The sequence below is a fragment of the Lachnospiraceae bacterium JLR.KK002 genome, assembly GCA_036941025.1.
In the GTDB taxonomy this organism is placed as follows: Bacteria; Bacillota; Clostridia; order Lachnospirales; family Lachnospiraceae; genus Petralouisia.
Genome location: JAYMNP010000001.1, coordinates 2,170,343 through 2,401,028, shown reverse-complemented (window position 1 = coordinate 2,401,028; position 230,686 = coordinate 2,170,343). Strand labels below are relative to the sequence as shown.

The following is a 230,686-nucleotide window of genomic DNA, read 5'->3' as shown; positions in this document are numbered from 1 at the left end:
CCCCTGGCAGATGAGCGGGAAATCCGGCTGGAGCTGGAAAAATCCGGTTTACATCATCACAGAGTAATTGGAAATCCGCTGCATTTGAAACAGATTCTGATGAATGTCATTGACAATGGGCTCAAATATAACCGTCCTCACGGTTCCGTATTTGTACAGGCTAAAGAAACTGCATTTCAGGACGGGACTGCAAATTGCCAGTTTATTATTGAAGATACCGGAATCGGCATTGGAGAGGAATTTAAAGAACACATTTTTGAGCCGTTTACGCAGGAACATCAGGGGGCGAGAACCAATTATAACGGCGTCGGGCTTGGTATGTCCATTGTAAAAAATCTGGTAGAGCAGATGGAAGGAACAGTCGAAGTAGACAGCCAGGCTGGCAGGGGAAGTGTGGTCCGCATCAGTTTGTCTCTTCGCGTTGATGATGCGTGGAAGGGAGAGCCGGTGGAGGAGGACCGGGAGGATATACAGGACGATGTGACCGGAATGTGCGTGCTTCTGGTGGAGGACAATGAACTGAACTGTGAAATCGTAGAGTACATTCTTGAAGAGGCAGGCGCAGAAGTTGTGACCGCCAATGACGGAAAGGCTGCTGTGGAGGCATTCACAGCCTCCGGGCCGGGAACTTTTGACTGCGTGCTCATGGATTTGATGATGCCGGTTATGAGCGGATATGAAGCAGCCAGGGTGATTCGCAGTCTGGACCGGGCAGATGCAAAAACCGTGCCCATTATAGCGCTGTCGGCAAATGCATTCGAAGAAGATATTGCATTATCAAAAGATGCCGGGATGAATGAACATCTGGCGAAGCCGGTGGACACTCGGAAAATGTTTCAGGTCATGTGCCGGCTGAGCGGCGGTCAGGAGCGTAAAACTGGTAATACATTGTAAAATCGAGAGATACGGACAGGAGCAAAAGGAGACTTTATGGAATACACATGGAACGATATTGAACAGCACGTGGCCGCCTGCACCTGCTGTCCGCTGAGCCGCACCAGACAGCGGCCGGTCATGGGGCGGGGCAGCCATCAGGCAGAGATTATGCTGATTGCCGAAGCGCCGGGAGGTGAGGAAGACCGGCAGGGGCTCCCCTTTGTGGGGCCCTCCGGCGAACTGCTGGACCGTCTTTTGCAGGAGGGCGGGCTCTCCAGAGAAGAAATTTACATTACGAACATTTTAAAGTGCCACCCTCCCGGCAATCGGGATCCGAAAGAGGAGGAAAAGGCGGCATGTTTTCCCTATCTGAAATACGAAACATTTCTTTTGAAGCCCAAAATCATTGTCTGTCTTGGGCGTGTGGCCGCACAGCGCATTATTTCACCGGATTTTAAAATTACCAGACAGCACGGGACCTGGACATACCGGAAAAGCTGCGCGCTGACTGCCACATTTCATCCTTCGGCAATTCTGCGGGATAACTCCAGATATGAGACTGCAAAGGAAGATTTTTGTGAAATTGCAAAGAAACTTCTTTCTGTAAGACAGATGTAACTGACAGGAAGCCAATACAGGAAGAATCATGTGGAAAAGAAAGATTTGCACTGATACAAATTTTGATAAAATATATCCGTAAACGATTGCATAATGATATGGAAACCATGTATAATAATGCCTGAAATAAAATATTCCGCAGAAAACGCGGAAACTACAACATTAATCCGCTGCAGGAAGCGGCGGACAGCAGGACAGAAAGAAAGAGGATAGAAGAATGGGCGGTTTTTTTGGCGTGGCGTCACAGCAGGATTGCGTATTTGATTTGTTTTTCGGCATTGACTATCATTCCCATCTGGGAACAAGGCGTGGCGGAATGGCAGTATATGGTGAAAAAGGCTTTAATCGGGCCATCCACAATATAGAGAATGCTCCTTTTCGGACCAAATTTGATAAAGACGTCAACGAGATGAAAGGATGGTTTGGAATCGGATGTATTTCTGATTATGAACCTCAGCCGTTGATGATACGGTCGCACCATGGGACTTATGCAATTACCACCGTAGGGCGGATAGATAACAGTGACCGGCTGCTGCAGCAGCTCTTTGAAGGGGGCCACTCTCACTTTATGGAGCAGAGCGGCGGAGAAATCAACGCTACGGAACTGGTGGCGGCTCTGATTAATCAGAAGGAAAATCTCATTGAGGGAATTCGCTATGCACTGGAATCTGTGGAAGGTTCCCTTTCCCTGATTCTGATGAATCAGAAGGGGCTGTATGCCGCAAGGGATAAATATGGCAGAACACCTGTGGTAATCGGCAGAAAAGAAGACGCATTCTGCATTTCTTTTGAGAATTTTGCCTATCACAATCTGGGATATTCTGATTATAAAGAGCTGGGGCCGGAGGAAATCGTTCTGGTGACAGAGAAAGACTGCATTACTCTGTCGGAACCCGGAAATGAAATGAAAATCTGCACGTTCCTCTGGGTTTATTATGGATATCCCGCCAGTTCATATGAGGGCATGAATGTGGAGCAGATGCGTTACCGCTGCGGAGAAAAGATGGCAAAACGCGATGATGTGAAGCCGGATATTGTGGCGGGCGTTCCGGATTCCGGCGTTCCTCATGCAATCGGATATGCCAATGAATCCGGCATACCCTTTACCAGACCTTTTATCAAATATACTCCCACCTGGCCCAGGTCCTTTATGCCCACCATTCAGAGCAAGCGGGATCTGATTGCCAAAATGAAGCTGCTGGCAGTGAAAGATTTAATTCAGGACAAGCGTATGATTCTGATTGACGATTCCATTGTAAGGGGGACCCAGCTGCGGGAAACGGTGGAATTCCTTTACCAGAGCGGGGCAACGGAGGTACATGTCCGTCCGGCCTGCCCGCCTATTTTATACGGATGTAAGTATCTGAATTTTTCCCGTTCCACTTCGGATATGGATTTGTTCTCCCGCCGGGTGATTGATAAGCTGGAACATGGGAATGTAACAGAAGAAATTCTGGCCGAATATGCGGATCCGGAATCGGAAAGATATGAACAGATGGTAGAGGAAATGCGTAAGGAGCAGGGCTTTACTTCCCTGCGGTTTAACCGGCTGGATGATATGCTGGACGCTACGGGACTGGATAAGTGCAGGCTCTGCACTTACTGCTGGAACGGGAAAGGGTAAAGAGGACTGCAAACAGTACCAAAAAATATGCAAAGTATACCTGAATCCTTGAAACAAGAGCAGATTATGATATATTATGTCAAAAACTGTCTTATTTTTAAGGAGGAATAGAAGTATGCTGGGAGGCTCATTCTGGGTTGCAGTTTTGCGCAATGCCATGAGTATGGGACTGATGATGTCTTTTTTTCTGATGTTGGACCGGCCCAGGTATGTGATGAAAAAAACCATCGGATATTATGTGGTTTTCGGGAGTCTTGCAGTCACAGGTTACAGTCTCTGGTATCTTGCTGCTGCAGAGAGTTTTGTAAAATATGCCAGTCTTTCATCTATTGTTGTTACCGGGCTTTTCTGCGGGCTGATGAGCAGCGGCAGGGTTTATCTGTCTCTGTATAAAATGGCGGTGGCTTTTTATCTGCTGTCAGTATGTGTGTTTTGCGGCGTGGATGTGGCGCGCTGGTGGTTTGGCGGAAATGTGTGGGTGGATATTCTGGTCAGATTTTTCTGTGTTGTGATTGTTCTTGGATTTACCTGGATAAAGCTCCGGCGTCTGTTTCTGGACGGAGTGGATTTTCTGGTGGAGGAAATGGATTTGTTCAGCGCAGTGACCCTTCTGGTCTCGGTTATGATAGGAGCGGTGGTGGCTTACTGGCCCAATCTGCAGGGTTTTTCCATATTTAATATGGTGCGGGCATTTGTTACCTTATTTATGGTAGGGGTTCTGCAATATACAATTCTCCATCTGTATATCCATCTTGGACAGGAACATTACTATCAGAGGGAAAAAGAACTTCTGGAGGTCAACGAACAGCTTCTGTACCAGCAGATGGAGATTATGAGAGAATCGGAAAAGGAGGCGGCCAGAATCCGCCATGATGTGCGGCATCACACCCTTCTTATCAAAGAATATGCCAGCAAAGGAGAAATTGAGGAACTCCTGGGTTATCTGGAGCAGTATGATGAAGACATAGAAAATCAGAAAATAAAATATATCTCCAGGAACCGGGCGGTCAACAGTATACTTTCCGTTTATGCCAGAAAGGCCAGAAGCCGGAATATTCAGGTACATATGGACGTGAAAGTGGGGGAACATCTTGCGGTTCGGGATATTGACTGGATTGCAATCCTTGCCAATGCCTTTGAAAATGCCATTCATGGCTGCACGTCTTCCGGAGCCTCCCATCAGGAAATCAATATTTATATTGCTCAGAAAGGAAATAAAATTGTCATCCGTTTTTCCAATACAAGTGCCGAAAATGTGAATTTTCATAAAGGGCTGCCCAAATCGAAGAAAGGCGCCGGGCTGGGGGTGCCCAGTATTATTAAAACAGCTTCCCGTTATGACGGTGAAACAGATTTTGAGGTGCAGAAAGGAGAGTTTACCACCAGGATTTTGCTGAATATTCCCTGCTGCGGGGAAGTTTATTCCTGAACACGAAAACGATTTCACTATTTTACACAAAAAAGTATAAAAGAATTGTTGAAACTGACCATTTACAAAAAAATTATGGGATAGTATTATAGTACCGGCATGAAACCGATAACATAATTTCCGGAAAATGTATCAGAAAAATTCTTAGCAAAACCAGAATAGGAGATTCAGGGAGGAATACTTATGCAGCAGGTGAATGTGAGATTTCGTGACGTGGAACAAATCAGACAGTTTGTAAATATTATTGACAAATGTGATGCCAATTTTGATTTGGGTTCCGGACAGAGAGTTGTGGATGCAAAATCAATTCTTGGTGTGATGGCGCTGGATTTTTCAGGCCCCTTATGCCTGAAATACGATTCGGAAGATTCTGCTATCAGGGAAAAAATCATGTCTTTCATCTGTTAAAAAGGCGTACGGATGAATGTTGCAGAGATTGCGCAGAATACATTGATATTTAGCCGTCGGAGTAATATAATGGATGCCATAAAGTAACTGTCATACTAAATTGTTTAGTATGACAGTATTTGTTTCTATAAAAATGATTTCGGATACTCCGTCAGCCTGCGCGGGGTTTTTGAAGTTAAAATTTTATATCAGTTTCTCCATTTTTACAGATGGTCGATATTTTCGTACTAAAAGGCCCTGCTGTCTCTGGCAGCACAGGTACTTTGCACCAACTGAACACAATATGTGTGTTTGCAGACATGCCTGCAAACACACATACTTGTGTCGGTTTTGCCTCCAACATCATCCTATAAAATTATAAAATGGAGAAACTCAGGCATATAAGTATGTTGACGATTATGTCATGGTGAGAGTATAATCAAGAAGTGAAGCAGGTAATGGCTTATTGTGTGGAGAAAAATATGCTAAAAAGTGTTGGATTTTTCCATACGAAAGATAAATTCAGGGAGAGAAAAGGGGAAATATTATGGAATATTTGCCGAAAGAATTACGAGAAGCATTTGAGTATGAGAAGAAAAACTGTAAAGAGTTGGATTTGGATAGAAATTTAGTAAATGTGTCAGATGTTTTAAAAGCTCATTACATTTTGGCAGATTATTTTACTGATACGTCGGCAGGTGGGATGTCTGAAAAAATGCTGGTAGGTGTCAGGAGCTACGATCTTCTGGCTTCAGCCTTAGGAAGACAAAGTGTTGAATTTAGAGGAAAAAGGAAATATACGAATAAGTTGGATATTTGTGCGACATTGTTTTTTGGATTAGTAAAAGATCATGCTTTTCATGATGACGGTGTTATAATTGGGACAAGGTTAGAGAAACCCAGTAAAATCAACGGGTTTGCACTCCTTAGTCCTATTTTTTTATCCCATGCGGGGTGGAGAGAGGACGGCGCCGTACATATCAATACCTACTATACTGAAAGTCAGATGGGACTCTGCGCATAGCGGAGGTACTGGCTTTAGAGAAGTGTGAGGTTATAAAAGAAGTAACGAAGATAGGACTTTGATTCGCCCTGGCCGGAAAGCCGGAGGGTGACTTGAAGTCCTTTTCTTTTCGCAGGACGGTCAAGTTCTGCATGGTATGGTCTGTTTGGGCAGGGAGGCTGTCCGTCTACTTGATTTCAGGAGGATAAATTTTATGGCAAAAAAGGATGTTCGGAAGATTAAGGTGTATGAGCAGAGCGGGCGTAATTATAAGTCCACGCCGACAATCATGTTGAAGGGGCTGTGGCTGGAAGAGCTGGGGTTCGGGGCGGGGACGCTTTTGACGGTCCGGTGTGAGGAAGGGAAGCTGGTCATTGTTCCGAGGGAGACAGTGGATTATATTGATATTGATGTGTTTGAGGAGCAGCAGTTGAGTATGGTTGCGGAGAGGAAAGTGAGGTATTGAGAATGGGAAAGATATATATGATCGGTTCGCAGAAAGGGGGTACGGCGAAGACCACTACTACGTTCAATCTGGCGTACTGTCTGCGGAAGATGGGGAAGCGGGTTCTGGCTGTGGATTTTGACAGTCAGGCGAATTTGACAACGTGCTTCGGCGTGGAGGATACGGGGGTTTTGGAGGATACCATTGGGCATCTGATGATGGCGCAGATTGAGAACGAGAAGATGCCGTCCCCGAAGAGGTACATACGGACGAAGGACGGGGTGGATTTCATCCCATCGTCTATTTATCTGTCGGTGGTGGATGCGAAGTTGCGGCTGGAGATGGGGGCGGAGAGGATGCTGTCCGGGATTCTGGAGCCGCTGCGGGAGAGGTATGATTATATTCTGATTGATACCTGCCCGTCCCTTGGGACTTTGACGATTAATGCTTTGGCTGCTTCGGACGAGGTGATTATCACGGTGAACCCCCAGCTTCTGGCTATGATGGGGATGCAGGATTTTCTGCGGACGGTGGTGAAGATACGGAAGCGGATCAATCCGAGGCTTGGGATTGCGGGTATCCTGATGACCATGTGTGAGTCCAGAACGAAGCTGTGTAAGGTGCTGACGGAGGAAGTGACAGAGAACTTCCAGGAGCAGATACGGATGTTTGAGACGAGGATTCCCAGTACGGTGAAGGTGGGGGAGAGCATTTATTACAGCCTGCCGGTGGCGGAGTATAGCCCGAAAGCGAGCGCAGGGATGGCTTATAGGAAGTTTGCAAAGGAGTTGATTTCGTATGAAAGCTAATGGGGCGAAGAGGAAGATTTTTAATGACGCTGTGGACCTGCTGGCGGGGGCGGAAGAGGTTTCCGCCGTGGAGGATGGGATTCGGATGTTGCCGATTGACGGTATCCGCCCGTTCCGGAGGCATCCGTTCCGGCTGTATGAGGGGGAGCGTCTGGAGGATATGGTGGAGAGCATCAGGGAGCATGGGGTCCTGAATCCGGTGATCGTGTGGCAGGAAGGGGACGGGTATGAGATGCTTGCGGGGCATAACCGGCAGGTGGCGGGGAGGCTGGCAGGCTTGACGGAGATTCCGGCCATTGTGAAGACGGATTTGACGGAAGAGGACGCTTATGTGTATGTGATTGAGACCAATGTGATACAGAGGGGATTTGCGGAGCTTCGGCCCAGTGAGAAGGCGGCGGTGCTGGCGGAGCGGTATGAGAAGGTCAGCAGCCAGGGGCGGCGGAATGATATTCTGGAGGAGATCGCAAGGCTGAACGGGCAGGACACGGCGGGGACTTGTGGACATGATGTCCACAGGTTGAAGAGCCGGGATGCCATTGGGGAAGAGTATGGGATGACCGGGAGGAATATTGCCAGGTATATGCGGGTGCAGAAGTTGGAGGGGCCTTTGAAGGGGCGGCTGGACGAGGGGACGCTGCCTTTGGTGGCGGCGGTGGACTTGTCTTATCTGTCGGAGAAGGAGCAGGAAGTGGTGTCCGGGCTGGCGGATACGGGGAAGATTAAGCTGGATGTGAAGACGGCGAAGTGCGTGAGGGGCATGGCGGGGAATGTGACGGAAGAGGCTGTGCTGGGGGCGCTGGATAGTGGAAAAGGGAAGAAGCGTGAGGCTGTCGGCGGAGGTGTATGAGAGGTATTTTGGCGGGGTGAAGCCTGGGGAGGTGGCGGGTATCGTGGAGGACGCGCTGTCGGCGTGGTTCGGGAAAGGGGGAGTGTCTGATGTTCCGGGCGGAAGAGATCGGGAGGCTGGATAGGTCTTATTTTAACATTATTCTGGCGGAGGAATATGATGTGACGCTCCAGTCGAAGAATACGGGGCATATCTGGTATATCCATAATCCGGAGTATCCGGGGGAGGGGGAGTGTATTATTTTTCATAAGCACAGGGCTTCCCAACCGTACCATCAGCATGGGAGGGCCAGGAGTCTGGGGCAGGCGGTGAAGAGCATCAAAGGGCATGATGTGTTCCAGATGAATGGGCGGAAGCGTGTGCGGCAGTAAATGTGGCGGAGCAAATGAGGGGATGCCTGTATTGGTCTGGCACAAAAGAGGCAGGAGTTAAAAAGAATCTGGGTAAACACCAGTTTACAACTTTTACAAATAATAGCCCTTTTGCCAGACAAGGTATTTCAAGGTTTTCATAAGGGCAGATGATTTTATTATACTTTCGCTCTTTTCTACGAAAGTGGCAAAAAATACCTCCTGCCGGATCCTTTCGCTGAGTGCAAACCTGAAATCCTGTACGCTTTCCTTACGGTATTTTGAAAATGTTTCATCCTGGTATGGCAGCAGCTTCATCGCGCAGTAAGCTATGTTGATCAGATTGACCAGCATTTCAATCCCTCTCCGGCTACGCACCATATAGCTGCATAGCGACCAGAAGGTTTTCTGCTCGTAATAGCCGATTTCAATATTCCATCTGAATGAATATAGGAACAAGGGGATGTAGTTCATCCATGCACTTCCCGTCTGGTTCAGAGGAACCTTTTCCTGCCATGCACAAAAAATCTGCAGCTGTGTTGGGAAGGCCGTACTGAAGAACAGGCGTCTGGAACCGCCTTCCTTCTCTGTGGCTGTCACATAGGCAAGGACTTCCCTTGTGCCGAAAATATTTGTAAGGACACGGCGTGTTCCAATATAGTAGCCGCCTATTTTTTCGTCCGAAAGTGTAAAATCCCTATCCGCTGAAAGGCGTTTCCCGTGTTTTGCAGGCCGCCCCCTTTTTCCGGTCGGCTGCGGGGCAAGGTCATAAAGGACAGAGTCGTACCTTGCATTTCCGACCAGGTCAAGGTTCGGGTATTCATCCACGACAGAAACCAGGGAGCTTTTAGTGTACCAGCTGTCGCACAGGATGATTACATTTTTCTTTTCCGATAACTCAGGCATGACCTGCCGTACCATGGAAGCGGCAAGTTCCAGTTTGGACTCTTTTTTCTGCCACATGCGGTAGGAAAGCGGCAGCGCCTGGTAAACAATCCTGTCCTTATCCCACACCGGCACGCAGAGCATGACGCTCACAAAGCAGTGCCCGTTCAGGTAGCCGCTGCCGTTATGCGCGGAATGGTCAAAGAGTTTTGAGACATCCTCAAATTTCTTTCCATATTTGGGGACAATAGTGTCGTCAATACATAGAAAGACAGGCTGTGTCCTAAGGTTTTCCGGGATCAGCTTCAAAGCCATGGATGCTGTTGCATTGATAAACCTGGAATAGTCCACTTTGGCATAGGAGCAGGCATAGTAAAAGGCATTCAGGGATTTATCTGTAAGCTTCGACAGGAAATGCCTGTAAAGGAAACGGATGGAATCCGCTGACTCCAGTGTCAGTATGGACAAAAGAAGCAGGATTAATGTCTCAGCCGTAGGAATGGAACAAGTCTCAAAATAAATGTAAAAATAATGATAAAGTCTACCAATTATAGTTTTTTCGTTGTATAATAAGTTTGTCGTACAGGATCACTTTCTTTCGTATTTTTTTGTTTGCAAACTTATTATACATCAGAAAGTCCTGTATGACATTTTTTATGGAAAAGTTGTAAAGTGGTGTGGGTAAAGTAAACTTATAATATTATTGGAGAGTTCGTCAGTGTATGGCGGACTCTTTTTTTAACAGAAATCCGGATAGTAATTATTGTGGGAATAGTGAATTGGCTGTATAATAGGTCTAAGAGAGTTTATCTTGAAGTCAGATAATTAGTCGGAGGGATTGGAATGAACTTTTTTGATATGTGTTATGAATTATTTATGAGGACATCCAAGTACCATGATTTGGGTAAAGATGTTCTGAATTACAATAAAGTGATAAATTATATGAATAATTTCTATGGCGTGGACCGGAAAGAGATTGAAAAATTTATAGTTGATGTCCGTATGGATAATTCGGTTTATTCAGCGATACAGCAGATTGTTAAAGTTGTGGCAAGCAATATACCTTTGAGACGGTTAGAAGAGCTTTATCCAAATGAACTATATAATGAATTATGTGGAGAAATATACAATGTTGTCTTAAAGGGCGCATATGACAGTGTCAAATTATTGAATGAATTAACTGCGGATGAAGAATTAGAGCTTTCTAAGAGATTTGCAAATGGAGACAGCAGTATTTTTACGCAATATAAGTTAATATGAAGTGAGCGGATATATTAATTTGTGATATCATGGTAGCATAGCTGATTCAAGTACAGCCGATTAGCCGGTGAATGAGGTTTTACATATAAGATGAAGGTGATGTGTTGGATAGAACGGGAATAAAATGGTCAAAGGAAGAGACAATACTTGCGTTTGATTTGTATTGTAGAACCTCGTTCGGCAAAATCAATTCGTCCAATAAAGATATAATGGAGTTGGCTGGTTTAATGGGGAGGACTCCGGGAGCGGTGGCGCTTAAAATGCATAATTTGGCTCATTATGACCCGGAGCTTAGGAAAAGAAATGTTACGGCAATGGCTCATGGAAGCAAGCTGGATGCTTCGGTATGGGAAGAGTTCAGCAGTAATTGGGAAGACTTATCTTATCAGGCAAGATGCATATTGGCGAATTTAAAGAGTGAGAGTATTGATAAAGTTGTGAATGAGCCGGAAATTGTTATGCTTCCGGAGGGAGGAGTCCGGGAACAGTTGGTCAAAAGTCGAATTGGTCAGGACTTCTTTAGGATGGCAGTATTAAATTCATATGAGAATAAGTGCTGCATTACTGGGCTGGCTATTCCTGAACTTCTTGTAGCAAGCCATATTAAGCCTTGGAAAGATGCGGACAGCAGGACAGAGCGGACAAATCCGATGAATGGTCTTACGCTGAATGCGCTCCATGATAAAGCATTTGACAGGGGATTGATAACAGTTACTCCGGATTATATTATTAAGGTTTCGTCTGAAATAAAGCCGTCTATGGAGGGAGATACGGTGGAGGACTGGCTGTTGAGTTTTGCCAATCAAAAAATCAGGATGCCAAATAAATTTTTCCCCAGAAAAGAGTTTTTGGAATTTCATAATGATGTGGTTTTCAAAACATGATTTGGGACTGGTGGTATGCACAGAAGTAAATAGATTTGATGGATAAATTAAATTTTGAAAGTACAAGGGAGGAATTTTTATGCCAAGAGCAGGAGACACATTTACAGTTACTTTGAAGCCGTCCCATTTAGGATGGGGTACATACCGTTATACTGATACCCGTGATCCGATTTACGGGGAGGGTTATATTAAAATACCAAGGCGGTATGCAGAGCGGTTTGGTATATTTAATGACAATCATCCCACGGCAAATCCCAGGTATCGCTGTGTTGCTGTAAATGGACGTTATTCTGGTATTTTGCTTGCGCAGGGGTGTAGCTGTGCAGGGGATGTTTATGCAAAGCAGTTTGCAGAAGAAGGAAACTTAAAAGGTATTGGTAACTGGTACAGAAGTGTTGGCGCACAAGAGGGCGGAGAAGTCAGGGTGACTTTTACTTCTCCTAACAGTCTTGAAATTGAGTATCTTGGATAGGTGATGGATTAGTCAAAAGTTGTTTATATTGTGTTTGGGGCTGATGATGTGGACAATCTTACGAAGGAGCAGCGGCATAAGAACATGCGGAATATCAGGTCCAGTGATACCAGCATTGAGTTGATGCTACGGAAGGAACTGTGGGCAAGGGGATTCCGGTATAGGAAGAATTATGCCGCACTGCCGGGGAAGCCGGATATTGCGCTGACGAAGTATAAGATAGCGATTTTTTGCGACAGTGAGTTTTTTCACGGGAAGGACTGGGAAGTTTTGAAGCCCCGTCTGGAGGCGGGGAACAATCCGGAGTATTGGAAGAAAAAGATATTGAGGAATATGGAGCGGGACGATGAAGTGAATAAGGCTCTTATGTTCATGGGCTGGACGGTGATCCGGTTTTGGGGAAAGGATATTTTGAAGAACTGCGGGGAGTGCATCCGGGTGATTGAAGAGTGCATTTTTGAACTGAATGTGCAGGGAGACAGGATGTTTTATGGGACGGATGACGAGTGGCGGTAGAAAGTTTCTGGTATGTCTGTTATAATTGCTGTGACAAATGAGGATGGTGAGAGAAAATGCGGTTATTGTATTCTAATATGCTTCCGTTGAAGCTGGGAGACGGACAGACGGCTTTTATAGATTATTTTATGGATGCTGTGCGTGAGGCGGATGAAATAGATATTGCGGTGGGGTATGTGTCGAAGGCGGCTTTAAAAGAGCTGCAGGGGCTGGTTGACGGAGCCGGGATAAAGAGGGTCTGTCTGACGATCGGCATGTATTATCATGAGGGTATGCCGGAGGGTACATATAATGTGGCGGCGGCTTTGAATGAGGACTGGACTGGGCGCGGGATTGGTGAAGTGCGTCTGGTGAGGGCGTTTAAATATCATGGGAAGGTGTATGTCTTTTATAAGGATGGGAAGCCGTTTTCTGCCGTGGTTGGTTCGCATAATCTGGGGGCGATCAAGCTGGAGGCATCCAATCTGCGCCAGTATGAATTGTCAGCAGTGACGGAGGAACCGGAGGAACTGCAGGAGATTTCGGCCCATGTCAGGGATATTATGCTTCCGAAGTGTTCGGCTAATATTGCTGACCTGCGGGATGTGCCTTTGATTCGTGAGGTGAACCGGGCGCTGGTAGATCAGGAGTTTGTTTCTAAAATTACGCCGGAGGAAGTGGACGCTTATAAGAAGAGGATGACGGAGGTTTCTTTCGAGCTTCCGTTGAAGGTGCCGGAGGATGAGAACGATGAGTCTATGAGGGGTTCCAATATCAATGTCTGTTATGCGAGCGGAAGAAAGCGTGTGTGGTGGGAGATTGAGATGGTGGTCAGCAAGTCCATCAGGGACCTGCCGGGATATCCCCTGCATCAGCAGCCGTTCATGGCGGTTACGGATGACGGCTGGAAGTTTCAGGCCTGGACCTGCGGACAGAATAACAAGAATCTGTATTCAAAGGATGATTTGAAGATTATGGGGCGCTGGATTAAAGGGCGCCTTGTGGCGGCCGGACTGGTGGAGCCGGTGAACCGGGTGGAAAGTGACCAGGACGGGAAAGGGGTTATCACACATAAGATGCTGAATAAATACGGGCGTGATACGATTACGCTGACGAAGACGGATATTGTGACGAAGGCGGAAGACGGCACGGAGCTGGAAGTGTGGATGCTGTCCTTCCTTCCGGAGAGCAGGCACCAGCAGGAGGCGGAAGATGAAATATCTTGAAACATACTTGAAGACGATAGAGGGGCGTGGGAATAAGCAGTTAGCTGATTCTATCCGGAAAACAGTGGATAACATTGCGCCGAAATATTTAGAGGAATTTTCTTTTTGTGAGCATGAAGTGGGGCTTCTTTTTGGAAATGTGCAGTCCGGAAAAACGGGGCAGATGTTTGGCGTGATTTCTGTGGCGGCGGATTTGGGATTTCCGGTATTTTTGATTTTGACAACAGATAATGTCATTCTCCAGCAACAGACGATTGAGCGTGTGTGGGAGGACTTGGATGGTTTCTGTATATGTGACGAATATGATTCGGAGATTTTTGCGGAGAACTGTCTGATGCAGCCGGTTATCATTGTCTTAAAGAAGAATGTGAGAACTTTGAAGCAGTGGTCTAATATCCTGGGTTCTACGGGCTTTATGAGGGGGAATCCGCTGTTCATTATTGACGATGAGGCAGATGCGGCTTCTTTGAATACGATGATTAACAGAAATAACAAGTCTTCTATAAATAGGTATCTGGATGATATTAAGGCGAGGTCAGCGTGCAGTATTTATCTGCAGGTTACGGGAACGCCGCAGGCGTTGCTGTTACAGTCGATGTCATCAGGGTGGCATCCATATTTTGCGTATTATTTTCAGCCGGGGGATGGGTATCTTGGGGGAGATTTTTTCTTTCCGGCGGAAGGAGCCGGGGAGTGTATTTCTTATATAGATTCTTTGAGCGATCCACTGGAAGAGGCGTTAATGCACCATCTGGTGGTATCGGGAATCATGCTGACGGCGGGGAAAAGGGTGTCAAACTTTTTGATTCATCCCAGTGTGCGGAAGGCGGTGCATGGAAAGTATCAGCAGGATGTATTTAAGGTTTTGGAAGATTTTAAGGGGAGATGCAGGGATGCGGGATTTACTGTGCAGGTCAGGCAGAGGTATGAACAGCTGAATCCGGTTAAGTTTGAGAAAAAGCCGTTTGGAGAGGTTCTGGATTTTATACAGAAACTGCTGGAGAATGATGAAATTAAGGTTCTGGTCATGAACGGAAGTTCCGGTGTGGGAAGTGATGATTATGCATCGGGCTCTAATGTGATCATTGGCGGGAATACGCTGGGGCGGGGTGTTACTTTTGCGGGGCTCCAGACGATTTATTATACCAGGACGGCGAAAAAGCCGCAGGCGGATACGATGTGGCAGCACAGCCGTATGTTCGGCTATGACAGGGATGCCGGGCTTATGAAGGTGTTTATTGACGAGCATTTATATAAGCTGTTTGCGGATATCAATGCAACGAATAATTCTATTATCTCCCAGGTGGAGAGGGGAACGGCGGATGTGAAGATTTATTATCCGGAGGGGTTGAATCCGACAAGGAAGAATGTCCTGGATAATAAGAAGCTGGCCATGATTTCCGGGGGGACAAATTATTATCCTTATTCGCCGGAGAATGATACGATTGCTGATATTGACCGGCTTCTGGAAGCGTTTGATGAGTCACAGTCCTGCTATCAGGTGAGCCTTCGTCTGATGCAGGAAGTTCTTTCCCATATCAAGTCGGAGGATGATTTTAAGGTCAGTGTTTTCCGTTCTATTATTGATATGGTGCTTGCAGAAAAACCGGCAGGCCAGGGGGTTTTGATTGTCAGGAGGAACAGGAATGTGGCAAAGGGGACGGGTGCGCTGCTGTCTCCCAATGACTGGCAGCTGGGTGCGTCTGTTACGGATAAGATTGTTCTCACGATGTACCAGATGACAGGAGAAAAGGGCTGGGGCGGAGAGAAGATCTGGGTTCCGAATATCAAACTGCCGGATAAGATGGTTTATTATGATATAATGGATGACAGTGAATAAGGGAGCTGTTATGTTTGAAAGGAAGGTGTCATGAAGTATTCAGAGCTGGCGAGAAGGGTATTGTTTGAACCGCTCCGCACGGGGGCGGACAGGCTGTGCATTTTGTCGGGGTATGCAACGCCGAATATGGCTTCGTGGCTGATAAAGAATTTGAAGGAGTTTAAATCGGGGCCTATTGACATCTCTTTGATTGTGGGGATGGTTCCTTTTGACGGTCTCAGTATTGCTGTCCATGAGGGATTTAAGGAGCTGCAGAAGGAGCGGATGCCCCAGGAGGTGGCGCATTATCAATGCAGTTATGTGTATGATTCTGCGCCGGTACATGCGAAGGTGTATGTCTGGCTGAAAGGGGATGAGCCGGTTGTGGCGTTTGCGGGTTCGGCAAATTTTACGCAGAGTGCATTTGGAGAAAAGCGCAGGGAATATATGGTGGAGTGTGATGCGTTGGAAGCGTACCGGTATTACTGCAGCATAGAAAATGATACGATATTCTGCAATCATGCCGAAGTTGAGGAATATGTTGTGCTGTATCCCACGCACAGCGTTTTGGATATGGAAAATAAGCCGGTCGGCAGCTTGTCGGGTGAAAATATAGAAACGATAACGCTTTCCCTGCTTTCAGAGAATGGGGAAGTGGGGACGAAATCGGGGCTGAACTGGGGGCAGAGAAGCAGGCGGAATAAGAATGAGGCGTACATACCGCTTCCTGCGCCGATGGTCCGGACAGGCTTTTTCCCGTTGAACAAACAGCATTTTACGGTGGTTACGGATGACGGACATCAGCTGATATTGAGGGTGGAACAGCAGGGGAATAAGGCGATTACAACGCCGCTTAGTAATGCACAGCTTGGGGAGTATTTCAGGAACCGGCTGGGGCTGGCGAATGGCGCTTATATTTGGAAGAGCGATCTGGAGGCGTATGGACGTACAGATGTTACGTTTTATAAGCTGGATGATGAGCAGTATTATATGGATTTTTCTGTGTAGTAAAACCGGGGCCGAAGCTCCGGTTTTACTATAAGGTCATTCATTGATGTTTGGTTCGATGCTGGGGTATTCGATGCCGGCGAAACTTTTCAGGATGGCTTCAAATATGATTTTTGCCCCTTTACATGGAACGGCCATGCCGATCTGCTTTCGGACACTTTCTTTGCTTCCGATAAATTTATAGGTATCGGGGAAGGTCTGCAGGCGGGCGCGTTCCCGGTTTGTCAGGGCTCTGGATTCTTTCCAATGGTAAATATGGGTTCCGCCGCCGCCGCTTCCAGTGACGGTATATGCGGGTTTGTCAGGGTCCAGGCGTTTGTATATCTGGCTGATTTTCGCGCCGTGGACATTCAGTTTCAGTTTGTCGGGCAGGTCTGCGGTAAAGGCATTCTGGCCGGGAAGGATGTGATCCAGCCGTTCAATGACGGTTTTGGACTGTTTTGTCAGTTCGTTATTAAAGGCATCTGCCGGGATAGGCGGGTCTTCTATTGCTTTCCGGCAGGTATTGTCAATGTCTGCATATGGTTCCGGGGAAGGGACATGGTATGTGACATCAATATCTTTCCGGATGCCTACTATGATAATCCTATGGCGGGCCTGGGGGATTCCGTATTCCTCAAATTTATATAAATGTGGAACTACATTGTATCCGCCGTGGGTTCCTGCATTTTTCAGTTCGTCAATGATTTTGGTAAAGGCTTTTCCGTCATTGGCATTTCGGAGGCCGCCTACATTTTCTGCTACGAACCATATAGGGTTGTACAGGTTTAAAACTTTTACACCGTAGGAATACAAGGGGCCGAAAACGCCGTCCATGCCTTTTTGCTCACCGACAACACTGTAATCATTGCATGGGAAACCGAAAGCCAGAGCGTCGATTTCCGGCAGGTTTTCCAGATTAAATTCACGGATGTCTTTGTGGTATACGCTTTTGGGATCGTCGCGGCAGATGTTATGCCGGTATGTTTCGCAGGTGTCTTTGTCGTAGTCGTTTGCCCATTGGTGGACAATCTTGTAGTTATCGTCTCCGATATCGGCGTTAAGGGCTCCCCACGCAATCCCGCCGGGGCCGCAGAATAGTTCTCCTAATCTATAAATCATTTCTGCCCTCTCTTTCTTTGTCATGCTGAAAAATCAAATAGTCAATTTGGCTCTGTATCTGTTTCTTGTCTTCCTGGTCTAGTTTTTCAATGCCTTTGAAGCAGGATTCCATGTAAGAATCTACATCTTTGGAATCAAGATAACCGGCTTTCTGAAATAGGTCAATCAGTTTTATGTTATATAATAAGGCCAGTTTTTTTAAAGCGATGGGAGACGGGTTGCGGGTGTGGCTGCATTCCAGGCGGCTTAACTGTGAAGTTGTTATGCCGGTCTCTTTTTCCACGTCTCTTGTGCTTAATTTATTTTGTTCTCTTATTGCCCTCAGATATTGTCCAAGCGTTTCTGCCATATCATCACCTCTATTTTGGAAGTATAGCACATCTGCTGCGTAAATGCAACAAAAATATAAAATTCGCTGCGATAGAGCAGCAAATATTATGAAATAAAATGTTGAGGGATTGTTCGGAATTTGATGGAATCTGTACGGTTTTGTGATATACTGGATAAAACGTAGGAAAAAGTGTGTAACAGAAGAAAGTAGAAATAAGCATGGACATGTGGAAGGGCTGTGGTTGGTAATTTTGACGTGTCGGCCTGGGCGGGATTGAGTCCGTATAGATTATGCGCTGGAAGGAGGGATGGGCAGGGATATCACGGGCCTGCGTAGTCAAGGCAGGGGCTTTTTGAGAGCGTGCTGTCTGGCGCGGCGGTGTGTTTCGTGGAAATGTGGACGTGTTTGTGATAGAACGGAAGAGATAGACAGAGGCACATGAGGAAGAAGGCTTTCCTAAAGGGGAAGTGTTGATAGAAATTTGACAGGAGGTAGACAATGAGACAATCGCCAGGTTAGAGCCCCGGCAGCCAGGAACCGGGGCTGTATACGAGGAGGTGGACATGAATGGAGAGACTGAAATGCCCAAGGTGCGGAAAGCGTATCATGGATATCTGCACCAGATCCCCGAAGCCAGTGGAGGCACAGACCAGGTGCCCGAACTGCAATCATATTGTTACGGTGTACTGGGAACCAAAGAGTGAGAAGAAAAAGCAAAAGAAGAGATAGGTACATAGGCGGACGGCTTCTGCGAGGGTGCGGGGGCCGTCTTTTTTTGGTGTGGCGGTGTTTATCCTGCGGGGAATGGGGAATACTTGGATTATGCATGGAAAATTATGGCATGGATGCCGTGCCGCTGTCCCTGCAGTGGCAGGAAAGGAGGCGGCGTGGGGGAAAAGAAGGTCTGTCCGCTGTGCGGCAGGAGGCTCCTGGACGTGAGGCGGGACCGGGCATATGAGGTTGCTTTTGAACTGCGGTGTCCGCATTGCGGGAAGATTGTGAGGATTGTGCTGCCAGCCCGTGCAGGATTGAGGAACTGAATGTATTTTTACGACCGAGCGAGTGGGACCGCATAGTGTCGAGTCACCGAATGGCCGGAGTAAAGCTAGTGTACTGACCTGTTGATATTTAATCAAATAATTCTGGTAACCACAGCTGTTTTGATATATAATAAAAGAAACGGCGGTGATTCCTATGGCAAGACCTAAAAAGTATAATATCCATCTCACAGAAGAAGAATTTAGAAAGTTGAAATCTGTTATCCGTAAGAAGGAAACTTCAAAAACTATCCGCAGCAGATGCCAGGTTATTCTTGATCTGGACGAGGCGCATGGAAAAGTTTTAACTCATGAACAAAGCGCAAAGTCCAATGGTGTCTGTATGGCAACCGTCACCAATACTGTGACGAAATACATCAATGGCGGCATTGACGCAGTTACTGAATTTAAAAGGAACATAAATTCAGATAATGCAAGGCGCAAGGTTGACGGGCGTACAGAGGCCCGGCTGATTGAACTTGCCTGCGGCCCCGTTCCAGAAGGGCACTCCCGGTGGACAATCCGTCTGCTTGAGGAAAAATCCAAAGTGGTTCTGGAAACCCCTGTGGGCAGGGAGGCAATCCGCAATGCCCTAAAAAAAACAAACTTCGACCTCACAAAAACGACTACTGGTGCATCCCGTCAAAAGAAGACCCGGAATTCATAGCCTGCATGGAGGATATCCCTGATGTTTACGAACGCCCCTATGATGAAAATCGTCCGGTTGTGTGTATGGACGAAAAACCATATCAGCTTTTGGGAGAGTCCAGGGAGCCTTTGCCAATGATTCCCGGAAGTGACCGGAAAACCGATTCGGAATATGTCCGCAATGGTACGGTCAGCATCTTTGCCTTCGTGGAACCGCTCGGAGGGATGCACCATGTGAGTGTCCGGGAACACCGTACAGCCGTCGACTGGGCAGAGGAAATCAGGTATCTGGTGGACATCATGTACCCTGATGCCGAGAAGATCGTCCTTGTGATGGATAATCTGAACACACATAAAGCAGCTTCCCTGTACAAACGGTATCCGCCTGAAGAAGCAAGACGCATCATAAAAAAATTGGAGATACATTATACGCCAAAGCATGGGAGCTGGCTGGACATTGCAGAAATAGAGCTTAATGTAATGACCAGGCAATGTCTCAGCCGCCGCATCGCTGAAACAGGACTGTTACGCAAAGAACTGTCCGCATGGGAAACGGAGCGGAATACAGTGGCGGCAAAGGTCAACTGGCAGTTCCGGACTACTGATGCCAGAATAAAGCTCAGTTCCTTATACCCTGTATTTACTGCTGCCTCTTGATGAGGTGGTAGTAATGCTAAATATCAACAGGTCAGTACACTAGGAATTAAGTAGCTTACTCCGGCCTTTTTTGGTTTTACGGAATTGTCCCGCATAGAGCTTCCGGCGTTTCTGGCTTTACGAAGGCGTAAAGAAAGGAACGCTTTATGTCTGGAAAGAGGATTGTTACCATCAGGTCCGGGAACGAGGAAGTGAGGATGGAGGTCACGGAGGAAGAGTATCAGTGGATAGGTTACAATAAACTGGACAGATTTTTTAAGGTCATATAATATAAAACCAATAAGCAAAGGAGCAGCCAATATGACCGAAACAAAACAGAAAAGAAAACCTCGTAAGTATACAGATGAATTTAAGCAGCAGCTGGTAGATTTATACCATTCTGGCAAACGCAGATGTGATATCTGCAGGGAATACGATATTGCCCATTCCCTGTCTGACAAATGGGTAAAGCAGGCGGAAAACTCCGGCTCTTTCCACGAAAAGGACAACCGCACCCCAGAGCAGAAAGAACTGCTGAAACTTCGTAAGGAAAACCAGCAGCTGAAAATGGAGAACGATATTTTAAAACAGGCGGCGCTGATCCTGGGACGAAAGTAAATGTGATCAGGGCAAATGCCCACAAATACTCTGTATCAGCAATGTGCCGCGTCCTGCAGGTAAACAGAAGCACTTATTATTACGAAGCAAAACAAAAATCCGACGAATCAGAGCTTGCATCTGAAATTACACAAATATTTCAGGCGAGCCGCAATAATTACGGCACACGCAAAATAAAGAAGGAGTTGATGGACGCAGGGAAACAGGTATCCAGACGCAGGATCGGACGGATCATGAAGCAGGAAGGGCTTGTTTCCAATTACACAACCGCACAATTCAAGCCACACAAAGCCACCTGCAACGAATCTAAAACAGAAAATGTTCTGAACCGCCAATTCCAGGGAAGGGAATACAGGAACGTTGTGGTAAGCGATTTAACATATGTAAGAGTGGGGACGCAGTGGAATTACATATGTGTACTTGTTGACCTGTTTAATCGGGAAATCACAGGTTATAGTGCGGGAGAGCATAAAACAGGAGAACTTGTAAAAGAAGCATTCCAGGGTGTGGAAGGAAGCCTTTCAGATATCCGCCTGTTCCATACAGACCGTGGAAACGAATTCAAAAACCAGACAATCGAAGAACTGCTGGAGGCATTTGATATAGAGCGTTCCCTGAGCCATAAGGGATGCCCTTATGATAATGCGGTGGCAGAAGCGACATTTAAGATTATAAAAACAGAATTTGTATGGAATGAAACATTTGCAGATCTGAAGGAACTGAAACTGAAGTTATGGGATTATGTGAACTGGTATAACCATCACAGAATACATTCCGCTTTAGGATATCAAACACCGGTACAATACAGGGAAAACAACCTTAAAAAAGTTGTCTAAAAAAATGTTGACAATCCAAGGCGAAGCGGTATCTCCGGGTGGACAGCGGGGATGAGGACGGGTTTATTTCCGGGCTGTTGGAGACTGGGGAGAGTATGTGCGCGGATATGGCGCGGATGGAAGTGGAAGAGCTGGAAAGGTATCTTCCCATGGCGCGGATTGCTGTTCTGTATATCACTGCTTATCTGTATGAGCACAGGGAGCAGGCGGACCGTGAGGAACTGGTACAGACGCTGCGCTCTCTGTTGTTCGGTATCAGGAGGGAAGTGTTCTGATGGCGGAATGGAGCGGGGCAGCGGCAGCAGGGACGGCGGAGGTTTCCGGAAGGGGTATCCTCTGGGGGAGTGGAAGGAGCGGGTCACGATCCAGAGAAGTTCTCTGGGGAATGATAAGGTCGGGAACCATGTGCTGGTCTGGGAGGATTATTTCTGCTGTTCGGCTTTTGTGAACGGTCTTTCCGGGAAGGAGTATTGGGAGGCGGCGCAGGTGAACGCGCAGAGGGATGTCTATTTCATTATCCGGTATTGTTCGGAGGTGGCCGGCATGGACACGGAGCATTACCGGATTTTGTTTCGGGGGCAGGTTTATGATCTTGTGTTTATTGACAATGTGCGGTATCAGAACAAGATGCTGAAGCTGCGGGCTTCTTTGGTGAAGAGGTGATTGGGTGTCGGAGGATCAGAGGGTGTCTGTGGACCGGATGGCGGATGTCATCATGGAGGGGCTTACGGAGTATGCGGAGCTTGCCGCGGACGTGATGAAGGACTGTGTGAGGAAGGCCGGGGATACGGTGAAGAGGGAGACGAAGGCGGGTGCGCCGGTGAAGACCGGGAGGTATAAGAAGAGCTGGGCGGTGAGGCGGCAGAGGGAGACTTCCAATGTTTTGGAGGTGGTGGTGCATAGCAGGGACCGGTATCAGCTTACCCATCTTCTGGAGAAGGGCCATGCGAAGCGGGGCGGCGGGCGGGTGAAGGCTGTCCCGCATATTGCCCCGGCGGAGGAAAAGGGTGTCCGGGAGCTGGAGGAGGGGATAAAAAGGGGGCTGTCTAAGTGAGCCATGAGGATGTGCTGAAAATGATGGAGGAACTGGGGCTTCCTTTTGCTTATGACCATTTTGTGGAAGGGGAGGCGCCGGAGCCACCTTTTGCGGTGTTCCTTTATCCCAGGGCGGATAATTTTTCTGCGGACGGGGTGGCGTATTTTAAGAGGAATGCGCTGGATATTGAGGTGTATACGGACTTGAAGGACCCGGAGCTGGAGGAGGGCATAGAGGCGGTGCTGTTGAGGCATGGGATCTTCTATGGGAAGAGTGAGGTCTGGATCGAGTCGGAGCGGCTGTATGAGGTTTTGTATGAGATGGAGGTTTAGGGCGGATGAATAATAAGGTGAAGTTTAATATCTGTAATTGTCATTATGCGCTGCAGAGGGTGGCGGAGGACGGGGAGATGACGTTTGACGCGCCGGTGGCGATGCCTGGGGCGGTTTCGCTGGCGCTGGACCCCAATGGGGAGCCGGAGTCGTTTTATGCGGACGGGATTGAGTATTATATTATTGCCAACAATGGGGTATGACGGGGACTTGGAGCTGGCGTTGATCCCGGAGAGTTTCCGGACGGATGTTTTGAAGGAGGAAGCGGACGGGAATGAGGTGCTGGTGGAGAACGCCAATTCGGAGACGGGGGCTTTCGCGCTGCTGTTTGAGTTTGACGGGGATATCAGGAAGATCCGGCATGTGCTGTATAATTGTTCTGCCAGCAGGCCGAAGATTGAGGGGAAGACCAATGAGGAGATCCGGGAGGTGCAGACGGAGACGCTGACGGTGAAGGCCAGGCCGCTGGCAAGCGGGTATGTGAAGGCGAAGACGGGGAATAAGACTTCGGCGGAGACGTATGAGGGGTGGTATAAGAGTGTATATCTGCCGGTTCCGAGGGCGGAGGCCGGCGGCGGTGTCGAGGAAGAGGGACAGGGTTGAAGGAAGCTGAAAGGGTATGAGTATTTTGAGGAAGGTCGGGATTGACGGGAAGGAGGTGCTGTTTAAGGCATCTGCGGCGATTCCGAGGATTTACCGGTTGAAGTTCCAGAGGGATATTTATAAGGACCTGCGGATTCTGGAGAAGAGCATTGGGGAGGGGGATGAGGAGCGTTCCAATCTGGATCTGTTTTCTTTGGAGATGTTTGAGAATATCGCTTATACGATGGCGAAGCACGCAGACCCGGCTATCCCGGACGATGTGGAGGAATGGCTAGACGGGTTTAATACGTTTTCGATTTATCAGGTGCTGCCGGAGCTTATCAAGCTGTGGGGGCTGAATGTGAAGACGGATGCGGAGGCTAAAAAAACTTCGGCCAACAGAGCGGGAGATGACTACGCCGCTGTTTCTGCTTCGGTGTGTGCAGCTTGGGATTTCTATGGCGGATATGGAGCTTTTGTCTATTGGGCTGGTGAATGATATGTATACGGAGCAGGTGAATGACGGGTATCGGTACTGTGAGCTGGGGACGCAGGAGGATATGGATCGGTTCTGATTGATAATTTGGCCTTTTTCTGCTATAGTAAATGGCAGGAAAAGGCTTATAAATATAGAAAGCGAGTTTTGCCAGTCAAATTGTTGAGGTGAATGCTATGAGAAAAATCAAATCTAAAACATTGGTTTTGCTTTTATGTGGAATTATTGCTGTAATTGTATTACTTATTAATGAACGTTATATAAAACCAGTAGATATTATGATTTACAATTTGATAATGACAGTGGCAATAACTTTACTTACTACGGCTATTTTTTCATTTTTTTCAGATTTGTTTTCTTCTAATGATGTAGAAAAAGTAGCCTATCAGAATTTTTCTGTATTGAAATTCTGTCAGGAATATGGACTGCAAGGTATTTATGAAAAATTCCCTTTAGAAATACAAGAAATAGAAAAGGATTTTATTGATAGTAAAGAACTATATATTGTAATGAATGATGCAAAAGCGTTTATATCTTCAAATATGCCATTACTAGAAAAGCGAATAGAGGGTAAAGGTCATTCTACTGTCTTTATATTACAGGATTATGAAGTAAATGATATAATGAGCGCATTGACGCGAAAAAATGGACATATTGAAGATCCTAATTAGTGTCTGCTGATTAGGTTGCAAACACTTGATTTTACTGACTTTTGCCCCGTTTTCTGGTACAATAATTGCAAGGATTTTGACGAAAACAAATCGTTTTTCTTGCAGTTTTTTACAGATTTTGAGTATAAAGGAGCTAAAACAATGTACAAACCGATTGACAAGTTACAGCATTCATTCCTCGATTTCAACCAGCCTATGGGACTCCACATGAATCCGGATAACCGTTGGATCAAACTGGCTGACCGCATCCCATGGGACGAGTTTGAAGTAAAATATGCCAAGCTGTTTCCAAGTGATACGGGCAATGTTGCCAAGCCTCTTCGTATGGCATTAGGAGCTCTGATCATCCAGACCAAGTTCCAGTATTCCGACCGTGAGCTTGTAGAACAGATCGCAGAGAATCCGTATCTGCAATACTTTATCGGGCTTCCTGGATTTCGGGAAGAAGCTCCGTTTGATGCAAGTACACTGGTTCTCTTCCGTAAACGCATTTCCGCAGAGATGCTGATGGAAGTAAACGAGTATCTTCTTTCCCATAAGGATGATGACAAAGATGACCATACTCCTCCATCCGTAGGAAAATCCGGTGATGATGGTACTGCAAAAGAAGATACAAACAAAGGAACGCTGACCCTTGATGCAACCTGTGCACCTGCAAACATACGTTATCCGCAGGACATCTCGCTTTTGAACGAAGCAAGAGAGAAGCTGGAAAACATCATTTACCGATTTTGTAAATGTTATGGTCTTAAGCTGCCCAGAAGATACCGCAAACGCGCCAGAAAAGAGTATCTTGCATTTGCCAAGAGCAGAAAGCACACGGCAAAGAAAATCCGCAGCGCAATCCGCAGACAGCTTGGCTATGTGAAAAGAGATCTTGGCTATTTGGAACAGTTCATGAGTGATGGATACGCCATGGCAGGTAAGGATATCGACTTGTATCTTACCATCATCAAGCTGCATGAACAGCAACAGTATATGTATGATAACAGAGTCCATTCTGTGGAGCATCGCATTGTAAGCATTGCGCAGCCATGGCTTCGACCGATTGTCAGAGGTAAGGTCAAAGCACCTGTTGAATTTGGTGCAAAATTTGATCTCAGTCTTGACAGCGAAGGTTACGGGCGTATCGAAAAAATATCTTTTGAGGCATACAACGAGAGTACCTGCCTGATTGAAGCAATAGAGCGTTTCAAAGAACGTACTGGTTATTATCCGGAACGTGTTCTGGCAGATCAGATATATCGGACCAGGGAAAACAGGAGTTATTGCAAGGAGCATGGGATCCGGTTATCAGGTCCAAAGCTGGGCAGACCAAGTGCCACAGCAAAAGTTGATAAAAAGCAAGAGTATCAGGATAATACCGATAGAATCGAAGTGGAGCGCACCTTCAGCCTGAGCAAACGCTGCTATGGTATGAGCTGCATTACCACAAAACTGGAAGAAACGCAGCTGACTTCTATTGCATTATCTGTATTCGTGACGAATCTGTTCAGGATTCAGAGGCGAATACTTTGCGCTCTTTTGCATCTGTTCCGATTCTGGCATGACCGGAGCAGATGTAAGAGTTGGAAGTTGCAGATAGCTACTTAATCAGCAGACACTAATTATTATAAAAATAAAATTAAAAATTTAATAGAGTATCATATGAAAGATTTAAACAAAAGATGTAATAAGAATCATACGCTTTCAGTGTATTTAAACCAAAATTATAATACATTAGCTATGATCTTAACAGATAATTATGCAATGATGAGCATATATCGTGTTGCTCCAGGAAAGACGAGAGTTCCACATTTTGTATTTATAAAAGGAAAGACGGAATATGATGAAATTCGTAAAGACGTTTTAAAGATAAAAGAATTAGCAAAGAAGATAAATTTATAATCAGATAATATTTTCGAGATGAAAAGATATATACATAGGCACTTGCTATAACAGCAGGTGTCTTTTTTTGGTTCGCCCAGCATGGGCGTAATCTAATCGGTGTAAGTCCGTAAAGTGCCCTGATAGTGGGAAACTTACAGCCAATGGCAAGGGTGCCCATCGCGAGGTGGAATCTGAAGGAAGCCGGATGGCAAACCTCTGGTCTGACGGACAGAAATCACATATAAGGCTTGGTATATCGGGTAAGGTTGCCAAACAAACTGAAGCCCTATAACTATCCGAAGGTATACTGGGTAAATGTGGCAGATAGGTGGAGGGAAAGATTACACACCTTAACTGGGGAGGTCTGTATGGTACGCTTTGCAGAGTGATACCATATTTACTCCTTAGTAACCCATGCTGTAAGGCATGGCTGAACATACAGAAGTCAGTTCAAGTCGTAGTACCGAAGAAGTCTATGAAAGTAGGTGGAGGAAAGGACTTGACGGTTGGGATAAGACAGACGCTATTTATCTGATACTTGAAGATAGCAGTTGCTCGAAAGAGGTTACTTATTTGAGGGTAGGTTGGAAACCGAGAGTAAATGATAAGAACGCTTAGAGTTAGGAATAGATAGTGCAAGGCATAGGCACATCTTTGAACAACCGAACCGCCGCTTGCGGAACCGCATGAGCGGTGGTGTGAGAGGACGGGGGTTAGTCACCCCCTCCTACTCGATTACATTTTTACGGGAGCCGTGGTGGCTCCTTTTTTCGTTGGAGAAAGGCGGGTGAGGGTTGTGGCATCCAGGATTCAGGGGATTACGGTGGAGATTGGCGGGGATACTACGAAGCTCTCCACGGCTCTTTCAAAGGTGAATAAGGAGATCCGGGACACGCAGGCGCAGTTGAAGGACGTGAACAAGCTGTTGAAGCTGGACCCAGGCAATGGGGAGCTGATGGCGCAGAAGCAGCGGCTTCTGGCCCAGGCTGTGGGGGAGACCAGGGAGAAGCTGGAGGCATTGAGGCTGGCGGGGCAGCAGGCGAATGAGGCTCTGGCGAAGGGGGAGATTTCCCAGAGCCAGTATGATGCCCTGTAGAGGGAGATTGTGGAGACGGAGCAGGCCCTGCGGGACTTGGAGAGGCAGGCGGTGGATAGGTTACAATAAACTGGACAGATTTTTTAAGGTCATATAATATAAAACCAATAAGCAAAGGAGCAGCCAATATGACCGAAACAAAACAGAAAAGAAAACCTCGTAAGTATACAGATGAATTTAAGCAGCAGCTGGTAGATTTATACCATTCTGGCAAACGCAGATGTGATATCTGCAGGGAATACGATATTGCCCATTCCCTGTCTGACAAATGGGTAAAGCAGGCGGAAAACTCCGGCTCTTTCCACGAAAAGGACAACCGCACCCCAGAGCAGGAAGAACTGCTGAAACTTCGTAAGGAAAACCAGCAGCTGAAAATGGAGAACGATATTTTAAAACAGGCGGCGCTGATCCTGGGACGAAAGTAAATGTGATCAGGGCAAATGCCCACAAATACTCTGTATCAGCAATGTGCCGCGTCCTGCAGGTAAACAGAAGCACTTATTATTACGAAGCAAAACAAAAACCCGACGAATCAGAGCTTGCATCTGAAATTACACAAATATTTCAGGCGAGCCGCAATAATTACGGCACACGCAAAATAAAGAAGGAGTTGATGGACGCAGGGAAACAGGTATCCAGACGCAGGATCGGACGGATCATGAAGCAGGAAGGGCTTGTTTCCAATTACACAACCGCACAATTCAAGCCACACAAAGCCACCTGCAACGAATCTAAAACAGAAAATGTTCTGAACCGCCAATTCCAGGGAAGGGAATACAGGAACGTTGTGGTAAGCGATTTAACATATGTAAGAGTGGGGACGCAGTGGAATTACATATGTGTACTTGTTGACCTGTTTAATCGGGAAATCACAGGTTATAGTGCGGGAGAGCATAAAACAGGAGAACTTGTAAAAGAAGCATTCCAGGGTGTGGAAGGAAGCCTTTCAGATATCCGCCTGTTCCATACAGACCGTGGAAACGAATTCAAAAACCAGACAATCGAAGAACTGCTGGAGGCATTTGATATAGAGCGTTCCCTGAGCCATAAGGGATGCCCTTATGATAATGCGGTGGCAGAAGCGACATTTAAGATTATAAAAACAGAATTTGTATGGAATGAAACATTTGCAGATCTGAAGGAACTGAAACTGAAGTTATGGGATTATGTGAACTGGTATAACCATCACAGAATACATTCCGCTTTAGGATATCAGACCCCTGTACAGTACAGGGAAAACAACCTTAAAAAAGTTGTCTAAAAAAGTGTTGACAATCCAATTATAAAAACAGAATTTGTATGGAATGAAACATTTGCAGATCTGAAGGAACTGAAATTGAAGTTATGGGATTATGTGAACTGGTATAACCATCACAGAATACATTCCGCTTTAGGATATCAAACACCGGTACAATACAGGGAAAACAACCTTAAAAAAGTTGTCTAAAAAAATGTTGACAATCCAGGGTGAGGATGCGGAAGGCTTTGGCGGAGGATACGCTGGTTCGGATGGTGAGGAAGCAGGCGGAGCTGCTTCTGGAGGCGGAGAAGGTTCTGAAAGGGCGGAAGGGGAAGGAGCCTGGGGCGGATGCGGGGAGCTTGCGGGCGGAGCTGCGGAGGCTGGACGAGGCGAAGATTTCCGGGTATGAGGATTATAAGGCGGGGAGGATGTCAAGGGAGCGGTTTGTGGAGAGGAAGAGGGAGCTGGATATCAGGAGGCAGGAAGTGTCTGCGGCGGTTTCGGAGGCGGAGGCGCGGGAGGCCGTGGAGGAATCCGGGAAGAGGGAGTACCGGGAGGCCCTGGGGATTCGGGAGTATCTGCATCTGGAGGGGTATGATAAGCGGGTGATAGCTTCTCTGATTGAGAGCGCGAAGGTGATGGGGGAGGACAGGCTGGAGGTGGTCTGGAAATTTGGGGATGTTTATGAAAAGATTTTAGGTGAAATGCGGTGAGGATATGGTATAATTAGGGTGCCTGCCGGGAGGCGGGCATCCGGAAAGGATGGTTGTATGATCTACATAACGGGGGATACCCATGGGGAGTTTGGGCGGATTGAGGCTTTCTGCAGGCGGTTCGGGACCTGCAGGGAGGATGTGATGGTTATTCTGGGGGACGCCGGGATTAATTTCAGCGGGGGAATCCGGGATATGAGGAAGAAGGAGTTTTTGGAAGCTCTGCCGATTACGGTTTTTGCGATCCATGGGAACCATGAGCGGAGACCGCAGGCCATTGAAGGATATCAGGAGAAGGTGTGGCGCGGGGGTGTGGTGTACCAGGAAGAAGAGTATCCGAATCTGCTGTTTGCGAAGGATGGGGAAGTGTTTGACCTAGACGGGAAGCAGGCCATTGTCATGGGCGGGGCTTATAGTATTGATAAGATGGTCCGGCTTATGTATGGGTATGGGTGGTGGCCGGATGAGCAGCCTTCGGAGGAGGTTAAGAGGTATGTGGAGCGCCGGCTGGATAAGCTGGGGTGGAAGGTGGATGTGGTGTTGAGCCATACGGTGCCGCTGAAATATGAGCCGGTGGAGGTGTTTATGGCCGGGGTGGACCAGAGTAAGGTGGATAAGTCTACGGAGGAATGGCTGGATGGGATTGAGGATAGATTGGATTATGGGAAGTGGTATTGTGGGCATTATCATACGGAGAAGAAGATTGACAGGGTGGAGATAATGTTTGAGAATTTTGGGGTGTTTTGTGGTAAGCATGGGTAAGATTATTAGTAGACAGAAGAGGTGGGGTTATGATTGAACATCCAAAGCAACTTAGGAAAATTTATATGGTTTCATCTGCTGTGTTTAGTGCAGCATCAGGAGCATATGGTTGGCTGGCACCTTTTGGTGCAGCATTGGGGCTTGCGGTGAATTTAACTGAGGATAGTAAAGAATCACCACTTTACAACTATTATAAATAGCGCTCCTTTTGCTGAACAAGGTATTTTAAGGCTCTCATAAGGGCAGATGATTTTATTATACTTTCGCTCTTTTTCACGAAAGTGGCAAAAAATACCTCCTGCCTGATCCGCTCGCTGAGCACAAACCTGAAATCCTGTGCGCTTTCCCTACGGTACTTTGAAAATGCTTCATCCTGATATGGCAGCAGTTTCATCGCACAATAAGCTATGTTGATCAGATTAACCAGCATTTCAATCCCTTTCCGGCTGCGCACCATATAGCTGCATAGTGACCAGAAGGTTTTCTGTTCGTAATAGCTGACTTCTATCTTCCATCTGAATGAGTACAGGAACAAGGGGATGTAATCCATCCATGCACTCCCCGTCTGGTTCAGGGGGGTCTTTTCCTGCCATGCACAAAAAATCTGCAGCTGTGTGGGGAAAACCGTACTGAAGAACAGGCGCCTGGAACCGCCTTCCTTCTCTGTGGCTGTCACATAGGCAAAAACTTCCCTTGTGCCGAAAATATTTGTAAGGACACGGCGCATCCCAATATAATAACCGCCTATTTTTTCATCCGAAAGTGTAAAATCTTTTTCCGCCGAAAGACGTTTCCCATGTTTTGCAGGCCTGCCCCTTTTTCCGGTCGGCTGCGGGGCAAGGTCATAAAGGACAGAGTCATACCTTGCATTTCCGATTAGGCCAAGGTTTGGGTATTCATCCACGACAGAAACCAGATCCCCTTTTGTATACCAGCTGTCGCATAGGATAATGACATTCGCCTTTTCCTGTAATTCAGGCATGGCCTGGCGTACCATGGAAGCAGCCAGCTTTAATTTTGACTCTTCTTTCTGCCACATACGGTAGGAAAGCGGAAACGCCTGGTAAACAATCTTGCCTTTATCCCACATTGGCACACAGAGCATGACACTTACAAAGCAGTGCCCATTCAGGTAGCCGCTGCCGTTGTGCGCGGAATGGTCAAAGAGTTTTGAGACATCCTCAAATTTCTTTCCATATTTGGGAACAATGGTATCATCCATGCATAAAAAAACGGGCTGCGTCTCTAAGGATTTCGGGATTAGTTTCAATGCCATAGATGCTGTTGCATTCATAAACCTGGAATAATCCACTTTGGCATAGGAGCAGGCATAGTAAAAGGCATTCAGGGATTTATCTGTTAGCTTTGACAGGAAATGTCTGTAAAGGAAACGGATGGAATCCGCTGACTCCAGTGTCAGTATGGACAGCAGGAGCAGGACCAATGTCTCGGCTGTAGGAATGGAACAAGCCTCAAAATAAATGTAAAAATAATGATAAAGTCTACCAATTATAGTTTTTTCGTTGTATAATAAGTCTGTCGTACAGGATCACTTTCTTTCGTATTTTTTTGTTTGCAAACTTATTATACATCAGAAAGTCCTGTATGACATTTTTTTTATGGAAAAGTTGTAAAGTGGTGTAAAGAATCTAATATTGAAGAATTTGATGATGCAGTAGAAACTGCTTTAGAGCGTACAAGAGAGAGTTTATCATCAAGTGCTAAACACAAGATATTAGAGGAACTTTGTGAAATGGAAGTTGAGCCGGATAGTTTGAGTGAATTAATAAAAAAGACGGAGGCTTACCAGATTCATTATTGTACTGAATCGGATGTTAAAGAAATCCTTAATATGTTTGAAATGTTTTTCAGGGATGAGATATCTAAAAGACATCATCTTAGTAATTTATATATTTTGTCAACGGGATTTGTTACGTTAGAAAAATTAAAGTTGATGAACGATATTCTTATTCGGGATGATAAGAAATTAGATGATATCCATAATGAGGTTTCGGGTATAAACAAAAAAATTATAGAAGTACAGAAGATTTGTGTGAGATGTCTAAATAGCATTGCTTTTATTGTCTGTATAATGGGGTTAAAACCCTCGCCTTTAGGCGAAACCTTTAGGTAAACCCCATAGCTTCAAGTTTAGAAAAGGTGAAAACAGAGATACTAAACTTGAGGTGAAAGAAATGGAAAATTACAGAAAGTCAGCACATTGCACATACGATATCAAGTACCATTTAGTCTGGATAACAAAATATCGAAAACCAGTGATAACAGGAAAAATAGCGATAAGAACAAGAGAACTCATCAGAATCATCTGCCAGAGCAATGAAGTAGAAATACTGGCAGGACATGTTGGAAATGACCATATCCATCTGTTGGTATCCGTTCCGCCGCATTTGTCAGCGAGTAAGTTGGTACAGTATATAAAAGGGAATACGTCGCGAAAATTGCAGATGGAATATAAAGAATTAAATAAGCAATTCTGGGGTCAACACTTGTGGGCAAGAGGCTATTTTGTAGCAAGCAGTGGAAATGTAACAGATGAAATCATCAAGGAGTATATCAAGAATCAAGATCTGCAAGAGAGGAGCAATTCTGATAACTTTGAGATAGGATAAAAGTAATGGGATACCGATAACTTGCAGCATGCACAACTTTAGGCTGCTTTAGCAGCATGTTGAACCTACCGGCTTTAGCCGGTAGTGGTTCAGTTTGATTGCAATGGCTGTATTTTTAGGAACAAGTATATTTTTATTACATACATATGACAGAATAATGATAACGATTGCGCCTATCTGCTATGGTGTATCTGAGTTCTTGGTTTTCTTTCTTGGTAGGGAAGGATATATTTTTATGTCAATGCGTGAAGGGATAGTAAGAAAGTACTATTTGAAAATCGGCGAAAAAGCGTGGAAAATAATTGTAACATTTATTGTCCCTATAATTTTGACGGTATCCTGTTTTTGGATAATATATTGTGCGATTGATATAAGAGAAGAAAATATACTTGTTTCAACAATTGGTTTGGCAGGAGGAAGTATTGTAAGTACACTGTTAAAAGAAGCAAGGTTTGAGCGAAGAGAGTATCATAATATGAAGTGATAAAAAGTTGAAAAAATTTTTGTCCCATACTTGACATAAGCTGATGGCAATAAAAGAACAGCATTATTAATATTACTTTATCAATTGCAGCAATATGGATATTTTCCTCAACAAAAATTTCATGAGTTTGAAAACCTGGTTGTATCAATTGCAGATAACAGGCTTCCTGTTGCGTATAAAAAAGTGTGGAAAAAGTTTGATAAAATGGAAGACCCGGAAGTGAAAACAATCTCCTATATTTTGAAACGTTTGGTTGTTAAGAAGAATAATTCTTTTCATATGAATATAACGACAAAGGAATTTTGTAAAATGCTGGAGAATACTGGAGTAGAATGGAACCTGGAAGGGCAAAAAATAAAATTTGTCAGATATGTCAGAGGATTTTTGAAAAGTAAAAAACTTACATATACCATTAATTTCTATGGTTGGACCAGACCTGTGCAAGTGAAGATGGCCAGAGATACAGCAAATGCACTTTCCCTTTCGGATGAGTATCCTTCTTTTGCAAGCTGGGCAGATGGAGATAGTAATATCTACAGAACAATTTGTGATTTTGAAATGCCATTAAGACGTTTGAAAGATAAATAATAATTGAAACACGGATAGTATAAAGAACAGGAAAATGACCGTATTGTGCAGCAAATGTACACTACGGTCATTTTTGAAACATAATTTGTACATTTCTGCGATTATGTCAATTTACATAAGGAGAAGTTACCTGGTAAAATAAGAGTAGATTATTATACTCTGAAGGGAAAATTTTCAGAAAAGGAGGGGTGCTATGGCTGCGAAAATTCTGGCAGTAGCCGGGAAAGGAGGCGTGGGAAAAACGTCCCTGGCGGCTGCAATGGTGAAAGTGCTGGTGTCTTCTTTTCCTGAAAAAAAGATACTGGCTATTGACGCGGATCCGGCAGTGGGACTTTCCACTGCCCTGGGTCTGGAGACAAAAGTGACGGTGGACGATATCCGCAGAGAGGTAGTGGCTCAGGCGGAACGCGGGGACGCCGCAGGAGCCATTGAACTCCTGGGAGAAGCAAGGTACCGGATTTTTGACGCACTGGTGGAGCAGGACGGGTTTTCTTTTATCGCAGTAGGAAGACCGGAAGCGGCAGGGTGCTACTGTAAGATTAACAGTTATCTGAAAGAAGTAATCGGGATTCTTTCCGGAAATTTTGACTATATTGTGATTGACGGAGAAGCCGGGATTGAACAGATTAACCGGCGTGTAATGGAAAAGGTGACCCATTTGCTTCTGATTACGGATTCCAGCAGAAAAGGGACCCAGGTGGTGCAGACTATACGGAAAGTAGCGGATGAACTGGTGATGTACGAGGAAGCCGGGGTGATTTTCAACCGCCTGCCTTCTCCGGAAGCAGCCTCTTATATGGATGTGGGAAATCTTCCGGTTCTGGCCAGAATACAGGATGACAGGGCACTGACAGAATTTGATTTAAAAGGAGAAAACGTATTTTACCTGCCGGAGGATGCGCCCATTGTCCGGGGCGTCCGGGCGGCCCTGGAGAAGATACATATCCTGGAGCGTGTTTGAAAAGGAGGATACATGAAAGATTTAAAACATTTATATGAGTTTGAACGGTTGCTGGAGGAGGCCAATAACGATTTGGTTCGCAAAGCCCAGGAAGAGGGGAAAATCTGTATTGGAACTGTATGCAGCCTGGTGCCGGAAGTGCTGCTGGAGCTTCCGGGAGTCTTTACCGTCCGGCTTCGGGCGCCCAGAACAGGTTCCATGGATATGGGTACCTATTATATGACCAGTTTTCTGTGCGAATACAGCAGGGCCCTGCTGGAGCGGGCCATTGAGGGCGGTTATCAGTTCCTGGACGGTCTGATTGCGCCGGACGCCTGCTCCATGATTAATCGGGCGGTGGAGAACATGGAACTTCTGAACACCATGTCCAAAGAAAAGTTTTTCTACCGTTATATGGAGATTCCCATGAAAGCCGACGATAACGGACTGTCTGTGTATGTGTCGGAATGCAGGAGTAAGATTCTTGAGCCCCTTCATGAGATATACGGCATTGATATTTCAGAAGAAGCCCTGGAGCAGGCAGTGGAGAATCACAATAAGATCTGCCGGCTGCTCACGGAAATCGGAGATTTCCGGAAAGAAGAAAATCCCCGGATTACAGGATATGAATACCACATGCTCACACTGGCTTCCTATGTATGCCCCAAAGACATGCTGATGGATATGCTGGAAGAAACCCTGGAGGAGTTAAAGGCCAGAGAGCCCGACGACCGGAAACAGTTCCGGGCCAGAGTGATGGTGGCAGGTTCGGAGATTGACGATGTGGATATGATAAAGCTCATAGAAGAAGCGGGAGCGCTGGTGGTGGCAGACCGGTTCTGTTTCGGAGCACTGCCGGGCCGGGAGGAGATTCCCCTGAATCAGAAAGAAGATGTGCTGACACAGGTGTGCCGCCATTACATGTATGCCAGCCAGTGCGCCCGTTACATGAACCGGGAGAAGATTCAGGGAAGGCGTCTCTATGTAAATCAGCTTGCCGAAGAATACCATGCGGACGGAATCATTTATGAGCAGATGAAATTCTGCGATTACTGGGCCTACGAGCGGATGGTGGGCACCCATGTACTGCGGGAGGAATACGGATATCCGGTACTTTCCGTAGACCGGCCTTATGCGGTAGGCAGTTCCGGCCAGCTTCGGACACGGGTACAGGCCTTTGTGGAAAGTATCGAAATCAAAAAGCTGCGGAAAAGCAGGGGAGGTGAGAAGTAATGGGCAGGAAAATCGGAAGTGAACGGCTGGGAGATTTGTACCGGCCAGGGAAAAAGGTCCGCAGGCGCCGGGAATGGCGGGGCGTGAAAGACACCCTTTACGATTACAGCCGCTGGCTTCATACCATGGGCGTCCTGGGGAAATTCATGCTGAATAAAAACAATGTGAAAGCATTTTTCCGGTACCGCTGGATGCTGAATTATCTGGCTGTTCCCATGATGGTGGACCGGCACACGGCGGGCCTTCGGGGAAATCAGCTCCGGATTGCCCACACGGAATATGATCTGGTGGTAGAAGATATTGCAAAGCTGATGGCAAACATGTTCCGTGCCGATAAAAATACTGGAAACGATGAGGAATTTTCAAAAAAACTGGTTATCCTGGATGAAAATGAAATGTCCCATCTGCTGTGCGGTTTTCCCAATCTTATCGGCGTGGGCCGGGAGATTCCCGCAGTGTATGTAAGTGTGCTGCTGCAGCAGGACGCAGTGTGTCCTTACATAGATGTGGCGCAGGAATACGGTCTTTCCGGGGATGTATGCCCCATGCCGGAGGCGGAAGTGGGCGTGTCCATTGACGATGATTATCCCATTTTCGGCGCCTGCGCCATCCAGTGCAACACCACCTGCGACGGCAGTCTGATGGGAAACGGCGTAATAGCCAGAAGACTGGAAGGAGAACATGGCATTCCCTGTTTCCAGTTAGCGGCCCCTATCCGCCATACGGAAGAAGGCGTGCAGGAATATGCGGCTCAGGAAATCCGCAATGCCATTAAATTTATTGAAGACTGTACCGGGGAGACCTGGGACTGGGACGCATATTTTGCATGTGCGAAACGATTTAATGCGGAGACAAGAGAACGGATGGAATGGCTGGATTTAAGTACCACGGAATATCCCCAGGTCATCGGGGCAAATCTGGCCTTGTATACGGAGACGGTGTACATGGCCATCGGCGGAAAAGTGCCGGCCTTTCTGGAGGCAGACAAAAAGATTACCCGGCTGGCCATGGAGTCTTACAGGAAGAAAGAAATGATTGTGCCGGAGTACCGCCACCGGGCCATTATATGGGGCGTGCAGGCCCAGTATTATACGGATTTCCTGCCCTGGCTGCAGAACTGCTGGGGAATTCTGCCCCTGGTGGATATGCTGAGTCTGGTGTCCACGAAAATGATTTCCGAGGACGACCCGGAGCAGGCCATTTACGATATGGCCCATCTCTACGAAAATATGATTATGCGCAACCGTACCCACGGAGGATATAAGGTGCTGCTGGATGATCTGTGGAGATTCTGCGAGCAGTTCCATGCGGATATGGTTATCCTGTGGGAGCACATGAGCTGTAAAGCCCTGGACGGAATGCACGGGCTGTTTGAAGAACAGGCCAGAGAACACGGTATCCGGTTAATCTGGGCGGTACACGATTTGATGGATCCCCGCGTGGTGCCAAGGGCGAGTCTCAGACAGGACGTAAACCGTTATATGCGAAGCGTGCTGCGGGAAGAACCGCTGGACCCAAGCCTGGAAGAAATCGACGATGCCGCCTCCTGGTAAAATGTCAGGAGCTGCTGTACTGTGGTAACAGTTCAGCCCAGGACTTTGCACTTGCTGCAAAGTCCGTGAGAATGTGTAATGGTTGAGAAGAATCCGGCCTCTTTGCCGAAGGCAAACTGGAACAGGCCGGGTTCAGTAACTATGAAGCCGAAGGCTGAATAGTTACGTACTGTGAAACCCTCCGGCTTTCACAGCAGGATGCGTATCACAGACCGAGGAACAAACATGAGACAGAAAGGACGAAAGTATGAGATATTTTGGAGGCTGCGATTCAGGCAGTACCTATACCAAATGTGTGATTATAGATGAAACCGGAAAAATGGCGGCAAATGTCACCCTGAAAAGCCGTATCAATTCTGTGCTGAGCGCACAGGCGGCCCTGGATGAAGCCATAGAACAGGTAGAAGAACTTGAGAGCGCCAAAGATCTGGCTTATCTGGTGGGAACCGGATACGGAAGAAATAAAGTTCCGTTTGCTGATGAAAATATTTCAGAGATTAGCTGTCATGCCATGGGCGTCCATGTGGCAGACCCTACGGTCAGATCCATTATTGATATTGGAGGACAGGATGTAAAGGGAATTGCTGTGGATACCGACGGAACCGTACAGAATTTTGCCATGAACGACAAATGTGCGGCAGGAACCGGGCGGTTCTTTGAAGCCATGGCAAAGGCCTTTGAGATGGATTTGCCGGAATTTTCAAAACTGGCCCTGAAGGCGAAAAACGTCATTCCCATTACCTCCCAGTGCACGGTGTTTGCCGAAAGTGAAGTAATTTCCCTGGTAGGGGAAGGAAAGCCCATGGACGAGATTGCGGCGGGCATTGAGCTGTCCGTGGCAAAACGGTGCTTCGTTATGTCCAAAAAGGCGGGAGCGGTGGACAGAATCACCCTGACAGGCGGATGTGCCAAGAACGAAGGGCTGAAAGCCGCCATTGAAAAAGTACTGAAGCTGAAGGTCATTGAACTCCCCGTGGACCCTCAGTTAATCGGAGCCCTTGGAGCGGCAGAATTTGCCAGACAAAAGGGAATGGGTAAGGGGGACAGAATATGAAGAAAACCGGAAAAGCAGTGAAAAAAGTGCTGAAAGTGGTGAGCCTGTCAGCAGTTGCGTTTTTTGTGATTTCCTTTACCGTTTATTTTTTCAACCTGGATATGAAGCTGACAGCAGCCCTGGAGCCTTACCTGGAAAAATGGCATGACCGGGTGAAACGGGAGCGCAGGCTGTAATGATGAAACTGTATGACGACGTGCTGCGGGAAGTACTGGCAGGACTGGAAGCATATCCGGCCCGGAGGCTGAATAAGCATGGAGAGAGCTGCTGGAAAAATACGGGCAAAGAGGCCATGATTCTTCGCAGCGATATGGCTTATGAACTGGGCGGAGGCACACTTCCGGCCCTGGGGAGCACCATACTTACCACGAATCAGGAACTGGTGCCGGAGGATGAAATCCTGCTGTACGGAAAAGACCTGGGAGAAATCCGTAAAGACTGGCCTTATGCCAGAATTGCGGCGGTACGCATGAAACAGGGCAGCCTGGGAGAAGGCAATGAGCTGTACAACCGTATACGGAACCTGGAGTACATCAGATACCGCCTGTTTCCCGAAGGGTTTATGATGCGGGTTTCCGCCGCGCAGGAGCGGGAGGCGGTGCGGGTGGGCAGACAGGCCCTCCGGAAAGGACTGGGCTTTGCCCAGGTGGGCAGTATGTTTCTGGCAGCATATCATAAGAACAGGGATGTGGAAGCGGTAAAATTAATGTTTGTCACCAGACCGGAATTTCCCTGGGCAGAGCTGGAAGCCCGGTTAAAAAAATCAGAACAGATTACAAAAGCAATAGATCATGTACTGAAAAATCTTTCCATGGACTGCAACGCCTGCAGTTTGAAGCAGATTTGCGATGAAGTGGAAGGACTGAAGGAATTACACCGAAACAGTTACAGCGGATGAGAAAAGAAAGGAGAACATTATGCCGGAAATGAGCAAAGCGGTTATTCCGCCTCACATGGGAGACAAGGTACCCAGTGAAAAAATACTGAAACTTGGAAGAAAGATTACAGATGTGGCCAAACACAAACTGAAAGGACTGACGGTGGCCGACCCGGAATACTGGGGGCTGGCGGAAATCGTCACAGAGGAAATGGCGGACATTGCCCTGACCATGAAAGTCCGCCACCATTACAAAATTGAAGAACTCTGGAAAATGAACGATGTGAAGGAAGAGGAGAAAGAGCATTTCCAGGAAGTGCTGGATGAAATGAGTTATATCGGCCTTCTGGAATATGACTATGGCAATAACTACGACCATTACGGCTCCATTCCGGGGCCCACAGACCGCAGATACTGCCTGCCCATGTTTGTACCCGGTTCCGCAGAACTCTTTAATATGGAAGAAGGGCCGGAAGGCAACAAACGTCTCAGGGAACATCCGGCTCTGGCCAGCTTCTTTGAGCGCATGACCTTTATTCCTCTGGACGGGATTACCCACATGGTACCTCCGGGAGGCGCAGGTATCGGTATGCATGTTATTCCGGTGGAAAAAGCCATTTCCATGGAAAACGGCACCATTGACCTGGAGCATATCTCCTACTGGCTGAAAAAATATGAGGGCCATATCGGCGTGGGCCAGTGTTCCTGCCGCGTCAGCCGCCAGATACTGGGAGAAGGCTGCGGCGACGACGAGATGAACTGGTGTATCGGTGTGGGAGACTTTGCAGACTACTGCCGTGAGACAGGCAAAGGCCATGATATTACATACGAAGAAGCCATGGAAATTTTCCGCAAAGCCGAGGACAACGGATTCGTACATCAGATTACCAATATTGACGGAGAAAACAAAATTTTCGGAATCTGCAACTGTAATGTGAATATCTGCAACGCCCTGAGAACCTCCCAGTTGTTTAACACCCCAAATATGAGCCGCAGCGCATTTACCGCAAAGGTGGAAAAAGAAAAATGCGTGGCCTGCGGAAAATGTGTGGAATACTGTCCGGCAGGCGCAGTGAAGCTGGGACAGAAGCTCTGTAAGAAAAACGGGAAAGAAGTGCGTTATCCCAAACACGAATTGCCCGACAAACTGGTATGGGGCAAAGACAAATACGACGAAGATTACCGGGACAACAACCGGATTAACTGTTACAAAACAGGTACTGCGCCCTGTAAAGCAGCCTGTCCGGCCCATATTGCAGTACAGGGCTACATCCGCAAGGCAAAAGAGGGAAAATATCAGGAAGCACTGGCGCTGATTAAAAAAGACAACCCATTCCCGGCCATCTGCGGACGTGTCTGCAACAAACGATGCGAGATGGCATGTACCAGAGGCACCATTGACGCTCCGGTGGCCATTGACGATATTAAGAAATTCATTGCAGAACAGGATCTCCATGAAGAAACCAGATACATTCCTCCGGTGGTGATTGCCTCTAACCGCCTGACTCAGTGGGAGCAGAAAATTGCCATTATCGGAGCAGGCCCTGCCGGATTATCCTGCGCTTATTATCTGGCGACAAAAGGCTATAAGCCCACGGTATTTGAGAAACATGCAAGGCCGGGCGGAATGATGACCTACGGCATTCCTTCCTACAAACTGGAAAAAGACGTGATTGAAGCAGAAATTGACGTGATTCGTGCACTTGGCGTTGAGATAAAATGCAGCGTGGAAGTGGGCAAAGATGTAACATTGGATGAACTGCGCAGGGAAGGATACCAGGCATTCTACATCGCCATCGGCTGCCAGGGCGGCAAGATTCCGCCTATTCCCGGAAATGACGCGAAAGGCATTGACATTGCAGTGAACTTCCTCCATCATGCAACGGAAGACCAGGAGCAGAAGCTGGAGGGCAAAGTAATTGTGATTGGCGGCGGAAACGTAGCCATCGACTGTGCCAGAACCGCATACCGTTTCGGCGGAAAAGATGTGGAAATGTTCTGTCTGGAATCCAGAGAGACCATGCCCGCCTCCGATGAAGAGATTCAGGAAACACTGGAAGAAGAAATTAAAATCAACAACGGCTGGGGGCCGAAAGAGATTGTCAAAGATTCCGGCGGAAAGGTACAGTCCGTGGTATTTAAGAAATGTACCGCCACACTGGATGAAGAAGGAAAATTCAATCCTCAGTACGACGAAGACGAGCTGATAACCGTGGACTGTGCTCAGGTCATCTTTGCCATCGGACAGGGCATTGAATGGGGCGGTCTGCTGGACGGAAGCAAAGTGGAATTCTGGCATGGCAATTACCCGGTAGCGGATGCTCTGACGTATCAGACTGCAGAGCCCGATATTTTCGTGGGCGGAGATGTATATACAGGGCCTCAGTTTGTCATTGACGCCATTGAAGCCGGCAAGAATGCGGCCGTATCCCTGCACCGTTATGTACATCCGGGCACCAGCATGACCATTGGCCGGAACCGCCGGGATTTCCATGAACTGAACAAGAAGAATATTAAGGTGGAAGGTTATGACACCATCGGACGTCAGGAAGCAGGCATGGATGAAAAGATTGACCATAAACATTCCTTCCGGGATGCCCATAAGACACTGACGGAAGAACAGGTACATCTGGAAGCAGGACGCTGCTTAAGCTGCGGCGTGTCCATTGTGGATGAGAACAAGTGTATTGGCTGCGGCGTATGTACCACCAAATGCGAATTTGACGCTATCAGACTCCACCGGGATCATCCTGAATGCTCAAAGATGAGCAGATCCGAGGACAAATTTAAGGAAATCGGAGCCTATGCGGCAGGAAAGGCATTTAAGAGCATTTTCGCCAATAAGCCGGCAGTGAAAAAAGCCGGGAAAAAGACCGGGAGACCTGGGAAAACTGCGGAAAAGCGGAAGACAGGAAGAAAACAGGCTCATATAAAATAGCGGGACACAGAATGGAGAGCAGCCGTGCATGAATTAGGAATCGTGTTTCATATTGTGAAAACCGTAGAGCGTGTGGCAGAGGAAAACCAGGCAGACAAAATTACAAAAGTAACCCTTCAGATTGGAGAAGTTTCCACCATCATTCCTTATTATCTGAAGGACTGCTGGAAATGGAAATGCTCCAAAAGCCAGCGGATGGACGGATGCGAGCTGGTAATAGAGACCATCCCGGCCATTACTTACTGCGAAGACTGTCAGGAAACCTACCCTACGGTGGAGCATGGAAAAATCTGCCCTTACTGCGGCAGCGAGCATACATATCTGATACAGGGAAATGAACATCAGATTAAAGAAATAGAAGTATCTTAGGGCGTCTGCTGACGGAAAACAGGCAATGTTTCAGCGATACTTTAAAACTCAGGGGAGCAGGGCGCCTGTCGGTGTCCTGCGTCCCTCCGGAAAAGGAGATGAGCAATGAGAAAAAACAGGTCTTTTCGTATGTTACTTGCGGCAGCCATTCTGCTTATGAGCCTGTCTGAGACAGCTCTGGCACAGAATACGCAGATAGTTCCGGCACAGGGCACGGAAGCGGTGCGGCAGCATACGGAAGTTCGGGGAACCGCCAGAGAAGGCGGAGTTACCGTTTACACAAGAGAAGAATTTATGGCGGCGCTGCAGCAGAAACAGAGCCCCATTACCATAAACAATCTGATTACCATTGGCCAGGAGGCAGAGCCAGGCGGCCGGATGATTCCGGTGAAAATTCCGGCAGGAACGGTGATTCAGGGTATTTCTGTCAGCCAGAGTACTTTAAACTGCAGAAGTCCCCTGCAGCTGGAAGGGGATAATGTGGTCTTTCGGAATATGAAACTGACCATGGAATCTTCCAATGCGCTGAACAGTGTTCCTCACCGGGAAATCTTTCTGGCAGGCCACAGCCTGACACTGGACAATGTGGATACTTATCTGGACGGCGGCTCAGGAGGTATGGGCGGTACGGAAAAAGAACTGCTGCCCACCATCTGTGCCGGCGGTTATCCGGGAACAGCAGTTGGCAGCAATGCTTCCCTGACGGTTCAGAATTCCAATGACAAAACCATCCTTCAGGCAGTCCTTATGGGCCATGAGGCAATAGATGGAAATGTGCCGTACAGAGGCAAAGCAACGGTGAATCTGGATACCAGAGTAAGGGTGCGGGATTATGTGGATACCAGTCTGACCAGCCAGGCGGAAATTCAGGCTGCAGGTGCGGCAGGCAGTACCATGTGGATAAACAAATTCCGCGGTAACGGAACTACGACGCTGACTCTGAGGGCCAGTCTGATGTCAGATGCAGAAGTGGAAAATATCGGAAATATTGTAATTGCAGACGGAGGAACTCTGAAATTTAAGGCGGGAACCCTGGAGAACGTCACGCTGCGCAATGGCGGCGGCCTGGACTTAAGCGGAGTGAATGCGGAAATTAAAGGGAATTTCAGAGGTACAGGTATTCAGGATGGAGAACGGGGCGTTCTGATACTGGATGGGACAACGCAGGCAGCGATTCGGGGGCAGGTTACCGGTACCACCGTAATCTGTCCGGGAAACCGTATGGCTACAGGTTCCATTATACCGGGGAGAGACTATATCACAGCGGATCCTTCCAATGCGGTGCGGAGTAATTTCGTGCTGGCGGAGAGAAGTATTGAGAATGGTTTCAGTCTGAAATATGACAGAGGCGTGTGGAGCGTGGTGAGAGGAACTGTGGCAGACGAACCACAGGTGAGGAGTATTTCCATTGCCTCTGCTCCCAGGGAAGTGGATTTGAATAAAATCAGAAGAACTCCGGACGGAGCCATACCGGATGAAAACGTCTTTTTTGAGCTGGTGTGGTACGATGAAGACGGAACGCCTTTTACCAGTGAAGAAGCCGATGAACTGGGACTGTATGAAGCAGATTATGTAATTAAGATAAAGACGGAATACTGGGAAGGCAGCGGGGCAGATATTTCTGCAAAAACCGACTGGGGCAACAGCATTGCACTGATCACCGCTCAGGAACATCCGGGACGGTATTATCTGCAGGCGGAGCCGGATGCAAAACCGGGAGACTATACCTTCCTGTTTTTGTCTGAGTATTATACGGAAGACCTGAATACGGTGGCAGACGTAAAGAATCTGAAAGACAGGATACTGGCTCAGAAGCCTGTGCTGTTTCAGGATGGAACATCAGTCACCCCGCCGGAAGAAATACCGGTAACTCCGCCCGTTACTCCGCCGGAAGAAATACCGGTAACTCCGCCCGTTACCCCGCCGGAAGAAATGCCGGTAACCCCTCCGGTTATTTCGCCGGAACCTGAGTCTCCGGAAGAAGTACCGGAAGAAGTGCATATTCATGATTTTGAGACTGTGGTGCAGCCGGCTACACCCCGGCAGGACGGCTCCAGAATGGAGGAATGCAGCTGCGGAAAAGTGGCGTCACAGGAAATCATTTACCGGCCGGAAAAAGTCGTACTGTCCATGGAACGCACCGTATACAGCGGAAAAAGCAAGAAGCCTCAGGTATGGGTGAGGGATCGGACAGGCAGGAATATCAACAGCAGACAGTATCAGATTTCTTACCGGAATAATGTGCTGGTGGGGCAGGCAGAGGTAACAGTCCGGCTCATCGGAGATTACAGCGGAACCCTGAAAAAGAACTTTGTGATTGAACCTGGGAAAACATCCCTTACCGGACTGACAGCAAAATCCAGGGGATTTACCGTGAAATGGAAAAAACAGAGTACCCAGACCAGCGGATATGAAATCCAGTATTCCACCAGCAGTAAATTTACCGGAAAATCCACGAAAAAAGTGACGGTGAAAAGCAGCAGAACCACATCCAAAACCATTTCCGGTCAGAAAGCCGGGAAAAAGTATTACGTCAGAATCCGCACGTACAAAACAGTAAAATCAGGCGGGAAACAGATGAAAATTTATTCCGGCTGGTCTAAAGTAAAGTCTGTCAGAGCCAGATAACATACAGGTTTCTGTTGGAATTGCACGGTAATTGTGTTATAATATGCACGAAAAATGGACAGTGAGGCGGTAAAGTCAGTTGGTCAGAAGAATTTATACAAGTACGAGAAGATTAAAAGAAGGAATGAGGATAGACCAGGCCATTGTGGACCGGTCAGGCAGAGTATTGATTGCAAGAGGCGCTCCTTTGGATGATTATCTGATAGAATCCCTGTTGAAAATGGGCGTTATGGGTGTGTATATCAGAGAAGGGGAAGAAGATCCGGAGGAGCCGGGCAGTCAGGAACCGGAAATACCGGAATCCATTCAGAAAACCATCGAGAAGACCCGGAAATCGGACCCTGCCAAAGTAAAATTATCCGAGAGCGTGAAACAGCGGGTATCTGCGGGAATTCAGTATCTGTACAACAATACGGATGCGGAAAACTTTGCAGATACCACCGACGCAATTACCCAGAACCTGATGAAGGCCATTACAGACAATCAGGCCATTGCGGTGGACATCAGCGCCCTGAAAGTGAGCGACGAATATACCTTTAAGCACAGCGTGGATGTGGCTACCATGGCCATGATTGTGGGAAAGAAGCATGGACTGTCGGACAGGCAGGTGTACGATATCGGGATTTCCGGCCTGCTTCATGATGTGGGTAAATCAAGAATTCCCAATGAGATTCTGAATAAAGCGGGCAAACTCACAGACGAAGAATTTGCCGTGATGAAAAAGCATTCCCTGTTCGGCTATACCATACTGAAAGACAAAGAGGCCATTTCAGAGCCTATTGCCATGGGAGTGCTGCAGCACCATGAGAAAATCAGCGGCAGAGGATATCCCATGGGGCTGCCCGAAGAAAAAATCCATCTTTTTGCCAAAATCCTGTCAGTAGCAGATATCTACGATGCGCTGGTGACGGAACGCGTCTACAAGAAAGCATATTCCCAGCGGGACGCGGTGGAAATGATTATGTCTATGACCGGGGAACTGGACATCAATGTGATGAAAAGTTTCATGGAAAGCGTAATTCTGTATCCGGTGGACTGTATTGTGGAGTTGAGTAACGGGGAGAAAGCAAAAGTGGTGGCCAATAAATCCGGCTATATTTTAAGACCTACGGTCGTAGGGCTGAAATCCGGCAGAATTTACAATCTGGCAGAAGATATGAGCTGTGCCAGTATCATCATAAAATAGTAACTGTTTGTAAGGATACGGTGAATTTGATATGGAATGGAAAAAGAAGATGAGGCGTATAATACCGGGATTTTATGCAGCCTGTGTTGTGATGGTGTTTTTCTTTTTTCTGTATTTGTGTGCAAATATTACCAACCATGCAGTACATAACCAGATGGACACCAGTTTCTTTAAATTTGAAAATTATGATTTGGTTCATATGGAAGATGAAAGCGCCCCTCTGGGGGTGAGAGATGTGTACACCATGGAAATTTCCGATGTATCTGAGGGAGGAAGCAGCCTGGCCTTTTACAGTATTCATCAAAATGTGGAAGCATATCTGGAAGGGGAGTGTATCTATACCCTCCGGCCGGAAGAAACCAATGGATTTGGGAAAACGCCGGGAAGTAACTGGAATACGATTCTGATTAATTTTGCGGATGCGGGGAAGGAAGTCCGGGTAATACTGACGCCGGTTTATGAGAGCTCCAGGAATATTGTACCGGATTTTTATGTGGGTTCAAAGTACGGTATATGGGGACATATTTTAAAAGAGGATTTTCTGGCCTTTGTGTTAAGTTTTGTGGCGATTGTGATAGGGCTGGTGTTTATCTTTTTTACCATGTCCATTTATCACACTGCCGAAGTGGACAAGAGCCTGATTATGCTGGGGATGTTTTCTCTGAATATCGGTCTGTGGAAAATTACGGATATGGCTTCCATGTCTCTGATTTTTCCATTTTCCATTCCGCTGGCCAATCTGCCTTTTCTGTGCCTGATGCTGGTAGTGGTTCCCTTTATTCTGTATGTGAAGGAACTGTTTTCCACCAGAGACAGTCTGATATGGTACCTGCCCTGTATTCTGAGCATGGCGGTAACGGTGCTGTCCCTGATATTGCAGGTAAAAGGAATTGCAGACCTGAGGCAGACCCTGTGGATGACCCATGCAACCATGGTTTTTCTGGTGCTGGTGTTTCTTGTTATGTCCGTGCGGGAACTGCGTACCGTGGGATGGAATAAGAAGCTGCAGACACTGCTGGGATGCGCCTGTGCCTGTATCCTGGGGATGGCGGTAGATATTGTGGTCTATTATATATCCAACGGAACTTCCATGATGGTTCTGGGTATGGTGGGATTTCTCACCTATATTATTGTGCTGGGCGTCCGTTCGGTCAAAGAAACCCGGCGGCTGATGGCCATTGGCCTGCAGGCCCGGAAATACGAGGAGATGGCGTATCACGATCAGCTTACAGGGATTTTAAACCGTACCGCCTATGCCGAATATATTGAGCAGAAGGATTTTTCTCCGGAGAACAGCATTGTGGTTATGTTTGATTTGAATAATCTGAAAAAATGCAACGATACCCTGGGCCATGAAAAGGGCGACCGCTATATCCAATGCAGTGCAAAGCTGATAGAAAAGGTGTTCGGCGATATTGGGAAGTGTTACCGTATGGGCGGCGACGAATTCTGCGTGCTCCTGAAAGGCGTTTCGCTGGAAGAATGCGGAAAACGGGTTCAGAAGCTGAAAACAGAGGTGGACAGATGTAATCAGAGCAATCCGGAGGAATATCCCATTCAGATTGCCTGTGGTTACAAACTATATGACAATGAGATAGATTACGATTTGGGCGATACCCTGCGCAGGGCGGATAAAATGATGTATCATGAAAAATTTGTCATGAAGCAGCAGGCCGTACCCCTTTCATAACAGGAATTTCACAAAGAAAAATTATGTTCCACAGCTTTCTTGATAGCTGCAAAGCTCTCCCGGCTGATAACATGTTCCATGCGGCAGGCGTCTTCTGCCGCAATTTTTTCGTCCACGCCCAGGCTGGTGAGCCAGCCGGAGAGAAAACGGTGGCGTTCGTAAATCATTTCTGCAATGTCACGTCCCGATTCCGTTAAGGTGATATAGCCTGCATCAGAAACGGTAATATGACCTTTTTCCCGCAGATTCTTCATGGCTACGCTGACGCTGGATTTCTTAAAGCCCAGTTCCACCGATACGTCTATGGAACGGACCACGGGCAGTTTCCGGCTCAGAATTAAAATGGTTTCCAGATAATTTTCTGCAGATTCACTGGTTTTCATCATAAAATATCCTCCATGGCCTGATGTATGCTGATATCTCCAGTATACTGAAAAGCAGGGAAAATAGCAATCACTTATCGCAACATATACGAAAATCAATTTTCCAAAATCTCACGAATGCAATGAGATGATGGACAGTCTTGTGGAGCAGATGGCAGATTGGAATTCTGGCGTTTCTTACGGCTGTTTTATTGTTGGATATTGTGTTATATGGACATAATATGAGCGATGGGAGTATGTTTGGAGAATTAAAAAAATATAAAGACAGAACCTTTTACGAGAAACACCCCAATTTTGAATTTGACACCCTTTATGAGAAATCCATGTATCAGATTGCAGCAGTGCTGGTAACGGACGTGTCAGATATACAGGACTTCTGTTACTACGATTTTCATAATTACGATGAGCAGGAGTTTCAGAAATGTATGGATTTTATCAGAAAAAATCGGCTTTATGATACAGGTTACCAGTTTGTATATGGAGAATTTTTTGTAATGCTTTCTACCTGTAACGGGCATGATACAGACAGCAGGCTGGTTCTTGTGGGAGTGGAACAGGCATTATGAAACTTTTCCGATACTTATAAACTGACAGGGTAAGGCAGATGATGACTGAACGGAACAGGGTAAAAAGTTTAAGGAATATTTAGTAGAATTGCGTATTCATTTGTGGTAAAGTAAAGCTATCAGATGATTTCATTCCGTAGGAGGTATAGTTATGTCAAAAAAACAAGGATTAGGAATCGTATTTTTATCAATATCTGTTTTATTGTCATTAAGCGGATGTGGCAGGTCTGCAAAACAGGAGGATTCCAGTAGTGTTGACAATACTGAAAGTGTAAATATTGTCACTACTGATGCATCAGAAGCCAACAATGCAATCATTCCATTAAAAAGTGATGATACAGTTGCTGATTTTGACAGTAGCCAGGACGGTTATGAATATTATCTTACAGGGGAAGAACTTATCTCAGATATTGAACAGGGTTATATCTTTCGTTTAGATACAGCACTTAAAAAAGATTATGCACCATTTGTTACACAGGGAAATTGGTCTTTTTATGTGCATGAGAAAAATACTGTCAATCTGGAAATTAGTTTTTCTAATTTACTTATGAAATCAAAAGAAAGTATTTTCCCGACAGGTGAACAGGTTAAAGTTGAAGTAATTTCACCGGAAGATGAAACCGTATACCGTTTTGAAAAAATGGGAGATGAAATTACCAGGGATACTTCCATACAGGAACAAATTTCTGTTACGGAGGGTGAGTGGACGTTAAGAATCAGTTTTGGATATTGTTGTGGAGATACCCCGGCCTGTCTGAAAATTGCAGCTTCCTACGAAATCCCGACGGAAGATGATATTAACTGGTTAAAAGAAGAACGATTGACTAATAAAAATGATATATAAAACAGATTTATTTGCAGGGACGTTCGACTGTTTTAGATGTTTATGTGACAGCACCGATAAGGAATCTGATGTGGAAATTCAGAGGAAAGATGCAGGAGCAGGCGTAGGGCAATGCATAACAGAAAATGATGTAATGAAAGGAAACCAGCCGACCTGTCCAGTAGAGAGATATGTCGCTATCGGGGAAAATAAAGTATTATTTGGCGATGATTCGCATATTATATATGTTAATGGGAAATACAGGGGCAACGATTTTGATACAATAAAAGAATTAGCAGGCCAGTCAATGCAGTTTGCATAATCAATCGTATCAATCAAAACCAAATATAGTAACGGGGTTAGAGCATATAGGAACTGAAGTCTGTATGCTCTGTTTTTTTGCCATTAAGGGAAGAACAATGAACGGCAACATTCAGACCAACGCCACAGGGCGATTAACACCCTGTCTGCAAAAGAAGACAGGAAGAATCCTGAATGGATGGCAGCGAGGAAATGCAGGGAAATAAAATTTGATTGGCACCGTATATGACACCACTTATAATAATGGCAGGGAGGTATTCTGGTGTACCAGCCGAAAGGCGGCAGCAGCCATTGTACCTTTCGGGAAGAGGGGGAAGGCCGGTTACAATTCCAAAGCATGAGCCGATAAAGAAAGCATATGTGGAAATGGTTAAGAAAATAACAGAGAGTGAGGTGGATACGGATGACACTGAATGAATATATGGAACTGCCTTACCGTATGGAGGTTATACCTGATAAGGAAGAAGGGGGATATGCCGTAACATTCCCGGAACTGCCGGGGTGCATGACCTGCGGGGGCAACTCTTGAATCAGCAGTAAGCAATGCGGAGGACGCAAAAAAGGAGTGGTTTATGGCTGCTCCTTTCTTTACGGTTCGTTTTCGGGCAGCAAAAAAGAGCCTGTTTTACGGCTGGCTCCAAAGCCGTGCTTAAGGGCATACATCATTCTTCAGCTTATTCATTTGCGTCTCCTTTCGGTGGTTTATTTCACAAATGCACCCGTGTTCTTTTTTTACTGTTGTTCATGAGGAAAATATTTACGGAGAAAACCAAAGAGTGGAAAAAGCAGATTGCCGGATGGGATAAGGTATACTATAATTTGTAAATGGAGTAATCGTGTTGCAGGGCGGGCTGACCTTCCATTTTTACAGAATGGGGGTGATGCCTGTGAAAAATCATTTTGATTTTAAGGACGTAATGACTTTTGGTCTGTTCCTTTTGGCATTGCTTACGTTCGTTTTTACGTTTTGTAAGTAGCCATACATAGAAAAACCACCTTTAAACTTTGACGAGTAGCAAGGTGGTTTTTCTACTTTATTATTCGGTCAACCCACCTTGTGGGCGGTTGCTCCTTTTCTATAATATAACATTTCTGAACTTGAAAATCAACATTTTTTTGAAATCTCGGTAAATGCAGTGGAAAAACAGAATGCAGAATCTGATTGACACTTTATCTGACACCGCTTATAATGATTAAAATCATTCCGGACAGATTTTAAATGATACAAGGGGGAGATACCATGAAGATAAGGGAAATCGGGAGAATGATATACACGCTGAGAACCGAAAAAGAGATTTCTCAGGAGGACCTGTGCAGAGGAATCTGCTCTGTGGCGACTCTGTGCCGGCTGGAGTCCGGGGAGCGGCGGCCGGACATTCTTATTTTCAATGCATTATGCCAGCGTCTGGGCAAAACCATGGACAATATCGGCATTACTCTGACGCTGGAAGAATTTGAATATGTGGTGGAGCAGAGAAATATTGAGATTTCCCTTTCCCTGAAAGAGTATGAGCGCGGAGAACGGGAATTGCAGGAACAGGAGAGACGTGTGGGAGACCATCCCCTGAAAAGGCAGGAGCTTCACAGGCAGTATGCCATGCTTTATCTGCTGTGGAAACAGGATGAGCGGAAAGTAAAAGAACATATTCTGGAGGCGGTCACGTCAACCATCCCGGATTTCCGGGAGACGGCCCGGCGGGATTTTACAGTATTCGCTTCTGATTTTCGGAAAAAGCTGATGACGCGGCTGTGGCTGAGTGAGACGGAGACAGGACTTTTGCTGCTGTATGGTTATCTCAGGGAAAAAGAGGGAGAAGAAAGCCGGGATTTGCTGGAATGTATTCGGGATTATATTCAGTGGAAGGTAACGGATTCGGAATCCCAAAATCGCCAGATGGCGCAGGCGATGTATCTGCTGGCAAAAAACAGCGGGAAACGGGGACAATGGCAGGAATGTCTGGAATTCTGTGAGACAGTGATTGCAGCAGAAGGAAAAACAGGTTCCCCTGGACTGATGGAACGGGCGCTGGCGTTGGAACTGTGCTGCCTGGACCATGGAGTGTTCTGTAAAAACCAGAACCTGAGAAAGAAACAGTATCAGGTCTTGCAGTCTGTGTTGCAGGAATATGGCGGGGAAATGGCAGAAGAAACTTCTTTGTTCCTGTTTCGCAGCAGTTTTCAGGAGAAACAGATGGTGGATGAACTGCTCCATTATGCCAGAATACGAAAGGAACTGTCTCAGGAGACATTAAGCGAAGGCATATGCGCACCGGAAACTCTGTCACGGATTGAAACCGGGAAGCGGAATCCTACGGTAAAACATTTCTATGGACTGATGCAGAAGCTGGGGCTGGAACTGGGGTATTACAATACATATTTTGATGTGGAGAGATTCGAGACTCTGGAAAAGGGCAGGCAGCTGCAGCGATTGCTTGTACTGGGAGAATTTCGTCAGGCAGAGGAGAAGCTGCGGGAAATTGAAACCGAAATAGATAGAACGAAAGTAAGAAACATGCAGTATCTGACATTTAACCATGCTGTTCTGGAACGCGAACTGTATCATGGAAATCTGGAGGAACTGGCCCACAGGATAGAACAGGCACTGGAACTGACCCTTGACCGGAAAGAGGAACGTTTCCGAATTTATTATCAGCCCACTCAGATTGAGATTTCTTTGTTAAATCAACAGGCTGTATTATATCGTTTGATGGGAAACCAGCAGGAATCCGTAAAGATTTTGGAGTCTTTGTATGAATATTATCACAGAGGAATAGGTAATTGCGAAACAAGTTCAAAATCTTGATTCCAATAGGGCAAAGGCCCGGTTGAGCCGGACTTACAGGAGGTGGATGTGGATAACAAGGATTTTAAGACATGAAAACAAAGCAGATAAGGATATCTGCCCGTGAAATGGTATGCGGTATGTAAGGTTATGCAATCAGAGGTTTTAAACTGCGGATATATTCATGCCTGTGCAGTTTATCAGCCACCATTACAGTAATAAGCTGGGTAATCCCGGCGAGAAGCAGGTCAGCATGAAGCGTTTTTTCATTCTGCGTTTTACGTCCGGCAACACAGAAGCTGTCCTTGAAATGGTTGATTGATTTCTCAACGTTTACCCTGAGCTTATAGGTGGAATCCCATTCGGCCGTACCACGAAGCGTACCAGGATAGGCGCGCAGGTTTTTCTCGGGATAAATATAAAACATCCTGCCGCAGGGGGATTCAGTACAGGGATTTTCACAGTGGCAGACACGTTTTGATTTCTTTGTAAGTTTGTTCCACTCCCATTTCATTTTCGGGCATACAAACTTCATGGTTGGCAGTCCGCAGCGGAGATGGGATTTGCTTCCTTCCCGTTTCATTGGAAGGGATGGGTCTTTGGGGCAGCAGGGGATGCCGTCCTTATTCAGCGGGCAGTCGGATTTTGGAAGGGAGATTCTGCCGTTGAGGGGAATGTAAGCCTGCTCAAAGGAAGCTTCCTGTAACAGGTATTTGTAGATTTCAATGGAATCAAATGCGGCGTCTCCCAGAAAAGTTTTCGGATTGATAAGCGGATGCTTGCGAAAGAAATCCTTTAAAGTGGGAATCAATGCCCTGGAATCGGCAAGACTCTTATCTTCATCCGGGGAATCAGATTTTTTTCCAACAATGATGTCAGGATGAGCCGCAAGAAAGTCCTTGTTATAAAAGGAAATATCCCGGACAATGCCGAGTCCGTTGGTAATAATACCGAATTTATAAGCATAACAGAAATGCCCGTTAATGTACATCTGCTGAATGGCTGGACTGGCGGCAGCATGGGAAGGCATGGAGCCGTAGGCGGCTTTATAAGGGTCAAAGGAATCGTCCATCCCTTTTGCTTTTTTGAAGGCTTTCAGCTGTTTGATGATACGGTTGGCATATTTGGGATTGTTTTCTGTAACCCATGCCTCAATGCCGGAGGTGTCAAAGAGAAGCATGGAAGCTTTCTGTGTATCAATAGAATGGCATATCGGTTCGGTCAAGTCAACAAGATGGTCGAACATGGATTGTAAGTCCGATAAAAACTCCTGTTTGAAGCGGGTGAATTTAGAGGCATCCGGGACAACATCAAAGCCGCAGAAGTCCCGCAGTTCCTGGGAGTATTTCAGGAATACGATCAGCAGGGATGTTGTTGGGATTGAGAAGATGAGCTGTAATAACAGAGCCCTGAGCATCGGATAAAGCAGATGCTTACGGGGCCTGCCAGTGGCAGCATGGAAATGAGAAATAAAGGACACTGGGACCATTTCATCTAAGTTGATGGTATTTTCGAGAAGTGCAAGGAACTGATATTTATCATTATCAAATTTATTTTGGCAATCGGTAAAAATATCTGCCAAAGAGAGCTGTTTGTATGGTATCATGTAGGTACAACTCCTTTCTGGTGGATGGTTGATTGTTACTCGACATCTCAATTTTACCACAAACCAGTGAGGAGTTGTTTTATTTTGTAACAAAAAGAATCCCGTATTTATGTGGGTTCTGGCGTTTCGCAAACGCCTATCACAGAGGAATAGGTAATTGCGAAACAAGTTCAAAATCTTGATTCCAATAGGGCAAAGGCCCGGTTGAGCCGGACTTACAGGAGGTGGATGTGGATAACAAGGATTTTAAGACATGAAAACAAAGCAGATAAGGATATCTGCCCGTGAAATGGTATGCGGTATGTAAGGTTATGCAATCAGAGGTTTTAAACTGCGGATATATTCATGCCTGTGCAGTTTATCAGCCACCATTACAGTAATAAGCTGGGTAATCCCGGCGAGAAGCAGGTCAGCATGAAGCGTTTTTTCATTCTGCGTTTTACGTCCGGCAACACAGAAGCTGTCCTTGAAATGGTTGATTGATTTCTCAACGTTTACCCTGAGCTTATAGGTGGAATCCCATTCGGCCGTACCACGAAGCGTACCAGGATAGGCGCGCAGGTTTTTCTCGGGATAAATATAAAACATCCTGCCGCAGGGGGATTCAGTACAGGGATTTTCACAGTGGCAGACACGTTTTGATTTCTTTGTAAGTTTGTTCCACTCCCATTTCATTTTCGGGCATACAAACTTCATGGTTGGCAGTCCGCAGCGGAGATGGGATTTGCTTCCTTCCCGTTTCATTGGAAGGGATGGGTCTTTGGGGCAGCAGGGGATGCCGTCCTTATTCAGCGGGCAGTCGGATTTTGGAAGGGAGATTCTGCCGTTGAGGGGAATGTAAGCCTGCTCAAAGGAAGCTTCCTGTAACAGGTATTTGTAGATTTCAATGGAATCAAATGCGGCGTCTCCCAGAAAAGTTTTCGGATTGATAAGCGGATGCTTGCGAAAGAAATCCTTTAAAGTGGGAATCAATGCCCTGGAATCGGCAAGACTCTTATCTTCATCCGGGGAATCAGATTTTTTTCCAACAATGATGTCAGGATGAGCCGCAAGAAAGTCCTTGTTATAAAAGGAAATATCCCGGACAATGCCGAGTCCGTTGGTAATAATACCGAATTTATAAGCATAACAGAAATGCCCGTTAATGTACATCTGCTGAATGGCTGGACTGGCGGCAGCATGGGAAGGCATGGAGCCGTAGGCGGCTTTATAAGGGTCAAAGGAATCGTCCATCCCTTTTGCTTTTTTGAAGGCTTTCAGCTGTTTGATGATACGGTTGGCATATTTGGGATTGTTTTCTGTAACCCATGCCTCAATGCCGGAGGTGTCAAAGAGAAGCATGGAAGCTTTCTGTGTATCAATAGAATGGCATATCGGTTCGGTCAAGTCAACAAGATGGTCGAACATGGATTGTAAGTCCGATAAAAACTCCTGTTTGAAGCGGGTGAATTTAGAGGCATCCGGGACAACATCAAAGCCGCAGAAGTCCCGCAGTTCCTGGGAGTATTTCAGGAATACGATCAGCAGGGATGTTGTTGGGATTGAGAAGATGAGCTGTAATAACAGAGCCCTGAGCATCGGATAAAGCAGATGCTTACGGGGCCTGCCAGTGGCAGCATGGAAATGAGAAATAAAGGACACTGGGACCATTTCATCTAAGTTGATGGTATTTTCGAGAAGTGCAAGGAACTGATATTTATCATTATCAAATTTATTTTGGCAATCGGTAAAAATATCTGCCAAAGAGAGCTGTTTGTATGGTATCATGTAGGTACAACTCCTTTCTGGTGGATGGTTGATTGTTACTCGACATCTCAATTTTACCACAAACCAGTGAGGAGTTGTTTTATTTTGTAACAAAAAGAATCCCGTATTTATGTGGGTTCTGGCGTTTCGCAAACGCCTATATCACAGAGGAAAATTGAAAGGAGTGGAGCGGGATAAAAAATATATAATGATTTTAAGTAATCTTGCTTCCAGTACAGAAGAAATTAATGAGTTGGAACAGGCACTGGAGTATACAAATGAGGCCATAACTCAGGGAATAAAAATAAGAAAGGGTATTAAGCTGGGGGGAAATTTGATAACAAAAGCATATATTCAGGAGCGGAAAGAAGAAAAAATATGCCTGACAACATATGAGCAGGCATATTATATGTGTGGATTGTTTGAAGATTTCCGAAATCAGAAAACAGTAAGTGATTATGTAAAGATGAACTGGGGCGTTGATTTCAATACATATCATCAGTGGGATGATGGATGTCCAATGGCATAACGTCAAATAAATTTGAATGAGTAAGCGTTTTGTCAGAAAATGATAGGGATACCATTATAAGCAGACAAAAAGTGGATGTAAAAAGTGCTTTTCTGAATTTTTTCATAATAAAAGTTTCCTCCTGTAATATATTTTGAATAAGATAATAACGGAAAAAAAACACCATGACGAAACCGGAAAACATATTTTTCCGGTTTCGTCATGGTGTTTTTTTCACAACAGAAATATAATAGCTTTGGAATGAAAAGTGAGTTTCGAAAATCAATGAAAAGGGAAAAGCAGTACATATTAAGTATGCCTGATAACAGACAGGCATAACGTGTAAACGTCATTATATTGTAATGAGCTTATAAGGTAAGGGAACGGGGTATGAAAGATATATTTTCGTTCTCTTATATTATGCGGAAGGAGTAAATATGTATAAAATTGGAAAAAGCATAGAAATGTCTGACACAACGTTAAATCATATGAAGCATTTTTCTCCGGAATTACCACGAACGGATACTTACTGAATCGGGAATTGTTTAAAAAATTATATGTTCTGGGTATCAATTCTTATCAGATTACTTTAGGTTGAAAATTTAAAAGAAATATCAGGTTTACTACAATAGATAATTGTGGAAACTGTGATTATCTGATAAGCTGTCTTCATAAGGCATGTCCCAAACTGATGGTTGTAGACAAAATGCCATCAGATGGCTGTTTTATGCCCCATGAAAGGAGTCCGGAAGAGAAGCAATGAAAAAATATATTCTGAACAGATGGAAAGAAAACTTTGCAGCCTGCAGCATACAGTGTCTGAATATTTTGATGTCAGTGCTGTGTGCGTTTACCCTGATGAAAATTGTGGATAATCTTACAGCAGGAAATCAGGAAAACGTGCAGGTTTATCTGGTGTTGCAGGCATTGTGCTGGCTTTTGACAGCAATTACGTATTATGCCGGGAATATTCTTATGGGAAAAGCCCAGCAGGCAATGGAAAATGATATGCGCCATGATCTGACCATGATTTTAGCGAAGAAAAGTTACCAGCAATATGAGAAACACGCCATCGGAGATTATATTTCCTGGTATTCTCATGATGTGGGACAGATGCTTTATCTGGGCGGAAATTCCTTTTACGCTCTGGTAACATCCGGTTTCCAGACTGTAGTATCTGCCGCATCCCTGCTGGCCCTCCATTGGAGTATTTCTGCGGCAGCGGTGGCAGGTGCACTGACGCTGGCAGGAATTTCCATGTATTTTGAAAGCAGAATTACAGAGAAAGCTCATTATGTTTCCAAAAGCAGTGAAATATTCAGCAGTAATATGAAAAATCTGCTGAGCGGGTTCGGCGTTATGAAAAACTTTCGGATTTTGGATGAATTTACGAAACAGGCGGATGAAGAAAGTGAGAAAAGGGCGGAAAGCGTATTTCAGTACACAAAAATACAGGTGCTGTCTAATGGATGGCTTTTATTCTGGAATGCATTTTTTCAGGTTGTTATTCTCGCAGTCTGCGTGTTTTTCATTTTACAGGGAAAGCTGCAGGTCGGTGCGGTTGTGGGCATCGGGAGTTTCCTGCCGAAAGTGTTTGAAGGGATGACGGAAACCCTTTGCCATAAAAATTCCATGGTGGCCATCCGTCCTTATGTGGAAAAATTTGAGAAGGAGAGGGCTGAGTATGCAGCAGAAGGAACGGGCGCAGGAAAGTTCCCTTCTGCCAGCAGGGCAATTGAAACCTGTCAGCTCAGTTATAAATATGGAGAAAAACAGGTATTTGAAAATTTGAATATCAAAATAAATATCGGGAAAAAGTATGCGCTGACAGGCTCCAGCGGAGGCGGAAAGACAACACTTATGAAAATACTGATGGGGCAGCTGAGAGATTATGAGGGACAGGTACTGTTTGACGGAGAAGAAGCGGGAGGTTACAGTTCGGAGGAAATTGCAGGAAAAATTGCCTATATTGAACAGCAGGTATACCTGTTTGATACCACCATTCGGAATAATATCACGCTCTGGAAGACGTATTCTGAGGAAGAAATGGAATGTGCACTCCGGGAAAGTGCTCTGTATGAAGAAATATGTAAATTTCCTCAGGGACTGGACACTCCTGTGGGAGAGAACGGGAAAAACCTGTCCGGCGGCCAGCGGCAGAGAATTGCCCTGGCAAGAGCTCTGATAAATGGCAGAAAAATTCTGTTCGTGGATGAGGGAACCTCTGCTCTGGATATGGAGAATGCGGCTGTTGTGGAAGAATGTCTGCTGAAAAACAGGAATCTGACTCTTTTGCTAATCAGCCATCATCTGACAGAGGAACGAAAACAGCAATTCGACCAGGTGTTTTGTATTGGAAAAATTTGATTTGTGAAATTGAGCTGACCGAAGAAATGAAAAAGATAAAATAAGATGGAATGATATTGATAAACAGGTAATTGCGAAACTCAATAATTGTACCAATTTCATGTGCAATTCAAAAAATTTGAATGCAAATATTTTCTCATGCAAAAGGTGAGAAATGCATTTTAGCGCCATGGAAGCGAGACTTAAAAGAGAATGGAAGCCTTTGCTGACATGCTCTTTCGTAGTCAAAGGCTCGCTGGAATGTTCGGTGCGTCCGGCATTTCGGCCTTTTTGTATGATGAAAATATTTCATAGAAAGTGTAGAAATTGTACATGAAATTTTGATAATTTAATAGTTTTGCAATTGCCTGATATTGATAAATATTGTAAGGAGGATTTACCATGAGCAGCCCCGTATCAGAGAAAAAGACAGGTTACCGTTCTGTGCTCACTCAGAAAGAATACTGCAAACTGATTTTGTCCAACCTGATTAATCGTTTTGGGGATTCCATTGACAGTATAGCATTTACCTGGCTGGTTTATGCTATTACAAATAATGCCGCATGGTCCGCGATTATTTTTGGTGTTAATAAACTGCCCACCATATTTTTGCAGCCCATTGCGGGAGCAGTGGTGGAACACAGAAATAAAAAAAGCATTATGATTCAGACCAATATTGTGCGGGGAATTTGTGTGACCTGTATAGCGGCGGCTTATTGGGCCGGAATTCTTAAGCCCTGGATGCTGATTATAACCACATTGATTATTTCCAGTGTGGAGGCTTTTTGCCTGCCGGCTTCCAGTGCGGTGATTCCGCGTATTCTGAAAAAAGAATACTTTGAGTTTGGAATTTCTTTGAATGCCAGTGCTTCCAATATTGTAGAACTGATCGGTCTTGGTATGGCGGGATTTATCATAGCCAGATTTGGTATTGTTACTGCTATTTTAATTGATGCAGCCACTTTTTTTGGTTCTTCACTCCTGATTGCCGCTATAAAAACCGGAGAGGGAGTCGGTGAGAGGAAAAAAGTGGATGTTGCAGGCTGCTTTCGTCTGGTAAAGGAAGGGGCCGATTATGTGAAAACCAGACGGATTGTGCTGAATTTTATTGTACTGGCAGTGCTGGCCAATGCCATGTTTGTACCATTTAACAGTTTGCAGGCGCCTCTGGCAAAAGAAATACTGGGTTCCGGAGAAACCATGATTTCCGTGCTCAGCATTGCATTGTCAGCAGGAATGCTCTGTGCATCCGTAATGTTCCCCTATATAGCTGCGAAAATGTCCGGAAAATCTCTGGTTGCGCTGGGCGGTATGTCTTTTGGGGTGTATTATGCAGCCCTTACAGGTATCGGCAGATTTATTACGAATGAGCTGTATCGGTATGTGGCTGTGTTTGTATTCACTTTTATAGCAGGTTTTCTGGTAACTCAGTTATCCACCTACATAAATGTTGCTTTTCTGAAATCTGTAGAGCAGGAGTATCTTGCCCGGTCAGCGGCCATTATGAACGCAGCGGGAGCCAGTGCTGTTCCCCTTGTTTCATTTCTGATCAGTGCGGTGGTGTCTGTAATCTCAACAGAAATGGTGTTTCTCTGCGCAGGTATTTTTCTGATCATCGTTATTGGGTATCTGTCAGTTACCATGAATTTTGAAACGGAATCCTGATGGCAGGAAACAGATAAAGCACAGTAAACGACAGAGTCGGGTTTTGCTTTATATATGAATCCTTCCGGATCCTGATAAAAATTTCCATGGGGTTATTGACATAAAACAAATGTTAGTGTATACTAACAAAAGAAATCAAATGAGAGTCATTATCAAAATATCAGGAAAGAAGTGATGAGGATGCCCTTAACAATGGCAAAACCAGGAGAAGTCAATACCATCCGGAAAGTGGGAGGAAAGGAAGAAACCAGAAAATTTCTGGAAAATCTGGGATTTGTGACCGGCGGGCAGGTGACCGTTGTGTCGCAAATCAGCGGCAGCATGATTGTAAATGTGAAGGAATCAAGAGTTGCCCTGAACAGAGATATGGCGAATAAAATACTGATTTAACCTGCAGATAAGAGATACGGGAATTAAAATACGGGAAATGAAAGAAAGGAAATGGAGAACATGAAAACATTAAAACAGATTTCATGCGGCAACACAGTGAAGGTGGCAAAGCTGCATGGAGAAGGCCCTGTAAAGCGCCGGATTATGGATATGGGAATTACCAGGGGTGTGGAAATATTTGTCCGGAAGGTGGCGCCTCTGGGAGATCCACTGGAAGTGACAGTGCGCGGATATGAACTGTCACTGCGGAAAGCAGACGCGGAAATGATAGAAGTAGAGTGAGACGATTTTGCCGGAATAAATCTCAGGTAAAACCGGCAGAATTATTTTTTTTAACAAATAGTTAGTAATAGCTAATTTCAGTAAGCGTTGAAAAACACTTACCTGAAAATATAAAAATTGCCGAAAGGAAAACAGGAGGTCGGAAAATGTCTGTAAAAATAGCATTGGCAGGAAATCCAAACTGCGGAAAAACCACGTTATTTAATGTACTGACCGGTTCCAGCCAGTTTGTGGGAAACTGGCCCGGTGTAACGGTGGAGAAAAAGGAAGGGAAACTGAAAGGTCATAAAGACGTTGTCATTATGGATTTACCAGGTATTTATTCCCTGTCCCCTTATACGCTGGAGGAAGTGGTTGCCAGAAATTATCTGATTGGAGAGCGTCCCGATGCGATTTTGAATATTGTGGACGGAACCAATCTGGAAAGGAATCTCTATCTTTCCACTCAGTTGATGGAGCTGGGAATCCCTGTGGTTCTGGCTGTGAATATGATGGATGTAGTTCAGAAAAACGGAGATCAGATACATATCAGGAAGCTCAGTGAGAGCATGGGCTGCCCGGTGGTGGAAATCTCCGCACTGAAGGGCGATGGGGTGAAAACAGCGGCGGAACAGGCGCTCCATGCGGCGAAGAATCAGAAAGCAGCAAAAGCAGTACATGAATTTTCACCGGAGCTGGAAGGAATTTTAAACGCTGTGGAAGGTAAGCTGGGAAATGAAATACCGGAGGAACAGAAGCGTTTCTTTGCTGTTAAACTGCTGGAGCAGGATAGCAGGATTGGAGAAAGCATGAAACATGTGCCTGATGTGACAGCAGAAATAGCAGCTCTGGAACAGGAAATGGACGATGATGCGGAGAGTATCATTACCAATGAGCGGTATGTGTATATTTCTTCTATTATAAAGGGGTGTTATACCAGACAGCAGAAAGAAAAAATTACAGTTTCCGATAAGATTGACAAAGTTGTAACAAACAGGATTCTGGCGCTGCCCGTTTTTGCGGCGGTGATGGCCCTTGTGTATTATGTTTCCGTTACCACAGTGGGAAGCTGGGCCACCGACTGGGTAAATGACGGGGTATTCGGCGAAGGATGGAATCTGTTTGGCCTGGAGAGTCTGCATGTGGCGGCAATTCCGGAACTGCTTTCCGGCGGACTGGAAGCCATTGGCTGTGCTGCCTGGCTGCAGGGCCTGATTGTGGACGGAATTGTGGCAGGTGTGGGCGCTGTGCTGGGATTTGTGCCCCAGATGCTGGTGCTGTTTCTGTTCCTGGCATTTCTGGAGGCCTGCGGATACATGGCCAGAGTGGCTTTCATCATGGACCGTATTTTCCGTAAATTCGGTCTTTCCGGGAAATCCTTTATTCCCATGCTGATTGGAACGGGCTGCGGTGTGCCGGGAATTATGGCCTCCCGCACCATCGAAAACGACAGAGACCGGAAAATGACCATTATGACCACCACGTTTATTCCCTGCGGTGCAAAGCTGCCCATTATCGCGCTGATTGCAGGAGCATTTTTCGGGAATGCCTGGTGGGTTTCCTGGAGTGCGTTTTTCGTGGGAATTGCAGCGGTAATCTGTTCCGGGATTATTTTGAAGAAAACAAAAATGTTTGCAGGGGAACCGGCTCCTTTTGTGATGGAGCTTCCGGCCTATCATATGCCCACGGTTGGAAATGTATTAAGAAGCATGTGGGAGCGGGGCTGGTCCTTTATCAAAAAAGCAGGGACAATTATTCTTTTATCGACGATTTTTGTATGGTTTACCACTTATTTCGGCTGGGTGGACGGACAGTTCCGTATGCTGGATGATATGGAAATCGACCACAGTATCCTGGCTTCCATCGGAAATGTATTTGCATGGTTCTTTATTCCCCTTGGCTGGGGCGACTGGAAATCTGCAGTGGCTGCCCTTACCGGACTGGTGGCAAAAGAAAATGTGGTGGGAACCTTTGGAATTCTCTTTGGTTTTGCAGAAGTGGCGGAAGACGGAAGCGAAATATGGGGAACTCTGGCAGGTCATATGACAGGGGTTGCAGCTTATTCTTTCCTGGTGTTTAATCTGCTGTGTGCTCCCTGTTTTGCGGCCATGGGCGCTATCAAACGGGAAATGAACAACATAAAATGGTTCTGGTTTGCCATCGGCTATCAGTGTCTTTTGGCCTATATAGTGGCATTGTGCGTTTACCAGATTGGAACCTGGATTACTGTGGGAACCTTTGGCATCGGAACCGTTGTGGCCATGGTTCTGATTGCAGGATTTATATATCTGCTGTTCCGTCCTGGAAGAGAAACATCTTTCCGGAAAATAAAAGGTATGGCAGGAGAAAGAGTGTAAGAAAGGTTTTTCAGGGAATACTGACGGTAAACCATAACAGCCGGTTCGGGATGAGCGTACGGTGTGCGAAATCTGCAAGGCTGAAATTTTTACAGAGACAGGAGCAACAAAGATGTATATTTTCACTGGTTTACTGATACCTTTTCTGGGAACAGCACTGGGAGCGGGAAGTGTGTTTTTCCTGAAAAATAATGAACTGAATCCCCTGGTACAACGGGCGCTGCCGGGGTTTGCCTCCGGGGTGATGGTGGCGGCGTCCGTCTGGTCCCTTCTGATTCCTGCCATGGATGCTTCTTCTTCCATGGGAAAGCTGGCTTTTCTGCCTGCAGCAGTGGGATTTGCCCTGGGAATCGCTTTTCTGCTGGGCATGGACCGGATGGTGCCCCATCTTCATCTGAATCCGGAGCAGCCGGAAGGCCCCAGAAGCAGGCTGAAGAAAACCACCATGCTGGTACTGGCTGTTACCCTTCACAATATTCCGGAAGGCATGGCGGTAGGAGTAGTATTTGCAGGGCTCCTTTCCGGGGAGCAGACCATTTCCCGGACCGGGGCGCTGGCGTTGTCACTGGGCATTGCCATTCAGAATTTCCCGGAAGGAGCCATTATTTCCCTTCCTCTGAAAAAGGAAGGCGGAAGCCGCCGGAAAGCATTTCTCTACGGACTCCTTTCCGGTATTGTGGAGCCTGTGGGAGCAGCGGTTACCCTTCTGGTGACAGGCCTTGTGGTGCCCCTTCTGCCTTACCTGCTTTCCTTTGCGGCCGGCGCCATGATTTATGTGGTGGTGGAAGAACTTCTGCCGGAATCTTCTCAGGGCCCCCATTCCAACGTGGGTACCCTGGGATTTGCTTTTGGGTTTCTGCTCATGATGGTACTGGATGTGGCTCTGGGATAGAGGGGAAAATCCCGATGGGATTGCTGTAGTATGTTCTGCCGGGATTCCGGGCTTCTGTCCGGTATGTCTGTCAGGATTCCGGACTGTGATTCAGAAAATCAATCAGCGGTTCCGCATATGCTTTATCTGAAATATCATAGGAAGATGAGATGGCCCGTTCCATTTCCAGCTCCTGGGGCGTCTTGTCTTTCTTCTTTTTCATCATCTTTGCCATGGTCTTCATCATCAGTCTGTCTGTCAGGGACATTCTTTCATAGCACAGGCCGCCGGGCATATAAAAATGAGGAATATCTTCCAGTTCTTTTCCGGTGAGGTTCTGAGTCCAGAATTCATTTATGGTGTCTTTAGCAGTGGCAGGCATGGCTCCTGTGACAAACAGCAGGAATCTTTGGGCAGTGCTTTTGCGAAACATATCCCTTATTTTTTTATATCCGTCAATCCTGCCCGCATGGGCCCGGCTTCCGAAAATAATCACGTCACAGCCGGACATCAGTTCCGGGGTTGCCTCTTTATAATCCACCAGCCGGCCTCCTGTTTTCTGAGCAATCAGTCTGGCATATTTCTTCGCAAATCCGGTGCTGCTTTTGTATATAATCATAATATTATCTTTCATGAAAATTTTCCTCCTTCTGATTTAATGCCTGTGCTATAAATGCCTGGCAGGCCAGCTCCTGCTGCATGTGAATTTCTTCCAGGGGGATACCCGGCTTCGTCATGGAAAAAATGGTTCCGATTCCAATGGTGTAAATCAGCATATGCAAATGAAGTTGTTTTGCCCGAGAGATACTGATGTTCAATTCCCTGGCAATAAATTCGGAAACCTGCGGACTGGTTTCTTTCTGATATAAATCCTGCAGAGAGGAGATACCCTCTCTTCTGTGCAGAACAAATATTTTAAACAGATGGGGTTCTTCCTCGGCCAGCTGAATAAAGGCTTTTCCGGTACTGCGGAACAGGTCTTTTGAATCAATATGGGCTGCAATATACTTCTGTATAAAGTCGCTGGTCTTTGCGGCCACATCCTGCCGCAGACTGTCCATGTTTTTACAGTAGCTGTAAATTGGCTGCACGGAACAGCCGATGGTATCGGCAATGGTTTTGACCATGACATGTTCCATGCCTTCTTTTCTGGCTATTTCAAATCCGGCGTTAATAACCATTTCTTTTGTGATTCTCTGTTTTGGCATATTAATCTCCATATAATCATTTTATATAAATAGTTTATATAAAATGATTATATATATCTGAATGGAGATTGTCAATAAGAAAGAGGAAAGACAGACGACCCGGAGCGTATATTTTTTTCCGTATGGGAAATACTGACAGAAACAGGCATTTGCGAAACTCAGTAATTGTGCTGGTTTCATGTACAATTCAAAGAATTTAAATATAAATATTTTCTCATGCAAAAGGTGAGAAATGCATTTCAGCACCATGGAAGCGAGACTCAAAGAAGCATGGAAGATTCTGCTGAACATGATTCTTTGTATTCAGAGGCTCGCTGGAATGTCCGGTGCGTCTGGCATTTCGGCCTTTAGTATGAAGAAAATATTTAAGAAAAATTGTGCTAATTGTACATGAAATTTTGATAACTGGATAGTTTCGCACTTGCCTGACTGACAGAAAAAGGAGAATGAAATATGGATAAATATCTTTGTGAGCCATGCGGCTATGTTTACGACCCCGAAGTGGGAGATCCGGACAACGGAATTGCACCGGGTACTTCTTTTGAAGATTTGCCGGAGGACTGGGTGTGTCCCTGGTGCGGCCTGGGAAAAGATGTGTTTGTGAAAGAAGGAGCATAGCCGTGCCTGGCTATGTTCTTTTTTTCACCTGATTCCGGTTCTGGCATTAGAAAAAAGAAAGAAACTGGCTCTATAAAATCGACGTCATAAGGCGTATTATACGGATGAAAAATCAAAAGCCTGCATTGCGGACAGAAAGAAGGAAATATTATGTACAAGATTATGACGCCGGGGCCTACCCAGGTGAAAGAAAACATCCGTCTGGCCAGAGCCAGGGAGTGCACCAACCCGGATTTGGATGAAACTTTTGTGGAATTTTACAGAGAAACCTGCGAAAAAATCAGCCGCCTGCTTCATACGGAACATGAAACGCTGATTCTGGACGGGGAAGGAATTCTGGGACTGGAAGCCGCCTGCGCCTCCCTGACAGAGCCGGGAGACAGGGTTCTGGTGCTGGATAATGGAATTTACGGAAAAGGATTTGCAGATTTTGTATCCATATACGGAGGCCGGCCAGAGCTTTATACGGTGGATGATACAATGCCCATAGACCCGGAAGCTCTGAAAAAGTTTCTGGAGAAAAACCATGATTACAAGTACGCCACACTGGTACACTGCGATACGCCCAGCGGTATGCTGAACGACATTCATGCGCTCTGTCCCCTGCTGAAAAAATACGGGATTCTGACAGTGGTGGATTCGGTGTCGGCCATGTTCGGGGAACGGGTGGATGTGACAGAAGCACAGGCTGACATTCTCTGCGGCGGTTCTCAGAAAGCAGTTTCCGCGCCTCCCGGACTGACTTTTGTGACCGTAAGTCCGGAAGCCAAAAAAGCCATGGCAGAGCGAAAAACCCCCATTGCATCCTTTTATGCCAGCCTGAAAGTGTTCGAAGGCTATTATGAGAAAAAATGGTTTCCATATACCATGCCCATCAGCGATATCTACGGCCTGCGGGCGGCTGTTGACAATATTGAACAGGACAGTGATATGCTGGCCCGCCATGCCGCAATCGGAACGGCCTGCAGGCAGGCTCTTACGGAGGCGGGACTGCAGCTTCATCTGAAACAGGGATTTTCCAATACGGTGACGGTATTTGATGTGCCGGAAGGAACCACAGCCCAGGAGATTCTCACAACCATGCGTGAGGAGCACAACATTATGCTGGCCGGCTCTTTTGACAGTCTGGCCGGGCAGGTCATCCGAATCGGACATATGGGAACCAACGCAGCCTTTGCAGACATGGAGGAAACCATGGAAGCGCTGGAGCAGACCATGAAAAAACTGGGAATAAATCTGAAATGCTCCTTAAAAGAACAGTTCTGTGCGCGATTTCATCTCTTGACAGAAAAGTAATATTATGAGATAGTAAGCAGAAAGGAAAAACATGGTGGAATGTTAGTTTGGAAAGGAAAGCGGGAGAAGATATGTCAGTTACAGACAAAATCAACCAATTGAAAAAAGAGCGGAATGCTGTGATTCTTGCCCATTATTATGTGGACGATGAAGTGCAGGCAATTGCTGACTATGTGGGAGATTCTTTTTACCTCAGTAAAATTGCCACAATGGTAAAGGCAGAGACTATTTTATTCTGCGGAGTATCTTTTATGGGAGAAAGTGCGAAAATTCTCAATCCGGAAAAGACTGTCATTATGCCGGATATGGGAGCGGACTGTCCCATGGCCCATATGGCAGATATTGAGAAAATCAATGAGGCCCGGAAACAGTATGAAGATCTGGCAGTAGTCTGCTACATCAATTCTACCGCAGAACTGAAGACGTATTCCGATGTATGCGTTACCTCCTCCAATGCGGTGAAGATTGTGAAGGCGCTGCCGAATCAGCATATTTATTTTATTCCGGATGAGAATCTGGGACGTTATGTGGCTTCCCAGGTACCGGAGAAACATTTTATTTTCAACGACGGATACTGTCATGTACATACCAGCATTCTGGCCAAAAATGTGCAGATTGTGAAGGATATCCATCCCAAAGCGGAGATTCTGGTACATCCGGAATGTACCATGGATGTGATTGCCATGGCAGATTACGTGGGCAGTACCTCAGGTATTATCAAGCATGTGACAGAGAGTAAAGCGAAAGAATTTATTGTATGTACGGAAATGGGCGTTCTCTATGAGCTGCAGCTGAAAAAGCCCAAAAAACTTTTCTTCGACGCAGGACAGAAAAAATGTTCGGATATGAAGCGGGTTACGCTGGAGAATGTGGCGGAAGCGCTGGAGCAGATGACAAATGTGGTGGAAATGGATGAAGATCTGCGGCTGCGTGCCAAAAAGCCTCTGGAGCGTATGCTGGAACTGGGGTAGGGCTCTGGTACGGATACCGTTGTTATGCCAGAGGAAACATGTCTGGGGCTGTTTGGAAAGAGGGAGAACAGGAGATGGCTCGAAATAAGAATCCGGAAGAAACCGTACAGCTTATTCTGGACGTGTCCACCAGGCTGTTTATGGAAAAAGGTTATGAATATACTTCTGTGCAGGATATTATAGATCATCTGGGAGGACTCAGCAAAGGCGCCATTTATCATCATTTTAAATCAAAAGAAGATATTCTGATTGCAGTGATAGAAAGGATGACGTCAGAGTCCAATCGTCTTCTGGCAGAAATCAGGGATCGTTCTGACCTGAACGGCAGGGAAAAGATGAAAACTATTTTCAGAGCGTCCATCTGCCGGCCGGTACAGGATGAAATCTTTACGGTGGCTCCGAATTTCCGCAACAATCCGAAATTACTGCTCAGCCTTCTGGAAGATACGGTAAATGAGGTGGCGCCACACTATATTCAGCCCATTATCCGGCAGGGAATGGAAGACGGCTCCATACGGACCGATTATCCCGAAGAACTGGCGGAACTGATTATCCTTGTGGCAAATGTCTGGATGAATCCCATGATATTTGACAAAACGCCGGATGAATCTTATCGCAGGTTCATGATATTCCGGCAGATGATGGAAGGCTTCGGCCTGGATGTTGTGGATGATGAACTTCTGGACAGGCTGCTGGAATTAGCAGCTATTTATGATAAAAAGAAACAGGAACCGGGAGATGAAACACACTGAATGCAGGAGCAGGTGTTTCATCTCCCGGTTTTTATCTTACAGGAAATACTATGTTGCTGTGAAGTGTTAAAGAATATGGATTTCCTATAAGATAAAGCCCTCCGGGCGGGATGCGCAGCTCGCGGAGATGAAGTTATTGCCAGGCAATCCGCTCGCGCGCGGAGAATGCGCCTGCGCATTCTTTTTATCTTATCTGACAGGAATATCTACACGCTTTCTTTTTTCCGGTGTAAATACCTGGCCAGATACACAAAGGGGGTATCTGCAATACTTGTCACCAGGAAGATAATATAGCTGGACATGGCAATGGAAATCAGAGTGGCGGTGTTATGGGTTCCGAGAAATGCTCCCCAGGTAAATAACAGGGTATTCAGAAGCTGGGATACCATGGTGGAACCGTTGTTTCTAAGCCACAGGAATTTCCTGGAGTCGCCGAATTTCTGTTTGGTATAGGCCCACCATTTATGGTAAGCCCACACGTCGAAAAGCTGGACAATAACATACACCACAATACCCACAATCATCAGCCTCGGCGTGTTGGAAAAAACAGTGCGGATGGCCGGAGAGGCGAAATCATTTTCATTGGGCACATACAGCATCCAGGACTGGCTGATTAAAATAAAGATAACCGAGGTGGCAATGCCCAGGTAAACAGCCTGCTGTGCAGATTTTTTGCTGTAAAGCTCGCTTAAAATATCCGTTACCAGAAAAGTGGAGGCAAACAGGATGTTGCCCAGCGTCATTTCCATGCCGAAAGCATTTACCACAATCAGCACCTCCACGTTTGCGGCGATGGTGGCAATTACTGTCCACAGATACAGTCCCTGTTCCTGAAACAGCCGAAACAGAATCAGCACCGCGGAAAAAGTCAGAATCAGGGATACCAGTAAAAGAATTTCATTCTGCATGTTCTACCACACCTCCTACGCCGAAAGCAGTATTTTCCATCAAAATATCTACCCGGTCATTGCCCTTATATTTCGGATAAATCTCTCTGGTGAAAGTTTCAATTACACGAGGATCCGGCTTCACGGGCTTTTTGTTTTCCTGCATGATATTGACGCATACCCGTTCAAAACAGGTAAGTCCTGTCTGAATATCCCCATCCATGCTTTCCGCAGTCTGGCCCGGAATGCCCTGCAGAAGGCAGACTTCGTCAAAGTATGTTGCAATTTCTTCCGGAGAGGACGCGTCAATGCCCTTTGCCAGATAGCTTTCCCGGAACAGGGAGTCGAAGGTTTCCACGCCGGTTTTTATTTTCAGCTCCACGCCTGATGCTCCAAAACGCCGGCGGAAAGGGGCGATGGCTTCCCGGTGCCTCCAGTGGCATTCAAAATGTACCTGCCGGATATTACAGCGCCGGCAGACGGTTTCAATCAGGGCAACGGTGTCTTCATCCAAATCCACGAAACTGCCGGAATTGATGACTTCCAGCTTTCCGTGGATTCCCGTTACCTTCTCCAGCTGTTCCCGGTTCAGGGCAAAATTTGCGCCGGAATCCGGGGAGAAATCCAGATGATAGTCGCAGAAGCGGCATTTTCTCCAGGAACAGCCCTGGCCCCGCAGCATGACAATTTCGCGGGGATTTTTTTCGTTGATTACCGCATAGCGGTTGGGATTAAAATCATTCATAAATCGTTCCTTTCTTTAAGAAGAACAAAGCGGACCTGGACGTCACGCTGACGCGTGAAAGTGTTTTCCAGCAGAATAAAAAAGGCACGCCAGGCGTGCCGCAAAAACGACTCTTTTCCACACAGGCGCCTGTGCAGAATCCTTTCGTTTTCAAATCCCTGGTTTTGTTTAGAGACAGGATGGCTTCAAACTGTCTTATGCAGTTGTTTGCGGAGTTATTCTAGCACACTGTTTTTGGATTTGCAAGAGAAATTTTCAGGGGACAGTTGCATTTTTGGGAAAAGAAAATTATAATTAGGATATATTTGCGGAGACTGCTTACCGTTCATAAGCAGTAAATAACCGAAACAGAAGAGACGCCAGTATCATTGTCAGGAGATTTATGGAACAGAATGCAAGGCAGTCCGGCCATGTGCAGGAAACCGGACTGGAGAATTACTGCAAAATTTCAGAAGGAAAAAGGCTGCAGTTTGGATATACCACCGGAAGCTGTGCCGCCGGAGCGGCCAGAGCTGCAGCTTTTATGCTGCTTACGGGAGAGCGGGCGGATTATGTGGATTTGCTGACGCCCAAAGGCATCCGCCTGCACCTGGAAGTACTGGATATCCGGCAGGGAACGGAAGCGGTGTCCTGCGCCATTGAAAAAGATGCGGGGGATGACCCGGACGTGACTCATAGGGTGCGTGTGTATGCCAGAGTTTCCCGGAACAGGGAGTCGGAAATTGTCATTACCGGAGGGAAAGGCATTGGAATCGTTACAAAACCGGGGCTTGAGCAGCCGCCGGGCTCTTATGCCATCAATTCTGTGCCGAGACAGATGACAGAACAGGCGCTGAAACAGCTATGCCGGGAGTGCGGGTATGAAGGCGGCCTTAGGGTGGAATTTTCCGTGCCGGGAGGACAGGCTCTGGCAGAGCATACCTTTAATCCCAGACTGGGCATTGAAGGAGGAATTTCTATTCTGGGCACTACGGGAATTGTGGAGCCCATGAGCGAATCGGCGCTGATTTCCAGTATCCGGCTGGAAATTAATCAGCAGGTGGAGCTGGGGAGAAAGAGCCTGGTGGTAACGCCGGGAAATTACGGACAGGAATTCTTAAAACAGACGGAATTACTGTCTCTGGAAGAAGCGGTAAAATGCAGCAATTTTATCGGAGAAACCATCGACATGGCGGCGGAACTGGGAGTGGAACATCTTTTGTTTGTATCCCATATCGGGAAATTCATCAAGGTGGCCGGAGGAATCTTTCAGACCCATTCCCGGAATGCGGACGCCAGGCTGGAGATTCTGACTGCCAACGGGGTGCTGGCCGGGGTGCCGGGGCCTCTGCTGTTGCAGGTAATGCAGGCAGTCACCACAGAAGAAGGGGTGCGCCTTCTGGAAGAAGGAAACTGTCTGGAAGCTGTTATGAAATCTGTGATGGAGCGAATTCAGTACCATCTGAACCGGAGGAGCCAGGGCAGAACCATGGTGGGGGCCATTGTCTTTTCCAGCGAATATGGCAGGAGAAATCATTCCCATGGAGAGCTGGGCCGCACAGAGAATGCAGAGCTGATTCTGGAAAAAATATACGGAACATAAAATATGGAGGAACTTATGAGAGGAAAATTATACGGTGTGGGCGTGGGTCCGGGGGATCCGGAGCTTCTGACACTGAAAGCAGTCCGCATGATCCGGACATGCGGTGCCCTTGCGGTACCGGGACTCAGGAAAGAGGAGACAGTGGCCTATAAAATTGTCTGCCAGGCGGTGCCGGAGGCTGCAGAGAAGATGTGTCTGGAACTGGAAATGCCTATGACAAAAGACAAAGGGAAGCTGGAGCAGAGCCATGAGGCAGCTTTTGCAAAAATCCGAAAGGAGCTGGATGAGGGCAGAGATATTGCTTTTCTGACCCTTGGAGACCCCTGCATTTATTCTACTTACATTTACATGCACCAGCGGGCGGCAGCGGCGGGGTATGAGACGGAAATTATCAATGGGATTCCGTCTTTCTGCGCAGTTTCTGCAAAACTGAATCAGGGGCTGGTGGAAAATTCCCAGATGCTGCACATCATCCCTTCCACCTATGGAATTGAGGAAGGAATTCATCTTTCCGGTACGAAGGTGCTGATGAAACCAGGCAGAAAGCTGGGACAGATTCGGGAAGAACTTTCCGGACTTTCTTCCTGTCAGGTGTCCATGGTGGAGAACTGCGGCATGGAGGAAGAACACATTTACCGGAAGGCAGAGGATATTCCGGAGCAGGCGGGGTATTATTCTCTTTTGATTGTAAAGGAGCAGGACATATGATTTATTTTGTAGGAGCCGGAAGCGGAGCGCCGGATTTGATTACGGTCCGGGGACAGCGTTTTCTGCAGCAGGCAGATGTGATTATTTATGCGGGTTCTCTGGTAAACCCGGCGTTGCTGGAAGAAAAAAAGCCGGACTGTGAAGTTTTTAACAGTGCGGAAATGACACTGGAAGAAGTGATGAAGGTGATGAAAGAGGCGGAGCAGGCCGGGAAAATGACCGTGCGCCTTCACACGGGAGATCCCTGCGTGTACGGGGCCGTGCGGGAACAGATGGATTTGCTGGAGCAGGAGGGAATTCCCTATGAGAGCTGTCCGGGGGTAAGTTCTTTCTGCGGTGCGGCCGCTGCCCTGAATCTGGAATATACCCTGCCGGATGTGTCCCAGAGCGTGATTATTACCAGAATGGCGGGACGGACTCCCGTACCGGAAAAAGAAGAAATCGAAAGTTTTGCAGCTCATCAGGCTACTATGGTTATTTTCCTGAGCGCCGGAATGCTGGAGGAACTGTCAGAACGTCTGACAAAAGGAGGATACCGGGAAGATACCCCGGCAGCCCTTGTATACAAGGCTACCTGGCCGGAGGAGGAAGCCCGTGTCTGTACTGTGGGAACTCTGGCGGAGACCGGGAAGAAGCATGGGATTTCCAAAACAGCCCTGGTGATTGTGGGAGATGTGGTAACCCACAGCAGTTATCAGAGAAGCAGGCTGTATCACCCGGAGTTTGAGACGGAATTCCGGAAGGCAGACAGGAAGTAAATCCATGAAACAGTATATGGATTTGAGACAGGCCTCTGTGATTTATTTTACAGAAACCGGAAAAGCCCTTGCAGAAAACATAGGGGAAAAGCTGCAGACTGCCAGACCGGGACTCTCCCTTCGGATGGGCCGGACGCCGGGACAGTCTCTGCAGGAGTGGTGCCGGGTGGCTTTTGGGGATTCGCAGCTTCTGGTGTTTGTGGGGGCTGCAGGCATTGCAGTACGGGCTATTGCGCCCTTTGTCCGGGATAAATTTGCGGACCCGGCGGTACTGGTGCTGGATGAACAGGGAAATTATGTGATTCCCATTCTGTCCGGCCATGTGGGCGGCGGCAACCAGTGGGCCGCCTTTCTGGCAGAAGAACTTCCGGCAGTCCCGGTGATTACCACCGCCACGGATTTGTACGGAAAGTTTGCTGTGGATGTATTTGCGGCCAGACAGGGGCTTGTACTTGCTGACCGCAGGCTGGCAAAGGAGATTTCCGGTGCGGTGCTGCGGGGAGAAAAAGTTGGATATTATTGTGAACCCCATGGCATTGCACCATCCGGAATGCCCTCTGCCGGGATTCCGGCAAATCTTCCGGAGGAACTTACGTGGATGTCCTGGGATATTCGGGAGAGCTGCGGATACCGGATTTACACCGGGATTCATGATTTCAGGAAACAGGAACATACCCTGTGCCTGTTTCCCAGGGCGGTAGTTCTGGGCATTGGCTGCAGAAAAGGAAAAGCAGCAGAAGAAATCGAAGGATTTGTGAAACGGGTGCTGAAAGAGGAGAACATTGCTCCGGAGAGCGTCTGCTGCCTGGCGTCGGCAGACCGGAAGAAAGAAGAAGAGGGAATTCTGGCATTTGCTGAAAAATACCGGATTCCTTTTTATACTTTTTCTGCGGAGGAGCTGTCTCAGGTGCCAGGAACTTTCACGTCCTCGGAATTTGTGGAACAGACCATGGGAATTGACAATATATGCGAACGGGCGGCGGTAAAAGCCGCCATGGAAAGAAGCAGAAGAGAATATGTGCCGGCCCTGCTCCGGAAAAAAACTGCGGAACATGGCATGACGCTGGCACTGGCAGAACAGGAATGGAGTGTTGGATTTGAGTAAATTATATGTGGTGGGCATTGGCCCCGGAAGTTATGAAGAAATGACGGTGCGGGCAGCGGAGACATTGAAGCGCTGTCAGGTGATTGTAGGTTATACGGTATATGTGGAACTGGTAGAAGCACATTTTCCGGATAAGGAATTTCTGACCACCCCCATGCGTCAGGAAGTGGAGCGGTGCCATCTTGCCTTTGAAAAAGCCCAGGAGGGCAAGGATACTGCAATGATTTGCAGCGGTGACGCAGGCGTTTATGGAATGGGCGGCGTGATTCTGGAGCTGAGCAGCCAGTATCCCCAGGTGGAAGTGGAGATTGTTCCGGGAGTGACGGCGGCAATGAGCGGGGCGGCTGTACTGGGCGCGCCTCTGATGCACGATTTTGCAGTGATCAGTCTCAGTGATCTGATGACGCCCTGGGAACAGATTGAAGCAAGGCTGGAGGCGGCGGCTCAGGCGGATTTTTCCATTTGCCTGTATAATCCTTCCAGCAAAAAGCGGGCGGATTATCTGAAGCGTGCCTGCCAGATTCTTTTGAAGCACAAAAGAGGCGATACGGTGTGCGGAACCGTTTCCAATATTGGACGGGAAGGAGAATGCAGCAGTATCTGCACCTTAAAAGAACTGCAGGATGTGGAGACGGATATGTTTACCACGGTATTTGTGGGCAATTCGCAGACGAAACTGGTCAATGGAACCATGGTGACGCCCAGAGGTTATCAGCTTGGCAGGAAATGAGGGACAGAAGGTTTTGGAGAACAGGAAAAACATGCGGGAAATACTGATTTTTTCGGGAACCGGTGAGGGAAGGAATCTGGCGGAACTGCTGGCGGGCCAGAACCGGAAAGTAACCGTCTGCGTGGCTACGGAATACGGAGAGGAACAGATGGATGACAGCCTTTCCGATTTCCTCACCGTGCATACGGGACGTATGGACGAAGAGGAGATGGAACTGTTTCTGACAGAAAAAGACTGGCAGGCGGTGGTGGACGCCACCCATCCCTTTGCAACGGAAGTTTCGGAAAATATTGCGGCGGCCTGCAGCCGTCAGGGAAGAAAGCCTCTGCGGCTGCTGCGGCAGGACAGTCACAGGGAACCGGACAGGGAATACTGCCGGAGAAATAAAATCCTTTTTGTGGATACCCACCGGGAAGCCATCGCTTATCTGAACCAGACTATCGGAAATATTTTTCTCACCACCGGAGGCAATTCTCTGGGGGAATACGTGCAGGGAATTGCAGATATCAGCCGGATTTATGTGCGGCTTCTGCCCGGCAGCCAGCAGGTGGAGCAGTGCAGAAATCTTGGCCTCAAAGGGAAGCAGATTATCTGTATGCAGGGGCCCTTCAGTGAAAAATTAAATATTGCCATGATGGAAGAACTGAATATTTCCGTTCAGGTGACAAAGGAAACAGGGGAGACCGGCGGATATCCTCAGAAACTGGCGGCGGCCCGGCAGGTGGGAGCGGAGACTGTGGTGATACGCCGCCCAAAAGAACAGGGGTATTCCATGGGAGAAGTTTTGCAGAAACTTGGCCTGGAGTATGTGGAAGAATCTGCAGAGGAGCCAGTTCCGGGACATGCCGGAGAACCTGTGCAAAAATCAGTTCCGGAGTATACCAGAGAACCTGTGCAAAAGCCAGTTCCGGGACATGCAGGAAAAAATTTACAGCAGCCGTATATGGAGCAGAGCCCGGATTCATCCGATATAATCAGCAGAAGGGTTACTATTGCCGGTATGGGCATGGGAAGTATCTCCAATATGACCGGCGAGGTGTACAGCGCCTGTGAACATGCGGATGTGATTATCGGCGCGGCCCGGATGCTGGAAACAGTGAAAGGGTTTGGCAAACCCATGGAAAACAGGTATAAGAGTTCGGAAATTGCAGATTTTATTCTGGAGCATCCGGAGTACGGGCAGGTTGTGGTACTGCTGTCCGGGGATGTGGGATTCTACAGCGGCGCGAAGGGTCTGTTTCAGGCTTTCGGAGAAGCGGGAATTACCGAAGAACACCGGTACGAAGTGAAATCCCTTTGCGGAATTTCTTCCGCCCCCTATATGGCCTCGCGCCTTGGGATTCCCTGGGAAGATATGGTTTTCATGAGCCTTCACGGGAGACAGCAGAATGTGATTGGAACCCTGAATATCCATGAAAAAGTATTTGTTCTTATGGACGGGGCAGGGAGCGTGCGAAAGCTGAGTCAGGAACTTTTGCAGTATGGACTGGGCATGGCGGAAATGCATGTGGGCTGGCAGCTGAGTTATCCGGAGGAAGAAATCATTTCCGGGAAGCCGGAGCAGTTTCTGGACTTTGACCGGGAAGGGCTGCTGGCTGTGCTGCTTGTCCATGAAAAGGCGAAAGAAACTCCTGTTTCCCATGGGATTCCGGATGAAACCTTTGTGCGGGGCAAAGTCCCCATGACAAAAGAGGAAGTGCGCAGTGTTTCCATGGCAAAACTGGCATTGCAGCGGGATTCCCTTGTCTGTGATATCGGGGCCGGAACCGGAAGCATTGCGGTGGAATGTGCAGGAATCGCCCTGCAGGGCAGGGTCTGGGCCATAGAGAAAAATCCGGAAGCCCTGGATTTGATTGAAAGGAACAAACAGTGTCACCGGGCATGGAATGTGGAAACCATCGCAGGAGAGGCGCCGGAAGCCCTGGAGGGGCTGCCTGCTCCCACCCATGCATTTATCGGAGGAAGCAGCGGAAAGCTGCGGGATATTCTGGAAGCGCTGTGGAGGAAATCTCCCAAAGTGCGGATTGTCCTGAATATAATTTCACTGGAAACCTTAAAAGAAGTGCTGGAAGTGATGGAGGAGCACGGATTTGCTCATCAGGAAATCGTACAGGTGACGGTGGCCAGGGCCAGAGAGCTGGGCCGCCACCATCTGATGATGGGGCAGAACCCTGTGTATGTGATCACTCTGCAGAAATGAGGTTGTTATGGTAGACAGAATCAACAATCAGAGATTTTACGACTATTCCAAAGTAAGCCAGCAGAAGCGTGAAACCACAGAAGCGGCGGAATTTAACCTGAATATGGGGAAAGACGGAGTTACTTATGAGAAAAGCCAGCGGAAAAAGCCTGAGAAATCTCAGGAACTTTCGCCGGAGCCGGAGGAACAGAAGAGAACCGCCGGCAGTCATGGAGTAAAGGTGGAAATATCCCATCAGGGCTATGAGAAATCCATCCGGGAGAAACGAAAAATATCCCTGATGGAGGGAGTGAAAAAATATACCGCTCTGGCAGTGGATTTTCTGAAATCTGTCTGGGACAGAATCTGGAATGACCATTCCAAAACAGCGGAAGGGGAATTTCCTGAAGTTCTGGAGAATCAAATATCAGAACAGGAAGCATTTTCCGGAGAAACCGGATTATCCCTGCCGGATTCTGTGTTGCCTGCGGGCGAAATGCCGGGGGATACTTCCGGAATAAAGTTTTCAAATCAGATTGCGGAGTCTATCTATACCCAGGAGGAAATCCGGCAGTTATTCCGCCGGGGAAATCAGCAGGAGATAGAGGATTTTCTGTCTCATCACGGAGAAAAGCAGCTTGCCCGGAACACGGAGCTTCTGACCCGGTATGACCGGAAAGGCATGATTACGGGGCCCGGCAGTCAGGAACGGGATCTGATTCTTCACGGGAGTCGTAACCAGATAAAACTGTAATATTTTTTTGGATTCCACGATATACTGAATTGTATGTAGAAATCAGGAGCGTGCCTTATGTGTGGAATTGCAGGATTTTATCATAGAGAAAAGGATTACGGAGAAAACGAATCTTATTACCGTACTTTACTGACGGGAATGCATCAGGAGCTGTGGCGCAGAGGGCCGGACGATGCGGGAATATATCTGGCGAAGCACTGCGGGTTTTCCCACAGCCGCCTTTCCATTATTGATATCTCCGGCGGCCATCAGCCCATGGTGCGTACCGCCGGAGGGAAGACCTGCAGCATTGTGTATAACGGGGAGCTTTACAATGGAAAAGAACTGCGGAAAATGCTGCAGAACCGGGGGTGGACTTTTGGAACATCCTGCGATACGGAAGTGATTTTGCTGGGCTTCATGGAATTCGGGCCGGAGTTTGTAAAACAGCTCAACGGTATTTTTGCCTTTGGAATCTATGATTCCAGTCTGGAAGCACTGTATCTGTTCCGGGATTCCGCAGGGGTAAAACCCCTGTTTTATACCATCTGCGACGGAGAACTGATTTTTGCCTCAGAGCTGAAAGGCCTTCTGGCTCACCCTGCGGTAAAACCGGAGATTGACCGGAAAGGACTGAATGAGATTTTCGGAATCGGACCTGCCAGAAGTCCGGGCTGCGGCGTTCTGAAACATATCTTTGAAGTATGTCCGGGAGAAATGCTGGCCTGTACCAGAGCAGGGGAACTGCAAAAGAGCCTGTACTGGAGGCTGGAAAGCCATCCTCATGAGGACAGTTATGAGAAAACCCTGGAAACAGTATCTTTTCTGGTGCAGGATTCCATCAGACGCCAGATGGTGTCAGATGTGCCCATCTGCACTTTCTTGTCCGGCGGCGTGGACAGCAGCCTGGTATCTGCAGTGTGCGCTGCAGAACTGAAAAAGCATGGAAAGAGGCTGGCTACCTTTTCTTTTGATTTCGTGGATAATCAGAAAAATTTTAAGGCAAATGCATTCCAGCCGTCTCAGGACAGACCTTATGTGGAGAAAATGGCGGCATATATCGGCTCAGACCATACGTTTCTGGAATGCGATAATAAACATCAGATTGCAATGCTGTACGATTCGGTAAAAGCCCATGACCTTCCGGCCATGGCGGACGTGGATTCTTCCATGCTGTATTTCTGTTCCCAGGTAAGCAAAAAGTATAAGGTGACTCTGACGGGAGAATGTGCGGATGAGATTTTCGGCGGGTATCCCTGGTTTCATAAGCAGGAATGCCTGGAGGCGGAGATGTTCCCCTGGACCATGGATTTGTCCCCCAGAAAAGAACTTTTGTCAGAGGATTTTCTGGATTATCTTAAGATGGATGAGTATGTTCTGGACTGCTATCACCAGTCCGTTGAGGAAACGCCCCGATGGGAGGGAGACAGTCAGGAGGAGAGAAGGCGCCGGGAAATTTCCTGGCTGAATCTGAGATGGTTTATGCAGACCCTCCTGAACCGGATGGACCGGACCAGCATGTACAGCGGCCTGGAGGCCCGCGTTCCCTTTGCAGATACCAGGATTATTCAGTATGTGTGGAATGTACCCTGGGAGTGGAAAGCCAGGGACGGTGTGGTAAAACACCTGCTCCGGGAGTCCGGCAGGGGCCTGCTGCCGGAAGAAGTATTATTCCGCAGGAAATCCCCTTATCCCAAAACCTACGATCCCCGCTATGAGAATCTTCTGAAAGACATGGTGCGGGAAATCATTCTCGACGGAGACTCTCCGGTTCTGCAGTTTGTGGATGTGAGAAAGGTGGAACAGTTCTTAAACCGTTCCTCCGATTATGGGAAGCCCTGGTACGGTCAGCTGATGGCGGGGCCTCAGATGCTGGCTTATCTGCTGCAGGTGGATGAGTGGATGAAGCGGTATCAGATTCAGGTGGTGGATTTGTGAGAAGGGGAAGGGAACCGTAATACCGGGAAAATCAGTTATGTGAAAAGGTGGGGCTGTCGGGAAATGGCAAATTTCCACAATTTATAGCTGTGAATTGCTGAGTTTCACAGCCATATATTGTGTGTAAATTTCATTTTCCGACAGCTCCGTTTGTAATATAAACAGGTTCGTCTGATTTGTGGCGCATATCTGAAATTTCTGAAGTATTTTTCAAATCTTTCATTGGTATAATCTGTGGCATTTTCTATACCTCATCTCTGGAAACAGATATACAACAATTATTTTTTATTTATATATGACGGTTTATTTGCTATAATTATGTGAGAAAACAGAGGGAGATAAAATAAAATGTCAATGGAAATAAATTTGTTCCAGGCTGGAAAAGGGGATTGCATTCTGGTCAGATGTGGAATGGGAATCAAAAAGGTAAATATACTGATTGATTCAGGAATGAAAAAGGATTATTTTCTGAAAGCATTGGGTCGGATTGTAGAAAATGATGAAAAAATAGATGTTCTTATTCTGACTCATGATGATAACGACCATATAAAGGGTGCGTCAGATTTGCTGAGAAAATTGTATCGAGAAGAAAATAATAAAAAATCTGCTGGAATATCTTCATTTTTTGATGTGGGAGTGCCGGAGAAGACATATAAAAATCTGTTTGAAGGATTAACAGATGACAGGGTTCTGTTTAATTTTGGGGGAAATGGGACAGAAACACTTTTAGGCGTTCGGGATGCAAAAGAGTTGTTTGAGAATTTTAGAGAAATGGATATTCAGAATCTGAAATTTGTTTTTTCAGATACAGATGAGATACCAGGGGTTCCATACTCTAATCTGCTACAGTTAAGATGGGAGAATGCAGGACAGGATATACAGAGTAAGGTAATCAGACATCCAAATCAAAAAGAACTGGAATCAGAAGGGGAGCGTCTGGAGGTTGTAATTCTCAGTCCTGAAAAGCAGGCATTGGTGAAGTATATTCAACATGCATGGGAAAAACTACAGGAAAAAGATGTTTTAGCAAAAGGAGGAGAGAAGAAACCTCAGAGTGAATGGGACAGATCAGTTCAGTATTGGCTGCTGAATCTTGAAAATTATGCAAATAAAAGTAAGACGAGCTATGTAAATCAGGCAAGTATCGCATTTCTGTTGATTTATGAGGGAAGATGCGGTTTGTTTGCAGGAGATGCCTCTCCGGAGGAAATGATAAAAGCCGGAAGGAAATATCTGGAACGAAAGCAGATTCATCAGGATTATATGGAAGTGGATTTTATAAAACTGCCTCATCATGGAAGTAGTCATAATGTGAACCGGGCGTTTTTTGAGTTTTTCAGGACAAAAACATTTTTTGTGACGACAGAAGGAGATGTGCAATATAAGCATCCGGGAAAAGTGATGCTGGCCCTGATAGCAGACAGTTTGAAGAAAGGGGAAACTGCATACATTTACAGCAGTTACTCCTGGTGGAAAAATAATGTGGTATTCAGAAAAAGTGAAAAATATAAAGGGAACTGGAACGAGGAAGGAGATTTGTGCACATTGAAGGATGCGGATGGAAATATAAAATACCTGCATTTTCAAAAGCTGGAAACAGAACCTGTAGCAATTGGGAAAGATATTTTTGTAAGAAGATAGTGGGAACAGAAGAGTAATATAAGTCTGTGATTTCAGGAAACGGAAATTGTCATGTGCGGAAGCGTATGGGAGACATGACAGGGGGATAAGATGGATGATGTAATTTACAGAAAGTTGGCAGAGAAGGGAAAATTAAAACAGCATACCGTGCGTATTGAAACAGAATATGGGTGTGGAACGGGGTTTTTATACACAATGAAAGGCAGTACGTATGTTTATATTATTACAGTATGTCACGTTGTTCTCAAAGCATTTGTGAAGAAAAGCAGGAAACCTGTCCAGATTGATTATTTGAGCAATTCAAAAGAATATGAACTTTCTCAGTTTGAATTATGCACCCTTTATGAGGATGAAAAGGAGCTGGAAAAATTATGTGGCAGGTTGGAGGATGAGGATGAGAGAGCGAGTCATGATGATATTGCCGTATTGAGAATCAAAAAGAAAGAAATTTCATGTGGTGATATGGGAGCTTTACCTGTATATCGTCTGTCAGAGGAAAAGATAAAAAGAGGTATAAATTTTACCGGATATGGTTTTCCAAATGAAAAAAAGAATTATGAGGAGATATTTGGTGATTGTCTCAGGTGGGAAGCAGAAAACAGGCTGATAACCTGTAAAGCACGGAATATAGAGACGATTGGATTTACAGAAAGACTGAGAGGATTTTCAGGAACGGGACTGGTTGCAGAATATGAAGGCAGCTCAGTTTTTGCGGGTATTTTAGTGGCCTGTGATATTAACGAAATGTATCAGCAGTTTCTTGCCATAGGAAGTACGGAGATATCAGAAAGGCTCAAAAGTATCGGGTGGGAAACTATGGAGGAATATGACGAGGAAGAGCCGCCTGCAGGATTTTGTGATGAAGAATTGCTGGAATGCCATAATACATATCTGAAAAGTATGGATACAGATACAAAACGTCTGATATGTAAAATCATACGTCAGATTGCCAGAGAATCTTCCCCGGAACAGATGCTTGCAAAAGAAGAATTTTATGATATCCCTGTTTGCGACGGAAACAGAAAGAATTGTAATTATTATTGGAGCGGACGTATCTGGCCCATGTTCATCGGAAAAGTTCTGCACGATGATATATGTAATGTCTGCTATCAGCCTGATATGGGAGAAAAGCTGAAGGTAGTGTATGTATGCTCTGAGGGAAATGGAGAAGCTGAGTTGGCTTCTGTTGTGGGTGCTGCGGCTAACGGGCGGGTTTTGGGTGAGCAGATTCCCGGAAATTCCATATTGATTTGGCAGAGCAGAGAAATTCCCAGAGTAAAGCGCTCATTTCCAAGAAGGAAATTTAAGAAGATTATAAATGATATTGCTGATGGCGAAATGGAAAAGTACAAAGAATTTTCCAGCAATGCCGCCTATGATTTGCTGGAAGGAGAAATGAAAGAAAGGGATTACGGAATTATTCATATACAGGAGCTGCTGGATAAACTGGATGATTGTCAGACGGAAGAAGAAATGAAAGATAAACTGGAGGAAATATTAGATGATATATGGGGATAACTGGAAAAAAGAGCCGATACGGGAGGAACTGAAAGAGATTTTGGGTGACCGGATAGAAGGATATTACAAATGGAAGCTGAAAACCAATGGCGCTGAGTGTGCACATGTTTTTTTCAGTACAATGGAAAGCCAGAAAGATCTGAAAGCGGACTGGAAAAAAGTTGTGGACAGCATTGCAGTTTATGTACAAAGTGAAATACCAGGTATACTGGAGCGGAGTAATTTTTATGTCTGGTTTTTTGTAACAGAAAAGGTAGAAACAGACCTTGTAAAAGAAATAGAAGACAATACATATTCTTCGCGAAAATTTGTTGTATCTGCAGCCAACGTCATGACTGTGGAAGAAAAGCTGGATATGGTGAGAAAAAAGCTGTTTTCATTTAATTTTGTGATTCCGGAATCGGATTGTCCTGTGGTTACAGGTGTGGAACTGATGAATTTCAGGATATACAGGGGAAAAAGAGAATTCAGCTTTATCCGGGATGGAAGACCGGCACGTCTTGTTGTTCTTTTTGCACCGAATGGAATGGGAAAGACTAGCTTTTTTGACGGAATTGAATGGGGGCTGACAGGCTCCGTGGGACGTTTTACCGGAATCGCCGATAAGAATATATTGGGAAGCACTGTTTTGAAAAATACAGAAGCGAAGCCTGAAGAATCGGCATATGTGAAAATCTACCAGGATGAGAATAACTGGATAGAACGCAAAGTTTCAGAGATTAGTGGACGAACGCAGAAGGATTATGGTACAGGGCGTCCCAAATCATCTGAAAGTAATCCTTTAAAAGAATATCTGTCCGCTAATCAGAGCAGTATTTGGAACAGCCTGATACTGCCCCATCATAAAATAGACGGGTTTATTGCAGGAATGAAACCGAAAGAGCTTTATAAGGAATGGGGAGATTTGTGGGATACAGATGGTGAGAAACGCAGACAGTTCGAGGAATCCTATAACCGAAAACGTAAAGAGTTTGAGAAGTATGATCAGCTGACTAAAATGTGTGGTGAATTAAAAGAACAGTATGAAAAATTAGAAACAAGCAGAAGTTTTGTAGAAAGTCTGGAGCGGGATGTGGAAGACTTCCTTAAAATATCCGGAAATACAGTAATTGGAAAATTGGCTTTTTCAACAATCAGTGCATCGGAATATGTGCAGTGGAGTAGTCTGGTGGACAGTCAGTACGACTTATATGAAAAAAACAGAGAAAAAATAGAAAGAAACTGTAATTATCTGGACAGAGAAGCGGAGAATGATATTAAAACTTATGGTGCATTGTGTGCGAAAGAGAAAGAGATAACCCAGGAACAAAGAAAAGTGAAAAGCTATCTTTCAAAGTGTCATAATAAGAAAATATTGCTGGGGCAAAAAGAAGAACTGGAAAAGAAGCGGGAGGAGCTTGGAAATGAAATAGAAGAAGTTCAATTTCTGTATGAGAAGGGAGAGACGTGGTATCAGGATGTTATGAAGTATTTTGGTGCGGATGTCCGACTTGAAGAATTGAAAATAATATCCTCCAATTTGGATGAACGTTTTTCAGCTTTGCAGGCTGAGGGGGACAGATTCATGATAGAGCTGGAGAAGAAGAAACGTCAACGCAGAGAAGAAAATGAGTACAGGCGTGTCTGCGAGCATGCAAAGGAACTGGAAGAACTGAAGAAGAAACAGGAAGTATTTGTTGTGCAGAAAGCAGATTGTGAAAGACAGATTTCAGGCATCCAAAGTGTAATTTCTGAAAAAGAAAAAAAGCTGGAAAAGCTGGAAAAAAACAGAATTAAGGATTTTAAGTGTGCAAAGACAAGGTATGAGAAAAGTACGATAGAGCCAGAAGAGGATACAGGATTGCAGTTATTCAGTGATTTTATTTTTCAAAAAATGAAAGAATATCAGAAACTGGAGGAAAATCTAAAGCAGGTGGTTCAGAAAATTCTGGCAGAAGAACAGACGGAAGACTGTATTAGAAAGATTTTGTCAGATGCCCGACAGGTAATAGAAGATGGGGAGCTTTCGTATTGTCCAATCTGCAATACAAAGTTTTCAGATTACAGGGAATTATTGGAACATACATATAAAGTTAATTCGGAAGAAAGTGAAAAAAGAAAAGAGAAAAAGCAGGAGATAGAAATTAAAATGACAGATTTACAGTCATTAGTGGAAGATAATATTGAAAATTATAACAGTATTTTAACCAGACTTACCGGAACAATAAAAGAGGAAATTGAAAGATTCAGTAAAGAATGTCCAGAAAAAGAAGAAAAAAAGGAAGAAATCGAAAAAAATATCGTCGTGTTGAAAAAGCGCATGGCAGAGATACAGCGACAGGACCAGGAAAATGGAATTTATGTTGTCTATCAGGAGGAAGGAATTGAAAACTGGAGGGACATGTGGAATACAAAGCTGGATCAGGAGATTACAGGATTGAAGTCAGATATTCAGAAAAATTCGGAGCAGAAAACAGCCTGTCAGGAACAAATTGCAAATTGTCGGAACAACCTGGATGAGATTAAAGAATTGGTTTCCCGTATGGAAGCACAGTCTCTGGAACTTTATTTCATGATGAAAAAGAAAGAGCAGTTTATCATGTCTCAACCATATGTAACCCTTGAAGAATGGATTGTGAATCAGAAGACAGTATATGAAGAGCTGAACAGAAAATTTGCTGTATGCAGCGAACAACTGGATGAGCTGCAGGATATATCCCTTTTTCAGGAGACGGATTTTGAAAAGCAATATCTGCAAATACAGCGGCAGATAGAGAGCACAGGGAAAGAATTGCTATCTGTAAGAAATCGGCTGTCTGATATGCTGAAAATGGAGATTTCCAATGAAGCGGAAATACCTGTTGCCAATCTTGAAGATGTGGTAAAAGAGAAAAGAAAAATACTTTTGAAAGAAAAGGAGCATATTGAAGCATGTACGGAATGTTTGCGGAAATTAAAATACAACAGGGAAGCCGAGAATTATTTTCTGCAGTGGAAAGAAGTATCTGAGAGTTTGAAAAAGGCGGAAAAAGAAGCAGCCACAGGAAAGAAATGGGTAGAGGAAACAGAAGAAAAATATCAGCAGCAGAAACAGAAAATAGAGCAGGAAATGGAGGAATTTTTGCAAAGATACCAGATGGGAGAAATTTATGAAAAGCTGGAACCTCATGAGAAGCTAAAGCATCTGGTTGCAAGATTTTCCTTTGATGAGAAAGAACAGCCAGGACTTTCCTTTGCTGTAATTGGGGAGGAGGGGAAACCATATCCACCTGCGTGGTTTTTGAGTACAGCGCAGCTTAATGTTGCGGCATTTGCCATTTTTCTTGGAAAGGCGTTGCAAAAAGGAAACGCACCTCTGAAGAGCATTTTTATTGATGATCCAATTGGTCATTTTGATGAGATGAATATTGTTGGGTTTGTAGATTTGCTGCGAAATATTCTGGAAAATACAGACCGGCAGCTTATTATTTCCACCCATGAGGAACGGGTATTCAGACTTATCAGAAGAAAGATGCCGGAAGAAAGTTATCCCGTGTGTTACATTGATTTTCGGGAAATGCAGGCGTAACGATTTTTCATAGAAAGTTATTTAAAAGGAATTTTTCAGAAGAAAGGACATCTCAGATGACAGATACCATACAACAGTTTTCCTCCCTGGAGCAGGCATTGCATATGCTGTCCGGTAACAGCATGAAAATCACAGCCAGAGAGCGGGTAACGGGAGGCGACATCAACGAGGCAACGAAACTGACCCTCAGTGACGGAACGCACATTTTTATGAAATCCAACCCTGGAAAAAACGTATCGTTTTTCCTGCGGGAAGCGGAGGGCCTTGCGGCCATTGCAAAGACGGGCGTCATTTCCACACCGCAGGTACTCGGCTGCGGAGAAGAAGCAGGTGAAGGAGCTTTTTTACTGCTGGAATTTGTGGAAAGGGGACGTCCTAGGAGAGATTCTCAGGAAATCCTGGCACGTCAGCTGGCTCGAATGCACCAGGCCGGGACGGAGGATTTTGTTACCGGAGGAACTTATGGGTTTGTTCAGGATAATTATATCGGTGCAAATCCGCAGGTGAATACACCGTGCAAAAGCTGGGTGGAGTTTTTTCGGGATTGCCGGCTGAAACCTCAGTTTCGTCAGGCTTCCGGCTATTTTCAGGAAGAAGAGCGGAAAAAGATAACAAAGCTGCTGGAGCGGGCAGAAGACATTCTGGTGGAGCCGGAGTACCCGTCTCTTGTCCATGGAGATTTGTGGGCCGGAAATGTAATGACAGGGAGCGACGGTCTGGCGTGGCTGACAGATCCGGCGGCTTATGTGGGACACCGGGAAGCAGACCTGGCCATGACGGAGCTTTTTGGAGGATTTTCCCGGAGATTTTATGAGGAGTACCGGGAAGCTGCGCCTCTGCAGCCAGGATATGAAAAGCGGAAGGATTTTTATAACCTTTATCATTTGCTGAATCATCTGAATCTGTTTGGCCGGGGCTATCTGTCTTCGGTAAGACGTATTGTGGAGGAATATTATGGATTTTGAACAACTTGCAAAAATAGAAAACGAAAGTGAACGTGTAAACAGAACGTATGATATATTCAACGAGGACAGCAGACTCAATCATTCAAAGGCCGCAAGGGTTGAATTTCTGACTACCGTTCATTACCTGGAAAAATATCTGAAAGCGGGCGACAGGATACTTGACATCGGTGCAGGTGCAGGCGAATACAGTCTTTACTTTGCACATAAGGGTTATGAAGTGTCGGCTCTTGAGCTTGCCGACGCCAACATTGCGGCTTTCAGAAAGAAGCTCACCAGCGAAGACAACATAGATCTTGTTCAGGGCAACGCCCTTGATCTCTCCCGCTATGCAGATAAGTCCTTTGACGTCGTGCTTCTGTTCGGCCCCCTTTATCATTTGAAACATGATGGGGACAAACAGAAGTGCATCAGCGAAGCCAGGCGAGTTTGCAAAGACGACGGTAAAATATTCTTTGCCTTTATTTCCAATGACTTTGTTTTCCTTACCGAGCTTGCATACGATGTAAATTATTTTTCAGGCGGCGATTATGACAGAGAAACATTCAAACTCAATGACTTTCCGTTTGTATTCCACACGGTGGATGCTGCAGAAAAACTACTTGCTGACGGCGGCATAAACGTATTGCACAGGGTTGCATCCGATGGTGCAAGCGAGCTTCTGGCGGAAAGAATCAACGAAATGAGCGATGAGGACTACGCACAGTATCTCCGTTATCATTTCTATATCTGTGAAAAGCCGGAGCTGCTCGGTATGACAAACCATCTGCTGTTTGTCGGAGAAAAAAGCAGATTACAGTAGTGTTTCCACATGTCGACTTCTGATTCAGAAAAGCCGAAATATTCCCCAAATCGGATTTTTGTGGCCATATCGTATTCCAGGAACATGTTCAGTTCAGAGCCTTCCGAATACTTTGCAATGGGAAGGATGCCTGTCATATAAGCAAAGGCAACGTAGCTTTTTCCTTTTAACAGAGCTTTCAAAAACAGGAGCCAGGTTTTCAGGTCTTCCTCATCTGAAAAAGGCATGTGGAAGACAGCGTCCCATTCATCAATGACAAAAATAAACTTCTGTTCTTTTTCTCGAACAGCAGAGACAGTAAATCCCAGACAGCCCGGCGGCAGTCTGGCTGCAGTTCCGGATAAGACGTGACCAGGTCCTGTAACATGTTCTGCTCGATTCTTTTAATATAATCTTTATAATTATTGCAGTCTTTTGGCACTTCACTGCAGTCAGGAGAAATCACATCATATTTGCCATAACCGTTTTCCCGAAGCTTTGTTATGGTTTTGTATTTATCAAAAGGTGTAATACTGTTTAAAAACACATGGGCTGGTTCCCCTTTTTTTATCTTTTCTTAATTATTGTATCATCCAAAATGAAAAATAACCGGTCCATAAATCCACAGTAGAAAAATCATCTTTCCTGTGGTAAACTGGTAAGCAGGAGAAAATGAAAACACATGCGCAGAAAAGGAGAATCGGAATGTTGGAGACAGGAATCAAAGGACATCAGGAACTGACCGTAACTGCAGAGGATACCGCAAAAGTGCATAAAAGCGGCACGCTTAACGTGCTTGCCACACCGCGTATGGCGGCTCTTATGGAAGAAACTGCCTGGAAAAGCGTGGCAGAACATCTGGAGGCGGGCATGGGCACCGTGGGAATCAAACTGAATCTGGAACACCAGGCTCCCACGCCGGTGGGTATGAAAGTATGGTGCGACAGTGTTCTGACGGAAGTGGATGGCAGGAAGCTGACATTCTCCATCACCGCTTTTGATGAATCAGGAAAAATCGGAGAGGGATTTCATGAGCGCTTCATAATAGAAGAAACAAAATTCCAGAGCAAGGCAGATAAGAAAAAGCAGGGACAGTGAGCGTATATATGAGGAAAAAAGGTCAGATGTCAGAATCAGCGGCTGTGGTGGCAATCCTGTGCATTTCCGGGGGATTTCAGGACGCTTATACCTACAACTGCAGGGATGAGGTATTTGCCAATGCCCAGACAGGGAATATGGTGCTGATGGGACAGAATTTCGCCATGGGGAACTGGCGCTTGGGCGTGCGTTATCTGCTGCCGGTGGCTGCCTTTGCAGTGGGAATTTACGGAGCTGAGAAAATACGCAGGCGGTTTAGCAGGTCGGAGGCCATTCACTGGAGACAGATTGTGGTATTGCTGGAGGCTGTGCTGCTGTTTGCGGCAGGATTTTTCCCTCAGCAAATCAACCTGTTTGCCAATATGCTGGTTTCTTTTGTGTGTGCCATGCAGGTGCAGAGCTTCCGGAAATTAAATGGAAACGCCTACGCCACTACCATGTGCATCGGGAATCTGCGGGCGGCAACGGAACTGTGGTGCAGCTACCGTTCCACCGGGAACCGGGAGCTGAGACAGAAAAGCCTGCTGTATTACGGATTTATCGGAATCTTTATCGCGGGAGCCGCTCTGGGAGGCATACTGACGAAACTTCTGGCAGAGAAGGCCATCTGGATTTCCAGTGTGCTTCTTCTGGCAGTTTTTGCGATGATGTTTCAGAAAGAAAAAGTGCCATAATCCCCGGCGCAGACAGGACAGAGGAACAGGAGTGTATCAATGGTAGAAAAAGATTATATTATGCGTATCATTCATGAAATGGTGCGCGCCATACTGAAACTGATTTTCCATGTGGACGAAGAAAAGCAGGAGCTGGTGTTTCTGGAGGGAAAAGACCAGGATTTTTATCAGAAGCTGTGTCTTATGGCAGACCAGGGAAATATAAACGGGGCGGAAAATATGCTGTATGAATATCTGGAAAGCGAATCCTGGACGGAAGAAGAGGGAAAACCGGAACATCTGAAGCTATCTCTGGCATTTTATGATTATCTCAACGAGAAGACCAGTGATTTTCTGGAAGACCATGATTTTTCCAGAGAGGAAGTGGCAGAAGGAATCAAAAGTGTGATGAAACGCTATGGATATGGCGGGCTGGCAGAGACATTACTGGAAAATCAGTGAAGGAGGAACCATGAAACTGCCGAGAATTATGATTGCCGCTCCCTCCAGCGGAAGCGGAAAAACACTGATTACCTGCGGGCTGCTGCAGGCCTTTGCAAACCGGGGCCTTAAGGTTACTTCCTTTAAATGCGGCCCGGATTACATAGACCCAATGTTCCACCGGACAGTGCTGGGGATTCCGGCCCGGAACCTGGATACCTTTTTTACCGGAGCAGACATGACCCGGTATCTGCTTGGAAAAGCTGCGACACAGCGGGATATGGCCCTGCTGGAAGGGGTAATGGGATTTTACGACGGAGCGGGAGGCGTGACAACCACTGCGTCTTCTTATGAACTGGCAAAAGTTACGGATACGCCGGTGATTCTTGTGGTGAATGCCAGAGGCATGAGCCTTTCGGTGGTCTCCCTGATACAGGGATTTCTGGGATTTCGGCGAGACAGCAATATAGCCGGAGTTATTTTAAATCAGGTATCATCATCTTCTTATTCCCTGCTCAGACAGGAAATTGAAAAGACCCTGCCGGTATCCGTATTCGGCTATGTGCCGAAATGTCCGGAACTGACACTGGAAAGCCGCCATCTGGGCCTTGTCATGCCAGAGGAGGTGGAAGGATTTCAGGAAAAACTGCAGCATTTTGCCGGGATGCTGGAGGAAACCCTGGATTTGGAAAAAATCCTTACGTGTGCACGGACTGCCGGAGAGCTGGATGTAACAAAGCCGGAGAGCCTGTGCGGGGAGAACGGTTCGGAGCTGGAAAATCCGGAGAAAGCAGAGCCAGGTGCGGAATCTTCAGGAATACAGAACACCTGTTCTTATTCTGAGATAAGGCTCCGCATCGGCATCGCAAGGGACGAAGCGTTTTGCTTCTGCTATGAGGAAAATCTGGAATTGCTGAGGGAACTGGGAGCAGAACCGGTATTTTTCTCCCCCCTTCACGACAGAACTTTGCCGGAGCATCTGCAGGGTATGATTTTTTACGGAGGCTATCCGGAACTGCATATGGCAAAGTTAAGCGGCAATCAGGAAATGCGCCTTGAGATTTCCGCTCAGTTAAAAGGCGGTATGCCCTTTCTGGCAGAGTGCGGAGGCTTTATGTATCTGCAGGAATCCATGGAGGATTCAGAAGGAAACCTGTGGCCTATGGCGGGGGTTTTTCAGGGAAAAGCATATCCCACAGGAAAATTGGGGCGTTTTGGGTATCTTACTCTGACTGCCAGAGAAGAACATCTGCTTTTGCAGCCGGGGGAATCCATAAAAGGCCATGAATTCCATTATTTTGACTGCACGGAAAACGGAAATGCCTGCCACGGGAAAAAGCCTTTCGGCAGCCGGGAATGGGACTGCATTCAGGGAGGCCCAGGGTATGCGGCGGGATTTCCTCATCTCTATTATTATTCCAGTCCCCGGTTTATCCGGAGATTTTTACAGAAATGCAGAGAGTATGCCGGAAGAATGGACGAAGTATCACAGAAGGTAATCAGATAATTGTGAAACTCAATAATTGTGCTGATTTCATGTACAATTCAGATGATTTGAATATAAATATTTTTTCATGCAAAAGGTGAGAAATGCATTTCAGCACCATGGAAGCAAGACTCAAAGAGGCATGAAGGCCTCTGCTGAACATGATTCTTTGTATTCAGAGGCTTGCTGAAATGTCTGGTGCGTCTGGCATTTCGGTCTTTTGTATGATGAAAATATTTAAGAAGAAGTGTAGTAATTGTACATGAAATTTTGATAATCTTATTGTTTCGCAATTGTCTGAACAGAATGTAATGTACGAAAGGAAAGAAGAACTATGAAATTAGAAGAATGTCTGGAACAAATCCGTCCTTTAGATGGGGAAGCATGTCTTGCCTGTGAAAAGCGGTGGGACAGTATTGCGAAACCTTTAAAAAGTCTGGGAAAGCTGGAAAGCAACCTGATACAGATTGCAGGAATGCAGCGAACCGGGCAGATTCATCTTGGAAAAAAGGCTCTGGTGGTGATGTGCGCGGATAACGGCGTAGTGGCAGAAGGTGTGACTCAGACCGGGCAGGAAGTTACCGCTATTGTGGCGGAGAATTTTCTGGATGTAAAATCCTGCGCTGCCATTATGTGTAAAGATACCGGAACAGACATTTTTCCCATTGACATAGGAATGGTAGTGGATACGCCCAGAGTGGAAAAACGAAAGATTGCCTATGGTACCAGAAATATGGCGGTGGAACCGGCAATGACCAGGGAAGAAGCACTTCAGGGCGTGGAAGTGGGGATTAATCTGGCAAAAGAGCTGAAAGACAAGGGGTACGATATCATGGCCACCGGAGAAATGGGAATCGGAAATACCACCACCAGCAGCGCAGTGGCCAGCGTTCTGCTGGAAAGACCGGTGGAGGAGATGACCGGACGGGGCGCAGGCCTTACCACAGCAGGCCTGCATAAAAAGATTCAGGTGATTCAGAACGCCATTGCATTGCATAAGCCCAGTCCCCAGGATCCACTGGATGTACTGGCCAAAGTGGGCGGACTGGATCTGGCAGGGCTTACGGGAATTTATCTGGGCGGAGCTGCCTTTGGAATGCCAGTGATTGTGGACGGGTTTATTTCCGCAGTGGCGGCATTGCTGGCAACACGTTTCAGTGCTCTGGCGGGGGACTATATGATTGCATCTCATGTTTCCAAAGAGCCGGCCGGAGCAGCCATACTGGAAGCCATTGGGAAATCCCCCAGTCTGATATGCGATATGTGCCTGGGAGAGGGGACCGGAGCAGTGGCATTGTTCCCACTGCTTGATATGGGACTGGATATTTATGAGAAAATGAGTACCTTTTCCCAGATTCAGGTGGAAGAATATGTACCGCTGGACTAAAGAATGCTGATGTATGATGCTCCTGATGCGGCAGAGGAATTGAAACAGCTGGGAGAACATCTGACAGAGGAGAAAGTGGAAGCGATAAAGGAGGTGTTGAAATATTTTGAAGCATTTTGAAGTATTTTGAAGCATTTTGGAGTAATTATTCAGGATGAAGAAAAGGAGGAGGGGCTGAAATGAACCGTAGTAATTATTTTAACTACATAGAAGAAAAACTAAATATATTATCGTATCGCATAAAAAGTAGAGGTAAAATAAATCTACTGGATTTAAATATTTATTCTGAGACATTTTTTGCTGAGCTTATGAACCACTTGTTGGGATATGAGTTAAGAAATATTAATGCTATCAGCCAAAATACAGAGGGAATAGATTTGATTGATAATAAAAACAAAGTTCTTGTTCAGGTTTCAGCTACTTCTTCCAAACAAAAGATTGAAAACTCTTTAGCTAAAAAGAGTTTTAAAGATTATTCTGGATTTAATTTTAAATTTATTGCAATTTCAGGAGAGGCTGATAAATTACGGGCGCATTCGTTTACGAATCCATACAAAGTCATCTTTTCGCCGTTGAACGATATATATGATATTAAATCATTGTTGAATATTGTTTTGAATATGCAGATTAGTGCGCAACGAAGATTGTATGATTTTTTAAAAGATGAGCTGGGAAGTTTTGTTGATATAGTTAAGGTTGATTCTAATCTGGCATCTGTTATCAATATATTATCTCAGGAAGATTTGTCAGGTATAGTTGATTCACCAGAAATAAATTCATTTGAAATATTGAGAAAAATAGAGTTTAATGATTTATTGGCTGTTCAGCCTACCATAGACGATTATAAAATTTATTATAGTAGATTAGACGAAAAGTATAAAGAATTTGACAGACAAGGTGCAAATAAAAGTCTTTCTGTTCTGGCAGTTATTCGAAAACAGTATGTTAAATTATCCGGGGAAAATGTAGAACCATATGAGATGTTTTTTTCTATTATAGACAATCTGATTGAGCTGATAATGAATAGTAAAAATTATGTGGAAATTCCTTATGAAGAATTGGAAATGTGTGTCTCGGTTTTAGTTGTGGATGCATTTATTCGTTGTAAGATATTTAAGAATCCGGAGGGATATAATCATGTTGCTACCTGACAATATACATCCTGAATTGAGTATATATTATAATGGCTCATTTGTTCTTGAAGAGTTGAAGAAAATGGATAATCAGACAATTATGGATTTGTATCAGAATGTAAAAGTTAAAAAAGAAATGTCTTTTCCAACTTTTATGTTATGTCTTGATTGGCTATATTTAATTGAAGTGGCTAAAATGAATGAAAGGGGGTATATTCAATTATGTTTATAAAAAAACTTATCATTTCAAGTTCGTCTGAGATTATTCGGGAGATAGACTTTTGCTCCGGACTAAATTTAATTATTGATGATACCCCGGTTGGTGATACTAAATCAACGGGAAATAACGTTGGAAAAACAACGGTCTTAAAATTGGTTGATTTTTGCCTGGGGGCGAAAGGAAGTATAATTTATACAGATACAGAGAATAAGAAAGAGACTTATGATGTTGTGAAAAATTTTCTGGTTGATAAGAAAATAGAAATTAAACTTATTTTAACTGAAAACTTAAATGATTCAAAGGCAAAACAATTAGTAATTGAGAGGAATTTTTTGCAGCGAAAAAAGGCTGTTAGAAAGATTAATGGCAAAACTGTTCCGGATAAAGATTTTGAAGACGAACTGGAAAAAAATATAATGCCAGATAAAGATGTCGAAAAACCTACTTTCAGACAAATTATATCTCATAATATCCGCTATAAAGATAATAGCATAAATAATACCTTAAAAACATTGGATAAATTTACTTCGGATGTAGAATATGAAACATTATATTTATATTTGCTGGGATGTACTTTTAATGAAGGAGCAAAAAAGCAGGCACTGGTTACTAAAATCAATCAGGAAAATACATTTAGAGAACGTTTAGAGAAAAAGCAAACAAAAACAACTTATGAAATAGCATTAGATTTGGTTGATGATGAAATTGATATTCTTAATAAAAAAAAGGCATCCTTTAATTTAAATGAAACATTAGAAGAAGATTTGGAGCAACTTAATATTGTTAAATATAATATTAATAGAACAAGTGCATTAATCAGTAAACTCGAAATCCGTAAGAATTTGATAGAAGAATCTCAGAGAGATTTAGAACAGAGTATTTCGAATATTGATTTGCAACAATTAAGATTGTTATATGAAGAAGTGACGAAAAACATTTCCGGTGTCCAAAAAACATTTGAGGATTTAGTCGCTTTTCACAATAATATGGTAATAGAAAAGATAAAGTATATTTCTAAGGATTTGCCTGAATTAATACGGAAGCTGAAAGATTCACAGGAGGAATTATCTCTGTTATTAAAGAAAGAAAAAGAATTGACAGATGAAGTTGCCAAAGGAGATTCTTTTGAAGAATTAGAAAAAATTATTTTTGAATTGAATGAGAAATATAGAATTAAAGGTGAGTATGAAAGCATAATTTCTCAATTAAATGAAGTTGAAGAAAATATCAATACACTTAATGAGCAAATTGATGATATAGATAATTATCTTTTTTCAGGAGATTTTGAAATTCTGTTAAAGGAACAGGTTAAAAAGTTTAATAAAATATTTTCTAATATTTCACAGGAATTATATGGAGAAAAATATGCACTTACGTTTAAAAAAGAAACAAACAAAAAGGAACAGCAATTTTATAAATTTAATGCCTTTAATGCTAATATGAGTTCTGGTAAAAAACAGGGAGAAATTTTATGTTTTGATTTGGCATATTTATTGTTTGCTGATAAGGAACAACTTCCGTGTTTACATTTTTTACTCAATGATAAGAAAGAACTTATGCATGATAATCAATTAATTAAGGTTGCAGAATTTGTACAAAATAAAAATATTCAGTTAGTAATTTCTATATTAAAAGATAAATTACCAGTGGCTGTGCTGGATAAGGCACATATTGCAATAGAACTTTCGCAGCAGGAAAAATTATTCAGAATTGAAAATAGTCAGAGCTTTTGAACATTTTGTGGAAAACTGTTAAACCCATCGAATTTGCGGGGTTTAAAAAGCAGGCAGGTTATGATATTAAAAAATTTGGACGGGTAAGGCATATAAAATTCCCCGTACATATATTAATCAATGTACAGATAGAGATGATTTGAGAAATACGGGTGTGTATTTTTTATTTGGGCGCAATGATGAAACAGATGAAGAACAGGTTTATATAGGAGAGGCTGAAAATATTTTTAACAGGCTTAAACAACATCTTTCTGAAAAAGATTTCTGGACAGAGTGCATAGTGTTTATTAGCAAAGATAATAATTTGAACAAAGCACATATAAAATATTTGGAAAATCATCTTTATATTTTGGCGAAAGAATCTAAAAGATACGAGGTGGTAAACAGTAATGTGCCTGCAGAAGCATCAGTATCTGAAATGGATCGTGCAGAAATGGATGAATTCATTGATAATATGCGGTTGATTTTAGGGGTACTGGGACATAAAATTTTAGAACCGTCTATAAAGAGAAAAAGTGATGAGAAAGAAATTCTTTACATTTTACAGGACCGTTCTGGAACCAGGGCGAGTGGCAAACCAATTTCAGAAGGTTTTGCAGTGTTGAAAGGTTCTAAAGTTGCTGATAATGTGGCAACATCTTTATCAAAGTCTGTTATAAATAAACGACAGTTATTATTTGATAAAGGTATTATTGATGAAAATTTTACTTTTACTCAGGATTGGGCATTTACGAGCCCTTCACTTGCAGCAGCAATAGTTGTAGGATATAGTATTAATGGCAGGAATGCATGGAAGAATAAAAAGGGAATATCACTAAAAGAAATGGAAGAGGGATAAAAAATGATTCTTGTGGGAATCTGGTAATACCATTGAGGCGGAAACTGTGCTGCAAAGACAGTAACCGACTTTTAAAAGAAAACGACAGACAGGAGGCGGGAAATGGTAGTTTTTGTAATCGGCGGCAGCGGCAGCGGAAAATCAGAATATGCGGAGAATCTTGCAGTGTCTTTCAGGAAGCAGGAAGGAGACCGGCTGGTCTATGTTGCCACCATGAAGCCGGGGGATGAGGAGAGCCAGGCCCGGATTCGCCGCCATCGGAAACAGCGGGCCGGAAAAGGATTTGAGACCAGGGAGTGTTATACCGGTCTGGAAGAGCTGCCCGTGAAAGAGCATGAGATTATATTGCTGGAATGTCTGTCAAATCTGACTGCTAATGAAATGTTTTCTGAAAACTGCAGGAAAGAATCTGCAGCAGAAAGAATCTGGCAGGGAATCCTTCATCTGGCCGAACATGCCCGTCACCTGGTTATTGTGGGCAACAATGTATTTGAGGATGGGGTGGAATACGACAGCACAACCATGGAATATCTGGAACAGATGGCAGAAATCCATGGGCGTCTGGGAACAATGGCGGATCGTGTGGTAGAAGTAATCTGCGGAATCCCAATAGAATGGAAAGCGGATTTTCAGGAACGCCGGAATACGTCAGATGACGGGACAAAAGGGGGATTGTTATGAAATATCTGAAAGGCTTTATCATTGCCTTTGCCATGTATTCCAAGGTTCCCATGCCCAGGGTGGAATGGGAGCAGGAAAATATGAAATATGTAATGTGTTTTTTCCCCTGGGTGGGTGCGGTCAGCGGCCTGTGCTTTTACCTGTGGGGAAGTTATGGGCCGGCTATCCCGGTGGGACAGATCCTGTACGGGGTGATTCTGACGGTGATTCCGGTTCTTGTTACCGGGGGAATCCATGTGGACGGATTTCTGGATACCATGGACGCGCTGAGCTCCTGGCAGCCCAGAGAGCGGCGCCTTGAGATTTTAAAAGACTCTCACGCAGGAGCATTTGCAGTAATTGCCGGGTGTCTGTATTTTCTCACCTGGTTTGGGTTTGCAACGGAGCTGGGAAAACAGGGAATCCCCCTGGTGTCTCTGGGATTTTTTCTCAGCCGGTGTCTCAGCGGTTATGGAGTCACCGCCTTTCCCTGTGCTAAAAGCAGCGGGCTGGTTTCCATGTTTGCGGAGAAAGCGGAGAAAAAAAAGGCGCAGGCTGCACTGCTGGCGCAGACAGGGGCAGTTTTGCTCCTTATGTTGTGGATAAATCTGTATTTCGGACTTGCAGTACTTGCAGTATCCGGACTGGTATTCTTCTGGTATTACCGCATGTCCCTGAAGAAATTCGGAGGAATCACCGGGGACCTGGCCGGATGGTTTCTGCAGATTTGCGAGCTGGCCATATTGATTACGGTAGTTGCAATGGAAAAGATAATTACAGTTTTATAGAGGGAATAATTATGATACTAATCACAGGCGGCGCCTTCCAGGGAAAACTGGAGGCGGCAGAACATATATATAAGACACAGAATCCGGAAAAACAGCCGCTGCTGGCAGAGGGAGAACAGGCAGAGCCGGAAGAACTGCAGAAGGCAGATATTATTCACAATTTTCATTTGTGGCTGGGAAGGCTTCTGAAAGAGGGCAAAGACCCCTGTTCCATGGTGGAAGCATTGCTGGAGGCGAATCCGGATGTGATACTTGTTATGAACCAGCTGGGCTGCGGTATTGTGCCCCTGGAGAAATCTGACCGGGAATACCGGGAGCTGGCAGGCCGGATGGGCTGTGCGCTGGCCAGACAGGCGGAAGAAGTGTATCTGGTGAACTGCGGGATAGCCAGGAGACTGAAATAAAAATACGGGTGTTTCCAGCTCATCCACGCATTCTGACCACAACGGAATCACAGAGAGGAAATAAGTGATGAAGAAGATAAAAACATGTTTCCTGCGCATACGGGAAACATACCGCAGCATGAAACAGCGTTTTAACAGTTACAGGCTGAAAAACTGGCATGAAACCGGCGTCCTTCTGTACTGGGCAGCCGTTTTTCTGTTCAGTCTGTGCGTGGGCCTGATGTCCGGTACCTTTATGCATCCGGTCTGGCTGGGCACAGTTCTGGCAGCAGCTCTGACTTTTCCTGTTACCATGATTGTCCTGTGGCTCCTTGAGAAAATCCTGAAGCTGTTTCTCAGAAACGGAATCCGGGAGCTGCTGTCCTGGCTGCTGCTTGGCATGGTCTGCATTCTGGTCATGACCGGGGACGCTTTTTATGCGGGAATGGAAGAAACGGTATTATTTGCAGGAATTTTCAGCCTGATTCTGGCGCTGTTGTTCAAAAGCCTGTGGGCCCTGCTGCATCACAAAGTACGGACCAGAACCATTGTGATAACGCTGGCCCTGACCGGAACATGTACAGTTACAGTTCTGGCTTTTCTGGCAGGCCGGGGTTTTGGAGATACCTATATTGAAATTTATGGAAATCTGAGCAGCCAGAATCCGGGAAAATCAATGCTTACGGAACAGGAAAAAGAGGCGTTTGAGAAATTTTCCGGGCAGGGGCCTTATACTGTGGAAACCCTTTCCTATGGCGCCGGAGACTCCGGGAGTCTTCCGGAACGAAGGGTAAACATCAGCAGATTTGCTGAAAATGACGGGCTGAATGGTTTCATGAAAGAACACTATCAGGGATACTCCCTGGACGAGGTGCCACTGACCGGCGTTATCTGGTATCCAAAAGAACAGTCCGGATGTCCAACGCTTTTTATGGTTCACGGCAATCACAACTGGATTACGGATTCTTATATGGGGTATGAATATCTGGGTACTTATCTGGCCTCCCATGGTTATGTGGTGGCGTCGGTGGATGAAAATGCCTGCAACGGACTGTCCGGTGAAAATGACGGCCGGGCTGTGCTGCTTCTGGAACATATGGATTATATCTTATCCTGCAGCCGCCGGAAAGACAGTCCCCTGTATCAGAAAATAAATGAAGACAGTCTGGCCCTGGCAGGGCATTCCAGGGGCGGGGAAGCAATTGCCGCGGCGTATCTGTTTAACGAACTGAATTATTATCCGGATAATGGAAACCGTACATTCGATTATCATTTTTCTATTCAGTCGCTGATAGCCATTGCGCCCACCTGCGGACAGTATCTGCCCTCCGAGCGGGATGTGGAGTTGGAAGATGCAAATTATATGGTGCTTCATGGGGCAAACGACCAGGATGTGTCCACTTTTATGGGAATGGAGCAGTATGAGAATGTGACTTTCAGCGGTGACAGAGACTGTATAAAAACCTCCCTTTATGTGGCGGGAGCCAACCATGGACAGTTCAATTCCCGGTGGGGAATATATGATTTGCCGGAACCCATGAACCGTGCCCTGAATATCAGAAATTTTATTTCAGAACAGGAACAGCAGCAGATTGCCAGCATTTTTATCCATGCATTCCTGGAGGAAACGCTGGAAAGAACCAGCAAAACAGATTCAGAACAGACTTTCTGCAGAACACTGCTGACAGATTACAGAAGATATGAGGACTTTCTGCCGGAAACACTGTATATCCAGTCTTATCAGACCTCAGATTTGCATGTGCTCTGTAATTTTGAGGAAGATGCACGTCTGGAAACAGGAACCTCTCCGGAAGTTAAAATAGAAGCAGATCATGTAAACAGCTGGCGGGAAGAGCTTCTGCATTTTTCCGACGGTAATCCCAGAGGGAATTATGCGGCAGTTTTAAAATGGGAGCCAGGAGAAGAGGAAGAGGCTGACAGCAGCCAGAAAGAACCGGCGGAATTTTCCATTTCCATACCGGAGACGGATATGACCGGAAAATATCTGCAGTTTGACGTGATGGATTTACAGGAAGATTTTGCGGAAGAAGAAAGGGAACTTCCGGAGCTTATCATAATTGCGGCGGACAGTCAGGGAAATGAGGAGGTTCTGGAAGCCCAGGATTATGCCGCTTTGTATCCGTCTTTTCCGGTGCGCCTGAACAAGCTGCAGTATTTGTGGAAAGCGGCGGAATATAAGCATCAGTTTCAGACGGTGTCCATCCCCATGGCGGATTTTACAGGTGTGGACGGAACAGAAATCTGCCGGATTACCCTTCAGTTTCCGTCAGAAAAGGGGAAAGCGGCCATTGACAATGTGGGAATCAGATAACAGGTGAGTGATATTGAAGGAATACATATTAATTGCAGAGGATGATAACGACATTAATCAGATGTTAAAGGAACTTCTGGAGCAGCATGGCTATGAAGTTGTCCAGTCTTATGCCGGAACGGAAGCATTGCTTTATATGCAGCAGCGGCAGCCCCAGGCAGTGATTCTGGATTTGATGCTGCCGGGAAAGTCCGGTGAAGATGTGCTCAGAGAAATGCGGGAAAAATATCCGGAAACCGGTGTGATTGTGGCTTCCGCCAGAGATGAGGTGCAGGCCAGGGTGTCGCTGCTTCGCCAGGGAGCCGATGATTATGTGGTAAAACCTTTTGATACGGAGGAACTGCTGGCCAGGCTGGAGGCAGTGCTCCGGCGCAGAGAAACTCTGCCGAAGGAAGACCGGACTTCTGATAAGGAGGAAGCAGAACGGATACTGGAATACAAAGATGTCCGTATTCTGCAGGATAATTTTCAGGTGCAGGCGGGCGGGCAGGAGCTTGCTCTTACAAAACGGGAATATCTGATTCTGGAGCTGCTTATGAGCAATCCCGGAAAAGTATTTACCAAAAGCAATATTTATGAATCGGTGTGGAATGAGGAGTTTCTGGGCGAGGACAATGCGGTAAACGTTCATATCAGCAATATCCGTCAGAAGCTGGCGAAAGCGCATCCGGGCGAGACCTATATCCGGACGGTATGGGGCATCGGATTTAAAATGGACTGACCGGCGGCAAAACTTTATGTTTTCTTTATACTTTTTCTAAAATTTCTGAAAATCCTGCTGTTATACTGAATGTGTAAAAAAGAATTTTGTAAAACGAAATTCCGCGCCGCAAATGCGTCGCTCTGGCGACATATTTCCTTTGCATTTGCGTGTGCATCTTTGTTTTTATTTTATAGGAAAGATACTTTCACGCTTTGGCGTGACAAGGTCTTTCCTATAAGATAAAAAAACATCCCCCTGGGACGCTAATGAAAAATGTCCCCGGACAGCAGGAGGAACAGTATGGATTATGTATTAAAGACAGAGGGACTCACCAAAAAGTACGGAAAGCATACGGTGGTGAATCGTGTGAACATGCATGTGAGAAAAGGAGATATCTATGGATTTATCGGGAGAAACGGAGCCGGGAAGACCACTTTTATGCGCATGGTATCAGGGCTTGCTCTGCCGGCAGAGGGAACCATGGAACTGTTCGGCTCTCAGGAACTGGAGCAGCAGAGACTGCGTGTCGGAAGCCTGATTGAGCAGCCGGGCCTTTATCGGAACATGACCGCCAGGGAAAATATGGAAACCGTGCGGCGGGAACTGGGAATTCCGGAAAAAAGCGCAGTGGATGATATGCTGGAATTTGTAAGATTATCCGGGACAGGAAAGAAAAAGGTGAAAAATTTTTCCATGGGCATGAAACAGAGGCTTGGCATTGCCATTGCACTGTTCAATAATCCGGATTTTCTGATTCTGGATGAACCCATCAACGGACTGGACCCTGCAGGAATTAAAGAAATCCGGGATTTACTGCTGAGACTCAACGAGGAAAAACAGATTACCATTCTGATTTCCAGCCATATTTTGGGGGAATTGTCCAAAATAGCCACCCGGTACGGGATTATCAAAGATGGAGTTCTGGTGGAGGAATTTGACAAAGAGGAGCTGGAATACCGCTGCCGGCGCTGTCAGAAGCTGGTGGTGGACGACGTGGAACGTGCCGCTGCCATTCTGGAGGAGTGCCATGTGAACAGTTATGATGTACCGGAGCCTGGAATGCTGCGGGTGTTTGAGAACCTGGAGGAAGCCTGGAAAGTGAATCAGAATCTGGTAAACGGAGGAGTAAAGGTTCTGGAAAGCTATCGGGCAGGACAGGATTTGGAAGGCTATTTTATGGATTTGCTGGGAGGTGGAGAAAATGATTAACATACTGAGTGGTGAATGGTATAAAATTCGAAAGGAAAAGACGTTTTATGTGTGTCTGATGTCCGTTGCCATTCTTGTGGGATTATTGTATTTCACACTGTTTATGGTAGATGAAATCAGAAACCAGCAGCCGGCTGAAGGGGGAACAGGAATTTATGTTTACAGTGAAGAAGAACTCAGTGAGGGGCCATATATATATCAGGTGGGAATTATGGGAGTTTTGCAGCAGATGCTGAACGGTCATTTTACCGTTTTTATTATGGCTGTGTTTGCCAGTATTTTTGTGATAAAAGAATATACGGATGGCGCAGTAAAAAATATTGTGGGAAAAGGCTATTCCAGAGCTTCTGTTTTTCTCAGCAAGCTGCTGATTACGGAGCTGGCCGCAATGGTGATTCTGGGAGTGACTTTTGTGTGCTGTATCCTGGCAGGCGGATTGCTTATGGGAAAAGAAGGGCTTCAGGCCATGAACTGGAGAGAAACAGCGGCCTATATGGGAATGCAGATCATAATCAGCATGTCCGTTACGGGAATTGCGGTGCTGGTGGGAGAACTGACCAGAAGTCTGGCAGCAGGAATTTCCATCAGTACGGGAATTATAATCTTCTCCACATCTCTGCTGGCCGGTGCGGATACACTGCTCTCTGTATTCAGTATACAGCCTTCCCGGTACTGGCCGCTGAGCCTGCAGATGGAATGCCCGGTCAGCGGGCTGGAACAGGAATTCGTGATGCGGGGAATCGGCGCGTCTCTGGCCTGGCTTTTTCTGGCGGTTTTTCTGGGAATTTTCCATTTTCAAAAGGCGGATGTAACATGAACCTGTGGATGATAATTGTAATACTGGCAGCCGGGGCGGGCATTTTCTCCCTTCGTCTTTTCTGTTACGGAAAGCAGGTCAGGCATTTGAGAAAACAGCTGGAATTTTTGAAAGCAGAGGACAGCAATCAGTTGCTGACCTCTGTTTGTGCAGTAGGGCAGACGGAAGAAATGATTTCTGCCATGAATCAGGTGCTGGAAAAAATCAGAGAGGAACAGCGGAGGCTGTACCGGGCAAACAGAAGCTACCGGGAGAGTATTACGGGCATTTCTCACGATATCCGCACACCGCTCACATCAGTGAAAGGTTATGTGCAGCTTCTGGGGCATCCGGGAATCCCGAAAGAGAAAAAAGAACAGTATCTGAAAACCGTGGAGCGGCGGATGGAGGACCTGGCAGAACTGTTAAACCAGTTTTTTGAATATGCCAGGCTGGAAGCCGGGGAACTGGAACTGAAACGGGAAAAACTGAATGTGACGAATCTGTTTGCAGAAACTGTTTCCATGTTTTATGAGGATTTTCTGGAAAAAGGCTGTGAGCCTGCGGTGGAAGTTCCCAGGGAACCATGTTTTGTGTACGGAGACGCTCATGCATGGCAGCGGATGACAGAGAATCTGATAAAAAACGCACTGGTACATGGAACCGGAGGATATGTTTTTTCTCTGGTGCGGAAACAGGAAAGAACAGTTCTGCGGATAGCCAACGAGACAGAAAACATTCAGGAGCGGGATTTGGAACAGATTTTTGAGCGTTTTTATACCACAGACCAGTCCGGAAACCGCAGAGGTACCGGACTGGGACTTGCCATTGCCAGAGAATTTGCCGAAAAGATGGGCGGGGAAATCCAGGCCAGTCTGAAACATGGTATCTTTGAGGTGGAAGTGCGGTTTTGATGTCACAGATTTCTGTTTTACTGATAAAAGCAGGCTTCTGTAAGGGCTATGGACGAATTACCGGAATTTTTTTCAGTTCTTACGCTTTCAATTCTTAATTTTGTTACACCGGTAAGGGGAACAGCGAATTCGTACGGCAGACTTCCGATTGTCATGGGGTCCGTCTGGGTGATAAGCTCATCGTCGCCATAAAAATATATAACATGAACGTCATTGTAGTTTTTGCTTTCCTGCGGGATGACTGCGTTTCCTTTCAGGAGGCTGTACTGTCCGTTGATATAATATTCCGCATATAACGTATTTACATCCAGGTCACTGCTTTGATTTCTGGCGCCGCACAGTATGACATTGTTGTGACGGTTTCCGATGGAGTCCACCAGGTAAGGTTCCAGCTTGTAAAAATTACCTTTGGGCGTGTATACTGACATGGTATCCATATGAAAAAGAGAGCCTGAAAAAGTTTCCGATGCAATGGAATCATTGTCACTGTCATCATCAGCAGGATCCTGTCCCGGATCTGCAAGCTGCTGCTTCAGCTGCTGCGTTTTATTTACAGAATCCTTATATAAATTACTGATGGTATCCTTTTCATTTTTGAGCTGAGCATTTTCCTGTACCAGCCTGTCATTTTCCTGAGACAGGGAATCGGCTTTGTCTTTATAGTCGTTGTATTCATGGATTAACTGATTTATCATAATCTCCATGGAATCTTCATGATTTACCGTGATACCGCTGTTGGCAATATCGTTTTCAATTTCTGAATTTTGATAGAATATATAACAGATCATACCTCAAAAAATACAAATCATCCCATATCCACCAAAGCAAAATTTTTATCTGCTATTATAATAATGTAAGCAGTGAATGGATAGCACTTATGACTGTCCGAGACATGGGAAGCTCTGTGCCGGGACAGAGCGATCATGTCAGACGAAAGGTGAGGAAAAATGGTTTTACAAAAAAGAATGGCGCTTTTAACACTTGCCCTTTTAGGGATACTTTGCCTTGGGGGATGTGGAAGGAAGGAAAATGAAAAAATCACTTCCATAGAACAGCTCAACAATCCGGCCTGTACGATTGGCGTTCCGGAAGGCGGGGCAGGTATGTATATGGCGGAAAAATATCTGCCGGAGGCGGAGCATAAAACATTTTCCGGCAACACTTCGGGGTATCTTGCCATTTCCCAGGGAAAACTGGACGGGTTTGTTTATGACCGGGTAATGATGGAATTTGCGATTGCCAGCGGTCTTGAGAATGTGGAGATTTTAGAGGAAAATCTGGGAGAAAGTATGGATGTGGCTGTGGGAATTTCACCCAAAAGCCAGGTTGACAATTTAAAGGATAAAGTGAACCGGTTTCTGTCGGAAGCAAGAGCCGAGGGAACGCTGGATGATATGTATGACCGCTGGGTAAGCAGGGCGGAGGGAACCATGCCCAAAATACAGGCGTCACAGACGCCGGACTGTAAGATTAAGGTGGGAACCACAGGGACGGTTGAGCCTTTCAGCTACTATGAGGGGACGACTCTCACCGGATATGATGTGGAGCTGATTTATCGTTTTGGAGCGTGGCTGAATGCGGAAGTGGAAATTAAAATTTACGACTATGACGGAATTATTGCCGCAGCCCAGGCCGGCGATATTGACTGTATTATGGCGAATTTAAATGCCACCGAGGAAAGGCGCAGGCATATCGAATTTTCCGATTGTGTTTATCCTTCGGTGACTGTTGTTATGGTAAGGTCAAAACAGAAAGGCAGCACGGAGAAAAAATACGAGACGCTTTCGGATTTTGCCGGAGCAAGGTTTGCATCATTAAGCGGAGGGGTTTACGATAAACTGTTACAGGAAGTAATTGCGGATGCAAAAGACTTTTCCTACTACAATTCTGTTCCCGATATTGTTGCGGCTCTTAAGGCAGATCGTGTGGACGCGGGGGTGTTGGACGAACCGCTGGCACAGCTTGCGGCAGCAAAAAATGAAGGTCTGAAAATTTTTGAAGAACCTGTCGTGCGGGATAAATATGGATATGCTTTTCCAAAGGGAAGTCCTCTGCGGGAACAGTTTAATGAAGTTATTGCAAGGTTTAAAGAGGACGGAACAATCGCATCCTTAAAGGAAAAATGGCTTGGGGCGGATGAGAGCATAAAGGTATTAATGGAGCAGGACTGGCCGGGGGATAAGGGAACTATCCGGTACTACTATGATGGAGCCCATGAGCCTATGACTTATCTTGGAAGCAGCGGCGAACCTTTAGGGCTTGAGATAGATCTGCTGCTTCTGATTGCACGTGAACTGGATATGAAGGTGGAGATGACAACATGTGAATTTGCTTCGCTGATAACCGCCCTGGAAAGCGGGAAGGCGGATGTGGTCAGCGGAAGCCTTTCCATCACGGAAGAAAGAGCGAAGCGGGTAGACTTTGCAGATACTCATTATGACTCAGCTATGGTACTTCTGGTGCGTGATCTGGATGGAGAATTGCAGGAAAAAGGTTTCCGGGCAAATCTTGAGGACAACTTCCAAAGCACTTTTGTAGTGGAGGGGCGCTGGCGGCTGATTTTGCAGGGGCTTGGCGTCACCATACTGATTTCTGTCTTTTCAGGATTTTTTGGTCTGTGCCTTGGCTTTGGGATATGTATGCTGCGCCGGATCAGTTGTAAGCCAACTCAGTGGTTGGCGGCGGTCTTTGTTCGTGTGATTCAGGGAACTCCTATTGTAGTCTTTCTGATGATTTTGTACTATGGAATTTTTGGTTCGGCGGATATTTCTGAAATTCTGGTTGCGATTATTGGATTTTCCATTAATTTTGCGGCCTATTCATCAGAGATGATACGGACAGGAATAGAAACTGTGGATAAGGGGCAAAGCGAGGCAGCCCTTGCTATGGGCTATACGAAAGGCCAGACATTTTTTAAGATTGTATTGCCCCAGGCGGCCGGAAATTTTATTCCTGTGTTGAAAGGCGAATTTATTTCCATGGTAAAAATGACTTCAGTAGTAGGATATATTGCTGTACAGGATCTGACAAAAGTATCTGACATTATACGCTCCCGTACCATGGAGGCGTTCTTTCCACTGATAATGACAGCAGTAATTTATTTTGTGATTGCCAATATGATGACGGCGGCTCTCACATTTGCAGAGAGGAAAGTTGCGCCGAAGCGGAAGAAACGCAGCTTAAAGGGGGTGTGCATGTGATGGCAGAAAAGCATGAAATCGGGGACGTCTGTGCCGGGGGAAGTATGAACACGAGTATAATATCGATTCGGCATCTGTGTAAGGAATATTTAAACGTAACCCCTTTGAAGGATGTAAGCGTGGAGATTAAAAAAGGAGAGGTGATTTCCATTATAGGTCCGTCAGGCACAGGGAAGTCAACCCTGCTTCGATGTATTAATCTTCTGGAGACGCCTGCAAAAGGCGAGATTGTGGTAGACGGTGTGGTAATAACGGACAGGAAATGTAAGGTAAATCTGGTAAGGCGGAAGATGGGAATGGTATTTCAGTCCTTCAACCTGTTTGCACACAAGACCATTATAGAAAATATCATGATGGGGCAGGTGGATCTTCTTGGCAGAAGCCGGCAGGAGGCCTATGATAAAGGGATGGAACTGCTGCGTAACATAGGGCTTGCAGACAAGGCTTTTTCTTATCCGGATGAACTTTCAGGAGGACAGAAGCAGCGTGCGGCTATTGCAAGGACGGTGGCCATGGAACCGGAAATTATTCTTTTTGACGAGCCGACTTCCGCCCTGGATCCCACTATGGTGGGGGAAGTTCTTTCAGTTATCCGCAGGCTGGCAGAGCAGGGAATGACCATGATGATCGTGACGCATGAAATGAAGTTTGCCCGGGATGTATCCACCCGGATATTTTATATGGATCAGGGCGAAATCTATGAGGACGGAACGCCGGAACAGATTTTTGAGCATCCAAAGAGGGAGAGAACCAGGATATTTATCCGGCAGCTTAAGGTGCTCCATGTGGAAAAAATCTCACGTGATTTTGATTTTCCGGCCTTTATGACAAGTCTTGAGGAGTTCGGACGTAAGCAGCAGTTTTCACAGAGACAGATTTACGCCATGCAGCTTGTTGTGGAGGAAGTGCTGATGCAAAAACTTCTGCCTGCGGCAGGGGAAGCGGAGGAAAGGGATCTTTCTCTGGATGTGGAATACAGCGAGAGGGAAAATCTGGCGCAGATGCGATTTTCCTATTATGGGCCTTCCTTTCATCCTTTTGGGGATGAAGAAGATTTGTCCGGCAGGATGGTAAAAGGAATGTCTAAAAAGATGGAGCATACGTTTGTGGATGGAAGGAATCAATTTATTATCAGTATATAGATTAAGAAAGTTTGATGGCATTGCCATGCTTTGTTTTGCGTACAGAAAGCAGATGCAAGGATAAAACAGCGTACAGAGAGTTTCTTAAAAAATGCTTAATTGGAAATAAGAGAAAAAATGATGGAAAAGTTGAAATTAAATAATGAAAATATTGCACAGACAAGCAGCCTTGCAGAAAAGACGCTTGGAGAATGGGGCGTTGACGCCAGAAATATTATCCAAATCCGGCTTGCAGTGGAGGAAACGCTGTTAAAGTACCAGGAGGCTTTCGGCGTGGAGGCGGTATTTGCACAAAAATATATCAAACGTCTTAATCGGATTCGGCTGGAACTTTTCCTGCCAGGAGAAAGGTTTGATCCCTTTGATACAGGGGAGGAAGAACAGAGCCAGGTACTGCGGGGACTGCTGGCCAATATGGGGGTTGCGCCCGCGTGGCAGTACAAAAATGGAGAGAATCTTATTATATTTACTCCCAAAAAGAAGAAACGTTCTCAGATGGCTTCACTGGCACTGTCCGTAGTACTGGCATTTTTGTGCGGCGGTGTGTGCAGTTTCCTGCCGGAGAGTGTCAGGACTTTTCTTGCAAATGAGATTATCAGCCCGGTATTTAACCGTTTTATGGGGCTTTTATCAGCCATTGCAGGTCCTATGGTGTTTCTTTCCATTGTATGGGGAATATACAGCATTGGGGACATGGCGGCTATGGGCAGAATCGGAAAGAGGATGATTGGACGCTTTATGTGGATGACGATTCTTCTGACACTGCCCGTATGTGTGGTGGCCATACCATTTTTTTCTCTTAAAACCGGAGACGGGGGAAAGTTTGATTTTTCTGAATTGTTTCAAATGGTTCTGGATATTGTACCAGACAACTTTTTTACGCCCTTTACAGAAGGGAATCCCATGCAGATTATTTTTGTGTCAGTTTTAATCGGAATCGCAATGCTGATTCTGGGAAACAAAGCTACAATTGCCGCGGCCTTTGTGGAACAGTCCAATTATATGATACAGCTTATTATGGAGGCCGTCAGTTCTTTTGTTCCAGTGTTTGTGTTCGGCAGCATTTTAAATATGATACTGGGTAACAGCTTTTCAGTATTTCTTCCTTTATATAAGGTGATTCTGGTAATGCTTATGGGAGATACTGTTCTTCTGGCAGTGTATCTTGTGCTGGTATGCAAAAGGAGGAAGGTACAGCCTGTGGTATTGCTGAAAAAGATGACGCCCACTTTTCTGATTGCATTAACCACGGCGTCTTCTTCTGCCGCATTTGGGGTGAATATGGAGTGCTGTGAAAAAGACCTTGGGATTGACAGAAGGATCGTTAATTTTGGTATCCCTTTAGGGCAGGTTATCTTTATGCCGGGGGTTTCCGTTATGTTTCTGGCGGTGGGATTTTGTATGGCTGAAATCTATGGCGTGACGGTTTCTCCGGCATGGCTGGTTACGGCCGGTCTCATTGCTGTTGTGCTTGCGGTGGCGGCGCCTCCTGTTCCCGGCGGTGCGCTGACCTGTTATACGATTTTGTTTGCCCAGCTTAAGATTCCCATGGAGGCTGTAGCGGTCACCATTGCCCTCAATGTAATAATGGAATTTGTTACCACAGCGGTGAACCTGTTCTGTCTGCAGGCGGAACTTGTGGAACTGTCTGCCGGTCTTGACATGCTGGATGTGGGAAAACTGAGAGAGAAGAAAAATGTATGAAATAGCTGAAAGAACCCGAACTGTCAGCAGAAGAAAAGGAGAAAAAATGGAAAATGCATCAATGTTGGAATTTCATGCGGACGATATTATTTTGAAAGAAGGCGAAACTTATGAGGAAATGTACAAAATTATATCCGGTTCTGTAGCAGTTTATATCCGGTATGGGGAAAAGGAGGAACACCTGATTGGGATTTATTCCAGGTCCAGGTGTTTCGGCGAAACCAATGTGTTTTCCAGCCAGCCAGGTATTTATACGGTGGTTGCCTATGAGGATGTGCTTCTGATGCGCATTACAAAGGATTCTCTGGAAGAATTTATCAGAAGAAATCCCGGAAATGCAATTGATATCATGCAGAATATGGTACAGACCAATATGCTGATGCAGAAAAATATCGATCTGCTGCTGGACGATATTTATGAAAAGCAGGATATCAATAAGAGAAGAACAGAAGAGATGAAAGACAAGATCAGACAGTACCGCATGAACGGATTTAATCTTTTAGGAGTTTAAAATGCAGGATTACAACCTGACAAATCATGATATAGATGCGGCGTGTCATCAAGTAGAGATATTTTGTGAACGCGCCAATGGAGAAAAAAGAGACATTCTCCGCACACGACTGGCTGTGGAAGAGATACTGATGAAATATCAGGAAGCTTTTGGCGCAAAGGGGACTTTTCAGTTTCAGTGCAGAAAGCGGATAAACCGTCTGCATGCCAGTTTTTCTATTCCGGGAGAAAGATTGGATGTGGTCCATACGGATGGCGGCGAAGAAAGCGCTATCTTAAAAGGCATCCTTTCAGGTATGGGAGAAATTCCCGCATGGCAGTTCAAAAACGGAGTCAATTACCTTACCTTTGTGTTAAAAAAGAAAAAATTATCTCCTGCCGTATCACTGCAGGCAGCAGTTCTTTTCGGCTTTCGGAACTTCTGGAAATGGTTCTGGGAATTGTACCGGACAATTTTTTAACTCCTTTTTTGGAGGGAAATCCTTTACAGATTATTTTTCTTGCAGTTCTTGCAGGGATGGCAATGCTGATTCTGGGGAACAGGGCTGCGGTTGTTTCAATGTTTTTAAAACAGGCAAATGTCATTATATTACACCACTTTACAACTTTTCCATAAAAAAAATGTCATACAGGACTTTCTGATGTATAATAAGTTTGCAAACAAAAAAATACGAAAGAAAGTGATCCTGTACGACAGACTTATTATACAACGAAAAAACTATAATTGGTAGACTTTATCATTATTTTTACATTTATTTTGAGGCTTGTTCCATTCCTACAGCCGAGACATTGGTCCTGCTCCTGCTGTCCATACTGACACTGGAGTCAGCGGATTCCATCCGTTTCCTTTACAGACATTTCCTGTCAAAGCTAACAGATAAATCCCTGAATGCCTTTTACTATGCCTGCTCCTATGCCAAAGTGGATTATTCCAGGTTTATGAATGCAACAGCATCTATGGCATTGAAACTAATCCCGAAATCCTTAGAGACGCAGCCCGTTTTTTTATGCATGGATGATACCATTGTTCCCAAATATGGAAAGAAATTTGAGGATGTCTCAAAACTCTTTGACCATTCCGCGCACAACGGCAGCGGCTACCTGAATGGGCACTGCTTTGTAAGTGTCATGCTCTGTGTGCCAATGTGGGATAAAGGCAAGATTGTTTACCAGGCGTTTCCGCTTTCCTACCGTATGTGGCAGAAAGAAGAGTCAAAATTAAAGCTGGCTGCTTCCATGGTACGCCAGGCCATGCCTGAATTACAGGAAAAGGCGAATGTCATTATCCTATGCGACAGCTGGTATACAAAAGGGGATCTGGTTTCTGTCGTGGATGAATACCCAAACCTTGGCCTAATCGGAAATGCAAGGTATGACTCTGTCCTTTATGACCTTGCCCCGCAGCCGACCGGAAAAAGGGGCAGGCCTGCAAAACATGGGAAACGTCTTTCGGCGGAAAAAGATTTTACACTTTCGGATGAAAAAATAGGCGGTTATTATATTGGGATGCGCCGTGTCCTTACAAATATTTTCGGCACAAGGGAAGTTTTTGCCTATGTGACAGCCACAGAGAAGGAAGGCGGTTCCAGGCGCCTGTTCTTCAGTACGGTTTTCCCCACACAGCTGCAGATTTTTTGTGCATGGCAGGAAAAGACCCCCCTGAACCAGACGGGGAGTGCATGGATGGATTACATCCCCTTGTTCCTGTACTCATTCAGATGGAAGATAGAAGTCAGCTATTACGAACAGAAAACCTTCTGGTCACTATGCAGCTATATGGTGCGCAGCCGGAAAGGGATTGAAATGCTGGTTAATCTGATCAACATAGCTTATTGTGCGATGAAACTGCTGCCATATCAGGATGAAGCATTTTCAAAGTACCGTAGGGAAAGCGCACAGGATTTCAGGTTTGTGCTCAGCGAGCGGATCAGGCAGGAGGTATTTTTTGCCACTTTCGTGAAAAAGAGCGAAAGTATAATAAAATCATCTGCCCTTATGAGAGCCTTAAAATACCTTGTTCAGCAAAAGGAGCGCTATTTATAATAGTTGTAAAGTGGTGATTATATTACTAATCATGGAAAATATCAGTACTTTTGTCCCCGTTTTCATTTTTGGCAGTCTTCCTGAAAAAAGTTTTTCCGGTTTTTCTGATCGGTCTGACAACAGCTTCTTCTTCTGCCGCATTTTTGGAAAACAGGAAAGTGTGCGAGGAAAAGCTGGGGATTGATAAAAAAATTGTAAATATCGGCGTTCCTCTTGGACAGGTGGTATTCATGCCGGGGTTTTCTATTTTATATTTTGTAATGGGAATTTGCATGGCGGAGATTTATGGTGTGAAGATATCCCCGGTATGGCTGATTACAGCGCTGATCATTGTGGTAGTACTGGCTGTGGCTACACCGCCCATTCCCGGAGGCGCTCTTGCCTGCTATACGATTCTGCTTTTACAGCTTGAAATCCCTGCCCAGGCCATTTACAGCAGTAGATTTGTTTTGTCTGGAGGCAGAGTTGACAGAACTGGCGGGGGACCTTGAAATGCTGGATGTGGAGAAAATCCGGAAAACATTTTAAAATTATGATAAATGTGCCATAATGGTGAAGAACAAACAGATAAACTGAAAAACGGGTTTTGCCGACAAAAGGTACAGATGTTGTTTTTGCTGCAATTTCATCTTCTTCACTCTTATTATCAAAGTCAGGTGTTTTAAATGGCAGGAAATTCACTTCCGGGTATTTCATGCAAATGGCAGATACGTTTTCTTTTGTTGAGAAGGAAAAAAAGGAATATTCTGAAATTGACCGGATTGTATAGTATGAGAAAAATATGTTCGCCGGCAGTTCTGTGTCTGTTGCTCTGCTTCCTGGCAGCCGCAGGCTGCGGGAATAAAAACAGAACTGCCGGAATTCAGATGACGGTTTTAGAATTCTCCGGCAGCCTGGAGTTAAAGCTGGAACATTTTCTTCCGGATGGAAAGGTTTTGCTGGAACAGATGCCCGGAGGATTTGATTTCAGCAAGCGGAGCAGGCGGCTGGGCAACATATTTCAACCTGCATACGGACGGAACTTTTACGGGCCGGTATCATGATTCCGACATGGGAGACGCGGGAACAGGATATTTTGCCGGTACGGTGTATGTCTGCAATTTTGATGGGAAATTTTCCATACCGGAACGGACTGGCCGGTATACATACGCCATGACACTGGAGTATCTGAATGGGGAAGGGACGCCGGGAACGGAGTATTATGAGGATAATATCCGGTATATTTACAGTGAACCATATGGATTTGATGATGGAGAAGAATTTCTTATTTATCTGCCGGGCTGTCCCCTGGAGAAGATGTCAGAAGAACTTCTTTTCTGGTCAGGGATGTATACCGGAATCAGAGAAACCCTTCCTTCCGGGTATTATGTTATCTATAATGTAAACGGGAAACAGGGATTTGTGGGGATGAAAGAAGACAGCCTGTGGGGAAAGCGGTATACTTCTTTCCATGAGGGCCGAAGGATGGAACTGCGTCCTTCTTATTATTCGGAAAGCCATCTGATGCTTTTTTCGGAGGGCGGGGAAGTGGCAGCCGATTTGTGCTTTGCATGGGCCAGAGATGACGGGAAGGAATTTCAGGCATACGATTCTTGCGGAGGGGGAGATTACAGGATTTCACTGTCCTTTTCCAGGGAGAATGGACAGGTGGAAATTTCTGTCACAAGCCTGTCGGGATATGATTTTTCTCCCTGGGGCGGAACGGAAGAAGGAGTTTTGGAGGGAGTTTTCGAGAACAGGGGCGGGTTTTAAACAGCCGGGATGAAAAAGCTGCATGGCAGAAGCGTACGCGTTCTGACTGTAAAGACAATTTTACACAATTTTAAGATTTTTTATCACATTTTTTTATACCTTTTTGTCTGAGGTCTGGTATAATTTACCCATAACATAGAGGAGGAACAACAGGAACCGATGACGAACGAGGAATATTATGCGTTTATCCGGCCTTATGCGGACGCCAGTGAGGTGCTGCTGGCCCGGTTAAACGTTTTAAAGCATAATCTGTACAGTGAATCTTCCGGCCAGCCCATCCATAATATCCAGAACCGTATTAAGGAAAAGGATAGTATGGAGGAAAAACTCAGGAAAAAAGAAAAGGAACCTACCGTGATGAACGCCAAGGATTATCTGCAGGATATTGCGGGCGTCCGTGTCATCTGCTATTTTGTGGAGGATATTTACAATCTTGTGGATGCACTGAAGCGGCAGGTGGATTTAATTGTAATCCGGGAATGTGATTACATTTCTGAACCAAAACCCAATGGATACCGAAGTTACCATATTATTGTGGGTATTCCGGTGTACTGTCTGGACGGAATGGAATATTTTCCGGTGGAAATACAGTTCCGCACCATGTCCATGGATTTCTGGGCCAGTATGGAACATCGGATACTCTATAAAATGGAGCGGGACGACCGGGAGAAACTGGCGGCAGAGCTGAAAGAATATGCAGAACATCTGGTGAGAATTGAAAGCAGGTTTGAGCAGTACAGCGACGGGCATACGGTTTTGCTGGAACAATGAGTAAGGAGAGAAAATGAAAATGAATCTGTATATCTGTACTACTGCCGCGCTGTTTCTGGGAATTCTGCTGGATTTTATTGTGGGGGACCCTCCGGGATGGTATCACCCGGTACAGGCCATAGGGGGAATGATTACCAGAACGGAACGGTGGCTGCGGAACCTGTTTCCCAAAACGCCCAAAGGGGAACGGACATCCGGAGTGGTTCTGGTATTTCTGGTGACAGGATGTTCCACCCTGATTCCCCTGGGATTGCTGCTGGCCTGCTATCATGTTCATGTTCTGCTGGGGACGGGCGTGGAGGCAGTCTTATGCGGTTCCCTTCTGGCAGCCAAATCATTAAGGCAGGAGAGCGGTAAGGTACAGGAAGCACTGGAAACAGAAGGTGTGGAGGCCGGCCGGAAAGCAGTTTCCATGATAGTGGGCAGGGATACGGAACATCTCAGTGAGGAAGGCGTGGTCCGGGCGGCTGTGGAAACAGTGGCGGAAAATACGTCGGACGGGGTAATTGCACCTATGTTTTATATGGCGCTGTTTGGCGGTGCGGGAGGTTTTTTCTATAAATCCATCAATACCATGGATTCCATGGTGGGTTATAAAAATGACAGATACCGCTATTTCGGTACGGGAGCGGCAGTTCTGGATGATGTGGTTAATTTTATTCCTGCCAGAATCAGCGCTCTGTTTATGATACTGGCCTGTCCTTTCTGCGGAATGGATATGCGGGGGGCTTTCCGGATTTTTCGACGGGACCGGTTTTGCCATGCAAGCCATAATTCCGCCCAGACAGAGGCCGTAATGGCGGGAGCTCTGCAGGTGCAGCTTGCAGGAGATGCCTGGTATTTTGGCAGAAAGCATGAAAAACCATCCATTGGGGATGATATCCGCCCGGTGGAGCCGGAGGACATCAGAAGAAGCGGGCGTCTGATGTATGTTACTGCGGTTTTATGTGCGGTGTTTCTGCTGAGTATAAAGGGATTTTTTCTTATGGCAATTTTTTTATGAAGTGTTTCGTTCAGTGTTTCCGGAAAGATCTGAAACAGTTGATTTCAGAAAATACTTATGATATAATCGGGGCATGTAGGAGAAATTGCGGCAAAGGAGAAGTCATGGAAAGGAACACTTTATTAATTGTTGATGATGTAGACATAAACCGTGAGATGCTGAAGTTTATTTTCGAAGAGCAGTTTGAGATTCTGGAAGCGGAGGATGGCGACGGAGCCATAGAACTGCTGGAGGAAAAGGGAGATCAGATTGTACTGATGTTTCTGGATGTTATCATGCCGGGCAAGTCAGGTCTGGATGTGCTGGAATATATGGTGGAGAAGCATTATATGGAATATATTCCGGTTATTATTATTACAGGAGAAGCATCTGTGGATACGGAGTTAAAGGCATACGAATACGGTGCCTCTGATATAGTATACAAGCCTTTTACGCCTAAGGTTGTTATGCGGCGTACCATGAATATTATTGAGTTGTTTTCCCACAGGATTGATATTGAGAAGAAGCTGGAGAAGCGTACCCGGCAGCTTCGGGAGAGCAGGGAGAAGCTGAAGAAGAATAATGATTTTCTGGTGAATGCCCTGAGTTCCGTGGTGGAATTCCGAAGCCTGGAATCCGGAGAACACATTCAGCGTGTAAAATATTATACGGAAGTACTGCTGAAATATCTTGTGAAATATTATACGGAGTATGAACTCTCGGAAGAGGACGTGGAGCTGATTATCAGCGCCTCCGCACTGCATGATCTGGGCAAAATTGCCATTCCGGACAGTATACTGCTGAAGCCTGGCAAACTGACAAAAGAAGAATTTGAAGAGATTAAGAAGCATACCATATACGGCTGTGAGCTGCTGGAGAATTTCAAACAGGAAGAAGATGCTTTCTATCGTTACTGTTATGAAATCTGCCGGTATCATCATGAGCGGTACGATGGAAAGGGATACCCGGACGGTCTGTCAGGAGATGATATTCCCATCTGGGCCCAGGTGGTTTCCATTGCAGATGTGTATGATGCACTGGTCAGCAAGCGTGTATACAAAGCGCCATATGAAGTAAATGAAGCGGCGCGCATGATTGTAGATGGAGAGTGCGGTACGTTTTCACCTACGATTCTGGACTGCTTTGGACTGGCAAAAGAAGAATTTTTTCATGCAACGGAGACGAAATTATCCTTTGCAGATGTGGAGAATTAGTGAGGCGAAGAATCCTGCCGGGCAGGATTCTCTGCCTGCAACACCCCCGGAAGCTGCCTCTGTCTTCCGGGGGTGTTTTGGGAAACAGAGTGCTGCAGGAGGAAGGAATCAGGGAGGAAATATCTGGTGAGAAGAAGAAAAAGATCGTTACAGGGAATGGCATATGTTTTTGTTCTGCTGGCGGCTGTTATTGTGCTTTTTCGGTGGTTTACCACACAGAACAGCAGGCGCATGATAGAGCGAAATAAGAATTATGCTGCAGATTCGGCCCGTATGACAGCAGACAAAGTAGATGAGAAGCTGAATAATGCCCGCAGTCTGATTACTGCCTATGCATATTTTCTGGAGGAAAGTCTGCAGGATCCGGTGGTATCTTCGGAAATGCTGAAGAAAATCGAGGACAATTCCAGCCACCTGTTTAATGCTCTGATTTATACGGATGCGGAAGGAAAGGACCATTCTTCGGACGGGCGGGTTGCAGATGTTACCGATCGTGATTTTTATCAGAACGGTATCCAGGGAAAAAGCGGAATGGATATTATATTTGATCCATACCTTTTTGGCGAACCTATGGCCTGCTTTTATGCACCGGTGTATTATTACGGTGAAATTATAGGCGTGCTCCGCGGAGCGTTTCTGGCGGAAGAAAATCTCAAAGAAATGCTTAAAACTACTTACTTTGGAGAGGAAGCCTGGGTTTATCTCTGTATGCCGGACGGAAGCGTGATTGCCAGTTCAGATGACCGGGAATATCAGGGAGATGTACTGGACATCCTGATGGAAGAAAATGTGATTGACCGGAAAGCGGCAGAGGATGCACGGAAGGTTTTTATGGAGAACGGGGAAGGAGCTTTTGTCTGTGATGACGAATGCAGAACAGATAATATCTGTGTGGTGTATCTTCCGGAAAGCGAATATGTTCTTGTACAGACCTTTCCCAAAACAGTAACGCAGGCTATGATAGACGATGAAAATCTGGTGGGAATCCAGCTGGAGACATGTCTGATTATCATGTTTGCTGTTTATATTGTAGCTCTGTTTTTCCGTTCAAGACGGGAACAGAAACTGCTGAAACAGGAAAATCAGGAAATGGGTTACATTATTCAGGGGATTAATACCCTGTTTCCGCGTTTTGTCATGGTGGATTTTGAAAAAGATACCTATTTCTATCTGGCAGGAAGCCGGCCGGAGGACAGCAATATGGCTTCCAGAGGCGCTTACAGGGATTTTTACGAATATCTGTATGCTGCGCTGACAGAAGAAAATGAACGTCAGGAATTTGCCGAATTTATGGACAGGGAATCCATGATTCAGGCCCTGATGAGGCATGAAGACCTGCGTTACGAATGCCAGGTGCTGAAAGATGGCCGGACAGAATGGGAGCATATCAATGTTGTGTGTCTGGAAAGAAAGGAAGGCCGGGCGGTCAGAGTACTGTTCAGTCGTCAGAATATTACTGAGGTAAAGGAAAAAGAACTGTTTATTCAGGCGGAAATGTCTCTTGCAAACCGGAAGGAAAGACAGTACCGGATTGCCATTACCTCCAACGCCCTCTGTACCTTTGATTTTAACCTGACCAGGGATCTGGTGGAGCATGATATCATCCGTACTATCAATGGAAACAGAATTTCCATGCTGAAAAAAGCGGGGCTGGAAGCTCCCTGCAAGGCTTCTGAGTGCTTTGCGTGCTGGAGAAAGTTCGTACTGCCGGAATCTCTGGAAAATTATGATACCATGACGAATCAGGAATATCTGAAAGAGCGCTTTGCCCGGGGAGAAGGGGAAGTGGATGTGGAATACTGGGAACAGGATCCCACCGGAGCGCAGATTTGCGTCCGCCAGTCTTTCCTTATGGTGCAGGATGATGATACGGGCGATATTATGGTCATGGTTGTGACAAAAGATATTACCGAGAGTGAGAAGAAGCAGAGAGAGCAGACGCAGGCATTGCAGGATGCCCTGATGCAGGCCCAACATGCCAACCGGGCAAAGACAACGTTTCTGTCCAATATGTCCCATGATATCCGTACGCCCATGAATGCCATTATCGGGTTTGCAACCATAGCGCTGAGCCATATCAACAGCAAAGAACAGGTCCATGACAGTCTGCAGAAAGTGCTTTCTTCCAGTAACCATCTGCTCAGTCTGATTAACGATATTCTGGATATGAGCAGAATTGAAAGCGGAAAAGTGCAGATTAAGGAACAGGAATGCAATATTTCCGAGATGATGCATAATCTGGTAAATATCATACAGCCCCAGGTAAAGGCCAAACAGCTTGATTTGTTTATTGATACCTTTGAGGTTGTAAATGAGGACGTCATTGCGGACTCCCTGAAAATGAACCAGGTATTTATCAATCTGCTGAGCAATGCGGTGAAATACACACCGGCAGGAGGCAGCATTTCTTTCCGGATTACCCAGAAAAGCACCTTCCGCCATGGATACGGCGATTATATTTTCACCATTAAGGATAATGGAATCGGTATGGCGCCGGAATTTGTGGAACATATTTTTGAACCTTTCGAGCGGGAGGTAAGCGCTACACAGTCAGGCATTCAGGGGACAGGCCTTGGTATGGCGATTACCAAAAATATCGTGGAAATGATGAACGGTACTATCCATGTGGAGAGTGAAGTGGGGCATGGAAGCACCTTTACCGTAGAGTTTACCCTGAAACTGCAGGATGTGGAAAAAGATGCGGAACGCATTAAGGATTTGGAAGGACTGCGGGCGCTGGTGGTGGATGACGATATCAATACCTGCGACAGCGTAAGTAAAATGCTGAAGGAAATCGGTATGCGGGCGGAATGGACCACCTCCGGCAGAGAGGCTATTTACCGTGCCGGAAGTGCCAGTGAGGAAGGAGATGCTTATCATACCTATATCATTGACTGGCAGATGCCGGAAACCAGCGGACTGGAAACAGCCAGGAGAATCCGAAGCGTGGTGGGAGATGACGTGCCTATCATTATTCTGACTGCTTATGACTGGACCGATATCGAAGAAGAAGCCATAAAGGCAGGCGTGACAGCCTTCTGTGCGAAACCTCTCTTTATGTCTGATTTGAAATCTGCCCTTCTGTCTGCCAACAGCCTGAATGAGAAGGAAGAAGAAGTTGCGGCCTGGACTCTGGCTGATTTCAGCGGAAAGCGGGTTCTGCTGGTAGATGATATTGAACTGAACCGGGAAATTGCGGAAATCATACTGACAGAGGCAGGCTTTGTTGTGGAGTCGGCACCGGACGGAACGGACGCGGTGGCTATGGTAAGAGATGCGGAGGAAAATTATTATGATGTGGTTCTGATGGACGTCCAGATGCCCATTATGAACGGATATGAGGCCACCAGGACGATTCGGAATATGCCCAGAAAAGATGTAAAAGATCTGCCCATTATTGCCATGACAGCCAATGCTCTGGAGGAAGATAAAGAAGCGGCCTTAAAGAATGGAATGAATGCCCATATTGCAAAACCGCTGGATATGGATATATTCATTGATATGCTGAAAAAGTTCCTTGGGTAACCGGAATGTGGAGTTCTGAAAATAAAACAGCAGCTGGCATTTGAAAAGAAATGTATTGAGCGTAAACTTTACCAGCAGCCTCCGCTGATAAATAATTAATAAAAAGAATTTCGTTTTACGAAATTCTGCGCCGCAAATGCGTCGCCCTGGCGACATATTTCCTTTGCATTTGCGTGTGCATCTCCCCTGGCCCCTCAATCCTGAGGGGCCAGATTTGGGTTTTCTGTTTTTACCAGTTCAACCCGCGCCCTTTAAACAGGCTATGGCTGAACTGTTATTCAAAATCCCGGAACTTGCCAAATCCCAAAATATATCATATAATAAAACGAGTATGCTTTTAGAAAAGAGGAATTATAATGGAAAAGTTAAACAGGCTGTTGGAGCGTCTGGACTATACGGTAGTTCAGGGAAGAACGGATTTGGAAATTACAGAACTTGTGTATGATTCCAGAAAGGTAACCGAAGGCTGTCTCTTTGTGTGTATTAAGGGGACTGTCACGGACGGACACACATACGTTATGGAAGCAGCCGGGAAAGGGGCGGCGGCAGTGCTGGTGCAGCAGGATGTGGAAGCGCCGGATTTCCTGACAGTGATAAAGGTAACGGATACCCGGTATGGTCTTGCGGTGACCTCCGCAGCCTGGTTCCATCATCCGGCGGAAAAGCTGAAAGTAATCGGAATTACAGGGACCAAAGGAAAAACCACCACCACATATATGGTGAAATCCATTCTGGAACATGCAGGCTGCAAGACAGGTCTGATAGGAACGATTGAAGCAATCATCGGCGATGAGGTGATTCCGGCCAGCAATACCACACCGGAATCTTATATTGTACAGGATTATTTTCACCGAATGGTGGAGGCAGGCTGCCGATGCGTGGTGATGGAGGTGTCCTCACAGGGGCTGATGATGCATCGAACGGCAGGATTTACCTTTGAAATCGGTATTTTTACCAATATTGAACCGGATCATATCGGGCCCAATGAACATGCTTCCTTTGAAGAATATCTGGCATGTAAAAGTATGCTGTTTCGCCAGTGCCGGACGGGAATCATCAACAGGGATGATGAACACTGGCAGCAGGTGCTGGAAGGACACACCTGTGAAGTGGAGACTTTTGGATTTTCTCCGGAGGCGGATCTGCGTCCCGCGGACATCCGTCTGGTGAAACGTCCGGGTTATCTTGGCGTGTCTTATACTACGGAAGGGCTGGTGGAGCTGGACGTGGAGATTGATGTGCCGGGCAGATTCAGCGTGTATAATTCCCTGACTGCCATTGCTGTCTGCCGCCATTTTCAGGTGTCGGGAGAGCATATCCGGCAGGCTTTAAAGGCGGCAAAGGTAAAAGGCAGAATCGAAATGTTTCCGGTGTCGGATGAATTTACCCTGATGATTGATTATGCCCACAATGCCATGAGCCTGGAAAGCCTTTTAAGTACTCTGAAAGAATATGAGCCCAGCCGTCTGGTCTGCCTGTTCGGCTGCGGCGGCAACCGCTCGAAGCTGCGCCGCTACGAGATGGGAGAGGTATCCGGCAGACTGGCGGATTTGAGTATTATTACTTCCGATAATCCCAGATTTGAGGAGCCTCAGGCAATCATAGACGACATTAAAATTGGGATGGCCAGAACCAGCGGAGCTTATGTGGAAATCATTGACCGGAAGGAAGCCATCAGATATGCCATTGCCCACGGACAGCCGGGCGATGTAATCGTGCTTGCAGGGAAGGGCCATGAAGATTATCAGGAAATTGCAGGCAGAAAGTACCCTATGGATGAGCGCGTGCTGATTCAGGAAGTTCTGGATGAACTGGCACAGGAAAGAGAAAACAGGTGATGCAGGGATGGCGGAATATGCCAATATTGTGATTGATATTTCTCATGAGAAACTGGATAAAATGTTTCAGTACAGGATACCGGAACATTTAAGGCAGGAGCTTGCGGTGGGTATGCAGGTGGAAATTCCCTTTGGGGCCGGAGACCGCAAAACTACAGGCTATGTGGTGGAACTGACAGATACGCCGGAATATGATACCGCCAGGATAAAAGAACTTGCCGGCGTGGTGGAGGGCAGCATTCCCATTGAATCCCAGCTCATTGCCCTGGCAGGCTGGATGCGGAAAAATTACGGGGGAACCATGAACCAGGCGCTGAAAACAGTGCTCCCCGTCAAACAGAGAACAAAAGAGAAAAAGCAGCGTTTTGTGGTACTGGATTTGAACCGGGAACAGGCGGCGGAGCAGCTTGCCCTGTTTGAAAAGAAGAATCACAAAGCAAGGGCCCGGCTTCTGGGAGCCCTGATGGAGCAGAGCCCGCTGCCCTATGAAGTGGTGACGGGCAGGCTGAATATGACGTCTTCCGTAATTCGGGCCATGGGGGAAATGGGAATCCTCCGGGTGGAAGAGAAGCGGGTATTCCGGAATCCTTTTGAAGGCCTGAAAAAAGAGAAGAAATCCATAAAACTGAACGAACAGCAGCAGGAGATCAGGGATTGTATCTGGCGGGAATTTGAGCAGGGGCATCATCATACCTGGCTGATTCACGGAGTAACCGGAAGCGGTAAAACTGCTGTTTACATAGAATTAATCGAGAAAGTGGCGGCCAGCGGCAGGCAGGCTATTGTGCTGATACCGGAAATTGCCCTGACGTATCAGACGGTCATGCGTTTTTATCAGCATTTTGGGGAGCGGGTTTCCATCCTGAATTCCAAAATGTCGGCAGGAGAGCGGTACGACCAGTTTGAACGGGCAAAACGGGGAGAACTGGATGTGATGATTGGCCCCCGTTCCGCATTGTTCACACCATTTTCAAATCTGGGGATTATCATCATAGACGAAGAACATGAGACCAGTTATAAAAGTGAGACGCTGCCCCGCTATCATGCCAGAGAGACAGCCATTGAGCGTGCAAAAATGGCGGGAGCCAGTGTGGTGCTTGGCTCTGCCACACCTTCTCTGGACAGTTATTACAAAGGAATGACCGGGGAATATATTCTGCAGAAACTGGAAAAAAGAATCGAAGAAAAGCCACTGCCTGCGTGTGAGATTGTGGATTTGCGGGAAGAATTAAAACAGGGGAACCGTTCTATTTTAAGTGAAAGGCTTCAGGAGCTGATGAAGGACCGGCTGGAGCGGAACCAGCAGATTATGCTTTTTATCAACCGGAGGGGGATAGCGGGGTTTGTGTCCTGCAGAGCCTGCGGTCATGTGCTGAAATGTCCTCACTGCGACGTATCCTTAAGCCAGCATAACAACGGAAGAATGGTGTGCCACTACTGCGGCCATGAGGAGGCGGCGCCGAAGGTATGTCCGGAATGCGGTTCAAAATATATCAGCGGATTTAAAGCGGGTACTCAGAAAATAGAAGAGATTGTGAAAAAGAAGTTTCCGGATGCAAGGGTATTGCGGATGGATTTTGATACTACCCGGAATAAGGAAGGTCATGAGAAAATCCTGTCGGCTTTTGCAAATCAGGAGGCGGATATTTTAATCGGCACCCAGATGATTGTCAAGGGCCATGATTTTCCAAATGTGACGCTGGTGGGTGTGCTGGCGGCAGATTTGTCCCTGTATGTCAGCGATTATCACGCGGCGGAGCGGACGTTCCAGCTTCTGACTCAGGCGGCGGGCCGGGCAGGCCGGGGCGCTCTGCCGGGGAAAGTGGTGATACAGACCTACAGTCCGGAGCACTATTGCATTGCACTGGCAAAAGAACAGGATTACGTCCGTTTTTACGAGACGGAAATCGCCCTGCGCAGCATGATGAATTATCCCCCCTGCGGCCATATGATGGTGATGCTGGTGGCTTCCGGGGATGAGATGACAGCGTCCTTAAGCGCGGAGCTGCTGGGCAAAAAAGTGCGTAAAGCCCAGGAGGACGGAAAAATCACAGGATTGTCGGTAATCGGGCCGGCCAATGCCTCTGTGGCGAAAGTAAAAGATATCTATAAAAAGGTAATTTATTTTAAACATGCGGATTATCAGGAACTGGTGAAAATCAAAGATGTGCTGGAATTATTTGTCAGCACCCACCGGGAATTTGCAAATATAATCATACAGTTTGATTTTAATCCCATGAACGGATTTTGAAAAAGGGTTTGAATAAGGAGGAAGAGGAATATGGCACTGAGGACTATTCGCCAGATGGGCGATGAAATACTGACGAAAAAATGCAGGGAGGTAAAAGAGGTAACTCCCAGAATGAAAGAGCTGATTGAAGATATGCTGGAGACCATGTATGAGGGAAACGGTGTGGGCCTTGCGGCGCCTCAGGTAGGGGTTTTGAAACGACTGGTGGTCATTGACATCGGGGACGGTCCCATTGTGCTGATAAATCCCAGGATTATTGCCTGCCGGGGCGAGCAGACCGGAGACGAGGGCTGCTTAAGCCTGCCGGGGAAGGCAGGTGTGGTCACAAGACCGAATTATGTGAAAATTGAAGCCTGGAATGAGAACATGGAGCGGTTTGAGATGGAGGGAGAAGAACTTCTGGCCAGAGCGTTCTGCCATGAAATCGACCATCTGGAAGGCCATATGTATGTGGAAAAAGTAGAGGGGCCCCTCCATGAAGTGGAAGAGGAAGAAGAGGAAGAAGCATAGGGAATTCCCAGGCAATTGCGAAACTCAGTAATTATACTGATTTCATGTACAATTCAGAAAGTTTGAGTACAAATATTTTCTCATACAAAAGGTGAGAAATGCATTTCAGCACCATGGAGGCGAGACTCAAAGAAACATGGAAGCCTCTGCTGAACATGATTCTTTGTATTCAGAGGCTCGCCGGAATGTCCGGTGCGTCTGGCATTTCGGCTTTTTGTATGATGAAAATATTTAAGAAAAATTGTGATAATTGTACATGAAATTGTGACAATTTAAGCGATTCGCAATTGTCTGCAGGGAATTCCAACGGAAAGGAGCTGGATGGAATGAAAGTGATTTTTATGGGAACGCCGGATTTCTCCGTGGGAACGCTGGAACATCTGATACAGGCAGGGCACGAGATAGTACTGGTGGTGACTCAGCCTGATAAACCGAAAGGGCGGGGCAAAGCCATGCAGTTTCCTCCGGTCAAGGAAGCGGCCCTGGCTCACGGACTGGAAGTTTATCAGCCAAGGCGAATCAGGGAGCCGGAATGTGTGGAGTATCTGAGAGAAAAAAATGCAGATATTATGGTAGTGGTAGCCTTTGGCCAGATCCTGCCTGCAGAAATTCTGGAAATGCCCAGGTATGGCTGCATCAATGTCCATGCCTCTCTGTTGCCCCAATACCGGGGAGCGGCCCCCATCCAGTGGGCGGTTATCAACGGGGAAAAAGTCACCGGTGTGACCACCATGCGCATGGATACGGGGGTGGATACCGGAGATATGATTCTGAAAGAAGAAGTGGCTCTCCGGGAGGATGAGACAGGCGGAAGCCTGTTTGATCGCCTGGCAGAGACAGGCGCCAGGCTGTGCGTCAGGACGCTGGAAGCCATAGAGCAGGGAACGGCAGAGTATACCCCTCAGAATCACCAGAAAGCCACCCATACTTCCATGATTACCAAACAGTTGGGGGATATGGACTGGACGAAACCGGCCTGTGAGCTGGAGCGGCTGGTCCGGGGACTGAATCCCTGGCCCGGCACCTGGACCAGGCTGGATGGAAAAACGCTGAAAATCTGGAAATCCCGGCTTGCGGAACCGGCAGAAACTTCCATGACAGAGGAACCGGCCGGAACTGCCGTTCAGGAGCCCGGAACTGTCGCGGCAGTGACAGACAGGGCAATTTATGTTCAGACAGGACAGGGAATCCTGGCATTGGAGGAAGTCCAGTTAGAAGGAAAAAAGCGGATGGAAGCCGCTGCATTTCTCCGGGGATTCCCCCTGGAGCCGGGAAAATCCCTGGGCAGATAGCAGGAAGAAGTCTTAGACCAGGTAATTGCGAAACTCTGTAATTGTACTGATTTCATGTACAATTCAGAAGATTTGAATATAAATATTTTTCATGCAAAAGGTGAGAAATGCATTTCAGCACCATGGAGGTAAGACTCAGATAACCATGGAAGCCTTTGCTGAACATGGTTATCTGCAGTCGGAGGCTTACCGGAATCAGATAGTTTCGCAATTGCCTGAAAGAGGAAAGGAGTGTTGTATATGCCATATTATGGATATTATTTTGACCCAACCTACATTTTAGTGGTAATCGGTGCAGTTATCTGCCTGATTGCTTCTGCGAGAGTGAAAACAACGTTTAACAAATACGATAAAGTCAGGAGTATGTCGGGCATGACAGGCGCCCAGGCGGCGGAGCGTATTTTACATGCGGCGGGCATTCATGATGTGATTGTCCAGCATATTTCCGGGAATCTGAACGACCATTATGACCCCAGGAACAAGACCTTAAGCCTTTCGGACAGTACCTACGGGTCTGCTTCCGTGGCAGCGGTGGGAGTGGCGGCCCATGAATGCGGCCATGCCATTCAGCATCAGCAGTCCTATGCACCGCTGACGGTCCGGGGCGCCATTGTGCCTCTGGCAAATTTCGGTTCTTTTGCCGCATGGCCCCTGATTATTATCGGATTGTTTATTACCAGCAATACGGGAACTCTGCTGATTAAGATTGGAATTCTGTGCTTTTCACTGGCAGTTCTGTTTCAGCTTGTTACCCTTCCGGTGGAATTTAACGCCTCCAGAAGAGCAGTTCGGATTCTGGGAGAAACAGGAATCCTGGGAGAAGAAGAGCTGCGGGGTACCCGTAAGGTTCTGAGCGCTGCGGCGCTGACGTATGTGGCGGGAGCGGCCGCTGCCATCCTGCAGTTACTGCGTCTGGTGCTGATTGCCTCCAGAAGGAATGATTAAAGGAAGCAAAAGCTGTTTTTTCGGAGAAGGAATTCAGTGCAGGAGGAAAATATGAGCAGTACCGTAAACAGCAGGGAACTGATACTGGATATTTTACTGGCAGTCACCAGAGACGGGGCCTACAGCCATCTGATTATCCGGGATACTCTGGATAAATACCATTATCTGGAGAAACAGGAGCGGAGTTTTATCAAACGTGTCTGTGAAGGGACCCTGGAGAACCTGATACTTCTGGACTATATTATCAGTCAGTTTTCCAGTGTGAAAGTAAATAAAATAAAGCCGGTGATCCGATGTATCTTACGGAGCAGTGTCTATGAGCTGAAATTTATGGATGCGGTCCCTCCTGCTGCCACCTGCAATGAGGCGGTGAAGCTGGCCGGCAAAAGAGGTTTCCGCAATCTGAAAGGATTTGTGAACGGCGTGCTGCGCAGCATCAGCCGGAATCTGGAAACAGTCTCACTGCCGGATTGGGAAAAAGACCCGCTGGATTACCTGTCCGTTGCTTATTCCATGCCCCGGTGGCTGCTGGAAATGTGGCAGAATTCTTATTCCCTGGAGGAAATAGAAGGATTTCTGGAAGCGTTTTCCGGGGAAATGCCTGCTGCGGTTCGGATTAATCCATGCCGGACCACAAAAGAAGCGCTGGTAAAGGAACTGGAGGCAGAAGGAATCCGCGTCAGAGAAGACAGAGAGCAGCCGAATGTGCTGTTTCTTGACAGGTATGATTCCATGGAAAGGATTCCCGCCTTTGAAGAGGGAAAATTTCAGGTGCAGGATATAAGTTCCATGCAGGCAGCTTTGTGGGCAGCGCCGGAAAAGGGTTCTTATGTGCTGGATGTATGCGCGGCCCCCGGCGGAAAAAGTATCCATGCGGCGGAACTGATGGAAGGAACCGGATGGGTGGAGGCCAGGGATCTGACAGAGTACAAGGTGTCCCTGATACAGGAAAATATCAGACGCAGCCGTCTTGCCAATGTGGAAGCGGTGCAGGCAGACGCCCGTATTTTCGATTCGGATAAAGTGGAAAAAGCCGATATTGTCATGGCGGATCTGCCCTGTTCCGGGCTGGGCGTACTGGGCAGGAAGGCAGATATCAGATACCGGATTACAGCAGAAGAATGCCGGAAGCTGGCTGCGCTGCAGCGGGAAATCCTTAAAGTGGTGCGGCAGTATGTAAAGCCTGGCGGAATCCTTCTGTACAGTACCTGCACCATTAATCCCGGTGAAAATGAGGAGAATACCGCATGGTTTCTGGCAGAATTTCCGGAATTTTCTCTGGAAAAGCAGCAGCAGATATTGCCTCAGAAAGGAAGAAACGACGGTTTTTTCCTGGCCAGATTCAGAAAAAAGGAAAACAGATAAAAGTTTCGGCAGAAAGATATACAGGCCGGAACAGGAATGTAATTTATGGAAAAGAAAGATATCAGGTCATGGAATCAGAAAGAACTGGAAGAATATCTGGTATCACTGGGAGAAAAACCCTTCCGGGCGAAACAGATTTATTCCTGGATACATGAGAAGCAGGCGGCTTCTTTTGAGGAAATGACAAATATTTCAAAAAAATTAAAAGACGAATTAAGCAATACATGTCAGCTTGTGACCTTAAAACAGGTGACCGTGCAGCGCTCGAAACTGGACGGTACGGAGAAATATCTGTTTGCATTGCCGGATGGAAATATGGTGGAGAGCGTTCTTATGCGTTACCGCCACGGCAACAGCGTATGTATCTCCTCTCAGGCGGGCTGCCGCATGGGCTGCAGATTCTGCGCTTCCACTCTGGACGGGCTGGTGCGTAACCTGACCCCTTCGGAAATGCTGGAACAGGTGTACCGGATTCAGCAGGCTGCAGGTCGGCGGGTATCTCATGTGGTAGTGATGGGAACGGGAGAGCCTCTGGATAATTATGAGAATCTTCTGAAATTTATCCGGCTGCTGAGCGATGAGAACGGACTTCACATCAGTCAGCGCAATATTACCGTGTCCACCTGCGGAATTGTGCCGAATATTGCCCGGCTGGCAGAAGAAAAACTGCAGATTACCCTGGCTCTTTCCCTTCACGCGTCTTCTCAGGAACAGCGCCTGAATCTGATGCCCGTTGCCGGGGCTTATGAGATTCATCAGGTGGTGGAAGCGTGCAGGGATTATTTCCGGAAGACAGGGCGGAGAATTACCTTTGAGTACAGTCTGGTGGCCGGTGTAAATGACAGTGATGAGGATGCGGCCCGGCTGGCGGAACTGATTGCAGACGTAAACTGCCATGTCAATCTGATTCCGGTGAATCCGATCAAAGAGCGGAATTACCGGCAGCCGGAACCCCGGATGGTCCTGAATTTCAAAAATAAACTTGAAAAATATGGAATAAATGTTACTATAAGAAGGGAAATGGGCCGGGATATTGACGGGGCCTGTGGACAGTTGAGAAAAGGATTTTCAGAAAGGCAGGGAGAGGCATGAGGACTTTTTCCGGAACAGATACAGGAAGAAGACGTGATATGAATCAGGATTATATGTATATCTCGGAAACACCGGTTGGGAATCTGCCGAATCTGTTTATTCTGGCAGATGGTATGGGCGGCCATAATGCGGGAGATTATGCGTCCAGATATACCGTGGAAGTAATTGTAAACGCTGTGAGAAACAGCAGCGAGCATTCTCCCGCAGTTGTGATTCGGAGAGCAATTGCAGAGGCAAATCAGGCAGTTATGGAAAAAGCCCGGACAGATATAGATCTGGAGGGTATGGGAACCACCGTGGTGGTGGCCACGGTGCAGGACAGGGAACTGTGCGTGGCCAATGTGGGCGACAGCCGCCTGTATGTGCTTGGAGCGGATATGGAACAGATTACAAAGGATCATTCCTACGTGCAGGAGATGGTGCGCAGAGGGGAAATTTCTCCGGAAGTGGCCAGAATCCATCCGGACCGGAATATTATCACCAGAGCTGTCGGCGGAGGCCGGGAGGTTGAGGTGGATTTTTTTGAGGTGGAGTTAAAAGACGGGGACAGGATTCTGATGTGTTCCGACGGATTGACGGATATGCTGGAAGATGAGGAAATTTTTGAAATTGTAAATGAAAATCAGGACATTGGGGCAGCCATGCAGGAGCTGATAGATACGGCCAATGAATATGGCGGAAATGATAATATTACAGTGATTTTGACAGAACCATTTTCAGGTGAGGTGAAAATATGTTAAGAGAGGGAATCTATCTGGGAGACAGATATGAAATAGTAGGAAAAGCAGGGTCCGGAGGAATGGCGGACGTCTACAAAGCAAAAGACCATACCCTTGGCCGTTTTGTGGGCATTAAGGTGCTGAAACCGGAATTTTCCGAAGACGTGAATTTTGTCACGAAGTTCCGGACGGAGGCTCAGTCCGCGGCGGTACTGGAACATCCCAATATTGTGAATATTTATGATGTGGGAAGTGAGAATTCCATCCACTATATTGTTATGGAATATGTGGAAGGAATTACCCTGAAAACCTACATTGAGAAGAAAGGGCAGCTTTCTTTTAAAGAAGCTGTCAGCATTGCCATTCAGGTGGGCCGGGGCATCGAAGCGGCCCATAACAAACATATTATTCACCGGGATATTAAGCCACAGAATATTATTATTTCCACAGAGGGCAAGGTCAAAGTGACGGATTTCGGTATTGCAAGGGTGGCAAATACCAATACCATCAATTCTGACGTGATGGGTTCCGTCCATTATGCTTCTCCGGAACAGGCCAGAAACGGATTTGTAGATGAGAAAACAGACATCTATTCGCTGGGAATTGTTATGTACGAGATGGTAACCGGGCGGGTGCCTTTTGACGGGGAATCCACCGTGGCGGTGGCTATTCAGCATTTGCAGGAAGAAATGGTGGTGCCCAGCGCCTATGCGCCAGGTCTGCCTGTGAGCATTGAGAAAATTATTTTAAAGTGTACGCAGAAAAGCCCTGACAGGCGTTACAACAGTATCAGTGATTTGCTGATGGATTTAAAAAAGGCCCTGATCAGTCCGGATGAGGATTTTGTAGTGATGGTGCCTCTGGGGCAGCAGGATAAGACAAGAGTTATGAAGCCCGACGAGGTGGAGAGTATCAAAGAGCAGACCAGAAGTATTTATTACCAGGAAGAGAAAGAAGAGGAAGAAGACGAGCCGGAAGAGGACGAGGATGACGAGGGATTTCTGAATCCCAAAATGGAGAAAGCAGTGACCATTATGGGAATTGTGGCGGCCATTATTATTGTGGTGATTATTGTGTATATCGGTGGCAGTTTCCTGGGGCTGTTTAAATTCGGCGACAAAAAGAAAGAAGAGAAGAAGCCGGAAGAGGATCAGGTCCAACAGGAAGAAGAATCTGAAAAAGTGGAAATGATTGACCTGAAAGGTTACACTTACGATGAGGCGCAGGATGCCCTGAATACAATACATCTCGGCATTAAAAGAGGCGGCGAGGAGTCCTCTGAGGAATATCCGGAAGGCCAGATTATATCCCAGAGCGAGGAAGCGGGCACTATGGTGGATAAGAATACCACCATACAGGTCATTATCAGCAGCGGTGTGGGAGAATTTGATGTGCCGGATGTGAAAGGGAAACCCAAAAGCGAAGCAGAGTCCACGTTGCGGAATGCAGGTCTGGTGCCTGTATTTGATTACCAGTTTGACGATTCCATTCCCAACGACCAGGTTATTTCCCAGAGCCCGGACGCCGGAGCCAGGGCAAAGAAGGGAGATACGGTTACGGTAATGCTCAGCAAAGGCCGGGAGACCTTCCAGGTGCCGGATGTGCGGAACAAACCGGAGGCAGAAGCCAGGGAAGAACTGGCGGCGGCGGGGATTGAAGTGGTCAGCACTTCTTCTGATTATGCAGACGATATCCCCGAAGGCAATGTAATCAGCCAGAGTCTTACACCGGGCAAAACAGTGGAAAAGGGTACCCAGATTACGCTGGTTATCAGCCTGGGCAGGAAGATAACCACCACATATTATTCACTGAATAATTATTCCATCGAACTGCCGAATTTCATTCCGGATAATGCAACCCGTGTGGAAGCCAGAATTACTCTGTACAAATCAGAGGGGGATGACGTAATCGGCAGCTGGAAAGCCACATCCTTCCCCTATACGGTAAATGCGTCCAATATTGAGAACTGCAGTCAGGGATATTTTGTCATTGACTGGAAATGGACGTATCTGGATGAAGACGATGCGGAAATTACCGAAGAAGACCAGACCACGAAAGAAGGCATTGCATTTACACAGAATTAATGCGGGAAGTGGAATATGCAGGGAAAAATTATAAAAGGGATTGCCGGCTTCTACTATGTACACGTAATGGAAGCCGGAATCTTTGAGTGTAAGGCAAAAGGAATTTTCAGAAAAGAGAAAATAAAGCCTCTGCCGGGGGACGATGTGGAAATTGATATCATCAGCCGGCAGGAGCAGACCGGAAATATTAAGGGGATTCTGCCCCGTAAGAATGCGCTGATTCGTCCGGCAGTAGCCAATGTGGACCAGGCGCTGGTGATTTTTGCAGTGGATAAGCCCAGACCGAATTTCAACCTGCTGGACCGGTTTCTGATTATGATGGAACAGCAGCAGCTGGAAACGGTAATCTGTTTTAACAAACAGGATCTGGCAGAAGAAGGAGAGATTCAGAGACTCCGGCAGATGTATGAATGCTGCGGTTATCGTGTCCTGTTTGCCAGCGCTGCCAGGAAGCAGGGGCTGGAACCGCTTTTTCAGGTACTGGAGCAGAAGACTACCACGGTGGCAGGGCCTTCCGGCGTGGGCAAATCATCTCTGATCAATCTGCTTCAGCCAAAGGCAGCCATGGAGACGGGGGCCATCAGCGAGAAAATTGAACGGGGTCGGCATACCACCCGTCATTCTCAGCTGATACATGTCCGGGAGCACACATATATTATGGATACTCCTGGGTTCAGTTCCCTGTATCTGACCGGAACAGAAGCACAGGAACTGAAAGGGTATTTCCGGGAATTTGAGAAATATGAGCTTTTTTGCAGGTTCCAGGGCTGCAATCATATGCAGGAGCCGGACTGCGGAGTGAAACAGGCTCTTGCGGAGGGGAAAATCAGTCCTTCCCGTTACGAAAATTATGCGATATTTTACGAAGAACTGAAAAACAGAAAGAAATATTAGAAATCGAAGGAGAAAATGTATGAACTGTTTAGCGCCGTCTATACTGTCAGCGGATTTTTCCCGTCTGGGTCAGCAGGTGAAAGAACTTGAGGAGGCAGGGGCCGGATATCTTCACATTGATGTGATGGATGGAAACTTTGTACCGAATATTTCATGTGGAATACCGGTTATCCGGTCTGTCCGTCCCTGCAGCGGGCAGATTTTTGACGTTCATCTGATGGTGGAAGAACCCATACGTTATGTTCATGAATTTGCAGACTGCGGGGCCGATATTATCACGGTTCACGCAGAGGCATGTCGGCACCTGGACCGGACGCTGGAGAGAGTCCGGGAGCAGGGGGTGAAGACTTCTGTGGCTCTGAATCCGGCCACGGATCTGAGTGTTCTGGAATATGTGCTGCCCGGACTGGATATGGTGGTGCTTATGGCGGTAAATCCGGGATTTGGAGGACAGAAATTCATTCCTTATGTTCTCGATAAAGTTCGGAATCTGCGTCATATTCTGGACGACAGAGGGCTGGATACGGATATTGAGGTAGACGGAGGCATTACTTTGTCCAATGTGGGAAAGGTGCTGGAAGCTGGCGCCAATATCGTGGTATCCGGAAATGCGGTCTTTCAGGGAGATATTTCCGAGAACGTGAGAAAATTTCTGAAACAGATGGGAGAGTGAGAGATGGAAGCACTGATTGTCAGCGGCGGGCATCTGGATGAAGAATTTGCCGTTTCCCATATGCGGCAGCATTCCTTTGATATGACCATTGCTGTGGATTCCGGCATGGGATTTTTTTACAGGCAGAACCGGATGCCCCATTATATCGTAGGTGATTTTGATTCGGTAAAACCGGAAATACTTGAGAGCTTCCGGAATCGGACAGAGACAGATGCTTCCGAAAGTTTCCAGAAATTACAATTACAGAGCACAGAATCTGCAGATTTCGAAAAACAGCCGGAACAGAGGCAGAAAAAACCTGTCATACTGCAGTTTCAGCCGGAAAAGGATGAGACGGACACGGAAATTGCCATCCGGACCGCCATCAGCCAGGGATGTGATACCATACATATTCTGGGGGCTACCGGAACCCGTGTGGACCATATGATGGGGAATATCCATCTGCTGGGAATGTCCATGGAGCAGGGGGTGTCCTGTTTGCTGCTGGATAAATACAATCGTATCCGCATGATAAACCAGGGACTGGTGCTGAAAAAAGAAGAACAGTACGGGAATTATGTGTCCCTTCTGCCTTTTACTCCTCAGGTGACAGGCCTTACGCTGACAGGATTCAAATATCCTCTGAACGGTTATACAATGGAATGTTATCATTCCCTGGGAGTCAGCAACGAGATTACGGCAGAACAGGCGGAAATATCCTTTCAGGACGGTGTACTGCTGGTGGTGGAATCCAGGGACTGAGTCAGTCATGGATTATTGGATAAAGGCTTTGCACTGTAACTGTATATCTGGTATAATCAGATTACCATATAAACAGCACACAGAAAGCAGGTGATTATATGACTGAAAAAGAGATGCTTCAAAAAAATATAGAAGAATTTTCCCGATTGCAGCGTTATATGAGTTTATCTGAAAAAGATTCTCCGGCATATGCAGAGATGAAAGAAAGATACATTGAATTAAAAGTGATACTTACAGCCTTTGGTATTAATTTGACAGAACTTGACAGAATCAAAGAATAACAATTGAAAAAACAGAGCAGTAGGATTCGTCTGAAACAGGATGGAAACATCCTGTTTCTTTTTGCAGAAATGACAGAAAACCGTAACAGAACAGCCTGCCTGAACTGTTACGGAAAACCAGACAGAAATTTAGATTTTTGTGGAAATATAAAGCCTTATGTGGTAATATATAGAAATTACGAAAAGTTCCTGTTTTAAGGCATTTTCAAGGAGGTATACAGAAAAATGAAACTTGGAATCGTAGGTTTGCCAAATGTAGGAAAAAGTACGTTATTTAATTCACTGACAAAAGCGGGAGCGGAATCTGCAAATTACCCTTTTTGCACCATAGACCCCAATGTGGGAGTTGTGACTGTGCCCGATGAACGGTTAAAGAAGCTGGGAGATTTGTACAAATCCAGAAAGGTGACGCCGGCAGTCATCGAATTTGTGGATATTGCCGGACTGGTGAAAGGAGCCAGCAAAGGAGAGGGTCTGGGCAATCAGTTTTTGTCCAATATCCGTGAGGTGGACGCCATTGTCCATGTGGTGCGCTGCTTTGAGGACAGCAATATTGTCCATGTGGATGGAAGCATCAATCCGGTACGGGACATTGAAACCATCAACCTGGAACTGATTTTTTCTGATATTGAGATTCTGGAGCGGAGGATTGCAAAAACAGGCAAAGGCGCCCGGATGGATAAGACCCTGGCAAAAGAGCTGAATCTGCTGGAGCGGGTAAAGGCCCATCTGGAAGATGGAAAGCTGGCCAAAACCTTTGAACCGGAAGACGAAGATGAGGAAGGCTGGTTCAGAGAATATAACCTGCTCACTGCAAAACCCGTGATTTATGCGGCAAATGTGGCGGAGGATGATTTATCTGACGACGGAGCAGGCAATGGATTCGTACAGGAAGTACGGAAAAATGCAGAAGAAGAGCACTGTGAAGTGTTTGTTATCTGCGCTCAGATTGAGCAGGAAATTGCAGAGCTGGACGAGGAGGAAAAGGCCATGTTCCTGGAGGAGCTGGGCCTTGCGGAATCCGGTCTGGAGAAGCTGATTAAAGCAAGTTACAGCCTTCTGGGGCTCATCAGTTACTTAACATCAGGTGAAGACGAAACACGGGCATGGACCATCAAAAAGGGTACGAAGGCGCCTCAGGCTGCCGGGAAAATCCATTCTGATTTTGAGCGTGGATTTATCCGGGCCGAAGTGGTAAATTACCAGGATTTGCTGGACTGCGGTTCTCTTGCGGCGGCAAAGGAGAAAGGTCTGGTAGGTCTGGAAGGCAAGGAGTATGTGGTGAAAGACGGTGATGTGATCCTGTTCCGGTTTAACGTATAGGAGGAAACATGAAAGCAGAGAGCAGGCGTTTTTATCATGCACTGGCGTCGCTGGTGATACCGATTACCATTCAGAACTTTATTACCAATGCGGTCAACTCCGCAGACGTATTTATGCTGGGCTATGTGGGCCAGACTGAGCTGTCGGCGGTATCCCTGGCCAATCAGTTCCAGTTTCTTCTGTCCGGCGTTTTTTTCGGAATTTCTTCCGGCGTTACCATGCTGGCGTCCCAGTACTGGGGGAAGAAGGATACCAACTCCATACAGGCGGTCATGGGAATTGCCATAAAAATTGCTTTTGTGATTACAACTGTTCTGGCAGTGGGAGCATTGACTGTTCCTGCAGCTCTTATGCGGATTTATACCAACGATGAAGTGCTGATTTCCATTGGAGCCGGGTATCTGAGGATTATCGGCGTTTCCTATATCTGCATGAGTTTTTCCCAGGTGTACCTGTGCGCTCTGCGCAGTATGGAGCGGGCCCCTTTAAGCACTGTTATCAGCACTACGGCGCTGCTTATGAATATTGTGCTGAATGCGGTATTTATCTTTGGAATCGGCGGCGCGCCGAAGCTGGGCGTGATGGGGGTTGCCATCGGAACGGTGACGGCCCGGATTGCGGAACTATTGCTGTGTCTTGCGGATGCTGTACGGGGAAAAGTATTTCGGATAGACCTTAAAATTATGTTTGGCCGCCATAAACTGCTGCTTCAGGACTTTTTCAAATACGCTGTTCCGGCCCTGATTAATGACTGCGCCTGGACCGTGGCTTTTTCCCTGTATTCAGCCATTATGGGCCATATGAACGCGGATGTGGTGGCGGCCAGCTCTGTGGCTTCCACCGTACGTAATCTCTGTACCATTCTGTGTTTTGCTCTGGGAGCCGGGGCCTCTGTGCTTCTGGGAATCGAGATTGGAGAGGGAAAACTGGAAGTAGTGAAACGGGATGCCAGACGCTCCTGTCTTGTGACTCTGGCAGTGGGCATACTGACCGGGATTGTGTTGCTGCTGATTCGCCCTCTGGTGTTTATGTTCTTCTCTCTGACGGAGCAGGCCGGCGGATATCTGGATTTCATGCTTTTGATCAGTGCTTATTATGTGGTGGGACAGGCTATGAATACCCTGCTGATTGCAGGTATTTTCCGGGCGGGAGGCGATTCCCGGTTCGGCATGATATGCGATATCATTGTGATGTGGTTTATCAGCGTGCCATTGGGATTTATTTCGGCTTTTGTGCTGAAACTGCCGCCCATGGCGGTGTATTTTATCCTCTGTCTGGATGAATTCTGGAAAATTCCTGTGGTGTACCGCCATTATAAGAGCTTCCGCTGGCTGAAGGACATTACCAGAGAATGGGAGGGGTAGGGAAACCGAACCTGTACCGGCATAAGACAGAGGTGCAGAGTTATGAAATCCATATACTTTGGCACTTCACAGTAACACGGTATTTCCTGTAAGACAAAAAAGGACAGCTTTTCGGTGGAAAAAGCTGTCCTTTAAAAATCCTGGTTATCCAATATCAAAGAGTTCATCGAAAGTGATTTTAAAATCAGGAAACATCACAAGCTGCAGTTCTTCTTTATTTGCTTCCGTGACAGTTTTATAAAGATAAGGATAAGAGGAACCGTCTTCTTTCCAGTCAAACATATAAATTTCAACCTGTTTTTTACGCCAGTCCGTAATCCAGTATTCGGATACTCCTGCTTTGCAGTAAATTTCCATTTTTTCAGTTCTGTCGTATGGTTCCGTGGAATCAGAAAGAACTTCCATGACAAAGCGGGGAATGCCTGTGAAAGATATATTTTTCCGGTCTCTCATATTACAGATGATGGAGACGTCAGGTATGATGATCTTATCATCATTTTCACGCCACTGATACTGAACACTGTTGCCGAATACCCGGCACAGGCTGTCTTTTATCTGGTTTCCGATTTTTATAACGAAGTTGTGAATTACCATGGAATGTTCCAGGTATGTGTTACTCATATCTTCTGCTGGTAAAGCGCTCATCGTATATGCTCCCTTCCTGCGAAAATTCCGGCCCATTGTGAACTGTTACTTTGTTATATTATAAAATTCCGGAGTGGAAAAATCAAGCGGCAGATGATATGGAATTTCCCTGTTTTTTATCTTACAGGAAATATTTTGTCACGCTAACGTGCGAAAGCACCTTCCTGTAAGATAAAAATAATATGTGCACTCGTACAGGAGGAAAATATTGCTTCGCAATTGTGCTTAAACGCGATACGTTCAACATACTGCGTATGCTCTGACACACCGCAAATGGCGCAGCAAATCGTCCAGGTCCCTCATGATTGAGGGATTCAGGGAGCTGAAGCGGATCTGTCCACTTTGTTCTCTTAAGAAAATCAGGGTGTCAAAAGCACCTTTGGTGCTACGCTCATACCATATATTGCTATTGCAAATGAATTTGCACGTCAATATATGGTATAGAGCGGGTGCAGTGCACCTTTTTGACACCCTGATCTTCACATGATTCGGCTTTGGTGAAAATGCTGATACCAATATAAGACAAATTATGCCACACCTGGCAATACCTTTCTTTTTTCTCCTGTTCTATAATATGTTTACAGGTAATTGCAAAACTCAATAATTGTACCAATTTTATGTGCAATTTGAAAAATTTGAATGCAAATGTTTTCTCATACAAAAGGTGAGAAATGCATTTCAGCACCATGGAAGCGAGACTTAAAAGAGAATGGAAGCCTTTGCTGACATGCTCTTTCGTAATCAAAGGCTCGCTGGAATGTTCGGTGCGTCCGGCATTTCGGCCTTTTTGTATGATGAAAATATTTCATAGAAAGTGTAGAAATTGTACATGAAATTTTGACAATTGGATAGTTTTGCAATTGTCTGATAATGTGTTTAAGGCGTCAGGAGCACCTTAAGTATATCGGAACAGAAACAGAGAAAAAGGGAAGGTATTTTTATGCAGTATGGACATTTTGACAACGAAAAAAGAGAATATGTAATTGACCGGGTGGATTTGCCCGTATCCTGGACAAATTATCTGGGAGTCCGGGACATGTGCGTGGTGGTAAATCACACAGCCGGAGGATATCTGTTTTACCAGTCCCCGGAATATCACCGGATTACCAGATTTCGGGGAAATGGGGTGCCCATGGACCGTCCGGGCCACTACGTGTATCTGCGGGATGCAGAAGACGGAGATTACTGGAGTATTTCCTGGCAGCCGGTGGGAAAGCCTCTGGACACAGCAAAATATTCCTGCCGTCATGGCATGAGCTATTCGGTGTATGAGTGTGATTATAAGGGAATCGAAGCCAGCCAGACGCTGGTGGTGCCCATGGAGGATTCGGTGGAACTGTGGGACGTGAAACTGAAAAATACCACAGACAGAGAACGGAAACTCTCGGTGTTCTCCTATCTGGAATTTTCCTTCCATCATGTTATGATTGACAACCAGAATTTCCAGATGAGCCTGTATTGTGCCGGCTCCTCTTATGAGGATGGAATTATTGAGCATGATTTGTTCTATGAGGAATTCGGTTACCAGTATTTTACCGGCAGCTTTGAGCCGGACGGATACGACTGTCTGCGGGACAGATTTCTGGGCAGTTACCGGACAGAGGACAATCCCGTTGCAGTGGAACGGGGGCGCTGCAGCGGTTCCAGGGAGCTGGGTAATAACCACTGCGGCAGCCTGCAGAAAGATCTGACTCTGGCGCCTGGAGAAGAAGTCCGGCTGATTTTCATGCTGGGAGAAGGAAACCGGGAAACCGGCAGGAAGATTCGTGAGAAATACTCGGATTATTCCAGAGTGGATCAGGTTTATCGGCAGCTTGCAGCTTACTGGGAGGATAAATTTGCAAAACTTCAGATACAGACTCCCAGTGAAGGAATGAACACCATGATTAACACCTGGAACCTTTACCAGGCGGAAGTAAATATTATGTTCTCCCGGTTTGCCTCCTTTGTGGAGGTGGGAGGAAGAACCGGCCTTGGTTACCGGGATACGGCCCAGGACGCCATGACCATACCCCATTCCAATCCGGAAAAATGCAGACAGCGTATTGTAGAGCTTTTGCGGGGGCTGACCGGTAAAGGTTACGGGCTGCACCTGTTTCAGCCCGAATGGTTTGAGCCGGACAGGGAGAAAAAGAAAAAGCCCTTCAAATCCCCCACGGTGATTCCCGGTGCAAAACCGAAGGACAGGGTACACGGAATAGAAGACGCCTGTTCGGACGACGCCCTCTGGCTGGTGCCCGCCATTGTGGAATATATCCGGGAGACGGGAGAAGTGGAATTTGCAGATGAAGTGGTTACCTATGCAGACGGAGGGGAAGGAACCGTCTATGAGCATATGAAGCGTATTCTGGATTTTTCCGCAGAGCAGGTGGGAGCCACCGGAATCTGCAAAGGACTTCGGGCAGACTGGAACGACTGTCTGAATCTGGGCGGAGGAGAAAGCGCCATGGTATCCTTTCTCCATTACTGGGCCCTGGGATACTTTATTGTACTGGCAGAGTATTTCCATCGGGACGAAGATGTGGTAAAATATAAGAAAATCAGGGAACGGGTGCACAGGGTCTGCAATGAAGTGCTCTGGGATAAGGAATGGTTTATCCGGGGCGTGACGAAAAACGGCAGGAAGATTGGGACTTCAGAGGACCGGGAAGGCAGGGTACATCTGGAATCCAATGCCTGGGCAGTGCTTTCCGGCGCGGCAGACGAGGAAAAGGGCAGGATGGCCATGGACAGCGTGGAGCAGTATCTGTTTACCCCGTACGGGTTAATGCTGAACGCCCCTTCTTATACGGAGCCTGACGACGATATTGGATTTGTCACCAGGGTCTATCCGGGCCTTAAGGAGAACGGCTCCATTTTCTCCCATCCCAATCCCTGGGCCTGGGCGGCGGAATGTGTGCTGGGCCGGGGTGATAAAGCCATGAAATTCTATGACGCAATCTGCCCCTGTTATCAGAACGACCGCATTGAGATTCGGGAGTCGGAGCCTTACTCTTACTGCCAGTTCGTGATGGGAAAAGACCACACAGCTTTTGGACGGGCCCGCCATCCCTTTATGACAGGAAGCGGCGGCTGGGCTTATTTTTCAGCCACCCGCTATATGCTGGGAATTCAGCCCCGGCTGGAAGAACTGGTAATTGACCCCTGTATTCCTCCGGACTGGAAAGGATTTTCGGCAGTGCGCAGATGGAGAGGCGCGGAGTTTCAGATTACCGTAGACAATCCGGAAGGGGTGATGAAAGGGGTAAAAACCATACGGCTGGACGGACAGGAAGTGGAGCATATTCCGGTGATAGAGGCGGGAACGAAACATCAGGTGGAAATTACTATGGGAGCCTGAGCGGTCCCGGAGGAATGAAGACGACAACTGGAAACCAGAACCCGGCGGCAGGCTGACAGGGGATGGAACCTGCAGACCGACGAAGCAGCGGGGATTCACAGAAAAGAGGATGAGAAAATGGTAAAATTTGGAACAGGCGGCTGGAGAGCTGTCATCGGAGATGAATTTACAAAAGCAAACATACAGTTGCTTTCACAGGGACTGGTAAATAAAATGAAAAGCGAAGGAGTGGCAGAGCGGGGCATTGTCATGGGATATGACCGGAGGTTTCTCTCCAAAGAGGCCATGCAGTGGGCGGCCACGGTATTTGCGGCAGCGCATATCAATGTGTACCTGATTAACAAATCCTCCCCCACTCCGCTGGTGATGTTCCATGTGATGAAGCATGAATTTCCCTATGGAATGATGATTACCGCCAGCCATAATCCGGCCATTTACAACGGAATTAAGGTATTCACTGCCGGAGGCCGGGATGCGGACGAGGTACAGACGAAGGATATCGAAGATTATATCGGAGATCTGAAGCCGGAAGATGTACAGGAAACAGAATACGAAACGGGCAAACAGGAAGGCTATATCCGGGAAATTTATCCCCTGAACGAGTACCTGGACAATATCATTGATTCTGTGGATATGCAGGCGATTCGGAATGCGGGGCTGAAAGTGGCTCTGGATCCCATGTACGGCGTCAGCGAAACGTCCCTGAAGATGATTCTGATGACCGCCCGCTGCGAGGTGGCCACCATACACGACAGACACGATACCCTGTTCGGCGGAAAACTGCCGGCTCCCTCGGCAGCCACCCTTCATTCCCTGCAGAATTATGTGGTGGAAAAGAAATTTGACATCGGTATAGCCACAGACGGGGACGCAGACCGCATCGGCGTTATTGATGACCAGGGGAATTTTCTGCATCCCAACGATATTCTGGTGCTGCTCTATTATTATCTTGTGAAATTCAGGGGCTGGAGCGGGCCGGTGGTGCGGAATATTGCAACCACCCATATGCTGGACAAGGTGGCGAAGCAGTTTGGCGAAACCTGTTACGAGGTTCCCGTAGGTTTCAAGCATATATCTGCCAAAATGCAGGAATCCGGGGCTATAATCGGCGGAGAATCTTCCGGCGGGCTTACCGTGCGGGGACATATCAACGGAAAAGACGGAATTTATGCGGCAGCGCTCCTGATTGAGATGATTGCCGTAACCGGAAAAAAACTTTCCCGGATTATGGAAGATATTTACCGGGAATGCGGCGCCATTCACATGGAAGAGCGGGATTATCAGTTCACACCGGAAAAGAAAAAGCACATGCAAAAGATTCTGATGGAAGATAAACTTCTGCCGGAACTGCCGGAAGAAATCGACCATATTTCCTATCTGGACGGAAGCAAGGTTTATTTCAGAAATGGCGGCTGGGTCATTGCCAGATTTTCCGGTACGGAACCGCTGCTGCGTATTTTCTGTGAAATGCCAGAGGCCTCCCAGGCAGCGGAAATCTGCGGCATATACGAGAAATTTCTGGAACTGTAATTCCGGCCGGCGGCCAGACCGGACGCACCGGACATTCCGATGGGCATATGGATGAATATGGATACATATGGATGCGGAGAATCATGTCCTGCAGGAGCTGCCATGATTCTTCCGTGTCCCGCCTTTTATCTTATAGAAAATACCGTGTTACCAGGTCCCTCAAGATTGGAGGGATTCAGGGAATTGAAGCGGACCTGTCCACTTTTTCAAAGGACGGAAGGAACCCATGAAGAAAAAAACGAAATCACTGAACAAAAAAATACTGCTGTTTCTGATACTGTGCTGGGGCGTGCCGGTTGCAGTATTTTTTACATTTACAACCATTTCCTACCATCAGCGGATTGTGGAGAAGGCAGAAGGGCTCATGGAAGAAGAACTGTACAATGCGGCCTCCTTTGCCTCAATTCGGATTGGAGACGCCATCACTCTCTGCCAGCGGCCTTCCTATGAAAAAACCTGGGAGGTGGCCTGGAAAAGTTATGAAAGAGGAAGCTGTACCAGAACGGAATATCTTCAGGAAGTAAATGCCAGCCTGAAAGGGAAGTTTTATCTGGATGAGCGGTTCAACATGTATGCCTATTACTGTTACGGTCATGAGAATCCGGAGTGTTTTTCTTCCCGGACAGGCATTTCCTACCACAGTTATCTGACAGAAATCCAGCCGGCCATCGAGGATATTATGGAAGGGGATTCTTCTTATGCGTATGTGCGCGTGGTGGAAGGGCGGATGTTTATTATACGGAACCTCTATACCACAGCAGACTATGTGCGGTACGGAACGTTGGTGGTGGAACTGAACAAATATAAAATTTTTCAGGATGTCTCCCAGAATACCCGTGATAATATGATTGTGTGTATCGGGGACAGCCAGGATGTGCTGGATTTTACCCGCAAAGAGCCGGGAGACAGCAGGGAAAAACTGCTGCAGCAGCTTACACAGAATTATGATGGAGTCAGCAGGCGGCGGATTGACCGGGTGGAAAACAGAGAATACAACGGATACCTCTATCAGGAGCGGTACGACAATTACCATACGGGGATTATTCTGTTTGCCAGAAGGCGGGAGCTGTATGCCAGCCTGTATGAGTTTTATTCCCTTGTGGCCATGCTGCTGGTACTGTTTATACCCTTTTTCTGTTATGGAGCCTGGTTTCTGCGCAGACATATTCAGGTTCCCGTTGAACAGATTATGCGGGCTTCCAAAAAGATGGAGGAGGGGGAAATGGGCGTCCGGGTGGAAGGGCGGGAAATGCCCAACCTGGAATTTCAGTATATGAAAGAGAGTTTTGACAGCATGTCCGCTCAGGTAAAATATCTCTTTGATTATGTGTACGAAGAAAAACTGGCCCGCAAAGATGCCCAGATTCAGGCGTTGCAGGCCCAGATTAACCCTCATTTCCTGAACAATACCCTGGAAATGATGAACTGGCAGGCCAGAATGTCCGGGGACACTGTGGTGCCGAAAATGATAGAGGCGCTGGGTACGGTGCTGGATTACAGGATGAACCGGGCGAATGTGCGGGAAATCCATCTGTCCCAGGAGCTTCAGTGCGTGAACTCCTATTTCTATATTATGTCCATGCGCTTCGGGCAGCGGCTGCGGATTGAGCGGGATATTGACGAAGAACTTCTGGATGTGATGGTGCCTCCGCTGATTTTGCAGCCTCTGGTGGAAAATGCCATAGTCCATGGAGTGGAAGCCATGGCCAACGGCACCATAGAAGTAAAAGTGTACCATGATACGGACTGCATGTATCTGGAAGTGCGGAATACGGGAAAAGAGATTACGGAAGAAACACAGCGGAAAATACAGGCCATTCTGGAAGGAAACGAAGCGCAGATTCCCAGAGAGCCGGGAAGACATACCTCTATCGGTATTCAGAATGTGAACCGGAGAATCCGTCTGGTATACGGAGAATCCTACGGTCTGACCATTACCCAGGAACAGGGGGAGGAGACCGTTTCCAGAATTACCATACCTTACCGGAAGGAGTTGGAAGAGCAAACGTCAGAAGAACGGGAGAGTGTGGAAGAAGAACTGAAGAACATGGCAAGATTAAACAATTAATGACAGGTCGGTCTAATGCTTTTTGTGCGGTTTGCTCCTATAATATGAATATAACAACGAAAACCCATTGTGAAATCATATGAAGGAGGATTTACTATGAAGAAGAAGCTTTTATCCATGCTGCTGGTTGGGGCCATGGCAGTATCAGCCCTGTCAGGCTGCGGGGGAAATGCAGGAAGTGCGGACAAAGGAAGTACGGACGGAGGAAGCGGCACAAAAGAAGCGTCCTCAGACGCATCAGGAGGAGATAATCCCGTTACCCTGAAAACGGTATCCATGTTCGGCGGTACGGACCCCAACAAAGAGGCTTATGAGGCAATCAATGCAGACTACATGAAGGAAAACAGCAATGTTACCATTGAAGATAACTCTCAGACCTCAGACGAGGAGTGGAAAGCAGCAGTCAATGCAGATTTTTCCGTTGGAAATGAGCCGGACGTTATCCAGTTCTTTACCGATGCAACTGCAGACAGCATTATTGCCACAGACAAACTGGTAACAGTAGAAGAAATCTGTGCGGAATATCCGGATTATGCCAAAGATACTCTGGGAGACGCGCTGGATGCGGCGAAGAATACGGACGGCGTGTCAAGGGCAGTGCCCACTACCGGATACTGGGAAGGACTGTTCTGCAATAAGGATTTATTTGACAAGTACAATCTGGATTTGCCCACAGACTGGGCTTCCATGGAAAAAGCAATCACCACTTTTAAGGAAAACGGTGTGATTCCCATTGCCTGCTCCCTGAACAATGTGCCCCATTACTGGGTGGAATTTTTAATGCTCTATGCAGCAGGAGTGGAAGAATATACCTCTGTTCCGGAAACAGCGCCGGAAGGATGGGTAAAAGGTCTTGAGATGTTCAAAACTCTGCGGGATATGGGAGCATTTCCGGAAGATACGGACACGGTAGACGACGCTTATGTGGGACAGCTGTTCCGTGATAAAAAAGCAGCCATGCAGTTAGAAGGCTCCTGGTATTCCGGAAATATTGAAGATACGGAAAATACCGTAGTAGTTTCCTTCCCCGGTGTTCCGGACCAGAAAGCGGAAGCAGGCACCATGGTAGGAGGCATTTCCTCCGGATTCTATATTACCAGGAAAGCATGGGATGACCCGGACAAGAGAGAGGCGGCAGTGAAATTTGTCATGGCCCATACCTGTCAGGCAGGCGTTCAGAAATACTGGGAAGCTACCGGTGCCGTATCCCGTGCGGCAGTGGAAGTGACTCCGGTGGAAGGTATTTCTCCGCTGGTAGATTCCATTGCAGTGTGCACAGACGCCAAAAACGTGGTGGTAGCCCCGACAGACGCAAGAATCGGCGATGCATATAAGACACTGATTTCGGAAATTGTAAAAGTATCCACAGGCGCAATTTCTGCAGAAGACGCCATCAATGAGGCCCTTTCTATCAGACAGCAGTTACAGTAAAGAGGTGGGAGAGAGATGTTATATAAGAAAAAATGGCCCCTGCTGATATTTCTGGTGCCCGGCTTACTGTTTATGGTAATTTTTCTTTACATCCCATTTCTGGAAAATATTAAGAACAGTTTTTACGATATGCCGGCAGTAGTGAAAATGCCGGGAACGGAATGGAGATTTCTGGGGCTTGACAATTATAAAAGACTGTTCACGGACCCGGATGTGAGGACAGCGCTGATAAATTCTCTGAAAATGATGGTGCTTACCGTGATTTTCGAGGTGGGAATCGCTTTTGTGCTGGCGGTGATGGTGTCTCAGATAAAAAGGCTGCAGCAGTTATTCCGTACTGTATATTTTTTCCCGGTGGTAATCTCCGCCACTGCCATCGGTCTGCTGTTCAAGCTGTTCTACAATTACAACGGCGGTATGCTGAACCAGATTCTGGAATTTTTCGGAAGAGAGCCGGTGAACTGGCTCTCACCGGAGCTGGCCTTTATCATGGTGTGTATTCCCACATTGTGGAGTTATATCGGATTTTATTTTGTTATTCTTCTGACGGGACTCAGCGATATCCCCGACGATGTGTACGAAGCGGCTTCCATTGACGGGTGCAACCGGTTTATGCAGGTATTTTACATTACCTTTCCCATGATGAAACCGGTATTTTTCACCTCGGTGACACTGGCGGTAACAGGAGCGCTGAAGGTATTCGATCTTCCCTGGGTAATGGTTCCCAACGGGGCGCCGCAGGGGAGCACCCATTTTCTGGGTACCTACATGTATCAGCAGACCTTCGGGCTGAACAATTATGATTATGGTTCCACCCTTGCGGTACTGATTGTGCTTCTGGGAATTCTGGTGTCCAGAGGCGTGGGATTCCTCACGGAAGATAAAGAAGAACGCATTGCACGGAAAGAAAAACGTCTCAGAGAGAAAGCGCAGAGAAAGGGGGCGGCATAAATGGATACAGCAGTACAGAGCACTGTGCCGGCAAAAAAACGAAAAGTAAAAATCAGCACGGTTGTGATTTATGCCATACTGGTTCTGTGGGCTCTTCTGACCATCTTTCCATTTGTGTGGGTGGCCCTGAATTCCTTTAAGCCTTCGGCGGAGGTCCTTCGTTCTTCCTTTTCTCTGCCCGCTCCGCCCACGCTGATGAATTATGAAAATGCATTCGGCAAACTGAATGTACTTAAGGCATATGGACACAGCTTTGTGATTTCAGGTACCGTGACCATAGGAGTTATGGTTCTGGCTTCTCTGATGTCCTTTGCACTGACCAGATATGATTTTAAGGGGAAACAGTTTGTGCGCAGCCTGATTGTGGCCAGCCTGATGTTCCCGGTGTTCGCCACCATTATCCCGGTCTTTAAAATGATGGTGCAGTGGGGGCTTCTGAGCAAAAACATTGCGGTAATCCTGCCTCAGATTGCGGGAAACCTGAGTTTTGCCACCATTGTCATGACAGGATTCATGCAGAGCATTCCCCTGGAAATGGAGGAGGCTGCCTATATGGAAGGAGCCAATGTATTTCAGGTATTTACCGGAATCATTGTTCCCCTCTGCCGGCCTTCCCTGGCTACGGTAGCCATATTCAGCTTCCTGTGGTCCTACAATGACCTGTTTGTACAGAAAATCATGATACGCGATTCCACCAAATACCCCATTTCCTCTCTGCTGGAGGAAATCAGTTCCCAGTACGGGACAGATTTCGGGCTGATGGCCGCTTCCGTGACCATTATTGTGATTCCGGTTATGATTGTATACATATTATTGCAGAAAAATATTATCAAAGGATTGACAGCAGGAGCAGTGAAAGGATAATATTCTGTTTGTTGACCGGGCTTATGGCTTCCCGGCCGGATTCCGGCTGCGGAGGCCATATACTGGTTGTATGGAAAGGGTGTGAAATTATGTACAGGGTCATGCTTGTGGATGATGAGCCGATTATTGTGGAAGGGCTGTCAAGGAGTATTCAGTGGGAAAAGTGGAACTGCCGCGTAGTGGCGACCGCCCACAACGGACTGGAGGGAAAGCAGGTCATTGAGCAGGAAAAACCGGATATTATTTTTATGGATATCTGTATGCCGGAACTGGACGGTCTTGCCATGATAGCAGCCATTAACTCCCAGTTTCCGGATCTGGAAGTATGCGTACTCACCGGATTTCGGGATTTTGAGTATGCAAAAGAAGCAATTCGTCTGGGAGTGACCCGGTTTCTGCTGAAGCCTTTCAATATGGAAGAGCTGGAAGAAGCCATAGAGAAGATGTGTGAAAATCTGAAAAAGAAGGGAATTACGGGAGAGGAGCCGGACGACCTTCCGGAATCAGGCGGAGAAGCGGAAAAGGCTCCGGAGGAATCGGAAGAAAGCCCTTCCGGCAGCTTTATTGTGAAACATACCCTTGCTTATATCGGGGAACATTATGAGCAGAAACTGACACTGGGAGAAGTAGCGGAAAAGACATATGTGAGCCAGTGGCATCTGAGCAAACTTCTGAACCGTCATACGGGACAGAGCTTTTCCGATATTCTGAACCGTGTGCGGATAGAAAAAGCCAAAGAACTGCTGAAAGACCCCTCTCTTCGTATTGGAACCATATCTGAGCAGGTGGGATTCCTGGATATGGCCCATTTTTCCAGAGTGTTTAAAAAGCGGGAAGGGGTTACCGCCAATGAATACCGGAATAAAATTCCGGGGAGACAGAAAAACAGCAGAAAAAGAAATGGAGAGAAATAGAACATGAGGATTATCAAAACAAAAGACTATCAGGATATGAGCCGGAAAGGAGCCGGAATAATAGCAGCTCAGATGATTCTGAAACCGGACAGCGTGCTGGGACTTGCCACAGGTTCCACGCCGGTGGGAATCTATGAACAGCTTGTGGAAAAATATAAAAAGGGAGATTTGGATTTTTCCAGGATTTCCACGGTGAATCTGGACGAATACTGCGGCCCTGACCCCCGCGATAAGCAGAGCTATTATTATTTCATGCAGGAGCAGTTATTCCGGCATGTAAATATATGTCAGAACGCAGTCTTTGTTCCGGACGGAAGCAATCCCAATGAGGCGGAAGTCTGCGGGAAACATGAGAACATCATCCGGGATCTGGGCGGCATTGATCTGCAGCTTCTGGGCCTTGGACGGAACGGCCATATCGGCTTCAATGAGCCGGGGCCTGTATTTGCAAAGGAAACGTACCGGGTGGCGCTGACTGAGAGCACCATTCAGGCCAACGCACGGTTTTTCGATTCTCCCGCACAGGTTCCCACCCATGCATATACCATGGGAATCGGCACTATTTTTAAGGCAGGAAAGATACTGGTGGCAGTCAGCGGAGAAGATAAGGCCGAAGCGGCAGCACGGGCCTTCCGGGGGCCGGTAACGCCGGAAGTTCCCGCTTCCATTCTGCAGCTTCATCCGGATGTTACCGTGATTGGGGATGAGGCTGCCCTTTCCGGCATATCCGGCCTGTAAACGGTGGATTCTGTCAGTCCTCCGGCAGGGAGCGGTGTTCCGCCCCTCTCTGATAGAGAAAGGCTCCCAGGGCTGAGAGGCAGACAGCGCCTGCCAGAATGGCCAGGTGGATTACAGGGGAATCACCGCCGTAGAGCAGAATATCCGGGGCAAAAGTTCCCCAGAGGTTAAACAGCATGTGGAACAGGATGGACAGGTAAATGCTGCCTCCTTTCAGACAGACGTAGCCGCAGAACAGGCCCACGGCAAAGGCGTAGACGCCCTGCACCACATTGCCGTGAAAGACGCCGAACAAAAATGCCTGAAAGATATTTGCCAGGAAAAGAGGCATTGCTTTTGCGGCGTATTTCAGGGTCACGCCCCGGAAAATCAGTTCTTCACTGACAGGGGCAATGATAATGGAATACAGGGCCAGCAGCAGCGTGACATTTTCAAAGCCCACGCTGTTCATCAAATCCTCATAGGTGTGATACCAGGCGGGATTGATTACCGTAAGGATGGTTACCAGAAAGGTGGAGATGTACTGCATTCCAATCATCAGAAGAACCAGCCCTGCTGCCATGGCCGGGTTGATGATATCAGAAAACTTTCGGCGGGGATGGTCGTTCGGGACAAAACGTTTCCGGTACCAGAACCCCATAACCAGTGCGGCAATCACTGCGTAAGCTGCCGACAGGCCCGCCAGAAACTGACTGTTACCGGTCAGCTCCATAAGGAAAGCGGGACTGGAAAGTTCGTTTACCAGAGAAGGGTCCTGCTGAATCATATAAATAATTCTCAGAACAAGGCCGGCAACAGTCACAAGAAGCTGAATGCCCAGGGCCAGAAGGAACGGAAGCAGACAAAACAGGATGCTTCCGGTTTTTTTGAGTATTTTCATAATATAATCCTTTCTTTTATAAAATATGTTTCCTCGTAACAGTTCAGGGACGCGGGATGAACGGTTACCTTTCTTCTGTCATTATAGAGCTGCCGGAGAGAAAAATCAAGGCGGGACCGGCAATAATAAGAGTTGCAGCCTCTCAGGGTATGTGCTAGAATAAAACGAAAAAGCGGAGATGAGTTTATTGCTACGCAATCCGCTCGCGCGCGAAGAATGCGCAGGCGCATTCTTTTTAAAAAGGAGCAGGTATGGGATTATTTAACAGTAAGAAGAAAAAAGAGAATGAAACAGAAGACGTAAAAACGGAAGTCAGAAAACCGGAAATAAAGCAATATATAGAAGGAGCGGGAGAATCTATTGTGAGCAAATCCATTCTGGAGGGCACTTCCAGGCTGAAATGGCTTTTCCGCCAGAATAACGGGCAGGGGAACGGATGGATTGCCTTTGGAGACAGGGATACGCAGGAATATGTGGATAATCCGGACAATATGGCGGTGGTGGATTTTAACGTGCTGGCGAATCTGGAGCCGGCAGTGGTAAATGTATTCCATATGCCTTATGGAGCGGATCTGGAATTCCGCACGGATGCTTCCGGCTCTTATTTTGTGGATACCGCAACGGGGGAAGAAATCAGGGAACAGGTCAGAACGCCCCTGCAGGCAGTGTTTGAGGAGAATCTGAAATTTCTGAATAAGGAGACTTATCCGGAAACCTTTTTTCAGAGCCTGTTTCAAAACAGCGGCAGAACGGAAACTTATACGGTGGGGGAGGCAGACTTTCCGACGGGCAAAATCGTTCTTGCAGACCCCATTGTATATCTGGGGAGCAGGTATATGGTTACGCTGGAGCAGAAGATTCCGGCCGGAAGCTATCCCATTGACCTTTCCATCTGCCATTCCGATAAGGTAGGGCTTCGCATTGCGGCTGCCAGGCTTCGGGTCAGCGGCAGCAGGCCGGTCCGTCATGAAATTGCCATGCCGGAAGGAAACAGCCGGGAGGATCTGGGCAAACCCGGAGTATGGGCGTTTTTCGGAGTAGACGCCGGCCTGGCCTGTATTTCGGATAAGCAGGTGGCGGCGAATTACCGGACTTTTATCAGCAGATGGAAGCAGGAACATCCGGATAAGAATGAGTATTACGACTATTTCGCATCTCTGTTCCGGAAAAGCTATGAGATGTGTCCCGGACTGCAGCGGGAGAGCGGCGATTTCCTGCTCTGGCAGATACCGGATACGGAAGAAAAGGTGGTAATGTTTGCAAGCGGCATGGGAGACGGAATATACAGCGGTTACTGGGGGCTGGACGAGCAGGGGCAGCCTGCGGAACTGGTCATTCCTTTCCTGAATCCGGAGTATATGTAGGGATGATTACTGCGCAGCTCGCGGAGCGGAAATTTATTGCTGCGCAACCCGCTCGCGCGCGAAGAATGCGCTTGCGCATTCTTATTTACAGGAAGGATAAAGGATTATGTCATTTGTGCATCTTCATGTCCATACGGAGTACAGTCTCCTGGACGGTTCCAATAAGATAAATGAATATGTGGCCAGAGTAAAGGAACTGGGCATGACTGCGGCGGCCATCACGGACCATGGCGTAATGTACGGGGTCATTGATTTTTACCGGGCGGCGCTGGAAGCAGGTATCCGGCCCATTTTAGGCTGTGAAGTCTATGTGGCCCCCGGTTCCCGGTTTGACCGGGAGAAGGTGGAAGGAGAAGACCGGTATTTCCATCTGGTTCTGCTGGCAGAAAATAATCAGGGCTACGGTAATTTAATGAGAATTGTGTCCAGAGGCTTTACGGAAGGCTATTATTACAGGCCCAGAGTGGACCGGGAGGTGCTGGAACAGTATCATGAAGGGCTGATTGTGTTAAGCGCCTGCCTGGCGGGCGAGGTTCAGAAGCTCCTGTCCAGAGGAGATTATGAAGAAGCAAAAGAGGCGGCCCTCTGGTATGAGAAAACCTTCGGGCACGAGAATTATTTCCTGGAGCTGCAGGATCACGGCCTGCCGGGACAGCGGAATGTGAATCAGCAGCTTTTAAGGCTGAGCCAGGACACAGGCATTCCGCTGGTTGTCACCAATGACGTCCATTATACTTATGAGAGCGACGTGGATTCCCATGATATTCTTCTGTGTATTCAGACCGGAAAGAAACTGTCCGACGAGAACCGGATGCGCTACGAGGGAGGGCAGTTTTTTGTTAAATCCGAAGAACAGATGGCCCGGCTCTTTCCCTATGCGGAGGAAGCACTGGAGAATACGCAGAAAATCGCAGACCGCTGCCAGGTGGAAATAGAATTTGGCGTCACCAAACTGCCGAAATTTGACGTGCCGGCAGGCTATACCTCCTGGGAATATCTTAAGAAGCTGTGTTACGAAGGGCTGGAGGCCAGATATCCTGTCCGGGACGGTATGGCTGTCATCCCCGGTAAAGAAGACATTCCGCTGGATGAGATTAAAAAACAGCTTCAGTATGAGCTGGATATTATCCGGCAGATGGGATATGTGGACTATTTTCTGATTGTGTGGGATTTCATCCGTTTTGCCAGAGAAAACGGGATTGCAGTGGGGCCGGGACGGGGAAGCGCTGCCGGATCCCTGGTTTCCTATACCCTGAAAATCACCAACATCGACCCTTTGCGCTATAATCTGATTTTTGAACGTTTTCTGAATCCGGAACGTGTCACCATGCCGGATATTGATATTGATTTCTGCGTGGAGCGCAGGCAGGAAGTTATTGATTATGTGAGTGAAAAATACGGCAAAGACCGGGTGGTGCAGATTGTCACCTTCGGTACCATGGCGGCCAGAGGCGTCATCCGGGATGTGGGAAGGGTGATGGACCAGCCATATGCTTATGTGGACAATATTGCCAAGCAGATACCCACAGACCTGGGAATCACCATTGACAAGGCCATGGAGAAGAACCGGGAGCTGCGCACCCTCTACGAAAATGATGAAAATGTCAGACGGATTATCGACATGTCAAAGCGGCTGGAAGGTCTGCCCCGGCATACCTCCATGCACGCGGCGGGCGTGGTAATCAGTTCCAGAGAGATTGACGAATTTGTCCCCCTTTCAAGGGGAAGCGACGGCGCCATTACCACTCAGTTTACCATGACCACCCTGGAAGAACTGGGTCTTCTGAAAATGGATTTTCTGGGCCTGCGCAACCTGACTGTCCTGCAGGATGCGGTAAATCTCATTCAGGAAAACAGGAAGATTGCGCTGGATATTGACAATATTGATTTTGCGGACAAGGCGGTGCTGGATACGCTGGGAACCGGGAAAAATGAAGGGGTGTTCCAGTTAGAAAGCGCCGGTATGAAGAACTTCATGAAGGAATTAAAGCCTCAGAGCCTGGAGGATATTATTGCAGGTATTTCCCTGTACCGTCCGGGCCCCATGGACTTTATTCCCGCCTATATCCGGGGGAAGAACAATCCGGGTTCCGTCACTTACGACTGTCCTCAGCTTGAGCCCATTCTGGCCCCCACTTACGGCTGTATCGTATATCAGGAACAGGTAATGCAGATTGTCCGGGATCTGGCAGGCTATACCCTGGGCCGCAGCGATCTGGTGCGCCGGGCCATGTCCAAGAAAAAAGTCTCCGTCATGGAAAAAGAGCGGAAGAATTTCGTATACGGCAATCCCGAAGAGGGGGTTCCGGGCTGTATCAGCAACGGGATTGACGAAAAAACAGCCAACAAAATATACGACGATATGATTGATTTTGCCAAATACGCCTTTAACAAATCCCATGCGGCAGCCTATGCGGTGGTGGCCTATCAGACCGCTTATCTGAAATATTACTATCCGCTGGAATATATGGCCGCCCTGATGAGTTCTGTCATGGGGCATATCGGCAAAATTTCCGAGTATATTTTTACCTGCCGCCAGATGGGGATTCAGGTGCTTCCCCCCAGTGTCAATGAAGGAGAAAGTAATTTCTCCGTATCCGGCAATCGGGCCATCCGTTACGGCCTTTCCGCCATCAAGAGCGTCAACCATGCATTTATCAAAAATCTCTGTCAGGAGCGGAAAGAGCGGGGAAAATTCACCAGCCTGAAGGATTTTCTTACCCGTATGGCAGACCAGGAAATCAACAAACGGGTGGTGGAAAATCTGATTAAAGCCGGTGCGCTGGACAATCTGGGAGGTACCAGGAAACAGAACATGATGGCCTACGCGGGGATGATGGACGCCATTGCCCAGGATAAGAAAAATACCATGGCCGGACAGATGACCCTGTTTGACCTGGCAGGAGAAGAGGAAAAAGCGGAATTTGAAGTGAAGCTGCCGGATGTGGGAGAGTACGCCAGAGAGACATATCTGGGATTTGAGAAAGAAGTGCTGGGTATTTACATCAGCGGTCATCCCCTGGAAGAATACGAAGAAAAATGGAGAAAAAATATCACCAGAGTGACCACGGATTTTGTGCTGGAAGAAGACAGCGGCCAGACGAAAGTACGGGACGGAGAATCCGCCATGGTGGGCGGAATGATTGTGGACAAAACGGTGAAATACACCAGGAAGAACCAGACCATGGCTTTTATCACACTGGAGGATCTGGTGGGCAACCTGGAAATCATTGTGTTTCCCAAAGTGTATGAAAAAAGCAGCCATCTTCTGAATCTGGATGAAAAAGTATTTGTAAAGGGCCGGGTGGCCACAGAAGAAGAGAAAAACGGGAAACTCATCTGCGATAAAATCTATTCCTTTGACGACACCAGAAAAGAACTGTGGCTGCAGTTTTCTTCCAGGGAATCCTACAGCCGGAAGGAGGAGGAACTGTTTCGCCTGCTGGAGTCCGGTGACGGGAATGACACAGTAGTGATTTATATCGCAGATGAAAAGCTGATGAAACGTCTGCCGCCAAACCGAAATATCGGCATTTTACCGGAAATTGTCAACAGATTAACTAACTTTTTGGGAGAAAATAATGTAAAAGTTGTAGAAAAGAGCATTGAAAATCATGGAAAAAGAGATTAGAATGTAAGAGATTAGAGAATCAGGACAGGAAAACAGGAGGGACGGTTATGGCAAAAGAAGTTCAGACAATTGGTGTGCTGACCAGCGGCGGCGACGCGCCGGGCATGAATGCTGCAATCCGTGCGGTAGTACGTCAGGGCCTTGCACGGGGCAAAAAAGTAAAGGGAATTAAACGAGGATATGCCGGACTGCTTCAGGGAGAGATTATAGATATGGAAGCAAAAGGCGTTTCAGATACGATTCAGCGGGGCGGTACTATTTTACAGACTGCAAGGTGCAGCGAATTCCGGACCCCGGAAGGACAGGCACTGGGGGCGGAAATGTGTCGTAAGCATGGGATTGACGGAGTGATTGTAATCGGCGGCGACGGTTCCTTTAAAGGGGCGCAGAAGCTGGCGGCTCTTGGAATCAACACGGTGGCAATTCCCGGAACCATTGATTTGGACATTGCGTGTACGGAATATACCATTGGATTCGACACAGCCGTGAATACAGCCATGGACGCCATTGACAAAGTGCGCGATACTTCCACTTCCCATGAGCGCTGCTCTATCATAGAGGTTATGGGCCGGGGTGCAGGTTATATTGCGCTGTGGTGTGGTATTGCCAATGGTGCGGAGGACATTCTGTTGCCGGAAAAATACGATTATGACGAGCAGAAGCTGGTAAATAATATTATTGCCAACCGGAAACGGGGAAAGAAACATCATATTATCATAAATGCAGAGGGAATCGGACATTCCGCAAGTATGGCTAAGAGAATTGAGGCAGCTACAGGTCTTGAGACAAGAGCAACCATCTTGGGGCACATGCAGCGCGGCGGAAGCCCCACCTGTAAGGACCGTGTCTATGCGTCCACCATGGGAGCCTATGCGGTGGATTTGCTCTGCGAAGGAAAGTCCAACCGGGTGGTGGGATACCGCCACGGAGATTTTGTGGACTTTGACATTGACGAGGCTCTGGCCATGGAGAAACAGCTTCCGGAATACCAGTTTGAAGTCTGCAGAAATCTGAGCGTTTAGGAAATGGAGTGCTTATGATTACGAGTTCTGCCAACAGACAGATGAAACAGATTTTACAGTTGAATAAAAAGTCAAAAACCCGCTATGAACAGCGGGTTTTTGTGGCGGAAGGAATGAAAATGTGCCTGGAGGCACCCAGGGAATCCATTGAGGCCATGTACGTCTCGGAATCCTTTCTGGAAGATGAGGAAAAATGCCGGAAGATTCAGGGGTATGCTTATGAAGTGGTTTCTGACCGGGTATTTCAGGCAGTCAGTGATACCCAAACCCCCCAGGGAATCCTGTGTATCATAAAAATGCCGGAATACCATCCGGAAGATTTACTGGGAGAGGACAGGAATGCACATCTTTTAATCCTCGATACCATTCAGGATCCAGGAAATCTGGGCACCATGATACGCACCGGGGAGGCCGCCGGAATTACCGGAATTATCATGAATCAGACCACCGTGGACCTGTTTCATCCCAAAACCATCCGGGCTACCATGGGAGCTCTGTACCGGGTGCCCTTTTATATTATGCCGGATTTGCCGGGATTCCTCCGGGAACTGAAACAGCGGGGAGTCACCCTGTACGGGGCACATCTGGAAGGAACAATGTGCTACGATGAACCGGACTACGGAGGCCATACCGGTTTTCTGATTGGAAATGAAGGAAATGGACTGAGTCCTGAGATTGCGGAACTGGCAGATATCCGGATTCGGATTCCCATGGAGGGCCGGACGGAATCGCTGAATGCTGCTGTGGCAGCAGCCCTTCTGATGTACGAAGCAAACCGGCAGAGAAGGGAACGGTGAATTCTTCTGCGGGTGTACAAAATAAAAGGAAAGAGAAGATAAAAGGCCGCGGGATTCTGAATCCTGCGGCCCCTTATTCCTCAATCATATGTATTTCCAGAAAATCAAATGAAATTTCTTCCAGAAAATTATCCTGATAAAAGCGGGCTTTGCCATGGCGTTTGAATTCGGACACGGTGGCGTCCAGCCAGATTGGCCGGCCCAGATCAAATTCATAACAGACCTGTTCCAGTGCATGGAAGATTTTATGAGTGCGGGTATCGCTGCTGTCGTCCGTAATCACGGTATCCCGGAGCAGACGGTTATCTTTGCATAATTTAAACCAGATACGCATGGTGTTTTCCTTTCTTTTATGAATCTCTGAATCCTCGTTATATACCTGGATATATCCGGATAATCTGAGAGGCTTTCAGGCCTGCAGGAAATCCCGGATATATGGAAAAGACCAGAAGTTCCGCCGAGACAGAACCCTGGTCTAAAAGAGAGTGGGCAAATTCATATAACGTGTAACGACTGTCTTTTAGTTATCCCCGTTGCAGTTCATATCTGTAATACTGCAGGTAGTATCATCTTTGTCGCTGTTGCAGTTCATGTCTGTGATACTGCAGGTGCTGTCGTCATTATCGCCGTTACAGTTCATATCTGTAATACTGCAGGTAGTATCTTCATCTGAAGTTACTCCGTTCATGTTCGAAATATTTAAGTTTTTCTTCTCCATAGTTTCCCTCCTGAACCAATATAAAAAATGTAATTGCGTCTTATCTGTGTCTGTATTATAACGTTAATTGGCAGGGATTGCAAGGCAAAAAAAACTGGAAATGGCAGAATTGACAGGGTTTTTTGACACTTAAAATGAACTGTATGAGGCCAGATAGAAATATTGCAGACAAATTATATTCGGTTCCGGGAAAATATTTATTGATTTTATGGATTTTCAAAGATATAATAAATTTCAGGAGCCTTACTGCTCCGGATATAACTGTAAGCGAAACAGTTACAGAATGAACAGAGGAAAGGAGTTTTTAGAATGGAAAATATGATTAATAAACAGGTGGAAGCATTTCAGGTATCAGCATTCTGCAAAGGAGAGTTTCTGGACGTAACGCAGGAGGATTTGAAAGGACACTGGTCCGTGCTGTTTTTTTATCCGGCAGATTTTACCTTTGTATGCCCTACGGAGCTGGGAGATCTGGCAGATTATTATGAGGAATTCAAAGAAGAAGGGTGTGAGATTTATTCCGTATCGGAAGATACTCATTTTGTACACAAGGCATGGGCGGATGCGTCAGACACTATTAAAAAGATTCAGTATGTAATGCTGGGAGATCCGGCAGGTGTTCTTGCAAAACAGTTTGGTGTTCTGGTGGAAGAACTGGGACAGGCTCTGCGCGGAACTTTTATTCTGAATCCAAAAGGAGAAGTAAAAGCATATGAGATTCATGACATGGGAATCGGAAGAAATGCGGAGGAACTGCTCCGGAAGCTGCGGGCGGCAAAATTCGTGGAAGAACATGGAGATCAGGTGTGTCCGGCAAAATGGCAGCCGGGAGAGGAGACCTTAAGTCCGAGCCTGGACCTGGTTGGGATGCTGTAGGAGAAGCGAAATGATTAATATCGAAAAAATATCTCTCAGAAGTGAACTTATTACGGAGGAACTGGAAAGTCAGCTGAATACGGTACTTGGGAAGCTCACAGGGGAAGTATGCATGGTGTGTGTAATCAATCCGGAAGAAAAGGCTTCCATGGAAATGGCGGAACTGGTGCGCCATATGGCCGGGCTGTCCGATAAACTTTCCTGCCGTTTTTATGATCAGGCAGAGGCCGAAAAAGAACTGCCGGAGCTGGACGCTTCACTGTTGCCCGTGACAGCACTCTATAAAAATGACAGGTATACAGGGGTGGCATATCATGGAGTTACCGGCGGCAAGGAGATGAATTCTCTGGTATTCGGTATTTACAATACGGCAGGCCCTGGTCAGGAAATCAGCGGAAGAATACAGAAGAAGCTGCAGAAACTGGAAGACAAGGTGGATATCAGAGTATTTGTATCTCTGTCCTGCCATCATTGTGCACAGCAGGTAATAACCTGTCAGAAAATGGCTTCCGAGTCAGAAATGATTGAAGCCAGAATGATAGACGCCAGATTATATCCGGAGCTTGCGGAACAATACCATATTGAACGGATTCCCATGACTATTGTGAACGAGAAGGAAGTGCTGATGGGGACAAAAACCATCGAAGAAATGTATCAGGTGATTAAAAAGTGTAAAAAGTAAAAAACCATTGGACAAAATAACCAAAATGTCAGAATAAAATTTGACAGTATTGGCCATAATTTTATTTTTTTCGAAAGTTTGCTTGAATTTTCCCGGTAAAAATGCTAACATAATAGCACAAGAAGGAAGTAAACAGGTGCCTGGAGAGTGGAGAGTAAGGTTAGCACAGCAGAAATGTTGCTTATTAACTTTACTCTTTTTTCTTTTCGCAAAATTAAGGAGGTGGATGCCTGGAAATAATTTCGGAACGTGAACTGGCTGAAACTGGTATGGGAGGCTTATGGAACAGAAATTTTATGATGCGATGGCGGACTGTCCCGTTGTTGCGGCGGTAAAAAACTTTGAGGGAATTGAGAAATGTCTGAAATCTGATGTAAAAATTGTATTTATTCTGTTCGGAGATATGTGCAATATCGGCGAAATTGTGGAACAGCTGAAAAGGGCAGACAAAATAGCTCTGGTGCATCTGGATTTGATTGAAGGGCTCAGCGCCCATGAGATTGCGGTGGATTATATCAGAAAAAATACAAAAGCAGATGGAATTATTTCAACCAGGATGAATATGATTAATCGTGCAAAAGAGTTGTCCATGTATACGGTTTATCGAATTTTTGTGCTGGATTCCAGAGCTTATCAGAGTATAGAAAAGCAGAAAAAGCAAATCCGGGCAGATTTTATCGAGATTCTGCCGGGAGTCATGCCGAAGATTATACGGAAGATCAATAAACTTAGTTCTCAGGCTGTCATTGCCGGCGGACTGATCAGTGACAGGGAAGATGTGATTGACGCGCTGAATGCCGGGGCAATTTCAGTTTCAACCACCAACCAGGATATATGGTTTATGTAAGGAGGAGAAAGAGAGATGGGTAATACAAAGAGAAAGATTGCAGACGGGTTACAGGAGATGCTTCACGAAAAGCCTCTGAGAAAGATAACCGTCCAGGATATCATGGACTGTAAGAATATGAAGCGCCAGAGCTTCTATTATCATTTCCAGGATATTTACGGGGTGATTGAGTGGCTTTATAATGAAGACTTTGTAAAACAGGTTGCATACGACGAGAACGAGGCATTTGAGGAATGGATTCGCAAGGTTGTAAGAATCATCAGGGAAAACCGTTTCTTCTATAAAAAGGTGCTGGAGAACATCAGCCGGGAACGACTGATGGAGCGGCTGTTTCCGGTGGTGGACGAACAGCTCAGAGGCCGGTTCTGGTCAGAGAAAAACGGGAACTATCTGGTGGAAAGTTTTATTGTGAAATCTGTCTGTCATTTTGTACTGGACTGTGTGGCCATGAAGAAAGGGCCGGGAGAGGAAGAAGTGCTTGCTGCGGTGGAAAATATCAGAGCCATGCTGCATCATCCAACAAATAATATTTTGGTACTTCCTACAACAAAAAGCAGTATGACAGCATAGAGTTTCGGCAGAAACACCGTGTATTGGGACGGAAGAACAATAAATTTCAATAAATTGTACAAATAAGAATATGTGTCTAATGACAAAAAGTATTTAAAAAGCTATAATAATACTATCAAGTCAAAACGGAGGAGGATTTTACAAATGGCAAAATATGTTATGGCGCTGGACGCCGGCACAACAAGCAACAGATGTATTCTTTTTAACGAAAAAGGTGAAATGTGCAGTGTAGCTCAGAAAGAGTTCACACAGTATTTTCCGAAACCAGGCTGGGTAGAACATGATGCTAACGAGATCTGGTCTACACAGTTAGGTGTTGCAGTAGAAGCAATGCAGAAGATTGGGGCTTCCGCAGATGACATCGCTGCAATCGGTATCACAAATCAGCGTGAAACCACTATCGTGTGGGATAAGAATACAGGCGAACCAGTGTATCATGCAATTGTATGGCAGTGCCGCAGAACTTCTGAATACTGTGATTCTCTGAAGGATAAGGGTCTGGAAGATTCCTTCCGTCAGAAAACCGGTCTGGTAATCGACGCATACTTCTCAGGAACAAAATTAAAATGGATTCTTGATAATGTAGAAGGCGTAAGAGAAAGAGCAGAAAAAGGAGAACTTCTCTTTGGTACCGTTGAGACATGGTTAATCTGGAAACTTACAAAGGGCGCAGCTCACGTAACAGATTACTCCAATGCAGCACGTACCATGCTGTTCAATATCAATGACCTGAAATGGGATGAGGAAATTCTGAAAGAGCTGAACATTCCGGCAAGTATGCTTCCTGAAGCAAAACCTTCAAGCTGTGTATACGGAGAAGCAGATCCGGCTTTCTTTGGTGGAAAGATTCCGGTCAGCGGAGCAGCAGGAGACCAGCAGGCAGCATTATTTGGACAGACATGTTTCACAGCAGGCGAAGCAAAGAATACATATGGAACCGGATGCTTCCTGTTAATGAACACCGGAGAAAAACCGGTATTCTCCAAGAATGGTCTGGTTACAACAATTGCATGGGGTATTGACGGAAAAGTTAATTACGCATTAGAAGGTTCTATTTTCGTGGCAGGTGCTGCAATCCAGTGGCTGCGCGATGAGTTAAGAGTCATCGACAGCGCTCCGGATTCCGAGTACATGGCTAAGAAAGTAAAAGACACCAATGGATGTTATGTAGTACCTGCATTCACAGGACTTGGTGCTCCTCACTGGGATCAGTATGCAAGAGGAACGATTGTAGGAATTACCCGTGGTGTTAATAAATATCACATCATCCGCGCAACACTGGAGTCTCTGGCATATCAGGTAAATGACGTTCTGCAGGCAATCAAAGCAGATTCCGGCATTGAACTGAGTGCTCTGAAGGTTGACGGTGGTGCAAGTGCCAACGACTTCTTAATGCAGACACAGGCAGACATTATCAACGCTCCGGTTAACCGTCCTTCCTGCGTAGAGACAACCGCTATGGGTGCTGCTTATCTGGCAGGTCTTGCAGTTGGCTACTGGGCAAGCAAAGAAGACGTTATTAAGAACTGGGCAATTGACCAGACTTTCAAACCTCAGATTTCTGCAGAAGAGAGAAAAGAGAAAGTAGAAGGCTGGAACAAGGCTGTAAAATATTCTTATGGCTGGGCAAAAGAAGACTAGAAGACAAAAGTAGATTGAAGGCAGAAAGGGGAACACGAAATGTTACCATATATAGCAGAATTTGTAGGAACAATGATGTTGATTATGTTAGGTGATGGCGTAGTTGCTAACGTAACTCTGAACAAATCCGGAATGAAGGGCGCAGGCTCTATCCAGATTACCATTGCCTGGGGTCTTGCAGTTATGATACCGGCATTCATTTTTGGTGCTGCATCCGGTGCAAGTTTTAACCCCGCTTTAACCCTGGCATTAGCAGTAGACGGCAGCTTTGCATGGGATCTGGTGCCTGGTTATATCGTAGCACAGTTCGCAGGTGCATTTGTAGGCGCGATTATTGTATGGATTGCTTTCAAAGGCCAGTTCGATGCAACAGATGATCCGGGAACCAAACTTGGTGTATTCTCCTGTGGACCATCTATTCCGAACCTTCCAATGAACATCCTTGCAGAAGCAGTTGCAACTTTCGTACTGGTATTTGCAATCAAAGGCCTTCCGGCAGAAGCTCCTGCTGGTGTAGGTAACCTGTTAGTATTCGGAATCATCGTTTCCTGCGGTATGTCCTTTGGTGGATTAACAGGATACGCTATGAACCCGGCCCGTGACCTTGGACCTCGTCTGGCACATACAATCCTTCCGATCAGCGGAAAAGGAAGCTCTAACTGGGGATATGGAATCGTTACATTAGTTGGACCGATCATCGGCGCTCTGCTGGCAGTTGGTCTGTATGGAATCATTCCATGGTAAAATAATGACTCGAATGTTATAATTATCGTGTAAAGCACTGATATGTGAAATATGGCATTGCAGAGATAACAGAGAGGCAATGATTACATTCCCCGGAATGGGGAGTGTGATTGTTGCTTTTCCTGTATCAGAAACTGGTTTGTATTTTAAATAAGTAAATTAACTGCCCTGAACCTCCGGCTTATGGCAGTAAAAAATAAATAAGAAAGAGTGAGAAAAGGATAGGTGAACAATATGTATGATGTAGTAATTATTGGAGCAGGCGTATCAGGAAGTGCTTCCGCAAGAGAACTTTCCAGATACAAACTGAATGTCTGTGTAGTGGAAAAGGAAGAAGATGTATGCTGTGGAACATCCAAGGCAAACAGTGCAATTGTACATGCCGGATTTGACGCAGAAGCAGGTTCCCTTATGGCGAAGCTGAATGTGGAAGGCAACCAGATGATGGAAGCTCTTTCCAAAGAACTGGATTTCCACTATAAGAATAATGGTTCTCTGGTTGTATGTATTAACGAGGAAGAAAAACCCAATCTGCAGGCGCTGTATGACAGAGGTGTGGAGAACGGTGTCAAAGATCTGCGCATTATTGACAGAGAAGAACTCGTTAAGCTGGAGCCCAATATTGCAGACGAAGCAGTGGCAGCGCTGTATGCACCTACCGGCGGAATTGTCTGCCCCTTTGGAATGAACATTGCATTTGCTGAAAATGCTGCAACCAACGGTGTGGAGTTCAAATTTGATACGGAAGTTACTGACCTGGAGAAAAAAGGTGACAACTGGGTAGTTAAGACCAGCCAGGGCGAAATTGAAACCAGATACGTTGTAAATGCGGCAGGTGTTTATGCAGATAAATTCCACAACATGGTAAGCGACAAAAAATTACATATCACACCGAGACGCGGAGATTACTGTCTGTTAGACCGCTCTACCGAAGGATTTGTAACACATACTATTTTCCAGCTTCCAGGTAAATACGGAAAAGGCGTTCTGGTATCTCCTACCGTTCACGGCAATACGTTAGTAGGACCTACCGCAATTGATATTGAAAACAGAGAAGGAACCAATACCACACAGGAAGGTATTGACGAACTGATTAATAAAGCAGGAACTACGGTAAAAGGTCTTCCAATCCGTCAGGTAATTACCTCATTTGCAGGACTTCGTGCCCATGAAGACGGACATGAATTCTATATCGGCGAACTGGAAGAAGCAAAAGGCTTCATCGACTGTGCAGGTATTGAATCTCCTGGACTGACCAGCGCTCCGGCAATTGGAAAAATGGTGGCAGGCATCATTAAAGACCTGACAAATGCAGAAGAGAACCCCGACTTTAACGGAACCAGAAAAGGAATCCTGGATCCCAAGACCCTGAGCAATGAAGAACGGGCAGCTCTGATTAAAGAAAATCCGGCATATGGAAATATTATCTGCAGATGTGAGATGATTACAGAAGGCGAAATTATCGACGCAATTAAACGTCCTCTGGGCGCAAAATCCTTAGACGGTGTAAAACGTCGTACCAGAGCCGGAATGGGACGCTGCCAGGCAGGTTTCTGTTCTCCAAGAACCATCGAGATTCTTTCCAGAGAACGCGGAGTAGACCCATCCGAAATTACAAAAGCAGGTGGAGAATCCAGGATTATTGTAGGAATTAATAAAGACAGAATATAGTTGGTTACGAATCAGGAGGGAAAAAAATGTTAAATTATGATATTGTTATTGTAGGAGGCGGCCCTGCAGGACTTGCAGCAGCCGTATCAGCAAAAAGAAATGGAGTAGAATCTATTTTAGTACTGGAAAGAGATAAAGAGCTGGGTGGTATTCTGAATCAGTGTATCCACAATGGATTCGGACTTCATACATTTAAAGAAGAGCTGACAGGCCCGGAATATGCAGGAAGATTTATTGACCAGTTAAAAGACGAGAAGATTGAATATAAATTGAACACCATGGTTATGGATATTGCACCGAACAAGGTTGTAACTGCCATGAACCGTGAAGATGGAATGTTTGAAATTCAGGCAAAAGCAATTGTACTTGCCATGGGCTGCAGAGAGCGTTCCCGAGGCGCGTTGAATATTCCCGGATATCGTCCGGCAGGTATTTATTCTGCAGGTACTGCACAGCGTCTTGTGAATATGGAAGGCTATATGCCGGGACGTGAAGTAGTAATTCTTGGTTCCGGTGATATCGGACTGATTATGGCAAGAAGAATGACACTGGAAGGTGCAAAGGTTAAAGTGGTAGCTGAGTTAATGCCATATTCCGGCGGACTGAAGAGAAATATCGTACAGTGTCTGGATGACTACGGAATTCCGCTGAAATTGAGCCATACTGTTGTAGATATCGAAGGCAAGGAGAGAGTGGAAGCGATTACCATCGCAGAAGTGGGTTCGGACAGAAGACCGATTCCGGGAACAGAAGAACGTTATACCTGCGATACTCTGCTGTTATCCTGCGGACTGATTCCGGAAAACGAGCTGTCCAGAAGCCTGAATGTGGAAATGAGCCCGGTTACATCCGGACCGCTGGTAAACGAATGTCTGGAAACCAATGTAGAAGGCGTATTTGCCTGTGGTAACGTGCTTCACGTACATGATCTGGTAGACTTTGTTTCCGAGGAAGCATCTGCTGCCGGAAAACATGCTGCTGAGTATGTACTGAACGGTGCAAAACATAAAGACACCAATGCAAAGGATATTCCGATTGTTGCGGTAGAAGGTGCACGCTACACCGTACCGAAGACCATCAATCCGGACAGAATGGATGAGAAACATACGGTACGTTTTCGTGTGGGCGATGTATATAAGAACTGCTATGTATCCGTATATCTGAATGATGAGCGTATTATTCACAAAAAGCGTCCGGTTGTAGCACCTGGAGAGATGGAAGAAGTTGTACTGAAAAAAGAAGAATTAGCAGCATTTTCAAATCTGTCTCAGATTACCGTAAAGATTGAGGAGGCGTAAAACTATGGAAACAAGAGAATTAATTTGTATCGGATGCCCCATGGGCTGCCCGTTAAAAGTGGAAATGAACAATGGTGAAGTGGTAAGCGTTACCGGCAATACCTGCAAGCGCGGTGATGATTATGCGAGAAAAGAAGTAACCAACCCGACCAGAATCGTTACAAGTTCTGTTATCGTAGAAGGCGGAAGCCTTGCAGCAGTATCTGTAAAGACAAAAGAAGATATTCCGAAAGGAAAAATCTTTGATATTATGAAAGACCTGAAAGGCGTAAAAGTTCAGGCACCGGTACATATCGGGGATGTGATTGTAAGCGACGTGGCAGGTACAGGCGTAGACATTATCGCAACCAAAAACGTATTATAATTAAGCCTATCCTAAATTTCAAAATCTTTCACCGTTATGCGGTAAAGAATATCCCCCTGCGGCATATACTGTAGCAGGGGGATTATTATGCGTTTATGTGAATTAAAAGAAAAAGAAGTCATTAACGTCTGCAACTGCAGATGCCTGGGGTTTGTGGTGGATTTGGACATTGACCCCTGCAACGGATGTATTCTGGCACTGATTATTCCCGGCTGCGGAAAAATATGGGGATTGTTCGGCAGAGAGAGTGAAATTGTGATTCCCTGGAAAAAGGTGGTCAAAATCGGACCGGACATTATCCTGGTGGAAATTCCGGACCCGCCGTAACAGCGGCTTCCCAGGGCCGGAAACTTTCAGGAAATCATATTGACAGGAGAAAAAAAGTAGAATATACTGAAAAGCGACCAGGCAGTTTTGTGTACAGATTTGGGAGGGGTTTCATGAAATGTCCGTTTTGCAGCAGCGATAATACGCGCGTGATTGATTCAAGGCCTGCAGATGACAATAATTCCATTCGCAGGAGAAGGCTGTGTGACGACTGCGGGAAGCGTTTCACCACTTATGAGAAAGTAGAGACAATTCCTTTGATTGTCATTAAGAAAGATAATAACCGGGAACAGTATGATCGGACGAAAGTGGAGGCCGGAATTCTGCGGGCCTGCCATAAACGTCCGGTACCTGCAAATATGATTAACCAGATGGTGGACACCGTAGAGGTGGACATTTTTAACCGGGAAGAAAAAGAAATCTCCAGTTCGGAAATCGGAGAAATTGTCATGAACAGGCTGCAGGAACTGGATCCGGTAGCTTATGTGAGATTTGCTTCCGTGTACCGGGAGTTTAAAGATGTCAATACTTTTATGGACGAGCTGAAGAAAATACTGGACAAGTAAGGTGAGATTTCAAATTGCAGAGTTCAGGAGAATGACAGAATGTTGAGAAAATTTTATCCGAATGAATATTTGGATTCCGCGTATCAGATAGAGTTTGAACGTTTATATCAGGAAGGATATCGGGGAATTATTTTTGATGTGGACAATACACTGGTACCTCATGGCGCGCCGGCAGATGAGCGGGCGAAAAAGCTGTTTGCTCAGCTGAAAAAGCTGGGCTATCAGTGCTGTCTGCTGTCTAATAATAAAGAACCCAGAGTCAAAATGTTTAATGACCAGGTACAGGTGCAGTATATTTTTAAGGCCGGAAAACCCAAAGTCTCCGGCTATGAGCGGGCCATGGAGCTGATGGGAACCCACAGGGAGAATACACTTTTTGTGGGAGATCAGATTTTTACTGATGTGTATGGGGCCAACCGGGCAGGAATCCGGACGATTCTCACCAGGCCCATTCACCCAAAAGAGGAAATCCAGATTGTACTGAAACGGTATCTGGAAAGAATTGTTCTGTTTTTTTATCAGAGAAGCCAAAAATAATAATGACTGGCAGAGCCTGCCGGCAGTATGTCAGGAACCAGGGAGGAGTAACGTGAAGATAGCGATTGGAAACGACCATGCGGCAACGGATTTAAAAAAAGAGATTGTCAGGTATGTAGAAAGTCTGGGCTATGAAGTAATTAATTTTGGGACGGACAGCAATGAGAGCTGCGATTATCCCATATATGGTGAAAGAGTAGGACGGGCAGTGGCAGAAGGAGAAGCAGACTGCGGGATTTTGATTTGCGGAACAGGAGTGGGAGTCTCCCTGGCTGCAAATAAGGTGAAGGGCATCCGCTGCGGCGTCTGCTCGGACACCACGACGGCCCGTTTGATTAAAGAACATAACAATGCCAATATTATAGCTTTTGGGGCAAGAATTGTAGGACTGGAAAAGGCGAAGGATATCGTAAAAGCCTATCTGGAAGCAGAATTTCAGGGAGGAAGACATCAGCACAGGGTAGATATGCTGGACAGAATAGAAGAAACCTGGCTTCAGAATTAAGAAAGGTGTAACAGGGCAGCTTGTCTGAACTGTTACCATTTTCCGGATGGTTCCGGAAAAAAAGGTTGAAAAATCTGCCATTATAGGATAGAATAATAACGAATACAGGGGCTGAACGGGCCCAAGTGTAGTTTAAGGAGGAAATTCGGATGATTTCAGCAGGAGATTTCAGAAATGGTATTACGATTGAATTAGATAATAACATTTACCAGATTATTGAGTTTCAGCATGTAAAACCAGGAAAAGGCGCAGCCTTTGTAAGAACGAAACTGAAGAATATTAAGAGCGGCGGAGTTGTGGAAAAGACTTTCCGTCCCACGGAAAAATGTCCCCAGGCAAGAATTGACAGAGCGGACATGCAGTATTTATATTCCGACGGGGATCTGTTCCATTTTATGGATGTGGAGACATATGAGCAGATTGCGCTGGATGCGGAAGCAATCGGCGACGCACTGAAGTTCGTGAAAGAGAATGAGATGGTGAAAATGTGTTCTCATAACGGCAGCGTATTTGCAGTAGAACCGCCTCTGTTCGTAGAGTTGAAAATTACGGAGACAGAGCCGGGCTTTAAAGGCGATACGGCGACAGGCGCAACCAAGCCGGCAGTTGTGGAAACCGGCGCGACCGTATATGTTCCTCTGTTTGTGGAACAGGAGGATGTAATTAAGATTGATACCAGAACCGGGGAATATCTGTCCAGAGTATAGTAAAACATTATAAGGATTACGCAGGGCTGTTGAAAAATAGCTGCTGTATATATGATATGGCATTCGATTACAGAATCTTTATCCGTATCATGTATATAAGCCGCATTTTGCGACAGTCTTTTTATCTTACAGGACCTTCCGCAAGCATCTGTATGGAAAGGGAATATTCTGAGGGAGTCATGCCGGTTATTTTCTTAAATTGCCGGGAAAAATAATGAATGGAGGTGTAGCCCAGAGCGTCGGCAATCTGGGTGAAATTCATGTTTTGTTCCCGAATCATTTCTTTGGCCCGTATGATTTTCATATGAGAAAAATATTCAATGATACCGCTGCCGCATTTACTGCGGAACAGCTTCTGAAGCTGGGAAGTGCCAATCAGATTATCCCGGCAGATTTCATCCAGCGTAAGGTTCTGAGAGAGACGGGCTTCCATGTAAGCATGAACGCGGCGGAACGTCTCATCGTCCTGTTTTAATTTTACAGATTTTGCAGGCTGCATGTCCGGAGCCGAGGCAATCCCTTTCCGGTAAAGGGAAATCAGAAAATGTTCCAGAGAAAGCTGTATAAGCTGTTCTGCTCCGGGGCGCTGCCTGGGATTGCAGGAAAGCTGACAGGTGTAAGGATTATTCAGAGGGGTGAGAAATGCGTCGCCGGCCTCGGAAATGACCGTTGCCAGAAGGCAGCGTTCCGGTTCTCCCAGATGGAGAATTTTGTCTTCGAAAAACTGCATGGCAGGCGAATTGCATACAAAAGAGACCACCACCAGATTGGGAGCGATGATCCCGTTGGTAGCCACGGAATGAAACTGGCCGGGTTTGTGGAAAATAATACTGCCTTTTTGCAGAATGTGAGTATTCCGGTCTGCAGTGACGGTGACCTGTCCCTTGTCCACACAGAGAAATTCCCAGAAATCATGGGATTCTCCCTCAAACATGAAATCTTTGCCATATTCAAAATAGTGGATGGTAATGATTTGAGGGATATCAAATAACCGGGACAGGGGATATCTGTAAAATTCCATAAAAATTCCTTTCCGTTAGCTGTCATACGCCTTCGGGGGCCTCTGGCTGCGGGTGAGAAGGTTATCCCCTCATGGAAGAGCAAATCATCCCATCACCGATAAACCGGAGAGGTCTGATTTGTCTCCATGGGGTTTATGAGGGAGTAGTTATTCAGAATACCGCGCCACAGCCATGCCAGCAGAGCTGTCATACGCCTTTAGGGGAGGCTCCTGGCTGCGGCTGGGAGGTATCCCCTCATGGAAGAGCAAATCATCCCATCACCGATAAACCGGAGGGGCCTGATCTGACTTTCCATGGAGTTCTGAACAGATATATTTTAACATAAAATTATGCAAAAAAGTAGAAATATTGTGCAAATACAGAAATTTTTTTTTGTATTATCATGAAAGGTATAAGAAGAACAGAAACAGTGCGGAGGCACTGGAATTTCAGGAGGACAGGAAATATGAAAAAACCAGTATTGGTCATTTTGGCAGCAGGAATGGGAAGCCGTTACGGAGGGTTAAAACAGATTGATCCGGTAGATGAGCAGGGACATATTATCATTGACTTTTCTATTTATGACGCTCTGGAGGCCGGATTTGAAAAAATCGTATTTATTATTAAGAGAGCCAATGAGGCTGCATTTAAAGAGAGCATTGGAGACCGGATTTCTGAAAAAATACAGGTGGAATATGTATATCAGGAACTGGAAAAGATTCCGGCAGGTTTTCAGGTGCCGGAAGGCAGGGTGAAACCCTTTGGCACGGGCCATGCCATTCTGTGCTGCAGAGACGTGCTGGACGGACCCTTTGCAGTGATTAATGCAGATGACTATTATGGCAAACATGCCTATCAGGCAATCTATGATTATCTGACCAGTCATCAGGATGACGAGACATATCGCTATGCCATGGTGGGATATGAGCTGAAAAATACCCTGACGGAGAACGGACATGTGGCCAGAGGGGTCTGCGAGGCGGACAAAGAAGGATTTCTGACGGAAATCTGTGAGCGCACCCATATTGAGAAACAGGGAGATAAAGCTGTTTATACGGAGGATGACGGAGCCACCTGGACAGAACTTCCCATGGACAGTATTGTTTCCATGAATATCTGGGGCTTTTCCGAGAGCATTTTAAAGGAACTGGAAACAGGATTTGTGAAATTCCTGAAAGAGGAACTGCCGGACAATCCCATGAAGGCCGAGTATTACCTTCCCATGGCAGTAGGAGATTTACTGCAGGAAGGCAAAGCCAGCGTACAGGTATTAAATTCCCGTGACAAATGGTTCGGCGTTACTTATAAAGAAGACAAAGAACAGGTGGTAAAGGCTATTGCAGAACTGAAGCAGCAGGGGCAGTATCCGGAAGAATTTTAGAGTCGGAAGGGAAGCACAGAGAGGAAGAAACCTATGGAAGAAAAAGAAATACTGAAATGGGCAAAAGAAGTGGCACAGCAGTTTGCGCTGGCAGGAAAGGTGAAACATATCCGCCCCTATGGCAGCGGACATATCAATGATACTTTCCTTGTGGAAGGAGAGAAGAACTGTATTCTGCAGCGAATGAATCGGAGTATTTTTACAAAACCGGAGGAAGTAATGGAAAATATTCTGGGTGTTACCACATTTCTGAAAAAGAAGATTGCAGAAGCGGGGGGCGATGAGCTGAGGGAAACTCTGACGGTGCTTCCTGCCGGAGACGGAAAACCTTTTTACCTAGACAGTCGGGGAGAATACTGGCGCATGTATTATCTGATTGAAGATGCGGTAAGCTATGACAGAGTGGAACGGGATGAGGATTTCTATGAGAGCGCTCTGGCTTTCGGAAATTTCCAGCAGCTGCTGGCAGATTATCCGGCGGAAACCCTTCATGAGACCATTCCGGGATTTCACGATACGAAAGCCAGATATCAGGTGTTCCTTGAGGCAGTGGAAGCAGATGTGTGCGGCAGAGCCAAAAATGCGGCAGAAGAGATTGAATTTTTCAAATCCCGGAAGGAAACTGCCTGTGTGCTGGGAGATTTGCTGGCACAGGGAAAAATGCCCCTGCGGGTAACCCATAACGATACAAAACTGAATAATATTATGATGGACAATGAGACGAGGAAAGGAATCTGCGTTATAGATCTGGATACGGTTATGCCGGGACTGGCAGTCAATGATTTTGGAGACGCCATCCGGTTTGGAGCCAGCACCGGAGATGAGGACGAAAAGGATTTGTCAAAAGTGAGCTGCGATTTGAGACTGTTCCGCATTTATACAGAGGGATTTTTAAAAGGCTGTAAGGGAAATCTGACAGATATGGAAGTTGCCATGCTTCCCATGGGTGCAAAAGTGATGACTTATGAAAACGGCATACGTTTCCTGACCGATTATCTGCAGGGAGATACGTATTTTAAAATCCACCGGGAAGGCCACAATCTGGACCGGTGCCGTACCCAGATGAAGCTGGTGGCAGATATGGAAAAGAAGTGGAAGGAACTGGAGGAAATTGTCAGGGAGTGCCAGGGTGCATAAGCGGTAAAAAAGCAGACTGACAGGTAACTTCTATGGGAAATCCTGCGTCACGCTAATATATTGTTTGTGCTTAAACGCAAAGAAAGCAGGCTGATGGGGAACTCCGGACTAAATATTTACTAAAAATATAGTAAAATAAAAATAGTATTTACTAAATGAACCGAGTGTGGTATACTGAGTCCTGAGAGAACCGGACAGCAGGTCAGAATATGTTGGTTTTCCCGGACAGGTAATAAGAAATGCGTAACGCGCGCAGATTGCGGACAGGAGGTAAAAATTATGGCAATTTTGGTAACGGGCGGAGCTGGGTATATCGGAAGCCATACCTGTATTGAGCTGATTCATGCAGGATATGAAGTGGTTGTGGTGGATAATCTGGTAAATTCCAGTGAAGAAGCAGTAAAAAGAGTGGAAAAAATTACCGGAGCAAAGGTACCTTTTTATCAGGTGGATATTCTGGACGCTCAGGGCCTTGGAGAAGTATTTGAGAAAGAAAAGATTGACAGTGTCATTCATTTTGCAGGTTTGAAAGCAGTGGGAGAGTCTGTGCAGAAACCGCTGGAATATTATCATAACAATATTACCGGAACATTGATTTTGTGCGACGTTATGCGCAAGCATGGAGTGAAGAATATTATTTTCTCATCTTCCGCAACGGTGTACGGAGATCCCGCCATTATTCCGATTACAGAGGAGTGCCCCAAAGGCCAGATTACCAATCCATATGGTCAGACCAAGGGAATGCTGGAACAGATTCTGACAGATTTCCATGTGGCAGATCCGGAATGGAATGTGGTGCTGCTTCGCTACTTTAACCCCATCGGCGCCCACGAAAGCGGAATCATCGGAGAGGACCCCAAGGGAATTCCCAACAATCTGGTACCCTACATTGCCCAGGTTGCTGTGGGCAAATTAAAATGCCTTGGCGTATTCGGGGATGATTACGATACACCGGACGGAACCGGCGTGCGGGATTACATTCATGTAGTAGATCTGGCAAAAGGCCATGTGAAAGCATTAAAGAAAATTGAAGATAAATCCGGCGTCAGCATATATAATCTGGGAACCGGTAACGGTTACAGTGTGCTGGATGTGGTAAAGGCTTATGAAAAGGCCTGCGGTAAACCAATCCCTTACGAAATCAAACCCAGAAGAGCCGGAGATATCGCCACCTGTTATGCAGATGCTTCCAAAGCAAAAGCGGAACTGGGCTGGGAGGCAGAGTTTGGCATCGACAGAATGTGCGAGGATTCCTGGAGATGGCAGAGTACCAATCCGGATGGATACCGCAGTTAATTTATGGAAGGTAACACAGAGATTATAACCATTGTGCCATACCGGAAGATTGTTTTTATGAACTGGTGGAAGAACAGTACATCCAAAAAGATACCGGGCGGCACGCAGAGTAATGATAAATACCGCCGGTGCAGAATGGCCTGCACCGGCGGTATTCATTTTAAAGTCAGGGATTTTATTCCTTTCTGCTCATAAGAAAAGATTCCAGACAGGTGTTGTGATGGTACTTTACAGCAGCTTTTTTATCCTTATCAATAATAGTACCGCTTAAATCAATATCATTGATTGCAGCAATTCCCACAACATAATGAATGACGTCAGCCAGTTCGTTTGCCAGCTGTGTCTGCATATCTTCTCCATTGACCTTTTTTCTTCCTGCACGCATATTGAGGACTTCGGCAACTTCCCCGATTTCTTCCACCAGTTTCATAAACAGGCCCTGTTCCGTTACGGAATTGCCATAAGTACAGAGCAGATATGCCTCGTAATCTTCAAAAGAAACGTTCATTGTGTGCCTCCGCAAATTACAGCGACCTTCCCGCAGCAAGTATCTGATTCCGTTTATCCGAATACCGTCTGGCTGTTTCCAGTGTGTGAGGGTCGCTGGCATATTTCTTTAAAGTTTCATGGTCTACCTTCAGGCGCAAATCCATGGTTTTCATCACATCTGCAATATGCATGGTTTTCTGGAATCTGGAATCGGTAAAGTCAACCCGCTGGTTGTCAGAAAACAGGATAACCACAGGCTGGGCGTAATTTTTCTGATTTTCCTCCACCACAATGCCCTTCTGGCCATTGGAAAAGTCCACGCAGCATCCCTTTGGAAGAATGTGAATACACTGGGTCAGGGCGGTGACGAACTGGGCGGGATAATAGTCCGGATAATCCCGCAGAAAACGCACGGCCCGGATTTCAGATACCGGGTCCCGGTCCAGATGCATGGAAGTCATTTCGTCAAACATGCTGGCCACATGAAGCACATGGGTGCCGTTTTTCCAGCGGATGTTTTTCTGAAGAGGTACTTTGACGTTGTGCTCCAGGCGGGCCATCTGCCCTACAATCTGAAGGGTAAGTTCCGGCAGCTTATAATCGTTGTAATCCGGATGGAGCATCTGATAGCCCTTTTCCAGATAGCCCTGGATTAACCGGCGTTCGTCCGGAGACAGAAGCCGGTCTCCCTTTTCCAGAATCTCGTCGGGCACCATCAGAAGCCCCGTATCATGCAGCAGGGCGGCGCACACAATGGCAAGCTGTTCCGCATAGGAATAATGAAGCCTGTTTACCATCATGGTTGCTAAAATAGCCGTATTCAGACAGTGTTTGTATACATAGTCTCCGTTGCTGCGGAGATTCCTGGCAAAGTTGATTTTGTGGTCGGGAGAGCCGAAGCTGCGCAGAATTGTCTGGGCCAGAGGGGTGATATTCTGAGGCGGCATATCATTCATAAGCAGTGTGAGGTCGTCTTTCAGGCGGAATGTGGAGACCGTGAGAAAGCGTTCCAGTTCAATATCCTCTTCGCTGAGAGGGGGTACCGGCTCGGCCGGCTCCAGAATGTATACGCCCCAGAGACCGAAATTCTCAATGCTGGCAATTCCCTGGCGTGTCAGTCTTGTATCACGTTCAAACAGCATAACTCCCCTTTTATTGTAAATTGGCCGGGCAAGACGCATACCGGGCTTTAACTGGCTGATTTTTACATATTGCACGAAAACACCTCCGTATCTGATTCTGGTGTTAAATACTACTATTTTTATATCGGATAAAAGGAGGAAATGGCAAAGGCTGTCAGAAAATAAAAATGTTTCCTGATGTCCGGCAGGAATTGCACTGCTGCCGGTTGTGTGTTAAAATCGGTATGACAATTCCAACTGCAGAAGACGAAGATGTGGAGGAAAACATGAGAAAAATATGGAAAAGCGCAGTCCTTATTTTATTCCTGTGCTGTCTGTCCGGCACAGCAGTTTCTGCCACCCAGGGGAAAATCGACAAGGTACAGGAAGGAATAGAGGACCTGGAAAAACAGAAGAAAGAAGCAGAGGAGCAGGTGGACAGCCTGACAGGACAGGCGGGCAGCCTGGAAGGAGATCTGAAAAATTTTAATAACAGTCTGGCTGCTGTGACAGAAGAACTGAACGCCACGGAAGAACAGTTAAACAATACCAGAATCAGCCTGGAAGAAACAGGCAGGGCGCTGGACGCGGCCAGGAAAAAAGAGCGTGACCAGTATGAAGCCATGAAAAAGAGAATTCGTTTCCTGTATGAAATGAACATGGAAGGTATGCTGGAAGTGCTGCTGAGCGCAGAAAGTTTTGCAGACTTTTTAAATAAAGGTGAATATATTGTAAGCATTCACAGTTACGACCGTAAAATGCTGAAAGAATATCAGGCGACCAAAGAAGAGATTGCCGGCAAAGAACGGGATCTGGAAGAACAGGAAGCACTGCTGGCAGATTTGCAGGAACAGCAGGAAGGCAAACAGCAGGAGCTGACAGCTCTGGTGGACAGCACATCCGATAAACTGAACGCTGCCAGAAAACAGATTGCAGACGCCCAGGCAGACGTGGAGGCCTACGAAGCGGAGATTGAGCGGCAGAAGGCCTATGAGGCGGAGCTGGAGAAGCAGAAAGCCGCAGAAGATGCAAAGAGGATGGCGGAAATCAAACGGCAGGAAGAAGAGATGAAACGGCAGGAAGAAACCGGAGGCAGCGGAGGAGGCGGAAGCTATCAGGGCAATGCTTCCGATACCTCGCTGCTGGCAGCTCTGATTCAGTGTGAAGCGGGAGGCGAAAGCTATGAGGGAAAACTGGCCGTGGGGAGCGTGGTAATGAACCGGGTGCGCAGTTCCCATTTTCCCAATACGGTAGCAGGGGTAATCTATCAGGGAGGACAGTTTTCTCCTGTGGCAAGCGGCAGGTTTGCAACGGTGCTGGCAAAAGGGGCCAGCCAGAGCTGCGTCCAGGCGGCGGCAGAGGTTCTGGGTGGAAATATTACCATAAACTGTCTCTATTTCCGGAGGAATAACGGCACCATTCCGGGCACTGTGATAGGAAATCATGTTTTTTATTAATACACAGCCCGAATGCTGTAAAACCGAAAAAGGTCGGTTTTTGTGGAAAATGCACAAAAACTGACCCTTTTTTATTGAAAAAACACCGGGAAGAATGATAAAAATATAACAAAGATGTACAAAAAGAACAGGAAAAAAAGGGAGAATGGGAAGGGCCGGAGCGGGGAAGATAATCCTTGCAATTTACAGTGAAATGTGCTAGGATATTTTTATCGAGGGAAGAAAACATGGGAAAAACAGGAATTTTCAGAATTATTTTGCAGGCATGGCAGAGAAATGAATGCCAGCGAACCTGTTTTCCTTTTTTTTGGCAAAAGATTGTTAAAAAAATAACAGACATTTTGGTGATTTTGTCAAAAATGTTTTCGCGATTACATAATATTTTAAAAGGAGACGAAGAAAATGGCAAAGAAAGTTGTTTTGGCAGGCGCATGTCGTACCGCAATCGGAACTATGGGTGGAGCTTTAAGCACAACTCCTGCACCGGTATTGGGATCTATCGTTATCAAAGAAGCATTGAACAGAGCTGGTGTTCCGGCTGACAAAGTTGACCATGTATACATGGGCTGCGTAATCCAGGCTGGTCTGGGACAGAACGTGGCACGTCAGGCGTCCATCAATGCCGGTCTGCCTATTGAGACACCGGCAGTTACCGTGAACGTAGTCTGCGGCTCCGGTCTGAACTGCGTAAATATGGCTGCTCAGATGATTCAGGCAGGCGATGCTGATATCGTTGTGGCAGGCGGTATGGAAAACATGTCTATGGCTCCTTATGCTGCTATGCAGGGACGTTACGGATACAGAATGAACAATGCAACTCTGGTAGATACCATGGTAAACGACGCATTGTGGGATGCATTCAATCAGTACCATATGGGAATTACTGCTGAAAACGTAGCAGAGAAATGGGGACTGACCAGAGAACAGTTAGACGAGTTTGCAGCAACTTCACAGCAGAAATGTGAAAAAGCAATGAACGACGGCAAATTCAAAGATGAAATCGTTCCGGTAGAAGTAAAACAGAAGAAGAAAACAGTGATTGTAGATACAGACGAAGGACCACGTCCCGGCACAACCAAAGAAAGCATTTCCAAACTGCGTCCCGCATTCAAACCGGACGGAATTGTTACCGCAGCAAATGCTTCCGGAATCAACGACGGTGCGGCAGCAGTGATTGTTATGAGTGAAGAAAAAGCAAAAGAACTGGGCGTTACACCGATGGCTACTTTCGTAGCAGGCGCACTTGGCGGCGTAGACCCGTCCATCATGGGTGTGGGACCGGTTGCTTCCACAAAGAAAGTATTCGAGAAGACAGGTCTGACCATTGACGATATGGATCTGGTAGAGGCTAACGAAGCATTTGCAGCTCAGTCTCTGGCAGTAGCACATGACCTGAACTTTGATATGAGCAAGGTTAATGTAAATGGCGGCGCTATCGCACTGGGACATCCGGTAGGAGCCAGCGGATGCCGTATCCTTGTTACCCTGCTTCATGAAATGCAGAAGAGAGACGCTAAGAAAGGTCTTGCAACTCTGTGTATCGGCGGTGGAATGGGATGCTCTACCATCGTGGAAAGAGATTAATTTAGCTGGTTATTAATTGAGATACCGAAGCGGTCACGCTTCGGTATCTCACAGAATAATTTAAGGAGGATTATCATGAAAGTTGGCGTTATTGGAGCAGGAACCATGGGTTCCGGAATTGCACAGGCATTTGCACAGACAGAAGGATATGAAGTATGCCTTTGCGATATTAATGACGAATTTGCAGCAAATGGCAAGAAGAAAATTGCAAAAGGATTCGAGAAGAGAGTTGCAAAAGGCAAGATGGACCAGGCAGCAGCAGACGCAATCCTTGCAAAGATTTCCACAGGTACAAAGGAAATCTGCGGCGACTGTGATTTAATCGTAGAGGCAGCGCTGGAAGTAATGGATGTTAAGAAACAGACATTCAAAGAACTGCAGGACATTGTGAAGAAAGACTGCATGTTCGCAACCAACACATCTTCCCTTTCCATCACAGAAATTGGCGCAGGACTTGACAGACCGGTAATCGGTATGCATTTCTTCAATCCGGCTCCGGTTATGAAACTGGTTGAGGTTATCAAAGGCGAGAACACACCGGATGAAATGAAAGATAAAATCGTTAAGATTTCTGAAGAAATCGGCAAGACTCCGGTAGAAGTAAACGAAGCAGCAGGATTTGTTGTAAACAGAATCTTAATCCCGATGATCAACGAAGCAGTTGGAATCTATGCAGACGGCGTAGCTTCCGTAGAAGGTATCGACACCGCTATGAAACTGGGTGCAAACCATCCGATGGGACCTCTGGCTCTGGGAGATCTGGTTGGACTGGATATCTGCCTTGCAATTATGAATGTATTATATGATGAGACAGGAGATCCGAAATACCGTCCGCATCCATTGTTAAAGAAAATGGTACGTGCAGGTAAGCTGGGACAGAAGACCGGAATCGGTTTCTATGACTACAGCAAATAATACATAATAACGAAAGCATGGCCGGCGGCAGGCTTCTGGCCTGCGCTGTATGAATGTGAGGAGCTGCCGTATTGGGTTATCTTAATGCGGCAGCCCCATTCCATAAAATAAAAGAAAGTTTGGAGGAAAAGTATCATGGATTTTTCTTTAGATAAGAAACATGAAATGGCGAGAACTCTGTTCAGAGAGTTTGCTGAAAACGAAGTAAAGCCTCTTGCTCAGGAAGTTGACGAGACAGAAAAATTCCCAAGAGGAACCGTAGAGAAAATGCAGAAAATCGGATTCATGGGTATCCCGATTCCGAAAGAGTACGGCGGACAGGGCTGCGATCCCCTTACCTACATTATGTGCGTGGAGGAATTGTCCAAAGTTTGCGGTACTACCGGTGTAATTGTATCCGCACACACCTCTCTCTGCTGCGACCCCATTATGACATATGGTAATGAAGAACAGAAACAGAAATATCTTGCACCTCTTGCAAGAGGAGAGAAACTGGGCGCATTTGCTCTGACAGAGCCGGGCGCAGGTACGGACGCACAGGGCTGCCAGACAAAAGCAGTGTTAGACGGAGACGAATGGGTACTGAACGGCTCCAAATGCTTTATTACCAACGGTAAAGAAGCTGATATTTATATCGTAATCGCAATCACAAGCGTTGTGGAAGATAAGAGAGGAAGAAAGAAAAAGAATTTCTCCACCTTTATCGTAGAAAAAGGAACACCGGGCTTCTCCTTCGGAACAAAAGAGAAGAAAATGGGTATCCGCGGCTCCGCTACATATGAACTGATTTTTGAAGACTGCAGAATTCCGAAAGAGAATCTGTTAGGACCGGAAGGAAAGGGATTCCCCATCGCAATGCATACACTGGACGGCGGACGTATCGGTATCGCAGCTCAGGCTCTCGGTATTGCAGAAGGCGCACTGGATGCAACCATCGCTTATACAAAAGAGAGAAAACAGTTTGGACGTTCCATCGCAATGCAGCAGAATACCCAGTTCCAGTTAGCAGACATGGCAGCTAAGATTGAAGCGGCTCAGATGCTGGTTTACAAGGCAGCTATGGCAAAAGCTACTCAGAAAGTTTACTCTGTGGAAGCAGCAAAGGCAAAATTATTTGCAGCAGAGGTTGCCATGGACGTAACTACCAGATGCGTACAGCTTTTCGGCGGATACGGATACATCAGAGAGTACGATGTAGAGCGTATGATGCGTGACGCCAAGATTACAGAAATCTATGAAGGAACTTCCGAAGTTCAGCGTATGGTTATTTCCGGCGCACTGTTGAAATAGCCGCGATAAGCAAAGAAAAATAAAACATAAGGAGTGAATTACCGTGAAAATCGTTGTATGTATAAAACAGGTACCAGATACCAAAGGCGGAGTGAAATTCAATCCAGATGGTACTCTGGACAGAGGTGCAATGCTTACCATCATGAATCCCGACGACAAAGCCGGACTGGAAGCAGCACTCAGATTAAAAGAGCAGTATGGTGCGGAAGTTACCGTACTTACCATGGGACTTCCCAAAGCAGACGAAGTTCTTCGTGAAGCAATGGCAATGGGTGCCGATAAAGGTATCCTTGTAACAGACAGAGTATTGGGAGGAGCAGATACATGGGCTACCTCTACCACAATTGCAGGAGCAATCCGGAATCTGGAATATGACCTGATTATCACAGGACGTCAGGCTATCGACGGAGATACCGCTCAGGTTGGGCCGCAGATTTCCGAACATCTGGATATCCCTGTAATTTCCTATGCACAGGAAATCAAAATTGACGGAGACTATGTAGTAGTTCAGCGTCAGTATGAAGATAGATATCATGAATTAAAAGCAAAAATGCCGTGTCTGGTAACCGCTCTTTCTGAATTGAACGAGCCGCGTTATATGACGCCGGGCGGAATTTTTGACGCATATGACAAAGAAGTAACCGTATGGGGCCGGGCAGATCTGAAAGATGTGGACGATTCTGACCTTGGTTTGAAAGGATCACCTACCAAGATTGCAAAAGCATCTGATAAAGTAAAGAAAGGTGCCGGAGAAAAAGTTGTTCCCGATACACCGGAAGATGCAGTTGCCTATATTACAGGTAAACTGAAAGAGAAACACGTAATCTAATATATCCGTAAAAATAAGGAAAGTGGTGAAAATAATGGGTTTAGAAGCATATAAAGGAGTATATGTCTTTGCACAGCAGGTAGATAATGTATTAAGCGGAATTGCTTTTGAGCTGCTTGGCAAGGCAAAAGACCTGGCAAAAGATTTAAATACAGATGTAACAGCAGTACTGATTGGTTCAGACGTGAAAGGTCTGGCAGACCAGCTTGCAGAGTATGGCGCTGATAAGGTAATCGTTGTGGACGATCCGGAACTGAAAGAATACAGAACAGAGCCTTATACCCATGCACTTGCATCTGTTATCAACGAATACAAACCGGAAATTATGCTGGTAGGCGCTACCGCAATCGGCCGTGACCTTGGCCCCCGCGTATCTGCAAGGGTAAAAACAGGTCTGACCGCAGACTGTACCGTACTGGAAATCGGCGATTTCCCGCTGAATCCTGTTCCGGGTAAAGAAGATGAGCAGAAACACAATCAGTTACTGATGACCCGTCCTGCATTCGGCGGCAATACCATTGCAACCATTGCATGTCCGGATAACCGTCCTCAGATGGCAACCGTACGTCCTGGCGTTATGCAGAAAATTGACCCCATTAAGGGCGCAAAAGCAAACGTGGTAGAGTACAATCCCGGATTTGCTCCTAATGATAAATACGTTGAAATCCTGAACGTGGTAAAGGCTGTAAAAGAAACAGAAGATATCATGGAAGCAAAGATTCTGGTGTCCGGCGGACGTGGAGTAGGAAGTGCAGAGAACTTCAAAATGCTGCAGGATCTGGCAGATGTAATCGGCGGAACCGTAAGCTGCTCCCGTGCAGTAGTGGAAAACGGATGGAAGCCGGTAGATTTGCAGGTAGGACAGACCGGTAAGACCGTTCGCCCGAACGTATACTTTGCAATCGGTATTTCCGGAGCAATCCAGCACGTGGCTGGTATGGAAGAAGCAGACATCATCATCGCAATCAACAAAGATGAAGACGCTCCAATCTTTGACGTAGCTGACTATGGCGTAGTTGGAGATTTACATAAAGTTGTTCCGGCTCTGACAGAAGCACTGAAAGCTGAAATGGCAAAATAGTACATCTGAAACTATGACAGGTGTGATTTCCGGTGATGATAAGTTCATAACCGGGGTCACACCTGTTTCTGATTCTACAGGAAAGACCTTGCTACGCTAATGTATGAAAGTGGCTGTCCACTTTTTTGTTCTCTTATAGGAAATACCGTGTTACTGAGAAGTGCTAAAGTATATAGATTTCCTATAAGAGAAAGCCCACCGGGCGGGATGCGCAGCTCGCGGAGAGGAAATATATTGCCAGGCAATCCGCTCGCGCGCAGCAAACCCTCCAGGTCCCTCAAGAATGAGGGATTCAGGGAGTTGAAGCGGACCTGACCGCTTTGTTCCATAAACTGCGGTGAAGATAATGAAAAATACACTGATGATTTTCTGGCTGTTTGTCCTGTTGCTGACAGGCTGGAGCCAGTGGGAGAGGGGCCGGAACCTTTATTCCGTATCCGGGAATTCTGTTTTGAAAGAAACGGGCATATGCGGTGAAGGAATCTCTGAGAGAATACCGGAAGGAAAAGAAATAATTTCAGATTCGGAGCGGTTCATAGAAAAAATCCTGAACTGGGGCGGGGAAGCATTTCTGGGCGGGTATCCTGCAGATACGTCTTTTTTTCAATGGTTTCGCGGACAGTATGGGGAGGAAAATTTATCTGCTCTGAAGGAGGCAGCCGGAAACCCGGAGCAGGATGCGGAAAGCTGGTATCAGATTACCGGGAAATCCATTCATACTCTCTGGAGCGAATACTGCAGAGATACGGGACTTTACCCGGAGTATGGGGAGATAAAACTGTATGAAAAGGAGTGCGGGGAGCCGGACCGGGCTGTGATGGATTTTACAGGAGACGTCAATCTGGCGGAAGGCTGGTCCACCACCAGGTATCTGGACGGGAGAGCAGGAGGCATTCAGGACTGTTTTTCGCCGGCGCTGCTGACAGAAATGAGACAGGCGGATATACTTATGATAAATAATGAATTTGCCTACAGCACCAGAGGAAATCCTCTGCCGGGGAAAAGCTATACCTTCCGGGCCAGTCCGGAACGGGTCTCTGTTTTGCAGGAACTGGAAACAGATATTGTGTCTCTGGCGAATAACCATGTATTTGATTTTGGCGAGGAAGCCCTGCTGGACACGCTGGATACTCTGGAACAGGCAGGAATTCCCTGTGTGGGAGCCGGAAGAAATCTGGAGGAAGCCATGGAGCCTGTCTACTTTATTGTAAATGGAAGAAAAATCGCCATTGTATCCGCCACTCAGATTGAGCGTTCCGCCAGTTACACCAGGGAAGCCACGGAAACCAGCGGAGGCGTACTGAAAACCCAAAATCCCGATAAATTTCTGCAGGTGATTGAAAAAGCAGAGAAGCAGAGCGACTGTGTCATTGCTTTCGTTCACTGGGGAACGGAAAACACCAGCTATTACGGGACAGATCAGACAGAACTGGGAGCAGCCTTTATTGAAGCCGGGGCAGATGTTGTGGTGGGCGGCCATACCCACTGCCTGCAGGGATTTGATTTTTATAATGACAAACCCATAATATACAGTCTGGGAAACTTCTGGTTTAATAACAGGACGCTGGATACGGGAATTTTCCAGGTAATCCTCCATACGGACAGCAATCAGACAGAGGTTCGTTTTTTGCCCTGTGTGCAGCGGGGCTGTATCACATCCCTGACGGAAGAACCGCAGGAAAAACAGCGAATTCTGGATTTTATGCAGCGGATTTCCGCGCCGGGGGTCCAGGTGGACGGGGAAGGATATGTTATCCCATAAACTGATTGTATTTTCCGGTCAGAGTGTGTTATAATGTGCACGGATATTATACCGCCCGGATGGGAACAGGTTACCATATCATATTGTAAAATTATCAAATCAGAACAGAGAAAGGAAGATGAACATCTTATGAGCAGGAAACCCACAGTATTGATGATTCTGGATGGTTTTGGTTTAAATGAAAAGCAGGAAGCAAATGCGGTGTATGAGGCAAATACACCCAATATCGACGGACTGATGAAGGACTGTCCTTTTGTCAGAGGTTATGCCAGCGGACTTTCCGTAGGACTTCCCGACGGACAGATGGGGAACTCCGAGGTAGGCCATCTGAATATGGGAGCCGGAAGAATTGTTTATCAGGAGCTGACCAGAATTACCAAAGAAATTGAAGACGGAGATTTCTTTAAGAATGAAGCGCTGCTGAAGGGCATGAAGAATGCAAAAGAGAACAATTCCGCCCTGCACCTCTACGGACTGTTATCCGATGGAGGCGTACACAGCCACAATACCCATTTATACGGACTGCTGGAACTGGCAAGACGGGAAGGGATTGAGAAAGTGTACGTACACTGCTTCCTGGACGGACGTGATACGGCTCCCACTTCCGGAAAAGGATTTATGGAAGAACTGGAAGCAAAAATGAAGGAAATCGGCGTGGGAGAAATCGCTACGGTATCCGGGCGTTATTACGCCATGGACCGTGACAACCGCTGGGACAGAGTGGAGAAGGCATACAAAGCCCTTGTCCTGGGAGAAGGAAACCGCACGTCCAATGCAGTGGAGGCGGTGGCAGCTTCCTATGCGGAAGCTGTAACGGATGAATTTGTGGTTCCCACCGTAGTGGAAAAGGACGGGAAGCCGGTGGCAACCATCCAGGACAAAGATACCATTATTTTCTTCAATTTCCGTCCTGATCGGGCGAGAGAGATAACCAGAACCTTCTGTATGGATGAATTTGACGGATTTGACAGAGGGCCAAGAAAAGATGTGACCTACATCTGCTTTACCGAGTATGATGTGACCATCCCCAATAAAACAATTGCATTCCACAAAGTGGAGCTGACCAATACATTCGGAGAATTTCTGGCAGCCAACGGCAAGACCCAGGCCAGAATTGCCGAGACAGAGAAATATGCCCATGTTACTTTCTTTTTCAACGGAGGCGTGGAAGAGCCCAATCAGGGAGAAGACCGTATTCTGGTAAATTCCCCCAAAGTTGCAACTTACGACCTGAAACCGGAAATGAGCGCATACGAGGTATGCGACAAGCTGGTGGACGCCATCAAATCCGACAAATATGATGTGATTATCATTAACTTTGCCAATCCTGACATGGTGGGCCATACCGGTGTGGAAGCGGCAGCCATCAAGGCTGTGGAAGCAGTGGATACCTGCGTGGGAAAAGCAGTGGCAGCATTGAAAGAAGTGGACGGCGTTATGTTCCTGTGCGCAGACCATGGAAATGCGGAGCAGCTGATTGATTACAATACAGGGGAGAGCTTTACGGCCCATACCATCAATCCGGTTCCCTTTATTCTGATTAACTATGATGATGCATATACCCTGCGGGAGGGCGGCTGCCTGGCAGATATTGCGCCTACTTTAATCGAAATTATGGGAATGGAGCAGCCGGAAGAGATGACCGGAAAATCACTGCTGGTAAAACGATAAGACATGGAGGAATCAATGAGCATTCAGGAATTTAAACCGATAAAAGAAGGAAAAGTACGTGAGGTCTATGACAACGGGGATAACCTGATTATCGTGGCCACAGACAGGATTTCCGCCTTTGATGTTATTTTAAAAAACAGAATTACACAAAAAGGTGCGATTTTAACAAAGATGTCGAAGTTCTGGTTTGATTTTACCAGAGATATTGTGCCGAATCATATGATTTCCACAGAAACGTCAGATATGCCGGAATTTTTCCGCAGTGAGAATTTTGACGGAAACAGCATGAAATGTAAGAAACTGGATATGCTTCCCGTGGAGTGTATTGTGCGGGGCTATATTACAGGAAGCGGCTGGGAGAGCTATCAGAAAAATGGTACCGTATGCGGAATCAGGCTTCCCGAAGGGCTGAAAGAATCCGATAAACTGCCGGAGCCCGTCTATACTCCCACCACCAAGGCGGAGCTCGGACTTCATGACGAACATATTACCTTTGAGGAAAGTGTGGAGATTCTGGAGAAGCTCCATCCGGGCAGAGGCGCGGATTATGCGAAACAGATTCAGGAATATACCATTCGGTTATATGAAAAGTGTGCGGAATATGCCCGGAGCAAAGGAATCATTATTGCCGATACCAAATTTGAATTCGGACTGGATGAAAATGGATGCGTGGTTCTGGGAGATGAAATGCTGACCCCGGACAGCTCCAGATTCTGGCCTCTGGAAGGCTATGAGCCTGGAAAATCCCAGCCCTCTTTTGATAAACAGTTTGTGAGGGACTGGTTAAAGCAGAATCCGGACAGTGATTACCTGCTGCCGGAGGAAGTTGTCACAAAAACAGTGGACAAATATAAAGAGGCATATGAACTTTTAACCGGAGAGAAATTCGCATAAAACTGACTGGAGAATATATGGATAACAGAAAAAGGGATTTTAGCCTGGATAAACCGCAGGAAGAATGCGGTGTGTTCGGAATGTATGATTTTGACGGCAACCATGTGGCTTCCACCATTTACTATGGGCTGTTTGCACTGCAGCACAGAGGCCAGGAAAGCTGCGGAATTGCAGTCAGCGAGACCGCAGGCCCCAGAGGGAAGGTGACTTCCCATAAAGGCATGGGACTGGTCAATGAAGTATTTACCCAGGAATCACTGGAGGGAATGAAGGGAGATATCGGCGTGGGGCATGTGCGCTATTCCACTGCCGGGGCTTCCACCCGTGAAAATGCACAGCCGCTGGTACTGAACTATGTAAAAGGAACCCTTGGGCTGGCCCATAACGGGAATCTTATCAACGCAGGCGAGCTGCGGAAAGAACTGGAATACACCGGAGCGATTTTTCAGACCACCATTGATTCGGAAGTGATTGCATACCACATTGCCAGAGAGCGTTTAAAGTCCCATACCGTGGAGGAAGCGGTACGCCGGGCGGCGGAGAAAATCAGAGGAGCCTATGCCCTGGTGATTATGAGCCCCCGAAAGCTCATTGGCGTCCGGGACCCCTTTGGCTTTAAACCTCTCTGTATCGGAAAGCGCGATAATGCCTGGATCATCGCATCGGAAAGCTGCGCGCTGGAAACGGTCGGAGCGGAGTTTGTGCGGGACGTACTGCCGGGAGAAGTGGTAGCCATTACACCGGAAGGAATCAAATCCGATACCAGCCTCTGTCTGCCGAAAGAGCAGGAGGCCAGATGTATTTTTGAGTATATTTATTTCGCAAGGCCGGACAGCCATATCGACGGCGTCAGCGTTTATGGCGCCAGAATCAAAGCAGGGCGTTTTCTGGCCATGGATTCTCCGGTGGAGGCGGATCTGGTGACGGGAGTACCGGAATCGGGCAATGCGGCGGCTCTTGGATATTCCCTGGAATCGGGAATTCCCTACGGGACAGCCTTTGTAAAAAACGGTTATGTGGGTCGGACCTTTATTAAACCGGGGCAGAGCAGCCGGGAGTCCGGCGTGCGGGTGAAGCTGAATGTGCTGAGGGAAGCAGTCAGAGGTAAACGAATCATTATGATTGACGATTCCATTGTCCGGGGAACCACCTCGGACCGTATCGTGCGTATGCTCCGGGAGGCAGGAGCCGCTGAGGTGCATGTGCGGATTTCTTCGCCGCCCTTTCTGTGGCCCTGTTATTTTGGAACGGATATTCCGGAGCGGGAGCAGCTGATTGCATACAACAGGTCTGTGGAAGAAATCCGCCAGATTATCGGTGCGGATACATTAGGCTACCTGAATATCTCGCGTCTTCAGGAGATGGCGGAAGGACTGCCCATCTGTAAAGGCTGTTTTTCAGGAGAATATCCCCTGGAGCCACCCACAGAAGACATCAGAGGAGATTATGACAGATAGCAGTGCAGCGGACAAAGGAAGGAGAACATACCATGTCGACAGACAGATATAACAGCCCCTTATCAGAGCGATATGCCAGTAAGGAAATGCAGTATATTTTTTCACCGGATATGAAATTCCGTACCTGGAGGAAGCTCTGGATAGCCCTTGCGGAAACAGAGCTGGAACTGGGTTTAAGTGAAAACGGAAAACCTGTCATTACACAGGAACAGATAGAGGAACTGAAAAGCCATGCGGAGGATATCAATTATGAGGTGGCCAGGGAACGGGAAAAGCTGGTAAGGCATGATGTGATGAGCCATGTATACGCTTATGGGCAGCAGTGCCCCAAAGCGGCAGGTATTATCCATCTGGGCGCAACCTCCTGCTATGTGGGAGACAATACGGATGTTATTGTCATGAGAGAAGCCCTGAAGCTGGTGCATCGGAAGCTGGTGAATGTGATTGCGGAACTGGCCAGATTTGCCGATACCTATAAGAATCTGCCAACCCTTGCCTTTACCCATTTTCAGCCGGCCCAGCCCACCACCGTAGGAAAACGGGCCTCTCTTTGGCTGCAGGAATTTCTGATGGATCTGGAAGATCTGGAATACGTGATGGGAAGTCTGAAGCTGCTGGGCTCCAAGGGAACCACCGGAACCCAGGCAAGTTTCCAGGAGCTGTTTGCAGGAGATCAGGAAACCATTGACAAAATTGACCCCATGATTGCAGAGAAAATGGGATTTTCAGAGTGTTATGCTGTGTCCGGACAGACTTATTCCAGGAAAGTGGATACCAGAGTGCTGAACGTCCTTGCAGGAATTGCCGCCAGCGCTCATAAAATGTCCAATGATATCCGTCTGCTCCAGCATTTGAAGGAAGTGGAAGAGCCTTTTGAGAAAAACCAGATTGGCTCCTCCGCCATGGCATATAAGAGGAACCCCATGCGCAGCGAGCGGATTGCTTCCCTGGCCCGGTATGTGATGGTGGATGCAATGAATCCGGCCATTACCTCTGCTACCCAGTGGTTTGAGCGTACCCTGGATGATTCTGCTAATAAACGCCTTTCCGTACCGGAGGGCTTTCTTGCGGTAGACGGAATTCTGGATTTATGCCTGAACGTGGTGGACGGTCTTGTGGTATATGAGAAAGTAATCCGCAAACATATGATGGCGGAACTGCCTTTTATGGCAACGGAAAATATCATGATGGACGCGGTGAAAAATGGCGGAAACCGTCAGGAAATGCATGAGAAAATCCGTCAGCTTTCCATGGAAGCAGGAAAGCATGTAAAAGAAGAAGGAAAAGATAATAATCTGCTGGATCTGATTGCGGCAGACCCGGCCTTTAACCTGACCCTGGAAGAACTGGAGCAGTCCATGGAGCCTTCCAGATATGTGGGCAGAGCGCCTCTCCAGGTGGAGAAATTCCTGGCACAGGAGGTCCGGCCGGTTTTGGAGAAGAATAAAGAGATTCTTGGCATGACAGCCGAGATTAATGTATAGGTTTTCAGAAAAAGGGAATGTATCAGGGCGGAAAGAGCCCTGATACATTCTTGCTGTATGGGTGGTAAAAATGAGATATATAGAAACAGGCAAAGTGGAACCGGGGATGATTCTGGGAAAGGGCATTTATGATTTTTCCGACCGCATTTTGCTGGCAGATGGAAAAATGCTGACAGAGGAGCTGATTAACCGGCTGGCTGAGCTGGGTTACGCAGGTATTTATATAGAGGATGAGCTGTCCAAAGACATCCGTATTCAGGAGGCCATTTCCACAGAACTGCGCAACGCTGCGGTTCGTTCTCTGCAGGAGCTGAACCTGGAGAAGGCCCTGGAATTTGCGGAGAAAATTGTGGACCAGATTCTGGAGGCGAAAACCGTCTCGCTGGATTTGATGGATATGCGTTCTTTTGACGATTATACTTACCGCCATTCCGTCAATGTGGCTGTGCTGTCTACGGTAATTGCCATGGGAATGGGGTATGGAAGAGAGGATTTAATTGATTTGTGCGTGTCGGCAGTTTTTCATGATCTGGGAAAAATGCTGATTGACAAAGATATTCTGAACAAGCCGGGAAAGCTGAATCCACAGGAATTTGAAATCATGAAACAGCACCCTCAGCTGTCTTATGACATGCTGGCGGAAAAGTGGAATATACCTGCAAGAGTGCGGATGGGCGCACTGTGCCATCACGAAAATGAGGATGGCAGCGGCTATCCGAAAGGTCTGACCGGTGAAAAAATCCATCCCTTTGCGAAAATCATCCATGTGACAGACGTGTATGACGCTCTGTCATCCAAACGCCCTTATAAAGAAGCCTGTTCTTTTTCTGAAGCCCTGGAGTATCTGATGGGCGGCTGCGGAACCATGTTTGATAAAAAAGTGGTAGAAGCATTTTTAAATTATGTACCGGTTTATCCCAAAGGTTCCATGGTGGAACTGTCAGACGGCAGGGAGGCTCTTGTGGTGGAAAATTATCCCCGGAATCTGCTGCGGCCCCAGCTTCGCCTGACGGACGGAACTACCCTGGATTTGCTGAAAGGACGGGAAAACTGGAATCTGACCATTCTCCGGCAGGCCGGAGGCGCCCTGGCGCAGCCTTACGAGTCCTGATATTCGTTTTTATGCATATTTTCTGTAATTTTGCAGATACTGGAAGCAGACAGGAATATGCGAAAGGAGAACGGATATGAGCTTATGTTTGAAAATTACGGAGGTCCATGCACGGGAAATTCTGGATTCCAGAGGCAATCCCACCGTTGAGGCAGATGTAACGGTGGAAACCACCAGCAATGGAAAGAAAACCACAGGAAGGGCGGCGGTGCCTTCCGGAGCTTCCACCGGGCAGTTTGAGGCGGTGGAATTAAGAGACGGGGAACCCAGATATTTCGGACTGGGGGTTCAGAACGCCGTAAAGCATGTCAATGATAAAATTGCCAAGGCATTAACAGGCAAAAACGCTCTGAATCAGGTGGAAATTGACCGTATTCTCATTGCGGAGGACGGAACAGACGACAAAATCAATCTGGGAGCCAACGCCATGCTGAGTGTGTCTCTGGCGGTGGCGCGGGCTGCTGCAAAAGCCATGGAGCTTCCTCTGTATCAGTATCTGGGCGGCGTCAGCGCCAGACAGATGCCGGTTCCAATGATGAATATTTTAAACGGAGGCCGCCATGCAGACAACACCGTGGATTTTCAGGAATTTATGATTATGCCGGTGGGCGCGAAAAGTTTCCGGGAAGGACTGCGCATGTGCGCGGAGGTATATCATAATCTGAAAAAAATCTGCGAAAAAGAAGGCCTCTCCACAGCAGTGGGAGACGAAGGAGGCTTCGCGCCGGATTTGCCGGATACTGTTTCCGTGCTGGAACTGATTATTCAGGCCGTGCAGGCGTCCGGATATGTGCCGGGAGAAGATTTTAAAATAGCCCTGGACGCGGCAGCCAGCGAGCTGTACGATGAGAAGACAGGATTGTATCATTTTCCGGGAGAATCCCGTGTCAAAGGGGAAAAGGTTGCCCGCAATACCGGCGATATGATTGCATATTACACAGAGCTGATTGAGAAATTTCCCATTATTTCCATTGAGGACGGTCTGGATGAGGAGGACTGGGACGGATGGCAGGCCATGACAGAATGCCTGGGTGAACGGATTCAGCTTGTGGGCGACGATTTGTTTGTAACCAATACGAAACGTCTGGACGCGGGAATCAAGCTGAAAACTGCAAATGCCATACTGATTAAGGTTAATCAGATCGGGACGCTGACAGAGGCCATGGAAGCTATCGAAACTGCCCATAAAAATGCTTACCGGGCTGTGATTTCCCACCGTTCCGGCGAAACGGAGGATACCTTTATCGCCGATCTGGCAGTGGCGGTAAATGCAGGCCAGATTAAGACGGGAGCCCCCTGCCGGGCAGAACGTACGGCCAAATACAACCAGCTTCTCAGAGTGGAGGAACAGCTTGGCATTGTGGCCGAGTATAAGAACCCTTTTAACAAATTCTGATATTCTGACATTTATTTCAAATATGGATTCCGGAGCTTTCTCATTGAAAAAGCCCCGGAATCTGTTATAATAAAAACCAGATAGAGACGGTGTTTTTGCAGAAAGGTACGGGGCGGTTATGAAATAATTTCAATTTGAATATCATGATCCGGAAGTATTTTCCGGAGAACTTTCAGAATCCAGACGCTGGTGTGAAGAACAGCGGATTTCCCAAAAGATATTTCAGATATATTCCGAAGTACTGGAGCCGGAAGTGCTGCAGTCTGTATGTGCGGCAGTGGAAGAAATATTTCCGGACACGCCCTATATGGGCTGTTCCACCAGCGGAAATATTATTGACTGTCGGTTGTCCGGAAACATTACGGTGGTGTGTACGGTGTTTGAGCTTCCCTCCACGCAGGTGAAGCTGTTCCAGTATGATTTGTCAAAGGACAGTGTGGGGCACATTACCGATGAGATTCTGGTGGAAGCAGAAGAAAATCCCTGGGTGAAGGCCATGGAAATGTTTTTTACCATTCCGGAAGGCTCTACGACTCGATTTTGCGACGGACTGAAAAATATACGGCCGGATATTCAGATTTTCGGCGGTGTTGCCTGCAGCGATGATATAACCAGTGATGATTCCTGTGTGTTTTCCAAAGGGGCGGACATTTCCGAACGGTCCATCGTGATATTGTTTTACGGGGGTGAAGAATTCCATGTGGAATCTATAAATGTAACAGGATGGAAACCGCTGGGCCGGAAGTTCCATGTGACCAAATCCAATGGTTCGGTATTACAGGAACTGGATGGAATTCCTGCTTATGATGTGTACCGTAAATATCTGAATATTAAAAATGATGAGAATTTTTTCTATAATACGCTGGAATTTCCATTATTCTATGAGCATAATGATACCACCATACTGCGTACTCCCGTAGCCAGCAACGAGGATGGCTCCATTACCATGACCTCAGATATGGACATTGGCTCGGTGGTACGGATTTCCTACGGAGATCCGGGTACTATTGTTGAGAGTATCAAACAGGACAGCAGGAAGATTGCAGAATTTGCACCTGATTTATTACATATTTTTTCCTGTGCCGCCAGACGTACGTTCTGGACCACCAAAGAACCCACTTATGAGATTTATCCCTTCCGGGAAATTTCATCTTCCAGCGGATTTTTTTCCCATGGAGAATTTCTGCGGACCGGCGGGAACCTGAATCAGCACAATGTAACCCTTGTAATCGCCGCCATGCGGGAAGGGGAGAAAAAGGTTTCCGTATCTGCAGGCAGTTCCCCGGAGGAAAATTCCCTGTCAAAGGTGCCGCTGGTGTCACGTCTGGCCACGTTCATCAGTATGACATCCCTGGAACTGGAGGAGATTAATCAGAAGCTGGAGCAGGCCAATGAGAAATTAAAGACAGCGGCCATTATTGACGGGCTGACAGGGCTTTATAACAGGAGGGAAATACAGGCACAGATAGAGGCGGCCATTGCCGGTGAACCGAATCGGAAATTTTCGCTGGTCATGCTCGATATAGACAATTTCAAGCAGGTGAATGACACTTACGGCCATCAGGCCGGAGATGCGGTCATTATTGGACTGGCCAATCTTCTGAACAGTGAAAAGTCGGATTATATGCGGAATGTTTCTTCCGGGCGATGGGGCGGGGAAGAATTTATGATGCTGCTTCATGATACGGAACTTTCCGCCGCTTCCTATATTGCGGATTTGATTCGCCAGTGTTTTGCCAATACGGATTTCCCGGCCATGCGGACCCAGACAGTCAGCCTTGGGGTAACTCAGGCCAGAGAAGACGATACGCTGGATAAGCTGTGCACCCGTGTGGATGCAGCCCTCTACAAAGCCAAGAAGAATGGGAAAAACAGGGTTGTTGTTATCTGAAATGATATTGCAGAGCAACAGTTTACAGACTTTCTTTTTGCTCTGTGAGATTATTTTCAGATTGATTTTGAAACACTTTCCACATATTCCATGAAAAGAGAACATGATTGAAATTCCTGTCGAACTGTGGTAATATTTCGATTATGGAAAAGTGCCCATGACAGGGGCGGCAGCCTCCCGAACCAATGACCGGTTCTTCGGAATACATAGGAAGGGAGGTGCGTATCATGACAGCTGCGGATATTATTTTAATATTCATTGGGATTATTGGCTTGCTGATATCCTCTGGAAGTTTGATTGTTGCGTTTCTGACCTTTCTCGATAAGAGAAGTAAGAAGAAATAAAAATGCCTAACCTGTCTGCCAGCAGGTTAGGCGGTGCTCAATAGAGCATTTTCCCAATCAAGAGGCATCCACCCCTGGGAGTGGGTGCTTTTCTTATGTCCAATATACCATAATCTGTGCAGAGTTTCAAGTGCTTTCTTCTGAAGGTGATGTTCTTTGGTAACAGTTTGTTACTGTTCAGTAAAAACTTCTTGAAAAATATTCCTGAATGTGATACTATAAAACAGGTTGTGAACAGAACAGTCACAGGAGGTACGGAAAATGGCAGTATTAAAAACGATTTTAATGGTAATATTTATTTTAATAAGTATTGGACTGACAGTCATTGTTTTGATGCAGGAAGGAAAATCGGCAGGACTTGGAACCATCAGCGGTGCGGCAGACACTTACTGGGGCAGGAACAAGGGACGTTCCAGAGAGGGAATTCTGGTGAAGATTACCAGGGTATTGGTGGTTCTGTTTCTGGTGATTGCCGCTGTATTGAATATTGGAAGTTTTTAACCAGCCGTCTGCGAAGCTGCAGGCAGCGTATATGTGGTACAGAAGAGACTGTCGGTTTTGTTCCGGCAGTCTTTTTTATCTTACAGGAAAGACCTTGTCACACTAACGTGTGAAAGTGTCTTCCTGTAAGATAAAACCATTATGCACAGCTCGCGGAGCGGAAATTTATTGCTGCGCAATCCGCTCGCGCGCGAAGAATGTGCTTGCGCATTCTTATTTATGGAGAATATATATGGAAAAAGAATTATTGGAAAGCAGAAAAAATATGATATTTGAATTCATGTGCAGTGACCTTTACGTGCCCATGAAGCTCAAAGAACTGGCCATTCTGATGGATGTGCCCAGAGAAGACAGAGATGACCTGGAACAGGTGCTTTCGGAACTTCAGAAAGAAGGAAAAATAGAAGTTTCCAGACGGGGTAAATACTCCAAAGCAGAAAGCAGGTTCCTGTGCGGGACTTTTACCGGAAATGTGCGGGGCTTCGGTTTCGTCAGTGTGGAGGGGGAAGAGAAAGATATATTCATACCGGAAGCCCGGGTGAACGGAGCCATGGACGGAGACCTGGTACAGATTTCCCTGCCGCCGGGAAAACCGTCAGGAAAACGCCGGGAAGGCGCGGTGGAGAAAATATTGCAAAGAGGTGTCACACGTCTGGTAGGTACCTTTCAGAAGAACAGCAGTTTTGGTTTTGTGGTGCCGGATAATCTGAAACTGGCGCAGGATGTATTTATCCCCAGGGAGTATTGCCGGGGAGCGGCGGACGGCCATAAAGTGGTGGTGGAACTCACGGAATATGGCGGCGACCGGAAGAAACCTGAAGGAAAAGTGGTGGAAATTATCGGGCATATCAATGATCCCGGAACGGATATCATGTCTATTGTAAAAGGATATGACCTGCCCATGGAATTTCCGGAAAAAGTTCTGAAACAGGCAGGAAACGTGGCCAGACCCGTGACCACAGCAGATATGGCAGGACGAAAAGATATCAGGGACTGGCAGACAGTGACCATTGACGGCGAGGACGCCAAAGATCTGGACGACGCCATCACCCTGACCAGAGAAGGAGAGAACTACCGTCTGGGCGTGCACATTGCAGACGTAACCAACTATGTGCAGGAGGGCAGCGCGCTGGATGCGGAAGCATTAAACCGGGGCACCAGCGTCTATCTGGTAGACCGGGTCATTCCTATGCTGCCCCACATTCTGTCCAACGGCATCTGTTCCCTGAATGCAGGAGAGGACCGACTGGCTTTAAGCTGCATTATGTTGATTGATAAAAAGGGAAATGTGGTGGACCACGAGCTGGCGGAAACAGTAGTCCGGTCAGACCGCCGCATGAGCTATACCAGTGTGCGGAAAATTCTGAAAGACCAGGACGAAGCGGAGCGGGCCGAATACCAGGAACTGGTGCCCATGTTTGAAAGAATGGAAGAACTGGCGGCCATATTGAGAGAGAAGCGGAGAAAACGCGGCTCCATTGATTTTGATTTCCCTGAGACAAAAATTATCCTGGACAGGCAGGGGAAACCCCTGGAAATCAAACCATACGAACGCAATGTGGCCACAAGAATCATTGAAGATTTTATGCTGCTGGCAAACGAGACCGTGGCTCAGGATTTTTTCTGGCAGGAGCTTCCATTTGTATACCGGACCCACGATACACCTGATTCGGAGAAAATCAGGAAACTGGGCCTTTTTATCAATAACTTCGGGTATTCCATCAGAATCGGTCAGGAAGAGATTCATCCGAAAGAACTGCAGAAGCTGCTGGATAAAATCGAAGATACTCCGGAAGAACCTTTAATCAGCAGGCTGACGCTGCGCTCCATGAAGCAGGCCAGGTATACCACCATTAATACCGGACATTTCGGCCTTGCCGCCCAGTATTACTGTCATTTTACTTCGCCTATCCGGCGTTATCCTGATTTACAGATTCACCGGATTATCAAGGAAACCCTCAGAGGGAAGATGACGGAGAAACGGATTACCCATTATGAAGCAATTCTGCCCCAGGTGGCAGTCCGCTCCAGCCAGATGGAGCGGCGGGCCGATGAGGCGGAGCGGGAGACGGAAAAACTGAAAAAGGTGGAATACATGTCGGAGCATATCGGAGAAACCTTTGATGGGGTGATTTCCAGCGTTACATCCTGGGGAATGTATGTGGAACTGCCCAATACGATAGAAGGCATGATTCATGTGACCAGCCTGAAAGACGATTACTACCATTATCATGAAGACACCTGCGAACTGGTGGGAGAAGCTGCCGGGAAACGTTACCGGCTGGGAGAGAAAATCCGGATTGTGGTGGCGGACACAGACCGGATGATGCGCACCATAAACTTTGTACTGCCTGAGGATGGGGAAGAACCAGACCTCGCTGCCATGCCGGAGTCTGAAGGACCGCAGGAAGAAAAGGAGCTGTAGATGGGAAAGGAAAGTATAAAATTAATTGCCAATAATAAGAAGGCATATCACGATTATTTCATAGAAGACAAATATGAAGCGGGGATTAGTCTGGCGGGGACAGAAGTAAAATCCCTGCGCATGGGAAAATGCTCTGTGAAAGAGTCCTTTATCCGGGTGGAAAAGGGAGAAGTCTTTATTTACGGAATGCATATCAGTCCCTATGAAAAGGGAAACATCTTCAATAAGGACCCCCTTCGTACCCGGAAACTTCTGCTCCACCGCCATGAAATTCATAAAATAGCAGGGAAAATGGCGGAAAAAGGGTATACGGTGGTGCCCCTGCAGGTGTATTTCAGGGGAAGCCTGGTGAAAGTGGAAATTGCCCTGGCACGAGGCAGGAAACTTTACGACAAACGTCAGGATATTGCGAAAAAAGATATGCGCCGGGAATCCGAGCGGGAATTTAAGGTGAAAAACCTGTACTGATTCCTTCTGAAAAGAGAATCGGCACAGGTTTCGCAGACCGCGGAAAGGCAGGTCATGCCCGCACCTGTGCCGGTTTACTGAATTACCACATTTTTGCCGTTGCGTTTGCCGATGTATAATTTCATATCTGCCCTGGCAATGGTGGACTCCACCGTCTGGTTTTTGTGATGGTGAGCAACGCCCATGGTAATGGTGTGATGAATTCTGGAATCCTGAAAATCAGTGTCGGTTCCGGCAATGGTGCTGCGGATTTTATCCGCCAGGGCGGCAGCCTCATCGGAGGTATATTCATTCAGAAGAAGCAGAAGTTCTTCGCCGCCCCAGCGGCATACATAGCTGCCTTCCGGCACAAAGCTCTGAATCATCCTGGCAATATGCTTCAGTACTTCATCTCCGCATTCATGTCCGTAAGTATCATTGATTTTCTTAAAATCATCAATATCACACATAACCAGACAGAACGGCCGCTCTGCCTGAAAAGCATCAGAGAGGAATCTGGCCATACTCCAGCGGTTGTAAAGTCCGGTCAGGGCGTCAATCCCTGCAATCTGTCCCAGCATTTTATTTTCTTCGAACAGTTTGCTGAAAGAAGCACGTACGTCAATCATAAACAGAATGGAGAAAATCGTAATAAATGCAAAGGTGCACAGGGAATTAAAGGTATAAAGAACATGAAAAACTCTTCTGTCCGGAAAGGTGTGCAGGGGAGGCGTGGAGCGTCCCATGAAATAACATCCGAAATAAGCGACGGCAGATAATATGCCGCAGACAAAAGGACTTATGATTTTATGCCGGGGAAAAGTGTAGGAAACGTAAAATCCGGCGGCTACCAGTGCCAGGAGAAACAGAGAAAAACCACTTTCCCAGCCGATGGTCCAGGTGGTGAAAATGGTGTTCAGAATAATCTCCCCGCAGGAAATATAATAAATAAGAGGGTAGGCCTCCTTCCGGAGCAGCCTTCGGCAGTAAAGGTAAGTCAGTGTGCTGAACAGACTGTAGACAGCCATGGAAGGGATGCGGATATACAGGAAAAAGAACAGAAAAAAAGTATGAACAGCCGCAAGAGAGTAGATGGTAAAGCTGTATTTGATTTTGTCCGTAATCGGGAGTTCTCCGGTAAGAATCCGTTTGCCGATTTCCTGTAATCTGTTCAATGCCGCTACCTCGATTCTGTTGTGGAAATAATTTCCGGTAAAATTCAATAAAACTATATCATATTTCACAAAAAAGGTAAAGGAATATATTTTTTGTAAATTTATAACTTTTAAAACGGTCCCATATGGTGTAGAATAGAGAATGATTATGAATTGAATGCTGGAAAATAAGAGGAATCGGTTTTTATGAGTAAAAAAATAGTTTTAATTGACGGGCACAGTATTCTGAACAGAGCTTTTTTCGGAATTCCCGATCTGACCAACACGGAAGGACTTCACACCAATGCGGTGTATGGATTCCTGAATATCATGTTCCGCATACTGGAAGAAGAAAAGCCGGAATACCTGACGGTGGCCTTTGACGTGCACGCACCTACCTTTCGGCATAAAATGTACGCGGATTATAAGGGGACAAGGAAACCCATGGCAGAAGAACTGCGCCAGCAGGTGCCGGTGATAAAAGAAGTTCTGAAGTCCATGAGAGTTGCCATTGTGGAGCAGGAGGGCTATGAAGCCGATGATATTCTGGGAACCATTGCCACCCGCTGCCAGCAGGAAGGACTGGAAGTGTCCCTGGTATCCGGGGACCGGGATTTGCTGCAGCTTGCCAGTGAGCATATTAAGATTCGTATTCCCAAAACAAAACGTACCGGAACGGAAATCGAGGATTATTACGGGGCGGATGTAAAGGAAAAATATCAGGTAACACCCAAAGAGTTTATTGATGTAAAAGCTCTGATGGGAGATACTGCCGATAATATTCCGGGAGTGCCTGGAATCGGCGAAAAGACAGCTACCGCCATAATAGCAGCTTACGGAAGCATTGAACATGCATATGAGCATGTGGAGGAACTCAGTCCGCCCAGAGCCAGAAAAAACCTGCGGGAGTTTTATGAACAGGCGCAGATGAGCAAAACCCTTGCCACCATTGAGGTAAACGCACCCATTTTCTACAGCCTGGAGGAGGCGGTGCTGGGTGATTTATTCACACCGGAAGCCTATGTGTGGATGAAGAAGCTGGAATTTCAGAATATGCTGAGCCGCTTTCAGGTGGAGGCGCCGACGACTTCGTCAGAACAGTATTTTCAGGAGATAACGGAATTCTCTCAGGCAGAGAAACTGTTTGCGGAAGCCGGGAAAGCAGAGGGCGTGGGGTTTCAGCTCCTGGCAGACCAGGAGGCAGCGACGGAGCAGGAGGGCCAGATTTCCATGGACAGCCTTCTGAGAACTCCAAAAGAGCAGGAAGCGTCCCGGCGTGGGGAACAGATTCTGGGAGCGGCTGTTTCCTTTGGAGAAGAACAGATATTTTTTGTAAAAACAGGGCCGGAGCTGACAGGCGCATGGCTGAGGCAGGCATTGGCTGACTTGCTGAAGCAGACAGGCTGGGCGGCAACCTTTGATTTGAAGCAGCAGCTTCCCTGGATTTCTCCGGGGCAGGAGGAGCGGAAAAAAACGGCTGACCTGCTGCTGGCGGCTTATCTTCTGAATCCTCTGAAAAATGATTATGCCTTTGACCACGTGGCGAAGGAACATCTGGACTGGATGGTGCCTTCCCGGACGGATTTGCTGGGCAAACTGTCTCTGGCTCAGGCAGCCAGGGAAAAGCCGGAAGAACTGTTCCGGTATGGCTGCTTTATGGCTGCAGCAGGATTTCAGGCGGCAAAAGTTCTGTTTCAGAAGCTGGAATCTACCGGTATGGAACAGCTTTTCCGGGAAATTGAGATGCCTCTGGTCTATACGCTGTATGAGATGGAGCAGGAAGGGGTCCGGGTGGACGGAGAAGCCCTGAAAATCTATGGGGAGAATCTTTTCGGCAAAATCACAGAGCTGGAACAGGAAATATATCAGGAAGCCGGAGAAGAATTTAATATCAATTCTCCCAAACAGTTAGGGGTTATTCTGTTTGACAAGCTGAAAATGCCCTATGGAAAGAAAACAAAAACAGGTTATTCCACAGCGGCGGATGTACTGGAGAAGCTGGCGGGGGATTATCCGCTGGTATCGAAGATTCTGGAGTACCGCCAGATGACAAAGCTGAAATCCACATATGCGGAGGGGCTTGTGGGCTGTATCCGAGAAGATGGAAGAATTCATTCCACTTTCCATCAGACCATTACAGCTACGGGCAGAATCAGCAGTACGGAGCCCAATCTGCAGAATATCCCAATCCGGATGGAACTGGGGCGGCAGATTCGGAAGGTATTTATCCCCGGAGAAGGCCGTGTTCTCATTGATGCGGATTATTCCCAGATAGAACTGCGGGTGCTGGCCCACATGTCGGGAGACGAGAATCTTATCGAGGCTTATCGGAAGGCTCAGGATATTCACCGGATTACAGCTTCCCAGGTATTCCATGTGCCCTTTGAGGAAGTGACATCTCTGCAGCGGAGAAATGCCAAGGCTGTGAATTTCGGCATTGTTTACGGAATTAGTTCTTTTGGTCTGAGCCAGGATTTAAGTATTACCAGAAAAGAAGCGGCACAGTATATTGATTCTTATTTTGAGACGTATCCAGGGGTGAAGGAATTTCTGGACAGGCAGGTGAAGGAAGCAAAAGAGCAGGGCTATGTTACCACCATGTTCGGCAGGAGACGTCCGGTGCCGGAACTGTCTTCCGGTAATTTCATGCAGCGGTCCTTCGGAGAACGGGTGGCCATGAATTCACCCATTCAGGGAACCGCGGCAGATATCATTAAGATTGCCATGATTCGTGTCAGTGAAAAGCTGAAAGAACAGGGGCTCCGTTCCCGGCTGATTCTGCAGGTACATGATGAGCTTCTCATCGAAGCCTGGGAGGAGGAGACAGAGCAGGTAAAGGCCATTCTGGAGCAGGAAATGGAAACGGCAGCCGACCTTTCCGTTAAGCTGGAGATTGACATGAAGCAGGGAAAAGACTGGTACGACGCACACTAAAATAACAGATTTGCAGGTGGCGCAGGAGAAACTGCCGCCATCAATCAAAGATAAAGGAGTTTTGTGGTATGCAGGTAATTGGAATTACAGGCGGAGTAGGAGCAGGAAAATCTGCTATCCTGGAATATTTGGAGCAGAATTACAGAGTAAAAAATCTGATTGCGGACAAAATTGCCCGGATGATGATGGAACCGGGAAGCGAATGCTACCGGAAGCTGCTGAAATTTCTTCCGGTGGAAGTGTATAACGAAGATGAGAGTATCAACCGTTCTGCGCTGGCGGCGGCAATCTTTACTTCGGAAGATTTGCGGAAACGTGTGAACGACGTCATGCATCCGGTGGTGAAGGAATACATTCTGAACCAGATTGAAGAACAGAAGCGCATGGGCCTTCTGGACTTTGTGATAATAGAAGCAGCCCTTCTGATTGAAGACAATTACGATGAAATCTGTGATGAACTCTGGTATGTGCGTACTTCGGAGGAAGTCAGGAAAAAACGTCTGATGCGTTCCAGAGGCTACACGGAAGAACAGGTGGAGCAGATGTTCGTAAGCCAGCTTTCTGATGAGGAATACCGGAAGAACTGTCAGGTCATCATTGAAAATAACGGAACCAGAGAAGAGACCTTTTATCAGGTAGCTCAGGCCATTAAGGAAAAAGGAGAGTTAAATAAGATGGAGCAGCAGTTAGACGGAGTTCCACTGGTATTTGGACTGGATATCGGAACCAGAAATGTGGTAGGTACCGTAGGCTATAAAGAAGACGATGATTTTTATGTAGTTGCCCAGTATGTAAAGGAACATGCCACACGTTCCATGCTGGACGGCCAGATTCATGATATTGGCCGGGTAGGGCGTACCATAAATGCTGTAAAAAAAGAACTGGAAGAGCAGAGCCGCCTTTCTTTGAACGAAGTATGTATTGCGGCGGCGGGACGCGTGCTGAAAACCGTTACCACCACAGTGGAATACAGCTTTCCGGAAGAAATTGTGGTGACCGGAGAAGATGTGCATACCCTGGATTTACTGGGAATTGAGAAGGCTCAGCAGATTTTAAATGAAAATAACGATACCAATTTTAAATTCTACTGTGTGGGATATTCCGTGGTAAAATATTACCTGAACGGAGATATTTTTTCCAATCTGGAAGGCCATAAGGCAGAAGTTATCAGTGCGGATATTATTGTAACCTTCCTGCCGGAAGACGTGGTGGACGGTCTGTATTCAGCCGTAGGCCTTGCAGGTCTGAAGGTTGCCAGCCTTACGCTGGAGCCTATCGCCGCCATCAATGTGGCCATTCCGGAAACGTTCCGGATGCTGAATATTGCTCTGGTAGACGTGGGAGCGGGAACCAGCGATATTTCCGTTACCAGGGACGGAAGCATCATTGCCTACGGCATGATACCCTGTGCCGGAGATGAGATTACGGAACTGCTGGTACAGCATTATCTGGTAGACTTTAAGACAGCGGAGCACATCAAGCTCAGCTCCACCACGGAAAAAGAAATTGAATATCAGGATATCATGATGATTAAACATACGGTGACTGCAGAGGAAGTATGGGATCTGATTCAGCCTCTGGTGTATAATCTGACAGAAGATATTGCATCTAAAATCAAAGAACTCAACGGCGGGGAAACCGTAAGCGCCACCTTTGTGGTAGGCGGCGGCGGAAAAGTCCATGGATTCGTGGAGCACCTGGCGGAAGAACTGGAACTGCCTCTGGAGCGCGTGGCGCTGAGAGGGGAAGAAGTGCTGCAGGAAATCCATTTTGAACAGCCGGAAATTAAAAAGGATCCACTGCTGGTAACGCCCATCGGTATCTGTATCAGTTATTATGACCAGAAAAATAATTTTGTATTTGTACGGTTTAACGGGGAACGGATTAAATTATATGACAATAATAAACTGACCATTGTGGACGCCGCTTTGCGGGCGGGCTTCCCCAACGAGCAGCTGTTCCCCCGAAGAGGAAAGGAAATTAATTTCTATGTCAACGGGAAAAAGCGGATTGTCCGCGGGGAGCCCGGAGAGTCCGCGGTAGTCCGTGTCAATGGCAGAGTGACCAGTATCAATGCTACACTGGAGCCCAACAGCGATATTGTAATTGAGCCTTCCACCATGGGAGAGGCGGCAGTCTGCCGTCTGGAAGAACTGGAGGAATACGGAAGAGTAGTCATTACCTTTGAAGTAAACGGAAGGATGATTACCTGTCCCAGATTTGCAGAAGTAAACGGCAGTCTGGAGCCGCCTTATTATGAAATACAGGAAAACGACTGGGTGGAAATGCGCAATTTCTATACAGTAGCCCAGATTATGGAATTTATGGACGTGGAAATTGATATGGACAGCGAAATTCTGGTAAATAATAAGCCGGCAGATCTGGACACGCTGGTTTATGAGAATTTTTCTGTGGAATGGGATGTGATTTCTTATCGGACGCCCCCGTCAGAGATTGAGAATGTGTATAAACGTTCCGAACCGCTGGTAATGGAAGAAGGAGTACTTTCCGAACCGGAAGTTCCGGAACCGGTGATAGCAGAAGACTCTCAGTCTGAGCCGGAGAAAGCGGAAACAGCAGAGGCAAAAGCCCGGCCGGAATCGGTGAAAAGCGAAGCATCTAAAGCAGAATCCCGGCCGGAATCAGTAAAAAGCGAAACGCCCAAAGCAGAACCACAGCCGGAGCCGGTGAAAAGTGAAGCGCCCAAAGCAGAACCACAGCCGGAGCCGGTGAAAAGTGAAGCGCCCAAAGCAGAACCACAGCCGGAGCCGGTGAAAGCGGAAGCGCCTGAAGCAGAATCCCGGCCGGAACCGGTAAAACAGGAAGAATCAGCAATTCAGACGGAGCCTGTAAAGCCGGAGGATTCAGAATTTCAGCCGGAGGAGCGGGAACTGACCCAGGAAGAACTGGAAGAAAAGTTTCTCCAGTCTCAGCAGACGGTGGAAAGTGATATCCGGCCCACTATAATAAAGAAACCGGAAGTGAAGACGGTAAAGGCGAAACCGGAAACGGTTTCCCTGCAGGTAATTGTAAACAATGCGGCAGTTACTCTCACCGGCAAATCGTCCTATGTATTTGTGGATGTATTTGACGCAATATCCTTTGATTTGAACGCAGGAAACGGAAGGGCCATTGTTACCAGACTGAATAATGCAATGCCTTCTTATACCGCTCCTCTCCAGTATGGAGATGTGATTGAAATTTACTGGGAGGATTAGAGAACATGAAACTGTGCAGCATTGCCAGCGGCAGCAGCGGAAACTGCATTTTTGCAGGAACAGATACCACCAGCCTGCTGATTGATACGGGAATCAGCGGGAAGCGGGTGGAGCAGGGACTGAATGAAATCGGACACACAGCAAAGGATGCGGACGGTATTCTGATTACCCATGAGCACTCCGACCATATCAGCGGCCTGGGGGTGATAGCCAGACGGTACGGAATTCCCATTTATACCACAAGGGGAACCTGGGAAGCTATTTTAAAGTGTAAAACCACAGGGCAGATACCGGAAGAACTCTTTCGGGAAATTGAACCGGACCGGGAATTTACTCTGGGAGATATCCGAATAAATCCCGTGTCTATTTCCCATGATGCCGCAATGCCCACTGCATTTATTCTCCGCCATGGGTCAAAATCCATGGCGGTTATGACAGATTTGGGAAGATATGATGACTATATTATAGAAAGGCTGCAGCATCTGGATGTGCTGCTGCTGGAAGCCAATCATGACGTACATATGCTGCAGGTGGGCACTTATCCCTACTATCTGAAGCAGCGGATTCTGGGAGACCGGGGCCATCTGTCCAATGAACTGTCCGGACGGTTGCTGAGCGAGGTGCTTCACGATAATTTTAAAGCAGTGATTCTGGGGCATTTAAGTAAGGAGAATAATTACGAAAAGCTGGCCTATGAGACGGTACGTCTGGAAATAGATCTTGCAGATAATCCCTACCATGCAGGAGATTTTCCTATTTATGTGGCCAGACGCGATATGGTTTCCGATATTATTGAATTTTAAGAACTGGAGGAAAGAATGGAAAAGAAAACAGACAGAACAATTATTACAGTTGTAGGAAAAGATACCGTGGGAATCATTGCCGGGGTATGTACATATCTGGCAGAACATGACATTAATATACTGGATATCAGTCAGACCATAGTACAGGGATTTTTTAATATGATGATGATTGTGGATATGAGTAATGCAACCAATTCCTTTGACCAGTGTGCCGGAGAACTGGAGCAGGTGGGAGAGAACATCGGCGTGTCCATCAAATGTCAGAGGGAAGAAATATTTAATAAAATGCACAGAATTTAAGGAGCGGCACAATGATAAATATCTGGGAAGTAAAAGAAACCAATAAAATGATAGAGCAGGAAAATCTGGACGTCCGCACCATTACTCTGGGTATCAGCCTGCTGGACTGTATGGATTCTGATCTGGAAAAATTAAATGAAAATATTTATAAAAAAATTACCGCAACAGCAGCCGGTCTGGTGGAGACAGGAGAAGAAATCCAGCGGAATTACTGTATTCCCATTGTAAATAAACGGATTTCCGTAACCCCCATTGCACTGGTGGGACAGACAGCCTGCCGGACGCCGGAGGATTTTGTATCTATTGCCAGAACACTGGACAGGGCGGCCAAAACAGTAGGTGTGAATTTTATCGGCGGTTATTCCGCACTGGTGTCAAAAGGAATGACAAAGGGAGATGAGAATCTGATTCGTTCCATTCCGATGGCTCTTGGAGAGACAGAGCGCGTCTGCAGCTCCGTCAATGTAGGCTCCACAAAAACCGGTATTAATATGGATGCAGTGAAGCTCATGGGTGAGATTGTGCTTCAGACAGCAGAATATACGAAGGAAAATGATTCTCTGGGCTGCGCAAAGCTGGTGATTTTCTGCAATGCACCCGACGACAATCCGTTTATGGCAGGGGCATTCCACGGAGTCACGGAAGCAGACGCCATTATTAACGTGGGAGTTTCCGGGCCGGGCGTTGTGAAAAAGGCTCTGGAGCAGGTGCGGAATGAGAATTTTGAGGTGCTCTGCGAAACCATCAAAAAGACAGCCTTTAAAATCACTCGTGTGGGACAGCTTGTGGCTCAGGAAGCCAGCAGAAGAATGGGAATACCCTTTGGAATTATAGATTTATCTCTGGCGCCCACGCCGGCCATCGGTGATTCCGTAGCTGAAATACTGGAAGAAATCGGTCTGGAATATGCCGGTGCGCCAGGTACTACGGCCGCCCTTGCGTTATTGAATGACCAGGTAAAAAAAGGCGGAATTATGGCCTCCTCCTATGTGGGAGGATTAAGCGGGGCATTTATTCCGGTCAGTGAGGACCAGGGAATGATTGACGCGGTGGAAGCCGGAGCGCTGACGCTGGAGAAACTGGAAGCCATGACCTGCGTATGTTCCGTGGGACTTGATATGATAGCCATTCCAGGGGACGTACCCGCCTCTGTAATTTCCGGTGTGATTGCAGATGAAATGGCTATTGGTATGATTAACCAGAAAACCACTGCTGTGCGCCTGATTCCCGTAATCGGAAAAAATGTGGGCGATACGGTGGAGTTTGGCGGACTTCTGGGCCATGCGCCTGTAATGCCTGTCAATAAATTCGGCTGCGAGGCCTTTATCAGCCGCGGCGGCAGAATACCTGCGCCGGTGCACAGTTTTAAGAACTAAAAATAATTTGTATAATGAAAATGATTATGATATAATATTGAAAGATATGATACGCCGTATAAATAATGAAAGCACCGGAGGTGGAATCTTTGAACGAGAGAGAAGATTACCTGGACAGATTATTGCGGGGAGTGGAAGACAGTCCGGAAGATATTCAGGAAACAGAGGAAGATTTTTTAGAAGAATTTAATAATTCCTTTTCAGAAGATGATGAAAATGATTTTCTGATGGAGTTTGAGAAAAGCAGGAATAAACCGGAAGAAGATTTCGCGGAAGACAGAAGTATGGATTTCGATATGGAAGATATCGACCATATTGTGAACAATGTGAAACAGAACACCATGGATGAGCCGGAGGAAATGGATGCCTTTGGAGCTCCTGATGATTTCGGGAACCTGGATACGTTCGGGGATTTTGACACTTTCGGAGGAGAAGATGAGCCGGGAGAAGTGGATACCCTGGGAGAAGGAGATCTGCCCATCGAGGAATCTCTGCAGAATTTTTCAGATGAGGAATCGAACCTGGACGAAATCAGTACGGATTTTGGCGACGGAGAACAGGATTTCATGATTAACACCATGGATGAAGGCAATGACGAATCCTTTGGTATGGAACCGCTGGATGATATGATTCCTGAAATGGAAGAAGATATGGCGGCAGCGCCGGATAATGAAGCTCCAAAGGAGGGTGACATGCCCATGGATGAAATGGAATCCATGGCTATGGAACTGTCCAGAGAAATTGACGGGCTGGGACTGGACGAGATGGAAGAGGGCAGGGAAGCCGGCAAAAAGAACACAGAAGAGCAGGAAAAACTGGACGAAGTTCTGTCGGAAGAGGACGAAGAGCCTGGAAAAGGCAAAAAGAAGAAAAAAGGGAAAAAGGGAGAAAAAGGAGAAAAGGGCGATGAAAAGCCCGGATTCTTTAAACGACTGTCCCTGGCCTTATTTGGCGAAGAGGAAGTGGAAGTAAGCGAAGAGGATAAAATTCCGGAAATCGGAGATATTGAGAATATTTCGGATGAAAATATTGATATTCTGAGGGAACTGGAAAGGAAAAAAGGAAAGCAGGAAGATGACGCCAAAGCCCGGAAGGCTCAGAAGAAAAAAGAAAAGGCAGAGAAGAAAGCACAGAAAAAGAAAGAAAGAGAAGAGAAGAAAGCTCAGAAGGCCCAGGAAAAAGCAGCGAAGCCGAAGAAAGAAAAGAAGCCGAAAGAGCCAAAAACAGTAATAAAAACCAAACCGCTGCCGAAGAAACCGGTATTCCTCATCATGCTGGTGGGCGTTTCGCTGGTAATTCTGATTAATCTGATTACCACCCAGGTAGGTTATACCATAGATGTGGCAAATGCGAAGAAGTATTATGAGCAGGGGGACTATGTGGAAGCATATACCTGTTTTACCCAGGGAGCCAAGGTAAAAGCAGCGGACGAAGAACTGTATAATAAGGCAAAATATACTGCTTATGTACAGCAGCAGTTCCGGAATTATTATATGTACCGGGAACAGAATATGCATCCGGAAGCACTGAACGCGCTGATTTGCGGTCTGGGCAGATATGATAAAAATGTTTCTGATGCGGTCAAGGCCGGAGCCACAGCAGAATACGATAAAATGCTGATGGATCTGGAGAAGCTGTTGTCTGAAAATTACAGTATGACACTGGAACAGGCCAGAACGCTGTATGCAATACATGAAAAGGAAGATTACACTTATGCTTTGTACGATGTGATTGACAGCCTGGGCCTTTCAGAGTCCGAGTAACAGACAGGAGCAGAACGATGACAGCAATTATTGACTATGATGCAGGAAATCTGAAAAGTGTGGAAAAAGCTCTGAAATACCTGGGAGAAGAAAGTATTGTCACCAGGGATTTCAGAGAAATCCTGAAAGCAGATAAAGTGATTCTTCCGGGAGTCGGCGCTTTTGGGGTGGCAATGGAGCAACTGAAGAAATTTGAGCTGGACAAAGTAATACATGAAGTAATTGACAGGCAGACGCCCTTTTTGGGTATCTGCCTGGGTCTGCAGTTACTGTTTGAAGGAAGCGAAGAAAACAGCGGAGTGGAAGGGCTCGGTGTTTTAAAGGGAAAAATTTTAAAGATACCTGACAGGCCCGGACTGAAAATACCCCATATCGGCTGGAACTCCCTTCATCTTCAGAATCAGGGCAGGCTGTTTGAAGGGGTGGCAGAGGGAGCTTTCGTATATTTCGTCCATTCCTTTTATCTGAAAGCGGAACATGAAGAAATCGTAAAAGCTTCCACGGAATACAGTGTGAATATTCATGCATCCGTGGAGCAGGATCGTGTATTTGCCTGCCAGTTTCATCCGGAGAAAAGCAGTTCCGTGGGACTGCAGATTCTGCAGAATTTTACCAGAACAGGGGAGGATTGAACATGTTTACAAAAAGGATTATTCCCTGTCTGGATGTACATAACGGGCGGGTGGTAAAAGGAGTTAATTTCGTGAATCTGAAAGACGCGGGAGATCCGGTGGCGGTTGCGGCGGCCTATGACCAGGCAGGGGCGGACGAAGTGGTGTTTCTGGATATTACCGCGTCTTCCGATGCCAGAAATACGGTAGTGGATATGGTACGCAGAGTGGCGGAGACGGTGTTTATTCCTTTTACGGTAGGCGGAGGTATTCGTACGGTGGAAGATTTTCGTGTGCTGCTGCGGGAAGGAGCGGATAAGATTTCCATCAATTCTTCTGCCATCAATACGCCGAATCTCATTCAGGAAGCAGCGGACAAGTTTGGCAGCCAGTGTGTGGTAGTTGCCATAGATGCCAGAAGAAGGCCGGATGGCAGCGGATGGAATGTATATAAAAACGGCGGCCGGATTGACACGGGACTGGATGCGGTAGCATGGGCAATCCAGGCATGTGAGCTGGGGGCAGGAGAAATTCTCCTGACCAGTATGGACTGCGACGGTACAAAAGCCGGTTATGATCTGGAACTGACGGGAACTATTGCGAATCATGTTTCCGTTCCTGTGATTGCATCCGGCGGCGCAGGTACCAGAGAGCATTTTTATGAGGCGCTGACAGAAGGCGGCGCAGACGCGGCGCTGGCGGCTTCCCTGTTCCACTACAAAGAACTGGAAATTATGGATTTAAAACGATACCTGGCACAGAAAGGCGTGTCGATGAGGATATAGCGGTCCGAATGCGGCCGCTGTCAGTAAAGGAAACAGTGGAGGTTATTTACGATGGGAATGCTGGTAAACGACTGGGTAGAGGCAGTCGGAGAGGAATTTAAGAAGCCTTATTATGCGAAACTCTACAAATTTGTCCGGGAAGAATACAATACAAGGGTTATCTATCCGCCGGCAGACGATATATTCAACGCTCTGCATCTGACGCCTTTAAGCAAGGTGAAAGTATTGATTCTGGGGCAGGATCCCTACCACAACGAAGGGCAGGCCCATGGTCTCTGTTTTTCAGTAAAACCAGGGGTGGAAGCGCCCCCCTCTCTGGAAAATATCTATAAGGAGCTCCATGAGGATCTGGGCTGCCGGATACCCAATAACGGATATCTGGTTAAATGGGCGGAGCAGGGTGTGCTTATGCTGAACACGGTACTTACTGTCCGGGCCCATCAGGCCAACTCCCATCAGGGGCAGGGATGGGAACAGTTTACGGATGCGATTATCCATGCAGTCAATGCACAGGACAGGCCCATTGTGTCCATGCTGTGGGGCAGGCCGGCTCAGAACAAAGGTTCTGTTCTGACGAATCCGAAGCATCTGGTTTTGAAAGCTCCCCATCCCAGCCCTCTGTCGGCATACCGGGGATTTTTCGGCTGCAAACATTTCAGTCAGGCCAATGAATTCCTGCAGGCCAATGGGGTAGAACCGGTGGACTGGCAGATTGAAGATCTCTGAACGGAGATAAAAGTTCGCAACAGTTCAGTCCGCGCCCCTTTTACAAAAGTTTAGTCAGATTTTCAGAAAAATATTGCCAATATCGGTGAAAAATGGTATAATACATACAAGTAAACTGTAAATGGGATTTTTATAACTGTGAGCAGAAAACAGTAATTTCAGACAGTGAGAAAGTTGTAAGCAGGGGAAGAGACAGGGATGTCCGCCCGATTCAAAGGAGTGAGGTTTATGGCATTTTTTGGATTAAATAACGCTAATTCGGTAAACACATTGTTTTCCAGCCTGAATTCAGGCTCATCCGGAATTGGTTCCGGGAATTTTCTGGCTGATTATGCAAGCATTCGCAACGGCGGGTATTATAAGCTGCTGAAAGCATATTACGGGACACATTCCAATCGGCAGGGACCCTCCAGCGTATCACAGACAATGCGTCCATCCACATCCACGTCCGTTTCGAAAGATTCTACGAAGAAACTGACCAAGATAGAGAACAGTGCGGATGATTTGAAGAAGTCAGCAGATGCATTGCTTACCAGAGGAAATAAAAATGTATTCCGGAAGGTAGATGTAAAACAGGCAGACGGCACTGTGAAGAAAGACTATGATGTAAATGCGATTTACGATAAAGTGAAATCCTTTGTGGATGATTACAATGCTCTGATTAATAATGCAGAAGATACCAATACGTCTACCATCGACCGGGCGGTTCGGCAGTTGACTCATCTGACAGACACCAATGAGAAGACTCTGGATAAAATCGGAATCTCCATAGCAGAAGATGATACGCTGCGCCTTGACAAAGAGACATTCATGAAAGCAGATATGGATGTGGTGAAGGGACTTTTTAACGGAAATGGTTCTTATGGCTACTCCGTATCTACAAAGGCTTCCATGGTAGATTATTACGCGCAGAATGAGGCAAGTAAGGCGAATACTTATGGACGCAACGGAGCTTATAATTATAATTATTCTTATGGAAGTAATTATAACAGCTATTTTTAAGAGAACAGAGTTTGATAAGTTGAGAGAACTGTTGCAAAGCAGCAGTTCTCTTTTTCATCTTACAGGAAATACCATGTTACTGTGAAGTGCCAAAGTATATAGATTTCCTATAAGAGAAAACCCTCCGGGCGGGATGCGCAGCTCGCGGAGAGGAAATTTATTGCCAGGCAATCCGTTCGCGCGCAGCAAACTGTCCAGGTCCCTCATGATTGAGGGATTCAGGGAGTTGAAGCGGACCTGTCTGCTTTGTTTTCTTACAGGAAAGACTCAGTTCAACCTGCAATTGGAGGGGCCAGAAATGATATTTCATCGTCACAGACGTCATTCCCACAGCGTGAACAGCATGGATTATTATGCCAGCCAGTCGGGAATACGTCATTGGAATGACAGCTATAAAGTAATATCCGCCTGCAGTATCCTGCTGTTGTGCATTCTGCTGAATCAGCCGGTAATTTCCATTGCAGTGATTCTGACCATGGGATTTATGAATGTAAAGGTAAACGGCGTATCCTTTTACGATTATACAGGATTTCTGAAGATTCCGGTCGCATTTCTGATACTGGGCAGTGCGGCGGTAGCCTGCGGCATATCCAGGTCTCCGGCAGGAGATTACAGGATTTCACTGAACTGGTTTTATCTGTATGTAACAGAAGAGGGGATAAAACAGGCTGCGGAGCTGGTTCTGAAAGCTATGGGAGCGGTAAGCGCCATGTATTTTCTGGCATTGTCAACGCCGGCCCATGAACTGACAGGTGTGTTGAAAAAGGCTCACGTTCCCCGAATAATTGTGGAACTGATGGATATGATTTATCGTTTCATTTTTATTTTAACAGAAGTACAGGGCAGGATGAAGACTGCGGCCATGTCACGGTTGGGGTATACGGATTTTAAGACTTCCTGCTATTCTTTTGGCCAGACAGGCGGAAATCTGTTTTTGCTTTCCCTGAAAAAAGCAAATGCCTGTTATGATGCCATGATATCAAGATGTTACGAAGGGGAACTGCCTTTCTGGGAGGAGGAAAAGCAGCTGAAAATATGGCAGGTGGCATTGCTGGCGGCTTATGAAGGCAGCCTGATTATGTTGCTTTTGATTCTCCGGTAGGAAGGGCCCTTTTACTTTGAAGTATAGAAATTCATGATTTTGTGAGGAGGAAGCTGTGGAATCCAGGGAGACAATTTTACAGGTACGGCATTTATCATATGGATATCATCCCGGAAATCCCGTGTTGAAGGATGTGAACGTTTCTGTTCGAAGAGGAGAAAAAATAGCAGTGATGGGCGCAAACGGAGCCGGAAAATCCACATTTTTTCTGAACCTGAACGGTGTGCTGCAGGCAGAAACCGGAGAAATTTTTTATGAAGGGCAGAAAACAGGGAAAAAAAATCTGAATGAGCTGCGGAAGCATGTGGGATTTGTGTTTCAGGATGCAGACAGTCAGATTATTGCCTCCAGCGTGCAGGCAGAAGTGGCCTTTGGCCCCATGAATCTGAAACTGTCCAGAGAAGAAGTAAGAGAGCGGGTAAATCAGGCGCTGGAGTATATGGATTTGCAGGAGTACAGAACCAGGCCGCCCCATTATTTAAGCGGCGGGGAGAAAAAGCGGGTCAGTATTGCGGATATTATCGCCATGCATTCAGAAGTGATACTGTTTGATGAGCCCACGGCGGCCCTCGATCCGCTCAGTGCAGATATGCTGGAAGAAGTTCTGGAGAAACTGTCCGGGGAGGGTAAAGCATTGCTGGTTTCCACCCATGATGTGGATTTTGCGTACCGCTGGGCAGAGCGGGTACTGGTTTTTGACCAGGGACAGGTGATAGCAGACGGAGAAGCACTGTCCGTATTCCGGGATGAATCTGTTCTGGAGCGGGCGCATCTGAGAAAGCCGGAACTGCTGGAGGTGTATGAAATACTTCTGAAAAAAGGGCTGATACGGGAAAACAGTTATCCCAGACAGGCAAAAGAACTGGCAAAAGCCATGCATTTGTAAAAATATCCATAACATACAGGGAGGGCAGGAGATATGATGAACGAAAAATATATGGAATATCTGGTTTATGTGAAAGAATATCTTACCAGAAATCATGGTATAGATTCACCCAATCCCAGACATCCGTTCCGTTCCCGTTTTCAGCATACCATTCGGGTGCTGCACTGGTGTTTCCGTCTGACGGAAGGTATGGAACATGTGGATAAAGATGCTTTATATACAGCGGCTGTTTTTCATGACATCGGCTACATGAATCAGGATAATAACCGCCATGCCCTGCGGAGCGGAAAAGCATTTCATGAATATGCAGTGTGCCACCATATGGACGAAACATTTCGTGACAGGGTAGAACGTCTGATTTATGCCCATTCCAATAAAGAACTGCTGAAGAAGAAAGATACCAGTCTGGAACTGATTTTGCTGATGGAGGCAGATTTACTGGATGAGGAAGGGGCCATGGGAATTGTGTGGGACTGTATGGCTATGGGAAATATACATGCCACAAGCTATGGAGCCGCATATTATCATATTATGGAGAATTCCAACAAAAAGGAAGTGAATCCTATGGTGACGGAAAAAGCCAGAAAATTCTGGGAGGAAAAAAAGCGGATAGTGGCAGAATTTGCAGATATACTGGCAGAAGATTTAATGATTGGAAGCCCTTATTTTGATGTTCCGTAATTCTGCTTTTACGCATTGTTACCCTGGCCCGGAGGAGAGAAAGAAAAGTTCTGGACATTTTTCTGCTGCCGTGATATGATTATAAAATACTGAGAGATATTCAGTATCAGAAAATATAATTACGGAAGGTGCCTGCAGGATTGCAGGATAATAGGGAAATGAGTGTGAATCTCATACGGTCCCGCCACTGTAAAAGCGGAGTTTTCTTTCGCAGACAGCGTATGGTTCAGATACATTGTCAGATACCACTGGGAAACCGGGAAGGTGAAAGAAAATGCAGAAACTTGAGTCAGAAGACCTGCCTTTTGTAACGGAATGCAAATAGTTACGAGAGATAACTGGTTGCAGATTACCCGTTCCGAAAGATATCCGGGAAAAGGTTTTTCGGAATGGATTATCCAGGTGCGGTTTTCTGTGTGAGAACGGGAAATTGCAGATGATACCGGTTTGCTGTACGAAATGCAGGAAATGCGGTATTTTTTTATCTTACAGGAAATACTGTTCCACTGTGAAGCACTAAATCATATAGATTTCCTATAAGATAAAAATAGTATGCGCAGTTCGCAGAGATGAAGTTTATTGTTTCGCAGCTGCCTGTTTGTTATTCAGCAGAAAAGGAGAAGGAATATGACAGAGAAACAGAAGAAATTATTGATAATGCTCACTGCCTTTGCAGCGGGATTCGCAGTGGCGCCTGAAGTAAACGCCATGCATATCATGGAGGGATACCTGCCCATAGGATTCTGTATTGCCTGGGGGATTGTGTGCATACCTTTTCTGGCAGGAGGATTTTTTTCCATTCGGAACAAACTGAAAGAGAATCGGAAGAACATTACCATACTGGCCATGTCGGGGGCTTTTATTTTTGTAATATCTTCTCTGAAAATTCCTTCTGTTACCGGAAGCTGTTCCCATATGACCGGGACAGGTCTGGGAGCCATTTTATTCGGACCGGGTGCGGTGAGTATACTGGGCATTATCGTGCTGATTTTCCAGGCGGTTCTGCTTGCCCATGGCGGGCTGACCAGTCTGGGAGCCAATACCTTTTCCATGGCCATTGCGGGGCCTGTGCTGTCCTGGGGCGTTTACGGACTGTGCAGAAAGTGTAAGGTAAACCGCAGAGTCAGCGTATTTCTGGCGGCGGCGCTGGGGGATCTTTTTACCTATTGTGTGACCAGCTTCCAACTGGCCCTGGCGTATCCCTCCGAGCAGGGCGGTGTTCTGGCGTCTGCCGGAAAATTTCTGGGTGTTTTTGCTCCAACCCAGATTCCCCTTGCACTGATAGAAGGATTTCTCACCACGGTGATTATTATTACACTGGAAAATTATGCCCGGCCGGAACTGGAAAGTGTGGGATATCTGGAGAAAGGAACTTCCGGGAGAAAAAAGGTACAGGAGGGATAAAAATGAAAAAGACAGATAAAAAGATTATGATACTTCTTCTGGCGGCGGCAGTTTTGCTGGTAGTAATACCGTTACTGGCTTTAAAGGGAGCGGAGTTTGGCGGTTCGGATGATGCGGGAAGCCAGGTAGTGGAAGGGATTCAGGAGGATTATGAGCCCTGGTTTACGCCTGTACTGGAAACATTGATTGGCGGAGAACTGCCGGGAGAAGTGGAAAGCCTGCTGTTCTGCGTTCAGACAGGAATTGGCGTTGGAATTATTGCATTTTGTATGGGACGCCTGGTGGAACGGAAGAAATGGAAAGACCGTATGCAGGCATAATATTGGGCATGAAATTTAATAAATCTGACAGCATTTTAATCAAAATGAAAAGAAATTTATGTTACAGGAGGAATCAGAATGGCAGAGAATAAGGAATGCAGCAGTGCATCGAGTTGTTCAAGAGAAAGTTGCGAAGGATGTCCCAGTCAGAACGGAGGTACGCCTCAGAGTTTTCTGGAGGAACTGAATCCCTTTTCCAGTGTGAAAAAAGTAATTGGCGTTGTAAGCGGCAAAGGAGGTGTGGGAAAATCTTTTGTTACCGCATCTCTGGCGGCAGCAATGAGAAAACAGGGATATGAAGTGGGAATTTTAGACGCGGATATTACCGGGCCTTCCATTCCGAAAATGTTTGGAGTTCACGGGCCGGCAGAAGGAAATGATATGGGTCTGTTTCCCATACCTGCCCAGGACGGTACGAAAATCATGTCTCTGAATCTGCTGGTGGATGATGAGGAGTCTCCCGTAGTCTGGCGCGGGCCGGTGATTGCATCTACCGTAAAACAGTTCTGGCATGATGTGTACTGGGGAGATTTGGATTACCTGTTTGTGGACATGCCTCCAGGAACCGGGGATGTCCCCCTGACCGTGTTCCAGTCTCTTCCGGTGGACGGGATTGTAATTGTAACGTCTCCGCAGGAACTGGTGCAGCTTATTGTGAAAAAGGCAATCAATATGGCGGGAATGATGGATATTCCGGTACTTGGCATTGTGGAAAACTACAGTTTTCTGAAATGCCCGGACTGCGGAACGGAAATAAAAATATTCGGAGAGAGCCATCTGGAAGAAGCGGCAGCGGAACTTGATTTGCCGGTTTTGGGCAGAATGCCTCTGGAGCCGGAGTATGCAAGACTGGCAGATGAAGGAAATTTCCATAAAATAGAGAATCCTTACCTGGAAGAAGCAGTGAAAAAAGTAGAAAATTTATAAAGCCTTTTGACATGCAAAAAGCCTTGTGGAAAGCGGATTTCCTTTCCCAGGGCTTTTTTTCGGCAGAAAAATTTTGTTAATAGTGCCTAATTGCAATTTCCGGAATCAGGAGTTACAATACCATCACAGAAGCAATTCTGGTTACAACTTATTACTTTATTATCTTACCGCCGGTAATTTCTTTGCCGGCACATCACAATCTTTTATTTTCTGCATAGGAATGACAGACAGTTGTTCTTAATCAATTGGCATTTTATTTCGCCGATTACCAATGCATGAAATGTACAGCAAAATCGTGGATTATTCTGTCCGCAGAAAGGAGGGAATAAGTATGAAAGTAATCTTCGAGGAATACAGCGGCATTATTGTTACAGCAGTTGCCATTGTTGCTCTGATTGCAATAGTGGGATTTTTGCTGGCAGCCGAAGGGCCGGTGCATACTGCTTTTGCAAAAATGATCAGTGAATTATTTGCAAAAACAGGTATGTCCTGAATCCCATCGTGTGCCTGAATGTTTTGCCGAAAGGTCAGACTGAACTTCTTCGGCTGAGACGGGACTGCTGCAAAATAATGGATTGTCACAATATATTACGGACCTGCGGCTATACGCCAGGTATATCATACGGAATCTTCATATTTTGCAGCAGGTTCTGTTCCATAATAACAGATTGGAGGAATAATGAAATATAGCTGGGAATTAACAGAGGCAGAATTTGGTCCTTTTTATCCCTATATTCAGGATAAAAATGTGACAGATATTGATTATAACGGGAAAACACTGTGGATTGCCGATTTGAAAAAGGGAAGGTACCGGGCTGAAGCAGAGGTAACAGAAGAATTTGTGGAACGATTTACCCACCGGATTGCCAATCGGGTGAACAAGCCCTTTAACAGAGCCAGTAATGTACTGGAAGCAGAGACAAATGAACTTCGAATCAGCATTGTGCATGAGTCAGCGGCAGTGTCAGGCCGAAGTATCTGTATACGCAAATCTCTGCCCAAAGTGCGGCATACCGTAGAAAGTATGCTGGAAAGCGGCTACTGTTCCATAGAGGTTTTAAGCCTTTTAATCAATTGTGTGAAAGCGAAAATGAATTTTGCTTTCTGCGGAGAGCCGGGAGTGGGAAAGACAGAATGCGCCAAATTCTTTTCCCGTTTTATTCCGGAAAATCAGAGGGCAATTACCATTGAGGATAATCTGGAAATGCATTTTCATGAAATCAACCCGGAAAACGATTGTGTGGAACTGCAGGTAAGTAAAGAACTGAGCTATACGGATGCGATTAAGCTCTGTCTCAGACAGAATCCGAAATGGATTATTCTGTCTGAAGCCAGGTCCACAGAGGTGCAGTATCTGTTAGAGCAGTGGTCTACCGGAGTGTACGGGTTTACCACTCTGCACCTGGATGATCTGCGTAATCTGCCGGATCGGATTATGAATATGATTGGACGCTCCAGAGATGCGGACCGGCTGGAAAATTATATTTATGAGTTTATCAGCGTGGGCGTACTGCTCAGGCAGTATGAAAACGAATATGGGATGCTGGAGCGGTATATTGACCAGATGTGTTTTTACGACCGCCTGAATGGCCGGAACGCCATTTATATGCTGGTGGAAGACGGAAAACTGATTTCCAAAAATATTCCGGGGGATATATTAAAACGGATGATGCGGGCCGGAATATCAGAACCTTTTCAATGTCCGGAAACATGTCCTTACGAACCTCTGGATGTGGAACTGGTAAGAACTGCCAGGAAGGCAGAAGGGAAGGAAGTATGAAACAGAATCTGAAAAAGAAGAAAAATTATTTCCGCAGGACGGGATTCTCTTATCTGTTCCATCCTGCAGATTTGCAGAAACAGATTGACAGTTATGGCTATCATTTTTCCATGGGGAGGTATGTGCTGTTTGTTCTGACTGCTGCGGCAGGAATTACAGGGTGCGGTATGCTGTTTTCTCTGCGCTGGTATTTTGTGGTGGTGACCGGGCTGGTATGTGTCGGAATCCTGCCGTTTCTGATTCTGGACGGATATAAACAGAGGTACGAGCATAAACGTTTTCTGGATGTGTCGGACTATATGGAGCAGATTCTGTATTCCTTCCGTGCGAATCAGAAGATTATCAGTGCCCTGAAAGATACCTGGGCCCTGTTCGGGAGCGGGCGGATGCATATGGTAATTGGCCAGGCTGTGGATTATATTGAGCAGGGAAAGTATCAGCGGGAGCTGTACCGTGAGGCCTTTGCGCTGATTGAACAGGAGTATCCTGCCAGCCGCCTGCCGGCCATTCATGAGTATCTGCGGATGGTGGAAAGCAACGGCGGCTCCTGTAGCGAGGGAATAGACCTGCTGCTGCAGGATAAGGCAGTATGGGCGGACAATGTTCTTCTGCTGCAGGAGGATAAAAGGGCAGCCCGTACCAGAGTCATTTTTTCTCTGGCAGTGACCATGATACTGGCTGTTATTTTTCACAGTGTGTATCGTTCCATGCCGGAACAGTATGCCATTGTGGAGCATCCGGTTACTCAAATCAGCACGACCATTTATCTGCTGCTGAATATTCTGATATTCCGGAGAGCCAGCAGGGAAATTGCCGGAAGCTGGATGGTGCAGGACAATCCGGAAGAGGAAGAAAAATGGTTCCGGTATTATCATATGGTGATGGAATTTGATGAAAAAACGGAGCGAAAAAAGAGCCTGATTCTGGGCGGCGGTTTTTTTACCGTCAGTTTTGTTATCTGGCTGTCAGGGCATTCCGCCGGGGCATTGCTGGCTGCGGCAGCAGGAGGGATTCTGGCCAACCAGCATAAAATGGGTTATCGGCTGGCATACGACCGGGTAGTAAAGGAAATTAATCGTGTATTTCCGGCATGGCTTATGGAAATGGCATTGCTGATGCAGGGAAATAATGTACAGGTCTCCATAGAAAAGACCATAGAACATGCTCCGGCAGTTTTGAGAGAAGAGCTGCAGATATTGTCGGATAATCTGAAAAGAAAGCCGGATTCCATGGAACCTTATCTGAATTTCCTGACAAAATTTCAGCTTTCTTCGGTGCAGTCTTCCATGAAAATGCTCTATGCGATTTCAGAGTCAGGAAGCGGGGATGCGCAGGCCCAGATACGGATTCTGGTACAGCGCAACAGCAAAATGCTGGACAAGGCGGAAAAATTTACCAATGAGAAAAATCTTGCGGGAATCAATGGCGTTTTTTATCTTCCTCAGGTTACCGTATCTTTTCATACCATCGTCAATATGGTGGTATTTATGATAGTGTTTCTGGGACAGATGCAGCTTTGAGCGAAAGGAGGAGAAGATGGGGCAGGTATTGAAAACGTATCTGGGGCTGTTTTTTCTGATGCTGATGGGGCTTGTGGGAATCGGCGTGGTGGCAGCGGGAATGGAGGCAGCGGCAGCCAGAAGTTATCATGCTGATGTAATCAGTGAAATTGAGTGCAGTAACTTTAATCCCGGTGTGATTGCGGCCTGTCAGAGTCAGGCAGTCAGCAGAGGTTATGAACTGACAGTTGCAGATTTGGTGTATGATACGGAGCAGAGGCAGCAGATGGCAGAAGTGATACTTTCTTTTGATTATGCCATCCCTGTGTTAAATCTGGTATCTGATCATGAAATACGGGGATTTGCAAGATAGGAGGCAGTATGAAAGTAATTTTGGAAGAATTCGGAGGTTCCATTGTCTATGCGATTGCCGGAGGCGGTTTTGTGGGAATTTTCTGTTATATATTAACGATGGTTGTGTGATACGATAAAGTGAAAGGAAGCGGAGGAACTGATATGAGAGAAATCATAGACGAATATGCAGGAATACTGCTGGGCGGAACGGCGGCTGTGGTAATAGCGGGAATGGCGGCAGAATTTGTACTGGGCGGAGCAGGTTTATACGAGATGCTTCTGTCTTTTTCCCGGAGTATTTGTTAAGAAGGAGCTGAAATGAAAGAAAGTTACAGAATCATGGCAGGAATATTGCTGGCCGGACTGATATTTGCGGCATTATATTCGGTTCTGTCTGCCCTGTCATTTTCGGACAGGCTGGGAGAACATATGGATGTTCCGGAAGAACGTTATGAGGATTATGCAGATTCCGGAGAAATAAAGAAAATCTGCAGCCGCAAATCTCCTGAAATCATCCGCCGAACCTCCAAAATCTGGAAACCAGGGGAGGAAATCCAAATTGCCCAGGTGTTTGAGGGAAGGGATGCAGAGGGAATACAGACGGAGATTAAAGTGCTGGATATTCAGGATGAACACGGAAACGACAGAATGGATTGTTATGACAGGGCAGCACATAAAATGGTATTTTCTGAGCGGGGCATGTATCTGCTGGAACTTAAGACCACAGACGGGCAGAGAAAATCTGCGGTCAGGAAATTTGTACTGCTGACAGACTACAGGCAGGGAGGAATATGAAACAGACGGTATATGGCCTGGCACTGGCCGTTCTGGCAATGCTGGTTTTGGCAATTACACTGGCAGTCAGCGGAAAGCATGTGCGGGAAAATGAAATGGAAACATCACTGAATACGGCTATTGAACAGGCCCTGGAACAACTGCAGAATGAAGAAGAGAATGGCCCGGAATCACCGCAGGAGCTGGTTGCCCGGTTTAATCAGCTTCTGCTTCTGCAGGTGGAATCGGATTCCGAGCTGCAGGTGGAGATTCTGAGTGCGGATGCAAAGCGGGGAGTTCTGGATGTGAGAATTACAGAGACATATCGGAATATTCTGGGGAATGAGAAGAAAGCTGTCTGCCGGAAATCTGTGATTCTGGAAGAATATTCCGAAAAGAGGGCGTACCATACCGTGACATTTCTGTCAGAGGGGGAAGTGTATGACAGGTATTCTCTGTATGAAGGCGGCACAGTTGTTCTGCCGGAAGCACCCAAAAAGGATGGTAAGACATTTCGCTGCTGGGTGAAACAGGGAGAGAGCCAGGAATGGGATCCGGCCCATGCAGCAGTAGAAGAAAATCTGATACTGGACGCTGTATTTGAATAAAAATAAAGGAGGTAACGGGATTGAGAATTGCCTGTATACTGTTGTCATTTGTGCTGATGACAGGGAATCTGAAATCTGCGGAAATGACAGAGGCATATCCGAACTGCGGACAAAGGCAGCAGGAAAATATGGAAGAAAAATCTGAGAAGGAGCCGGATGCAGAACGGGCGGAAAAAAGCCAGGAACCGCAATCAGAACTGACGGAAGAAAAATGGGAATTGAAGACAGAAAAAACAGAGGTCAGCTCGGAATCAGAGACAGAACGGACAGAAGAAAAACAGAATCCGGAAGGGAAAGAGAAAATGCCGGATTTATCAGAAAAGGAAGTGATTTCGGCTGAACGGTATAATACAAAGGAAGAATATTATGCAGAGCAGCAGGACTACAGGAAGAAAGAAGGCCATTTCTATATATTTCTGAGAAAAGAAGGCGATAAAGTGGAAAAGGGAAGATGGTACAGGATTAATATGGGTGTGAAATCCCTTTCTTCCTATAAGAGTCAGAATATTTCCTGGAGTCTGCGGTATCTGAAAAATCAGAAAGGGGATATTTCCAATATTGACAATTGGGAATGGACCACCGATACTGTGATAAAGCTGCATGATCCATTTTCCTTTGATGTTGAATCGGGAAAGAAATGGGAAAAAACCGCGCAGAACGGCGCAGGCGCTTCTCCCATTCTTGGTTCAGCAGGTGTTCCCGCCCACAACAATGGATATTATTTTAAACTTTGCGGAAAATTCCTGTATGGCTACCGGGGATATCAGATTCGGTTTGATAACAGCATTTATGAGGATCTGGAGGGGTTTGACATTGAAGAGGAAAATAAGCGGATACAGAAACCGGATGATAAGCTGAAAGAAGGAGAGGCGTCCTGGACGGGAGACGGATATTTTAAATTTGCCATAGATACCAATAATACAGGAATCACCAACTATGGAGCTTCCGGGGAATACCATAATTCTGTGTTTGGTTTTAAGATGGTTCCGAATAAATATACGGTGAGATATCACGCCAATGGAGGAAGCGGAACCATGGAAGACCAGTCCGCAGTCTATGATAAGCCGTTTACCCTGAAAAGCAATCAGTTCAGCCGTCCTGGCTATACCTTTTTGGGATGGGGGATGCAGACATTTGGGAGGTATTATCAAAGCGGACAGAGCGTGAAAAATCTTACGGAAATACAAAATGGAGTGGTCACCCTATATGCCCAATGGATGCCGAATATATACACGGTTACTCTTGACAGGCGTCTTGATACTCCGGAGACTCCAGGAACGGGGAATGTTTATGAAAAATATGAACATGGCTGGTATCTGAACCCGGAGTGTACCAGTATTCTGAAAGAAGGAGAGCAGACGGGAAGCATTGAAATTCCACGAAAAACAGGATATGTGTTTCAGGGATACGATAATGCTCCTGTCGGCGGCACTCAGATGATTGCGGCAGACGGCAAACTGACAGCGGCCGGAATTGCAGATTACCGGCAACTGGGTGACGCTATATGGTATGCGCGATATAATTTTCTGATTTCCTGCGAAGATTACGCGGACGTCCCCTGTGATTTTGAAAAAACAGCAGGAGATGCCAGAGAATACACAGGTGTGCTGCTGTCCTGGGATAAGGAACGGGGACAGGTAACGGCAAAGACCGGACAGCCAGATGTGACGGTATCTCTTATCGGCCTGCCTGCCGGAACAAAAATCGGGCAGTTTCAGTCTGAGGCCGGAGGCAGTTCTGCTTCCGCTTTTGCCGGAGTATCGCAGACAGCCGGATTATCCATGGTGCCGCAGGAAGGGGCTGCATATCAGCTTCAGGTGACCGCACAGGGAACGATACAGTTTCAACGGGCGGTATATTTCAAAAACGGGCGTTTTCGTACCCTTGTAAAACTGGGAGATAAAGAGAAAAAAGAAGCGGCCCAGGGGAAAGAAATTGCCGGGACTGCCTGGGGAACAGAGGATACCTCTTATCCCCTGTATCAGTATACAGGCTGTTCCAACCTTAAAAACATACAGGGGCCGGGCGTTGTATACCGCTATTTCCGATATCGGGATATCAATATGGCCTACAGCGGCAACGGAGCTACTTCCGGAACCAATATGATAGAATATGGAATTTCCATGGAGAATCTTTACCAGTTCCGGAAAAATGAATTTGCCAGGGAAGAAAATCAGAGGAAATATACACAGGATGGGAAGCCTTATGACTGCCGGGTAAAATACTGTTTTGAGGGATGGAATCTGTCTCAGAACAAATTATATCAGGAACATCATCAGGACGTTGCAGCACATATTTACAAAGAAGCAGAAGGGGTGCATGGTGTTTCGGACAGGACTCTGGAACCGGCTGCAACGTATCAGCCTGTGGATTCAGTTCTGGCACCGGGAAATAAGCAGGCGGTTTTTCCATCCCTGTATCTTAATTTTCTGGCAAAATGGAATGCGTTTCCCACGATTGTGGTAACACCGGGCAGCAGTCTGGAATTCTATGAGGGGGAAGATGTCACAAAAGAGGATTTGACGGCCTGTCTGACTGCCCATGACGAAGAAGACAATTGCAGGGAAAATCATCCGGATTATCCGGATTTGAATGATAAAATCAGAATTGTAAAAATTACGTATCCCAAATCAGAAAACGGAAGCCAGGAGGCTTATGAGAAAGTATACGATGAGGACGTTCCGGAAGACTTTCTGCTGGATACCTATTATCTGAAACTGGAGCAGGATGAAACCATTACGGTACGCATAAAATTTGCGGTTACCGACAGTAACGGGTATACTACGGAGGAAGAATTTCCGGTGAAAGTAAAATATAACAATTATCCGGAAATTCACAGCGAAGAAATTTTTTATTATCTGAAAGAAGAGGCGAATCGCGGAGAGATTACAGCGGATATCCTTGTGGAGCGCGCTTCGGCAGAAGATGTGGAAGACGGGAATCTGACCGGGAAACTGCAGTTGAAGGATTTTGATTCGCAGATTCTGAAAATGCAGACAGAAGCCAGAGCAGAGTTTGATATTATTTATGAGGTGACGGATGCTTATCGGAAAACTACATACAGGACGGTGAAACTCAGGGTAATGGATGAGGATGCCCTGGTGGCAGAACTGCCCAGGTACTATGTCCGTTATATTTCAGATAAATATCTGGATACCCTGGAGAAGAATTCAGCCTGGAGAGAGCCGGAACATTATGCATATCTGCAGCGTATTCTCAGCAATGAAACACCTGTGGAAGTCTGGAAATTCACTCACGAAGATATACAGGATGCGCAGGAATGGATAACAGGAGATGGAAGCTGGAAATTTGGACAGAAGGCAAATCAGGAATTTCAGGTCCGATTTTCACGCTGCAGGCTGTCAGGCTGATTTTCGGACAATGTGAACTGACAGGCAACGACAGAAACGGAGGCGAAAACCCGGCGTATTTTTAATTTTATCATACAGGAAGACACTTTCACGCTTATGGTGACGGGGTCTTTCCTGTATGATATGTTACATATTATTTTGCAGCTTTTTCTGCAAAGGAGGAATCAATTAAATCTTTGTAAGCAGGGCGGTCAGTCAGTTCTCCCGATTCAGAGAGAATATCCAGGAG

At 46.5% G+C, this 230,686-nt stretch carries 212 protein-coding genes, 10 pseudogenes and 1 riboswitch (2 of these 223 cut by a window edge); of the genes and pseudogenes, 198 read left to right on the top strand and 24 right to left on the bottom strand.

Going from position 1 to position 230,686, the window contains the following annotated elements:
- From VSQ32_11600 to VSQ32_11555, 10 genes are all read left to right on the top strand, one after another.
- Window positions 1–894: the final stretch of an ATP-binding protein gene (locus VSQ32_11600; GenBank protein MEH2943486.1), read on the top strand. It extends 1,722 nt beyond the left edge of the window; 894 of the gene's 2,616 nt are visible here — the last part of the coding sequence; its start codon lies beyond the left edge, outside the window; the stop codon is at window positions 892–894.
- Window positions 895–930: 36 nt separating this feature from the next.
- Window positions 931–1,494, top strand: a complete 564-nt coding sequence (locus VSQ32_11595) for a uracil-DNA glycosylase (protein ID MEH2943485.1) — start codon at window positions 931–933, stop codon at window positions 1,492–1,494.
- A gap of 217 nt (window positions 1,495–1,711) precedes the next feature.
- Complete coding sequence (locus VSQ32_11590) at window positions 1,712–3,118, top strand: amidophosphoribosyltransferase (GenBank protein MEH2943484.1); 1,407 nt, start codon at window positions 1,712–1,714, stop codon at window positions 3,116–3,118.
- 115 nt (window positions 3,119–3,233) lie between these two features.
- Window positions 3,234–4,547 carry a GHKL domain-containing protein gene (locus VSQ32_11585; protein MEH2943483.1) on the top strand — a complete coding sequence of 438 codons (1,314 nt, stop codon included), beginning with the start codon at window positions 3,234–3,236 and terminating at the stop codon, window positions 4,545–4,547.
- Window positions 4,548–4,730: 183 nt separating this feature from the next.
- On the top strand, window positions 4,731–4,955 hold the full coding sequence (locus VSQ32_11580; GenBank protein ID MEH2943482.1) for an HPr family phosphocarrier protein: 225 nt from the start codon (window positions 4,731–4,733) through the stop codon (window positions 4,953–4,955).
- A gap of 526 nt (window positions 4,956–5,481) precedes the next feature.
- Window positions 5,482–5,958: a hypothetical protein gene (locus tag VSQ32_11575; protein MEH2943481.1), complete on the top strand. Its 477-nt coding sequence runs from the start codon at window positions 5,482–5,484 to the stop codon at window positions 5,956–5,958.
- A 193-nt stretch (window positions 5,959–6,151) separates the two neighbouring features.
- Complete coding sequence (locus VSQ32_11570; GenBank protein ID MEH2943480.1) at window positions 6,152–6,403, top strand: SymE family type I addiction module toxin; 252 nt, start codon at window positions 6,152–6,154, stop codon at window positions 6,401–6,403.
- Window positions 6,404–6,405: 2 nt separating this feature from the next.
- Entirely contained in the window at window positions 6,406–7,191 is a 786-nt protein-coding gene (locus VSQ32_11565) for an AAA family ATPase (protein ID MEH2943479.1), read from the top strand.
- Window positions 7,181–8,041, top strand: a complete 861-nt coding sequence (locus VSQ32_11560) for a ParB N-terminal domain-containing protein (protein ID MEH2943478.1) — start codon at window positions 7,181–7,183, stop codon at window positions 8,039–8,041. Before VSQ32_11565 ends, VSQ32_11560 begins: the two co-directional genes overlap by 11 nt.
- Before the next feature lie 89 nt (window positions 8,042–8,130).
- A complete protein-coding gene (locus tag VSQ32_11555; protein ID MEH2943477.1) occupies window positions 8,131–8,412 on the top strand; it encodes a hypothetical protein in 282 nt (93 codons plus the stop codon).
- Window positions 8,413–8,505: 93 nt separating this feature from the next.
- Here VSQ32_11555 and VSQ32_11550 read toward each other — a convergent pair whose 3' ends face one another.
- On the bottom strand, window positions 8,506–9,729 hold the full coding sequence (locus VSQ32_11550) for a transposase (GenBank protein MEH2943476.1): 1,224 nt from the start codon (window positions 9,727–9,729) through the stop codon (window positions 8,506–8,508).
- Between the two features lie 390 nt (window positions 9,730–10,119).
- Between VSQ32_11550 and VSQ32_11545 the strand changes: the two genes are divergently transcribed.
- The 7 genes from VSQ32_11545 (at window position 10,120) to VSQ32_11515 (ending at window position 16,440) form a co-directional block, all read left to right on the top strand.
- Window positions 10,120–10,536, top strand: coding sequence for a hypothetical protein (locus VSQ32_11545; protein MEH2943475.1), 417 nt, complete (start codon window positions 10,120–10,122; stop codon window positions 10,534–10,536).
- A 101-nt stretch (window positions 10,537–10,637) separates the two neighbouring features.
- Window positions 10,638–11,420, top strand: coding sequence for an HNH endonuclease (locus VSQ32_11540; GenBank protein ID MEH2943474.1), 783 nt, complete (start codon window positions 10,638–10,640; stop codon window positions 11,418–11,420).
- A gap of 79 nt (window positions 11,421–11,499) precedes the next feature.
- Window positions 11,500–11,892: a hypothetical protein gene (locus VSQ32_11535; protein MEH2943473.1), complete on the top strand. Its 393-nt coding sequence runs from the start codon at window positions 11,500–11,502 to the stop codon at window positions 11,890–11,892.
- A gap of 48 nt (window positions 11,893–11,940) precedes the next feature.
- Window positions 11,941–12,408, top strand: coding sequence for a very short patch repair endonuclease (locus tag VSQ32_11530; protein ID MEH2943472.1), 468 nt, complete (start codon window positions 11,941–11,943; stop codon window positions 12,406–12,408).
- 56 nt (window positions 12,409–12,464) lie between these two features.
- Window positions 12,465–13,613 (top strand): restriction endonuclease PLD domain-containing protein, encoded by a 1,149-nt coding sequence (locus tag VSQ32_11525; protein ID MEH2943471.1) that lies wholly within the window; start codon window positions 12,465–12,467, stop codon window positions 13,611–13,613.
- A complete protein-coding gene (locus VSQ32_11520) occupies window positions 13,600–15,453 on the top strand; it encodes a Z1 domain-containing protein (protein MEH2943470.1) in 1,854 nt (617 codons plus the stop codon). Before VSQ32_11525 ends, VSQ32_11520 begins: the two co-directional genes overlap by 14 nt.
- A gap of 30 nt (window positions 15,454–15,483) precedes the next feature.
- Complete coding sequence (locus VSQ32_11515) at window positions 15,484–16,440, top strand: restriction endonuclease PLD domain-containing protein (GenBank protein MEH2943469.1); 957 nt, start codon at window positions 15,484–15,486, stop codon at window positions 16,438–16,440.
- A gap of 36 nt (window positions 16,441–16,476) precedes the next feature.
- On the opposite strand, the gene VSQ32_11510 is transcribed toward VSQ32_11515, so the two are convergent.
- Both VSQ32_11510 and VSQ32_11505 read right to left on the bottom strand, forming a co-directional pair.
- Entirely contained in the window at window positions 16,477–17,541 is a 1,065-nt protein-coding gene (locus tag VSQ32_11510; protein ID MEH2943468.1) for a DNA cytosine methyltransferase, read from the bottom strand.
- Entirely contained in the window at window positions 17,531–17,890 is a 360-nt protein-coding gene (locus VSQ32_11505) for a helix-turn-helix transcriptional regulator (protein ID MEH2943467.1), read from the bottom strand. The genes VSQ32_11510 and VSQ32_11505 overlap by 11 nt, the downstream gene beginning before the upstream one ends.
- A 545-nt stretch (window positions 17,891–18,435) precedes the next feature.
- On the opposite strand from VSQ32_11505, the gene VSQ32_11500 reads away from it, so the two are divergent.
- The 20 genes and pseudogenes from VSQ32_11500 (at window position 18,436) to VSQ32_11405 (ending at window position 30,644) form a co-directional block, all read left to right on the top strand.
- Complete coding sequence (locus VSQ32_11500; protein ID MEH2943466.1) at window positions 18,436–18,576, top strand: hypothetical protein; 141 nt, start codon at window positions 18,436–18,438, stop codon at window positions 18,574–18,576.
- Window positions 18,577–19,066: 490 nt separating this feature from the next.
- Complete coding sequence (locus VSQ32_11495) at window positions 19,067–19,576, top strand: helix-turn-helix domain-containing protein (protein MEH2943465.1); 510 nt, start codon at window positions 19,067–19,069, stop codon at window positions 19,574–19,576.
- Window positions 19,546–20,214 (top strand): IS630 family transposase, encoded by a 669-nt coding sequence (locus tag VSQ32_11490; GenBank protein ID MEH2943464.1) that lies wholly within the window; start codon window positions 19,546–19,548, stop codon window positions 20,212–20,214. Before VSQ32_11495 ends, VSQ32_11490 begins: the two co-directional genes overlap by 31 nt.
- A gap of 146 nt (window positions 20,215–20,360) precedes the next feature.
- Complete coding sequence (locus tag VSQ32_11485) at window positions 20,361–20,483, top strand: hypothetical protein (GenBank protein MEH2943463.1); 123 nt, start codon at window positions 20,361–20,363, stop codon at window positions 20,481–20,483.
- Between the two features lie 31 nt (window positions 20,484–20,514).
- A protein-coding gene (locus VSQ32_11480; protein ID MEH2943462.1) for an IS3 family transposase occupies window positions 20,515–21,647 on the top strand; the annotation gives its coding sequence in 2 pieces (ribosomal slippage) (window positions 20,515–20,788 and window positions 20,788–21,647; 1,134 coding nt in all).
- Window positions 21,648–21,664: 17 nt separating this feature from the next.
- Window positions 21,665–21,922: pseudogene (locus tag VSQ32_11475) on the top strand (head-tail connector protein).
- A 7-nt stretch (window positions 21,923–21,929) separates the two neighbouring features.
- Entirely contained in the window at window positions 21,930–22,310 is a 381-nt protein-coding gene (locus VSQ32_11470; GenBank protein ID MEH2943461.1) for a phage head closure protein, read from the top strand.
- A gap of 37 nt (window positions 22,311–22,347) precedes the next feature.
- Window positions 22,348–22,701 carry an HK97 gp10 family phage protein gene (locus VSQ32_11465; GenBank protein ID MEH2943460.1) on the top strand — a complete coding sequence of 118 codons (354 nt, stop codon included), beginning with the start codon at window positions 22,348–22,350 and terminating at the stop codon, window positions 22,699–22,701.
- On the top strand, window positions 22,698–23,015 hold the full coding sequence (locus VSQ32_11460; protein ID MEH2943459.1) for a hypothetical protein: 318 nt from the start codon (window positions 22,698–22,700) through the stop codon (window positions 23,013–23,015). The genes VSQ32_11465 and VSQ32_11460 overlap by 4 nt, the downstream gene beginning before the upstream one ends.
- A gap of 5 nt (window positions 23,016–23,020) precedes the next feature.
- Window positions 23,021–23,618, top strand: a pseudogene (locus VSQ32_11455) (major tail protein).
- A 16-nt stretch (window positions 23,619–23,634) separates the two neighbouring features.
- Window positions 23,635–23,985, top strand: a pseudogene (locus tag VSQ32_11450) (hypothetical protein).
- Between the two features lie 284 nt (window positions 23,986–24,269).
- A complete protein-coding gene (locus VSQ32_11445; protein MEH2943458.1) occupies window positions 24,270–24,764 on the top strand; it encodes a hypothetical protein in 495 nt (164 codons plus the stop codon).
- Window positions 24,765–24,905: 141 nt separating this feature from the next.
- The gene (locus VSQ32_11440) at window positions 24,906–26,357 is read left to right on the top strand and encodes an IS5 family transposase (protein MEH2943457.1); all 1,452 of its coding nucleotides are present in this window, start codon (window positions 24,906–24,908) and stop codon (window positions 26,355–26,357) included.
- A gap of 54 nt (window positions 26,358–26,411) precedes the next feature.
- Window positions 26,412–26,651 (top strand): hypothetical protein, encoded by a 240-nt coding sequence (locus VSQ32_11435; protein MEH2943456.1) that lies wholly within the window; start codon window positions 26,412–26,414, stop codon window positions 26,649–26,651.
- Window positions 26,652–27,429: 778 nt separating this feature from the next.
- Window positions 27,430–27,726, top strand: a pseudogene (locus tag VSQ32_11430) (phage tail tape measure protein).
- Window positions 27,727–27,857: 131 nt separating this feature from the next.
- A protein-coding gene (locus VSQ32_11425; protein MEH2943455.1) for an IS3 family transposase occupies window positions 27,858–28,990 on the top strand; the annotation gives its coding sequence in 2 pieces (ribosomal slippage) (window positions 27,858–28,125 and window positions 28,125–28,990; 1,134 coding nt in all).
- A 24-nt stretch (window positions 28,991–29,014) separates the two neighbouring features.
- Window positions 29,015–29,176 (top strand): annotated as a pseudogene (locus VSQ32_11420) (IS3 family transposase).
- Between the two features lie 38 nt (window positions 29,177–29,214).
- Complete coding sequence (locus VSQ32_11415; GenBank protein ID MEH2943454.1) at window positions 29,215–29,682, top strand: hypothetical protein; 468 nt, start codon at window positions 29,215–29,217, stop codon at window positions 29,680–29,682.
- A 57-nt stretch (window positions 29,683–29,739) separates the two neighbouring features.
- Window positions 29,740–30,444, top strand: coding sequence for a metallophosphoesterase (locus VSQ32_11410; GenBank protein ID MEH2943453.1), 705 nt, complete (start codon window positions 29,740–29,742; stop codon window positions 30,442–30,444).
- A gap of 29 nt (window positions 30,445–30,473) precedes the next feature.
- Window positions 30,474–30,644, top strand: coding sequence for a hypothetical protein (locus VSQ32_11405; GenBank protein ID MEH2943452.1), 171 nt, complete (start codon window positions 30,474–30,476; stop codon window positions 30,642–30,644).
- Here the strand turns inward: VSQ32_11405 and VSQ32_11400 are convergent.
- Complete coding sequence (locus VSQ32_11400) at window positions 30,635–31,858, bottom strand: transposase (protein MEH2943451.1); 1,224 nt, start codon at window positions 31,856–31,858, stop codon at window positions 30,635–30,637. The genes VSQ32_11405 and VSQ32_11400 overlap by 10 nt on opposite strands.
- A 339-nt stretch (window positions 31,859–32,197) precedes the next feature.
- Here VSQ32_11400 and VSQ32_11395 point away from each other — a divergent pair, with 339 nt between their 5' ends.
- The 15 genes from VSQ32_11395 (at window position 32,198) to VSQ32_11325 (ending at window position 48,614) form a co-directional block, all read left to right on the top strand.
- Window positions 32,198–32,578, top strand: coding sequence for a hypothetical protein (locus VSQ32_11395; protein ID MEH2943450.1), 381 nt, complete (start codon window positions 32,198–32,200; stop codon window positions 32,576–32,578).
- A 61-nt stretch (window positions 32,579–32,639) separates the two neighbouring features.
- The gene (gene tnpA, locus VSQ32_11390) at window positions 32,640–33,074 is read left to right on the top strand and encodes an IS200/IS605 family transposase (GenBank protein ID MEH2943449.1); all 435 of its coding nucleotides are present in this window, start codon (window positions 32,640–32,642) and stop codon (window positions 33,072–33,074) included.
- Window positions 33,075–33,309: 235 nt separating this feature from the next.
- Window positions 33,310–33,558 (top strand): hypothetical protein, encoded by a 249-nt coding sequence (locus VSQ32_11385; protein MEH2943448.1) that lies wholly within the window; start codon window positions 33,310–33,312, stop codon window positions 33,556–33,558.
- 204 nt (window positions 33,559–33,762) lie between these two features.
- Complete coding sequence (locus tag VSQ32_11380) at window positions 33,763–34,146, top strand: hypothetical protein (protein ID MEH2943447.1); 384 nt, start codon at window positions 33,763–33,765, stop codon at window positions 34,144–34,146.
- Window positions 34,147–34,339: 193 nt separating this feature from the next.
- A complete protein-coding gene (locus tag VSQ32_11375) occupies window positions 34,340–35,107 on the top strand; it encodes an AAA family ATPase (GenBank protein ID MEH2943446.1) in 768 nt (255 codons plus the stop codon).
- Window positions 35,108–35,119: 12 nt separating this feature from the next.
- Window positions 35,120–36,319, top strand: a complete 1,200-nt coding sequence (locus VSQ32_11370) for a 2-hydroxyacyl-CoA dehydratase family protein (protein MEH2943445.1) — start codon at window positions 35,120–35,122, stop codon at window positions 36,317–36,319.
- Window positions 36,319–37,872: a 2-hydroxyacyl-CoA dehydratase family protein gene (locus tag VSQ32_11365; GenBank protein ID MEH2943444.1), complete on the top strand. Its 1,554-nt coding sequence runs from the start codon at window positions 36,319–36,321 to the stop codon at window positions 37,870–37,872. Before VSQ32_11370 ends, VSQ32_11365 begins: the two co-directional genes overlap by 1 nt.
- Before the next feature lie 247 nt (window positions 37,873–38,119).
- The gene (locus VSQ32_11360) at window positions 38,120–38,926 is read left to right on the top strand and encodes an acyl-CoA dehydratase activase (GenBank protein ID MEH2943443.1); all 807 of its coding nucleotides are present in this window, start codon (window positions 38,120–38,122) and stop codon (window positions 38,924–38,926) included.
- On the top strand, window positions 38,923–39,102 hold the full coding sequence (locus tag VSQ32_11355) for a hypothetical protein (protein ID MEH2943442.1): 180 nt from the start codon (window positions 38,923–38,925) through the stop codon (window positions 39,100–39,102). Before VSQ32_11360 ends, VSQ32_11355 begins: the two co-directional genes overlap by 4 nt.
- The gene (locus VSQ32_11350) at window positions 39,102–39,824 is read left to right on the top strand and encodes a carbon monoxide dehydrogenase (protein MEH2943441.1); all 723 of its coding nucleotides are present in this window, start codon (window positions 39,102–39,104) and stop codon (window positions 39,822–39,824) included. Before VSQ32_11355 ends, VSQ32_11350 begins: the two co-directional genes overlap by 1 nt.
- Before the next feature lie 19 nt (window positions 39,825–39,843).
- On the top strand, window positions 39,844–42,741 hold the full coding sequence (locus VSQ32_11345) for an FAD-dependent oxidoreductase (protein ID MEH2943440.1): 2,898 nt from the start codon (window positions 39,844–39,846) through the stop codon (window positions 42,739–42,741).
- Between the two features lie 24 nt (window positions 42,742–42,765).
- Window positions 42,766–43,110 (top strand): hydrogenase maturation nickel metallochaperone HypA, encoded by a 345-nt coding sequence (locus tag VSQ32_11340; GenBank protein ID MEH2943439.1) that lies wholly within the window; start codon window positions 42,766–42,768, stop codon window positions 43,108–43,110.
- A gap of 105 nt (window positions 43,111–43,215) precedes the next feature.
- Complete coding sequence (locus VSQ32_11335) at window positions 43,216–45,738, top strand: fibronectin type III domain-containing protein (GenBank protein MEH2943438.1); 2,523 nt, start codon at window positions 43,216–43,218, stop codon at window positions 45,736–45,738.
- Window positions 45,739–45,817: 79 nt separating this feature from the next.
- Entirely contained in the window at window positions 45,818–46,924 is a 1,107-nt protein-coding gene (locus tag VSQ32_11330; GenBank protein ID MEH2943437.1) for an HD-GYP domain-containing protein, read from the top strand.
- A 31-nt stretch (window positions 46,925–46,955) separates the two neighbouring features.
- Window positions 46,956–48,614: a GGDEF domain-containing protein gene (locus VSQ32_11325; protein MEH2943436.1), complete on the top strand. Its 1,659-nt coding sequence runs from the start codon at window positions 46,956–46,958 to the stop codon at window positions 48,612–48,614.
- Window positions 48,615–48,622: 8 nt separating this feature from the next.
- On the opposite strand, the gene VSQ32_11320 is transcribed toward VSQ32_11325, so the two are convergent.
- Window positions 48,623–48,997: a metal-dependent transcriptional regulator gene (locus VSQ32_11320; GenBank protein MEH2943435.1), complete on the bottom strand. Its 375-nt coding sequence runs from the start codon at window positions 48,995–48,997 to the stop codon at window positions 48,623–48,625.
- Between the two features lie 140 nt (window positions 48,998–49,137).
- Between VSQ32_11320 and VSQ32_11315 the strand changes: the two genes are divergently transcribed.
- The 6 genes and pseudogenes from VSQ32_11315 to VSQ32_11290 all read left to right on the top strand — a co-directional run bounded on the left by VSQ32_11315 (window position 49,138) and on the right by VSQ32_11290 (window position 53,510).
- Complete coding sequence (locus VSQ32_11315) at window positions 49,138–49,563, top strand: class B sortase (protein MEH2943434.1); 426 nt, start codon at window positions 49,138–49,140, stop codon at window positions 49,561–49,563.
- Between the two features lie 151 nt (window positions 49,564–49,714).
- Window positions 49,715–50,407 (top strand): hypothetical protein, encoded by a 693-nt coding sequence (locus VSQ32_11310; protein MEH2943433.1) that lies wholly within the window; start codon window positions 49,715–49,717, stop codon window positions 50,405–50,407.
- Between the two features lie 70 nt (window positions 50,408–50,477).
- Window positions 50,478–50,708 carry a hypothetical protein gene (locus tag VSQ32_11305; GenBank protein ID MEH2943432.1) on the top strand — a complete coding sequence of 77 codons (231 nt, stop codon included), beginning with the start codon at window positions 50,478–50,480 and terminating at the stop codon, window positions 50,706–50,708.
- A 270-nt stretch (window positions 50,709–50,978) separates the two neighbouring features.
- Window positions 50,979–51,124 (top strand): annotated as a pseudogene (locus tag VSQ32_11300) (toxin HicA).
- Window positions 51,111–51,288: pseudogene (locus tag VSQ32_11295) on the top strand (type II toxin-antitoxin system HicB family antitoxin). Before VSQ32_11300 ends, VSQ32_11295 begins: the two co-directional pseudogenes overlap by 14 nt.
- 659 nt (window positions 51,289–51,947) lie before the next feature.
- Window positions 51,948–53,510: a helix-turn-helix transcriptional regulator gene (locus VSQ32_11290; protein ID MEH2943431.1), complete on the top strand. Its 1,563-nt coding sequence runs from the start codon at window positions 51,948–51,950 to the stop codon at window positions 53,508–53,510.
- 189 nt (window positions 53,511–53,699) lie between these two features.
- Here the strand turns inward: VSQ32_11290 and VSQ32_11285 are convergent.
- A pseudogene (locus VSQ32_11285) lies at window positions 53,700–55,095 on the bottom strand (transposase).
- Window positions 55,096–55,466: 371 nt separating this feature from the next.
- Window positions 55,467–56,862 (bottom strand): annotated as a pseudogene (locus tag VSQ32_11280) (transposase).
- A 163-nt stretch (window positions 56,863–57,025) separates the two neighbouring features.
- On the opposite strand from VSQ32_11280, the gene VSQ32_11275 reads away from it, so the two are divergent.
- The 7 genes from VSQ32_11275 to VSQ32_11245 all read left to right on the top strand — a co-directional run bounded on the left by VSQ32_11275 (window position 57,026) and on the right by VSQ32_11245 (window position 65,260).
- Complete coding sequence (locus VSQ32_11275; GenBank protein ID MEH2943430.1) at window positions 57,026–57,370, top strand: hypothetical protein; 345 nt, start codon at window positions 57,026–57,028, stop codon at window positions 57,368–57,370.
- A gap of 738 nt (window positions 57,371–58,108) precedes the next feature.
- Window positions 58,109–59,716, top strand: coding sequence for an ABC transporter ATP-binding protein (locus VSQ32_11270; GenBank protein MEH2943429.1), 1,608 nt, complete (start codon window positions 58,109–58,111; stop codon window positions 59,714–59,716).
- Window positions 59,717–60,097: 381 nt separating this feature from the next.
- Window positions 60,098–61,360, top strand: coding sequence for an MFS transporter (locus tag VSQ32_11265; GenBank protein ID MEH2943428.1), 1,263 nt, complete (start codon window positions 60,098–60,100; stop codon window positions 61,358–61,360).
- Between the two features lie 180 nt (window positions 61,361–61,540).
- Window positions 61,541–61,750 (top strand): FeoA family protein, encoded by a 210-nt coding sequence (locus VSQ32_11260; GenBank protein ID MEH2943427.1) that lies wholly within the window; start codon window positions 61,541–61,543, stop codon window positions 61,748–61,750.
- A 60-nt stretch (window positions 61,751–61,810) separates the two neighbouring features.
- Window positions 61,811–62,032 (top strand): FeoA family protein, encoded by a 222-nt coding sequence (locus VSQ32_11255; protein MEH2943426.1) that lies wholly within the window; start codon window positions 61,811–61,813, stop codon window positions 62,030–62,032.
- Window positions 62,033–62,178: 146 nt separating this feature from the next.
- Window positions 62,179–64,368, top strand: a complete 2,190-nt coding sequence (feoB, locus tag VSQ32_11250) for a ferrous iron transport protein B (protein ID MEH2943425.1) — start codon at window positions 62,179–62,181, stop codon at window positions 64,366–64,368.
- A 112-nt stretch (window positions 64,369–64,480) separates the two neighbouring features.
- The gene (locus tag VSQ32_11245; protein MEH2943424.1) at window positions 64,481–65,260 is read left to right on the top strand and encodes a ZIP family metal transporter; all 780 of its coding nucleotides are present in this window, start codon (window positions 64,481–64,483) and stop codon (window positions 65,258–65,260) included.
- A gap of 70 nt (window positions 65,261–65,330) precedes the next feature.
- On the opposite strand, the gene VSQ32_11240 is transcribed toward VSQ32_11245, so the two are convergent.
- Both VSQ32_11240 and VSQ32_11235 read right to left on the bottom strand, forming a co-directional pair.
- Window positions 65,331–65,873, bottom strand: a complete 543-nt coding sequence (locus tag VSQ32_11240; GenBank protein ID MEH2943423.1) for a flavodoxin domain-containing protein — start codon at window positions 65,871–65,873, stop codon at window positions 65,331–65,333.
- The gene (locus VSQ32_11235; GenBank protein MEH2943422.1) at window positions 65,863–66,447 is read right to left on the bottom strand and encodes a TetR/AcrR family transcriptional regulator; all 585 of its coding nucleotides are present in this window, start codon (window positions 66,445–66,447) and stop codon (window positions 65,863–65,865) included. Before VSQ32_11235 ends, VSQ32_11240 begins: the two co-directional genes overlap by 11 nt.
- Window positions 66,448–66,900: 453 nt before the next feature.
- Here VSQ32_11235 and VSQ32_11230 point away from each other — a divergent pair, with 453 nt between their 5' ends.
- The 4 genes from VSQ32_11230 to VSQ32_11215 all read left to right on the top strand — a co-directional run bounded on the left by VSQ32_11230 (window position 66,901) and on the right by VSQ32_11215 (window position 70,084).
- The gene (locus tag VSQ32_11230; protein ID MEH2943421.1) at window positions 66,901–67,065 is read left to right on the top strand and encodes a rubredoxin; all 165 of its coding nucleotides are present in this window, start codon (window positions 66,901–66,903) and stop codon (window positions 67,063–67,065) included.
- A 150-nt stretch (window positions 67,066–67,215) separates the two neighbouring features.
- Window positions 67,216–68,361: an alanine--glyoxylate aminotransferase family protein gene (locus tag VSQ32_11225; protein MEH2943420.1), complete on the top strand. Its 1,146-nt coding sequence runs from the start codon at window positions 67,216–67,218 to the stop codon at window positions 68,359–68,361.
- Between the two features lie 71 nt (window positions 68,362–68,432).
- Window positions 68,433–69,332 carry a quinolinate synthase NadA gene (nadA, locus tag VSQ32_11220; GenBank protein MEH2943419.1) on the top strand — a complete coding sequence of 300 codons (900 nt, stop codon included), beginning with the start codon at window positions 68,433–68,435 and terminating at the stop codon, window positions 69,330–69,332.
- Between the two features lie 74 nt (window positions 69,333–69,406).
- Window positions 69,407–70,084: a TetR/AcrR family transcriptional regulator gene (locus VSQ32_11215; GenBank protein MEH2943418.1), complete on the top strand. Its 678-nt coding sequence runs from the start codon at window positions 69,407–69,409 to the stop codon at window positions 70,082–70,084.
- 206 nt (window positions 70,085–70,290) lie between these two features.
- Here VSQ32_11215 and VSQ32_11210 read toward each other — a convergent pair whose 3' ends face one another.
- A complete protein-coding gene (locus VSQ32_11210) occupies window positions 70,291–70,992 on the bottom strand; it encodes a queuosine precursor transporter (protein MEH2943417.1) in 702 nt (233 codons plus the stop codon).
- Window positions 70,982–71,716, bottom strand: a complete 735-nt coding sequence (locus tag VSQ32_11205; protein ID MEH2943416.1) for a radical SAM protein — start codon at window positions 71,714–71,716, stop codon at window positions 70,982–70,984. The genes VSQ32_11210 and VSQ32_11205 overlap by 11 nt, the downstream gene beginning before the upstream one ends.
- 382 nt (window positions 71,717–72,098) lie before the next feature.
- On the opposite strand from VSQ32_11205, the gene cbiD reads away from it, so the two are divergent.
- From cbiD to asnB, 8 genes are read left to right on the top strand one after another with little or no spacing between them, the layout of a single operon-like run.
- Window positions 72,099–73,298: a cobalt-precorrin-5B (C(1))-methyltransferase CbiD gene (gene cbiD, locus VSQ32_11200; protein ID MEH2943415.1), complete on the top strand. Its 1,200-nt coding sequence runs from the start codon at window positions 72,099–72,101 to the stop codon at window positions 73,296–73,298.
- Between the two features lie 15 nt (window positions 73,299–73,313).
- Window positions 73,314–74,006, top strand: a complete 693-nt coding sequence (gene cobI, locus VSQ32_11195) for a precorrin-2 C(20)-methyltransferase (protein ID MEH2943414.1) — start codon at window positions 73,314–73,316, stop codon at window positions 74,004–74,006.
- Window positions 74,003–74,764 (top strand): precorrin-4 C(11)-methyltransferase, encoded by a 762-nt coding sequence (cobM, locus tag VSQ32_11190; protein ID MEH2943413.1) that lies wholly within the window; start codon window positions 74,003–74,005, stop codon window positions 74,762–74,764. Before cobI ends, cobM begins: the two co-directional genes overlap by 4 nt.
- 4 nt (window positions 74,765–74,768) lie before the next feature.
- Window positions 74,769–75,869, top strand: a complete 1,101-nt coding sequence (locus VSQ32_11185; GenBank protein ID MEH2943412.1) for a cobalt-precorrin 5A hydrolase — start codon at window positions 74,769–74,771, stop codon at window positions 75,867–75,869.
- On the top strand, window positions 75,862–76,599 hold the full coding sequence (cobJ, locus tag VSQ32_11180; GenBank protein MEH2943411.1) for a precorrin-3B C(17)-methyltransferase: 738 nt from the start codon (window positions 75,862–75,864) through the stop codon (window positions 76,597–76,599). Before VSQ32_11185 ends, cobJ begins: the two co-directional genes overlap by 8 nt.
- On the top strand, window positions 76,586–78,799 hold the full coding sequence (gene cobK / locus VSQ32_11175; protein ID MEH2943410.1) for a precorrin-6A reductase: 2,214 nt from the start codon (window positions 76,586–76,588) through the stop codon (window positions 78,797–78,799). Before cobJ ends, cobK begins: the two co-directional genes overlap by 14 nt.
- A gap of 7 nt (window positions 78,800–78,806) precedes the next feature.
- Window positions 78,807–79,532, top strand: coding sequence for a hypothetical protein (locus VSQ32_11170; GenBank protein ID MEH2943409.1), 726 nt, complete (start codon window positions 78,807–78,809; stop codon window positions 79,530–79,532).
- A 57-nt stretch (window positions 79,533–79,589) separates the two neighbouring features.
- Entirely contained in the window at window positions 79,590–81,449 is a 1,860-nt protein-coding gene (asnB, locus tag VSQ32_11165; GenBank protein MEH2943408.1) for an asparagine synthase (glutamine-hydrolyzing), read from the top strand.
- Between the two features lie 151 nt (window positions 81,450–81,600).
- On the opposite strand, the pseudogene VSQ32_11160 reads toward asnB, so the two are convergent.
- Window positions 81,601–81,690: pseudogene (locus tag VSQ32_11160) on the bottom strand (type II toxin-antitoxin system Phd/YefM family antitoxin).
- Between the two features lie 107 nt (window positions 81,691–81,797).
- Between VSQ32_11160 and VSQ32_11155 the strand changes: the two are divergent.
- The 5 genes from VSQ32_11155 (at window position 81,798) to VSQ32_11135 (ending at window position 89,919) form a co-directional block, all read left to right on the top strand.
- Entirely contained in the window at window positions 81,798–83,090 is a 1,293-nt protein-coding gene (locus VSQ32_11155; protein MEH2943407.1) for an MBL fold metallo-hydrolase, read from the top strand.
- Between the two features lie 90 nt (window positions 83,091–83,180).
- Window positions 83,181–84,608: a hypothetical protein gene (locus tag VSQ32_11150; GenBank protein ID MEH2943406.1), complete on the top strand. Its 1,428-nt coding sequence runs from the start codon at window positions 83,181–83,183 to the stop codon at window positions 84,606–84,608.
- Entirely contained in the window at window positions 84,592–88,155 is a 3,564-nt protein-coding gene (locus tag VSQ32_11145; GenBank protein MEH2943405.1) for a hypothetical protein, read from the top strand. The genes VSQ32_11150 and VSQ32_11145 overlap by 17 nt, the downstream gene beginning before the upstream one ends.
- A 56-nt stretch (window positions 88,156–88,211) precedes the next feature.
- A complete protein-coding gene (locus VSQ32_11140; protein MEH2943404.1) occupies window positions 88,212–89,120 on the top strand; it encodes a fructosamine kinase family protein in 909 nt (302 codons plus the stop codon).
- Window positions 89,110–89,919 (top strand): class I SAM-dependent methyltransferase, encoded by an 810-nt coding sequence (locus VSQ32_11135; GenBank protein ID MEH2943403.1) that lies wholly within the window; start codon window positions 89,110–89,112, stop codon window positions 89,917–89,919. Before VSQ32_11140 ends, VSQ32_11135 begins: the two co-directional genes overlap by 11 nt.
- Here VSQ32_11135 and VSQ32_11130 read toward each other — a convergent pair.
- Together VSQ32_11130 and VSQ32_11125 are read right to left on the bottom strand one after the other, a co-directional pair.
- Window positions 89,841–90,173, bottom strand: a complete 333-nt coding sequence (locus VSQ32_11130) for an AAA family ATPase (GenBank protein ID MEH2943402.1) — start codon at window positions 90,171–90,173, stop codon at window positions 89,841–89,843. The genes VSQ32_11135 and VSQ32_11130 overlap by 79 nt on opposite strands.
- Window positions 90,119–90,445, bottom strand: coding sequence for a hypothetical protein (locus VSQ32_11125; GenBank protein ID MEH2943401.1), 327 nt, complete (start codon window positions 90,443–90,445; stop codon window positions 90,119–90,121). Before VSQ32_11125 ends, VSQ32_11130 begins: the two co-directional genes overlap by 55 nt.
- 158 nt (window positions 90,446–90,603) lie before the next feature.
- On the opposite strand from VSQ32_11125, the gene VSQ32_11120 reads away from it, so the two are divergent.
- The 17 genes from VSQ32_11120 (at window position 90,604) to VSQ32_11040 (ending at window position 106,672) form a co-directional block, all read left to right on the top strand.
- Window positions 90,604–90,996 (top strand): thioesterase family protein, encoded by a 393-nt coding sequence (locus VSQ32_11120; protein ID MEH2943400.1) that lies wholly within the window; start codon window positions 90,604–90,606, stop codon window positions 90,994–90,996.
- Window positions 90,997–91,022: 26 nt separating this feature from the next.
- On the top strand, window positions 91,023–91,670 hold the full coding sequence (locus tag VSQ32_11115) for a YoaK family protein (protein ID MEH2943399.1): 648 nt from the start codon (window positions 91,023–91,025) through the stop codon (window positions 91,668–91,670).
- A 39-nt stretch (window positions 91,671–91,709) separates the two neighbouring features.
- Complete coding sequence (locus tag VSQ32_11110; protein ID MEH2943398.1) at window positions 91,710–92,111, top strand: DUF6483 family protein; 402 nt, start codon at window positions 91,710–91,712, stop codon at window positions 92,109–92,111.
- 10 nt (window positions 92,112–92,121) lie between these two features.
- Entirely contained in the window at window positions 92,122–93,597 is a 1,476-nt protein-coding gene (locus tag VSQ32_11105) for a cobyrinate a,c-diamide synthase (GenBank protein MEH2943397.1), read from the top strand.
- A 313-nt stretch (window positions 93,598–93,910) separates the two neighbouring features.
- Window positions 93,911–94,963 carry a nicotinate-nucleotide--dimethylbenzimidazole phosphoribosyltransferase gene (cobT, locus tag VSQ32_11100; GenBank protein ID MEH2943396.1) on the top strand — a complete coding sequence of 351 codons (1,053 nt, stop codon included), beginning with the start codon at window positions 93,911–93,913 and terminating at the stop codon, window positions 94,961–94,963.
- A 179-nt stretch (window positions 94,964–95,142) separates the two neighbouring features.
- Window positions 95,143–96,114, top strand: a complete 972-nt coding sequence (locus tag VSQ32_11095; GenBank protein MEH2943395.1) for an ABC-three component system protein — start codon at window positions 95,143–95,145, stop codon at window positions 96,112–96,114.
- Window positions 96,053–96,328 carry an ABC-three component system middle component 6 gene (locus VSQ32_11090; protein ID MEH2943394.1) on the top strand — a complete coding sequence of 92 codons (276 nt, stop codon included), beginning with the start codon at window positions 96,053–96,055 and terminating at the stop codon, window positions 96,326–96,328. The genes VSQ32_11095 and VSQ32_11090 overlap by 62 nt, the downstream gene beginning before the upstream one ends.
- The gene (locus VSQ32_11085) at window positions 96,319–98,049 is read left to right on the top strand and encodes a DUF2326 domain-containing protein (protein MEH2943393.1); all 1,731 of its coding nucleotides are present in this window, start codon (window positions 96,319–96,321) and stop codon (window positions 98,047–98,049) included. The genes VSQ32_11090 and VSQ32_11085 overlap by 10 nt, the downstream gene beginning before the upstream one ends.
- Before the next feature lie 139 nt (window positions 98,050–98,188).
- Entirely contained in the window at window positions 98,189–98,887 is a 699-nt protein-coding gene (locus tag VSQ32_11080; protein MEH2943392.1) for a GIY-YIG nuclease family protein, read from the top strand.
- Window positions 98,888–98,989: 102 nt separating this feature from the next.
- Entirely contained in the window at window positions 98,990–99,568 is a 579-nt protein-coding gene (locus tag VSQ32_11075) for a bifunctional adenosylcobinamide kinase/adenosylcobinamide-phosphate guanylyltransferase (protein MEH2943391.1), read from the top strand.
- Window positions 99,565–100,335, top strand: coding sequence for an adenosylcobinamide-GDP ribazoletransferase (locus tag VSQ32_11070; protein MEH2943390.1), 771 nt, complete (start codon window positions 99,565–99,567; stop codon window positions 100,333–100,335). The genes VSQ32_11075 and VSQ32_11070 overlap by 4 nt, the downstream gene beginning before the upstream one ends.
- Window positions 100,336–100,346: 11 nt before the next feature.
- Window positions 100,347–100,739, top strand: coding sequence for a bifunctional adenosylcobinamide kinase/adenosylcobinamide-phosphate guanylyltransferase (locus VSQ32_11065; GenBank protein ID MEH2943389.1), 393 nt, complete (start codon window positions 100,347–100,349; stop codon window positions 100,737–100,739).
- A 67-nt stretch (window positions 100,740–100,806) separates the two neighbouring features.
- Complete coding sequence (locus VSQ32_11060) at window positions 100,807–103,050, top strand: chlorophyllase (protein MEH2943388.1); 2,244 nt, start codon at window positions 100,807–100,809, stop codon at window positions 103,048–103,050.
- Window positions 103,051–103,063: 13 nt separating this feature from the next.
- The gene (locus VSQ32_11055; GenBank protein MEH2943387.1) at window positions 103,064–103,771 is read left to right on the top strand and encodes a response regulator transcription factor; all 708 of its coding nucleotides are present in this window, start codon (window positions 103,064–103,066) and stop codon (window positions 103,769–103,771) included.
- A 282-nt stretch (window positions 103,772–104,053) separates the two neighbouring features.
- Window positions 104,054–104,962, top strand: coding sequence for an ABC transporter ATP-binding protein (locus tag VSQ32_11050; GenBank protein MEH2943386.1), 909 nt, complete (start codon window positions 104,054–104,056; stop codon window positions 104,960–104,962).
- Window positions 104,955–105,779, top strand: a complete 825-nt coding sequence (locus tag VSQ32_11045; protein ID MEH2943385.1) for an ABC transporter permease — start codon at window positions 104,955–104,957, stop codon at window positions 105,777–105,779. Before VSQ32_11050 ends, VSQ32_11045 begins: the two co-directional genes overlap by 8 nt.
- A complete protein-coding gene (locus VSQ32_11040; protein MEH2943384.1) occupies window positions 105,776–106,672 on the top strand; it encodes a HAMP domain-containing sensor histidine kinase in 897 nt (298 codons plus the stop codon). Before VSQ32_11045 ends, VSQ32_11040 begins: the two co-directional genes overlap by 4 nt.
- Window positions 106,673–106,689: 17 nt before the next feature.
- Here VSQ32_11040 and VSQ32_11035 read toward each other — a convergent pair whose 3' ends face one another.
- On the bottom strand, window positions 106,690–107,460 hold the full coding sequence (locus VSQ32_11035) for a hypothetical protein (GenBank protein MEH2943383.1): 771 nt from the start codon (window positions 107,458–107,460) through the stop codon (window positions 106,690–106,692).
- Between the two features lie 159 nt (window positions 107,461–107,619).
- Here VSQ32_11035 and VSQ32_11030 point away from each other — a divergent pair, with 159 nt between their 5' ends.
- From VSQ32_11030 to VSQ32_10895, 28 genes are all read left to right on the top strand, one after another.
- Window positions 107,620–109,872 (top strand): ABC transporter permease subunit, encoded by a 2,253-nt coding sequence (locus VSQ32_11030; protein ID MEH2943382.1) that lies wholly within the window; start codon window positions 107,620–107,622, stop codon window positions 109,870–109,872.
- Window positions 109,872–111,014 (top strand): amino acid ABC transporter ATP-binding protein, encoded by a 1,143-nt coding sequence (locus VSQ32_11025; protein MEH2943381.1) that lies wholly within the window; start codon window positions 109,872–109,874, stop codon window positions 111,012–111,014. The genes VSQ32_11030 and VSQ32_11025 overlap by 1 nt, the downstream gene beginning before the upstream one ends.
- A 117-nt stretch (window positions 111,015–111,131) precedes the next feature.
- Window positions 111,132–112,718, top strand: a complete 1,587-nt coding sequence (locus VSQ32_11020; GenBank protein ID MEH2943380.1) for a cation:dicarboxylase symporter family transporter — start codon at window positions 111,132–111,134, stop codon at window positions 112,716–112,718.
- Window positions 112,719–112,764: 46 nt separating this feature from the next.
- Window positions 112,765–113,229 carry a cyclic nucleotide-binding domain-containing protein gene (locus tag VSQ32_11015; protein ID MEH2943379.1) on the top strand — a complete coding sequence of 155 codons (465 nt, stop codon included), beginning with the start codon at window positions 112,765–112,767 and terminating at the stop codon, window positions 113,227–113,229.
- A gap of 1 nt (window position 113,230) precedes the next feature.
- Entirely contained in the window at window positions 113,231–113,689 is a 459-nt protein-coding gene (locus tag VSQ32_11010; protein ID MEH2943378.1) for a hypothetical protein, read from the top strand.
- Window positions 113,690–114,047: 358 nt separating this feature from the next.
- Window positions 114,048–115,271 carry a transposase gene (locus tag VSQ32_11005; protein MEH2943377.1) on the top strand — a complete coding sequence of 408 codons (1,224 nt, stop codon included), beginning with the start codon at window positions 114,048–114,050 and terminating at the stop codon, window positions 115,269–115,271.
- Between the two features lie 50 nt (window positions 115,272–115,321).
- Window positions 115,322–115,762, top strand: a complete 441-nt coding sequence (locus tag VSQ32_11000) for a cation:dicarboxylase symporter family transporter (protein MEH2943376.1) — start codon at window positions 115,322–115,324, stop codon at window positions 115,760–115,762.
- Between the two features lie 279 nt (window positions 115,763–116,041).
- Window positions 116,042–116,314, top strand: coding sequence for a hypothetical protein (locus VSQ32_10995; protein MEH2943375.1), 273 nt, complete (start codon window positions 116,042–116,044; stop codon window positions 116,312–116,314).
- Window positions 116,232–117,023 carry a hypothetical protein gene (locus VSQ32_10990; GenBank protein ID MEH2943374.1) on the top strand — a complete coding sequence of 264 codons (792 nt, stop codon included), beginning with the start codon at window positions 116,232–116,234 and terminating at the stop codon, window positions 117,021–117,023. Before VSQ32_10995 ends, VSQ32_10990 begins: the two co-directional genes overlap by 83 nt.
- 159 nt (window positions 117,024–117,182) lie before the next feature.
- Window positions 117,183–117,794 carry a (p)ppGpp synthetase gene (locus tag VSQ32_10985; GenBank protein ID MEH2943373.1) on the top strand — a complete coding sequence of 204 codons (612 nt, stop codon included), beginning with the start codon at window positions 117,183–117,185 and terminating at the stop codon, window positions 117,792–117,794.
- Between the two features lie 13 nt (window positions 117,795–117,807).
- Complete coding sequence (gene cbiB, locus VSQ32_10980) at window positions 117,808–118,797, top strand: adenosylcobinamide-phosphate synthase CbiB (GenBank protein MEH2943372.1); 990 nt, start codon at window positions 117,808–117,810, stop codon at window positions 118,795–118,797.
- A 104-nt stretch (window positions 118,798–118,901) separates the two neighbouring features.
- Window positions 118,902–119,990: an HD domain-containing phosphohydrolase gene (locus tag VSQ32_10975; GenBank protein ID MEH2943371.1), complete on the top strand. Its 1,089-nt coding sequence runs from the start codon at window positions 118,902–118,904 to the stop codon at window positions 119,988–119,990.
- A 126-nt stretch (window positions 119,991–120,116) separates the two neighbouring features.
- Window positions 120,117–123,515: a response regulator gene (locus tag VSQ32_10970; GenBank protein ID MEH2943370.1), complete on the top strand. Its 3,399-nt coding sequence runs from the start codon at window positions 120,117–120,119 to the stop codon at window positions 123,513–123,515.
- Between the two features lie 356 nt (window positions 123,516–123,871).
- Window positions 123,872–125,353 (top strand): UDP-N-acetylmuramoyl-L-alanyl-D-glutamate--2,6-diaminopimelate ligase, encoded by a 1,482-nt coding sequence (locus tag VSQ32_10965; protein MEH2943369.1) that lies wholly within the window; start codon window positions 123,872–123,874, stop codon window positions 125,351–125,353.
- A 7-nt stretch (window positions 125,354–125,360) separates the two neighbouring features.
- Entirely contained in the window at window positions 125,361–127,604 is a 2,244-nt protein-coding gene (priA, locus tag VSQ32_10960) for a primosomal protein N' (GenBank protein MEH2943368.1), read from the top strand.
- A 30-nt stretch (window positions 127,605–127,634) separates the two neighbouring features.
- Window positions 127,635–128,114 (top strand): peptide deformylase, encoded by a 480-nt coding sequence (gene def / locus VSQ32_10955; GenBank protein ID MEH2943367.1) that lies wholly within the window; start codon window positions 127,635–127,637, stop codon window positions 128,112–128,114.
- 326 nt (window positions 128,115–128,440) lie between these two features.
- Complete coding sequence (gene fmt / locus VSQ32_10950) at window positions 128,441–129,406, top strand: methionyl-tRNA formyltransferase (protein ID MEH2943366.1); 966 nt, start codon at window positions 128,441–128,443, stop codon at window positions 129,404–129,406.
- Between the two features lie 240 nt (window positions 129,407–129,646).
- Window positions 129,647–130,351 (top strand): zinc metallopeptidase, encoded by a 705-nt coding sequence (locus VSQ32_10945; GenBank protein ID MEH2943365.1) that lies wholly within the window; start codon window positions 129,647–129,649, stop codon window positions 130,349–130,351.
- Between the two features lie 51 nt (window positions 130,352–130,402).
- Window positions 130,403–131,716 (top strand): 16S rRNA (cytosine(967)-C(5))-methyltransferase RsmB, encoded by a 1,314-nt coding sequence (gene rsmB, locus VSQ32_10940; GenBank protein MEH2943364.1) that lies wholly within the window; start codon window positions 130,403–130,405, stop codon window positions 131,714–131,716.
- Between the two features lie 45 nt (window positions 131,717–131,761).
- Window positions 131,762–132,808: a 23S rRNA (adenine(2503)-C(2))-methyltransferase RlmN gene (rlmN, locus tag VSQ32_10935; protein MEH2943363.1), complete on the top strand. Its 1,047-nt coding sequence runs from the start codon at window positions 131,762–131,764 to the stop codon at window positions 132,806–132,808.
- Window positions 132,805–133,548 (top strand): Stp1/IreP family PP2C-type Ser/Thr phosphatase, encoded by a 744-nt coding sequence (locus VSQ32_10930; GenBank protein ID MEH2943362.1) that lies wholly within the window; start codon window positions 132,805–132,807, stop codon window positions 133,546–133,548. The genes rlmN and VSQ32_10930 overlap by 4 nt, the downstream gene beginning before the upstream one ends.
- Window positions 133,542–135,611 (top strand): Stk1 family PASTA domain-containing Ser/Thr kinase, encoded by a 2,070-nt coding sequence (gene pknB / locus VSQ32_10925; GenBank protein MEH2943361.1) that lies wholly within the window; start codon window positions 133,542–133,544, stop codon window positions 135,609–135,611. The genes VSQ32_10930 and pknB overlap by 7 nt, the downstream gene beginning before the upstream one ends.
- Before the next feature lie 15 nt (window positions 135,612–135,626).
- Window positions 135,627–136,505 (top strand): ribosome small subunit-dependent GTPase A, encoded by an 879-nt coding sequence (gene rsgA, locus VSQ32_10920; GenBank protein ID MEH2943360.1) that lies wholly within the window; start codon window positions 135,627–135,629, stop codon window positions 136,503–136,505.
- A 19-nt stretch (window positions 136,506–136,524) separates the two neighbouring features.
- Window positions 136,525–137,178: a ribulose-phosphate 3-epimerase gene (rpe, locus tag VSQ32_10915; GenBank protein MEH2943359.1), complete on the top strand. Its 654-nt coding sequence runs from the start codon at window positions 136,525–136,527 to the stop codon at window positions 137,176–137,178.
- A gap of 3 nt (window positions 137,179–137,181) precedes the next feature.
- A complete protein-coding gene (locus tag VSQ32_10910) occupies window positions 137,182–137,919 on the top strand; it encodes a thiamine diphosphokinase (protein MEH2943358.1) in 738 nt (245 codons plus the stop codon).
- Window positions 137,920–138,017: 98 nt separating this feature from the next.
- Entirely contained in the window at window positions 138,018–138,200 is a 183-nt protein-coding gene (locus VSQ32_10905; protein MEH2943357.1) for a hypothetical protein, read from the top strand.
- Between the two features lie 225 nt (window positions 138,201–138,425).
- Entirely contained in the window at window positions 138,426–139,523 is a 1,098-nt protein-coding gene (gene ychF / locus VSQ32_10900; GenBank protein ID MEH2943356.1) for a redox-regulated ATPase YchF, read from the top strand.
- A gap of 8 nt (window positions 139,524–139,531) precedes the next feature.
- Window positions 139,532–140,887, top strand: coding sequence for an MATE family efflux transporter (locus tag VSQ32_10895; protein ID MEH2943355.1), 1,356 nt, complete (start codon window positions 139,532–139,534; stop codon window positions 140,885–140,887).
- A 144-nt stretch (window positions 140,888–141,031) separates the two neighbouring features.
- Here the strand turns inward: VSQ32_10895 and VSQ32_10890 are convergent, their stop codons facing one another.
- Window positions 141,032–141,532 carry a Uma2 family endonuclease gene (locus VSQ32_10890; protein MEH2943354.1) on the bottom strand — a complete coding sequence of 167 codons (501 nt, stop codon included), beginning with the start codon at window positions 141,530–141,532 and terminating at the stop codon, window positions 141,032–141,034.
- Between the two features lie 940 nt (window positions 141,533–142,472).
- Between VSQ32_10890 and VSQ32_10885 the strand changes: the two genes are divergently transcribed.
- The 8 genes from VSQ32_10885 (at window position 142,473) to nagB (ending at window position 153,368) form a co-directional block, all read left to right on the top strand.
- Window positions 142,473–144,872 (top strand): N,N'-diacetylchitobiose phosphorylase, encoded by a 2,400-nt coding sequence (locus VSQ32_10885; GenBank protein MEH2943353.1) that lies wholly within the window; start codon window positions 142,473–142,475, stop codon window positions 144,870–144,872.
- 117 nt (window positions 144,873–144,989) lie between these two features.
- Entirely contained in the window at window positions 144,990–146,402 is a 1,413-nt protein-coding gene (locus VSQ32_10880) for a phosphoglucomutase/phosphomannomutase family protein (protein ID MEH2943352.1), read from the top strand.
- Window positions 146,403–146,628: 226 nt separating this feature from the next.
- Window positions 146,629–148,470, top strand: a complete 1,842-nt coding sequence (locus VSQ32_10875; protein MEH2943351.1) for a sensor histidine kinase — start codon at window positions 146,629–146,631, stop codon at window positions 148,468–148,470.
- A gap of 96 nt (window positions 148,471–148,566) precedes the next feature.
- Window positions 148,567–149,901, top strand: coding sequence for an extracellular solute-binding protein (locus VSQ32_10870; GenBank protein ID MEH2943350.1), 1,335 nt, complete (start codon window positions 148,567–148,569; stop codon window positions 149,899–149,901).
- 15 nt (window positions 149,902–149,916) lie between these two features.
- Window positions 149,917–150,852, top strand: a complete 936-nt coding sequence (locus VSQ32_10865; protein ID MEH2943349.1) for a sugar ABC transporter permease — start codon at window positions 149,917–149,919, stop codon at window positions 150,850–150,852.
- Window positions 150,853–151,716: a carbohydrate ABC transporter permease gene (locus VSQ32_10860; protein ID MEH2943348.1), complete on the top strand. Its 864-nt coding sequence runs from the start codon at window positions 150,853–150,855 to the stop codon at window positions 151,714–151,716.
- 89 nt (window positions 151,717–151,805) lie between these two features.
- Window positions 151,806–152,630 (top strand): response regulator, encoded by an 825-nt coding sequence (locus tag VSQ32_10855; GenBank protein MEH2943347.1) that lies wholly within the window; start codon window positions 151,806–151,808, stop codon window positions 152,628–152,630.
- A 3-nt stretch (window positions 152,631–152,633) separates the two neighbouring features.
- Window positions 152,634–153,368, top strand: coding sequence for a glucosamine-6-phosphate deaminase (gene nagB / locus VSQ32_10850; GenBank protein MEH2943346.1), 735 nt, complete (start codon window positions 152,634–152,636; stop codon window positions 153,366–153,368).
- Window positions 153,369–153,381: 13 nt separating this feature from the next.
- Here nagB and VSQ32_10845 read toward each other — a convergent pair whose 3' ends face one another.
- Window positions 153,382–154,248, bottom strand: coding sequence for a CPBP family intramembrane glutamic endopeptidase (locus VSQ32_10845; GenBank protein MEH2943345.1), 867 nt, complete (start codon window positions 154,246–154,248; stop codon window positions 153,382–153,384).
- A 251-nt stretch (window positions 154,249–154,499) separates the two neighbouring features.
- On the opposite strand from VSQ32_10845, the gene VSQ32_10840 reads away from it, so the two are divergent.
- The 4 genes from VSQ32_10840 (at window position 154,500) to VSQ32_10825 (ending at window position 161,062) form a co-directional block, all read left to right on the top strand.
- Complete coding sequence (locus VSQ32_10840) at window positions 154,500–155,612, top strand: DUF2185 domain-containing protein (protein ID MEH2943344.1); 1,113 nt, start codon at window positions 154,500–154,502, stop codon at window positions 155,610–155,612.
- 106 nt (window positions 155,613–155,718) lie between these two features.
- A complete protein-coding gene (locus tag VSQ32_10835) occupies window positions 155,719–159,243 on the top strand; it encodes a DNA polymerase III subunit alpha (protein ID MEH2943343.1) in 3,525 nt (1,174 codons plus the stop codon).
- A 47-nt stretch (window positions 159,244–159,290) separates the two neighbouring features.
- On the top strand, window positions 159,291–160,265 hold the full coding sequence (gene pfkA / locus VSQ32_10830) for a 6-phosphofructokinase (protein ID MEH2943342.1): 975 nt from the start codon (window positions 159,291–159,293) through the stop codon (window positions 160,263–160,265).
- 14 nt (window positions 160,266–160,279) lie between these two features.
- A complete protein-coding gene (locus VSQ32_10825; protein ID MEH2943341.1) occupies window positions 160,280–161,062 on the top strand; it encodes an RNA methyltransferase in 783 nt (260 codons plus the stop codon).
- 73 nt (window positions 161,063–161,135) lie between these two features.
- Here VSQ32_10825 and VSQ32_10820 read toward each other — a convergent pair whose 3' ends face one another.
- Both VSQ32_10820 and VSQ32_10815 read right to left on the bottom strand, forming a co-directional pair.
- Window positions 161,136–161,396 carry a hypothetical protein gene (locus VSQ32_10820; protein MEH2943340.1) on the bottom strand — a complete coding sequence of 87 codons (261 nt, stop codon included), beginning with the start codon at window positions 161,394–161,396 and terminating at the stop codon, window positions 161,136–161,138.
- Window positions 161,397–161,582: 186 nt separating this feature from the next.
- The gene (locus VSQ32_10815) at window positions 161,583–161,780 is read right to left on the bottom strand and encodes a hypothetical protein (GenBank protein ID MEH2943339.1); all 198 of its coding nucleotides are present in this window, start codon (window positions 161,778–161,780) and stop codon (window positions 161,583–161,585) included.
- Between the two features lie 309 nt (window positions 161,781–162,089).
- Between VSQ32_10815 and ahpC the strand changes: the two genes are divergently transcribed.
- From ahpC to efp, 14 genes are all read left to right on the top strand, one after another.
- Complete coding sequence (gene ahpC, locus VSQ32_10810) at window positions 162,090–162,656, top strand: alkyl hydroperoxide reductase subunit C (protein MEH2943338.1); 567 nt, start codon at window positions 162,090–162,092, stop codon at window positions 162,654–162,656.
- A gap of 10 nt (window positions 162,657–162,666) precedes the next feature.
- Window positions 162,667–163,338, top strand: coding sequence for a thioredoxin family protein (locus tag VSQ32_10805; GenBank protein ID MEH2943337.1), 672 nt, complete (start codon window positions 162,667–162,669; stop codon window positions 163,336–163,338).
- A gap of 280 nt (window positions 163,339–163,618) precedes the next feature.
- Window positions 163,619–164,185: a glycerol-3-phosphate responsive antiterminator gene (locus VSQ32_10800; GenBank protein MEH2943336.1), complete on the top strand. Its 567-nt coding sequence runs from the start codon at window positions 163,619–163,621 to the stop codon at window positions 164,183–164,185.
- Between the two features lie 15 nt (window positions 164,186–164,200).
- A complete protein-coding gene (locus VSQ32_10795; GenBank protein MEH2943335.1) occupies window positions 164,201–164,755 on the top strand; it encodes a TetR/AcrR family transcriptional regulator C-terminal domain-containing protein in 555 nt (184 codons plus the stop codon).
- Between the two features lie 144 nt (window positions 164,756–164,899).
- Window positions 164,900–166,396 (top strand): glycerol kinase GlpK, encoded by a 1,497-nt coding sequence (glpK, locus tag VSQ32_10790; GenBank protein MEH2943334.1) that lies wholly within the window; start codon window positions 164,900–164,902, stop codon window positions 166,394–166,396.
- Between the two features lie 39 nt (window positions 166,397–166,435).
- A complete protein-coding gene (locus tag VSQ32_10785; GenBank protein ID MEH2943333.1) occupies window positions 166,436–167,140 on the top strand; it encodes an MIP/aquaporin family protein in 705 nt (234 codons plus the stop codon).
- Between the two features lie 234 nt (window positions 167,141–167,374).
- Complete coding sequence (locus VSQ32_10780; GenBank protein ID MEH2943332.1) at window positions 167,375–168,811, top strand: NAD(P)/FAD-dependent oxidoreductase; 1,437 nt, start codon at window positions 167,375–167,377, stop codon at window positions 168,809–168,811.
- Between the two features lie 26 nt (window positions 168,812–168,837).
- Window positions 168,838–170,109, top strand: a complete 1,272-nt coding sequence (locus VSQ32_10775) for an FAD-dependent oxidoreductase (protein ID MEH2943331.1) — start codon at window positions 168,838–168,840, stop codon at window positions 170,107–170,109.
- Window positions 170,110–170,113: 4 nt separating this feature from the next.
- Window positions 170,114–170,473, top strand: coding sequence for a DUF1667 domain-containing protein (locus tag VSQ32_10770; GenBank protein ID MEH2943330.1), 360 nt, complete (start codon window positions 170,114–170,116; stop codon window positions 170,471–170,473).
- Window positions 170,474–170,560: 87 nt separating this feature from the next.
- Entirely contained in the window at window positions 170,561–170,800 is a 240-nt protein-coding gene (locus tag VSQ32_10765) for a YlmC/YmxH family sporulation protein (GenBank protein ID MEH2943329.1), read from the top strand.
- A 113-nt stretch (window positions 170,801–170,913) separates the two neighbouring features.
- The gene (gene nrdR, locus VSQ32_10760) at window positions 170,914–171,366 is read left to right on the top strand and encodes a transcriptional regulator NrdR (protein MEH2943328.1); all 453 of its coding nucleotides are present in this window, start codon (window positions 170,914–170,916) and stop codon (window positions 171,364–171,366) included.
- Between the two features lie 39 nt (window positions 171,367–171,405).
- Entirely contained in the window at window positions 171,406–171,903 is a 498-nt protein-coding gene (locus VSQ32_10755; protein ID MEH2943327.1) for a YqeG family HAD IIIA-type phosphatase, read from the top strand.
- 52 nt (window positions 171,904–171,955) lie between these two features.
- Window positions 171,956–172,408 carry a ribose 5-phosphate isomerase B gene (gene rpiB, locus VSQ32_10750; protein MEH2943326.1) on the top strand — a complete coding sequence of 151 codons (453 nt, stop codon included), beginning with the start codon at window positions 171,956–171,958 and terminating at the stop codon, window positions 172,406–172,408.
- 149 nt (window positions 172,409–172,557) lie between these two features.
- The gene (efp, locus tag VSQ32_10745; protein MEH2943325.1) at window positions 172,558–173,115 is read left to right on the top strand and encodes an elongation factor P; all 558 of its coding nucleotides are present in this window, start codon (window positions 172,558–172,560) and stop codon (window positions 173,113–173,115) included.
- A gap of 121 nt (window positions 173,116–173,236) precedes the next feature.
- Here the strand turns inward: efp and VSQ32_10740 are convergent, their stop codons facing one another.
- Complete coding sequence (locus VSQ32_10740) at window positions 173,237–174,136, bottom strand: AraC family transcriptional regulator (protein MEH2943324.1); 900 nt, start codon at window positions 174,134–174,136, stop codon at window positions 173,237–173,239.
- Window positions 174,137–174,582: 446 nt separating this feature from the next.
- On the opposite strand from VSQ32_10740, the gene VSQ32_10735 reads away from it, so the two are divergent.
- The 4 genes from VSQ32_10735 (at window position 174,583) to VSQ32_10720 (ending at window position 178,125) form a co-directional block, all read left to right on the top strand.
- The gene (locus VSQ32_10735; GenBank protein MEH2943323.1) at window positions 174,583–175,497 is read left to right on the top strand and encodes a sugar phosphate nucleotidyltransferase; all 915 of its coding nucleotides are present in this window, start codon (window positions 174,583–174,585) and stop codon (window positions 175,495–175,497) included.
- Between the two features lie 33 nt (window positions 175,498–175,530).
- Window positions 175,531–176,634 (top strand): aminoglycoside phosphotransferase family protein, encoded by a 1,104-nt coding sequence (locus tag VSQ32_10730; protein MEH2943322.1) that lies wholly within the window; start codon window positions 175,531–175,533, stop codon window positions 176,632–176,634.
- A gap of 279 nt (window positions 176,635–176,913) precedes the next feature.
- Window positions 176,914–177,930, top strand: coding sequence for a UDP-glucose 4-epimerase GalE (gene galE / locus VSQ32_10725; protein MEH2943321.1), 1,017 nt, complete (start codon window positions 176,914–176,916; stop codon window positions 177,928–177,930).
- A 3-nt stretch (window positions 177,931–177,933) separates the two neighbouring features.
- On the top strand, window positions 177,934–178,125 hold the full coding sequence (locus tag VSQ32_10720) for a hypothetical protein (GenBank protein ID MEH2943320.1): 192 nt from the start codon (window positions 177,934–177,936) through the stop codon (window positions 178,123–178,125).
- Here VSQ32_10720 and VSQ32_10715 read toward each other — a convergent pair.
- Both VSQ32_10715 and VSQ32_10710 read right to left on the bottom strand, forming a co-directional pair.
- On the bottom strand, window positions 178,106–178,438 hold the full coding sequence (locus VSQ32_10715; protein ID MEH2943319.1) for a MazG nucleotide pyrophosphohydrolase domain-containing protein: 333 nt from the start codon (window positions 178,436–178,438) through the stop codon (window positions 178,106–178,108). The two genes, VSQ32_10720 and VSQ32_10715, sit on opposite strands and share 20 nt — an antisense overlap.
- Window positions 178,439–178,454: 16 nt before the next feature.
- The gene (locus VSQ32_10710) at window positions 178,455–179,636 is read right to left on the bottom strand and encodes an HD domain-containing phosphohydrolase (GenBank protein ID MEH2943318.1); all 1,182 of its coding nucleotides are present in this window, start codon (window positions 179,634–179,636) and stop codon (window positions 178,455–178,457) included.
- A gap of 191 nt (window positions 179,637–179,827) precedes the next feature.
- On the opposite strand from VSQ32_10710, the gene VSQ32_10705 reads away from it, so the two are divergent.
- The 17 genes from VSQ32_10705 to smpB all read left to right on the top strand — a co-directional run bounded on the left by VSQ32_10705 (window position 179,828) and on the right by smpB (window position 202,100).
- Window positions 179,828–180,997 (top strand): cell wall hydrolase, encoded by a 1,170-nt coding sequence (locus VSQ32_10705; protein ID MEH2943317.1) that lies wholly within the window; start codon window positions 179,828–179,830, stop codon window positions 180,995–180,997.
- A 402-nt stretch (window positions 180,998–181,399) separates the two neighbouring features.
- A complete protein-coding gene (locus VSQ32_10700; protein MEH2943316.1) occupies window positions 181,400–182,581 on the top strand; it encodes an acetyl-CoA C-acetyltransferase in 1,182 nt (393 codons plus the stop codon).
- Between the two features lie 75 nt (window positions 182,582–182,656).
- Entirely contained in the window at window positions 182,657–183,496 is an 840-nt protein-coding gene (locus VSQ32_10695) for a 3-hydroxyacyl-CoA dehydrogenase NAD-binding domain-containing protein (GenBank protein MEH2943315.1), read from the top strand.
- Window positions 183,497–183,631: 135 nt separating this feature from the next.
- A complete protein-coding gene (locus tag VSQ32_10690) occupies window positions 183,632–184,786 on the top strand; it encodes an acyl-CoA dehydrogenase (GenBank protein ID MEH2943314.1) in 1,155 nt (384 codons plus the stop codon).
- Window positions 184,787–184,829: 43 nt separating this feature from the next.
- A complete protein-coding gene (locus VSQ32_10685) occupies window positions 184,830–185,615 on the top strand; it encodes an electron transfer flavoprotein subunit beta/FixA family protein (protein ID MEH2943313.1) in 786 nt (261 codons plus the stop codon).
- Between the two features lie 34 nt (window positions 185,616–185,649).
- The gene (locus VSQ32_10680) at window positions 185,650–186,696 is read left to right on the top strand and encodes an electron transfer flavoprotein subunit alpha/FixB family protein (GenBank protein MEH2943312.1); all 1,047 of its coding nucleotides are present in this window, start codon (window positions 185,650–185,652) and stop codon (window positions 186,694–186,696) included.
- Window positions 186,697–187,042: 346 nt separating this feature from the next.
- Entirely contained in the window at window positions 187,043–188,458 is a 1,416-nt protein-coding gene (locus tag VSQ32_10675; protein ID MEH2943311.1) for a CapA family protein, read from the top strand.
- Between the two features lie 129 nt (window positions 188,459–188,587).
- Window positions 188,588–190,129 (top strand): 2,3-bisphosphoglycerate-independent phosphoglycerate mutase, encoded by a 1,542-nt coding sequence (gene gpmI / locus VSQ32_10670; GenBank protein MEH2943310.1) that lies wholly within the window; start codon window positions 188,588–188,590, stop codon window positions 190,127–190,129.
- 15 nt (window positions 190,130–190,144) lie between these two features.
- Window positions 190,145–191,023, top strand: coding sequence for a phosphoribosylaminoimidazolesuccinocarboxamide synthase (locus VSQ32_10665; protein MEH2943309.1), 879 nt, complete (start codon window positions 190,145–190,147; stop codon window positions 191,021–191,023).
- A gap of 17 nt (window positions 191,024–191,040) precedes the next feature.
- Window positions 191,041–192,480 (top strand): amidophosphoribosyltransferase, encoded by a 1,440-nt coding sequence (gene purF, locus VSQ32_10660; protein MEH2943308.1) that lies wholly within the window; start codon window positions 191,041–191,043, stop codon window positions 192,478–192,480.
- Window positions 192,481–192,512: 32 nt separating this feature from the next.
- Complete coding sequence (gene purB, locus VSQ32_10655; GenBank protein ID MEH2943307.1) at window positions 192,513–193,964, top strand: adenylosuccinate lyase; 1,452 nt, start codon at window positions 192,513–192,515, stop codon at window positions 193,962–193,964.
- 70 nt (window positions 193,965–194,034) lie between these two features.
- Window positions 194,035–195,075: an HD-GYP domain-containing protein gene (locus VSQ32_10650; protein ID MEH2943306.1), complete on the top strand. Its 1,041-nt coding sequence runs from the start codon at window positions 194,035–194,037 to the stop codon at window positions 195,073–195,075.
- 76 nt (window positions 195,076–195,151) lie between these two features.
- The gene (gene eno, locus VSQ32_10645; protein ID MEH2943305.1) at window positions 195,152–196,471 is read left to right on the top strand and encodes a phosphopyruvate hydratase; all 1,320 of its coding nucleotides are present in this window, start codon (window positions 195,152–195,154) and stop codon (window positions 196,469–196,471) included.
- 253 nt (window positions 196,472–196,724) lie between these two features.
- The gene (locus VSQ32_10640) at window positions 196,725–198,362 is read left to right on the top strand and encodes a diguanylate cyclase (GenBank protein MEH2943304.1); all 1,638 of its coding nucleotides are present in this window, start codon (window positions 196,725–196,727) and stop codon (window positions 198,360–198,362) included.
- Window positions 198,363–198,967: 605 nt separating this feature from the next.
- Entirely contained in the window at window positions 198,968–199,207 is a 240-nt protein-coding gene (secG, locus tag VSQ32_10635) for a preprotein translocase subunit SecG (protein MEH2943303.1), read from the top strand.
- 232 nt (window positions 199,208–199,439) lie between these two features.
- A complete protein-coding gene (gene rnr / locus VSQ32_10630) occupies window positions 199,440–201,632 on the top strand; it encodes a ribonuclease R (protein MEH2943302.1) in 2,193 nt (730 codons plus the stop codon).
- The gene (gene smpB, locus VSQ32_10625; GenBank protein ID MEH2943301.1) at window positions 201,633–202,100 is read left to right on the top strand and encodes an SsrA-binding protein SmpB; all 468 of its coding nucleotides are present in this window, start codon (window positions 201,633–201,635) and stop codon (window positions 202,098–202,100) included. It abuts the gene before it with no gap.
- 74 nt (window positions 202,101–202,174) lie between these two features.
- On the opposite strand, the gene VSQ32_10620 is transcribed toward smpB, so the two are convergent.
- The gene (locus VSQ32_10620) at window positions 202,175–203,254 is read right to left on the bottom strand and encodes a diguanylate cyclase (GenBank protein ID MEH2943300.1); all 1,080 of its coding nucleotides are present in this window, start codon (window positions 203,252–203,254) and stop codon (window positions 202,175–202,177) included.
- A 186-nt stretch (window positions 203,255–203,440) separates the two neighbouring features.
- On the opposite strand from VSQ32_10620, the gene polA reads away from it, so the two are divergent.
- The 24 genes from polA to VSQ32_10500 all read left to right on the top strand — a co-directional run bounded on the left by polA (window position 203,441) and on the right by VSQ32_10500 (window position 230,457).
- Window positions 203,441–206,167, top strand: a complete 2,727-nt coding sequence (gene polA, locus VSQ32_10615) for a DNA polymerase I (protein ID MEH2943299.1) — start codon at window positions 203,441–203,443, stop codon at window positions 206,165–206,167.
- 68 nt (window positions 206,168–206,235) lie between these two features.
- Window positions 206,236–209,385, top strand: coding sequence for a dephospho-CoA kinase (gene coaE, locus VSQ32_10610; protein MEH2943298.1), 3,150 nt, complete (start codon window positions 206,236–206,238; stop codon window positions 209,383–209,385).
- 5 nt (window positions 209,386–209,390) lie between these two features.
- Window positions 209,391–210,188, top strand: coding sequence for an MBL fold metallo-hydrolase (locus VSQ32_10605; GenBank protein MEH2943297.1), 798 nt, complete (start codon window positions 209,391–209,393; stop codon window positions 210,186–210,188).
- Between the two features lie 15 nt (window positions 210,189–210,203).
- Entirely contained in the window at window positions 210,204–210,488 is a 285-nt protein-coding gene (locus tag VSQ32_10600) for an ACT domain-containing protein (protein MEH2943296.1), read from the top strand.
- 11 nt (window positions 210,489–210,499) lie between these two features.
- Window positions 210,500–211,864, top strand: coding sequence for a PFL family protein (locus VSQ32_10595; protein ID MEH2943295.1), 1,365 nt, complete (start codon window positions 210,500–210,502; stop codon window positions 211,862–211,864).
- A gap of 89 nt (window positions 211,865–211,953) precedes the next feature.
- Window positions 211,954–213,627, top strand: coding sequence for a hypothetical protein (locus VSQ32_10590; protein ID MEH2943294.1), 1,674 nt, complete (start codon window positions 211,954–211,956; stop codon window positions 213,625–213,627).
- A gap of 17 nt (window positions 213,628–213,644) precedes the next feature.
- Window positions 213,645–214,259: an imidazole glycerol phosphate synthase subunit HisH gene (hisH, locus tag VSQ32_10585; protein ID MEH2943293.1), complete on the top strand. Its 615-nt coding sequence runs from the start codon at window positions 213,645–213,647 to the stop codon at window positions 214,257–214,259.
- A gap of 2 nt (window positions 214,260–214,261) precedes the next feature.
- A complete protein-coding gene (gene hisF, locus VSQ32_10580; protein ID MEH2943292.1) occupies window positions 214,262–215,023 on the top strand; it encodes an imidazole glycerol phosphate synthase subunit HisF in 762 nt (253 codons plus the stop codon).
- A gap of 51 nt (window positions 215,024–215,074) precedes the next feature.
- Window positions 215,075–215,749 (top strand): uracil-DNA glycosylase, encoded by a 675-nt coding sequence (ung, locus tag VSQ32_10575; protein ID MEH2943291.1) that lies wholly within the window; start codon window positions 215,075–215,077, stop codon window positions 215,747–215,749.
- 228 nt (window positions 215,750–215,977) lie between these two features.
- On the top strand, window positions 215,978–216,751 hold the full coding sequence (locus VSQ32_10570; protein ID MEH2943290.1) for a hypothetical protein: 774 nt from the start codon (window positions 215,978–215,980) through the stop codon (window positions 216,749–216,751).
- Window positions 216,752–217,049: 298 nt separating this feature from the next.
- Window positions 217,050–217,853: a cobalt ECF transporter T component CbiQ gene (gene cbiQ / locus VSQ32_10565; protein MEH2943289.1), complete on the top strand. Its 804-nt coding sequence runs from the start codon at window positions 217,050–217,052 to the stop codon at window positions 217,851–217,853.
- 55 nt (window positions 217,854–217,908) lie between these two features.
- Window positions 217,909–218,739 carry an ABC transporter ATP-binding protein gene (locus tag VSQ32_10560; GenBank protein MEH2943288.1) on the top strand — a complete coding sequence of 277 codons (831 nt, stop codon included), beginning with the start codon at window positions 217,909–217,911 and terminating at the stop codon, window positions 218,737–218,739.
- 33 nt (window positions 218,740–218,772) lie between these two features.
- The gene (locus VSQ32_10555; GenBank protein MEH2943287.1) at window positions 218,773–219,420 is read left to right on the top strand and encodes an HD domain-containing protein; all 648 of its coding nucleotides are present in this window, start codon (window positions 218,773–218,775) and stop codon (window positions 219,418–219,420) included.
- A gap of 109 nt (window positions 219,421–219,529) precedes the next feature.
- A riboswitch (cobalamin riboswitch) is annotated at window positions 219,530–219,741 on the top strand.
- 306 nt (window positions 219,742–220,047) lie between these two features.
- The gene (locus tag VSQ32_10550; protein ID MEH2943286.1) at window positions 220,048–220,824 is read left to right on the top strand and encodes an energy-coupling factor ABC transporter permease; all 777 of its coding nucleotides are present in this window, start codon (window positions 220,048–220,050) and stop codon (window positions 220,822–220,824) included.
- A 2-nt stretch (window positions 220,825–220,826) separates the two neighbouring features.
- Window positions 220,827–221,144 carry an energy-coupling factor ABC transporter substrate-binding protein gene (locus VSQ32_10545; GenBank protein MEH2943285.1) on the top strand — a complete coding sequence of 106 codons (318 nt, stop codon included), beginning with the start codon at window positions 220,827–220,829 and terminating at the stop codon, window positions 221,142–221,144.
- 78 nt (window positions 221,145–221,222) lie between these two features.
- Complete coding sequence (locus VSQ32_10540; GenBank protein ID MEH2943284.1) at window positions 221,223–222,071, top strand: Mrp/NBP35 family ATP-binding protein; 849 nt, start codon at window positions 221,223–221,225, stop codon at window positions 222,069–222,071.
- A 331-nt stretch (window positions 222,072–222,402) separates the two neighbouring features.
- Window positions 222,403–222,564, top strand: coding sequence for a hypothetical protein (locus VSQ32_10535; protein ID MEH2943283.1), 162 nt, complete (start codon window positions 222,403–222,405; stop codon window positions 222,562–222,564).
- Window positions 222,565–222,750: 186 nt separating this feature from the next.
- Window positions 222,751–223,851: an ATPase, T2SS/T4P/T4SS family gene (locus VSQ32_10530; protein ID MEH2943282.1), complete on the top strand. Its 1,101-nt coding sequence runs from the start codon at window positions 222,751–222,753 to the stop codon at window positions 223,849–223,851.
- Window positions 223,848–225,371 carry a hypothetical protein gene (locus VSQ32_10525; GenBank protein ID MEH2943281.1) on the top strand — a complete coding sequence of 508 codons (1,524 nt, stop codon included), beginning with the start codon at window positions 223,848–223,850 and terminating at the stop codon, window positions 225,369–225,371. Before VSQ32_10530 ends, VSQ32_10525 begins: the two co-directional genes overlap by 4 nt.
- Window positions 225,372–225,387: 16 nt before the next feature.
- The gene (locus VSQ32_10520; GenBank protein MEH2943280.1) at window positions 225,388–225,723 is read left to right on the top strand and encodes a hypothetical protein; all 336 of its coding nucleotides are present in this window, start codon (window positions 225,388–225,390) and stop codon (window positions 225,721–225,723) included.
- 143 nt (window positions 225,724–225,866) lie between these two features.
- Complete coding sequence (locus VSQ32_10515) at window positions 225,867–226,010, top strand: hypothetical protein (GenBank protein MEH2943279.1); 144 nt, start codon at window positions 225,867–225,869, stop codon at window positions 226,008–226,010.
- Between the two features lie 12 nt (window positions 226,011–226,022).
- Window positions 226,023–226,499 carry a hypothetical protein gene (locus tag VSQ32_10510; protein ID MEH2943278.1) on the top strand — a complete coding sequence of 159 codons (477 nt, stop codon included), beginning with the start codon at window positions 226,023–226,025 and terminating at the stop codon, window positions 226,497–226,499.
- A complete protein-coding gene (locus VSQ32_10505; protein ID MEH2943277.1) occupies window positions 226,496–227,086 on the top strand; it encodes an InlB B-repeat-containing protein in 591 nt (196 codons plus the stop codon). The genes VSQ32_10510 and VSQ32_10505 overlap by 4 nt, the downstream gene beginning before the upstream one ends.
- Before the next feature lie 20 nt (window positions 227,087–227,106).
- Window positions 227,107–230,457 (top strand): InlB B-repeat-containing protein, encoded by a 3,351-nt coding sequence (locus VSQ32_10500; protein MEH2943276.1) that lies wholly within the window; start codon window positions 227,107–227,109, stop codon window positions 230,455–230,457.
- A gap of 133 nt (window positions 230,458–230,590) precedes the next feature.
- Here the strand turns inward: VSQ32_10500 and VSQ32_10495 are convergent, their stop codons facing one another.
- A protein-coding gene (locus tag VSQ32_10495; protein MEH2943275.1) for an ABC transporter substrate-binding protein crosses the window boundary here: on the bottom strand, window positions 230,591–230,686 show its 3' end. The gene runs 924 nt beyond the window's last position; 96 of the gene's 1,020 nt are visible here — the last part of the coding sequence; the start codon falls outside the window, past its right edge; the stop codon is at window positions 230,591–230,593.

Excerpts from the sequence above, each read along its gene's own strand:
- VSQ32_11595 (MEH2943485.1), top strand. The coding sequence starts at position 931 with ATGGAATACACATGGAACGATATTGAACAGCACGTGGCCGCCTGCACC.
- VSQ32_11590 (MEH2943484.1), top strand. The coding sequence starts at position 1,712 with ATGGGCGGTTTTTTTGGCGTGGCGTCACAGCAGGATTGCGTATTTGAT.
- VSQ32_11585 (MEH2943483.1), top strand. The coding sequence starts at position 3,234 with ATGCTGGGAGGCTCATTCTGGGTTGCAGTTTTGCGCAATGCCATGAGT.
- VSQ32_11580 (MEH2943482.1), top strand. The coding sequence starts at position 4,731 with ATGCAGCAGGTGAATGTGAGATTTCGTGACGTGGAACAAATCAGACAG.
- VSQ32_11575 (MEH2943481.1), top strand. The coding sequence starts at position 5,482 with ATGGAATATTTGCCGAAAGAATTACGAGAAGCATTTGAGTATGAGAAG.
- VSQ32_11570 (MEH2943480.1), top strand. The coding sequence starts at position 6,152 with ATGGCAAAAAAGGATGTTCGGAAGATTAAGGTGTATGAGCAGAGCGGG.
- VSQ32_11565 (MEH2943479.1), top strand. The coding sequence starts at position 6,406 with ATGGGAAAGATATATATGATCGGTTCGCAGAAAGGGGGTACGGCGAAG.
- VSQ32_11560 (MEH2943478.1), top strand. The coding sequence starts at position 7,181 with ATGAAAGCTAATGGGGCGAAGAGGAAGATTTTTAATGACGCTGTGGAC.
- VSQ32_11555 (MEH2943477.1), top strand. The coding sequence starts at position 8,131 with ATGTTCCGGGCGGAAGAGATCGGGAGGCTGGATAGGTCTTATTTTAAC.
- VSQ32_11545 (MEH2943475.1), top strand. The coding sequence starts at position 10,120 with ATGAACTTTTTTGATATGTGTTATGAATTATTTATGAGGACATCCAAG.
- VSQ32_11535 (MEH2943473.1), top strand. The coding sequence starts at position 11,500 with ATGCCAAGAGCAGGAGACACATTTACAGTTACTTTGAAGCCGTCCCAT.
- VSQ32_11525 (MEH2943471.1), top strand. The coding sequence starts at position 12,465 with ATGCGGTTATTGTATTCTAATATGCTTCCGTTGAAGCTGGGAGACGGA.
- VSQ32_11520 (MEH2943470.1), top strand. The coding sequence starts at position 13,600 with ATGAAATATCTTGAAACATACTTGAAGACGATAGAGGGGCGTGGGAAT.
- VSQ32_11515 (MEH2943469.1), top strand. The coding sequence starts at position 15,484 with ATGAAGTATTCAGAGCTGGCGAGAAGGGTATTGTTTGAACCGCTCCGC.
- VSQ32_11510 (MEH2943468.1), bottom strand. The coding sequence starts at position 17,541 with ATGATTTATAGATTAGGAGAACTATTCTGCGGCCCCGGCGGGATTGCG.
- VSQ32_11505 (MEH2943467.1), bottom strand. The coding sequence starts at position 17,890 with ATGGCAGAAACGCTTGGACAATATCTGAGGGCAATAAGAGAACAAAAT.
- VSQ32_11500 (MEH2943466.1), top strand. The coding sequence starts at position 18,436 with ATGAATGGAGAGACTGAAATGCCCAAGGTGCGGAAAGCGTATCATGGA.
- VSQ32_11495 (MEH2943465.1), top strand. The coding sequence starts at position 19,067 with ATGGCAAGACCTAAAAAGTATAATATCCATCTCACAGAAGAAGAATTT.
- VSQ32_11485 (MEH2943463.1), top strand. The coding sequence starts at position 20,361 with ATGTCTGGAAAGAGGATTGTTACCATCAGGTCCGGGAACGAGGAAGTG.
- VSQ32_11470 (MEH2943461.1), top strand. The coding sequence starts at position 21,930 with ATGGAGCGGGGCAGCGGCAGCAGGGACGGCGGAGGTTTCCGGAAGGGG.
- VSQ32_11465 (MEH2943460.1), top strand. The coding sequence starts at position 22,348 with ATGGCGGATGTCATCATGGAGGGGCTTACGGAGTATGCGGAGCTTGCC.
- VSQ32_11445 (MEH2943458.1), top strand. The coding sequence starts at position 24,270 with ATGAGAAAAATCAAATCTAAAACATTGGTTTTGCTTTTATGTGGAATT.
- VSQ32_11440 (MEH2943457.1), top strand. The coding sequence starts at position 24,906 with ATGTACAAACCGATTGACAAGTTACAGCATTCATTCCTCGATTTCAAC.
- VSQ32_11435 (MEH2943456.1), top strand. The coding sequence starts at position 26,412 with ATGAAAGATTTAAACAAAAGATGTAATAAGAATCATACGCTTTCAGTG.
- VSQ32_11410 (MEH2943453.1), top strand. The coding sequence starts at position 29,740 with ATGATCTACATAACGGGGGATACCCATGGGGAGTTTGGGCGGATTGAG.
- VSQ32_11405 (MEH2943452.1), top strand. The coding sequence starts at position 30,474 with ATGATTGAACATCCAAAGCAACTTAGGAAAATTTATATGGTTTCATCT.
- VSQ32_11395 (MEH2943450.1), top strand. The coding sequence starts at position 32,198 with ATGGAAGTTGAGCCGGATAGTTTGAGTGAATTAATAAAAAAGACGGAG.
- tnpA (MEH2943449.1), top strand. The coding sequence starts at position 32,640 with ATGGAAAATTACAGAAAGTCAGCACATTGCACATACGATATCAAGTAC.
- VSQ32_11385 (MEH2943448.1), top strand. The coding sequence starts at position 33,310 with ATGTCAATGCGTGAAGGGATAGTAAGAAAGTACTATTTGAAAATCGGC.
- VSQ32_11380 (MEH2943447.1), top strand. The coding sequence starts at position 33,763 with ATGGAAGACCCGGAAGTGAAAACAATCTCCTATATTTTGAAACGTTTG.
- VSQ32_11375 (MEH2943446.1), top strand. The coding sequence starts at position 34,340 with ATGGCTGCGAAAATTCTGGCAGTAGCCGGGAAAGGAGGCGTGGGAAAA.
- VSQ32_11370 (MEH2943445.1), top strand. The coding sequence starts at position 35,120 with ATGAAAGATTTAAAACATTTATATGAGTTTGAACGGTTGCTGGAGGAG.
- VSQ32_11365 (MEH2943444.1), top strand. The coding sequence starts at position 36,319 with ATGGGCAGGAAAATCGGAAGTGAACGGCTGGGAGATTTGTACCGGCCA.
- VSQ32_11360 (MEH2943443.1), top strand. The coding sequence starts at position 38,120 with ATGAGATATTTTGGAGGCTGCGATTCAGGCAGTACCTATACCAAATGT.
- VSQ32_11355 (MEH2943442.1), top strand. The coding sequence starts at position 38,923 with ATGAAGAAAACCGGAAAAGCAGTGAAAAAAGTGCTGAAAGTGGTGAGC.
- VSQ32_11350 (MEH2943441.1), top strand. The coding sequence starts at position 39,102 with ATGATGAAACTGTATGACGACGTGCTGCGGGAAGTACTGGCAGGACTG.
- VSQ32_11345 (MEH2943440.1), top strand. The coding sequence starts at position 39,844 with ATGCCGGAAATGAGCAAAGCGGTTATTCCGCCTCACATGGGAGACAAG.
- VSQ32_11335 (MEH2943438.1), top strand. The coding sequence starts at position 43,216 with ATGAGAAAAAACAGGTCTTTTCGTATGTTACTTGCGGCAGCCATTCTG.
- VSQ32_11325 (MEH2943436.1), top strand. The coding sequence starts at position 46,956 with ATGGAATGGAAAAAGAAGATGAGGCGTATAATACCGGGATTTTATGCA.
- VSQ32_11320 (MEH2943435.1), bottom strand. The coding sequence starts at position 48,997 with ATGAAAACCAGTGAATCTGCAGAAAATTATCTGGAAACCATTTTAATT.
- VSQ32_11310 (MEH2943433.1), top strand. The coding sequence starts at position 49,715 with ATGTCAAAAAAACAAGGATTAGGAATCGTATTTTTATCAATATCTGTT.
- VSQ32_11290 (MEH2943431.1), top strand. The coding sequence starts at position 51,948 with ATGAAGATAAGGGAAATCGGGAGAATGATATACACGCTGAGAACCGAA.
- VSQ32_11270 (MEH2943429.1), top strand. The coding sequence starts at position 58,109 with ATGAAAAAATATATTCTGAACAGATGGAAAGAAAACTTTGCAGCCTGC.
- VSQ32_11265 (MEH2943428.1), top strand. The coding sequence starts at position 60,098 with ATGAGCAGCCCCGTATCAGAGAAAAAGACAGGTTACCGTTCTGTGCTC.
- VSQ32_11260 (MEH2943427.1), top strand. The coding sequence starts at position 61,541 with ATGCCCTTAACAATGGCAAAACCAGGAGAAGTCAATACCATCCGGAAA.
- VSQ32_11255 (MEH2943426.1), top strand. The coding sequence starts at position 61,811 with ATGAAAACATTAAAACAGATTTCATGCGGCAACACAGTGAAGGTGGCA.
- feoB (MEH2943425.1), top strand. The coding sequence starts at position 62,179 with ATGTCTGTAAAAATAGCATTGGCAGGAAATCCAAACTGCGGAAAAACC.
- VSQ32_11245 (MEH2943424.1), top strand. The coding sequence starts at position 64,481 with ATGTATATTTTCACTGGTTTACTGATACCTTTTCTGGGAACAGCACTG.
- VSQ32_11240 (MEH2943423.1), bottom strand. The coding sequence starts at position 65,873 with ATGAAAGATAATATTATGATTATATACAAAAGCAGCACCGGATTTGCG.
- VSQ32_11235 (MEH2943422.1), bottom strand. The coding sequence starts at position 66,447 with ATGCCAAAACAGAGAATCACAAAAGAAATGGTTATTAACGCCGGATTT.
- VSQ32_11230 (MEH2943421.1), top strand. The coding sequence starts at position 66,901 with ATGGATAAATATCTTTGTGAGCCATGCGGCTATGTTTACGACCCCGAA.
- VSQ32_11225 (MEH2943420.1), top strand. The coding sequence starts at position 67,216 with ATGTACAAGATTATGACGCCGGGGCCTACCCAGGTGAAAGAAAACATC.
- nadA (MEH2943419.1), top strand. The coding sequence starts at position 68,433 with ATGTCAGTTACAGACAAAATCAACCAATTGAAAAAAGAGCGGAATGCT.
- VSQ32_11215 (MEH2943418.1), top strand. The coding sequence starts at position 69,407 with ATGGCTCGAAATAAGAATCCGGAAGAAACCGTACAGCTTATTCTGGAC.
- VSQ32_11210 (MEH2943417.1), bottom strand. The coding sequence starts at position 70,992 with ATGCAGAATGAAATTCTTTTACTGGTATCCCTGATTCTGACTTTTTCC.
- VSQ32_11205 (MEH2943416.1), bottom strand. The coding sequence starts at position 71,716 with ATGAATGATTTTAATCCCAACCGCTATGCGGTAATCAACGAAAAAAAT.
- cbiD (MEH2943415.1), top strand. The coding sequence starts at position 72,099 with ATGGAACAGAATGCAAGGCAGTCCGGCCATGTGCAGGAAACCGGACTG.
- cobI (MEH2943414.1), top strand. The coding sequence starts at position 73,314 with ATGAGAGGAAAATTATACGGTGTGGGCGTGGGTCCGGGGGATCCGGAG.
- cobM (MEH2943413.1), top strand. The coding sequence starts at position 74,003 with ATGATTTATTTTGTAGGAGCCGGAAGCGGAGCGCCGGATTTGATTACG.
- VSQ32_11185 (MEH2943412.1), top strand. The coding sequence starts at position 74,769 with ATGAAACAGTATATGGATTTGAGACAGGCCTCTGTGATTTATTTTACA.
- VSQ32_11170 (MEH2943409.1), top strand. The coding sequence starts at position 78,807 with ATGGTAGACAGAATCAACAATCAGAGATTTTACGACTATTCCAAAGTA.
- asnB (MEH2943408.1), top strand. The coding sequence starts at position 79,590 with ATGTGTGGAATTGCAGGATTTTATCATAGAGAAAAGGATTACGGAGAA.
- VSQ32_11155 (MEH2943407.1), top strand. The coding sequence starts at position 81,798 with ATGTCAATGGAAATAAATTTGTTCCAGGCTGGAAAAGGGGATTGCATT.
- VSQ32_11150 (MEH2943406.1), top strand. The coding sequence starts at position 83,181 with ATGGATGATGTAATTTACAGAAAGTTGGCAGAGAAGGGAAAATTAAAA.
- VSQ32_11145 (MEH2943405.1), top strand. The coding sequence starts at position 84,592 with ATGATATATGGGGATAACTGGAAAAAAGAGCCGATACGGGAGGAACTG.
- VSQ32_11140 (MEH2943404.1), top strand. The coding sequence starts at position 88,212 with ATGACAGATACCATACAACAGTTTTCCTCCCTGGAGCAGGCATTGCAT.
- VSQ32_11135 (MEH2943403.1), top strand. The coding sequence starts at position 89,110 with ATGGATTTTGAACAACTTGCAAAAATAGAAAACGAAAGTGAACGTGTA.
- VSQ32_11120 (MEH2943400.1), top strand. The coding sequence starts at position 90,604 with ATGTTGGAGACAGGAATCAAAGGACATCAGGAACTGACCGTAACTGCA.
- VSQ32_11115 (MEH2943399.1), top strand. The coding sequence starts at position 91,023 with ATGTCAGAATCAGCGGCTGTGGTGGCAATCCTGTGCATTTCCGGGGGA.
- VSQ32_11110 (MEH2943398.1), top strand. The coding sequence starts at position 91,710 with ATGGTAGAAAAAGATTATATTATGCGTATCATTCATGAAATGGTGCGC.
- VSQ32_11105 (MEH2943397.1), top strand. The coding sequence starts at position 92,122 with ATGAAACTGCCGAGAATTATGATTGCCGCTCCCTCCAGCGGAAGCGGA.
- cobT (MEH2943396.1), top strand. The coding sequence starts at position 93,911 with ATGAAATTAGAAGAATGTCTGGAACAAATCCGTCCTTTAGATGGGGAA.
- VSQ32_11095 (MEH2943395.1), top strand. The coding sequence starts at position 95,143 with ATGAACCGTAGTAATTATTTTAACTACATAGAAGAAAAACTAAATATA.
- VSQ32_11090 (MEH2943394.1), top strand. The coding sequence starts at position 96,053 with ATGCATTTATTCGTTGTAAGATATTTAAGAATCCGGAGGGATATAATC.
- VSQ32_11085 (MEH2943393.1), top strand. The coding sequence starts at position 96,319 with ATGTTTATAAAAAAACTTATCATTTCAAGTTCGTCTGAGATTATTCGG.
- VSQ32_11075 (MEH2943391.1), top strand. The coding sequence starts at position 98,990 with ATGGTAGTTTTTGTAATCGGCGGCAGCGGCAGCGGAAAATCAGAATAT.
- VSQ32_11070 (MEH2943390.1), top strand. The coding sequence starts at position 99,565 with ATGAAATATCTGAAAGGCTTTATCATTGCCTTTGCCATGTATTCCAAG.
- VSQ32_11065 (MEH2943389.1), top strand. The coding sequence starts at position 100,347 with ATGATACTAATCACAGGCGGCGCCTTCCAGGGAAAACTGGAGGCGGCA.
- VSQ32_11060 (MEH2943388.1), top strand. The coding sequence starts at position 100,807 with ATGAAGAAGATAAAAACATGTTTCCTGCGCATACGGGAAACATACCGC.
- VSQ32_11050 (MEH2943386.1), top strand. The coding sequence starts at position 104,054 with ATGGATTATGTATTAAAGACAGAGGGACTCACCAAAAAGTACGGAAAG.
- VSQ32_11045 (MEH2943385.1), top strand. The coding sequence starts at position 104,955 with ATGATTAACATACTGAGTGGTGAATGGTATAAAATTCGAAAGGAAAAG.
- VSQ32_11040 (MEH2943384.1), top strand. The coding sequence starts at position 105,776 with ATGAACCTGTGGATGATAATTGTAATACTGGCAGCCGGGGCGGGCATT.
- VSQ32_11035 (MEH2943383.1), bottom strand. The coding sequence starts at position 107,460 with ATGATCTGTTATATATTCTATCAAAATTCAGAAATTGAAAACGATATT.
- VSQ32_11030 (MEH2943382.1), top strand. The coding sequence starts at position 107,620 with ATGGTTTTACAAAAAAGAATGGCGCTTTTAACACTTGCCCTTTTAGGG.
- VSQ32_11025 (MEH2943381.1), top strand. The coding sequence starts at position 109,872 with ATGGCAGAAAAGCATGAAATCGGGGACGTCTGTGCCGGGGGAAGTATG.
- VSQ32_11020 (MEH2943380.1), top strand. The coding sequence starts at position 111,132 with ATGATGGAAAAGTTGAAATTAAATAATGAAAATATTGCACAGACAAGC.
- VSQ32_11015 (MEH2943379.1), top strand. The coding sequence starts at position 112,765 with ATGGAAAATGCATCAATGTTGGAATTTCATGCGGACGATATTATTTTG.
- VSQ32_11010 (MEH2943378.1), top strand. The coding sequence starts at position 113,231 with ATGCAGGATTACAACCTGACAAATCATGATATAGATGCGGCGTGTCAT.
- VSQ32_10995 (MEH2943375.1), top strand. The coding sequence starts at position 116,042 with ATGAGAAAAATATGTTCGCCGGCAGTTCTGTGTCTGTTGCTCTGCTTC.
- VSQ32_10985 (MEH2943373.1), top strand. The coding sequence starts at position 117,183 with ATGACGAACGAGGAATATTATGCGTTTATCCGGCCTTATGCGGACGCC.
- cbiB (MEH2943372.1), top strand. The coding sequence starts at position 117,808 with ATGAAAATGAATCTGTATATCTGTACTACTGCCGCGCTGTTTCTGGGA.
- VSQ32_10975 (MEH2943371.1), top strand. The coding sequence starts at position 118,902 with ATGGAAAGGAACACTTTATTAATTGTTGATGATGTAGACATAAACCGT.
- VSQ32_10965 (MEH2943369.1), top strand. The coding sequence starts at position 123,872 with ATGGAAAAGTTAAACAGGCTGTTGGAGCGTCTGGACTATACGGTAGTT.
- priA (MEH2943368.1), top strand. The coding sequence starts at position 125,361 with ATGGCGGAATATGCCAATATTGTGATTGATATTTCTCATGAGAAACTG.
- def (MEH2943367.1), top strand. The coding sequence starts at position 127,635 with ATGGCACTGAGGACTATTCGCCAGATGGGCGATGAAATACTGACGAAA.
- fmt (MEH2943366.1), top strand. The coding sequence starts at position 128,441 with ATGAAAGTGATTTTTATGGGAACGCCGGATTTCTCCGTGGGAACGCTG.
- VSQ32_10945 (MEH2943365.1), top strand. The coding sequence starts at position 129,647 with ATGCCATATTATGGATATTATTTTGACCCAACCTACATTTTAGTGGTA.
- rsmB (MEH2943364.1), top strand. The coding sequence starts at position 130,403 with ATGAGCAGTACCGTAAACAGCAGGGAACTGATACTGGATATTTTACTG.
- rlmN (MEH2943363.1), top strand. The coding sequence starts at position 131,762 with ATGGAAAAGAAAGATATCAGGTCATGGAATCAGAAAGAACTGGAAGAA.
- VSQ32_10930 (MEH2943362.1), top strand. The coding sequence starts at position 132,805 with ATGAGGACTTTTTCCGGAACAGATACAGGAAGAAGACGTGATATGAAT.
- pknB (MEH2943361.1), top strand. The coding sequence starts at position 133,542 with ATGTTAAGAGAGGGAATCTATCTGGGAGACAGATATGAAATAGTAGGA.
- rsgA (MEH2943360.1), top strand. The coding sequence starts at position 135,627 with ATGCAGGGAAAAATTATAAAAGGGATTGCCGGCTTCTACTATGTACAC.
- rpe (MEH2943359.1), top strand. The coding sequence starts at position 136,525 with ATGAACTGTTTAGCGCCGTCTATACTGTCAGCGGATTTTTCCCGTCTG.
- VSQ32_10910 (MEH2943358.1), top strand. The coding sequence starts at position 137,182 with ATGGAAGCACTGATTGTCAGCGGCGGGCATCTGGATGAAGAATTTGCC.
- VSQ32_10905 (MEH2943357.1), top strand. The coding sequence starts at position 138,018 with ATGACTGAAAAAGAGATGCTTCAAAAAAATATAGAAGAATTTTCCCGA.
- ychF (MEH2943356.1), top strand. The coding sequence starts at position 138,426 with ATGAAACTTGGAATCGTAGGTTTGCCAAATGTAGGAAAAAGTACGTTA.
- VSQ32_10895 (MEH2943355.1), top strand. The coding sequence starts at position 139,532 with ATGAAAGCAGAGAGCAGGCGTTTTTATCATGCACTGGCGTCGCTGGTG.
- VSQ32_10890 (MEH2943354.1), bottom strand. The coding sequence starts at position 141,532 with ATGAGCGCTTTACCAGCAGAAGATATGAGTAACACATACCTGGAACAT.
- VSQ32_10885 (MEH2943353.1), top strand. The coding sequence starts at position 142,473 with ATGCAGTATGGACATTTTGACAACGAAAAAAGAGAATATGTAATTGAC.
- VSQ32_10880 (MEH2943352.1), top strand. The coding sequence starts at position 144,990 with ATGGTAAAATTTGGAACAGGCGGCTGGAGAGCTGTCATCGGAGATGAA.
- VSQ32_10875 (MEH2943351.1), top strand. The coding sequence starts at position 146,629 with ATGAAGAAAAAAACGAAATCACTGAACAAAAAAATACTGCTGTTTCTG.
- VSQ32_10870 (MEH2943350.1), top strand. The coding sequence starts at position 148,567 with ATGAAGAAGAAGCTTTTATCCATGCTGCTGGTTGGGGCCATGGCAGTA.
- VSQ32_10865 (MEH2943349.1), top strand. The coding sequence starts at position 149,917 with ATGTTATATAAGAAAAAATGGCCCCTGCTGATATTTCTGGTGCCCGGC.
- VSQ32_10860 (MEH2943348.1), top strand. The coding sequence starts at position 150,853 with ATGGATACAGCAGTACAGAGCACTGTGCCGGCAAAAAAACGAAAAGTA.
- VSQ32_10855 (MEH2943347.1), top strand. The coding sequence starts at position 151,806 with ATGTACAGGGTCATGCTTGTGGATGATGAGCCGATTATTGTGGAAGGG.
- nagB (MEH2943346.1), top strand. The coding sequence starts at position 152,634 with ATGAGGATTATCAAAACAAAAGACTATCAGGATATGAGCCGGAAAGGA.
- VSQ32_10845 (MEH2943345.1), bottom strand. The coding sequence starts at position 154,248 with ATGAAAATACTCAAAAAAACCGGAAGCATCCTGTTTTGTCTGCTTCCG.
- VSQ32_10840 (MEH2943344.1), top strand. The coding sequence starts at position 154,500 with ATGGGATTATTTAACAGTAAGAAGAAAAAAGAGAATGAAACAGAAGAC.
- VSQ32_10835 (MEH2943343.1), top strand. The coding sequence starts at position 155,719 with ATGTCATTTGTGCATCTTCATGTCCATACGGAGTACAGTCTCCTGGAC.
- pfkA (MEH2943342.1), top strand. The coding sequence starts at position 159,291 with ATGGCAAAAGAAGTTCAGACAATTGGTGTGCTGACCAGCGGCGGCGAC.
- VSQ32_10825 (MEH2943341.1), top strand. The coding sequence starts at position 160,280 with ATGATTACGAGTTCTGCCAACAGACAGATGAAACAGATTTTACAGTTG.
- VSQ32_10820 (MEH2943340.1), bottom strand. The coding sequence starts at position 161,396 with ATGCGTATCTGGTTTAAATTATGCAAAGATAACCGTCTGCTCCGGGAT.
- VSQ32_10815 (MEH2943339.1), bottom strand. The coding sequence starts at position 161,780 with ATGGAGAAGAAAAACTTAAATATTTCGAACATGAACGGAGTAACTTCA.
- ahpC (MEH2943338.1), top strand. The coding sequence starts at position 162,090 with ATGGAAAATATGATTAATAAACAGGTGGAAGCATTTCAGGTATCAGCA.
- VSQ32_10805 (MEH2943337.1), top strand. The coding sequence starts at position 162,667 with ATGATTAATATCGAAAAAATATCTCTCAGAAGTGAACTTATTACGGAG.
- VSQ32_10800 (MEH2943336.1), top strand. The coding sequence starts at position 163,619 with ATGGAACAGAAATTTTATGATGCGATGGCGGACTGTCCCGTTGTTGCG.
- VSQ32_10795 (MEH2943335.1), top strand. The coding sequence starts at position 164,201 with ATGGGTAATACAAAGAGAAAGATTGCAGACGGGTTACAGGAGATGCTT.
- glpK (MEH2943334.1), top strand. The coding sequence starts at position 164,900 with ATGGCAAAATATGTTATGGCGCTGGACGCCGGCACAACAAGCAACAGA.
- VSQ32_10785 (MEH2943333.1), top strand. The coding sequence starts at position 166,436 with ATGTTACCATATATAGCAGAATTTGTAGGAACAATGATGTTGATTATG.
- VSQ32_10780 (MEH2943332.1), top strand. The coding sequence starts at position 167,375 with ATGTATGATGTAGTAATTATTGGAGCAGGCGTATCAGGAAGTGCTTCC.
- VSQ32_10775 (MEH2943331.1), top strand. The coding sequence starts at position 168,838 with ATGTTAAATTATGATATTGTTATTGTAGGAGGCGGCCCTGCAGGACTT.
- VSQ32_10770 (MEH2943330.1), top strand. The coding sequence starts at position 170,114 with ATGGAAACAAGAGAATTAATTTGTATCGGATGCCCCATGGGCTGCCCG.
- VSQ32_10765 (MEH2943329.1), top strand. The coding sequence starts at position 170,561 with ATGCGTTTATGTGAATTAAAAGAAAAAGAAGTCATTAACGTCTGCAAC.
- nrdR (MEH2943328.1), top strand. The coding sequence starts at position 170,914 with ATGAAATGTCCGTTTTGCAGCAGCGATAATACGCGCGTGATTGATTCA.
- VSQ32_10755 (MEH2943327.1), top strand. The coding sequence starts at position 171,406 with ATGTTGAGAAAATTTTATCCGAATGAATATTTGGATTCCGCGTATCAG.
- efp (MEH2943325.1), top strand. The coding sequence starts at position 172,558 with ATGATTTCAGCAGGAGATTTCAGAAATGGTATTACGATTGAATTAGAT.
- VSQ32_10740 (MEH2943324.1), bottom strand. The coding sequence starts at position 174,136 with ATGGAATTTTACAGATATCCCCTGTCCCGGTTATTTGATATCCCTCAA.
- VSQ32_10735 (MEH2943323.1), top strand. The coding sequence starts at position 174,583 with ATGAAAAAACCAGTATTGGTCATTTTGGCAGCAGGAATGGGAAGCCGT.
- VSQ32_10730 (MEH2943322.1), top strand. The coding sequence starts at position 175,531 with ATGGAAGAAAAAGAAATACTGAAATGGGCAAAAGAAGTGGCACAGCAG.
- galE (MEH2943321.1), top strand. The coding sequence starts at position 176,914 with ATGGCAATTTTGGTAACGGGCGGAGCTGGGTATATCGGAAGCCATACC.
- VSQ32_10720 (MEH2943320.1), top strand. The coding sequence starts at position 177,934 with ATGGAAGGTAACACAGAGATTATAACCATTGTGCCATACCGGAAGATT.
- VSQ32_10715 (MEH2943319.1), bottom strand. The coding sequence starts at position 178,438 with ATGAACGTTTCTTTTGAAGATTACGAGGCATATCTGCTCTGTACTTAT.
- VSQ32_10705 (MEH2943317.1), top strand. The coding sequence starts at position 179,828 with ATGAGAAAAATATGGAAAAGCGCAGTCCTTATTTTATTCCTGTGCTGT.
- VSQ32_10700 (MEH2943316.1), top strand. The coding sequence starts at position 181,400 with ATGGCAAAGAAAGTTGTTTTGGCAGGCGCATGTCGTACCGCAATCGGA.
- VSQ32_10695 (MEH2943315.1), top strand. The coding sequence starts at position 182,657 with ATGAAAGTTGGCGTTATTGGAGCAGGAACCATGGGTTCCGGAATTGCA.
- VSQ32_10690 (MEH2943314.1), top strand. The coding sequence starts at position 183,632 with ATGGATTTTTCTTTAGATAAGAAACATGAAATGGCGAGAACTCTGTTC.
- VSQ32_10680 (MEH2943312.1), top strand. The coding sequence starts at position 185,650 with ATGGGTTTAGAAGCATATAAAGGAGTATATGTCTTTGCACAGCAGGTA.
- VSQ32_10675 (MEH2943311.1), top strand. The coding sequence starts at position 187,043 with ATGAAAAATACACTGATGATTTTCTGGCTGTTTGTCCTGTTGCTGACA.
- gpmI (MEH2943310.1), top strand. The coding sequence starts at position 188,588 with ATGAGCAGGAAACCCACAGTATTGATGATTCTGGATGGTTTTGGTTTA.
- VSQ32_10665 (MEH2943309.1), top strand. The coding sequence starts at position 190,145 with ATGAGCATTCAGGAATTTAAACCGATAAAAGAAGGAAAAGTACGTGAG.
- purF (MEH2943308.1), top strand. The coding sequence starts at position 191,041 with ATGGATAACAGAAAAAGGGATTTTAGCCTGGATAAACCGCAGGAAGAA.
- purB (MEH2943307.1), top strand. The coding sequence starts at position 192,513 with ATGTCGACAGACAGATATAACAGCCCCTTATCAGAGCGATATGCCAGT.
- VSQ32_10650 (MEH2943306.1), top strand. The coding sequence starts at position 194,035 with ATGAGATATATAGAAACAGGCAAAGTGGAACCGGGGATGATTCTGGGA.
- eno (MEH2943305.1), top strand. The coding sequence starts at position 195,152 with ATGAGCTTATGTTTGAAAATTACGGAGGTCCATGCACGGGAAATTCTG.
- secG (MEH2943303.1), top strand. The coding sequence starts at position 198,968 with ATGGCAGTATTAAAAACGATTTTAATGGTAATATTTATTTTAATAAGT.
- rnr (MEH2943302.1), top strand. The coding sequence starts at position 199,440 with ATGGAAAAAGAATTATTGGAAAGCAGAAAAAATATGATATTTGAATTC.
- smpB (MEH2943301.1), top strand. The coding sequence starts at position 201,633 with ATGGGAAAGGAAAGTATAAAATTAATTGCCAATAATAAGAAGGCATAT.
- polA (MEH2943299.1), top strand. The coding sequence starts at position 203,441 with ATGAGTAAAAAAATAGTTTTAATTGACGGGCACAGTATTCTGAACAGA.
- coaE (MEH2943298.1), top strand. The coding sequence starts at position 206,236 with ATGCAGGTAATTGGAATTACAGGCGGAGTAGGAGCAGGAAAATCTGCT.
- VSQ32_10605 (MEH2943297.1), top strand. The coding sequence starts at position 209,391 with ATGAAACTGTGCAGCATTGCCAGCGGCAGCAGCGGAAACTGCATTTTT.
- VSQ32_10600 (MEH2943296.1), top strand. The coding sequence starts at position 210,204 with ATGGAAAAGAAAACAGACAGAACAATTATTACAGTTGTAGGAAAAGAT.
- VSQ32_10595 (MEH2943295.1), top strand. The coding sequence starts at position 210,500 with ATGATAAATATCTGGGAAGTAAAAGAAACCAATAAAATGATAGAGCAG.
- hisH (MEH2943293.1), top strand. The coding sequence starts at position 213,645 with ATGACAGCAATTATTGACTATGATGCAGGAAATCTGAAAAGTGTGGAA.
- hisF (MEH2943292.1), top strand. The coding sequence starts at position 214,262 with ATGTTTACAAAAAGGATTATTCCCTGTCTGGATGTACATAACGGGCGG.
- ung (MEH2943291.1), top strand. The coding sequence starts at position 215,075 with ATGGGAATGCTGGTAAACGACTGGGTAGAGGCAGTCGGAGAGGAATTT.
- VSQ32_10570 (MEH2943290.1), top strand. The coding sequence starts at position 215,978 with ATGGCATTTTTTGGATTAAATAACGCTAATTCGGTAAACACATTGTTT.
- cbiQ (MEH2943289.1), top strand. The coding sequence starts at position 217,050 with ATGATATTTCATCGTCACAGACGTCATTCCCACAGCGTGAACAGCATG.
- VSQ32_10555 (MEH2943287.1), top strand. The coding sequence starts at position 218,773 with ATGATGAACGAAAAATATATGGAATATCTGGTTTATGTGAAAGAATAT.
- VSQ32_10550 (MEH2943286.1), top strand. The coding sequence starts at position 220,048 with ATGACAGAGAAACAGAAGAAATTATTGATAATGCTCACTGCCTTTGCA.
- VSQ32_10545 (MEH2943285.1), top strand. The coding sequence starts at position 220,827 with ATGAAAAAGACAGATAAAAAGATTATGATACTTCTTCTGGCGGCGGCA.
- VSQ32_10540 (MEH2943284.1), top strand. The coding sequence starts at position 221,223 with ATGGCAGAGAATAAGGAATGCAGCAGTGCATCGAGTTGTTCAAGAGAA.
- VSQ32_10535 (MEH2943283.1), top strand. The coding sequence starts at position 222,403 with ATGAAAGTAATCTTCGAGGAATACAGCGGCATTATTGTTACAGCAGTT.
- VSQ32_10530 (MEH2943282.1), top strand. The coding sequence starts at position 222,751 with ATGAAATATAGCTGGGAATTAACAGAGGCAGAATTTGGTCCTTTTTAT.
- VSQ32_10525 (MEH2943281.1), top strand. The coding sequence starts at position 223,848 with ATGAAACAGAATCTGAAAAAGAAGAAAAATTATTTCCGCAGGACGGGA.
- VSQ32_10520 (MEH2943280.1), top strand. The coding sequence starts at position 225,388 with ATGGGGCAGGTATTGAAAACGTATCTGGGGCTGTTTTTTCTGATGCTG.
- VSQ32_10515 (MEH2943279.1), top strand. The coding sequence starts at position 225,867 with ATGAGAGAAATCATAGACGAATATGCAGGAATACTGCTGGGCGGAACG.
- VSQ32_10510 (MEH2943278.1), top strand. The coding sequence starts at position 226,023 with ATGAAAGAAAGTTACAGAATCATGGCAGGAATATTGCTGGCCGGACTG.
- VSQ32_10505 (MEH2943277.1), top strand. The coding sequence starts at position 226,496 with ATGAAACAGACGGTATATGGCCTGGCACTGGCCGTTCTGGCAATGCTG.